200 protein-coding genes, 3 tRNA genes, 4 pseudogenes and 2 riboswitches (2 of these 209 only partly in view) are annotated in these 229400 nt (G+C 71.3%); of the genes and pseudogenes, 129 read left to right on the top strand and 78 right to left on the bottom strand.

Annotated elements, in window-relative coordinates; genetic code table 11:
* The 4 genes from dxs to ACFWM2_RS02430 form a co-directional block, all read left to right on the top strand.
* A protein-coding gene (gene dxs, locus ACFWM2_RS02415; protein ID WP_383272127.1) for a 1-deoxy-D-xylulose-5-phosphate synthase crosses the window boundary here: on the top strand, positions 1 to 1172 show its 3' portion. It extends 724 nt beyond the left edge of the window; 1172 of the gene's 1896 nt are visible here — the last part of the coding sequence; its start codon lies off the left edge, out of view; the stop codon is at positions 1170 to 1172.
* A complete protein-coding gene (locus ACFWM2_RS02420; RefSeq protein ID WP_383272129.1) occupies positions 1169 to 2617 on the top strand; it encodes an aspartate aminotransferase family protein in 1449 nt (482 codons plus the stop codon). The genes dxs and ACFWM2_RS02420 overlap by 4 nt, the downstream gene beginning before the upstream one ends.
* Before the next feature lie 243 nt (positions 2618 to 2860).
* Entirely contained in the window at positions 2861 to 3505 is a 645-nt protein-coding gene (locus tag ACFWM2_RS02425; RefSeq protein ID WP_383272131.1) for a helix-turn-helix domain-containing protein, read from the top strand.
* A 29-nt stretch (positions 3506 to 3534) separates the two neighbouring features.
* Entirely contained in the window at positions 3535 to 3651 is a 117-nt protein-coding gene (locus tag ACFWM2_RS02430; protein WP_383274082.1) for a DUF6126 family protein, read from the top strand.
* A 28-nt stretch (positions 3652 to 3679) separates the two neighbouring features.
* On the opposite strand, the gene ACFWM2_RS02435 is transcribed toward ACFWM2_RS02430, so the two are convergent.
* Positions 3680 to 4477, bottom strand: a complete 798-nt coding sequence (locus tag ACFWM2_RS02435; protein WP_383272133.1) for a tyrosine-protein phosphatase — start codon at positions 4475 to 4477, stop codon at positions 3680 to 3682.
* 592 nt (positions 4478 to 5069) lie between these two features.
* A riboswitch (cyclic di-AMP (ydaO/yuaA leader) is annotated at positions 5070 to 5229 on the top strand.
* A 4-nt stretch (positions 5230 to 5233) separates the two neighbouring features.
* On the opposite strand from ACFWM2_RS02435, the gene ACFWM2_RS02440 reads away from it, so the two are divergent.
* Both ACFWM2_RS02440 and ACFWM2_RS02445 read left to right on the top strand, forming a co-directional pair.
* The gene (locus ACFWM2_RS02440; RefSeq protein ID WP_383272135.1) at positions 5234 to 6085 is read left to right on the top strand and encodes a peptidoglycan DD-metalloendopeptidase family protein; all 852 of its coding nucleotides are present in this window, start codon (positions 5234 to 5236) and stop codon (positions 6083 to 6085) included.
* Positions 6086 to 6348: 263 nt separating this feature from the next.
* On the top strand, positions 6349 to 7134 hold the full coding sequence (locus tag ACFWM2_RS02445) for an SGNH/GDSL hydrolase family protein (RefSeq protein ID WP_383274086.1): 786 nt from the start codon (positions 6349 to 6351) through the stop codon (positions 7132 to 7134).
* 187 nt (positions 7135 to 7321) lie between these two features.
* Here ACFWM2_RS02445 and ACFWM2_RS02450 read toward each other — a convergent pair whose 3' ends face one another.
* Together ACFWM2_RS02450 and ACFWM2_RS02455 are read right to left on the bottom strand one after the other, a co-directional pair.
* The gene (locus tag ACFWM2_RS02450) at positions 7322 to 7942 is read right to left on the bottom strand and encodes a TetR/AcrR family transcriptional regulator (protein ID WP_383272136.1); all 621 of its coding nucleotides are present in this window, start codon (positions 7940 to 7942) and stop codon (positions 7322 to 7324) included.
* A 62-nt stretch (positions 7943 to 8004) separates the two neighbouring features.
* Positions 8005 to 9195 carry a Glu/Leu/Phe/Val dehydrogenase dimerization domain-containing protein gene (locus ACFWM2_RS02455; protein WP_383272138.1) on the bottom strand — a complete coding sequence of 397 codons (1191 nt, stop codon included), beginning with the start codon at positions 9193 to 9195 and terminating at the stop codon, positions 8005 to 8007.
* Positions 9196 to 9473: 278 nt separating this feature from the next.
* On the opposite strand from ACFWM2_RS02455, the gene ACFWM2_RS02460 reads away from it, so the two are divergent.
* The 14 genes from ACFWM2_RS02460 (at position 9474) to ACFWM2_RS02525 (ending at position 22621) form a co-directional block, all read left to right on the top strand.
* Positions 9474 to 10703 carry an MBL fold metallo-hydrolase gene (locus ACFWM2_RS02460; protein WP_383274089.1) on the top strand — a complete coding sequence of 410 codons (1230 nt, stop codon included), beginning with the start codon at positions 9474 to 9476 and terminating at the stop codon, positions 10701 to 10703.
* A gap of 360 nt (positions 10704 to 11063) precedes the next feature.
* A complete protein-coding gene (locus ACFWM2_RS02465; RefSeq protein ID WP_383272140.1) occupies positions 11064 to 13430 on the top strand; it encodes an ATP-binding protein in 2367 nt (788 codons plus the stop codon).
* A gap of 86 nt (positions 13431 to 13516) precedes the next feature.
* Positions 13517 to 13951 carry a roadblock/LC7 domain-containing protein gene (locus tag ACFWM2_RS02470; protein WP_383272142.1) on the top strand — a complete coding sequence of 145 codons (435 nt, stop codon included), beginning with the start codon at positions 13517 to 13519 and terminating at the stop codon, positions 13949 to 13951.
* Positions 13952 to 13953: 2 nt separating this feature from the next.
* The gene (locus ACFWM2_RS02475; protein WP_383274092.1) at positions 13954 to 14325 is read left to right on the top strand and encodes a DUF742 domain-containing protein; all 372 of its coding nucleotides are present in this window, start codon (positions 13954 to 13956) and stop codon (positions 14323 to 14325) included.
* A complete protein-coding gene (locus ACFWM2_RS02480) occupies positions 14303 to 14902 on the top strand; it encodes an ATP/GTP-binding protein (RefSeq protein WP_383272144.1) in 600 nt (199 codons plus the stop codon). The genes ACFWM2_RS02475 and ACFWM2_RS02480 overlap by 23 nt, the downstream gene beginning before the upstream one ends.
* Positions 14903 to 14961: 59 nt before the next feature.
* Positions 14962 to 15552, top strand: a complete 591-nt coding sequence (locus ACFWM2_RS02485; protein ID WP_383272146.1) for a GAF domain-containing protein — start codon at positions 14962 to 14964, stop codon at positions 15550 to 15552.
* A 38-nt stretch (positions 15553 to 15590) separates the two neighbouring features.
* The gene (locus tag ACFWM2_RS02490; RefSeq protein ID WP_383272148.1) at positions 15591 to 16775 is read left to right on the top strand and encodes a Gfo/Idh/MocA family protein; all 1185 of its coding nucleotides are present in this window, start codon (positions 15591 to 15593) and stop codon (positions 16773 to 16775) included.
* Positions 16776 to 17015: 240 nt separating this feature from the next.
* Positions 17016 to 18044 (top strand): L-threonine 3-dehydrogenase, encoded by a 1029-nt coding sequence (gene tdh / locus ACFWM2_RS02495; protein ID WP_383272150.1) that lies wholly within the window; start codon positions 17016 to 17018, stop codon positions 18042 to 18044.
* Between the two features lie 41 nt (positions 18045 to 18085).
* The gene (locus ACFWM2_RS02500; protein ID WP_383272152.1) at positions 18086 to 19279 is read left to right on the top strand and encodes a glycine C-acetyltransferase; all 1194 of its coding nucleotides are present in this window, start codon (positions 18086 to 18088) and stop codon (positions 19277 to 19279) included.
* Positions 19280 to 19388: 109 nt separating this feature from the next.
* The gene (locus tag ACFWM2_RS02505) at positions 19389 to 20288 is read left to right on the top strand and encodes a LysR family transcriptional regulator (protein ID WP_383272154.1); all 900 of its coding nucleotides are present in this window, start codon (positions 19389 to 19391) and stop codon (positions 20286 to 20288) included.
* A 196-nt stretch (positions 20289 to 20484) separates the two neighbouring features.
* Positions 20485 to 20892 carry a nuclear transport factor 2 family protein gene (locus tag ACFWM2_RS02510; RefSeq protein ID WP_383272156.1) on the top strand — a complete coding sequence of 136 codons (408 nt, stop codon included), beginning with the start codon at positions 20485 to 20487 and terminating at the stop codon, positions 20890 to 20892.
* A 72-nt stretch (positions 20893 to 20964) separates the two neighbouring features.
* Complete coding sequence (locus tag ACFWM2_RS02515; protein WP_383272158.1) at positions 20965 to 21537, top strand: helix-turn-helix domain-containing protein; 573 nt, start codon at positions 20965 to 20967, stop codon at positions 21535 to 21537.
* Positions 21534 to 22076, top strand: coding sequence for a GNAT family N-acetyltransferase (locus ACFWM2_RS02520; protein WP_383272160.1), 543 nt, complete (start codon positions 21534 to 21536; stop codon positions 22074 to 22076). The genes ACFWM2_RS02515 and ACFWM2_RS02520 overlap by 4 nt, the downstream gene beginning before the upstream one ends.
* A 188-nt stretch (positions 22077 to 22264) precedes the next feature.
* Positions 22265 to 22621 carry an MmcQ/YjbR family DNA-binding protein gene (locus ACFWM2_RS02525; protein WP_383272162.1) on the top strand — a complete coding sequence of 119 codons (357 nt, stop codon included), beginning with the start codon at positions 22265 to 22267 and terminating at the stop codon, positions 22619 to 22621.
* An 18-nt stretch (positions 22622 to 22639) separates the two neighbouring features.
* On the opposite strand, the gene ACFWM2_RS02530 is transcribed toward ACFWM2_RS02525, so the two are convergent.
* Positions 22640 to 23551, bottom strand: coding sequence for a transketolase family protein (locus ACFWM2_RS02530; protein ID WP_383272164.1), 912 nt, complete (start codon positions 23549 to 23551; stop codon positions 22640 to 22642).
* Between the two features lie 118 nt (positions 23552 to 23669).
* Positions 23670 to 24380: a transketolase gene (locus ACFWM2_RS02535; RefSeq protein WP_383272166.1), complete on the bottom strand. Its 711-nt coding sequence runs from the start codon at positions 24378 to 24380 to the stop codon at positions 23670 to 23672.
* A 165-nt stretch (positions 24381 to 24545) separates the two neighbouring features.
* On the opposite strand from ACFWM2_RS02535, the gene ACFWM2_RS02540 reads away from it, so the two are divergent.
* Positions 24546 to 24619 (top strand) — tRNA-Pro (locus ACFWM2_RS02540).
* Positions 24620 to 24932: 313 nt separating this feature from the next.
* On the opposite strand, the gene ACFWM2_RS02545 is transcribed toward ACFWM2_RS02540, so the two are convergent.
* Together ACFWM2_RS02545 and ACFWM2_RS02550 are read right to left on the bottom strand one after the other, a co-directional pair.
* A complete protein-coding gene (locus ACFWM2_RS02545; protein WP_383272168.1) occupies positions 24933 to 25559 on the bottom strand; it encodes a helix-turn-helix domain-containing protein in 627 nt (208 codons plus the stop codon).
* Complete coding sequence (locus ACFWM2_RS02550) at positions 25556 to 26959, bottom strand: APC family permease (protein WP_383272170.1); 1404 nt, start codon at positions 26957 to 26959, stop codon at positions 25556 to 25558. Before ACFWM2_RS02550 ends, ACFWM2_RS02545 begins: the two co-directional genes overlap by 4 nt.
* Before the next feature lie 237 nt (positions 26960 to 27196).
* Here ACFWM2_RS02550 and ACFWM2_RS02555 point away from each other — a divergent pair, with 237 nt between their 5' ends.
* Both ACFWM2_RS02555 and ACFWM2_RS02560 read left to right on the top strand, forming a co-directional pair.
* Entirely contained in the window at positions 27197 to 28624 is a 1428-nt protein-coding gene (locus tag ACFWM2_RS02555) for an APC family permease (RefSeq protein WP_383272171.1), read from the top strand.
* A gap of 48 nt (positions 28625 to 28672) precedes the next feature.
* Positions 28673 to 30601, top strand: a complete 1929-nt coding sequence (locus tag ACFWM2_RS02560; RefSeq protein WP_383272173.1) for a primary-amine oxidase — start codon at positions 28673 to 28675, stop codon at positions 30599 to 30601.
* A gap of 218 nt (positions 30602 to 30819) precedes the next feature.
* Here the strand turns inward: ACFWM2_RS02560 and ACFWM2_RS02565 are convergent, their stop codons facing one another.
* Genes ACFWM2_RS02565 through ACFWM2_RS02575 form a run of 3 tightly spaced genes read right to left on the bottom strand, consistent with a single transcriptional unit; the run spans position 30820 to position 34845 of the window.
* Positions 30820 to 31455 (bottom strand): GNAT family N-acetyltransferase, encoded by a 636-nt coding sequence (locus ACFWM2_RS02565; RefSeq protein WP_383272175.1) that lies wholly within the window; start codon positions 31453 to 31455, stop codon positions 30820 to 30822.
* Positions 31452 to 33155, bottom strand: coding sequence for a glycoside hydrolase family 9 protein (locus tag ACFWM2_RS02570; protein ID WP_383272178.1), 1704 nt, complete (start codon positions 33153 to 33155; stop codon positions 31452 to 31454). The genes ACFWM2_RS02565 and ACFWM2_RS02570 overlap by 4 nt, the downstream gene beginning before the upstream one ends.
* Before the next feature lie 40 nt (positions 33156 to 33195).
* Positions 33196 to 34845, bottom strand: coding sequence for a beta-N-acetylhexosaminidase (locus tag ACFWM2_RS02575; protein ID WP_383272179.1), 1650 nt, complete (start codon positions 34843 to 34845; stop codon positions 33196 to 33198).
* A 130-nt stretch (positions 34846 to 34975) separates the two neighbouring features.
* Here ACFWM2_RS02575 and ACFWM2_RS02580 point away from each other — a divergent pair, with 130 nt between their 5' ends.
* The 13 genes from ACFWM2_RS02580 (at position 34976) to ACFWM2_RS02640 (ending at position 48453) form a co-directional block, all read left to right on the top strand.
* The gene (locus ACFWM2_RS02580; protein ID WP_383272181.1) at positions 34976 to 36010 is read left to right on the top strand and encodes an ABC transporter permease; all 1035 of its coding nucleotides are present in this window, start codon (positions 34976 to 34978) and stop codon (positions 36008 to 36010) included.
* Positions 36007 to 36903, top strand: coding sequence for a carbohydrate ABC transporter permease (locus tag ACFWM2_RS02585; protein ID WP_383272183.1), 897 nt, complete (start codon positions 36007 to 36009; stop codon positions 36901 to 36903). Before ACFWM2_RS02580 ends, ACFWM2_RS02585 begins: the two co-directional genes overlap by 4 nt.
* A 12-nt stretch (positions 36904 to 36915) precedes the next feature.
* Entirely contained in the window at positions 36916 to 38559 is a 1644-nt protein-coding gene (locus ACFWM2_RS02590) for a hypothetical protein (protein ID WP_383272185.1), read from the top strand.
* A gap of 51 nt (positions 38560 to 38610) precedes the next feature.
* The gene (locus tag ACFWM2_RS02595; RefSeq protein WP_383272187.1) at positions 38611 to 39351 is read left to right on the top strand and encodes a ThuA domain-containing protein; all 741 of its coding nucleotides are present in this window, start codon (positions 38611 to 38613) and stop codon (positions 39349 to 39351) included.
* On the top strand, positions 39348 to 40118 hold the full coding sequence (locus tag ACFWM2_RS02600; protein WP_383272189.1) for a sugar phosphate isomerase/epimerase family protein: 771 nt from the start codon (positions 39348 to 39350) through the stop codon (positions 40116 to 40118). The genes ACFWM2_RS02595 and ACFWM2_RS02600 overlap by 4 nt, the downstream gene beginning before the upstream one ends.
* On the top strand, positions 40115 to 41098 hold the full coding sequence (locus ACFWM2_RS02605) for an NAD-dependent epimerase/dehydratase family protein (protein ID WP_383272191.1): 984 nt from the start codon (positions 40115 to 40117) through the stop codon (positions 41096 to 41098). The genes ACFWM2_RS02600 and ACFWM2_RS02605 overlap by 4 nt, the downstream gene beginning before the upstream one ends.
* Positions 41099 to 41207: 109 nt before the next feature.
* Positions 41208 to 41978: a GntR family transcriptional regulator gene (locus ACFWM2_RS02610; protein ID WP_383272193.1), complete on the top strand. Its 771-nt coding sequence runs from the start codon at positions 41208 to 41210 to the stop codon at positions 41976 to 41978.
* Between the two features lie 260 nt (positions 41979 to 42238).
* Positions 42239 to 43273 carry an SIS domain-containing protein gene (locus ACFWM2_RS02615; protein ID WP_383272195.1) on the top strand — a complete coding sequence of 345 codons (1035 nt, stop codon included), beginning with the start codon at positions 42239 to 42241 and terminating at the stop codon, positions 43271 to 43273.
* 55 nt (positions 43274 to 43328) lie between these two features.
* A complete protein-coding gene (locus tag ACFWM2_RS02620) occupies positions 43329 to 44234 on the top strand; it encodes an N-acetylglucosamine kinase (protein WP_383272197.1) in 906 nt (301 codons plus the stop codon).
* A gap of 1 nt (position 44235) precedes the next feature.
* Positions 44236 to 45150, top strand: coding sequence for an alcohol dehydrogenase catalytic domain-containing protein (locus ACFWM2_RS02625; RefSeq protein WP_383272199.1), 915 nt, complete (start codon positions 44236 to 44238; stop codon positions 45148 to 45150).
* A 201-nt stretch (positions 45151 to 45351) separates the two neighbouring features.
* Positions 45352 to 46818: an FAD-binding protein gene (locus ACFWM2_RS02630; RefSeq protein ID WP_383272201.1), complete on the top strand. Its 1467-nt coding sequence runs from the start codon at positions 45352 to 45354 to the stop codon at positions 46816 to 46818.
* 100 nt (positions 46819 to 46918) lie between these two features.
* Positions 46919 to 47656 (top strand): hypothetical protein, encoded by a 738-nt coding sequence (locus tag ACFWM2_RS02635; RefSeq protein ID WP_383272203.1) that lies wholly within the window; start codon positions 46919 to 46921, stop codon positions 47654 to 47656.
* 182 nt (positions 47657 to 47838) lie between these two features.
* Positions 47839 to 48453 (top strand): sigma-70 family RNA polymerase sigma factor, encoded by a 615-nt coding sequence (locus ACFWM2_RS02640; protein ID WP_383272205.1) that lies wholly within the window; start codon positions 47839 to 47841, stop codon positions 48451 to 48453.
* Between the two features lie 181 nt (positions 48454 to 48634).
* Here ACFWM2_RS02640 and ACFWM2_RS02645 read toward each other — a convergent pair whose 3' ends face one another.
* Positions 48635 to 48826 carry a CsbD family protein gene (locus tag ACFWM2_RS02645; RefSeq protein WP_383272207.1) on the bottom strand — a complete coding sequence of 64 codons (192 nt, stop codon included), beginning with the start codon at positions 48824 to 48826 and terminating at the stop codon, positions 48635 to 48637.
* A gap of 114 nt (positions 48827 to 48940) precedes the next feature.
* Between ACFWM2_RS02645 and ACFWM2_RS02650 the strand changes: the two genes are divergently transcribed.
* Entirely contained in the window at positions 48941 to 49336 is a 396-nt protein-coding gene (locus tag ACFWM2_RS02650) for a VOC family protein (RefSeq protein ID WP_383272209.1), read from the top strand.
* Positions 49337 to 49531: 195 nt separating this feature from the next.
* Here the strand turns inward: ACFWM2_RS02650 and ACFWM2_RS02655 are convergent, their stop codons facing one another.
* The gene (locus ACFWM2_RS02655) at positions 49532 to 50182 is read right to left on the bottom strand and encodes an endonuclease (protein WP_383272211.1); all 651 of its coding nucleotides are present in this window, start codon (positions 50180 to 50182) and stop codon (positions 49532 to 49534) included.
* Between the two features lie 35 nt (positions 50183 to 50217).
* Positions 50218 to 50556, bottom strand: a complete 339-nt coding sequence (locus ACFWM2_RS02660; RefSeq protein ID WP_383272213.1) for a DUF3140 domain-containing protein — start codon at positions 50554 to 50556, stop codon at positions 50218 to 50220.
* Positions 50557 to 50843: 287 nt separating this feature from the next.
* Here ACFWM2_RS02660 and ACFWM2_RS02665 point away from each other — a divergent pair, with 287 nt between their 5' ends.
* From ACFWM2_RS02665 to ACFWM2_RS02680, 4 genes are all read left to right on the top strand, one after another.
* Positions 50844 to 52031 (top strand): thiolase family protein, encoded by a 1188-nt coding sequence (locus ACFWM2_RS02665; RefSeq protein WP_383272215.1) that lies wholly within the window; start codon positions 50844 to 50846, stop codon positions 52029 to 52031.
* Between the two features lie 322 nt (positions 52032 to 52353).
* Complete coding sequence (locus ACFWM2_RS02670; protein ID WP_383272217.1) at positions 52354 to 53862, top strand: long-chain fatty acid--CoA ligase; 1509 nt, start codon at positions 52354 to 52356, stop codon at positions 53860 to 53862.
* Positions 53863 to 53935: 73 nt separating this feature from the next.
* Positions 53936 to 54706: a sulfite exporter TauE/SafE family protein gene (locus tag ACFWM2_RS02675; RefSeq protein WP_383272219.1), complete on the top strand. Its 771-nt coding sequence runs from the start codon at positions 53936 to 53938 to the stop codon at positions 54704 to 54706.
* 249 nt (positions 54707 to 54955) lie between these two features.
* Positions 54956 to 55702 (top strand): cobalt-precorrin-6A reductase, encoded by a 747-nt coding sequence (locus tag ACFWM2_RS02680; protein ID WP_383272221.1) that lies wholly within the window; start codon positions 54956 to 54958, stop codon positions 55700 to 55702.
* Positions 55703 to 56236: 534 nt separating this feature from the next.
* Here ACFWM2_RS02680 and ACFWM2_RS02685 read toward each other — a convergent pair.
* The 3 genes from ACFWM2_RS02685 to ACFWM2_RS02695 form a co-directional block, all read right to left on the bottom strand.
* Positions 56237 to 58321, bottom strand: coding sequence for an MDR family MFS transporter (locus tag ACFWM2_RS02685; RefSeq protein ID WP_383272223.1), 2085 nt, complete (start codon positions 58319 to 58321; stop codon positions 56237 to 56239).
* Between the two features lie 77 nt (positions 58322 to 58398).
* The gene (cobF, locus tag ACFWM2_RS02690) at positions 58399 to 59169 is read right to left on the bottom strand and encodes a precorrin-6A synthase (deacetylating) (protein ID WP_383272225.1); all 771 of its coding nucleotides are present in this window, start codon (positions 59167 to 59169) and stop codon (positions 58399 to 58401) included.
* A gap of 34 nt (positions 59170 to 59203) precedes the next feature.
* A complete protein-coding gene (locus ACFWM2_RS02695) occupies positions 59204 to 59731 on the bottom strand; it encodes a DUF309 domain-containing protein (protein ID WP_383272227.1) in 528 nt (175 codons plus the stop codon).
* Between the two features lie 115 nt (positions 59732 to 59846).
* Between ACFWM2_RS02695 and ACFWM2_RS02700 the strand changes: the two genes are divergently transcribed.
* A tRNA-Pro gene (locus ACFWM2_RS02700) sits at positions 59847 to 59920 on the top strand.
* A 107-nt stretch (positions 59921 to 60027) separates the two neighbouring features.
* Here ACFWM2_RS02700 and lexA read toward each other — a convergent pair.
* Positions 60028 to 60702: a transcriptional repressor LexA gene (lexA, locus tag ACFWM2_RS02705; protein WP_383272229.1), complete on the bottom strand. Its 675-nt coding sequence runs from the start codon at positions 60700 to 60702 to the stop codon at positions 60028 to 60030.
* Between the two features lie 233 nt (positions 60703 to 60935).
* Positions 60936 to 61030: riboswitch (TPP riboswitch) on the top strand.
* On the opposite strand from lexA, the gene ACFWM2_RS02710 reads away from it, so the two are divergent.
* Both ACFWM2_RS02710 and thiD read left to right on the top strand, forming a co-directional pair.
* Positions 61020 to 62441, top strand: coding sequence for a purine-cytosine permease family protein (locus tag ACFWM2_RS02710; protein WP_383272231.1), 1422 nt, complete (start codon positions 61020 to 61022; stop codon positions 62439 to 62441). It overlaps the preceding riboswitch by 11 nt.
* Positions 62438 to 63289, top strand: coding sequence for a bifunctional hydroxymethylpyrimidine kinase/phosphomethylpyrimidine kinase (thiD, locus tag ACFWM2_RS02715; RefSeq protein ID WP_383272233.1), 852 nt, complete (start codon positions 62438 to 62440; stop codon positions 63287 to 63289). Before ACFWM2_RS02710 ends, thiD begins: the two co-directional genes overlap by 4 nt.
* A gap of 168 nt (positions 63290 to 63457) precedes the next feature.
* Here thiD and ACFWM2_RS02720 read toward each other — a convergent pair whose 3' ends face one another.
* Complete coding sequence (locus tag ACFWM2_RS02720; protein WP_383272235.1) at positions 63458 to 64732, bottom strand: ArgE/DapE family deacylase; 1275 nt, start codon at positions 64730 to 64732, stop codon at positions 63458 to 63460.
* A 159-nt stretch (positions 64733 to 64891) separates the two neighbouring features.
* Between ACFWM2_RS02720 and ACFWM2_RS02725 the strand changes: the two genes are divergently transcribed.
* The 4 genes from ACFWM2_RS02725 to ACFWM2_RS02740 all read left to right on the top strand — a co-directional run bounded on the left by ACFWM2_RS02725 (position 64892) and on the right by ACFWM2_RS02740 (position 69618).
* Positions 64892 to 65335 (top strand): Lrp/AsnC family transcriptional regulator, encoded by a 444-nt coding sequence (locus tag ACFWM2_RS02725; RefSeq protein ID WP_383272237.1) that lies wholly within the window; start codon positions 64892 to 64894, stop codon positions 65333 to 65335.
* Positions 65336 to 65390: 55 nt separating this feature from the next.
* Entirely contained in the window at positions 65391 to 66440 is a 1050-nt protein-coding gene (locus ACFWM2_RS02730) for an NAD(P)-dependent oxidoreductase (protein ID WP_383272239.1), read from the top strand.
* 40 nt (positions 66441 to 66480) lie between these two features.
* Positions 66481 to 67158, top strand: a complete 678-nt coding sequence (locus tag ACFWM2_RS02735; protein ID WP_383272241.1) for an HAD-IA family hydrolase — start codon at positions 66481 to 66483, stop codon at positions 67156 to 67158.
* Between the two features lie 513 nt (positions 67159 to 67671).
* On the top strand, positions 67672 to 69618 hold the full coding sequence (locus ACFWM2_RS02740) for a ricin-type beta-trefoil lectin domain protein (RefSeq protein ID WP_383272243.1): 1947 nt from the start codon (positions 67672 to 67674) through the stop codon (positions 69616 to 69618).
* A 23-nt stretch (positions 69619 to 69641) separates the two neighbouring features.
* On the opposite strand, the gene ACFWM2_RS02745 is transcribed toward ACFWM2_RS02740, so the two are convergent.
* The 3 genes from ACFWM2_RS02745 to ACFWM2_RS02755 form a co-directional block, all read right to left on the bottom strand.
* A complete protein-coding gene (locus tag ACFWM2_RS02745) occupies positions 69642 to 70901 on the bottom strand; it encodes a hypothetical protein (RefSeq protein WP_383272245.1) in 1260 nt (419 codons plus the stop codon).
* A 322-nt stretch (positions 70902 to 71223) separates the two neighbouring features.
* The gene (locus tag ACFWM2_RS02750; RefSeq protein WP_383272247.1) at positions 71224 to 71973 is read right to left on the bottom strand and encodes a DUF4232 domain-containing protein; all 750 of its coding nucleotides are present in this window, start codon (positions 71971 to 71973) and stop codon (positions 71224 to 71226) included.
* A 142-nt stretch (positions 71974 to 72115) separates the two neighbouring features.
* On the bottom strand, positions 72116 to 73495 hold the full coding sequence (locus ACFWM2_RS02755) for a serine/threonine-protein kinase (protein ID WP_383272249.1): 1380 nt from the start codon (positions 73493 to 73495) through the stop codon (positions 72116 to 72118).
* 46 nt (positions 73496 to 73541) lie between these two features.
* On the opposite strand from ACFWM2_RS02755, the gene ACFWM2_RS02760 reads away from it, so the two are divergent.
* The 4 genes and pseudogenes from ACFWM2_RS02760 to ACFWM2_RS02775 all read left to right on the top strand — a co-directional run bounded on the left by ACFWM2_RS02760 (position 73542) and on the right by ACFWM2_RS02775 (position 76871).
* Positions 73542 to 74093, top strand: coding sequence for an RNA polymerase sigma factor (locus ACFWM2_RS02760; RefSeq protein ID WP_383272251.1), 552 nt, complete (start codon positions 73542 to 73544; stop codon positions 74091 to 74093).
* Positions 74094 to 74196: 103 nt separating this feature from the next.
* Positions 74197 to 74669, top strand: a pseudogene (locus tag ACFWM2_RS02765) (FAD-binding protein); the annotation flags it as partial.
* A 139-nt stretch (positions 74670 to 74808) separates the two neighbouring features.
* Complete coding sequence (locus tag ACFWM2_RS02770) at positions 74809 to 75798, top strand: dioxygenase (RefSeq protein ID WP_383272253.1); 990 nt, start codon at positions 74809 to 74811, stop codon at positions 75796 to 75798.
* Positions 75795 to 76871: a maleylacetate reductase gene (locus tag ACFWM2_RS02775; RefSeq protein WP_383272255.1), complete on the top strand. Its 1077-nt coding sequence runs from the start codon at positions 75795 to 75797 to the stop codon at positions 76869 to 76871. The genes ACFWM2_RS02770 and ACFWM2_RS02775 overlap by 4 nt, the downstream gene beginning before the upstream one ends.
* Positions 76872 to 76907: 36 nt before the next feature.
* Here the strand turns inward: ACFWM2_RS02775 and ACFWM2_RS02780 are convergent, their stop codons facing one another.
* A complete protein-coding gene (locus tag ACFWM2_RS02780) occupies positions 76908 to 77834 on the bottom strand; it encodes a LysR family transcriptional regulator (RefSeq protein WP_383272257.1) in 927 nt (308 codons plus the stop codon).
* Positions 77835 to 77988: 154 nt separating this feature from the next.
* Between ACFWM2_RS02780 and ACFWM2_RS02785 the strand changes: the two genes are divergently transcribed.
* The 4 genes from ACFWM2_RS02785 (at position 77989) to ACFWM2_RS02800 (ending at position 80834) form a co-directional block, all read left to right on the top strand.
* Positions 77989 to 78816: an SDR family oxidoreductase gene (locus ACFWM2_RS02785; RefSeq protein ID WP_383272259.1), complete on the top strand. Its 828-nt coding sequence runs from the start codon at positions 77989 to 77991 to the stop codon at positions 78814 to 78816.
* A gap of 29 nt (positions 78817 to 78845) precedes the next feature.
* Positions 78846 to 79280, top strand: a complete 435-nt coding sequence (locus tag ACFWM2_RS02790; protein ID WP_383272261.1) for a hypothetical protein — start codon at positions 78846 to 78848, stop codon at positions 79278 to 79280.
* A gap of 343 nt (positions 79281 to 79623) precedes the next feature.
* Positions 79624 to 79839: a hypothetical protein gene (locus ACFWM2_RS02795; RefSeq protein WP_383272263.1), complete on the top strand. Its 216-nt coding sequence runs from the start codon at positions 79624 to 79626 to the stop codon at positions 79837 to 79839.
* 227 nt (positions 79840 to 80066) lie between these two features.
* Complete coding sequence (locus tag ACFWM2_RS02800) at positions 80067 to 80834, top strand: NPP1 family protein (RefSeq protein WP_383272264.1); 768 nt, start codon at positions 80067 to 80069, stop codon at positions 80832 to 80834.
* A 99-nt stretch (positions 80835 to 80933) separates the two neighbouring features.
* Here ACFWM2_RS02800 and ACFWM2_RS02805 read toward each other — a convergent pair whose 3' ends face one another.
* Positions 80934 to 81821 (bottom strand): SDR family NAD(P)-dependent oxidoreductase, encoded by an 888-nt coding sequence (locus ACFWM2_RS02805; RefSeq protein WP_383272266.1) that lies wholly within the window; start codon positions 81819 to 81821, stop codon positions 80934 to 80936.
* A 301-nt stretch (positions 81822 to 82122) separates the two neighbouring features.
* Between ACFWM2_RS02805 and ACFWM2_RS02810 the strand changes: the two genes are divergently transcribed.
* A tRNA-Pro gene (locus tag ACFWM2_RS02810) sits at positions 82123 to 82196 on the top strand.
* A gap of 265 nt (positions 82197 to 82461) precedes the next feature.
* Here ACFWM2_RS02810 and ACFWM2_RS02815 read toward each other — a convergent pair.
* Together ACFWM2_RS02815 and ACFWM2_RS02820 are read right to left on the bottom strand one after the other, a co-directional pair.
* The gene (locus ACFWM2_RS02815; RefSeq protein ID WP_383272268.1) at positions 82462 to 82743 is read right to left on the bottom strand and encodes a hypothetical protein; all 282 of its coding nucleotides are present in this window, start codon (positions 82741 to 82743) and stop codon (positions 82462 to 82464) included.
* 95 nt (positions 82744 to 82838) lie between these two features.
* Positions 82839 to 84590 carry a tetratricopeptide repeat protein gene (locus tag ACFWM2_RS02820; protein ID WP_383272270.1) on the bottom strand — a complete coding sequence of 584 codons (1752 nt, stop codon included), beginning with the start codon at positions 84588 to 84590 and terminating at the stop codon, positions 82839 to 82841.
* Between the two features lie 537 nt (positions 84591 to 85127).
* Here ACFWM2_RS02820 and ACFWM2_RS02825 point away from each other — a divergent pair.
* Both ACFWM2_RS02825 and ACFWM2_RS02830 read left to right on the top strand, forming a co-directional pair.
* Positions 85128 to 86246 carry a GNAT family N-acetyltransferase gene (locus ACFWM2_RS02825; protein WP_383272272.1) on the top strand — a complete coding sequence of 373 codons (1119 nt, stop codon included), beginning with the start codon at positions 85128 to 85130 and terminating at the stop codon, positions 86244 to 86246.
* A 170-nt stretch (positions 86247 to 86416) separates the two neighbouring features.
* Positions 86417 to 87646 (top strand): DegT/DnrJ/EryC1/StrS family aminotransferase, encoded by a 1230-nt coding sequence (locus ACFWM2_RS02830; protein ID WP_383272274.1) that lies wholly within the window; start codon positions 86417 to 86419, stop codon positions 87644 to 87646.
* Between the two features lie 51 nt (positions 87647 to 87697).
* Here the strand turns inward: ACFWM2_RS02830 and ACFWM2_RS02835 are convergent, their stop codons facing one another.
* Positions 87698 to 88786: an FAD-dependent oxidoreductase gene (locus ACFWM2_RS02835; RefSeq protein ID WP_383272276.1), complete on the bottom strand. Its 1089-nt coding sequence runs from the start codon at positions 88784 to 88786 to the stop codon at positions 87698 to 87700.
* A gap of 127 nt (positions 88787 to 88913) precedes the next feature.
* Here ACFWM2_RS02835 and ACFWM2_RS02840 point away from each other — a divergent pair, with 127 nt between their 5' ends.
* Both ACFWM2_RS02840 and ACFWM2_RS02845 read left to right on the top strand, forming a co-directional pair.
* Positions 88914 to 89501, top strand: coding sequence for a TetR/AcrR family transcriptional regulator (locus tag ACFWM2_RS02840; protein WP_383272278.1), 588 nt, complete (start codon positions 88914 to 88916; stop codon positions 89499 to 89501).
* Between the two features lie 266 nt (positions 89502 to 89767).
* Positions 89768 to 90658: an intradiol ring-cleavage dioxygenase gene (locus ACFWM2_RS02845; RefSeq protein WP_383272280.1), complete on the top strand. Its 891-nt coding sequence runs from the start codon at positions 89768 to 89770 to the stop codon at positions 90656 to 90658.
* A gap of 185 nt (positions 90659 to 90843) precedes the next feature.
* Here the strand turns inward: ACFWM2_RS02845 and ACFWM2_RS02850 are convergent, their stop codons facing one another.
* Together ACFWM2_RS02850 and ACFWM2_RS02855 are read right to left on the bottom strand one after the other, a co-directional pair.
* Positions 90844 to 91458, bottom strand: coding sequence for a phosphatase PAP2 family protein (locus ACFWM2_RS02850; RefSeq protein WP_383272282.1), 615 nt, complete (start codon positions 91456 to 91458; stop codon positions 90844 to 90846).
* Positions 91455 to 92117: a DedA family protein gene (locus ACFWM2_RS02855; RefSeq protein WP_383272284.1), complete on the bottom strand. Its 663-nt coding sequence runs from the start codon at positions 92115 to 92117 to the stop codon at positions 91455 to 91457. Before ACFWM2_RS02855 ends, ACFWM2_RS02850 begins: the two co-directional genes overlap by 4 nt.
* A gap of 117 nt (positions 92118 to 92234) precedes the next feature.
* On the opposite strand from ACFWM2_RS02855, the gene ACFWM2_RS02860 reads away from it, so the two are divergent.
* Positions 92235 to 92606 carry a BlaI/MecI/CopY family transcriptional regulator gene (locus ACFWM2_RS02860; RefSeq protein WP_383272286.1) on the top strand — a complete coding sequence of 124 codons (372 nt, stop codon included), beginning with the start codon at positions 92235 to 92237 and terminating at the stop codon, positions 92604 to 92606.
* Positions 92603 to 93538 (top strand): M48 family metalloprotease, encoded by a 936-nt coding sequence (locus ACFWM2_RS02865; protein WP_383272288.1) that lies wholly within the window; start codon positions 92603 to 92605, stop codon positions 93536 to 93538. The genes ACFWM2_RS02860 and ACFWM2_RS02865 overlap by 4 nt, the downstream gene beginning before the upstream one ends.
* 22 nt (positions 93539 to 93560) lie before the next feature.
* Here the strand turns inward: ACFWM2_RS02865 and ACFWM2_RS02870 are convergent, their stop codons facing one another.
* Positions 93561 to 94508, bottom strand: a complete 948-nt coding sequence (locus ACFWM2_RS02870; RefSeq protein WP_383272290.1) for a TauD/TfdA dioxygenase family protein — start codon at positions 94506 to 94508, stop codon at positions 93561 to 93563.
* A 267-nt stretch (positions 94509 to 94775) separates the two neighbouring features.
* Positions 94776 to 96995, bottom strand: a complete 2220-nt coding sequence (locus ACFWM2_RS02875) for an NADP-dependent isocitrate dehydrogenase (RefSeq protein ID WP_383272292.1) — start codon at positions 96993 to 96995, stop codon at positions 94776 to 94778.
* 229 nt (positions 96996 to 97224) lie between these two features.
* Between ACFWM2_RS02875 and ACFWM2_RS02880 the strand changes: the two genes are divergently transcribed.
* Positions 97225 to 98775 (top strand): M1 family metallopeptidase, encoded by a 1551-nt coding sequence (locus ACFWM2_RS02880; RefSeq protein WP_383272294.1) that lies wholly within the window; start codon positions 97225 to 97227, stop codon positions 98773 to 98775.
* 55 nt (positions 98776 to 98830) lie between these two features.
* Here ACFWM2_RS02880 and ACFWM2_RS02885 read toward each other — a convergent pair whose 3' ends face one another.
* The 3 genes from ACFWM2_RS02885 to ACFWM2_RS02895 form a co-directional block, all read right to left on the bottom strand.
* Complete coding sequence (locus ACFWM2_RS02885) at positions 98831 to 99949, bottom strand: mechanosensitive ion channel family protein (RefSeq protein ID WP_383272296.1); 1119 nt, start codon at positions 99947 to 99949, stop codon at positions 98831 to 98833.
* A 241-nt stretch (positions 99950 to 100190) separates the two neighbouring features.
* Complete coding sequence (locus ACFWM2_RS02890) at positions 100191 to 100955, bottom strand: crotonase/enoyl-CoA hydratase family protein (protein WP_383272298.1); 765 nt, start codon at positions 100953 to 100955, stop codon at positions 100191 to 100193.
* Positions 100956 to 101043: 88 nt separating this feature from the next.
* Positions 101044 to 102006: a YbhN family protein gene (locus tag ACFWM2_RS02895; RefSeq protein WP_383272300.1), complete on the bottom strand. Its 963-nt coding sequence runs from the start codon at positions 102004 to 102006 to the stop codon at positions 101044 to 101046.
* Positions 102007 to 102288: 282 nt separating this feature from the next.
* Here ACFWM2_RS02895 and ACFWM2_RS02900 point away from each other — a divergent pair, with 282 nt between their 5' ends.
* Positions 102289 to 104199, top strand: a complete 1911-nt coding sequence (locus tag ACFWM2_RS02900; protein WP_383274095.1) for an ABC transporter ATP-binding protein — start codon at positions 102289 to 102291, stop codon at positions 104197 to 104199.
* A 110-nt stretch (positions 104200 to 104309) separates the two neighbouring features.
* Positions 104310 to 104813, top strand: coding sequence for a VOC family protein (locus ACFWM2_RS02905; protein ID WP_383272302.1), 504 nt, complete (start codon positions 104310 to 104312; stop codon positions 104811 to 104813).
* 154 nt (positions 104814 to 104967) lie between these two features.
* On the opposite strand, the gene ACFWM2_RS02910 is transcribed toward ACFWM2_RS02905, so the two are convergent.
* From ACFWM2_RS02910 to ACFWM2_RS02920, 3 genes and pseudogenes are all read right to left on the bottom strand, one after another.
* Positions 104968 to 106143: a glutathione-independent formaldehyde dehydrogenase gene (locus ACFWM2_RS02910; protein WP_383272304.1), complete on the bottom strand. Its 1176-nt coding sequence runs from the start codon at positions 106141 to 106143 to the stop codon at positions 104968 to 104970.
* A 317-nt stretch (positions 106144 to 106460) separates the two neighbouring features.
* On the bottom strand, positions 106461 to 107579 hold the full coding sequence (locus ACFWM2_RS02915) for a hypothetical protein (protein WP_383272306.1): 1119 nt from the start codon (positions 107577 to 107579) through the stop codon (positions 106461 to 106463).
* Positions 107580 to 107775: 196 nt separating this feature from the next.
* Positions 107776 to 108072, bottom strand: a pseudogene (locus ACFWM2_RS02920) (PucR family transcriptional regulator); the annotation flags it as partial.
* On the opposite strand from ACFWM2_RS02920, the pseudogene ACFWM2_RS02925 reads away from it, so the two are divergent.
* The 6 genes and pseudogenes from ACFWM2_RS02925 to ACFWM2_RS02950 form a co-directional block, all read left to right on the top strand.
* Positions 108066 to 108413 (top strand): annotated as a pseudogene (locus ACFWM2_RS02925) (NAD(P)/FAD-dependent oxidoreductase); the annotation flags it as partial. The pseudogenes ACFWM2_RS02920 and ACFWM2_RS02925 sit on opposite strands and share 7 nt — an antisense overlap.
* 573 nt (positions 108414 to 108986) lie before the next feature.
* A complete protein-coding gene (locus tag ACFWM2_RS02930) occupies positions 108987 to 109886 on the top strand; it encodes an ABC transporter ATP-binding protein (RefSeq protein ID WP_383272308.1) in 900 nt (299 codons plus the stop codon).
* A complete protein-coding gene (locus tag ACFWM2_RS02935) occupies positions 109883 to 110731 on the top strand; it encodes an ABC transporter permease (protein WP_383272310.1) in 849 nt (282 codons plus the stop codon). The genes ACFWM2_RS02930 and ACFWM2_RS02935 overlap by 4 nt, the downstream gene beginning before the upstream one ends.
* 13 nt (positions 110732 to 110744) lie before the next feature.
* Positions 110745 to 111725 (top strand): LLM class flavin-dependent oxidoreductase, encoded by a 981-nt coding sequence (locus tag ACFWM2_RS02940; RefSeq protein WP_383272311.1) that lies wholly within the window; start codon positions 110745 to 110747, stop codon positions 111723 to 111725.
* On the top strand, positions 111718 to 112353 hold the full coding sequence (locus ACFWM2_RS02945; RefSeq protein ID WP_383272313.1) for a flavoprotein: 636 nt from the start codon (positions 111718 to 111720) through the stop codon (positions 112351 to 112353). The genes ACFWM2_RS02940 and ACFWM2_RS02945 overlap by 8 nt, the downstream gene beginning before the upstream one ends.
* Entirely contained in the window at positions 112350 to 113279 is a 930-nt protein-coding gene (locus ACFWM2_RS02950; protein WP_383272315.1) for a hypothetical protein, read from the top strand. Before ACFWM2_RS02945 ends, ACFWM2_RS02950 begins: the two co-directional genes overlap by 4 nt.
* Positions 113280 to 113410: 131 nt before the next feature.
* Here ACFWM2_RS02950 and ACFWM2_RS02955 read toward each other — a convergent pair whose 3' ends face one another.
* The 3 genes from ACFWM2_RS02955 to ACFWM2_RS02965 all read right to left on the bottom strand — a co-directional run bounded on the left by ACFWM2_RS02955 (position 113411) and on the right by ACFWM2_RS02965 (position 117159).
* On the bottom strand, positions 113411 to 113833 hold the full coding sequence (locus ACFWM2_RS02955; RefSeq protein WP_383272317.1) for a transposase: 423 nt from the start codon (positions 113831 to 113833) through the stop codon (positions 113411 to 113413).
* Positions 113834 to 114405: 572 nt separating this feature from the next.
* Complete coding sequence (locus tag ACFWM2_RS02960; RefSeq protein ID WP_383272319.1) at positions 114406 to 115842, bottom strand: M16 family metallopeptidase; 1437 nt, start codon at positions 115840 to 115842, stop codon at positions 114406 to 114408.
* Between the two features lie 3 nt (positions 115843 to 115845).
* Positions 115846 to 117159 carry a M16 family metallopeptidase gene (locus ACFWM2_RS02965; RefSeq protein ID WP_383272321.1) on the bottom strand — a complete coding sequence of 438 codons (1314 nt, stop codon included), beginning with the start codon at positions 117157 to 117159 and terminating at the stop codon, positions 115846 to 115848.
* A 193-nt stretch (positions 117160 to 117352) separates the two neighbouring features.
* Between ACFWM2_RS02965 and lxmK the strand changes: the two genes are divergently transcribed.
* From lxmK to ACFWM2_RS02990, 5 genes are all read left to right on the top strand, one after another.
* Positions 117353 to 118489 (top strand): class V lanthionine synthetase subunit LxmK, encoded by a 1137-nt coding sequence (lxmK, locus tag ACFWM2_RS02970; RefSeq protein WP_383272323.1) that lies wholly within the window; start codon positions 117353 to 117355, stop codon positions 118487 to 118489.
* The gene (locus ACFWM2_RS02975) at positions 118486 to 119466 is read left to right on the top strand and encodes a T3SS effector HopA1 family protein (protein ID WP_383272325.1); all 981 of its coding nucleotides are present in this window, start codon (positions 118486 to 118488) and stop codon (positions 119464 to 119466) included. The genes lxmK and ACFWM2_RS02975 overlap by 4 nt, the downstream gene beginning before the upstream one ends.
* Positions 119467 to 119484: 18 nt before the next feature.
* Complete coding sequence (locus ACFWM2_RS02980) at positions 119485 to 119820, top strand: transposase (protein WP_383272327.1); 336 nt, start codon at positions 119485 to 119487, stop codon at positions 119818 to 119820.
* Between the two features lie 255 nt (positions 119821 to 120075).
* Entirely contained in the window at positions 120076 to 120264 is a 189-nt protein-coding gene (locus ACFWM2_RS02985) for an LxmA leader domain family RiPP (protein ID WP_362023257.1), read from the top strand.
* A 284-nt stretch (positions 120265 to 120548) separates the two neighbouring features.
* The gene (locus ACFWM2_RS02990; protein WP_383272329.1) at positions 120549 to 120749 is read left to right on the top strand and encodes an LxmA leader domain family RiPP; all 201 of its coding nucleotides are present in this window, start codon (positions 120549 to 120551) and stop codon (positions 120747 to 120749) included.
* 74 nt (positions 120750 to 120823) lie between these two features.
* Here ACFWM2_RS02990 and ACFWM2_RS02995 read toward each other — a convergent pair whose 3' ends face one another.
* The 3 genes from ACFWM2_RS02995 to ACFWM2_RS03005 form a co-directional block, all read right to left on the bottom strand.
* Positions 120824 to 121177 (bottom strand): transcriptional regulator, encoded by a 354-nt coding sequence (locus ACFWM2_RS02995; protein WP_383272331.1) that lies wholly within the window; start codon positions 121175 to 121177, stop codon positions 120824 to 120826.
* Positions 121174 to 121644: a hypothetical protein gene (locus ACFWM2_RS03000; protein WP_383272333.1), complete on the bottom strand. Its 471-nt coding sequence runs from the start codon at positions 121642 to 121644 to the stop codon at positions 121174 to 121176. The genes ACFWM2_RS02995 and ACFWM2_RS03000 overlap by 4 nt, the downstream gene beginning before the upstream one ends.
* Positions 121645 to 121846: 202 nt before the next feature.
* The gene (locus ACFWM2_RS03005) at positions 121847 to 122167 is read right to left on the bottom strand and encodes a hypothetical protein (RefSeq protein WP_362023246.1); all 321 of its coding nucleotides are present in this window, start codon (positions 122165 to 122167) and stop codon (positions 121847 to 121849) included.
* 521 nt (positions 122168 to 122688) lie between these two features.
* Here ACFWM2_RS03005 and ACFWM2_RS03010 point away from each other — a divergent pair.
* From ACFWM2_RS03010 to ACFWM2_RS03025, 4 genes are all read left to right on the top strand, one after another.
* On the top strand, positions 122689 to 124461 hold the full coding sequence (locus ACFWM2_RS03010; RefSeq protein ID WP_383272336.1) for an ABC transporter ATP-binding protein: 1773 nt from the start codon (positions 122689 to 122691) through the stop codon (positions 124459 to 124461).
* 1545 nt (positions 124462 to 126006) lie between these two features.
* Positions 126007 to 126429: an aspartate 1-decarboxylase gene (gene panD, locus ACFWM2_RS03015; RefSeq protein WP_383272338.1), complete on the top strand. Its 423-nt coding sequence runs from the start codon at positions 126007 to 126009 to the stop codon at positions 126427 to 126429.
* 46 nt (positions 126430 to 126475) lie between these two features.
* Positions 126476 to 126820 carry a GNAT family N-acetyltransferase gene (locus tag ACFWM2_RS03020; protein ID WP_383272340.1) on the top strand — a complete coding sequence of 115 codons (345 nt, stop codon included), beginning with the start codon at positions 126476 to 126478 and terminating at the stop codon, positions 126818 to 126820.
* 188 nt (positions 126821 to 127008) lie between these two features.
* A complete protein-coding gene (locus ACFWM2_RS03025) occupies positions 127009 to 127689 on the top strand; it encodes an aspartate/glutamate racemase family protein (protein ID WP_383272342.1) in 681 nt (226 codons plus the stop codon).
* Positions 127690 to 128510: 821 nt separating this feature from the next.
* On the opposite strand, the gene gndA is transcribed toward ACFWM2_RS03025, so the two are convergent.
* Entirely contained in the window at positions 128511 to 129950 is a 1440-nt protein-coding gene (gndA, locus tag ACFWM2_RS03030) for an NADP-dependent phosphogluconate dehydrogenase (RefSeq protein WP_383272344.1), read from the bottom strand.
* Positions 129951 to 130272: 322 nt separating this feature from the next.
* Here gndA and ACFWM2_RS03035 point away from each other — a divergent pair, with 322 nt between their 5' ends.
* Positions 130273 to 131442 (top strand): transglycosylase family protein, encoded by a 1170-nt coding sequence (locus ACFWM2_RS03035; protein WP_383272346.1) that lies wholly within the window; start codon positions 130273 to 130275, stop codon positions 131440 to 131442.
* On the opposite strand, the gene ACFWM2_RS03040 is transcribed toward ACFWM2_RS03035, so the two are convergent.
* On the bottom strand, positions 131432 to 132622 hold the full coding sequence (locus ACFWM2_RS03040; RefSeq protein WP_383272348.1) for a DMT family transporter: 1191 nt from the start codon (positions 132620 to 132622) through the stop codon (positions 131432 to 131434). The two genes, ACFWM2_RS03035 and ACFWM2_RS03040, sit on opposite strands and share 11 nt — an antisense overlap.
* Positions 132623 to 132832: 210 nt before the next feature.
* Here ACFWM2_RS03040 and ACFWM2_RS03045 point away from each other — a divergent pair, with 210 nt between their 5' ends.
* The 3 genes from ACFWM2_RS03045 to glgC all read left to right on the top strand — a co-directional run bounded on the left by ACFWM2_RS03045 (position 132833) and on the right by glgC (position 136105).
* Positions 132833 to 133636 (top strand): (2Fe-2S)-binding protein, encoded by an 804-nt coding sequence (locus ACFWM2_RS03045; RefSeq protein WP_383272350.1) that lies wholly within the window; start codon positions 132833 to 132835, stop codon positions 133634 to 133636.
* A 16-nt stretch (positions 133637 to 133652) separates the two neighbouring features.
* Positions 133653 to 134804, top strand: coding sequence for a glycogen synthase (glgA, locus tag ACFWM2_RS03050; RefSeq protein ID WP_383274099.1), 1152 nt, complete (start codon positions 133653 to 133655; stop codon positions 134802 to 134804).
* Positions 134805 to 134884: 80 nt separating this feature from the next.
* Entirely contained in the window at positions 134885 to 136105 is a 1221-nt protein-coding gene (glgC, locus tag ACFWM2_RS03055) for a glucose-1-phosphate adenylyltransferase (protein WP_383272352.1), read from the top strand.
* A 31-nt stretch (positions 136106 to 136136) separates the two neighbouring features.
* On the opposite strand, the gene ACFWM2_RS03060 is transcribed toward glgC, so the two are convergent.
* From ACFWM2_RS03060 to ACFWM2_RS03080, 5 genes are all read right to left on the bottom strand, one after another.
* Positions 136137 to 137126: an ABC transporter permease gene (locus ACFWM2_RS03060; RefSeq protein ID WP_383274102.1), complete on the bottom strand. Its 990-nt coding sequence runs from the start codon at positions 137124 to 137126 to the stop codon at positions 136137 to 136139.
* A gap of 38 nt (positions 137127 to 137164) precedes the next feature.
* The gene (locus ACFWM2_RS03065) at positions 137165 to 138127 is read right to left on the bottom strand and encodes an ABC transporter permease (RefSeq protein WP_383272354.1); all 963 of its coding nucleotides are present in this window, start codon (positions 138125 to 138127) and stop codon (positions 137165 to 137167) included.
* Positions 138120 to 139661 carry a sugar ABC transporter ATP-binding protein gene (locus ACFWM2_RS03070; RefSeq protein ID WP_383272356.1) on the bottom strand — a complete coding sequence of 514 codons (1542 nt, stop codon included), beginning with the start codon at positions 139659 to 139661 and terminating at the stop codon, positions 138120 to 138122. Before ACFWM2_RS03070 ends, ACFWM2_RS03065 begins: the two co-directional genes overlap by 8 nt.
* A gap of 1 nt (position 139662) precedes the next feature.
* On the bottom strand, positions 139663 to 140760 hold the full coding sequence (locus ACFWM2_RS03075; protein WP_383272358.1) for an ABC transporter substrate-binding protein: 1098 nt from the start codon (positions 140758 to 140760) through the stop codon (positions 139663 to 139665).
* A gap of 142 nt (positions 140761 to 140902) precedes the next feature.
* A complete protein-coding gene (locus ACFWM2_RS03080) occupies positions 140903 to 141916 on the bottom strand; it encodes a LacI family DNA-binding transcriptional regulator (protein WP_383272360.1) in 1014 nt (337 codons plus the stop codon).
* 158 nt (positions 141917 to 142074) lie between these two features.
* On the opposite strand from ACFWM2_RS03080, the gene ACFWM2_RS03085 reads away from it, so the two are divergent.
* From ACFWM2_RS03085 to ACFWM2_RS03100, 4 genes are all read left to right on the top strand, one after another.
* Positions 142075 to 144678 (top strand): PA14 domain-containing protein, encoded by a 2604-nt coding sequence (locus ACFWM2_RS03085; RefSeq protein WP_383272362.1) that lies wholly within the window; start codon positions 142075 to 142077, stop codon positions 144676 to 144678.
* Positions 144679 to 145014: 336 nt separating this feature from the next.
* Positions 145015 to 147354, top strand: coding sequence for a GH92 family glycosyl hydrolase (locus ACFWM2_RS03090; protein WP_383272364.1), 2340 nt, complete (start codon positions 145015 to 145017; stop codon positions 147352 to 147354).
* Between the two features lie 145 nt (positions 147355 to 147499).
* Positions 147500 to 148852: a wax ester/triacylglycerol synthase family O-acyltransferase gene (locus ACFWM2_RS03095; RefSeq protein WP_383274105.1), complete on the top strand. Its 1353-nt coding sequence runs from the start codon at positions 147500 to 147502 to the stop codon at positions 148850 to 148852.
* 170 nt (positions 148853 to 149022) lie between these two features.
* Positions 149023 to 150519: an SDR family NAD(P)-dependent oxidoreductase gene (locus tag ACFWM2_RS03100; RefSeq protein WP_383272366.1), complete on the top strand. Its 1497-nt coding sequence runs from the start codon at positions 149023 to 149025 to the stop codon at positions 150517 to 150519.
* A 5-nt stretch (positions 150520 to 150524) separates the two neighbouring features.
* Here ACFWM2_RS03100 and ACFWM2_RS03105 read toward each other — a convergent pair.
* Positions 150525 to 151345 (bottom strand): annotated as a pseudogene (locus ACFWM2_RS03105) (SDR family oxidoreductase).
* A gap of 124 nt (positions 151346 to 151469) precedes the next feature.
* A complete protein-coding gene (locus tag ACFWM2_RS03110) occupies positions 151470 to 152054 on the bottom strand; it encodes a TerD family protein (RefSeq protein ID WP_383272368.1) in 585 nt (194 codons plus the stop codon).
* Between the two features lie 250 nt (positions 152055 to 152304).
* On the opposite strand from ACFWM2_RS03110, the gene ACFWM2_RS03115 reads away from it, so the two are divergent.
* Positions 152305 to 152835 (top strand): rhomboid family intramembrane serine protease, encoded by a 531-nt coding sequence (locus ACFWM2_RS03115; protein ID WP_383274108.1) that lies wholly within the window; start codon positions 152305 to 152307, stop codon positions 152833 to 152835.
* A gap of 98 nt (positions 152836 to 152933) precedes the next feature.
* On the opposite strand, the gene ACFWM2_RS03120 is transcribed toward ACFWM2_RS03115, so the two are convergent.
* Both ACFWM2_RS03120 and ACFWM2_RS03125 read right to left on the bottom strand, forming a co-directional pair.
* Positions 152934 to 153449, bottom strand: coding sequence for a hypothetical protein (locus tag ACFWM2_RS03120; RefSeq protein ID WP_383272370.1), 516 nt, complete (start codon positions 153447 to 153449; stop codon positions 152934 to 152936).
* Between the two features lie 95 nt (positions 153450 to 153544).
* Complete coding sequence (locus tag ACFWM2_RS03125) at positions 153545 to 154732, bottom strand: permease (RefSeq protein WP_383272372.1); 1188 nt, start codon at positions 154730 to 154732, stop codon at positions 153545 to 153547.
* 500 nt (positions 154733 to 155232) lie between these two features.
* Between ACFWM2_RS03125 and ACFWM2_RS03130 the strand changes: the two genes are divergently transcribed.
* Both ACFWM2_RS03130 and ACFWM2_RS03135 read left to right on the top strand, forming a co-directional pair.
* Entirely contained in the window at positions 155233 to 155409 is a 177-nt protein-coding gene (locus tag ACFWM2_RS03130; protein WP_383272374.1) for a hypothetical protein, read from the top strand.
* A gap of 91 nt (positions 155410 to 155500) precedes the next feature.
* A complete protein-coding gene (locus ACFWM2_RS03135; RefSeq protein WP_383272376.1) occupies positions 155501 to 155983 on the top strand; it encodes a GNAT family N-acetyltransferase in 483 nt (160 codons plus the stop codon).
* 38 nt (positions 155984 to 156021) lie between these two features.
* Here ACFWM2_RS03135 and ACFWM2_RS03140 read toward each other — a convergent pair whose 3' ends face one another.
* Entirely contained in the window at positions 156022 to 157527 is a 1506-nt protein-coding gene (locus ACFWM2_RS03140; protein ID WP_383272378.1) for an amidase, read from the bottom strand.
* 482 nt (positions 157528 to 158009) lie between these two features.
* Here ACFWM2_RS03140 and ACFWM2_RS03145 point away from each other — a divergent pair, with 482 nt between their 5' ends.
* Positions 158010 to 160391, top strand: coding sequence for an alpha-L-fucosidase (locus tag ACFWM2_RS03145; protein ID WP_383272380.1), 2382 nt, complete (start codon positions 158010 to 158012; stop codon positions 160389 to 160391).
* A gap of 163 nt (positions 160392 to 160554) precedes the next feature.
* The gene (locus ACFWM2_RS03150; RefSeq protein ID WP_383272382.1) at positions 160555 to 161001 is read left to right on the top strand and encodes an SRPBCC family protein; all 447 of its coding nucleotides are present in this window, start codon (positions 160555 to 160557) and stop codon (positions 160999 to 161001) included.
* 79 nt (positions 161002 to 161080) lie between these two features.
* On the opposite strand, the gene ACFWM2_RS03155 is transcribed toward ACFWM2_RS03150, so the two are convergent.
* Positions 161081 to 162124 (bottom strand): LacI family DNA-binding transcriptional regulator, encoded by a 1044-nt coding sequence (locus ACFWM2_RS03155; RefSeq protein ID WP_383272384.1) that lies wholly within the window; start codon positions 162122 to 162124, stop codon positions 161081 to 161083.
* Positions 162125 to 162364: 240 nt separating this feature from the next.
* Here ACFWM2_RS03155 and ACFWM2_RS03160 point away from each other — a divergent pair, with 240 nt between their 5' ends.
* From ACFWM2_RS03160 to ACFWM2_RS03185, 6 genes are all read left to right on the top strand, one after another.
* Positions 162365 to 163648 (top strand): ABC transporter substrate-binding protein, encoded by a 1284-nt coding sequence (locus ACFWM2_RS03160; protein ID WP_383272386.1) that lies wholly within the window; start codon positions 162365 to 162367, stop codon positions 163646 to 163648.
* A 6-nt stretch (positions 163649 to 163654) separates the two neighbouring features.
* Complete coding sequence (locus ACFWM2_RS03165) at positions 163655 to 164602, top strand: carbohydrate ABC transporter permease (RefSeq protein ID WP_383272388.1); 948 nt, start codon at positions 163655 to 163657, stop codon at positions 164600 to 164602.
* Positions 164599 to 165510, top strand: coding sequence for a carbohydrate ABC transporter permease (locus ACFWM2_RS03170; RefSeq protein ID WP_383272390.1), 912 nt, complete (start codon positions 164599 to 164601; stop codon positions 165508 to 165510). Before ACFWM2_RS03165 ends, ACFWM2_RS03170 begins: the two co-directional genes overlap by 4 nt.
* 64 nt (positions 165511 to 165574) lie before the next feature.
* Complete coding sequence (locus ACFWM2_RS03175; protein ID WP_383272392.1) at positions 165575 to 166807, top strand: glycosyl hydrolase; 1233 nt, start codon at positions 165575 to 165577, stop codon at positions 166805 to 166807.
* A gap of 29 nt (positions 166808 to 166836) precedes the next feature.
* Positions 166837 to 168837, top strand: coding sequence for an endo-beta-N-acetylglucosaminidase (locus ACFWM2_RS03180; protein ID WP_383272394.1), 2001 nt, complete (start codon positions 166837 to 166839; stop codon positions 168835 to 168837).
* A gap of 29 nt (positions 168838 to 168866) precedes the next feature.
* Complete coding sequence (locus tag ACFWM2_RS03185; protein WP_383272396.1) at positions 168867 to 171884, top strand: alpha-mannosidase; 3018 nt, start codon at positions 168867 to 168869, stop codon at positions 171882 to 171884.
* Between the two features lie 77 nt (positions 171885 to 171961).
* Here ACFWM2_RS03185 and ACFWM2_RS03190 read toward each other — a convergent pair whose 3' ends face one another.
* On the bottom strand, positions 171962 to 172684 hold the full coding sequence (locus ACFWM2_RS03190) for a FadR/GntR family transcriptional regulator (RefSeq protein ID WP_383272398.1): 723 nt from the start codon (positions 172682 to 172684) through the stop codon (positions 171962 to 171964).
* 229 nt (positions 172685 to 172913) lie between these two features.
* On the opposite strand from ACFWM2_RS03190, the gene ACFWM2_RS03195 reads away from it, so the two are divergent.
* From ACFWM2_RS03195 to ACFWM2_RS03230, 8 genes are read left to right on the top strand one after another with little or no spacing between them, the layout of a single operon-like run.
* A complete protein-coding gene (locus tag ACFWM2_RS03195) occupies positions 172914 to 173990 on the top strand; it encodes a sugar ABC transporter substrate-binding protein (RefSeq protein ID WP_383272400.1) in 1077 nt (358 codons plus the stop codon).
* A complete protein-coding gene (locus ACFWM2_RS03200; RefSeq protein ID WP_383272402.1) occupies positions 173987 to 175486 on the top strand; it encodes a sugar ABC transporter ATP-binding protein in 1500 nt (499 codons plus the stop codon). Before ACFWM2_RS03195 ends, ACFWM2_RS03200 begins: the two co-directional genes overlap by 4 nt.
* Positions 175479 to 176516 carry an ABC transporter permease gene (locus ACFWM2_RS03205; RefSeq protein WP_383272403.1) on the top strand — a complete coding sequence of 346 codons (1038 nt, stop codon included), beginning with the start codon at positions 175479 to 175481 and terminating at the stop codon, positions 176514 to 176516. Before ACFWM2_RS03200 ends, ACFWM2_RS03205 begins: the two co-directional genes overlap by 8 nt.
* A 51-nt stretch (positions 176517 to 176567) precedes the next feature.
* Entirely contained in the window at positions 176568 to 177923 is a 1356-nt protein-coding gene (locus ACFWM2_RS03210) for an L-fuconate dehydratase (RefSeq protein ID WP_383272405.1), read from the top strand.
* On the top strand, positions 177920 to 178711 hold the full coding sequence (locus tag ACFWM2_RS03215) for an SDR family NAD(P)-dependent oxidoreductase (RefSeq protein ID WP_383272407.1): 792 nt from the start codon (positions 177920 to 177922) through the stop codon (positions 178709 to 178711). The genes ACFWM2_RS03210 and ACFWM2_RS03215 overlap by 4 nt, the downstream gene beginning before the upstream one ends.
* Positions 178711 to 179703 (top strand): aldo/keto reductase, encoded by a 993-nt coding sequence (locus ACFWM2_RS03220; RefSeq protein ID WP_383272409.1) that lies wholly within the window; start codon positions 178711 to 178713, stop codon positions 179701 to 179703. Before ACFWM2_RS03215 ends, ACFWM2_RS03220 begins: the two co-directional genes overlap by 1 nt.
* Positions 179700 to 180050 (top strand): L-rhamnose mutarotase, encoded by a 351-nt coding sequence (locus tag ACFWM2_RS03225; protein WP_383272411.1) that lies wholly within the window; start codon positions 179700 to 179702, stop codon positions 180048 to 180050. The genes ACFWM2_RS03220 and ACFWM2_RS03225 overlap by 4 nt, the downstream gene beginning before the upstream one ends.
* A complete protein-coding gene (locus ACFWM2_RS03230) occupies positions 180047 to 180886 on the top strand; it encodes an amidohydrolase family protein (RefSeq protein WP_383272413.1) in 840 nt (279 codons plus the stop codon). The genes ACFWM2_RS03225 and ACFWM2_RS03230 overlap by 4 nt, the downstream gene beginning before the upstream one ends.
* Here the strand turns inward: ACFWM2_RS03230 and ACFWM2_RS03235 are convergent.
* Positions 180874 to 182295 (bottom strand): lipase maturation factor family protein, encoded by a 1422-nt coding sequence (locus ACFWM2_RS03235; RefSeq protein WP_383272415.1) that lies wholly within the window; start codon positions 182293 to 182295, stop codon positions 180874 to 180876. The genes ACFWM2_RS03230 and ACFWM2_RS03235 overlap by 13 nt on opposite strands.
* A 116-nt stretch (positions 182296 to 182411) precedes the next feature.
* Here ACFWM2_RS03235 and ACFWM2_RS03240 point away from each other — a divergent pair, with 116 nt between their 5' ends.
* The 3 genes from ACFWM2_RS03240 to ACFWM2_RS03250 all read left to right on the top strand — a co-directional run bounded on the left by ACFWM2_RS03240 (position 182412) and on the right by ACFWM2_RS03250 (position 186790).
* A complete protein-coding gene (locus ACFWM2_RS03240; RefSeq protein WP_383272416.1) occupies positions 182412 to 183731 on the top strand; it encodes a DUF6777 domain-containing protein in 1320 nt (439 codons plus the stop codon).
* Positions 183732 to 183809: 78 nt separating this feature from the next.
* Complete coding sequence (locus ACFWM2_RS03245) at positions 183810 to 185882, top strand: SpoIIE family protein phosphatase (protein ID WP_383272420.1); 2073 nt, start codon at positions 183810 to 183812, stop codon at positions 185880 to 185882.
* 47 nt (positions 185883 to 185929) lie between these two features.
* The gene (locus tag ACFWM2_RS03250; protein WP_383272422.1) at positions 185930 to 186790 is read left to right on the top strand and encodes an Fpg/Nei family DNA glycosylase; all 861 of its coding nucleotides are present in this window, start codon (positions 185930 to 185932) and stop codon (positions 186788 to 186790) included.
* Between the two features lie 99 nt (positions 186791 to 186889).
* Here the strand turns inward: ACFWM2_RS03250 and ACFWM2_RS03255 are convergent, their stop codons facing one another.
* The 3 genes from ACFWM2_RS03255 to ACFWM2_RS03265 all read right to left on the bottom strand — a co-directional run bounded on the left by ACFWM2_RS03255 (position 186890) and on the right by ACFWM2_RS03265 (position 189007).
* Complete coding sequence (locus tag ACFWM2_RS03255) at positions 186890 to 187540, bottom strand: anti-sigma factor family protein (RefSeq protein WP_383272424.1); 651 nt, start codon at positions 187538 to 187540, stop codon at positions 186890 to 186892.
* Positions 187541 to 187809: 269 nt separating this feature from the next.
* Positions 187810 to 188325 (bottom strand): hypothetical protein, encoded by a 516-nt coding sequence (locus tag ACFWM2_RS03260; protein ID WP_383272426.1) that lies wholly within the window; start codon positions 188323 to 188325, stop codon positions 187810 to 187812.
* Between the two features lie 136 nt (positions 188326 to 188461).
* Entirely contained in the window at positions 188462 to 189007 is a 546-nt protein-coding gene (locus ACFWM2_RS03265; protein ID WP_383272428.1) for a sigma-70 family RNA polymerase sigma factor, read from the bottom strand.
* 297 nt (positions 189008 to 189304) lie between these two features.
* Between ACFWM2_RS03265 and ACFWM2_RS03270 the strand changes: the two genes are divergently transcribed.
* Positions 189305 to 190456: a CapA family protein gene (locus ACFWM2_RS03270; RefSeq protein WP_383272430.1), complete on the top strand. Its 1152-nt coding sequence runs from the start codon at positions 189305 to 189307 to the stop codon at positions 190454 to 190456.
* Here the strand turns inward: ACFWM2_RS03270 and ACFWM2_RS03275 are convergent.
* On the bottom strand, positions 190443 to 191879 hold the full coding sequence (locus ACFWM2_RS03275; RefSeq protein ID WP_383272432.1) for an amino acid permease: 1437 nt from the start codon (positions 191877 to 191879) through the stop codon (positions 190443 to 190445). The genes ACFWM2_RS03270 and ACFWM2_RS03275 overlap by 14 nt on opposite strands.
* A gap of 112 nt (positions 191880 to 191991) precedes the next feature.
* A complete protein-coding gene (locus ACFWM2_RS03280) occupies positions 191992 to 192456 on the bottom strand; it encodes a universal stress protein (protein WP_383272434.1) in 465 nt (154 codons plus the stop codon).
* A gap of 110 nt (positions 192457 to 192566) precedes the next feature.
* Between ACFWM2_RS03280 and lysX the strand changes: the two genes are divergently transcribed.
* Both lysX and ACFWM2_RS03290 read left to right on the top strand, forming a co-directional pair.
* The gene (gene lysX, locus ACFWM2_RS03285) at positions 192567 to 195851 is read left to right on the top strand and encodes a bifunctional lysylphosphatidylglycerol synthetase/lysine--tRNA ligase LysX (RefSeq protein WP_383272436.1); all 3285 of its coding nucleotides are present in this window, start codon (positions 192567 to 192569) and stop codon (positions 195849 to 195851) included.
* A gap of 81 nt (positions 195852 to 195932) precedes the next feature.
* Positions 195933 to 196778, top strand: coding sequence for a polysaccharide deacetylase family protein (locus ACFWM2_RS03290; protein WP_383272438.1), 846 nt, complete (start codon positions 195933 to 195935; stop codon positions 196776 to 196778).
* 81 nt (positions 196779 to 196859) lie between these two features.
* Here ACFWM2_RS03290 and ACFWM2_RS03295 read toward each other — a convergent pair whose 3' ends face one another.
* The gene (locus ACFWM2_RS03295; protein WP_383272440.1) at positions 196860 to 197525 is read right to left on the bottom strand and encodes a class F sortase; all 666 of its coding nucleotides are present in this window, start codon (positions 197523 to 197525) and stop codon (positions 196860 to 196862) included.
* Between the two features lie 333 nt (positions 197526 to 197858).
* Between ACFWM2_RS03295 and ACFWM2_RS03300 the strand changes: the two genes are divergently transcribed.
* Complete coding sequence (locus tag ACFWM2_RS03300) at positions 197859 to 198350, top strand: hypothetical protein (protein WP_383272442.1); 492 nt, start codon at positions 197859 to 197861, stop codon at positions 198348 to 198350.
* Positions 198351 to 198443: 93 nt separating this feature from the next.
* Here the strand turns inward: ACFWM2_RS03300 and ACFWM2_RS03305 are convergent, their stop codons facing one another.
* From ACFWM2_RS03305 to ACFWM2_RS03315, 3 genes are all read right to left on the bottom strand, one after another.
* Complete coding sequence (locus ACFWM2_RS03305) at positions 198444 to 198977, bottom strand: hypothetical protein (RefSeq protein ID WP_383272444.1); 534 nt, start codon at positions 198975 to 198977, stop codon at positions 198444 to 198446.
* 223 nt (positions 198978 to 199200) lie between these two features.
* The gene (locus ACFWM2_RS03310) at positions 199201 to 199965 is read right to left on the bottom strand and encodes a hypothetical protein (RefSeq protein WP_383272445.1); all 765 of its coding nucleotides are present in this window, start codon (positions 199963 to 199965) and stop codon (positions 199201 to 199203) included.
* 15 nt (positions 199966 to 199980) lie between these two features.
* Positions 199981 to 200127 (bottom strand): hypothetical protein, encoded by a 147-nt coding sequence (locus ACFWM2_RS03315; protein WP_383272447.1) that lies wholly within the window; start codon positions 200125 to 200127, stop codon positions 199981 to 199983.
* A gap of 679 nt (positions 200128 to 200806) precedes the next feature.
* Between ACFWM2_RS03315 and ACFWM2_RS03320 the strand changes: the two genes are divergently transcribed.
* The 3 genes from ACFWM2_RS03320 (at position 200807) to ACFWM2_RS03330 (ending at position 205069) form a co-directional block, all read left to right on the top strand.
* The gene (locus tag ACFWM2_RS03320) at positions 200807 to 201745 is read left to right on the top strand and encodes an SCO0930 family lipoprotein (RefSeq protein ID WP_383272449.1); all 939 of its coding nucleotides are present in this window, start codon (positions 200807 to 200809) and stop codon (positions 201743 to 201745) included.
* 379 nt (positions 201746 to 202124) lie between these two features.
* A complete protein-coding gene (locus ACFWM2_RS03325; RefSeq protein WP_383272451.1) occupies positions 202125 to 202937 on the top strand; it encodes an SAM-dependent methyltransferase in 813 nt (270 codons plus the stop codon).
* Complete coding sequence (locus tag ACFWM2_RS03330) at positions 202934 to 205069, top strand: putative bifunctional diguanylate cyclase/phosphodiesterase (protein ID WP_383272454.1); 2136 nt, start codon at positions 202934 to 202936, stop codon at positions 205067 to 205069. The genes ACFWM2_RS03325 and ACFWM2_RS03330 overlap by 4 nt, the downstream gene beginning before the upstream one ends.
* A gap of 132 nt (positions 205070 to 205201) precedes the next feature.
* On the opposite strand, the gene ACFWM2_RS03335 is transcribed toward ACFWM2_RS03330, so the two are convergent.
* The gene (locus ACFWM2_RS03335; RefSeq protein WP_383272456.1) at positions 205202 to 206086 is read right to left on the bottom strand and encodes a LysR family transcriptional regulator; all 885 of its coding nucleotides are present in this window, start codon (positions 206084 to 206086) and stop codon (positions 205202 to 205204) included.
* A 120-nt stretch (positions 206087 to 206206) separates the two neighbouring features.
* On the opposite strand from ACFWM2_RS03335, the gene ACFWM2_RS03340 reads away from it, so the two are divergent.
* The 5 genes from ACFWM2_RS03340 (at position 206207) to ACFWM2_RS03360 (ending at position 211678) form a co-directional block, all read left to right on the top strand.
* Entirely contained in the window at positions 206207 to 206878 is a 672-nt protein-coding gene (locus tag ACFWM2_RS03340) for a succinate dehydrogenase (protein ID WP_383274111.1), read from the top strand.
* Positions 206878 to 208827 (top strand): fumarate reductase/succinate dehydrogenase flavoprotein subunit, encoded by a 1950-nt coding sequence (locus tag ACFWM2_RS03345; RefSeq protein ID WP_383272459.1) that lies wholly within the window; start codon positions 206878 to 206880, stop codon positions 208825 to 208827. The genes ACFWM2_RS03340 and ACFWM2_RS03345 overlap by 1 nt, the downstream gene beginning before the upstream one ends.
* Positions 208824 to 209573 carry a succinate dehydrogenase/fumarate reductase iron-sulfur subunit gene (locus tag ACFWM2_RS03350; protein WP_383272461.1) on the top strand — a complete coding sequence of 250 codons (750 nt, stop codon included), beginning with the start codon at positions 208824 to 208826 and terminating at the stop codon, positions 209571 to 209573. The genes ACFWM2_RS03345 and ACFWM2_RS03350 overlap by 4 nt, the downstream gene beginning before the upstream one ends.
* A 312-nt stretch (positions 209574 to 209885) precedes the next feature.
* Positions 209886 to 210656: a GNAT family N-acetyltransferase gene (locus ACFWM2_RS03355; RefSeq protein WP_383272463.1), complete on the top strand. Its 771-nt coding sequence runs from the start codon at positions 209886 to 209888 to the stop codon at positions 210654 to 210656.
* Between the two features lie 188 nt (positions 210657 to 210844).
* Positions 210845 to 211678 (top strand): lysophospholipid acyltransferase family protein, encoded by an 834-nt coding sequence (locus ACFWM2_RS03360; protein ID WP_383272465.1) that lies wholly within the window; start codon positions 210845 to 210847, stop codon positions 211676 to 211678.
* On the opposite strand, the gene ACFWM2_RS03365 is transcribed toward ACFWM2_RS03360, so the two are convergent.
* Positions 211624 to 213984 (bottom strand): ATP-binding cassette domain-containing protein, encoded by a 2361-nt coding sequence (locus tag ACFWM2_RS03365; RefSeq protein ID WP_383272468.1) that lies wholly within the window; start codon positions 213982 to 213984, stop codon positions 211624 to 211626. The genes ACFWM2_RS03360 and ACFWM2_RS03365 overlap by 55 nt on opposite strands.
* A 39-nt stretch (positions 213985 to 214023) precedes the next feature.
* Positions 214024 to 215019, bottom strand: a complete 996-nt coding sequence (locus ACFWM2_RS03370; protein ID WP_383272470.1) for an LLM class flavin-dependent oxidoreductase — start codon at positions 215017 to 215019, stop codon at positions 214024 to 214026.
* Between the two features lie 227 nt (positions 215020 to 215246).
* On the opposite strand from ACFWM2_RS03370, the gene ACFWM2_RS03375 reads away from it, so the two are divergent.
* Genes ACFWM2_RS03375 through ACFWM2_RS03385 form a run of 3 tightly spaced genes read left to right on the top strand, consistent with a single transcriptional unit; the run spans position 215247 to position 217684 of the window.
* Entirely contained in the window at positions 215247 to 216257 is a 1011-nt protein-coding gene (locus ACFWM2_RS03375) for a permease (RefSeq protein ID WP_383272472.1), read from the top strand.
* Positions 216254 to 217168 carry a TIGR03943 family putative permease subunit gene (locus ACFWM2_RS03380; RefSeq protein ID WP_383272474.1) on the top strand — a complete coding sequence of 305 codons (915 nt, stop codon included), beginning with the start codon at positions 216254 to 216256 and terminating at the stop codon, positions 217166 to 217168. Before ACFWM2_RS03375 ends, ACFWM2_RS03380 begins: the two co-directional genes overlap by 4 nt.
* Positions 217169 to 217195: 27 nt before the next feature.
* Positions 217196 to 217684, top strand: coding sequence for a hypothetical protein (locus tag ACFWM2_RS03385; RefSeq protein ID WP_383272476.1), 489 nt, complete (start codon positions 217196 to 217198; stop codon positions 217682 to 217684).
* A 44-nt stretch (positions 217685 to 217728) separates the two neighbouring features.
* On the opposite strand, the gene ACFWM2_RS03390 is transcribed toward ACFWM2_RS03385, so the two are convergent.
* Positions 217729 to 217944, bottom strand: a complete 216-nt coding sequence (locus ACFWM2_RS03390) for a dodecin (protein ID WP_383272478.1) — start codon at positions 217942 to 217944, stop codon at positions 217729 to 217731.
* A 207-nt stretch (positions 217945 to 218151) separates the two neighbouring features.
* Between ACFWM2_RS03390 and ACFWM2_RS03395 the strand changes: the two genes are divergently transcribed.
* Positions 218152 to 219426, top strand: coding sequence for an extracellular solute-binding protein (locus ACFWM2_RS03395; RefSeq protein ID WP_383272480.1), 1275 nt, complete (start codon positions 218152 to 218154; stop codon positions 219424 to 219426).
* A gap of 162 nt (positions 219427 to 219588) precedes the next feature.
* On the opposite strand, the gene egtD is transcribed toward ACFWM2_RS03395, so the two are convergent.
* The 4 genes from egtD to egtA are packed head-to-tail and all read right to left on the bottom strand — an operon-like array spanning position 219589 to position 223932.
* Positions 219589 to 220551: an L-histidine N(alpha)-methyltransferase gene (gene egtD / locus ACFWM2_RS03400; protein ID WP_383272482.1), complete on the bottom strand. Its 963-nt coding sequence runs from the start codon at positions 220549 to 220551 to the stop codon at positions 219589 to 219591.
* Positions 220548 to 221339, bottom strand: coding sequence for an ergothioneine biosynthesis protein EgtC (gene egtC / locus ACFWM2_RS03405; protein ID WP_383272484.1), 792 nt, complete (start codon positions 221337 to 221339; stop codon positions 220548 to 220550). Before egtC ends, egtD begins: the two co-directional genes overlap by 4 nt.
* Complete coding sequence (gene egtB, locus ACFWM2_RS03410; RefSeq protein WP_383272486.1) at positions 221339 to 222661, bottom strand: ergothioneine biosynthesis protein EgtB; 1323 nt, start codon at positions 222659 to 222661, stop codon at positions 221339 to 221341. The genes egtC and egtB overlap by 1 nt, the downstream gene beginning before the upstream one ends.
* The gene (gene egtA / locus ACFWM2_RS03415) at positions 222658 to 223932 is read right to left on the bottom strand and encodes an ergothioneine biosynthesis glutamate--cysteine ligase EgtA (protein ID WP_383272489.1); all 1275 of its coding nucleotides are present in this window, start codon (positions 223930 to 223932) and stop codon (positions 222658 to 222660) included. The genes egtB and egtA overlap by 4 nt, the downstream gene beginning before the upstream one ends.
* Before the next feature lie 257 nt (positions 223933 to 224189).
* On the opposite strand from egtA, the gene ACFWM2_RS03420 reads away from it, so the two are divergent.
* Complete coding sequence (locus ACFWM2_RS03420; protein WP_383272490.1) at positions 224190 to 225032, top strand: TIGR02452 family protein; 843 nt, start codon at positions 224190 to 224192, stop codon at positions 225030 to 225032.
* 72 nt (positions 225033 to 225104) lie between these two features.
* Here the strand turns inward: ACFWM2_RS03420 and ACFWM2_RS03425 are convergent, their stop codons facing one another.
* The 4 genes from ACFWM2_RS03425 to ACFWM2_RS03440 form a co-directional block, all read right to left on the bottom strand.
* Positions 225105 to 225569 carry a type II toxin-antitoxin system PemK/MazF family toxin gene (locus ACFWM2_RS03425; RefSeq protein WP_383272492.1) on the bottom strand — a complete coding sequence of 155 codons (465 nt, stop codon included), beginning with the start codon at positions 225567 to 225569 and terminating at the stop codon, positions 225105 to 225107.
* Positions 225570 to 225699: 130 nt separating this feature from the next.
* Entirely contained in the window at positions 225700 to 227187 is a 1488-nt protein-coding gene (locus ACFWM2_RS03430) for an SPFH domain-containing protein (RefSeq protein WP_383272494.1), read from the bottom strand.
* 180 nt (positions 227188 to 227367) lie between these two features.
* On the bottom strand, positions 227368 to 227586 hold the full coding sequence (locus tag ACFWM2_RS03435) for a hypothetical protein (protein ID WP_383272496.1): 219 nt from the start codon (positions 227584 to 227586) through the stop codon (positions 227368 to 227370).
* Positions 227587 to 227639: 53 nt separating this feature from the next.
* Complete coding sequence (locus tag ACFWM2_RS03440) at positions 227640 to 229064, bottom strand: amidase (RefSeq protein WP_383272498.1); 1425 nt, start codon at positions 229062 to 229064, stop codon at positions 227640 to 227642.
* 265 nt (positions 229065 to 229329) lie between these two features.
* Here ACFWM2_RS03440 and ACFWM2_RS03445 point away from each other — a divergent pair, with 265 nt between their 5' ends.
* Positions 229330 to 229400, top strand: partial view of a LacI family DNA-binding transcriptional regulator gene (locus ACFWM2_RS03445; RefSeq protein WP_383272500.1) — the start only. It continues 964 nt past the right edge of the window; only the first 71 of its 1035 coding nucleotides appear in the window; its start codon is at positions 229330 to 229332; the stop codon falls past the right edge of the window.

The following is a 229400-nucleotide window of genomic DNA, read 5'->3' on the forward strand; positions in this document are numbered from 1 at the left end:
ACCTCGGCCTCAAGTACGTCGGGCCGATCGACGGGCACGACATGCGGGCGGTGGAGTCGGCGCTGCGGCGGGCCAAGGGGTTCCACGGGCCGGTCCTGATCCACTGCCTCACCGAGAAGGGTCGTGGCTACGAGCCCGCGCTCGCCCACGACGAGGACCGCTTCCACACGGTCGGCGTGATGGACCCGCTCACCTGCGAGCCCCTCGCGCCCTCCAACGGCCCTTCCTGGACCTCGGTGTTCGGCGACGAGATCGTCCGCATCGGCGAGGAACGCGACGACGTCGTGGCCATCACCGCGGCCATGCTGCACCCGGTCGGCCTCGGCAAGTTCGCCGAGCGGTTCCCCGACCGGGTGTGGGACGTCGGGATCGCCGAGCAGCATGCCGCCGTGTCCGCGGCCGGGCTCGCCACGGGCGGACTGCACCCCGTCGTCGCCGTCTACGCGACCTTCCTCAACCGGGCCTTCGACCAGCTGTTGATGGATGTCGCACTGCACCGCTGCGGCGTGACCTTCGTGCTGGACCGGGCCGGTGTCACCGGCGTGGATGGCGCCTCGCACAACGGCATGTGGGACATGTCGATCCTCCAGGTCGTGCCCGGACTGAGGATCGCCGCGCCGCGCGACGCCGACCAGCTGCGGGCCCAGCTCCGGGAGGCGGTCGCGGTCGACGACGCCCCGACGCTCGTCCGCTTCCCGAAGGAGTCGGTCGGACCGACGATCCCGGCGGTCGACCACGTGGGCGGCATGGACGTGCTGCACCGCGCCGACCGGCCCGAGGTCCTCCTGGTCGCCGTCGGCGTGATGGCACCCGTGTGTCTGCAGGCCGCCGAGCTGCTGGAGGCCCGGGGTATCGGCTGTACGGTCGTGGACCCGCGCTGGGTCAAGCCGGTGGACCCCTCGCTGCCGGGCCTGGCCGCGGAGCACCGGCTCGTCGCCGTGGTCGAGGACAACAGCCGGGCGGCCGGGGTCGGCGGCGCCGTCGCTCTCGCACTCGGGGACGCCGAAGTCGACGTGCCGGTACGGCGGTTCGGCATTCCGGAGCAGTTCCTCGCGCATGCCAAGCGCGGTGAGGTGCTCGCGGACATAGGCCTCACGCCCGTCGAGGTCGCCGGACGGATCAGTGCCGGCCTGGCGGCGAAGGACCAGTTCGCCAAGGAGAAACAGGAATGACCAGTCCTTCAGGGACGGCTCCGTCGGAGGAGCCGCCCGTCACCGGGGAGTCCCCTTCGGGGAAGCCGGCGTTCGACCTCGGCGCGCTGCTGGCCGAACGCGGAGCCGAGCGCTACGAGCTGCACACCCGGTACCTCAATCACCAGCTTCCGCGCATGCTGCACACCATCGGCTTCGACAAGGTCTACGAGCGGGCCGAGGGCGCCCACTTCTGGGACGCGGACGGCAACGACTACCTGGACATGCTCGCCGGGTTCGGGGTGATGGGCCTGGGCCGTCACCACCCCGTCGTCCGGCGGGCGCTGCACGACGTCCTCGACGCCTCCCTCGCCGACCTCACCCGCTTCGACTGCCAGCCCCTGCCCGGGCTGCTCGCCGAGAAGCTGCTCACCCACAGTCCGCACCTGGACCGGGTGTTCTTCGGCAACAGCGGGACGGAGGCCGTCGAGACCGCGCTCAAGTTCGCCCGGTACGCGACCGGGAAAACGCGCGTCCTGTACTGCGCGCACGCCTTCCACGGGCTGACCACCGGGTCGCTGTCCGTCAACGGCGAGGACGGTTTCCGCGAAGGCTTCGCACCGCTGCTGCCCGACACGGCCGTACCGCTCGGTGATCTGGACGCTCTGGAAAGGGAGTTGAAGAAGGGTGACGTCGCCGCCCTGATCGTCGAGCCCATCCAGGGCAAGGGGGTGCACGAGGCCCCGCCCGGATATCTGCGTGCCGCCCAGGAACTGCTGCGGAAGCACAAGGCGCTGCTCATCGCGGACGAGGTGCAGACCGGGCTCGGGCGGACCGGCGACTTCTACGCCTACCAGCACGACGAGGGCGTCGAGCCGGACCTGGTGTGCGTGGCCAAGGCGCTCTCCGGCGGCTATGTCCCGGTCGGTGCGACCCTCGGCAAGGACTGGATCTTCAAGAAGGTCTACTCGTCCATGGACCGCGTCCTCGTCCACTCGGCGAGCTTCGGCTCCAACGCCCAGGCCATGGCGGCCGGCCTCGCCGTGCTCTCCGTGCTGGAGAACGAGCAGATCGTCGCCAACGCCCGCGCCATGGGCGAGCAGCTGACATCGCGGCTCTCCGCGCTCGTCGACAAGTACGAGCTGCTGAGCGACGTCCGCGGCCGGGGCCTGATGATCGGCATCGAGTTCGGGCGGCCGCAGTCGCTGAAGCTGCGCAGCCGCTGGACGATGCTGCAGGCCGCGCGCAAGGGGCTCTTCGCGCAGATGGTGGTCGTACCGCTGCTGCAACGGCACCGCATCCTCACCCAGGTCTCCGGCGACCACCTGGAGGTGATCAAGCTGATTCCGCCGCTGATCATCGGCGAGCGGGACGTGGACCGGTTCATCGAGGCCTTCACCGCGGTGATGGACGACGCGCACAGCGGCGGCGGACTGATGTGGGACTTCGGGAAGACACTGGTGAAGCAGGCGGTCGCGAACCGGTAGGGACGGGAGGCGGGGCGGGCTGACGTGGCCCGCCCCTCTCGCCTGGGGCTGTGCGGTGGGGCCGGCTGGATGGACCGGGGCTGTGCGGGTCGGATCGTCTCGTGCTGTACAGCCGGTCGGATCGCCTTGGCTGTGCGGTGGGCCGGCAGGAGCGCCTGTGGCTGTGGGGCGCGTCCGCAGAGCTTCTTTGCCTCTTAGGCAAAGAATTTGCCCATGAGGCAAGGCTGCGGCTCAATGGAAGACATGAGCCCTGTCGAGGGTACGACCCCTTCCCAGTCGGGGGCTGCCGACGGACTTCCCGTCGTCGCGCCCCAGCTCCGTGCGCTGCGGCGCCGGGCCTCGCTGACCCTGGAGGTGGCGTCCCGCGCCGCCGGACTGTCGCCCGCCCATCTCTCCCGACTGGAGACCGGGCAGCGCCAGCCCTCGCTGCCGATGCTGCTCGCGCTCGCCCGTATCTACGGCACGACGGTGTCGGAGCTGCTGGGCGAGACGGTCGCCGAGCGGGACGCCGTCGTGCGGGCCGCCGACGTGGAACCGAGCGAGGCGGGCGGCTGGACCTACTGGCCGGCCGGCGCTCCCGGACGCGGAATGCAGGCACTGCGCGTGCACGTCCCGTACGGGGCGCAGGGCGACATCGTGCGTGTCCACCCCGGCGAGGAGTGGCTGTACGTCCTCAGGGGGCGGCTGCGGCTGCGGCTCGGGGACACGGCCCACGCCCTCGCGCCGGGCGACAGCGCGCACTTCGACTCGGGCACCCCCCACCGCATCGCGGCCGCCGATCGTGACGGGGCCGAGCTGCTCTTCGTACACACCCTGCTGCAGAGCCCCACCGCCGCGCTGTGCCTCGGCCCGGCGACGGAGCACCACACCCCGGGAGAGACGTCATGACCGAACCCACCGAGCCCGCACGGCGGGTCATGGAGGAGAAGTTCCCGCGCGCGCTGTGGGTGCGGCTCCTCATCTACGTGGCCGTGGGCCACCTCTTCGCGGCCTTCGTCTACCTGCTCTTCACGCTGGGCGCGCAGAACCAGTAGCCGCCGCCGGCCGCCGGTCACCGCGGGGTCAGTCGAGCAGCCGCTCGCGCAGCCGGTCCCGCAGCTCCGGGGTGATCCTCAGCGCCTGCTCCAGATAGACGTCGACTCCGCCCCAGGTCGCCTCGATCGTCTCGAAGGCCGTGTTCAGATACTCGGCGCGGGCGTCGAAGAGGGGGCTGAGCAGCTCCATGACCTCCGGGGAGTACGCGGAGGCGGAGGAGCTGCTGCGATGCACCTTGTAGCGACGGTGTGCCGCGTTCGACTCCAGGTAGTCGGCCAGGATGGCGTCGCGCTCGACGCCGAGGGCGAGGAGCGTCACGGCTATCGACAGGCCCGCGCGGTCCTTGCCCGCCGCGCAGTGCATGAGCGCGGGCACGCTGTCCTCGGCCAGCGCGTGCAGCACCTGGGAGTGCTCGGCCGTGCGCTCCTTGACGATCCTCCGGTACGAGCCGATCATGCGGTTCGCCGCCTTGCCGTCCGAGAGGATCGCGCGCAGCTGGTCGATGTCGCCGTCGCGGACCATCTTCCAGAACTCGGCGCCGTCGGCCGGGTCGGTCAGCGGCAGATTCACGTTCCGGACGCCGGGCAGCTCGACGTCCGGGCCCTCCAGGCGCTGGTCCGCGGCGTTGCGGAAGTCGAAGATCGTGTGCAGCCCGAGGGAGGCGAGGAACGCGGCGTCCTCCTCCGTGGCGTGTGCGAGGTGACCGCTGCGGAACAGCCGCCCGTATCGCACCCGTCGGCCGTCCACGGTGGGCAGGCCGCCCACGTCGCGGAAGTTGCGCACTGCTGCCAGCTCCGGCTCGGTCGACGGGACCTGCTGCGTCACGGGGGCTCCTCCCATTCGTCCGTCGGCGCAGCTCTGCGCGCTCGCCGACGGGGTGCGCTCTCGACGATACGACATGGGTTCCTGGGGCAATGAGTTGTCCACAGGCGTCGCCCACGAGGCGGGGAACCCCCGAGAATGTCGGTGTCTGATCGCACCTGTCCGGATCTGTGGGGGGACTGATGGCAGAGATCGAGGGCGAGGTCCGCCGAGGCGAGGCGCCGCTGTGTCACGGGTTGCGGGCGGAGCGGCCGGCGACCTTGATGCGGTAATTGTTCGCCTTCGTGGCATCTGGCTGTTCTGGGCGGTTTGTCGGCTTCGGTCCAACTGCCCACGGAATAAGGGCATCTGGGTCGCGAGCGCGTGAGCAGCGTCATATTCGTGACAATGCGTCGCGGCGCGGATTTTCCAACCTGCCCGATTTACCTGGGGATTACCTGCCCGACAAGATCACCCATCCACGGACAGTGACCGGTAATTCGGGCATGGATCAAGAAAGCGGTGTGCACAGGAAACCCACAAGCTTGTCGACGCGCTCTCATCTCGCTTACGTTCGCCCTCACTCCGGACGGACGCCCAATCCTGCCGCCGCCCGGAATCCCGCACACCCACCCGTGTACGGCAGGAGCGGGGGACCCACAGGTACCACGCCTGTTCCGGTCTCCGGAACGGCTAGGGGTCAAGCCGCGCGAAGCGCGACCGAGCATCTCCAGCTCGCACCCGACAGCTCACCTCGCAGGCGCCGGAGAGGAAATCCCCATGCCCGCGAAGGGTAAGCACCGCCGTCCGAAGTCCCCGCGCTTCTCCCGCTCGATCGCCATCGCCGGAACCGGTGGCGCCGCGCTCGCGCTGCCGCTGATGGGGGCCACCGGCGCGCACGCCGCCACTCCGGCGTCCGCCGTGTCCTCGGCTCCGCAGAAGGCCGCCGCCGCGGCTCCGGACGCCGCCGAGAAGGCCTCCACGAAGACGTACGCGGTGAAGGCCGGCGACTCCCTCTCGAAGATCGCCGGTGACCAGAACGTCAGCGGCGGCTGGAAGAAGCTGTACGACGACAACCGCACGGTCATCGGCGGCGACCCGGCCCTGATCCACCCGGGTCTGAAGCTCACGCTCGGCGGGAAGGCCGCGTCCCCGGCCGCCAAGTCGTCCGGCACGTCGACCCAGACGACCAAGACCGCGCCCGCCAAGCCCGCGGCCGCCTCCGGCTACACCCTGCCGGTCCAGGGCGCCACCATCGGCACCTCGTACAAGACCGCGGGCAGCATGTGGTCCAGCGGCTACCACACCGGTGTCGACTTCGTCGTCCCGACCGGCACCAGCATCAAGTCCGTCGCCGCGGGCACCGTCGTCTCGGCCGGCTGGGGCGGCGCCTACGGCAACGAGGTCATCGTCCGGCACGCCGACGGCCAGTACTCGCAGTACGGCCACATGTCCCAGCTCTCCGTCTCGACCGGCCAGACGGTGACCGGCGGTCAGCAGCTCGGCCTGTCCGGCGCGACCGGCAACGTCACCGGTCCGCACCTGCACTTCGAGATCCGCACCACGCCGAACTACGGCTCGGACGTGGACCCGGTCGCGTACCTGCGCGCCCACGGCGTCACCGTCGGCTGACGCCCGCACCGCCTCCGAAGGCCGGCCCCCTGATCCCCGGGGCCGGCCTTCGGTGTGCCGGGCGCGGTCTGCCATCCCGGATCGGACTCGGGGCGTTGAGGTTCGTCAACTGTCCCCGAGTGCGCCCTTATTCCGGATTGACCAATACTTGAAGAGTGGCTTTTGTCACCGCGCGTCAACCCTTTAATACGGTCGCGTAGGTCACATCCGAAGGTGAATCATGGGCCGATGTGGCAGACGATTCGAAGAGTGACAACAGATCAGTGATCGGGTCGTACGTGGCGGTGGGGGACAGCTTCACCGAAGGCGTCGGCGATCCCGGTCCGGACGGGGCCTTTGTCGGCTGGGCCGACCGGTTCGCGGTGCTGCTCGCGGACCGGCGACCCGAGGGCGACTTCGGCTACACCAATCTCGCCGTACGCGGCAGACTGCTCGACCAGATCGTCGAGGAGCAGCTCCCGCGCGCCAAGGAGCTCGCGCCCGACCTGGTCTCCTTCTGCGCGGGTGGCAACGACATCATCCGGCCGGGCACCGACCCCGACGAGGTCGCCGAGCGCTTCGAGCGCGCGATCGCCGACCTCACCTCGGCCGTCGGCGCCGTTCTGGTGACGACCGGCTTCGACACCCGTGGCGTGCCCGTGCTGAAGCATCTGCGCGGCAAGATCGCCACCTACAACGGCCATGTGCGGGCCGTCGCCGACCGCTACGGCTGTCCGGTGCTCGACCTGTGGTCGCTCAAGACGGTCCAGGACCGGCGGGCCTGGGACGGCGACCGACTCCATCTCTCGCCCGAGGGCCACACCCGGGTCGCGCTGCGCGCGGGCCAGGTGCTCGGCCTGGAGGTCCCGGCGGATCCGGACCAGGCCTGGCCCCCACTGCCGCCGCGCGGCACGTTGGAGGTCCGCCGGGACGACATCCACTGGGCGCGCGAGTACTTGGTGCCCTGGATCGGGCGCCGGCTGCGCGGTGAGTCCTCCGGCGACCACGTGGCGGCGAAGGGGAGTCTGTCGCCGGACGACATCAAGATGCGGATCGCGTCGGCGGTCTGAGGCGGCCGGCCCACCACGTCGCGGCCCACCACGTCGCGACTCATCACGTCGCGGCCGATCTCGGCGCGGTGGCCCGGGCGCGGTTGCCCGTGCGCATCGGGACCGGTCGCCGTCCCGGAAGGCTCCGAAGCGGGGTGGGTGACCGGGGTGCGCAACATGTGCGCGGAAGCCCGGACTTGTGAACGACTCAGCGTGTCGCCGCGGTCAACGCCTCGCGCTCCAGCCCCAGTTCGCGCGCGAGTGCCTCGTCGACCCACTCCTGTGTTCGCGCCTGCGAGACCGCACCGGGATACGCGGTCATCTGTACGGCGAGCCCGTCCAGCAGGGCCGTGAGGCGCAGGGCGGCGCTCGCGGGGTCGGGGCAGCGGAACTCGCCCGCGGCCACGCCCTCCGCGATCACCTCGGTGATCGCGGCCTTCCACTGCCGGTCGAGATCCTGCGTGACCTCCCGCAGCACCGGCTCGCGCAGTGCCGCTGCCCAGCCCTCGATCCACAGCCGCCAGCCCTTGGCCTGACCGGTCGGCGCGTACCAGCGCACGGCCGCCCGCAGTCGCCGTAGCGCCGACGTGCGACGGCCGAGCAGCTTGCGCAGCCGGGCGAGATCGTCCTCGGCCGCGAACGTGAACGCCTCGGCGACCAGCTTCTCCTTGGTCGAGAAGTGGTAGAGCACCAGTGCGTTGCTCACGCCGAGCGCGGCGGCCACATCGGCGATCCGCACCGCCGCGATGCCCCGCGCCTCGATCTGCTCGATGGCGGCCAGCAGCAGATCCTTGCGCCGCTCGCCCACACTCAACCGCACTCTCGCCACGCGGCAACCCTAATCCGTCGCGGGCCACCCCGGCTGCGCGGGGCCGACTCCCCCGGGGAGGCTCACCGGTACCAGCCGAAACGCTCCGCGATCACCGGCAGCCGGTCGGCGACGATGGCCTGCGCGGCGGCCCGGGGAGTCGTGCCGTCGGCCTCGGCGCGGGCCAGTACGCGGTCGATGAGGGCGCGCATCGAGCGCCGGGTGTAGGCGAACGCCTCGTCCGCGTGCGGGCCGATGTCGCCGAACAGGGTCCACCACCACCAGGCGTTCGTACCGGAGTTCACGACCACGTCCGGCAGCACGGTCACCCCGCGCGCCGCGAGCAGCGCCTCCGCCGCGGGCAGGACGGGCATGTTGGCCGCCTCGACGATCCAACGGGCTTTGATCCACCGCTGGTTGTCGGTGTCGACGGCGTACGAGACGGCCGCCGGGACCAGGACCTCGGCGTCCGTGTACAGCCAGGCGTCACCGGGCTGTTCACGGTCGGCCGGCCGCAGGGCGCCGCGGTCGACCGTCCCGAACGCGTCGCGCGCGGCGAGCAGGGCGTCGATGTCGAGCCCCTCCGAATTGCCGATCGTGCCCTTGATGTCGGCGACGGCCACCACGGTGAGCCCCGCGCGCGTGAGGAACCGCGCCGTCGCCCCGCCCATCGTGCCGAACCCCTGCACGGCCACGCGCGTGCCCGCGTACGGCACGCCCGCCCGGTCCAGGGCCGCGAGCACGGATTCGGCGACACCGCAGCCCCCGACCAGTTCGTCGAGCCCGATGCCGTCCACCTCGACCGCGAAGGCGTCCGCGAGCCGTCGCCGTGCGGTCGCCTCGTCGTCGAGCAGCGGATACACCGCCTGGATGGACGAGACGAGCCCCGCCTCGGTGGCGGCCCGGTCGACCATGTCCTGGCTGAGGCCGAGGTCCTCCCCGGTGGCCCAGCAGCTCTCGATGTACGGGCGCATGGCGCGCAGGTAGCGCACGAGCACGCCGTACGCCTGCGGGCTCTGCGGGTCGCAGTCGATGCCGCCCTTGGCGCCCCCCAGGGGGACGTACTGGCCCTCGGGGTTGTAGTGGAGCGCTTCCTTCATGGTCATCCCGCGCGCGAGTCCGGCGACCTCCTCCAGCGTGCAGCCTTCCCGCATCCGCAGCCCGCCGCTGGAGACGCCCCGTACGAGCCGGTCGACGACGAGATGGCCCTGGCGTCCGGTGACGTGGTCGGTCCAGGTGAGCGTCAGCAGCGGGGCGTCGTCGCGGGCGGTCATGCGGTCTCCTCGTTCGGGCGGTGCCCTGTGGTGTTCCGGTGCGGTGGCCGCGGCCGGCGGCTGACGACGGCAACTGAATCGCGGGTCAGTATCCGGAGTGCGTGACTCCTGTGTCAACGTTGACAGTCGAACGATTGATCGGACCCGGGGGCGGGTGTGGTCCGTGGGGCATCCGCGCCCCGTACCTCGCGGACACCGCGTTGTCACCCGCTGGACCCGGCGCTGTCGGCGGGGCGGACCATAATGGAATGCCAGACCGACTCCACCTGGAGGTAGCCGTGACCGGTTTCCGTTCCCTGAGCTCCGGGCTTCGCTCGTTGCGGCCCGCCGCCTTCGGCGCGGATCCTGCCGGCGAGCGCATGGAGCGCATCCGCAGATCGCCGAATTTCGCGGACGGTGTCTTCCAGAATCCGCAGGGTGCCCGTATCCGCCCCGACGGATCCATGATCGAGCTCGCGAAGGTCTTCTTCCGCAAGGAGGAGCGTGCCCACCGCGCCCCGGCCGGCACGGTGCCCGTGCACCCCACGACCGTCGCCGACCTCGCCAAGCCTCCCGTGAGCGGGCTGCGGATCACCTGGATGGGGCACTCCAGTGTTCTCGCGGAGATCGACGGGCACCGGGTGCTCTTCGATCCGGTCTGGGGCGATCGCTGCTCCCCGTTCGCCTTCGCCGGACCCAAGCGGCTGCACCCCGTTCCCCTGCCGCTGGCCGCCCTCGGCCCGGTCGACGTCGTCGTCATCTCCCACGACCACTACGACCACCTCGACCTGCCCACCATCACAGCGCTTGCCGATACGGACACCGTCTTCGCCGTGCCGCTCGGTGTCGGCGCGCACCTGGAGCGCTGGGGCGTCTCCGCGGACCGCCTGCGCGAGCTGGACTGGAACGAATCGACGAAGATCGGCGGCCTCTCCCTGACCGCCACACCGGCCCGGCACTTCTGCGGGCGGGGCCTGCGCAATCAGCAGCACACGCTCTGGGCCTCCTGGGTGGTCGCGGGTGACGAGCACCGGATCTACCACAGCGGCGACACCGGCTATTTCGAGGGCTTCAAGGAGATCGGCGCCGAGCACGGTCCGTTCGACCTGACGATGATCCAGATCGGTGCCTACAGCGAGTTCTGGCCGGACATCCACATGACGCCCCAGGAGGGCATGCGGGCCCATCTGGATCTCCAGGGCGGCCGGCCCGCCGGTGCGATGCTGCCGATCCACTGGGCCACGTTCAACCTCGCGACCCACCCCTGGGTGGAGCCGGGCGAGGGCACGATCGCCGCGGCCGACGCGGCCGGTGCGCGTATCGCCCTGCCGCACCCCGGGGAGCCCTTCGAACCCACGGGCGAGACCGTCCCGTCCGAGCCCTGGTGGCGCGGTGTCGCGGTCGAACCCAGGGGCGGCTGGGCCACGCTCGCGAAGGCTGTCGTCACGACCACGAGCACCACACCGGGTAACCCTCCGCAGGCGTCGGCCGACGGCAGCGGAGAGCCGGAGACCGTCCCCGCGGGGTGACCGCGGCGGGGAGACGGCTGGACGGCGAGGGCCGGGGAGCACAGTGCTCCTCGGCCCTCGCCGTCTGTTCGTGACCGCTTCTGACCAGCTCTGATCGAGATCGGCGCCCCATCCGAACGGGCGTCCGAGAGGGTATCGGTCTGTCGTGCGACGCCTCATACCAGAGCGGGACCCTCTGTGGGGGACTTTGTCAACCGCCCACCGCACATGATGCGTTGGCGACTACTGTGAGTGGCCGTCGGGCGACGCAGGGCCGATTTCTTCGGCTCTCTCGACCGGCACCGCGATGGCGCATGCCCGAGTCGCGCAGACCCGCGGGAGCCTCCCCCCTGCCCCCGACGCACCAGTACGAGGACGCCGATGTCTCACCTTCACGCACCGGCCGCACGCGCAGACCGCCGTGAGGGCGGGCGGCACGGACGACCCGTCGCCCGTGCCACTCCGCCGCTCCCCGAGACCCATATACGGCCCCAACTGTTGCGCCTGGCCGTCCTGCCACCCGTCGCGGTGGCGCTCAGCGGCTGCGCCGCCGTGCTGTTCACCGTCCGCACCACCGGGGTACGGCCGAGCCCGACCCTGTGGGCGATCCTCACCGGAGCCGTGGGCGTGGCCTGCGCCGGGATCGTGATCGGCGCCTTCGCGGCCGACCGGACCGCCCGGTCCGTGAGCGAACGCATCGGCGCGCTGCGCCGCACCAGCGCCCGTGGCGAGGCCGATCTGCGAGCCCTCGTCGAGGCACTGCGCCGCGGTGAGGCGCCGCCCGCACGCAGACCGCGCAGCGGTCCCGCCGCGGACGCCGACGACTTCGAGCTGCTCGCCGCCGACCTGGCACGCGCCCGCGACGGCGCGATGACCGCGGTGGTCCATGCCGCCCAGCTCTCCAGCCAGGCGGGCAGCGAACAGAAGGTCGAGGTCTTCGTCAATCTGGCCCGTCGGCTCCAGTCCCTCGTGCACCGCGAGATCTCGATCCTCGACGAGCTGGAGAACGAGATCGAGGACCCGGACCTGCTCAAGGGCCTCTTCCACGTCGACCACCTCGCCACGCGCATCCGGCGCCACGCCGAGAACCTCGCCGTCCTCGGCGGTGCCGTCTCGCGCCGGCAGTGGAGCAACCCGGTTTCCATGACCGAGGTGCTGCGGTCCGCGATCGCCGAGGTCGAGCAGTACTCGCGGGTCAAGCTGGTGCCGCCGATCGACGGCACCCTGCGCGGGCACGCGGTCGCCGACGTCATCCACCTGCTGGCCGAACTCGTCGAGAACGCCACGGTCTTCTCGGCCCCGCACACCCAGGTGCTGCTGCGCGCCAATCTCGTCACCTCGGGGCTCGCCGTCGAGGTCGAGGACCGGGGCCTGGGCATGCCCGTCGGTGAACAGAGCAAGATGAACGCGCTGCTCGCCGATCCCGACCAGGTCAATGTCGCCAGCCTGCTGCAGGACGGCCGCATCGGTCTGTTCGTGGTCTCGCAGCTCGCCCGGCGGCACGGCATCCATGTCCGGCTCCAGACCAACATCTACGGCGGAGTCCAGGCCGTACTCGTCGTGCCACAGGCGCTCCTGGGTACGGCACCGGGTGCGCCCGGAGAGCCGCTGCAGGCGCGTCCGCACCCGCAGCCGCAGGAGGCGACCGGGGCCCTGCGGGCACCGGTGAGCCCGCAGTACGCGCCGACCTCGGCGCCCGTCTCCGAACCGGCGCCGGTCCGGCACTCCGCGTCGGCCTCCGTGCCGGGGCAGGCGAGCGGGGGACGGGAGCCGCGATCCGTGCGGGAGCCGCTGGCGCCGCGGCGGGATCCCGCACCGTCCGGAGTGTCCGGTGCGTCCGCCGCCGAGGGGGGCCGTCCGGCTCCGCTGCCCATGCGCGGCGCCCGTCCGGAGCGGCCCACTCCCGCGGAGGCCGTGCCCGGGGTCCGGCCCGAGCACCGGGCGACGGTGGACGGGAACACCTCGCTGCCGCCCACCCCGCGCGGCGGCACGGTACGCGGCACGATGGGCAAGCCGCAGCTGCCCCGGCGGCGCGCGCACGAACACCTCGCGCCCCAGCTTCGCGGGGGTCCCACGCCCCTGCCGCGGCCGGACGCCGATCAGCATGTCGGCCACGATCCGGGGCTGATGGCCGCGTTCCAACGCGGGATCGGGCTCGCGGAGGCGGCCGCGCACCGGGAGACGGACCCGGGGGACACGGGCCCTGCGGGGGCCGGTCCCGGAGAGACGGACCCTGGGGATACCGGCGTACCCGCGCCTTCCGCCGTACCCGCGCCTTCCGCCGTACCCGTGCCTCCCGCCGGACCCCCGCCTCCCGACGTACACACACGTCTCGACGTACCGCCCGCCGGTGTGTCACCCGCCGGTGTGTCACCGACCCGTGTGTCACCCGCCGATGTGGCGCTCACTGATGTGTCGACCGCCGAGGTGGCGGAGCAGGGCATGGCGCACCTGAGGGCGGCAGACCTGGACGGGCGGCCCATGGAGGCCGCCCACATGGACGCGGCCCACATGGACTCGGCCCACATGGACGCCGGCCATATGACTGCGGCGCACAGGGATGCGGCGCACAGGGATGCGGCGCACAGGGATGCGGCGCACTGGGACGGACCGTCCGCGGACGTGCGGCACATAGGCGAAGCGCGTTCCGCGCACGCGTCCGCGCACTACGAGGCGCAGGGGACACGGGACGGCGCGCCGACGCCCGACCGCACGGCCCGGCACGACGGGAGCACACCGGCCGGATGACGAGCCCTCTCCTCACCCCCCACTCCAGCCTCACCCCCACTCACCCCGCTCCCGGGGACCTTCGTATTCCAAGGAGTCGATCCACCATGGCGAGCGATGCGCCGACCGGCCATGTATCCGATCTCGACTGGCTGATGAGCGGCCTCGTGCAGCGCGTACCGCACACGACGAGCGCGGTACTCCTCTCCTGCGACGGCCTGGTGAAGTCCGTCCACGGCCTCGATCCGGACAGCGCCGACCACATGGCCGCGCTGGCCGCCGGCCTCTACTCGCTCGGCCGCAGCGCGGGCGTCCGCTTCGGGGACGGTGGCGACGTACGACAGGTCGTCGTCGAACTCGACTCGACGCTGCTGTTCGTCTCCACGGCGGGCTCCGGTACCTGTCTGGCCGTGCTCGCCGGGCGGGAGGCCGACGCCGCGGTGCTCGGGTACGAGATGGCGATGCTGGTCAAGAGTGTCCGCCCGTATCTGATGACCGCGCCCCGGCAGGCCGCCGTCGAACCCTCGGCGTCGAGGCCTTGAGCGTGACCACGGCCGGTGACGGGCCCTGGCTCGATGATGCGGCCGGACGCCTGGTACGCCCCTACACGGTCAGCAACGGCCGGACCCGGCCGACGACCGCGCTCGATCTGCTGTCGCAGGTGAGGGCCACCGGGGCCACTCCGCTCGGCTACCTCGGCCCGGAGCACTCCCAGGCGCTCGAACTGTGCCGGGGACCCGTCTCGGTCGCGGAGATCGCCGCACACCTCAAGCTGCCCGCCGCGGTCACCAAGGTGCTGCTGTCCGACCTCGTCGACTGCGGGGCACTGACCACGAAGTCTCCCGCCTTCCCCCACAACCCCACTGACCGGTCTCTTCTGGAGGCAGTGCTCGATGGATTACGACGACAGCTCTGACCCCTTCCCCACCGCACTGAAGATCCTGGTGGCGGGCGGGTTCGGGGTCGGCAAGACGACCTTCGTCGGCGCGGTGAGCGAGATCGCGCCGCTGAGTACGGAGGAGCTGCTCACCACGGTCAGCGCCGCGACCGACAATCTCGACGGCGTCGAGAACAAGGTCGAGACGACCGTGGCGATGGATTTCGGACGCATCACCCTCGACCCGGAACACGTGCTCTATCTGTTCGGCACCCCCGGCCAGCAGCGCTTCTGGTTCATGTGGGACGAGCTCTCGGAAGGCGCGCTCGGGGCGGTGATCCTCGCCGACACACGCCGCCTCGAGGACTGCTTCGCCGCCGTCGACTTCTTCGAGCAGCGCGGCCTCGGATTCATCGTCGCGGTCAACGAGTTCGACGGCTCGCACCGCTACGACCCCGAGGAGGTGCGCGCCGCCATAGACCTCGATCCCGAGGTGCCCGTGGTGCGCTGCGACGCCCGGATCTCCAGCTCCGGAGTGCAGACCCTGCTCACACTGGTACGGCACCTCATCGCCCACGCGCCGACGCGCACCCCGAGTCACGGAGCCCACAGGTGAGTTACGACCAGGTCAGGGAGCTCACAGATGAGTGACCCGTCACGTCAGGGAGCCCGCACATGAGTTACGACCCGCCGCGCCCGGCCGGTCGTCTGCTGCTGACCCCGGAGGACAAGGACGCGCCGGCCCGGGTGCGGCGGCTGCGTCGGCTCGGGCTGGGGGAGCGGGCCGAACCGGCCTTCGACGCGTTCGCCCGCCGGCTCGCCGAGGTCACCGCGGCGCCGTACTCCATGGTCAACTTCATTGACGAGAACCGGCAGTTCTTCGCCGGTCTGCACACCCCGGACGGCGCGGGCTCCGGCGCTGTGCTCACCACCGCCGTGGCCGCGGACGGAGGCAAACGCGCGCTGGGCCGCCAACTCTCCCGCGACTACGGCTTCTGCCCCCACGTGGTGGTCCGGCGCAAGGCGTTGGTCCTGGAGGACGTCTGTGACTACCCGCGGTTCGCCGGGAATCCGGTGGTCGACGAGATCGGCATCCGCTCCTACCTGGGCGCGCCGCTCATCGACCGCACCGGCATCGCCCTCGGCACCGTCTGCGTCGTAGATGTCGAGCCGCGCCCCTGGGGCCGGGCGGGCCTGGAGACCATCAAGTCGATGGCGGCGGAACTGGTCGCGGAGCTCGAACGCCGGGAGAACGGCGGCATCTGACCCCGCCCTTCCCTCACCACCGCTCGGATAGGGGCACCATGACCGACCTGCGTCTCGGCGTGCTCGGCTTCGGCCTGCGCGGCTCGCTCGCCCGGATCGCCCACCGCCCCGGCCGGGGCTCCCGCGTGACCGTCGTCGCCGAGCACGACCCCGTGCTGCGGGACCGTGCCGCCGACCGCATCCCCGGCGTCCGTACCGTCGGCGACCACCGCGAGGTCGTCCAGGCCCCGGACGTCGACGCCGTGCTGGTCCTCACCCCGGACCACACCCACGCCGACCTCGCCTGCGCCGCGCTGCGCGCGGGCAAGCCGGTGCTCGTCGAGAAGCCGCTGGACATCACGATCGAGCGCTGCGACCTCATCCTGCGCACCGCTTTCGACACGGGCACCCGGCTCTACGTGGGGCACAACATGCGGCACATGCCGGTGATCCGGCGGATGCGCGACGTCATCGAGCGCGGCGACCTGGGCGTCGTCAAGACCGTGTGGGTGCGCCACTTCGTCGGCTACGGCGGCGACTGGTACTTCAAGGACTGGCACGCCGAACGCCGTTGCACCACCGGCCTGTTGCTGCAGAAGGGCGCTCACGACATCGACGTACTGCACTGGCTGGCAGGCGGGTACACCCGACAGGTGCAGGCGCTGGGCGATCTCATGGTGTACGGCGACCTGCCGCACCGCCGGTCACCGGGGGAGCCGAAGACCGCCGACTGGTACACGGAGGACGGCCACTGGCCCCCGCGCACCCAGCGGGCGCTCAATCCCGTCATCGACGTCGAGGACGTGTCCCTGGTCAACATGCGTCTCGACAACGGCGTGCTGGCCACCTACCAGCAGTGCCACTTCGCGCCCGACTACTGGCGCAACTACACCGTCATCGGCGACGCGGGCCGCCTGGAGAACTTCGGTGACGGGCCCGGGGCAGTGGTGAAGGTCTGGAACACCCGGCGCTCGGGCTACCGGGAGCGGGCCGACGCGGAGTACCCGGTGCCGGACGTCGAGCAGGACGCCGAGCACGGGGGCGCCGACCCGCTGCTGATCGACGAGTTCCTGCGGTTCGTCCGCGAGGGAGGGCGCACCGACACCTCGCCGGTGGCCGCGCGGATGGCGGTGGCCGCCGGGTTCCGGGCCACGCAGTCGCTGCGGGACGGCGGCACCCCGCGCGAGGTACCGGCGCTCGATCCCGAGCTGGTCGCCTACTTCGAGCGCGCGCAGACACGGTAGGCGGTCGGCTCCGCACGGCCCGGGCCGCTGGATCCGTCCGCGTACCCGGCGGTGGCAGGGCCCGGTTTCGGGGAGGCGTGAAGGAAAGCTGGGGCGGCGCTTAAGAAAACCTCGATGGACCGGGGGCACCGCAGTACGGCAGATTCCTACGGGATCGCACCCCGTCTGTTTCACCCCCTCCCCGGTACGGGCTCCTTCGGCATGCCCGGGTCCGGGACCTCACCCACAGGAGCCGTTGCGTTGAAGGCGCTCGTCAAGGAGAAGGCAGAGCCCGGCCTCTGGCTCACGGACGTCCCGGAACCGTCCATCGGCCCCGGTGACGTACTGATCAGGGTCCTCAGGACCGGGATCTGCGGTACGGACCTGCACATCCGCAACTGGGACGGCTGGGCGCAGGCGTCGATCACCACCCCGCTGGTCGTCGGGCACGAGTTCGTCGGCGAGGTCGTCGGGACCGGCCGTGACGTCGCCGACATCAAGGCCGGCGACCGCGTCAGCGGCGAGGGCCACCTGGTCTGCGGCAAGTGCCGCAACTGTCTGGCCGGGCGCCGCCACCTGTGCCGGGCCACGGTCGGCCTCGGGGTCGGCCGCGACGGCGCGTTCGCCGAGTACGTGGCCCTGCCCGCCGCCAACGTGTGGGTGCACCGCGTTCCCGTGGACCTCGATGTCGCCGCGATCTTCGACCCGTTCGGGAACGCCGTGCACACCGCCCTCTCCTTCCCGCTCGTCGGCGAGGACGTCCTGATCACGGGCGCCGGTCCGATCGGCCTGATGGCCGCGGCGGTGGCCCGCCACGCCGGCGCCCGCAACGTCGTCATCACCGACGTCAGCGAGGAGCGGCTGGACCTCGCCCGCAAGATCGGCGTGAGCCTCGCGCTGAACGTCTCGGACGCGACCATCGCCGACGGCCAGCGCACCCTCGGCCTGCGCGAGGGCTTCGACATCGGCCTGGAGATGTCCGGGCGGCCCGAGGCGATGCGCGACATGCTCGCCAACATGACGCACGGCGGCCGGATCGCGATGCTCGGCCTGCCCTCCCAGGAGTTCCCGGTCGACTGGTCCCGGATCGTCACCTCGATGATCACGATCAAGGGGATCTACGGCCGGGAGATGTTCGAGACCTGGTACGCGATGTCGGTCCTGCTCGAAGGCGGCCTCGACCTCGCTCCCGTGATCACCGGCCGGTACGGCTTCCACGACTACGAGGCGGCGTTCGCCGACGCGGCGAGCGGCCGCGGCGGCAAGGTCATCCTCGACTGGACTGCTTGATCTTCCGGCTCGGCCCGTCTCTGCACCTTATGGAGTCCCCCATGTTCAACTCTGTTCGCGACGATCTCCGCGCCACCCTCGACGAGATCCGCGCCGCGGGCCTGCACAAGCCCGAGCGGGTCATCGGCACCCCGCAGTCCGCGACCGTGAGCGTCACCACGGGCGGCCGCCCCGGCGAAGTGCTCAACTTCTGCGCCAACAACTACCTCGGTCTCGCCGACCACCCCGAGGTCGTCGCCGCCGCCCACGCGGCCCTCGACCGCTGGGGCTACGGCATGGCGTCCGTGCGCTTCATCTGCGGTACGCAGGAGGTGCACAAGGAGCTGGAGCAGCGCCTGTCCACGTTCCTGGGCCAGGAGGACACGATCCTCTACTCCTCCTGCTTCGACGCCAACGGAGGCGTCTTCGAGACCCTGCTCGGCGCCGAGGACGCGGTGATCTCCGACGCGCTCAACCACGCCTCGATCATCGACGGAATCCGCCTGTCCAAGGCCCGCCGCTTCCGCTACGCCAACCGCGACATGGCCGACCTGGAGGCGCAGCTCAAGGAGGCGTCTGACGCCCGGCGCCGGCTGATCGTCACCGACGGCGTCTTCTCGATGGACGGCTATGTGGCGCCGCTGCGCGAGATCTGCGACCTCGCCGACCGCTACGACGCCATGGTCATGGTCGACGACTCGCACGCCGTCGGCTTCGTCGGTCCCGGCGGCCGCGGTACCCCCGAACTGCACGGCGTCATGGACCGCGTCGACATCATCACCGGCACCCTCGGCAAGGCGCTCGGCGGCGCGTCCGGCGGTTACGTGGCCGCCCGCGCCGAGATCGTCGCCCTGCTGCGCCAGCGCTCGCGCCCGTACCTCTTCTCGAACACGCTCGCCCCGGTGATCGCGGCGGCCTCGCTGAAGGTGCTCGACCTGCTGGAGTCGGCCGACGACCTGCGGATCCGGCTCGCCGAGAACACCGCGCTGTTCCGCTCCCGGATGACCGCCGAGGGCTTCGACATCCTCCCCGGCGACCACGCGATCGCCCCCGTCATGATCGGCGACGCGTCCGTTGCCGGACGGCTGGCGGAGCTGCTCCTGGAGCGTGGCGTGTACGTGATCGGCTTCTCGTACCCCGTGGTGCCGCAGGGGCAGGCCAGGATCCGGGTGCAGCTGTCCGCCGCGCACTCGACCGAGGACGTGAACCGGGCGGTCGACGCGTTCGTGGCGGCGCGCGCGGAACTCGAAGGCTGACCCGGGCGCCTGTACCTGGCGGTCCGGCCTGGCGCCGGCACGCGCGGTCCGGTACGGGCGCCCGGACGTGAGGGCTCAAAGGCCCGCGTGACCTGAGAGAATCGGTCACATGATCGAGGCGCGGCGGCTCCACATCCTCCGTGCGGTGGCCGACCACCGCACGGTGACGGCGGCTGCCGCCGCGCTCTATCTCACCCCGTCGGCCGTCTCCCAGCAGCTGGCCACGCTGGAGCAGGAGACCGGCCACCGGCTCGTCGAGCGCAGCGCCCGTGGCGTACGGCTGACGCCCGCCGGCGAGATCCTGCTCAGCCATACGAATGTGGTCCTGGCCCAACTGGAGCGTGCCGAGGCGGAGTTGGCCGCGTACAGCTCGGGCGCGGCGGGCACGGTGACCGTCGCATCCTTCGCGACCGGCATCGGTCTGGTGGTCGCTCCCGCGCTGGCCCGCCTCGCCACCACCGCACCCGGTATCCGGGTCCGCGTCCAGGACGCCGAGGGCGACGCCAGTCTGCCGATGGTCCTGGACCGGCTGGTCGACGTCGCCGTCGCCGTCGAGTACCGGGGCGCCCCGGCCGCGGACGACCCGCGTCTCACCCACGTCCCGCTGTACGCCGAGCCGTTCGACGCGGTCGTACCGGTCACGCACCCCCTGGCCGACGCCGGCGAGGTCCCGCTCGCCGGACTGGCCAAGGACCCCTGGATCGGCCCCTACCCCGGCAACCCCTGTCACGACGTGGTCGTCCTGGCCTGCGAGAACGCGGGATTCCAGCCCCGCCTCGAACACTCCTCGGACGACTTCCGGGCCGTCGTCGCCCTCGCCTCGGCCGACGCGGGCGTCGCCCTGGTGCCGCGGTCCGCCCTGCGCGGCATGGATCTCACGGGGGTGGTCGTCCGCCCGGTCGACGGCACCGCCCCCACCCGCCGCGTCTTCGCCGCCGTACGCCGGGGCGCCGAGGACCATCCGCTGATCCGGCCGGTGCTGGAGGCGCTGGCCAAGGCCGCGACCTGAGCCGTCGCGACCCCCGCGACCCCCGCGACCTCCGCGACGACTGCGACCCCCGCGACCCCCGCGACCTCCGCGACGACTGCGACCCCCGCGACGACCGGGCCGGTCTTCGGTCGGCCAGAGCATTTCTGGAAGGCGTGTTCCCGAAGGCGTCACTGTGATGATGTGGTCTTCCGTGCCCGCGTCCAGGGAGGCTGTCGTGTCCAGAACGCCGCAGGAGATCTTCGAGAACTACGTCTACTCCGGTTCCCTGACCCGGAATGCTGATGCCCTGGCCGAGACCTTCACCCCGGACGGCGTCCTCGAGGCACCGCTCCTGCCGGCCGGTGGCGCCTTCCCCAGGCGGCTGGTGGGGCGTGAAGAGATCCGCCGCGCCATGGCGGTGTACTACGAGCAGCTGGCGAAGGACGGCCGCGCGCCGAACCTGGAGAAGACCGGGTACGTGCTGCACACCACCACCGATCCCGACGTGTTCATCGCCGAGATCGACACGGTTTTCGACGGGGACGAAGAGGACGTGACCATCTCCCTCGTGCAGATCTTCCGCATCCGCGACGGGAAGATCGCCCTGCTGCGTGACTACTTCGCGCCGGAGCTGGTGAGTTGAGGACGTCACTGTTCCAGGGCGCGAAGGGGGAGCGACCCGGTTCCGTTTCGGATATGGGATAGCATCCCGGATATGGGAAGCGATGTGGAGGATGCCGTCGACGCGCGGCTCGCCGCCCGGCTGGCCGAGCTGCGGGCCGAACGCGGCTGGTCCCTGGGGGAGTTGGCGGAGCGCAGCGGGGTGAGCCGCTCGACCCTGTCCCGGGCCGAGCGCGCGGAGATCAGTCCCACGGCCTCGCTCCTGAACCGCCTGTGCCATGTCTACGGGCGGACCATGTCGCGTCTGCTCAGCGAGGTCGAGGCGGCACCGGCCCTGACCGTCCGGGCGGCCGACCAGGCGATCTGGGAGGACCGGGCCTCCGGCTTCGTACGGCGATCGGTGTCGCCGCCGCACGCGGGACTGCGCGGCGAACTCGTCGAGGGCCGGCTCACGGCCGGTGCGGACATCGCGTACGACCGCCCGCCCGTGCCCGGTCTCGAACAGCACATCTGGGTTCTGGACGGGACGCTCGTCGTGACGGCCCAGGACGTCGAGCACCGTCTCGCCCCCGGTGACTGCCTGCGGCTGCGGGTGTGGGGGCCGACGCGCTTCCGGTGTCCCGGCCCCGCGGACGTCCGTTACGCGCTGGTGGTGGTCCTGCCGTGACGGCCGTCTCCCGCCTCGACGCGGCACAACTACTCGCCTGCTCCGAGGAGTTGGCAGACCTGCTGTCCGACACCGTGAACGGCGGGGCCTCCATCGGATTCCTCGCCCCGCTCGACCGCGCTGCGGCCGTCGCCTGGTGGGAGGAGCGGGCGGCCGCTGTCGTCGCCGGGCAGCTCGGCGTCTGGGTGGCGCGCTCCGCGGGCCGCGTGCTCGGCACCGTCGGCCTCGCCTTCCCCGACAAGCCCAACAGCCGCCACCGCGCCGAACTCGTGAAGCTGATGGTGCACCGGGACGGCCGCGGGCAAGGTCTCGGCCGTACGCTGCTGGCCACCGCGGAGCAGGCGGCGGCCGCGTCCGGCGTGACCCTCCTCCACCTCGACACCGAGACCGACAGCCCTGCCGAGTCCCTCTACCGGTCGGCCGGCTGGACCCGGGTGGGAGCGATCCCGGACTACGCGGCGACGCCTCGGGGGGCGCTGCATCCCACGACGATCTTCTACAAGCGGACGGGGGCGGAGGCGGGGGCACTCGGCGGCTGACGCCTGACGCCTCCGGGCGCCTGGACGGCTGCCGCGGGCGCCTCGCGACCGGGGCCTCCACCGCACCGGGCCGAGATGCCCTCGCCCGGCGGTCACCGTCCCCGCCTACTCGCCGGACGGCACCCGCGCCCGGGTCTCCCCCTGGCCCCACCAGGTGATTGTCGGTGGCATTGGCTACGGTGCGGGGCATGCCGGATGCCGAAGACGTACGCCGTATCGCTCTCTCCCTGCCGGACACGACGGAGAAGGTCGCCTGGAACATGCCGACCTTCCGGGTCGCGGGCAAGATGTTCGCCACGCTGCCCGAGAACGAGACGTCGATCGCGGTGCGCTGCCCGAAGGAGGAGCGTGACGAACTCGCCCTGGCCGAGCCCGGGAAGTTCTGGATCGCCGACCACGAGGCGGGCTTCGCCTGGGTCCGGGTCCGCCTCGGAGTACTGGAGGACGACGCCGAACTCCACGACATCCTGGCCGACTCCTGGCGCCAGGCGGCCCCGCCCCGACTCCTCGACGCCTACCCGGAGTTGGGGCGCCCGGCCGACTGAGCACCCCGCGTCGAACGGTCAGACGCGCGCCCCCGCCCCGACGAACCCGCCGATCCGCTCCCGCAGCGCCCCGGCGTCGAGCCCGTGGGCGGCCACGTGCTCGTCGATGCCGCCGTACCGGCGCAGTTCGCGGCGCCCGACGCCGAGGCCGAGGACGCGGTGGGGCAGCTCGGCGAGCGCGTCGTTCGCGGCGGCCGTCGACGTACCGGCCAGGTACGGCTCGACCAGGACGACGTCCGCACGTGCCGTCTCGGTGGCCCGCCGCAGCGCCGCCGCGTCGAAGGGGCGGACGGTGCTCGCGTACAGGACCGTCACGTCGAGTCCCTCCGTGGCGTCGAGCACGGCGTCGAGCATCGGGCCCACCGCGACGACCACGCCCGCGCGTCCCTCGCGGACGGTGCGGAACCGCGTCCCGTCGACCGCGAGCCCCCGGGTGTTCGCCTGCACGGACAGCCGCACGTAGACCTTGTCGTCGCCCGCGGCGACCGCGTGCCGCAGCAGCGTCTCCGCCTCGTCGGGGTGCCCGGGGACGTGCACGGTCCAGCCGTCCAGCGTGTCGAGCAGGGCCACGTCTCCGGGTGACATGTGGGTGAAGCCGCCGGCCGGCCAGTCGAAGGACGCGGAGGCGCTCACCAGGACCGCGCCCGCGTTCTGATGGCCGAGGTCGAGCTTGACCTGCTCGAACGGCCGCTCGACCAGAAAACTCGCGAACGTGTGCACCACCGGTCGCAGCCCGGTCAGCGCTAGACCCGAGGCGGCGCTCACGAGGAGCTGTTCGCGAATCCCGACGTTGATCACCCGGTCCGGATGCCGGCGCCGGGCCTCCGTGAAGCCGTCCTTGCCGATCTCGGCGAGGACGACCGCGACCCGCGGATCCTCGTCGAGCAGCCGCGAGACGACGGGGGCGAAACGGTCACGCATGGTGTCCATGGGCTTGGTCCTTCTACGAGATGACTGTGCGGTGGAGAGACGCGGGTGCTACGGGGCAGGGGCCGGGGCGCGGGCGGCAGCCGGTGCGCGGCTGGGACCCACACCCGGGCCCGCGGGCTCACGCGGACTTCGGCTCGACCTGGGCGACCACGGCGTGGGGGCGCCCGGGGTGAGGTGCGGTGAAGGCGTCGTACAAGGCCTGGTGATCACGCCCGTCGACGGTCCGGGTGGACCACCCCGCCGCCTCGAACCGGGCGGCGATGCCGCCGGGCCGGGCATGACTGGCGGAGGAGTTGTCGATCACGACGGTGTGCAGCCGCTCCAGACCGGCGGGCCCGGCGTACGCGATGGCCTCATGGTTGCTGCCCTCGTCCAGCTCGGCGTCCCCGACCAGCACCCACACGCGCGGCTCGCCGCGCCCCTGGGCGCGCAGCCCGAGCGCCATGCCGACGGCGATCGGCAGCCCGTGCCCGAGCGAACCGCTGCCGATTTCGGCGCCCGGTACCAGCACCCGGTCCGGGTGGTGGCCCAGGGGAGAGTCGTACGAGCCGAAGCCGGGCAGCCAGTCGGCGGGCACGAAGCCCTTGGCGGCGAGTACGGCGTAGTACGCCATCGGGCCGTGCCCTTTGGACAGCAGGAACCGGTCCCGTTCCGGGTCCTCGGCCCGGTCGGGTCCGACCCGCAGTACCCGGTCGTACAGCACCCACAGCGCGTCCAGCGTGGACGTCGCTGCGGGCCCGTGCTTCTCGTCGCCGGTCATCAGTCCCATCAGCCGGGGCAGGTCCGCGTACCGGTACCGCGGGTCGTCGCGTTGCGTGGTGGTCGTCATGCCGACGATCGTGCAACCTCGACCAAACTTGAGGTCAAGCGACACTTCTCGTCCCGCCCGCGCGGGGTGCCGGCCCGGAAATAAAGCGGTGCGCGACCACCGGCCCGAGTGCGGTATTGTTTCGGTGCACGTTCAGCCAGGGGAAAGCCCAGGTCAGACGGGCACCGGGACGTGGCGCAGCTTGGTAGCGCACTTGACTGGGGGTCAAGGGGTCGCAGGTTCAAATCCTGTCGTCCCGACTCGTGAGAGTCGCAGGTGAGAGGCAGTATCGGGACATCCCGAGACTGCCTCTCACTCGTTTCCGGGGCCGGTGGGGGACCATGCGGTCAATTCCGCCCGGTCCGGGCTGACGGTCCCCAGCGGCAGAGCGCGCGGCGCCCGGACCGGTGACCGCACCGACCGCTTCGGGACGCGTCGGTGCCCCCTCAGCAGGGAAGCTGCATCTGCGCGGGAGTGACGCACCTCCCTGACAGGGGTTCCCGGGCAGCCGGAGGCCCGGTCGTCCACCCGCAGCGGAGAAAGTTGCCGCCCCGCACCGGGCCTGGGGGAACTTCACACCACGAGGAGCGCCAACTCCTCGGCTGAAAGCTTCAATTGGTGTACGAGCCGGTCGTCGGGCGCTTCGAGGCGGCCGGCCGCCCCGCACACCGCCAGCGCAGCGGCCAGCCGTCCGTTCGCGGCGCTGCGGACCGGCTGAACCAGACATGCATGGTGCGGGCCGAGCGCGAAGCGGCGGACGGCAAGCCCGTCGTCGCGTATGCGCGCCAGCTCCGCCAGCAGGCCGCCGTCGGCCGGCGGATGGTCCGGGTCCGGGTCGGTGAGGTGGACCAGACCTTCGGTGAAACCGGCCAGATGGACGCCGAAGCGCACCTGGTCCCGCAGCCGGGCGACCACGGCATGCGCGGCGGCGGGTACCTCGTGCGCCGGCCGGGGTCCCGCCAGGCTTGAGACCCTGCGGCCCAGCGCGAAACCGCGCAGATCCGGCATCCGCACCAAGTACTCCTCCTCCACCAGCACGTTCAGCAGCCGGTACGTCGTCGCGGGCGCGAGGCGCAGGGCCGCCGAGATCTCCTTGGCGGTGACCCCGGGCCCCGCCCTGGCCACCTGCTGAAGCACCGAGAGCGCGTTGCGTACGGCGCGGGGCTGGCGGCCGCTGAGAGGCAGCGTCTCCCCGCTCACCGGGGCGGCCCGGGGAACACGTCGGTGGCGCTCGTCTCGTCGTACACGCCGATCGCCCCGACACTTCCCGGATCGCGCCGGCGCATCCACAGGAACCGGGCCGTCCCCGCCGCCATCAGCGCCACGAAGACTGACGGGACGAGGGCGCCGCCGGTCGCCGCGTGGGCGAGCAGGACGGCGAGCAGTGACGGCACGCAGAGCACCGCGACGGCCACCGGGCCGCGGGTCAGCTCGCCGATGCGGTGCAGGAAGACGGGGGCGGCCAGGCACACCAGGGCGTACGCGGTGAGGAATCCGTACACGCAGAGGTTCACCAGGCGCGCGAACAGCACCTGCGGTGCCGCGCCCGCCGCGATGAGCGTCAGTGGGACGAGGACGAGGACCGGAAGGACCACGGCGATGGCGATGTGCGGGGTGCGGTGGGTGGGGTGGGTACGGCCCAGGCGGCGCGGCGTCATCCGTTCGCGTCCCATCGAGAACAGCAGCCGCACCAGCGCGGTTCCCGACGCCATGACGCAGGCGAAGAAGGAGAGGGAGACGCCCAGATCGAGCAGGGCGGGCAGCCGGACCGAGGTCTGCCTGGGCGTGGGGAGGACCTGGGCGTAGGCGGCGAGCAGGAACAGTGCGGCGGAGCAGACCACGGTCCACCGCACCGCCCGCCCCACCGTCAGGAAGGGCCGCCGGGTCTCGGCGCCCAGCGCGGCGGCGCTCTCGAAGCCGATGAACGCGGCGAAGGCGGGCAGCGCCCCGGCCACCACGGGACCCGGCGCGGAGACCGGCGGGGTGAGCTGCCGCATATCGGGATGAGCGCCGTGACGCACCAGCAGTACCGCGAAGAACGTCAGCGCCAGGACGATCGACGCCGCCTCCAGGCAGAGCGCCAGCCCGGCCGACAGGCGCACGCCCCGCACGAGGAAACACCCGACGACGATCCCGGCCCCCAACACCACGGCCGCCACCGGGAGTTCGGGTGGTCCGGGCGAGATGTCCAGACGGGCCAGGAACTGCTCTGCGTACAGCCCCGAGCCGATCAGGGCACCCATCGCGAGCACCCCGTACCCGATGAGAAGCGCGCAGCCGCAGCAGAACCCGGCGGCCGGACCCAGCCCCTTGGCGGTGAACGAGTAGAGGGCGCCCGGGGCGGCCATCCGGCGCGAGAAGGTCCGTACGCACGCGGCGACCAGCAGCGCGAGGACCGTCGCCAGCGCCACCGACCACACGGCCGAGACGCCGGTGTCCGCCCTGACCAGACCCGGGGTGGTCGCCATCGCGGCGGTCGGCGCGACGGCGGAGACCGACTGGGCGAGTACCGGCAGCGGGCCGAGCGAGCGCCGGTCGAGGCCGCCGACGGGGGAACGGCCGCGCAGCAGGGGAGAAGCAGCCGTGCCGTGGACGCTCATCAACCGCCCCTTCCGTGCCCTGGTGCCGGTGGTGCCGAGGCGCACGGTAGGACCGCTCTGTTTCGGCCGCATGAGCGGCAGATCGCCGGGGCGTGTTCCGGAACGGGAAAGCGGGCGCGGCGCTCTCCCGTTCGGTGTGCCGGGGGCTTTCACCGACGCGTGACGGCCCGGCAACGCGCGCTGTTGAGACTGCGGCACAAGCCGCTTCCGGCACCCGCGATCGCAGAGGAGCCCGCGATGACCAGTACGGCGAGCCCGCCCACCGCGACCGCACCGCCCGCCCTCCGCGGCTCCCTCGGCACGGCCTCGATCGTGCTGATGGTTCTCGCGGCCGCCGCCCCGCTCTCCGTTGTCGGCGGCAGCGTTCCGCTCGGTATCGCCCTCGGCAATGGCGCCGCTTTCCCCACCGCCTTCGTCGTGTGCTGTGTGGTCCTGCTGCTCTTCGCGGTCGGCTTCTGCGCGATGGCGCGACACGTCAAGGAGGCGGGAGCGTTCTACGCGTACGTCGACCAGGGCCTCGGCAGGCGCGCGGGGCTCGGCTCCGCCTACCTCGCGCTCGTCACCTACACCGCGATCCAGGCGGCGGTGTACGGGTACATCGGGGTGGCGCTCGACAGTCTCGTCCAGTCGTACGGGGGCGCTCATCTGCCCTGGTGGGCCTGGGCCGGGGCGGTCGCCCTGGTGGTCGGTGTGCTCGGCCACCGCCAGGTGGACCTCAGCGGCAAGGTCCTCGGTGTGCTGATGGTCGGCGAGGTCGGCATCGTCCTCGTGCTCAACATGGCGGTGTTGGTGCGCGGCGGCGAACACGGCCTGTCCACCGCGCTGATCAGCCCCGACCGGCTGACCTCGGGAGCGCCGGGACTCGCCGTCACCTTCGCCATCGCCGGATTCCTGGGCTTCGAGGCCACCGCCGTCTTCCGCGGCGAGGCCCGCGACCCCGACCGCACCATCCCGCGCGCCACCTATCTCGCCCTCGCTCTCGTCGGCGTCTTCTACGCGCTTTCCAGCTGGGCGCTGATCTCCGCCTGGGGTGACAAGGGGGCCGTCGCCGAGGCGCGCCGCGATCCGGAGAGCATGCTGATGACGACCGTGCACCGCTATCTGGGCTCGCCCGCCGAGCACCTCGCCCAAGTGCTGTTCGTGACCAGTCTGTTCGCCTGTGTCCTCTCCTTCCACCACGTCATCGCCCGCTATGTGCACTCGCTCGCCGACCGCGGTGCGCTGCCCGCCGGCCTCGGCCGCGCCCATGCCCGCCATCACTCGCCACATGCGGCGTCGCTGGCCCAGTCGGGCAGCGCGGTCGTGCTGATCGCGGTGTTCGCCCTGGCCGGGATGGACCCGATCACCGAGGTCTTCACCTGGATGGGCGGCCTCGCCAGCGCGGGAGTCGACGTGCTGATGCTGCTCACCTGCGTGGCGGTGGTGGTCTACTTCCGCCGCACGCGCAGCGACACCCGCCGCTGGCAGACTCTCTGGGCGCCCGCACTCGGCGGCGCGGGGCTCCTTGTGCTCCTTGTCCTGACGCTGCTCAACTTTCCCCTGCTGATCGGCGGTTCGGCCGCGCTCGCATCCGCGCTGCTCGGCCTGCTCGCTGCCGCCTTCGTCCTCGGCTGGGCCCGCAGGCACCGCGGAACCGTCCCCGCCGAACTGCCTGTCTCCGCGTGACCTGACATTCCCCAGGCCGGCCCCGGTCCCCGTCCCAGGAGGGCACACATGACGACCAGCCACCCCCTCGCGCTGCTCACCGCCGACGAGATACGCACCGCACGCGCTGTACTGGAGGCGGCCGGACACCTCGGTGGCGACATCCGGTTCGTCTTCGTCGGCCCCGAGGAGCCCGCCAAGGCCGAACTGCTCGCCTTCACCCCCGGCGGCCCCGTGGACCGAAGGCTGCGGGTGATGCTGCTCGACCGCGCGAACGGCGACTCGTACGACACGATCGTCTCCGTCACCCGCGGAGCCATCGACAGCTTCGAGAAGATCGACACCTCGATCGCCGGTCAACTGCCCATTCTGGACTCGGAGTTCGAGACCTGTCAGGAGATCCTCGACGTCGACGAGGGCTGGCAGGCGGCACTCGCCAGGCGTGGCCTGACTCCCGGGACCGTACGCGCGTGCCCGCTCTCGGCGGGGCACTACGGATACGAGGGCGAGACGGGCCGGCGGATCGTGCGCAGCTTCGGCTTCCACCAGGACCATGAGCAGGACCACCCGTGGGCCCACCCCGTGGACGGTCTGGTGGCATATGTCGACCTCACCGCACGCACCGTCATGGAGATCATCGACCACGAACTCCTCGCCGTGCCGAAGGAGTCGGGCAACTTCCAGGACCCCGAGTACACCGGGCCGGCCCGCACCACCCTCAAGCCCATCGAGATCACCCAGCCCGAGGGTGTCTCCTTCACCGTCGAGGAGGGGCTGCTGCGCTGGGAGAACTGGTCGCTGCGCATCGGCTTCAACGTCCGCGAGGGGTTGACGCTTCACCAGATCTCCTTCTACGACCGGGAGTTGGGGCGCGACCGATCGGTGGTGCACCGTGCCTCGATCGCCGAGATGGTCGTCCCGTACGCCGACGCCTCTCCCGTACGGTTCTGGCAGAACTACTTCGACCAGGGCGAGTACCTCTTCGGCCGGTACACCAACTCCCTGGAGCTGGGCTGCGACTGCCTGGGCGAGATCCACTACACGGACGTGACCATCGCCGACGAGCTCGGTGAGCCGTCCGTCATCCGCAACGCGATCTGCATGCATGAGGAGGACCACGGGGTGCTGTGGAAGCACAGCGACCTCTTCGCGGGTTCCGACGAGACCCGCCGCCAGCGCCGGATGGTCATCTCCTTCTTCACCACTGTCGGCAACTACGACTACGGCTTCTACTGGTACCTCTACCTGGACGGCACCATCGAGTGCGAGGCCAAGGCGACCGGCGTCGTCTTCACCTCCGGATACTCGGAGGAGGGAAGGGAGTTCGCCACCGAGATCGCCCCGGGCCTCGGTGCCCCCTTCCACCAGCACCTGTTCTCGGCCCGCCTCGACATGGCGGTCGACGGGCAGCGCAACGCGGTCGACGAGGTCGACGCGGTCCGCATCCCCATCAGCGAGAAGAACCCGTACGGCAACGCCTTCGCCCGCCAGGTCACCCGCCTCGGCGCGGAGAGCCGGGCGCAGCGACAGGCGGACGGCAGCAAGGGCCGGGTCTGGCACATCGTCAACCCCGACGTGACCAACCGCCTTGGGCAGCCGGTCGGTTACGCCCTGATGCCCGAGGGCCTGCCCACCCTGCTCGCCGACGACTCGGCGTCGGTCACCGAGCGGGCGGCCTTCGCGACCAAGCACCTCTGGGTCACCCGGCACGCCGACGACGAGCGCTATCCGGCCGGTGACCTGGTCAACCAGCACCCGGGCGGCGCCGGGCTGCCGGCCTGGACGGCCGCCGACCGCAGTGTGGACGGCGAGGACATCGTGCTCTGGCACACCTTCGGGCTCACCCATTTCCCGCGCCCCGAGGACTGGCCTGTCATGCCCGTCGACCACACGGGTTTCACGCTCAGGCCCGTCGGCTTCTTCGACCGCAATCCCACCCTGGACGTGCCGCGCAGCAGCAACGGACGCGGTCACGGCGGCGGGCCCGCGTGCCACTGACGCACGCGCGCGCAATGCAGGCCATGACGGTCCTCGGCGCGGCCCGCGCGTGGCCGCGCCCATGGCGCGACGGGGCCGGCGCGCGGCGGCCCTGTACGCGAGAACGAACCCGCCCCGCGCCCGCACCCGGACGGCGCGGGTGCGCGCCCGGTCATGACTCCGTTGACGGCGGTCACGCTGCTCGCGGGCCAGGCAGGCCCGACGGATCCCGGTGGCTTTCAGTCCAGTGCCATCACCATCTGTGAGCCCCATTCCTGGCGGCTGAGTTCGGTGAAGCCGACCGCCAGGTAGAAGGCGTGGGCCCCCGGGTTGCCGCTGCCCACGCCGAGGTGCAGCCCCGGTACGCCGCTGCCACGCAGGGCTGCGGTCAGCGCGTTCATCAGGCGGCGGCCGAGCCCCCTGCCCTGGCCGCGGGGAAGGATGTCGATGTGCAGGTGCGCGGGGTGGCGGACGTACAGGTCGTGAGGGTGCGGCCGGGTCCGGTGGAGATGGTCCACGCGGCGCCAGTCATGCGTCCTGTCTCCCGGGTCCACGGCGAGCGCGGGAGGGTAGCGGGCGCGCAGACCGGGCCACCAGTGCTCTTCCTGCCACTCCTCGAAGGAGTACGTGTCGGCCGTGGCGACGATGTATCCGAGGAGACCCTGCTCGTCGGTGGCGACAAAGGTGAGGGCGGGGTCGGCGGCCGGATAGGGAGCGGCATAGACGTGGCCGAGCAGATCGGGGTCGCGGTAGAGCGGCGTCGCGTCCCGTCCCGAGTCACCGGTCCTGAGGCACACCCGGTACATGCCGGGCAGGTCGGCCGGATGGAAAGGGCGTACGACGGCTGAACCGAAGGGGTGTGGGACCGCGGTCATCGGGCCGCCGCCGAGGCCAGCAGGAACCAGGCCGAGTGCGGGATCCACTGTTCGGTCCACCGCCAGCTGTTGCCGGTGTCCCGGTGGTGCTCGGGCATGAAGGCGATGTCGTGCTCGTCCTCGGGGCCTGAGGTGATGCCGTTGAGGATGCCGCCGGGGACGTTGGGATAGTCCGGGTGGTAGTCGACGGTGTTGCGTCCGATCCCCTTGATCATGGAGGCGTCGAAGGGGTTGAGGCCGGTCACCCAGTGCAGTTGGTCCTCCGCCAGGCGCAGCAGCCGGGGGCGCAACTCCGGTGGGCAGTCGGGCAGTTCGGCGGCCAGCTGGGCCGCGTAGGCCACCGAGCAGATGTTGGCGTTCTCGCCCTGCCACCAGTACCCGGTCTCGTTGTCGTGCGGGTAGAAGAAGCTGGTGCGCGGCGCGGAGCCGGTCGGCTGCACGTACTGGCGTACACAGCCGAAGGGGTTGGCCACCTCGTCGGCGAGGGTGGCTGCGTCGTGCATCAAGGAGAGTGCGGTCGTGCGAGCGGCCTGGGCGAGGGGGGAGTCCGGGCAGATGTCGGCGAAGCGCAGCAGGGCGACGGCCGGGAGTCCGGATTCGGCGGCGTGGAAGAACGGACGCCCCGTCACATCGCCGACGAGATAGCCGAATCCGTGGCCCGAGTCGGTGTAGCGGTCGGCGAGTGAGGCGGCGCGGCGCTCGGCGGCGTCCAGGAGTGCGGGATCGGGCTCGCCGGTGCCCGCGCGTACGAGCTCCACGGCTGCGAGCAGAGCGCAGTAGTCGTCGATGACGGACTCCTCGCCGTCGTACAGGTACTCCTTGTTGTGCTGTTCCAGATGCTCGAAGCCGCGGCGAGCGGCGGTCAGATACGCGGAGCTGTCGAAGTCACCGTGGTCGTCCAGTGTGGCGGCGCGGGCCAGGGCGGCGATCGCGAGGCCGCCTCCCTGACGGTAGGCCGCCTGCCAGCGCTGGGTGCGCACGCACTCCTGGAGCGGGGCGTTGATGACGCGCTCGTCGAGGTCCTTGGTGAGGGCGTCGAAGATCGCGGTGTAGAAGTAGCCCTCCGGGGACTGGAAGCGGACCAGGAAGTCGGCCCCGAACAGCGCCTCGTCGCGCAGACGGTCGCCGAGTGCCCGGTGCAGGCGCGGCTGTCGGTCCGCGAGGGTGTCCCGCGTCTCCATGAATGCCCAGGCGCACAAGGGAAGTTGCTGCGGGTTCATCATGCGTGTGTAGTTGAGATGGCTGAGGAACTTGCTGAAGTCGCCCGAGGCGTCGAGCCAGCCGCCGCGTGCGTCGACCGTGCGGCCGGAGTCGTCCCCGTAGAAGCGGGCGTGGCGGTCCTTGCGGTCGATGGCGCCGCTCGAGCGAACCGAGCGGAAGTAGTACAGGACGTCCGAGAGCGTGCTCTGCTGGAGGAGGGACGCGTCGACGCGGAAGTCGGCGGAGCGATCGGCGCCGTACTCGATGTGGTACGTGCCCGCGGTGCGCAGTTCGGAGAAGTCGATCCGGCGGAAGGAGCCGACGGACCAGCGGTCGACGCCTTCCACCGGGCCGACCGGCAGCTGCCGCCGGGTGCCCTCGCCGACCAGGGTCGCCGTGGCAGGCAACTCGGCCTCCGTGCCCGGGGTGTTGAGCAGCACGATCGCCTTCTTGGAGGCAGCCGTGTTGTAGCCGACGTGGCTGATCAGGATCTCTGTCACGGGACTCTCTCCGGTCTTGTGGTCATGCGAAGGCCGGCTCTCAGGGCTGGTCGGAGATCGAGTCGAGCCACTTGCGGGTTTCCTCGATCCGGCCGGGTGAGGAGCGTTTCCATACGCCGGTGCCGCCGGTCTGCCACGGGTGGGGACCGGCGAGTGGCCGGTACTCCACGCCCAGCGCGTCGAGCCGCCGCAGCTGGCGTACGAGCCTGGCGTCGAAGTCGGTAGCGTCCGGGATGCCGCCCGACCACAGGACTTCGGCGAGCGCGCAGGCGCGCGGGAAGGCCAGATAGTCCAGGTACCGCTCGTCGGGCACCCACTCGGTCCAGATCTGGAACTGCCCGCCGAGGACGTGGGCCCGCCGCTCCTCGGACCAGGCGGCCGGGGCGGGCGCGAAATGTGCCACGTCGGTCAGGGTGATCGGGCCGCCCTCCGACCGGCGTTCGGCGTCGAGGTCCGACTGGTCGAAGTTGAAGTAGGTCGGGAAGAGCGGGGAGCGCACGACATCGTGGGTGGTCGCGGCCCGCCCCGCGGCCTCGTCGCCCCGCCAGGCCATGACGATCGTGTCGGGAAGTACGCCTCCGGTGACGTATCCCTCGTCCCAGACGATCATCCGTACGCCGAGACCGGCCAGGAACCGGCCGAGCGAACGCAGGAAATGGCCGTGCATCTCGCGCGGTTCGGCGCATCCGGCCGCTGCCATCGCCGCTGCCACCTCGGGGTCCTCGGCCCACCAGTCCATCGCGCACTCGTCCCCGCCGAGATGGACGTACGGCGCGCCGGTCGCCTCGACGATCTCTTCCAGCACGTCGCACAGATAGGTCTCGCTGAGCGCGACCGGGGCGATCGAGGTGCCGCCCGCCCACACCGTGTCGAGCACGGCCTGCGGCTCTCCGGGGCGGCCGAGTTGGGGTGCTGCCGCGCGCAGGGCGGAGGTGTGCCCGGGTACGTCGATCTCCGGGACCAGGGTGATGCCGCGCAGCCGGGCGTAGCCGGCGATCTCCGCGAGGTCGTCGAGGGTGTAGTAGCCGCCGTGCGGGGTTCCGTCGTCGGGGCCGTCGGGGCCGAGCCGGGTGGAGGTGCGCCAGGAACCGGTGGTGTGCAGCTCGGGGTGGCGGCGGCTCTCCACCCGCCAGCCCTGGTCGTCGGACAGGTGCAGGTGCAGGCGGTTGAAGCGGTGGGCGGCCAGCAGGTCGACGTAGCGCAGGATCGTCCGCTTGGGAAAGAAGTGACGGGCGACGTCGAGCATGGCGCCGCGCCAGACGAAGACGGGTTCGTCCTCGACGACCCCGCAGGGCACCCGCCAGCCGTCGGGCGGCGGGGTGGCCGCGCGACGGTGCACCGCGTCGGGCAGCAACTGGCGCAGCGTGGTCAGGGCGTTCGCGACCCCCTCGGTGTCACCCGCCGTGATCTCGACCCGGGCGGGTGAGATACGCAGAGTGTGAGCCCCGGGGCCGTAGCCCTCCGCCCCGTCCGTGAGTAATACCTGTGTGTACTCAGTGGTATTGCTTGGTATGCCCGACATCGGGCCATGGAGCAGTTCGGAGAGAAAGCTCCGCACCATGGCTCCGGCCAGCGGTGAGTGGGCCCCTTCGATGGGCGCGTCAGCTGTCAACGTGCAGTGACCGGCGCTGATTTGGGCTTTCTTGGGGCGGGGCAACAGAGCTCGAAAGGCGTCCAAGACGGGTCCCAACTGTCGCCGGTGAAGGGTGATCGTCGTTCAAGTTCCGCCGCGACGCTACTTGTTGTATTGCTTTGGTTCAAGTGGTACGTTCCCCAAACTCTTCTGGTATCTGCGCAGTTCCCAGTGTCGAGAGGTCCCCATGACCGTCAATGCCGCCGCGCAGTCACGCCCGGCCGAGTCCTTGCAGGACCGGCCGGCTCATTCCCCACCGCACAAGAAGACCGGACCGCACAACAAGGCCGGGAAGACGTCGCGCGCGGCTCGCGCCAAGTCCTTCGTCACGCGCCTGCGCCAGGACTCGCCGTTGCTGGTGATGACGGCCCCCGCCGTCCTGGTCCTGCTGCTGTTCACCTACATACCGTTGCTCGGCAGCGTCGTCGCGTTCATGGACTACGTGCCGTTCCTCGGCTTCACCCAGTCGCAGTGGGTCGGCTGGGACAACTTCACCGCGCTTTTCCAGGACGACCTTTTCTGGGGCGCCCTGCGCAACACCTTCGAGATCACCTTCCTCCAACTGCTGCTGTTCTTCCCCGTGCCGATCCTGATCGCCGTGCTCTTCAACTCGGTGGCGATGCCGGCGGTGAAGAACTTCGTGCAGTCGGTGATCTATCTGCCGCACTTCCTGTCCTGGGTGATCATCGTCGCCCTGTTCCAGCAGATGCTCGGCGGCGGCGGGATCATCAGCCGCATTCTCGTCACCCACGGGATGAGCGGCATCGGCATCATGTCGGACCCGAGCACCTTCCAGCTCCTGCTCACCTCGCAGGCCATCTGGAAGGACGCCGGCTGGGGAACCATTGTCTTCCTCGCCGCGATCGCCGCCATCGACGCGCAGTTGTACGAGTCCGCCGCCATCGACGGCGCCGGCGCGCTGCGCAGGTTCTGGCACGTCACGCTGCCGGGCATGCGCCCCATCATCATCCTGATGCTGATCCTCAGGCTCGGCGACGCCCTCACCGTCGGCTTCGAGCAGATCCTGCTGCAACGCGACGCGGTCGGCCCCGGAGCCGCCGAAGTCATCGACACCTACGTGTACTTCAACGGTGTCCAGGACGGCAACTGGGGCGTGGCCACCGCAGCGGGGCTGCTCAAGGGCGTGGTCAGCCTCGCCCTCGTGCTCGCCGCGAACAAGCTCGCCCACCGCTTCGGCGAGGAAGGGATCTACCGGCGATGAGTTCCTTCGTCCACCGCCCTGTATGGCAGGGCAAGCCCAAGCCGATCGCGCTCGCGCTCAAGGGCCTCGCGCTGTTCCTGATCGCCGCCGTGGTGATCTTCCCGTTCCTCACGGTCGTCTCCACCAGCCTGGCCACCAGACAGCAGATCGACGCCAACGGCGGCTACGTACTGTGGCCCACCAGCGTGTCCTTCGCCGCCTACCGGCAGATCTTCGACGGAACCGGGGTCGCCCGCTCGATCGTGGTGAGTGTCGGCGTCACCGGGGTGGGCACGGCCTTCAGCCTCGTCTGTACCGTCCTCGCCGCGTACGGCCTCAGCCGCCGGGGGGCGATCTTCCAGCGCGGTCTGCTGTCCTTCGTGCTGCTCACGCTGCTGTTCGCGCCCGGCATGATCCCCGTCTATCTGATGGTCAAGCAGCTCGGCATGCTCGACACCTACTGGGCGCTGATCATTCCCGGTGCCGTGAGCGCCTTCAACATCGTGATCGTCCGGGGCTTCATCCAGGCCATCCCGCAGGAACTCTTCGACGCCGCGCGGATGGACGGGGCGGGGGAGTGGCGCATCTTCGCGTCCATCGTGCTGCCGCTGTCCAAGGCGGTGATCGCGGTCGTCGGCCTCTTCATCGCCGTCGGCTACTGGAACAACTACTTCGATCCGCTGCTCTACCTCAATGACTCCAACAAGTGGCCGCTCCAACTGGTCATGCGGAACTTCGTGTTGGCGAGCAGCGTCGCGACGACCTCGCAGAACACCGCGGTCCAGGACCTGCCGCCGGCCCAGTCCATGCAGATGGCGCTGGTCGTCGTCGCCACGCTTCCGATCCTGTGCGCGTATCCCTTCCTCAGCAAGCACATGTCCAAAGGCATGCTCACCGGGGCCATCAAGGGCTAGGAGACAGACAGAATGCCGATCAACCCCCAGCTCAGCCGCCGCACCCTGTTCAAGGGCGCCGCCTTCACCGCGCTGAGCGCCACCTCGCTGTCCGCGCTGACCGCGTGTTCCGACGGCACAGGGGTGAGCGCCGCCCCCGCCGGCAAGGCCGTTCCCATCCCCACCTATGTCGAGCCGGCGAACAAGCCGAAGCCCCTCCTGCCCGGCACCGCGCAAGGCGTCATGGACGTCTACGCCTCCTTCCCGCTGAACGGCGCACGCACGGTGAAGCAGGCGCCCGGCGACGGCAAGGAGTTCGAGTTCCTGGTCATGACCTACGGGCAGCCCGCCCCCTCGCTCGGCGAGAACGTCTACTGGCAGCTGCTGAACAAGGAGCTGGACCTCCAGCTCAAGCCGCTCAGAGTGCCGTACGCCGACTTCGGCACGAAGTTCCCCGCACTCGTCGCCGGCAACGACCTGCCCGAGGTCGTGTCCGTGCCGATGGGCATGAACGTGTCCCGCCTGCCCCAGCTCGCCCAGGCCCAGTTCACCGACCTCAGCGAGTACCTGTCGGGCGACGCGGTGAAGAAGTACCCCAATCTCGCCGGCATCCAGGAGGCGAGCTGGCTCAACGGCTACCTCAACGGCCGTCTCTACGCCGTCCCGAAGTCGGACCCGCCGTTCACCAGCCAGCTCTTCGCCAAGATCGACGTACTGCAGAAGGCCGGGGCCAACCCCGAACCGAAGACGCTCGCCGAGTTCAAGGAGATGGCGAAGGCCGTCACCGACCACAAGGCCGGCGTCTACGCGTTCTGCGGCGTCGTCAACGACATGCAGACCGTCGAGAACATGATGATGATCTTCGGCGTGCCCAACCGGTGGACGCAGAAGGGCGACGGCAGCTTCGTCTCCCACTACGAGCACGAGCAGTTCATACCCGCCGTCGCCGCCGTCGCCGACCTGAAGAAGGCGGGCTACTTCCACCCCGACACCGCGACCATGAGCGAGGTGCAGCGCGGCGCGCTCTTCCGCGCCGGGAAGATCGCCATCATGGTCGACGGCAACCGCTCGGTCGGTATCACCTTCGACGACCACGACGTCAAGTTCAGCATGATCCCCCCGTTCGAGAAGGACGGCGGCAAGGCCACCTACTGGCAGGGGACCGGTGCGTACGCCATCACCATGCTGAAGAAGACCAGCGACAAGAAGCGGATCGACCGCTTCCTGAGGGTCCTGGACTACCTCGCCTCACCCTTCGGCTCGCAGGAGTCCTTCGTCCTCAGCTACGGCGTCAAGGGCAGCGACTACACGGTCAAGGACAAGGCCCCCGTCCTCAGCAAGCAGGGTCAGCGCGAACAGGACCTCGGCTTCGCCTACATCGCGGGCGGACCCCAGGTGCTGTGCGACCCGCAGGGCGCCCCCGGCGTCGACGCCATGTACCACGCGTGGCAGTCCAAGGCCGCTCCGCTGCTGCTGCCCAATCCGGCCGCCCACCTCTACTCCGCGACGTACGACACCAAGGGCGCCTCCCTCGAACAGCAGATGAAGGACGCCATCACCGCGGTCACGCTGGGCCGTTCACCCGCCTCCAGCCTCAAGGACGCCGTGCGCACCTGGAAGCAGAACGGCGGCGACCGGATGGCCAAGGAGTACGCCGAGTCCGCACAGAAGGCGTAACCGCACCGCACGGCCGCGCCCCGCACGCGGCCGTCCCCAGGAAGGACCCGGATGAAACTGCGAGGCTCCGCCTCGGCGCTGGTGGTGGTGGAAGGAACCGACCTCCACCACGACCTCATCGGCGCCGCCCTGGCGCTCCAGGAGATCGTCACCGAAGCCGGACTGTCCACGGCGCGCGCCGTCGGCCTCGACCGCTTCACCGACCCGATGCCCGCCACCGCGGAAGCCGACGTGTACGTCCTGTACCGCTCGTCGACCGTCTTCGAGCCGCGCCAGCAGAAGGCACTGGCCGACCTGGTGGCCGCCGGGAAGGGGCTCGTCGTGCTGCACGCCAGCAACCTCTTCGGCTTCGGCGAGGGCGGCCTCGACGCGGACCGCACGGCGTACGAACTCATCGGGTCCCGGTACCTCTCCCACGGCGACTCCGGCTCCGAAGGCCGCTTCGACGTCCGGATCCGCGCCGACCACCCCGTCACCCGCCACCTGGACGACTTCGCCATCGACGACGAGTACTACGTCCTGGAGTACGCCGACGACGTACAGGTCCTCGCCGACCGTGAACGGCCCGACGGCTACCCCGAACCGCTCGTCTACGTGCGCGAGCACGGCGCGGGCCGGGTCTGCTACAGCGCACTCGGCCACGACCCGCGCGCCTGGGGCAGCCCCGGCTTCCGGCAGCTGGTGCGACAGGCCGCACTCTGGGCCGCCGGGCTCGACGACGTGGACAGCGTGGACAGCTGGTCCACCCGCTGGCCGCTGGGCAACGGGCGCACGATCGGAGACCGCGCATGACCACGTCCCCGCCGCCCGTGATCGCGGCGCAACTGTGGTCGCTGCACAGCGAGGCGGCCCACGACCTGCTGGGCGTCCTGGCCAAGGTCGCGGCACTCGGCTATCCGGCGGTCGAGACGATCAGCCTGTACGGACACCAACCCGCCCGCGTACGCGCCGAGTTGGACGCCCTGGGTCTGGTCCTGTGCAGCGCCCACGCCCCCTTCCCCGTGGGCGAGGACGCCGACGACATCCTCGACACCTACGAGGCGTTGGGCGCCGGCACTCTCGTATGGAGCCTGGAGCCCGAGGAGTTCACGACTCTCGACGCCCTCCATCGCGGCGCCGAGCGCATCAACCGCGCCGCCGCGAACGCCGCCGTACGCGGCATGACCCTCGCCTACCACAACCACTTCGCGGAGTTCCGCAACGTCTTCGACGGCCGCACCGCGTACGACATCCTGCTCGACGCGCTCGACCCCGCAGTGCTCCTCCAGCTCGACACCTACTGGGCCCACACCGGGGGCGTAGATCCGGCCGCACTCGCCGCGTCGCTCGGCGAGCGTCTCCTCTCCGTCCACCTCAAGGACGGGCCGGCGCGCGGCATGGACGACCACATGGTGCCCTTCGGCGAAGGAGTCGTGGATGTGGAGGCCGCCGCCCGCGCCAACCCGGCCGTGCGCTGGAACATCGTGGAAATGGACCGCTCCCACCACGACATGTACGAACTCCTCGGCCGCAGTTACGCACATCTGGTCGGGCGCGGCCTGGCCCGCGGAAAGCGGTGAGTTCCACGATGCGCGTCCTCTTCCTCGGCGGCACCGGCGTCCTCAGCGCCGCCTGCGTGTCCGACCTCGCCGGGCAGGACATCGAGTTGACGATCGTCACGCGGGGCGGTGACACGCGCCGACCCGTCCCGCCTCAGGTCAGGCACCTGCAGGCGGACGTCCACGACGCCGCCGCGATGGACGCCGCGCTCGCCGAGACCGAGCACTTCGACGTCGTCGTCAACTTCATCGGCTACCACCCCGACGACGTCGCCGCCGATGTCGCCCGCTTCACCGGCAGGACAGGGCAGTACGTCTTCATCTCCACCGGCTCGGTCTACGCCCGTCCCGCGCCCCGCCTCCCCGTGGACGAGTCCTCCGCCCGCCGCGCCGCGGACTTCGACTACCCGCGGCTGAAGCTGGAGTGCGAGGACGCCCTCGAACGCGCCTACCACCGGGACGGATTCCCCGCGGTGATCGTCCGGCCCGCGCACGTCTACGACGAGACGGTGGTGCCGCTCCTCGCGGGCTGGACGGCCATCGACCGCTGGCGACGCGGGCTGCCCACCGTCGTGCACGGCGACGGCACCTCGCTGTGGAACCTGATGCACGCCCGCGATTTCGCCCACGCCCTGACCCGGCTGCTCGGCGACGACCGGCTCACCGGCGAATCCCTGCACATCACCTCGGACGAGCTCCTCACCTGGGACGGCATCCACACGGCGCTGGCCCGCGCCGCCGGCGTCGAACCGCTGCTCGTGCACCGCTCCAGCGAGGACATCGGCCGCGAGATCCCCTGGATGGGGACCGTACTCACGGAGGACTTCCGGCATTCCCTCATCTACGACAACAGCAAACTCCACCGGCTGCTCCCGCAGTTCACGCCGGGCACGCCCTTCCGCCGGGGCGCCGTCGGCATCGTCGACTGGTTCGACGGCGATCCCGGGCGCCGGCGTACCGACAAGGAACTCGATGCGGCCTTCGACCGACTGGCCGGATGAAACGGGGCGCCCGAATGGAACAATGGACCGGAACCGAACAACGGACCGGAACCCACGCGAATTCGACACCGCAGGCAAAGCTGCAGGAAAAAGGGAAGGTCAGGACACGGTGAACACGACGCCTGAGGACACCTTGGCGCCCATCGCCGCGGACCATCACGAACCCCTGTGGGTCCAGGCCGTCGCGGCGATCGAGCAGCGGGTCAAGGACGGTTCGCTCCCGGCCGGACGTCGCCTTCCCGCCGAGCGTGAGCTCTGCGGTCAACTGGGCATCAGCCGCGTCACGTTGCGGCGCGCCCTGCGTGAGCTGGTCGAGAAGGGGGTGCTCAGGTCCTCGCACGGACGCGGCTGGTACGTCGCGGAACACGGCGGCACCGACCGGGAATGGCCCAACTTCCTGGAGTCGTTCAGCGAGACCGCGCGCCGCAAGGGCCTGACGCCCTCCTCGCTGGTGCTGAGCGCAGACGTCAGCCCGGCCTCGCTCGACGAGGGCGACGAGTTCGGGGTGGCCGCGGGGACGGAACTCTTCCGGCTGGACCGGGTCCGGATGCTCGACGGGCTGCCCATCGGCGTCGACTCCTCGCGGGTCCCGCTGAACCTGGCCCCCGGCCTGGGGCAGGTCGACTTCGCCCACGCATCCATGCTGGACGAGCTGACCGCGACCGGATCCGAACCCGTCAACGCCGAGTCGATGGTCGAGTCGCGCGGCTGTCCCGCCGACCTCGCTCCGCACCTGGACATGGCTCCCGGTGATCCGGTGCTGGTCATGGAGTCGGCGATGACGGACGCCAAGGGGCGGGTCGTGCTGATCACAACCATCACCTATCGGGGTGACCGGTACCGGCTGCGGACGTCGTTCGCGCGGGGCGGGTCGGCCTGAGGCGACGTCCTCCTACGACGTGCGAACGGGAAAGGCCGGCGCAGCGGGCTGACCACCGTCCCGGCGCCCCGGCGCCAGGTGCCCGTGTGCCGGCTGGGCGGATGTCCGCTTCCGCCCACCTCCATCCCTGCGTACGTCTCATAGCGCGAGCCGCAGGTCTCGTACGCCAAGCAGGCCTTGTGCCGCCCGTCGAGCGCTTGACGCCACCCGCAGTCGCAACCCGGCGCCGACATCGGGGCGCCCCCATGAAAGGAACTCCCGTGCCCGCAGCTCCCGAAGGGACCATTCCGTACTCCCAGGGCCGAGCGGCACAACCCGCCGCCCTGGAACGGATCGTGTCCCGCGTTGCCGCTCAACTCGACGTGACAAGCCGCGTGTTGACGGCTCGGCGTCCCGTCTTCACGGGCATCGGCGCGAGCCATGCCGCGCTCGCGCTGCCCGTACGACTGCTGGAGGAGCACGGTCTGCCCGCCCGCCGCGTACTCGCCGGTGACCTCGTGCCCGAGGCGGTCTTCGCCGACGCGGACCTCGTCATCGGGGTGTCGCAGTCCGGCCGCAGCACCGAGACACTCGACGCGCTCGTCCAGGTCGCACGCGAACACCGCGCCGCCCTGGTCAACGCGGCCTCCTCGCCGCTCGCCGAGAGTGCGGCGCACCGTATCGACCTCGGCAGCGAACCCGACAGCTACGCCTCCACCGTCGGCTACACGGGCACACTCATCGCGCTGACGATGATCGCCCGAGCCCTCACCGGCCGGCAGCCGGCAGAGATCACCGCCGAATGGGCGGGCATCGCAGGGCTGTTGGAGGAACAGGAGCGGGCGATCGCCACCACGGTCGACGAGTTCGCCGTACGAGCCGCCGACACGGTCGCCGCGGACCTGGTCGCCTCCGGGGCCGCACGCAGCGTCACGGAAGCCGGAGCGCTGCTGCTGCGCGAGGTCTGCCGGGTGCCCGCCACCGCCCTGGCCACCCGCAACTACCTGCACGGCGCCATGGAGTCGGCCGGCCGGACCCTGCACGTCACGGTCGGGGACGGCCGCGAACTCGACCTCGCCCGCACGCTGGCCGAGGCGGGCCACCCCACCCTCGCCCTCACCGGCGCACCCCTCACCGGCGCCGGCCTGCTCCACGTCGCCCCGATCCCCGGTCACCTCTCCCCACCGGTCCGCACGGTCCTGCAGACGATCGTCGTGCAGCGCCTCGCGGGCGCGCTGGCCCAGGCACGTGGCGTGGACATCGAGGACTTCGTCTTCCACCACGCCGACACGAAGAGCGAGGAGCCCGTCGGATGACCCCGACCCCGTTCAAGAACCGCACGGGCAACACCGAGACCGAGGAGCGCGGGGCATGACGACCGTCTTCGCAGGCATCGACATCGGCGGCACGAAAACCCACATCCTCCTCGCCGACGCCGTCACTCACACGGTGACCGAGGATGTCACCCTCCCGAGCACCGACTGGCAGACCCGCGACCTCCACCGGGCGGCGGACTGGCTCATCGCCCGGCTGAGCACCATCGCCGACGACGCGGAGTTCGTCCGCGTCGCCGTCGGCGCCCACGGTTGCGAGACCACCGCGCAGTGCGCACTTCTCGCCGGAGCCCTGCGCACCGCGCTGGGCGGCATCCCGGTGACCGTCGTCAACGACGCCGAACTCCTCGTCCCGGCAGCCGGGTTCGAGCACGGCATCGGAGTCGTCGCGGGGACCGGCTCCATCGCTGTCGGGCGGCATCGCGACACCGGCGTCCGGCTGTCCGCGGGAGGCTGGGGGTGGGTCCTGGGTGACGAGGGGTCGGGCTCCGCTCTGGTGCGCGAGGCCGCACGCGCGCTTCTCACCCACGCCGACACCGGCACTGACCTCTCCGCTGACCCTCTGACGAAGGCACTGCTCAGCTCCTACGGCGCGGCGGACCTCCCGGCGCTGGCCGCCGCGATGAGCTGGGACGGCGGCGTGGAGACCTGGGGGCGCCACACCCACGCGGTCTTCAACGCGGCGGACGAAGGCTCGGCCCTGGCTCGCGACGTCATCGCACAGGGCGGCCGCGCTCTGGCCGACCTGGTGATACGCCTGGCCGAGCGCGGTGCCCGCACCGACACGGTCGTCCTCGCCGGCGGCGTCATCACCGGCCGGCCGCGTCTTTGGACCGCTGTCACCGACCGTCTCGCCGACGCGTTGCCGGGGACCGCACCGCATCTGCTCACCGCCCCGCCGGCGCGCGGAGCCCTGACCCTGGCACTGAACGGAGGCCACTGACATGCGCTGGTCCCAAGTGATCTCCGCCCGCACGAGCGAGTCCGTCGAGGCCCCCGACACCCCGCCGCGCCCCGGCGAAGTCGTCGTACGTACGGTACTGAGCGGTCTGTGCACCTCCGAACTGCCCGCCTGGACGGGACACGACGGAGGCACGCCCCTCCGCCTGGGACACGAACTGTCCGGTGAGATCAGCGCGATCGGCCCCGGGGTCCACGGATGGACCGTCGGTGAATACGTCACCGGCTTCGCAACAGGGGCCCTCGCCGAGGCCGTTCACGTCCCGGCCAGGGATTTGGTCCCGCTTCCCCCCAACCTGAGCGCCGACACCGTCCTTGGCGAGCCGGTGGCCTGCGTGGTCGAGGCGCTGTCGAGATGCGGCCTGACTCCGGGGCGGCGGGTCGCTGTCGTCGGGCTGGGCTTCATGGGGCTGATCGCCGTCCAAGTGGCCGCGGCCGCCGCACCGGTTCATCTCGTGGGCGTCGACCGGCGACCCGAGGCCCGTGCCCTCGCCACCGGTCTCGGCGCGCACGCAGGGTGCGCGCCCTCCGATGCCGAACCCGGCTCCTTCGACATAGTCGTCGAGCTCACGGGATCGGCCGGTGGTCTGCAGCGGGCCGGTGAACTCACTGCGGAACACGGCGTGTTGTGCATCGCCGGCTACCACCACCACGGTCCCCGCGCCCTGGACATCGAGCTCTGGTACCGGGGCGTCACCATCGTCAACGGCTTCACCCCGCAGCGCCACCGACAGCTCCAAGCACTGCGTGAGGGACTGCAATTGATGTCCGACCGGCGGCTGACCCTGGAGCCGCTGCTGACCCACGAGGCCCCACTGGACGACCTCGACGCGGGATTCCGCCGACTCGCCAAGAAACCCGCCGGATTCGTGAAGTGTGTCGTACGGCCCGGAACGTGAACCCAGGGCAGACCGGTTCACCCTTGTCGTCGGGCCCGGGCTCCGCGGGGAGCTGCCCGCGATCCCGCCGGCACAGGGCCCGGTCCGGCTGATCGTGCCGGGGCGCGGGCACTATCGTCCGTAGCCGACCTGCTCCGCCGGACAGGCCCTAGTATTGACGGCCGTTGCCCGCTCCATTCGGCCCCGCCCCAGGAGGCGCGCATGCCCCGGACGCCATCGCGACGTACCGCACTGCACGGCCTCGTGGCCACCGGTGCCGCGGTGATCGGGCTGGACCCCTTCACGCGCAGTTGGGCGGTCGGCGCGTCCGACCGCCCGCTGACCGAACTCCCGCCGCTGGACGGGACTGTGCATACGGACGAGGCGTCGCTCAACGCTGCCGCCGACGACTTCGGTCACATCGTCCATCGGCGTCCGGCCGCGGTTCTGCGGCCGGGTTCCGTCAGGGATGTCGTCGCGATGGTCCGCTTCTGCAACGCACACGGGCTGCCGTGCGCCCCACGCGGTCAGGGCCACGCCACCCGTGGCCAGGCACAGGTCGACGGCGGCCTGGTCATCGAGACCACACCGCTCGACGCCATTGGTTCTGTCGGACCCCGGAGTACGACGGTCACCGTCGGGGCGGGTGCCAAGTGGAGCGACGTGGCCAAGGCCACCTCGGCCCGCGGACTCACACCCCCGACCTTCACCGACTACCTCGAACTCTCCGTCGGCGGCACGCTGTCGGTCGGCGGTCTCGGCGGCCAGACCCACCGGCACGGCGCCCAGGTCGACAACGTCACCGAACTCCAAGTCGTCACCGGTGCAGGAGAGTTCGTCACCTGCTCCCCGGTCCGCCACCGTGACCTGTTCCTCGCCGTACTCGCCGGACTCGGCCAGTGCGGCATCATCGTCGGCGCCACCCTGCGTCTGGTCCGCGCCCCCGAGACCGTGCGCCACTACCTGCTGCCGTACGACGACCTGCGGACCTTCCTCGACGACCAGCGACTGCTCGTGCGGGAAGGCCGATTCGCCTATGTCGAGGGCCAGGTCACCGCGGACACCAACGGGGACTTCCGTGGCTACCTCCTGGAAGCCGTCGCCTATGGACCACCCGTCGGTCCCGCCCCTGACGACAGCGCACTGTTGCGGGGGCTGCGGCACACCCCGTCCGGGGTTCAGACGTCGGACCTCGCCTACTACGACTTCCTCGACCGGCTCGCCCCCGGCATCGCCGCGCTGAAGGAGGCGGGACTCTGGTCGCACGCCCACCCCTGGCTCAACCTGTTGCTGCCGGGGCGTTCGGCAGAGGCGCTCGTCACAACCGTGCTGGACGACCTCACCCCGGCCGATCTCGGCTCAGGCGTCGTCCTTGTCTACCCGCTGCTGCGCGAGCGGCTCCACACTCCGCTGCTGCGCACTCCCGACGACCCGGTGCCGTACCTCTTGGCCGTCCTGCGCACCACCCCGCCCGACGACACGGTGACCGTCAACCGTCTCCTTGCCGCCAACCGCACGGCTTACGACACCGTCCACGCGGCCGGGGGCACCCAGTACCCGGTCGGCTCCATCCCCTTCGACCGGGCTGACTGGCGCGAGCATTTCGGCCCCACCTGGCGACGGCTGGCCACTGCGAGAAACACGTACGACCCGCGCGGAGTTCTGGTGCCGGGACAGGGCATCTTCTGACGGTTGTTGCGGATCACGCCTTCCGGATTGAGCGACGCACAGGTCGATTTCCGTACCCGACCATGACGCCCGAGCTCCGGATGCGAGGATGAGGCCCGTCATGACTGCTGGGTGGGGTTCTCGCACGCTTCGGTCCGCGGTGTTCGCGGTCGTCTGTGTGCTGCTCGCCGCCCTCGGGCACGCCATGATGTCCGGCTCCACGGTGCCCTGGTGGGCGATGGCCGGGGGAGCCGTGGTGACTGGTGGCGCCGGCTGGTCGCTGACCGGCAGGGAGCGCGGACCGGCGCTGATCGTCTCCGTGGTGGTCGTCGCCCAAGGGCTGCTCCACACGGCGTTCTCGCTCGCGCAGTCGCTGTCCTCCGGCGGGACTCAGGGCTCGGGCTCGGCCGGCATGGGCTCCATGTCGACGGGCACCATGGGCCATGACAGGGGCGCCGGTCCCCTGGGCGCCATGCACATGAGTTCCGGGCACGCGGAGTCGATGGATGCCATGGATATGGGGCACATGGGCGCAGGCCCCACGACTCATCCGGCACACGACATGGGCGCCCTGTCCGTGTTCGGCCTGTCCTCGGTCGGCATGCTCGCCGCCCACCTGTTGGCCGCGCTGCTGTGCGGCCTCTGGCTCGCGCACGGCGAGCGCGCCGTCTTCCGCATTCTGCGGGCCGTGGCCGGCCGGCTGGTGGCACCCCTGCGACTGCTGCTCGCCCTGCCCACACCGCCGCACCGTCCGCGCATCCGCGTACGCCGTGGTCACGCGAGGCGGGTGCCGCGGCGGCTCCTTCTGGCCCACGCGATCACCTCCCGGGGTCCGCCCGTGGGGACCGCTGTCATCTGAGACAGCCGGTTCCCCGAGGTGCCGCCCCGCGCGCCTCGGGCTTCGGCCGTACCTCTGCGTACGGCCGCACCCCCGCGCCGGACCACCGCGCCCACCGCCCTCCCGCCACGACGCCGACGCGCCACCGCGTCCCGGCGAGGGCTCCGGTCGGTGCGGACCCGGATGACCGAGAAGGACTCCAGGTGATCACTCCTGCCCTGCCCGCCGCGCGCGAGGCCGGCCGGCGAACGGCATCGGTCGACGAGTCGATAACCGCCTGGGCGCTGGCCGCCCGCGGTGGCGACCCGGACGCCGTCGACCGCTTCGTCCGCGCCCTGCACCGTGACGTCGTGCGATACGTCGCCCATCTGTCCGCGGACCCCCAGGCGGCCGACGACCTCGCCCAGGACACGTTCCTGCGCGCGCTCGGCAGCCTGCACCGGTTCGAGGGCCGTTCCTCGGCGCGCGCCTGGCTGTTGTCCATCGCGCGCCGCGCCGTGATCGACAGCCTTCGGTACGCCGCCACCCGGCCGCGGCCCGCCGACCTGCCGGACTGGCGGCCGACCGCCGAGCGCGTGCAGCCGCGTGGCCTGCCCGGCTTCGAGGACGGCATCGCACTCCTCGACCTGCTCGCCGCACTGCCCGACGAACGCCGTGAGGCATTCGTCCTCACCCAGTTGACGGGGCTGCCCTACGCGGAGGCGGCCGAGATCAGCGGCTGCCCCGTCGGAACCGTCCGCTCCCGAGTGGCCCGCGCCCGCGCGACCCTCATCACGCTGCTGGCCGAGGCCGACACGTCCCCGGCGCCGGCCGCCTGACAGAACGGGAGCCGGTGTTCGTCACGAGGACGGAACACCGGCACCTTGGGCTCGCCCAGGCGAGACGACTGCCGGGCCGGCGAAGCGCACTTTCCCACCGGCCCGGTGGGGAAGTCCGCTTCGCCCGCCCGGTGGGGAGGCATTCACCGCGGGCTTCGCGGGAGCCTCCCCACCGGTGGTGTCAGTGGCGGTCGTTCTTCATGGAGCGGCCGGTCTCCTGGGCTCGCTCCTGGACCTTCCCCCGGACCTTCTTGGCCTCGCCGCGCGCCTGGTCGAGCTTGCCCTCGACCTCGCGCTCGTGGTCGCCGGTGGCCTTGCCGGTCATCTCCTTGGCCTTGCCCTTCATCTTGTCCATACCGCCCTTGTCGACCATGACTTCTCCTTGGGTGGGGGGTGCTTGCCCGCCCAACGTAAGTGGGGAGGAGCAGGCCCCGCCCGCTGAAGCGTCACGTTCCGTAGTCGGGGTCCGGGCCGCTAGCGTGACCGGATGGAGACTCCACCGCGTTTCACGCTGTCCGCGTCCGTGCTCGACGCGCCCGACGCCCGTGAGCTGGCGGCGTTCTACCGGGAGCTGCTCGGCTGGCGGGTACGGGCGGACGAGCCCGACTGGGTGATGCTCGCTCCGCCGGAGGGCGGGCCCGGCCTGTCGTTCCAGACGGAGCCGCGGTTCGTCCGGCCGCGCTGGCCCTCCGCCCCCGACGCCCAGCAGATGATGGTCCATCTGGACATCGAGGTCGACGACCTGCCCGCGGCCGTCGCCCGCGCCACGGCGCTGGGGGCGACTGCGGCCGAGTTCCAGCCGCAGGACGACGTACGGGTCCTGCTCGATCCAGCGGGCCACCCGTTCTGTCTCTTCGTGCGGACCACCGACTCCGGTGGCTGAGAGGGGACTTCATGGGCGCGGGCGCTGCGGCGGCGGGGGCGCGTTCAGGGCTTGCGGGCAACTCCGGCGTACAGCGGTACCGGTTCGTCGCCATGCAAGGATTCGTCGGCAGTCGGCAGTCGGCAGTCGGCAGTCGGCCACGCGGCGCTCGTCCGCTCAACTCGTCGTACGCGATCCGCGCGCAGTCTGCCATCGTCACCGCGCGCTGCCGAGGATCTCCTCGGCCACCCGCTTGTCCAGCGCCGCGCGGACCAACGCGGCCGCGAGCACGGCCGGTTCGGTGTCGCCGGAGAGTTCGGCCAGCCGGCCCGGGTCCTCCGGGAGCCTCAGCCGGTGTGCCCCCGACAGGGCCTTGGCGTCGACGTACGGTGCCGCCTCCGGCCAGACGCGCTGGGCCTCGCGCAGGAAGATGTCCGCCCCTGCGGGTCCGATGCCGGGTACCTCCCGCAGCAGGCCGCGCAGCCGGTCGAGGTCACCGCCGGACTCGTCACGCATACGCCGCACATCACCTCCCCAGCGCTCCGTCAGAAGCCGGGCCCCGTCCCCGAGTTGGGTGGCCGTCCGCTCGTCGTAACGCCGGTAGCCGCCGGCGCCCAGCGCGTCGACCCGCTCCTGCCAGGACGCGTCTGCCATGCGGCGGGGGTCGCGCAGCCCCGCGTCGTACAGGGCACGGCTGGTCGCGACGGCCACGGAGGCGCGGATGCGCGCGCTGAGCAGACAGGCCAGTACGAGCGTGCGGTACAGCGGCTGCGGGGTGTTCCGCAGAGTGATACCCGCTTCCTCGGCGTACGTACGGCCGTACGAGCTGACGAGTTCCGTGATCACGCGTCGCTGCCGGTCGCCCATGGTGCACCTCGCCGTCCGTCGCTCGTGGGTACGCCCTACTGAGGCGGTTTGAGCGGGTCGTGGCCCAGCGTCATCAGCCGGTGGCGGCGACGCTCGTCGTCGGCCGCGCGGTCCTGCTCCTCGTCCGGCTGCTCGGTGACGGTGTCCACCACCTCGTACATCACGCTGATGTCGTCCTCGGTCAGGTCGGTACGGCGTTTCTGGAGGATCCCGAGGACGTGCTCTCCGGTGGGTGTGCCCGCGTGCTCGGGCGGGGCCTCGGCGTCCTCGAGGGCGTCCTGGACCCGGAGCCACGCCGCGAGCTCCTGGGACGTCATGTTCACCACGCGGTGGAACTCGTCCCACAGCGCGTCGAGCTCGAGGGCGTCGGTCATCGTGTCTCCTCTTCGGGCGTGCCGGGAGCCACGGGCCGAGCGGGCTCCCCGGTGCGGGCAGGACGGAACGACGGGTCGTCCACCGCCTCCCGCATTCGGTCCATGGGGCGCGGGTGCCCCGGGACGGAAGGGAGGAAACCGGCCGGATCCTCCGGTGGCGGAGTGCGGCGGTCCGGCTGCGGGGAGAGCTTCCCAGGGGGTGGGACGGCGGTCTATAGTCGAAAACTAGCAGTGCTAATTAACGTGGTGGATCGTCCTTTCGTCCGGTGTCCGTCAGGAGTCCTGTCGTGCGTCCCGTCCATTTCGCGGCAGCCCGCCGCACCCCCATCGGCAAACTGCGCGGAGCCCTGTCCTCCGTACGGCCCGACGATCTCGCCGCGGCCGTGCTCCGCGGGGTTCTCGCGGATGCGCCCGCCCTCGACCCGGCCCGGATCGACGACGTCTACTGGGGCGCCGCCAACCAGGCCGGCGAGGACAACCGCAATGTCGCGCGCATGGCCGCCCTGCTCGCCGGGCTGCCGGAGACCGTGCCCGGCGCCACCGTCAACCGGCTGTGCGCCTCCGGTCTCGAGGCCGTGACCACGGCGGCCCGCACCATCGCCGCCGGCGAGGCCGACATCGTGCTCGCGGGCGGTTCCGAGTCCATGAGCCGCGCTCCCTTCGTACTGCCCCGTCCCGACGAGGCCCTGCCGCACCGCATCGAGACCGTCGACACGCGTCTCGGCTGGCGCCTGGTCAACCCGGCGATGAAGGAGCTGCACGGGCTGCTCTCCATGGGGGAGACCGCCGAGGAGGTCGCCGCACGGTACGGCGTCCCGCGCGAACGGCAGGACGAGTTCGCGCTGCGCAGCCACCAACGCGCCGCGGACGCCCGCAAGAACGGGTACTTCGACGCCGAGATCCTGCCCGTGACCCGCCCCGACGGGGTCGTCGTCGACACCGACGAGTGCGTCCGCGAGGACACCTCGTACGAGAAGCTGTCCCGTCTCAAGCCGGTGTTCCGCCCGGACGGCACGGTCACGGCGGGCAACGCCTCGCCGATGAACGACGGCGCCGCCGGGCTCCTGCTCGTCAGCGAAGAGGCGCTCGCCGAGTTCGGCCTGGAGTCCCTCGGGCGGTACACCGCCGGTGCCTCCGCGGGCGTCCACCCGGACGTCATGGGCATCGGGCCCGTGCCCGCCACCCAGAAGGTGCTCGGCCGCGTCGGCTGGACGATCGACGCCGTCGAGGAGGCCGAGTTCAACGAGGCCTTCGCCGCCCAGGCGCTGGCCTGCGTGGACCGTCTGGGCATCGACCCGGACCTGGTCAACCCGACCGGCGGTGCCATCGCGCTCGGCCACCCGCTGGGGTGTTCCGGAGCCCGCATCCTCACCACACTGCTGCACCGGATGCGCCGCACGGGCGCCGCCCGGGGCCTCGCCACGATGTGCGTCGGCGTGGGGCAGGGAAGCGCGGTGCTCGTCGAACGACCCTGACGGAGGCGAGGCGAGCCGAGCCGAATGACCTCGCCCGGGCCGGTGACCTTGACCGTGTCGGGCCGGGCCGTGTCGGGCCAACGACCCTGACCCGGCCGAGCCGAGACGTACGACCCTGACCGGTCGAGGGCCCGCCGGACGCCGGGCCGCGCCCGTCCGCGCGGCACCGGGTCACCGAGTCGCCGGGTCACCGGCCCGCACACCGCTGGCCTCCCTCGCCGAACGCCCGAGCCCCGTGGCGTACGACACCGGGCCGCCGAATCCGTACCCCGCCAGATCCCTGGTCCAGAGCCGCACCAGCAAGGAAACGGAGCACTCCTCCATGGCAACCCTGTCCCTCGCCGCGATCCTCGCCGAGAACGCCCGGCGCCGCCCGGACAAGACGGCGCTGGTCGAGGGCGACCTGCGCCTGACCTTCGCCGAGGTGTGGCAGCGCGCCCGCGCCCAGGCCGGTGCCCTCGTCGGGCTGGGAGTCCGGCCGGGGGACCGGGTCGCGCTGATGGCGCCCAACACCGCAGAGTTCCCGGCCGCCTACTACGCGATCGCGGCGGCCGGCGGTGTCGTGGTCCCCGTCCACCTGCTGCTGTCCGCCGCCGAGGTCGAGCACGTGCTGAAGGACAGCGGGGCGACCCTGCTGCTCTGCCATCCGGCGCAGGCGAAGACGGGGACGGAGGCCGCGCGGGCGACGGGCGTGCGGGTCGTCACGCTGGGCCCCGAGTTCGAGGCCCTCGCCGCGGACGCCGAACCGCTGCCGTCGTACGTCACCCGCCAGGCCGACGACCCCGCGGTCGTCTTCTACACCAGCGGCACGACGGGCATCCCCAAGGGTGCCGTGCTCAGCCACTTCAACCTGGTGATGAACGCGACCGTCAACGCCTTCGACGCCAACGAGATCCGCCCCGACGACATCGCCCTCGGCGCGCTCCCGCTCTTCCACGCCTTCGGGCAGACCGTCTCCATGAACTCCGTCTGGCGGGCGGGCGCGACCCTCGTGCTGCTGCCCCGCTTCGACGCGGCCCGCGCGATCGAGCTGATGGTGAAGGAGGACGTCAACACCTTCCACGGCGTGCCGACGATGTTCGTCGCCCTGGCGGCGGCCGCGGCCGCCGCGGACACGCTCCCCGCGCTGCGCGTGTGCAATTCCGGCGGCGCCTCGCTACCCGTCGCCGTCCTGGAGCGCTTCGAGGCCGCCTTCGGCACGAAGATCTACGAGGGGTACGGGCTGTCGGAGACCTCACCGACCGCGACCGTCAACCAGCCGCTGTTCGGGACACGGGCGGGCACCATCGGCCACCCGCTGTGGGGCGTGGACGTCGAGATCGCCAGGGCGGAGACGGAGGAGCGCATCGAGCTGCTGCCGCCCGGCGAACTCGGCGAGGTCGTCGTCCGCGGGCACAACGTGTTCTCCGGCTATCTGGGCCGGCCCGAGGCGACCGCCGAGGCCATGGTCGACGGCTGGTTCCGCACCGGCGACCTGGGCACCAAGGACGAGGACGGCTTCCTGCGGATCGTCGACCGCAAGAAGGACATCATCATCCGCGGCGGCTACAACGTGTATCCGCGGGAGGTCGAGGAGGTCCTGATGCGCCACCCCGGGGTGGCGCAGGTCGCCGTCATCGGCCTGCCGGACGAGCTGCACGGCGAAGAGGTGTGCGCCGTCGTCGTCCGCGCCCCCGGAGCCACGGTGGACGGCCGGGAGATCACCGAGTGGTCCAAGGAGCACCTGGGCCGTCACAAGTACCCGCGTCGCGTGGAGTTCGCAGACGAGATGCCGCTCGGTCCGAGCATGAAGGTCCTCAAGAGGGAACTGCGGACGCGGTACGGCGGCTGACCACGGCGGAAGGGGCCACCTGGCGAGACGGTCCTTACGCGGCGAGATACGTGGGCATAGCATCGGTTCCCGCATGAACACGATGACGCTCTGGCACATATCCCTCTGGGAGTTCGCCGCGCTGGCCGCGGCGGCTCTGCTCGTCGGCTTCTCGAAGACCGCGGTGAGCGGGGCCAACACGGTCAGCCTCGCGATCTTCGCCGCCGTCCTGCCGGCCCGCGCCTCGACCGGCGCCCTGCTGCCCATCCTGATCGTCGGCGACGTCCTCGCCGTCCTGACCTACCGGCGGCACGCCCACTGGCCCACCCTGTGGCGGCTGTTCCCGGCGGTCGCCGCGGGTGTCGTCCTCGGCACGCTGTTCCTCGTGTGGGCCGACGACGGAGTCGTCCGCACCTCCATCGGCGCGATCCTGCTGCTCATGGCGGCTGTCACCCTGTGGCGCCGAAGGGCGGCCAGGGACGACGAACCCGACTCGGTGGCGACACGGACGGGCCGGGTCAAGGCGCGTTCGTACGGCGTCCTCGGCGGTTTCACCACGATGGTCGCCAACGCCGGCGGTCCGGTCATGTCGATGTATCTGCTCTCCGCGGGCTTCCGGAAGCTCGGTTTCCTGGGCACCTCGGCCTTCTTCTTCCTCATCGTCAACGTCTCCAAGGTGCCCTTCAGCGTGGGGCTCGGCCTGATCGACGGGAAGTCCCTGCTGCTCGACGCGGCGCTGGCGGTGTTCGTGCTGCCGGGTGCGCTCCTCGGCAGGTGGGCGGTGAACCGGATCAACCAACGGCTGTTCGAGCGGCTGGTGATCGCGGCGACGGTGGTGGGCGGGGTCCAGCTGCTGCTGCGCTGATCGCCGTTGCCGGCACCCGACGATCCGTCTGGCGCGCGGCGATCCGTCTGGCGCCCGAAGTGCCGTCTGGCGCTCGGAGAACCGGCGGTCCGGCCCCTGGCGGTCCGGCCCCTGGCGGTCCGGTCCCCGGAGTGGTCGGGCACCCCCGGCGGTCCGGTACCCGGCGGTCCGGACCCCGGAGTGGTCGGGCACCCCGGCGGCCCGGTACCCGGCGGTCCGGCGTCCTCCGGTCCCCGTACGCTCGACGCCATGTCCCCGCACATCCTCCTCCTCGGCGGTACCACCGAGGCCCGCGAGCTCGCCGCCCGGCTGGCGGCACGCACCGGAGTGCGCGTCACCACCTCTCTCGCGGGACGGGTGGCACGGCCTGGAGCGCTCGAAGGGGACGTCCGTATCGGGGGGTTCGGTGGCGCGGAGGGGCTGGCGGCCTGGCTGCGCGAGCACCAGGTGGACGCCGTCGTCGACGCCACCCACCCCTTCGCCGAAGGCATCACGGCGAACGCGGCGCGGGCCGCGGCGGCGACCGGCGTCCCGGCCGTGGTCCTGCGCCGCCCGGGGTGGCAGCCCCAGGCCGACGACCGCTGGCACCCGGTCGCGTCCCTCACCGCCGCGGCCGAACTGCTGCCGGGCCTGGGACGCCGGGTGTTCCTCACCACCGGCCGCCTGGGCCTCGCGGCCTTCGCCGACCTGGCCGGACTCCGGTTCCTCGTACGGTCGGTGGAGGCGCCGGAGCCGCCCATGCCGCCGCACACCCGGGTGCTGTTGGCGCGCGGCCCGTTCACCGTGCCCGACGAGACGGCCCTGCTGCGCGAGCACCGCATCGACGTCCTGGTCACGAAGGACAGCGGGGGAGAGGCGACCTCGGCGAAGCTGACGGCCGCGCGCGCACTGGGCCTCCCGGTCGTCGTCGTACGCCGGCCGCCCCTCCCGGAGGGCGTGCTCGCGGTGCCCGACGTGGCGGGGGCGCTGGACCGGCTGCGCCTCGTCGCACCGTGACTGCCGGCCCAGGCGCGGGTCCTCGGCCCGAAGCGGCAGGGGCCAGGGCCCGGACCTGGGGAGTGAGGCCGAAGCGGCAGGGGCCAGGGCCCGGGCCTGGGGAGTGAGGCCGAAGCGGCAGGGTCCAAGGCCTCGACCCGGCCGGCCAGGCCGATTCTGCGGGGGCCAGGGCGTAACCCAAGGTGCGCCGGGAAGTCTGGTCGGCATGTGCTCCGCCCTGCCTACCGACCGGAGGTCCATCCCGTGGCCGCGCCGGGTCGGGGCGCAGGCGCGGGTCCTCGGCCCGAAGCGGCAGGGGCCAGGGCCCGGACCTGGGGAGTCAGGCCGAAGCGGCAGGGGCCAATGCCTCGACCCGGCCGGCCAGGCCGATTCTGCGGGGGCCAGGGCGTAACCCAAGGTGCGCCGGGAAGTCTGGTCGGCATGTGCTCCGCCCTGCCTACCGACCGGAGGTCCATCCCGTGGCCGCGCCGGGTCGGGGCGCAGGCGCGGGTCCTCGGTCCGATGCGGCAGGGGCCAAGGCCCCGGCCTGGGGAGTCAGGCCGACGAGGCAGGGGCCAAGGCCCGGACGCGGGTGGTGAGGCCGTTGGCCAGGTCTTCGGCGAGGAGGCGCTTGGCGATGCTGTCGACCGCGGCCCGGAGGTCCGCGCCGGACGGGCGGCCGATGTCCTGCTCCACACGCTGGGCGAGCCACGTGCCCCAGGCCTTGCCGATCACGTCCGCCTCGCGCCGGCCCGCCTCGGTGTGGGAGAAGAGCGAGCCGTCACGGGTGAGGTAGCCCTCGTCGACCATGCGGTCGAAGACCGGCACCAGGACCTCGGGCGGCAGGTGGCGGCGGCTGGCGATCAGCCCGAGGTTGGCGTGGCCGACCATCCGGGTGAACAGTTCGACCTGCATCACGGCCCAGGCGCCCGCGACATCGAGCCGGGTGTCGGAATCCAGGACGATCCGCCGGGCGGTGTCCAGCTCCGTACCGCCGATGATCTTTCCGACGGCGGCCTCCAGCAGCCGCTGCGAATCCGCGGTGGACGGGGACGCGAAACCCTCGCCCATGTCCGTCGACCCCATCCGCGCGCTGTCCCGCAGCTGCACCTGCTTGAGGAACAGGGCCACGACGAACCCCAGCAGCGCGACCGGCACCGCCCAGAGGAAGACGGTGTGGATCGTGTCGGCGTACGCCTGGATGATCGGCCGGGCCGCGGTCGACGGAAGCCTGTGCAGACCCTGCGGGCTCTGCGAGGCCTGGGCGATCGCGGCCGGATCGGCGGCCCCGGTCCCCGTCGCGGTCCGCACCCCGTCCGCGAGGTTCGGCTTGAGCGCGTTGGTGTACACCGTGCCGAACACCGCCGTGCCGAACGAACTGCCCAGCGTCCGGAAGAAGGTGACGCCCGACGTCGCCGTACCGAGATCGGTGTACTCGACGGTGTTCTGCACCGCGATGGTCAGCACCTGCATGCACAGCCCGATCCCGGTGCCGAGCACGAACATGTACACGGACGACAGCCAGGTGCTGGTCCCCGGGCCCATCAGGGAGAGGAGATAGAGCCCGAGCGCCATCACCAGCGCGCCGATGATCGGGAAGAACCGGTACTGCCCGGTCTTGCTGACCACGTTGCCGCTGAAGACGGACGCGATGAGCAGGCCGATGACCATGGGCAGGGTGCGGACGCCGGAGATCGTCGCCGAATCACCGTCCACGTACTGGAGATAGCTCGGCAGATACGTCATCGCGCCGAGCATCGCGAAGCCCACGATGAAGCTGAGGATCGAGCAGACGGAGAAGACGGGATTCGTGAACAGCCGCATCGGCAGCATCGGTTGGGCGGCGCGCGTCTCGACCCAGCAGAAGAGGCCGAGGGCGATCACGCCGCCCACGAACAGGGCGATGATGACACCCGAGCCCCACGCGTACTCGTTGCCGCCCCAACTCGTCGCCAGGATCAGCGCGCTCGCGCCGACCGCGACGAGGGCGATGCCCAGATAGTCGATCACCGGCCGGCTGGCCGACTTCACGACGGGAATCGTGCGGGCCGCGGCGATCACCACGACGATCGCGATGGGCACGTTGACGTAGAAGGCCCACCGCCAGGTCAGATGGTCGGTGAACACCCCGCCCAGCAGCGGTCCGATGACGGTGGCGACACCGAAGACGGCGCCGATCGCGCCCTGGTACTTGCCGCGCTCGCGCAGCGGGATCACGTCGGCGATCAGGGCCATGGCCGTGACCATGAGGCCGCCGGCGCCGATGCCCTGCATCGCCCGCCAGGCGATCAGCAGCGACATGTTCGTGGCGAGACCGCACAGGAACGAGCCGGTGATGAAGATGATCGCCGACGCCTGGAAGACCAGCTTGCGGCCGAAGAGGTCACCGAACTTGCCGACCAGCACCGTCGCCACGGTCTCCGCGAGGAGATAGGCGGTGACCACCCAGGACATGTGCGCGGCGCCGCCGAGATCCGACACGATCGTCGGCAGGGCCGTGCCGACGATCGTCTGGTCGAGGGCCGCGAGCAGCATGCCCAGCATGATCGTCACGAAGACGACGTTGCGGCGCCGTGAGTCCAGCACCGGGGGCGCGGGCGCCGGAGCTGCGGGCGGCGCGGATTCCTCTGTGGTCGTCACAGGGTCACCCTCACACCGGGGCAGGGCGTGTGCATGCCGGGAGATCCGCCCGGCGTACGTGATCGACCGGAAAGGCCCTAACCCCGCGGATGCCTGCGCAGCAGGTAGGTGTCCATGATCCAGCCCTTGCGCTCCCGGGCCTCCGCGCGCAGACGCTCGATGCGGGGGGCCGCCTCGGCTATCGGCCCCGAGGCGAGGATCTCGTCCGGGGTGCCGATGTAGGCGCCCCAGTAGATGTCGATGTCCTGGTCGGCATACGCCCGGAAGGCCTGGTGGGCGTCGAGCATCACCACCACGTCGTCCACCCCCTCGGGAAAGCCCTCCGCCAGGCGGCGCCCGGTGGTGATCTGGATGGGCCGCGCGACCCGGTTGAGCCCCGTGCGGTGCCTGGCGACGAGCGCCGAGACACTGCTGATCCCGGGAACGACCTCGTACGTGAACGCCACCGCGCCCCGGTCGAGGATCTCCTCCAGGATGCCGAGCGTGCTGTCGTACAGCGCGGGGTCCCCCCACACCAGGAACGCGCCGCTGCCGTCCTCGCTCAACTCCTCGACGATCAGCCGCTCGTAGAGGGCGGCGCGGGCGCTGCGCCAGTCACCGACCGCGGGTGAGTAGGCCGCGCCCCCGGCGGCCCGGTCGCGATCCGGGTCGCGCGCTTCGACCAGCCGGTACGTCCCCTCCGGCAGATGTGCGTCGAGGATGTCACGGCGCAGCTGAACGAGGTCGGACTTCACCTCGCCCTTGTCCAGGATGAAGAACACGTCCGTGCTCTTCAGCGCCTTGACCGCCTGCAGGGTCAGCTGGTCGGGATCGCCCGCCCCGATTCCGATGACATGAATCTTTCGCACGACCCGAGTCTGCCCCACGCCACTGACAGCCGGTCTATCCGGGTTCACTCCCGCGCAGTCGCGGCGCCCACGCCACCGCGTCGACCGCCGTACCGTCCCGCTCCACGACCCCCGCCAACCTCCGCGCCCAGGCCGCCAGTTCCGCCAGATCCATCCCGTACGGCCGGTTCTGTCCGGATTCGGCGGCCCACTGTTCGGCGGCGCCCGCCCCGCGTCGCAGCAGCCGGGCGCCGCCCGTCGTGTTGCCCCGGGCCGCATGGGTCAGCCCCACCGCGAGCTGGGCCAGCCCGCGCCACAGCGCGCGCTCGTCCGCGGGACCCGACTTCCAGGCGTCCTCGAAGACCTCGTGCGCGTGGAACGGCTTGCCCGCGGCCAGCAGCGCCTGCGCCTCGACGACCGTCTCGGCGGGGCTGCGTACGACCCCTTCGGGTTGCCGCTCCACCCCGTCCGCGCCGTACGGCAGGGGCCGGCCGAGCCCGTCCCGGGGACGGGCGTTGCGGGCCCGTCCCTCCGTGTCCCGGTCGCGTCGGTCGTCAGCCCCGGCCCTGGAAATCCTGCTCATGCTCCGATTGTCCCGCGCCGGCCCCGGTGCCGCCCCCGCGCCCCCGGCGGACCGGCCTGTGGCGTGCGGTAAAGTGCTGTTCGCGCGATCACGCGGTTCACCGCGGCGAGCGCACCGGGACGTGGCGCAGCTTGGTAGCGCACTTGACTGGGGGTCAAGGGGTCGCAGGTTCAAATCCTGTCGTCCCGACGGTGCGAAGGGTCTTCGCGGGCGAAAGCCCGCGGGGGCCCTTTCTGTTCGCACCGGTCCCGCGGGGGCCGGACCGCACCCGGAGCGGGGCGGCACCCTCGCCACCGCTACAACTGGCGCATCAGGCCCACCACTCGGCCCAGGATGACCGCGTCCTCGCCGGGAATCGGCGCGTAGGCGGAGTTGCGCGGCATGAGCCACACCTGACCGTCCTGCCGGCGCAGCTGCTTGACCGTGGCCTCGTCCTCCAGGAGCGCGACGACGATGTCGCCGTGATCGGCGCTGTCCTGGCGGCGGACGGCCACCACGTCGCCGTCGCAGATGGCCGCCTCGATCATGCTGTCGCCGCTCACGGTCAGTGCGAAGAAATCGCCGTCGCCGACCATCTGGCGCGGCAGCAGGTAGATGTCCTCGATCGCCTCTTCGGCGAGGACGGGCGTGCCCGCGGAGATGCGGCCCACCAGCGGTACTGCGGCCGGCTCCGGCCCGCGGTCGGCGTCCAGACTCGGCGCCCAGGTGGGCCGTACCTGATACGCGCGGGGCCGGTGCGGATCGCGGTACAGGACGCCCTTTCGCTCCAGTACCGACAGCTGGTGGGAGACCGAGGAGGTGCTCGCCAGCTCGACGGCCTCGCCGATCTCACGCATGGACGGCGGATAGCCCTGCCGCGCCACCTCGGTCCTGATGAACTCGATGATGGCCTGCTGGCGGCCGGTCAGCTCGCCCTGCACCGACCCGGTCCCGGGCGGCCGGCCGCGGCGTGCCCTCGCGAGGTTCTCCACCTGCGCCCCCTCCGTTCAAGATCCCGTCAGTGCGTCACCATAGCCCGCCCTCCCGGACAAAGGGAACGTCGTCCGCGTATCACGGTATTCACTCCCAGGCGTCCCTCCCCGGGCACACCGTGCGGCGCGGGCGTGACCCGCCGCACCGGCCCGGTCACCGTCCGCCGACCGCGCACGGCTGCCGTCCGCCCCACCACCTGGACGTACGCGCGGGCCGGGCTATCCTGGCCGGCGTACCGGACACGGGGTGCCCCGCACGAGGGCTGAGATCACACCCGTCGAACCTGAACCAGTTAGGACTGGCGGAGGGATGTCTCATGTCATTGCCGCATGCCCGCGGTGAGGTGGCCGTCGGGTCCCCGCAGCGCGTCTTCGACGGGCGGATGCCCGCCGCTCCCGGTGATCTGCGGGTCGAGGCCCGTGGCATCGCACCCGTCCCCGAGGACGCGCGGTACGGCAGCCCGGCCCGGCTGTTCACCGTGTGGTTCGCCCCCAACCTGACCATGACGGGCGTGTTCACCGGCACCGCCGGCGTCGCGCTCGGCCTCGACTTCGCCACCGCCCTCACCGCCGTCGTCCTCGGCACCCTCCTGGGCGCGGTGCCGACCGCCTACCTGGGCACCTGGGGCAGCCAGACCGGTGCGGGGCAACTCCCGCTCGCCCGGCTGGCGTTCGGGCGGGCCGTTGCGGTGCCGGGCGCCCTGCAGTGGCTCTCCTCGATCGCCTGGGACGCGCTGATCGGCCTGTTCGGCGGGGACGCGCTGGCCCAGCTGTGCGGCTGGCCGTTCTGGCTGGGCGTCCTGGTCATGATGACCGCCCAAGGGGCTCTCGGTGTCCTCGGGTACGAGGCGATCCACCGGCTCCAGACCGTGATGACGTTCGCGCTCGCCGCCGCCTTCGCCGCGCTGACCGCCAAGCTGCTCGGCGGCAGCCACCCCGCCGCCGTCGCCACGGTCCATGGCGCCGACCGGGCCGGCGCGTTCGTCCTGACCTGCACCATCGCACTGAGCCTCGCGTTGTCCTGGGCCCCCTACGCCAGCGATTTCAGCCGGTATCTCCCGCGCACCGCGTCCCGGCCGCGGATGTTCTGGTGCACGCTGCTCGGCGTCAGCGTGTCCTTCGTGGCCGTCCAGGCACTGGGCCTGTGGGGCGCGTCCGTCTTCACCGACCAGACCGCCCGAGGCGTCGACACCCTGCTCGGCGGCGGCGTCCTCGGTGCGTTCGGCCTGCTCGCCGTCGCGCTCGCGGCCCTGTCCAGCAACGCCATGAACGACTACAGCGGCTCGCTGGCCCTGCAGACCATGGGGGTACGCCTGCCGCGTCCGGTCGCCGCCGCGCTGGCCGCCGCCCTCGGCTTCCCGCTCGTCCTGTGGATGCACGCGGCCGACACCACCACCCGCTTCCAGAACGTGCTGCTGCTCGTCGGCTACTGGATCCCCGGATTCGTCGCGATCGTGGCCGTCGACTGGCTCGTCCGGGCCAGGGCCCGCGCCGGCGCCCCGGTCGACCTGGCCGCCGAGAACGCCCGCCCGCAGCAGTGGTGGCCCGCGCTCACGGCGTTCGTCGTCGCCTTCGCCGCCGCCGTCCCGTTCATGAGCACCAGCCTGTACGTGGGTCCGGTGGCCGACGCCCTGCACGGCGCCGATCTCGCCTACGGGGTGGCCTTCGTCGTGGCGCTCGCCGTGTACGCCCCGCTGCGCCTGGGTCTCGGCGCTACCTCGAAGGAGACCCGGTCATGACACAGCCGGCCACATCACCCGGTGCCGCGACCGCACCGGTTCCGGCAGCCGCCGTCGCGCCGCCGCGCGTCCTGACCGTCGCCGGGTCGGACTCCGGGGGCGGCGCCGGTATCCAGGCCGACCTGAAGACGATGCTCGCGCTGGGCGCGCACGGCATGAGCGTGCTGACCGCGGTCACCGCGCAGAACTCCCTCGGGGTCCAGGGGGCGTGGGAGCTGCCGGCCGAGGCGGTGCGGGCGCAGTACCGCAGCGTCGTGGACGACATCGGCGTACAGGCGCTGAAGACCGGCATGCTGGCCTCGCCCCTGCTCGTCGAGACCGTCGCCGAGCTGCTCGCGGACACCGCCGCACCCGTGGTCGTGGACCCGGTGAGCGTCTCCAAGCACGGCGACCGGCTGCTCGCCGACGACGCGCTGGACGCCGTACGGACCGTACTGCTGCGGGTCGCGACGGTGGCGACCCCGAATCTCGACGAGACGGCGCAGCTCACCGGGGTCTCGGTGACGAGTGAAGGGGACATGCGCCGGGCGGCGGAACGGCTCCTGGAGTACGGGCCGCGGTGGGTCCTCGTGAAGGGCGGTCATCTGCCGGGCGAGGCCGTGGACCTGCTGACCGACGGCCGCGAGGAGCACTGGCTGCGGGCCCCGCGCCACGACAACCGCCATACGCACGGCACGGGTTGCACCCTGGCCTCCGCGATCGCGGTCGGCCTGGCGCAGGGGCATCCGGTACCGGAGGCGGTGCGCCGGGCGAAGGAGTACGTCACGGGTGCGATCGCCGCGGGCTTCGCCCTGGGCGCGGGCCTGGGCCCGGTCGACCACGGCTGGCGGACCCGCCCGCGCCGGTGACGCGCTGCGCCCGCACTTGGTTGTCGAGGTGAGCCGGGCGCGTCTCGCCGAGCGGGTTCCTGCGGTTCGGGTGGGCACCGGGCTCCCGCGGTTCGGGTCGGCCGGGGTCGCCTTCCGCTACCGGGTCCCGGCGGGGGTCGTCGTTCGGGTCGGCCGGGACGCCTCCCGTTACCGGGTCCCCGCGGTCCTGAGTGCCGTGAGGACCAGCGTGCGGGCGACGGCGACGGTTTCGGTGAGCGATACGCGTTCGTCGGGGCCGTGGGCGAGGCGCACGTCGCCGGGTCCGTACTGCAGCGTCGGTATGCCCGCCGCCGCGTAGAGGCGCAGATCGCTGCCGTACGGCGCGCCGCGCTCCCGGGGTCCCGGTGAGCCGGTGGCGTCCGCGTGTGCGGTGCCGACCACCTCGCGCAGGGGATGCCCGGGGGCGAGCCTGCCACTGGCGAACCGGCCGCCGGGCCAGGAGACGACGGCCGGGTGGTCGCGCAGCCATGGATCGTCCGCGCACGCCTGGGCAACGCACAGTTCGAACTCGGCGCGTGCCGCGGCGGGTTCCTCGCCGAGCCGCAGTCCCAGCCTCCCGTCGGCGACGAGAAGGCCCGGCACGCTGCTGGCCCAGTCCCCGGCCCGGACCATGCCGACGGACAGGCAGTAGGGGATGGGGTATTCGGCCATCAAGGGATCCGGCACCTTGTTGCGTACGACCTCCAGCCGGGCGAGTGCCGCGCCGATCGGCGTGTAGGCGTCGATGGCGCTGACGCCGGCGTCCCGGGTGCTCGCGTGCGCGGACCGGCCGGGCACGGTGATACGGAAGGTCAGGGCGCCCGCGTTGGCGGTGATCAGGGTGCCGCCGGTCGGCTCGCTGATGACACAGGCATCACCGCGGTGTCCCCGGCGCAGGGTCCCGAAGGCGCCGAGCCCGCCGTCCTCCTCGCCGACGACGAAGTGGCCGGCCACGCTGCCGCCCGGCCGTACGCCACTGGCGCGGATCGCCGCCAGCGCGGCGATGTTGGCGACGACGCCGGCCTTCATGTCACAAGCGCCACGGGCGTGTACGACATCCCCGTGCACCCTCGGCACGAACGGGTCGCCGGCCCACTGGGCGAGGTCGCCGGGCGGCACCACGTCGACATGACCCTGGAGGATTACGGTCGGGCCGCCCGCCGCACCCGGCAGCGACGCCACCAGACCCCACGCCTCCTCACGCGGCACCTCCGCGCCCGGGAAGTCCGGGTCGGAGCGCAGGGCGGCCAGGTCCATCGGCCACAGGTCGACGTCCAGGCCGAGCCGGTCGAGATGCCGGGCCAGGTGGTGCTGGAGTTCGGACTCCGCCGCGCTGCCCGTCACGCTGGGCACGGCCAGCACGTCGAGCAGCAGTGCGGCGACGGCCGCCTCGTCGACCGCTTCCAGGGCGGCGGACTCCTCCGCACTGAGCTTCGCGCGCAAACCGCACACTCCTGTCGCCTGTCGTGCGTCGATGGGGTGTGTGGATGCTATGAGCGGGCGGAGCGTGCAATCAATCGCCGTTTGTTCTCCGTTGAGATTGCTTTCTTGCGAAAAGGCGCTCCGTGTGGCGGAATCTTGCGTGCGAGGAAGGTGGATCACATGGGCATGGACGCCATCGACGAGAGCATCGTGCGGTGCGTGCTGCGCAACGCGCGCAGCACCTACGCCGAGATCGGGGAGGCCGCCGGGCTCTCCGCGCCGGCGGCGAAGCGCCGGCTGGACCGGCTCGTCGCCGACGGCACCGTGCGCGGCTTCACCGCACTCGTCGACACCCAGGCGCTCGGCTGGCGGACCGAGGCGTTCGTCGAGGTGTACTGCAAGGGCAATCCGACACCCGGTGAGCTGCAACGGGACCTGGAGACCGTGCCGGAGGTGGTGGAGGCCTACACGGTCTCCGGCGCCGCGGACGCGATGGTCCACATGATGGCGCTCGACATCCCGCACCTGGAGCGCGCCGTCCAACGGGTCAGGGAAGCACGGGTCATCGAGCGGACCGAGAGTGTCATCGTGCTCTCCCGGCTGATCAACCGGCCGCGCGTCTGACCTCGCCGGTGCGAGCCGGCGGAACAGGACAGAATGGACAGGACAGAGGAGTCATGTGAGCAGCCCACCCCCGCCTCCCGGCGCCGTGACCGGAAAGCCGGTCGTCGTCCTGCGCCCCGCCCCGCAGCGCACCGACCGCATCTTCACGCCCGGTGCCCTGGACCTCCTCCGTGACCGCTTCACCCTGGTGGACCTGGAGGACGACCCCTCCGAGAAGGCCCTCGACGAAGTCCTGCCCGAGGCTTTCGCGATCGTCGGCCAGCCGGATCTGCCCGCCGAACGGCTGGCCCGCGCGCCCGGGTTGCGCGCCCTGCTGAATGTCGAGGGCAACTTCTTCCCGAACGTCGACTACGAGACCTGCTTCGCGCGCGGAGTCCACGTCCTCGGCTGCGGGCCCGCCTACGCACAGGCCGTCGCCGAATACGCCCTCGCCCTCGCGCTCGATCTGGCCCGAGGCATCAGCCGGGAGGACCGCGCCTTCCGCGCCGGCAGGGAGCGGTACGTCGCCGACGGCAACGCCGACGCCGTACTCCTGAACGGCTCGGACATCGGCCTGATCGGCTTCGGCAATCTCGGCCGCAGTCTGCACCGGCTGCTCGTCCCGTTCCGGCCGACCCTCCGCGTCCACGACCCCTGGCTGCCGGCGGGCGCCCTGCGGGAGTTCGGTGTGCTGCCGGCCGGCCTGGACGAGACGCTCTCCCGCAGTCGCTTCGTGTTCGTCCTGGCCACCGTCACGGACGAGAGCCGTCAACTGATCGGGGAGCGGGAGCTGGGACTGCTCCCGGACGGCGCCCGGCTGATTCTGGTGAGCCGTGCTCCGGTCGTCGACTATCCGGCGCTGCTCTCGCATGTGGCGCGCGGCCGTCTGCTGGCGGGCATCGACGTGTGGCCGGACGAGCCGGTGGCCGCCGACGACCCGGTGCGCGGGCTGGAGGGGCTGGTCCTGTCCGCCCATCGAGCGGGCGGCATCCCGGAAGCCTTCCTGAGCATCGGCGACATGGTTCTCGACGATCTGACGCTCCTCGCCCGGGGTCTGCCGCCCGCCCGGATGCAGCCCGCCGCGCGCGAACTCGTCGGCCGTTACCGCAACCGCCCGGTCGCCTGAGACCACCCGCACCGCACCGACACGACTCCCGAGAGCGCTGATGACCGTCCCGTCCCGTCCCGGCCCCGCCCTGGACATCCCCTGCGAGGGTCTGCTCTTCGACAACGACGGTGTCCTCGTGGACTCCGACCACGGCGTCGGCCTGGCCTGGGGGCAGTGGGCCCGAGCCCGCGGGCTGTCCCCGCGGGACGTCACCGCGATGGTGCACGGCCGCCGTTCGGCCGACACCGTCGCGCTGTTGGTGACCGACCCCCATGAGCGCGCGGCCGCGCTCGCCGAGATCGACCGGCTGGAGGTCGAGGCCGCGGCGACCACCACCGCGCTCCCGGGAGCCCTCACCCTTCTGGAGAGCCTGCCGCAGGAGCGGTGGGCGGTCGTGACCTCCGGAGTCACCGCCCTGGCCCGGGCCCGGCTCGCGTCGGCCGGACTGCCCGCCCCGCCCGTGCTCGTCACGGCGGACGACGTCCGGCACGGAAAGCCGGCCCCCGACGGCTACCGCGCGGCGGCGAGGCAACTGGGCCTGGACCCGGCCCGGACCGTCGTCTTCGAGGACAGCACCGCCGGCGTCCGGGCGGGGACGGCGGCGGGCGCGACGGTCGTCGGCGTCGGGCCGCGCGCCCTGGACACGGACGCCTTTGTCGTCGTACGGGATCTGCGTGGTCTGGTGTGGCGCGACGGCGTACTTGGTCTCGCCGGGGCGCAGTTGCTGCGCCGCTGATGGTCCCGGCGCCGCGAGCCGGCTGGATTCCGCGGCGGCAGGCCGCCGTTCTGCCCGAATCCGGTGCCCGCCGGTTTCTCCGGCGCCGGGGACTCGCGTTACTCGACGGTAAGAACGCCCTCTCTTTCGAGTTCAAGTGTTGCCCGACCGATATAGACCGGACGGTGAGTTCGGTGGGCTTGGATCCGGTTTGCGTCGGGCTCGAATTGCTTTCGCGGAGCCGGTTCTGACGCTTCGTCAATCAATGTGATCTTGATGGAATGTTCGAATCGGCGAGATCTCTTGTTCCGGCTCGGTGCCCTGTGCAAAGGTGTGCCCCTGTCAGTGTGCAGACAATTGGATTCTGTTGCACGCCGGCCGCGCATCTGCTCGCCCCTCGCTTCAAAAGAGCCAGCCGAGGGGGGTGCTCATGGTGCGTACCCCCCACATGGGTAGTCCCTCCGCTTCGTCGGGTGGGCTACATACCCATTGGTATGGACTAATTCCTGCGTTACCTTTGGGAGGAAAGCGGACGTGAATGATGGAGCTCAGTCGAATTCCCTCGGTCCCGCTCGTCTGTTCGAAGTCACGGATGCTCAGCTCGCGGCGGACCTGAAGAAGACCGCGGGGAAGGGGCCGGCGAACTATCCCGCCGGAGAACTCCTGGACCGGCACTGGGAAGCGGCCTTTACTTTCTCACGGCTGTGCACGAACGGCGTTCGGCCCGCCGGAATGCTCACCACCGCCGCATTTACCCGACTGTTCGGTGAGTCCCTGCGGGCGACGGGTCCGACGGCGGCCTGGCGGCCGCTGCTGCTGGTCACCGTCCGCCGTATGGCCGCCGAATGGGACAGGGACCAACGCCGGGAGATGCTCAGTCCCGAACTGCTGGCGGGCTCGGCCGCCGGCGAGCGGACCGCGCGATTCCTTCCGCCGGTGAACCGGCGTCTGCTGTCCCGGGCGTTCCAACGGCTCTCGGAGCCCGCCCGCTGTCTGCTGTGGCACACGACGGTCGAGGCCGAGGAACTGCCGGTGCCGGCCGGGCTGGTGGGCCTCAGCACGGAGGACGCCTCCGACGAACTACGGCGCGCGGTGGAGCGGCTGCGGGAAAGCTGCCTGGAGATCCACCGCGAACTGGCCCCCGCCGAGGAGTGCCGCCGCTACAACCGGCTGCTGGACGTCTCCTGCCGTCGCGGCGGCCTGAATCTCGACCGGGATCTCCGGCGTCATCTGGCCGGCTGCGCACACTGCCGCCATGCCGCCGACCAGTTGAACCAGTTCCACGGCCCGCTCGCCCTCCCGCTGGCCGAGGCCGTGATCGGCTGGGGCGCCGAGGCCTACGTCGACACCAGGCCGGGGGGTGCCATCGCGATCGTCGAGGTGCCGCGCATACCGGCCGACGCGATGGACGCGGAAGGCGACGCCCGCCTCCCGGGCCGTCCCCCACAGCCGAAGAGCCGCTCCTCCCGCGCCCCGGCGCGTCCGGAGGGCCGCCGTGCCGGGCCCGCGCAGCGACGTGCCACGAACGCCGACTCCGCGCCGCCGTCGCGCAGGGCTCGCCGTGCCCCGCGGCGCCGGAACATCGCCCTGGCCGTGCTGACCCTGAGCGGCCTGATCGTGGTCCCGCTGGTCCTGTGGGCCGGCGGTGGGTCCAACGACATGGCCGACGACGGCTCTTCGGGCACGCCTGGCACCGGCAAGGACGCGCCCGGCGGGAGCAAGTCCTGGATCGGGACCGGCGATGCCGCGGACGGTGCCGTGCGGGGCCGGCTGCGCAACGAGGAGACCGGGGAGTGCATCGGTCTCGCCGGTAAGCAGGCGGTCAGGGGAGCGGAGGCCGAACTCGCCCCGTGCTCCTCGACCGCGAGCCGCGAGTGGTCGTACGGGACGGACGGACTGCTGCGCGACCTGGCCGCTCCCGACCTCTGCCTCGACTCCCATCTCGGCTTCGAGCTCCGGCTGGCAGCCTGCGAGGGCAAGTCGCAGCCGAGCATCAACAACGTGCGCTACGACTTCACCGTCCAGGGCACGCTGGTGCCGCGCTGGAACCAGGACCTGGCACTGGCACCCGGCTCCGACAAGAGCAAGGCCCCCCTGGTCCTCAAGCTCCGCAAGGACGGGCCGGCCCAGCACTGGACCTTCGACACGTCCTCCCCCTCGCTCCAGATGGAGGCCGTCAACTGGGCGGCCGGCGACGGCCCGCAGCCGCCCGCCCTCAAGCCGGCCCCGCAGTCCGCGAAGACGCCGACGCCCCTTCCCGACCCCACGGGCAAGTCCTCGGCGCCGGCCGCCACCCCGAAGCCGGCGCCGACGGTCACGGTTCCCGCGTGGGGTGTCTGCTCCACGTACTACTACTGCTCGGGCACCGGTCAGTACGACTGGTCGGGCGCCGGCTCCGGCTACTACGGAGGCTCCGGCTACTACGGAGGCTCCGGTCGCGACGGCGGCTCCGGCTGGGACGGGGGCGGCGGAAGGCGCTGACGTCCCGCGCGGGAACGTACAGATCAGGACCCGGCCGTGCGCGCATTCGCGGTGCCCAGGAACTCCGCCCAGCCGCCGAGCGGCGACTGACCGGGGGAGAGGGTACGCAGCTTGCGCAGCACCGCCGGGTCCTGTGCTTCCAGCCATTCCACCAACTGCCGGAAGGACACCATGCGTACGTCGTCGTACGCGGCGATGTGCTCGACGACCTCCTCCACGGCGTCCATGTAGATACCGCCGTTCCACCGTTCGAAGTGGTTGCCGACGAAGAACGGGGCGCGGTTGCTGTCGTGGGCCCGGCGGAAGCCGGCCAGGTAGGTGTCGCGGGCCTGGGCATGCCAGGTGGCGAACCGGGCGCTGTCGCCGAGGGGGTTCGCGCCGGACTGGTTGGCCATCAGGTTGTAGTCCATCGACAGCACCTGGAAGGAGTGGCCGGAGAAGGGGATGGACTGGAGGGGGAAGTCCCAGATCCGGTCGCCCTGGACCTTTCCGGGCCAGATCTGCAGGCCGCCGGGGGAGCTTGCGTCGTACTTCCAGCCGAGTTCGGCGGCGGTGGGCAGCAGGTTGGCCTGGCCTTCGAGACACGGTGTGCGGCCGCCGATCAGCTCCTTGCGGTAGTCGAAGGGCAGCGGTTCGAGGTCGGTGAAGCCGGTGTTGGTCTTCCACTCGGTGACGAACCGCGTCGCCTGGTCGATCTCGCTGCGCCACTCGGCGGGCGACCAGCGGCGGACCCCGTCGCTGCCGCAGAAGTGGCCGTTGAAGTGGGTGCCTATCTCGTGCCCCTCCAGCCAGGCCGCGCGCACCTGCTCCAGGGTGGCGTGGATGTGCCGGTCGGCGAGATACCCGATCGCGGACGCCCCGACGGGGTGCTGCGGCGGTCGGTAGAGGTGCTTCTTCGACTCGGGCAGCGTGTAGATGCCGCTGAGGAAGAAGGTCATCGAGGCGCCGTGATCGGCGGCGACCCGGCGGAACCGGGAGAACAGCTGGTTGCTGAGTTCGCCCGCGCCGTCCCAGGAGAAGACCACGAACTGCGGCGGGCGTTCGCCGGGCTTCAGCCGCTGCGCCTTCGGCTGCCCCGGCTGGGCCCCGGTGTCGGCGGTGGACCCGTCGCCGATGAGCGTCACCGGCCGGGCCTGCGCGGTGCCCTTACGGTCGGCGGGCGCGCTGTCCGCACCGGAGCTGCCGCCGACCGTCCAGCCGTCGGCGGAACAGGCGGAGAGCGCGCCCAGGGCGCCGGCCGATGCCGCCGCGGTCAGCAGGTCCCTGCGTGATATGCCGCTCATGATCGTCCTCAGTTCCTCGCCACGGCTCCCGCTGTTCGGCGGGAGCCTCCGTTCCTGCGACGCGTCGCCGTGCGGGGCGCGTCGAGGAGTTGGATGTGCGGGGGCCGGGAAAAAGATCGCGGGAATCGGGACGCTTTGCCGTTCCTTGACGGATGCCGTCGGTCCGCGGGGCAGACGGCTGGGCGGGGAGCCCCGGCCAGGTGGCCGCCTGCGGGGCGTCGCCCACGTACACGCCGAACCCGCCGGGTCGCCTCCGGAGCGCACGTCGAACCCCGCCGGTCTGCAGGGCGCACCGGCGGGGTGGACGGGTGGGGAGCCCCGGTCAGGCGTTGGTGCCGGGGCGGACGACCGTCAGGGAGACCGACGAGGCGTTGCCGGACACGGGCACGTCGCCCTGCGTCCACTTCACCTTGAGCGAGGCCTTCTCGTCGGGCGGGGTGATGAGGAGCGAGGCCGGGGTGGCCGACTTCGCCCCGCTCACCTCGGGGTTGCTGAACGTCATACCGGCCGACGCGCTCCGCCCGGGAGCCAGCGTGACGGTCGTCGGCGTCTGCGAGGAGCGCTTCGGGTCGGGGCCCAGCTGCTTGCCCGACGCGTCGAGGAAGGCCGCTCCCGGGAAGCCGCGCAGCGTGCAGGTGCGCTGGGAGGTGTTGGTGAGGACGAGGGGGAAGTTCTCCTGCCCGGCGCCCGGGTCGTTCCTGCCGACCGAGGCGCGCAGCTCGGAGGTGTGGCAGCGGGTGCCGGTGGCACCGCTCCCGGTCGACGCCGTGGCCGAGCCGGACTTCGAGGCCTTGCCGGCTCGGGTCGGGGCCGTGCTGTCGGCCGGGTCGGCGGTGGGGCTCGAAGTCGTCCCCGTCGTCCCCGTCGTACGGTCGCCGGAGGCCGGCTCGGCCGTGCCGGGGAGTTTCTGCGGAGCGCCGCTCGTGCCGTTGTCGGTGCCGCAGGCGGTCAGCACGCCGAGCAGCGCGATGCCCGCCAGCAGTGCCGCCCGGCGAGCGTAGGGGGATGGGCGACGTGCGGGAACCGCGCCGGAGGGGTCCCTGTCCGCGTCACCGTGCCGGTAGGTCGCCATGCCACAACTCCTTGATCATCGCTGCCCGCGCCTCGGCGCGTGCACACGGCGCGTTGTGCCCCGTCACCAGTGTCCGATGCACTGAAGTACGGAAAAGTTCGCGGAATCGCTAGGCGAGTTCCGCTGGGGTTGCGGAGTGCCGTCAGGTTCCGACCCGAACGGAGTCCAGTACGCGGTCGGTGGCCGCGCTGCCTCCGTCAACCTGGCGGATCTGCACGTACACCTGCGGCTGCGGATCGCCGTCCGCGGCCGTGAGCCCCGCCTCCGTGACGGAGCCGCTGCCCGGGCAGTCGCTCCAGGTCCGGGTCAGCCCGTGCCAGCGTGCGCCGGTGTAGGGGCGGCTGCCGTCGTAGTGACAGCCGTTGTGGGCGATCGTACGGACCTCGGCGGTGACGTCCCCGTGTTCGCTCAGTCCGACGAAGGCCCCGCTGACCCGCGTGGTCAGGTCCTGCCACGCCGTCAGGTCGTCCGCGACGGCGAGTCCGGGCTCGTTCTCGTCCCGCAGCCCCAGTGCCCGCGGATTCCAGCCGGAGTCGCGCAACTGGCGGCTCCAGTCGTCCGGCACCTCCACCGAGACCCGCCCGGAGGCGTCCGCGACGCGCGCGGTCCCGGGCGAGGAATGCCGGGTCACCAGCGCGACGGTCACCCCGGCGGCACCGACCACGACCGCCGCGGCCAGCGCCGTGATCACGGTGCGGCGCCGGCGCCGCGGCCGGCGGGCGCCCCCGCGCGCCACCTGCTCCGCCAGCCGGTCCAGCTCGTCGGCGAAACCCGGCGCGGTGGGCCAGCGCCGCTCCCGGTCGGGCTCCAGGGCACGCATCAGGGCCCGGGTGACCTCCGGGTCCAGGTCCGTACGGAGCCGGTCCGGGCGGACGACCTTCCCGGGCGGCCCGGGGACCGTGCCGGTGAGGAGGTGGTAGCCGAGGGCGCCCAGGCTGTAGATGTCGGCCCGCGCGTCGATCCCGTACCCCGGCTCGGCCTGCTCCGGCGGGGTGTACCCGGCCGAACCCGCCGCCATGGTCAGCCCGGACGCCTGGGCCAGGCTCTTGGCCAGCCCGAGGTCCGCGAGCAGGACCCGGTCGCCGCCCGCCGAGGTGCGCAGCAGTACGTTCGACGGCTTGATGTCCCGGTGGACGATCCCTGCTTCGTGCAGCGCGGCGGCTCCCCGGGCGGCGAGGGCGGTCGTGCGCAACGCCTCGGCGGGGGGCAACGGTCCGGCCGCGACCCGGTCGGCGAGGGTGCCGCCGTCGGCGTACTCCATGACGAAGTAGGGCCTGCCGTCAGGCAGTTCACCGATGTCGTAGACCTGGACGACCCGGTTCGTGTCCGCGCGGCGCAGCAGACGCGCCTCGGAGAGGAACCGCTCCCGGACGTCCAGATGGTCGACCCAGTTCTCGGAGAGCACCTTCACGGCGACGGTGGCCTCCAGCTCGTCGTCATGGGCGAGCCAGACGACGCCGAAGCCGCCGGCGCCGAGGCGCCGGTCGAGACGGTAGCGGCCGATCCGCTCCAGGGAGTGCATGCGACTATCATGCCTGGCCTCTGAGTGACACCGAGGGGAGCATCCAGTGCAGGACGCGGCGGGGACCGAGGAGCTCGCGCTGCGTGCGGCCGGGGGTGACCCGACCGCGCTGGACGAGCTGCTCCAGCGCGTCCGGCCCGAGGTCGTCCGGCGCTGCGGGCGCTTCCTGCCCTGCCGCGAGGACGCCGAGGAGGCCGCTCAGGACGTCCTCCTCCAGGTGGCCCGGAAGATCACCACCTTCGAGGGCCGCAGCCGCTTCAGCACCTGGCTGTACACGGTGGTCGCCAACTGCGCGCGCCAGAAGTACCGCGAACTGAAGCGGCGGGCCGTCGAGCAGCCGGTGCCCGTCGACGCGGCGCAGCAGGTCGATCCGCGTACCACGAGCGTGATCGCCGGCTCCCGGGTCGACCTGCTGGAGGCGCTGGAGCGGCTGGAGCGGGAGCACCCCCATCTGGTGGCGCCGCTGGTCTACCGGGACATCTGCCAACTGGAGTACGTCGAGGTCGCCGAGCGGATCGGCATCCCGCTGGGGACGCTCAAGTCCCGTCTGCACGAGGCGCGCAGACAGGTCAGGCCCTGGCTCGCCGACGCCTCCTGAGGCCACGGCGAGCGGCCGGTCCGCACGCCCCTGGACGTCACAAGACCCTCGCGCGACATTCCTGACGCTGTATCAGGCATCGCCCCGGCCCTTGCGTTCCAACGACGCCTGGTACGCGTCAGGTGCCGCCCACAAGACCTGGACCCTCGACGCGCCGGCCGGGCGGATCGGGGTGCCCGGAGCCGCCCTCCGTGCCACCGTCAACCGCTTCAACAGCCTTGCCCTGGGCGGCAGGGACACCGACTTCCACCGCGGCGACAGCGTCTAAGACCACTACTGCACCGACCCCGCGGTCCTCCCCGACTCCTGCCTTGCGTCGCTGTGGCCGTCTCCTTCTACGCCCTCCGGATCGTCCCGGGCGACCTCGGCACCAAGGGCGGCCTGCGCACGGACGCCCGGGCACGGGTGCTGCGGCCCGACGGCTCGGTGATTCCCGGCCTGTACGCCGCCGGGAACGCCGGCGCCGCTGTCATGGGGCACAGTCACGCGGGCGCGGACGCGGGCTCGACGATCGGTCCCGCGATGACCTTCGGACACGTCGCGGCGCTGGACATCGCGGCGGGGGCCGGCGCCTGATCGGGGCCGGTGTCCGGTTCGGTGGGTTCGACGGTGCCCGCGCGGGAGCCCCGCGAGCACGCGCGGTTGCCGACACCCGTGCGACGGCGGATCCTCGGACCGTGCCTGAGGCGATCACCCGCGGGAGCAGGGGAGCGGAATGACGACCGAATCCACCGACACCACCGGCTCAACCCCATCCGTACGCCCGGCGGGATCCGTCGGCTCCGCCAAGGACGTCGGCTCCGCCAAGGACGTCGGCTCCGCCAAGGACATCGGCTCCACCAAGGACGTCGGCTTCACCCAGGGCGTCACCGAGGCAGTCGTCGGCAGCCTCCGGGACACTGCCGATCCGCGGCTGCGCGAGCTGCTCACCGTGCTCACCCGCCACCTCCACGACTTCGTGCGCGAGACGGAGCCGACGACGGCGGAGTGGGAACAGGCCATCGGCTTCCTGACCGCGACCGGACAGACGTGCACCGACACCCGGCAGGAGTTCATCCTCCTGTCCGACGTGCTGGGCGTCTCCATGCTGGTGGAGTCGGTCAACGGCCACCGCGGCCCGGCCGCCACCGAGTCCACCGTCCTGGGCCCCTTCCACCTGACCGAGTCACCGGTCCGCGCGCTCGGCGCGGACATCGACCTGGTGGGCGGCGGGGAGCCGTGCGTGGTCAGCGGCCGGGTGCTGTCCGCGGACGGCACCCCGCTGCCCGGCGCGGTCCTCGACGTCTGGCAGGCCGACACCGAGGGCTACTACGACGTACAGCGGCCGGACGTCCAGCCGCCCGGGAACGGACGGGGGCTCTTCACGGCGGACGGCGACGGCCGGTTCCGGTTCCGTACCTGCGTCCCGAGCCCGTACCCGATCCCCACCGACGGCCCGGTCGGCGCCCTCCTCCGCGCCACGGGCCGCCACCCCTTCCGCCCCGCCCACATCCACTTCATCGCCTCGGCCGCGGGGCACATCCCGGTCACCACGCACATCTTCGTGGCGGGCAGCGACTACCTCGACTCCGACGCCGTGTTCGCCGTCAAGGAGAGTCTGGTCCAGGACTTCACCGAGACCGACGATCCTTCCCTGGCGCGGGAGTTCGGCGTCGCGAACCCGTTCCGGCACGCCCGCTTCGACCTCGTACTGGAGCCCGTGTGAGCACCCCTGACGCGCCGCTCGACTTCGCTTACGAGTCCAGGCCGGCCCGGGTGGTCTTCCGGCCCGGCGCCGCGGTGTCCGCGACTCCGGACGCGGTCGCCCGGCTCGGGCTGCGCCGGCTGCTGGTGGTGTGCGGCAGCCGGGGCGAGGCCACCGCGAGGGCGGTCGCGGACGCCCTCGGCGACAGCTGCGCGGGGTTGCACGCCGGCGCCAGGATGCACGTGCCCGTGGAGGTCGCGGACCGGGCCGTCGAGGTGGTCCGGGCGGCGGGCGCCGACGGGTGCGTCGCGGTCGGCGGCGGCTCCGCGATCGGCCTCGGCAAGGCGATCGCGCTGCGCACCGGCCTGCCGCTCATCGCCGTGCCCTCGACGTACTCCGGCTCGGAGATGACTCCCGTCTGGGGCCTGACCGAAGACGGCGCCAAGCGCACCGGCCGCGACCCCGTCGTCCAGCCCCGCAGCGTCGTCTACGACCCGGAGCTCACCCTCTCCCTCCCGGTGCCCCTCTCCGTGACCAGTGGCGTCAACGCCCTCGCGCACGCCGCCGAAGCGCTGTACGCGCCCGACGTCTCGCCCCTGGTCTCCCTCATGGCCGAGGAGGGCGTACGGGCCATGGCCGGCGCCCTTCCCGCAGTGGCCGCCGCTCCCGACGACCTCGGCGCGCGCGGCCGTGCCCTGTACGGAGCCTGGCTGTGCGGGTCCTGCCTCGGTGCCACGACCATGGGGCTGCACCACAAGCTCTGCCATGTGCTCGGCGGTACCTTCGGGCTGCCGCACGCGCAGACGCACACGGTCGTCCTGCCGTACGCCCTCGCCTACAACGCGCCCGCCGCGCCCCGGGCGATCGCCGCTCTGGAACGGGCCCTGGGGACCGACGACGTCCCGCGCTTCCTCCGCGACCTGGCCGGCCGGCTCGGCGCGCCCCGCTCGCTGGCCGAACTCGGGCTCACCGAAGCCGACTTGGCGGTCGCCGCCGTACAGGTCGCCGGCCAGCCCCCGCCGAATCCGCGCGAGGTCACGGAGGACGGCGTATTCGGCCTGCTGAAAGCGGCGCTCCAGGGCGCGACCCCCTGACCGGGGCCCCGGACAAGGCCGCCTCCCGGACAGGCGTCAGTCCGTGCCCAGGTCGGGGCCGAGGTGCTCCTCCACATGTGCGGGCAGCACACGTGCATGTGCGGCGAGCATGTCGAGGAAGGCGGTCGTCAACGGGTCCGGATGAGGGCGGGTGTAGGCGGTCAGGGCACGGCGCACGGGCGGGTCGGGACGCAGCAGCCGGCCGGTGAAGTGCGGCGGGATGACATTGGCGGGGACCAGCGCGGGGCCCAGGCCCGCCGCGGCGAGCAGCGGCGCGGCGGCGGTCTGCTCGGTGCGGACCGCCGTCAGGGGGCGGAACCCGGCGGCGGCGCAGGTACGGTCGAGGATCTCGGCGAGGCCGTTGCCCGTCGCGTAGTGCACCCAGCTGCGCTCGGACAGGTCGGCGAGCCGTACGCGGGTGGCGCCCTGCCGGGCGGCCGGATCGTCGGCCGTGACGACCACGACGAACTCCTCGGTGCCCAGCTCGCGCAGCAGACCGTCCCAGTGCGGCGGCCGGGGTCCGACGGCGAGGTCGGCGCGCCCGACGGTCATCGTGTCGTGCAGTTCCGCCGAGTGCCGGTGGTCCAGCAGCCGTACCTGGATCTGCGGGTGCGTCTGTCGCCACAGGTGCAGCACCGGCGGGAGGACGCCGAGGACGACCGAGTAGACGGCGGCGAGCTGGAGCTCGCCCGTTTCCAGACCGGCCGCACGACGGGCTGCGGAGCGCGCCCGGCCGGCGTCGGCGAGGGCGGCACGGGCGTGGGGCAGCATCGCCCGGCCCATCGGGGTGAGCCGGACCGAGCGCGGCAGACGCTCCAGCAGCGGGCCCCCGCTGTCCCGCTCCAGGGCGCGGACCTGGTGGGAGAGCGCAGGTTGGGAGACGTGCAGCAGCTCGGCGGCGCGGGTGAAGGACCCGGAGTCGACGACCGTCACCAGGTATTCCAGCTGCCTCAGCGTTGCCATAGACCCAGGTTATGGCAGACGTAGAAAGCATGTCTTGGACATATCGTCGGCTGCGGCGCAGAGTCGGAGCAGAGCCGTTTCAGCCAGCCGTACGCCGTATGTCCTGTGCTCCGTGTCCCAGGGACGGGGTGCGGCACGAGTGATGAGGTGCGCCATGCCCGCTTCCCCCACCGCCCCCGCGTCCCCCACGAGCGGTTCGCCGAGCTCGGCGTCCGCAGCTCCACCGGCCTCGGCCGCCGCTTCGCCGTCCGCGGCGACCGCCGGTCCTTCGGGTCTCGAAGGGCGACGGATCGTCGTGATCGGGGCGGGGTCCCGCATGGGCCGGGCCCTGGCCGTGCGGGCGTCGTCGGCGGGCGCCGAGCTGATCCTCGCGGGCCCGGACCTCGGCAAGCTGAAGCTGACGGCCGACGAGCTGCCCGGAGCGGTCAGGATCCTGGCCCTTGACCTCATGGACGAGGACTCGATCGTCGGGTTCGCCGCCGAGGCGGGGGAGTTCGACCACCTGGTGTCGACCGCGGCGATGCCCGCCAACGGGCCGGTCGCCGAACTCGAACTCGCCGCGGTGCAGCGGGCGTTCACCGCCAAGGTGACCGGTCCGCTGATGCTCGCCAAGCACCTGGCCGGTCAGGTGCGCGAGGGCGGCTCGTTCACCTTCTTCTCCGGTGTGGCGGCATGGCGTCCCGCGCCCGGCCGGGTCGTGATGGCCACCACGAACGGCGCACTGGCATTCCTGGTGGAGGCGCTCGCGGTGGAACTCGCTCCGCTGCGGGTGAACGCCGTCTCGCCCGGCATCGTCGACTCCGGGGCCTGGGACGGCATGGGGGACGGCAAGGAGCCGTTCCTGCGCCAGGTCGCCGAGCAGAACCCCGCCCGCCGCGTCGGCACCCCCGACGACATCGTCCAGGCGGTGCTGTTCACGCTCACCAACCCGTACGTCACCGGCACCGTGGTGCACGTGGACGGCGGCGGACGGCTCGCCTGACCGGCGCGGGTCACCCGGGACACGGACGCATGAGCACGCACGAGGTGGACGAGTTGCCACTCGCCGGCGAACCGGTCGCCGACGGCTTCCACGGCTGGTCGCCCCAGCTGCGCGAGGAATTCCGGCACAACGCCTTCAACGGCCAGGTCGGCCGGACACTCCTCAGCGAGACCGAACGGGTGCGGGTGTGGGAGATCCGCCTCGCCCCCGGCGAGCGGGTGCCGGCGCACCGGCATGTCCTCGACTACTTCTGGACGGCGGTGACCGGCGGCCGCAGCCGCCAGCACACCGGCGACGGCACCACCCGGGAGGTGGAGTACGGTCCCGGCGAGACCCGGCACTTCTCGTTCCGCCCCGGCCAGTACCTGCTCCACGACCTGGAGAACGTGGGTCCCACGACCTTGATCTTCACCACCGTCGAGTTCAAGGACAGCGACAACGCGCCTCTGTCTCTGGGGAGTTGAGGAGGGCCCTCATCCTCTCCGGGACGCGCCCTCCGCCCCCGGGCGAGCCCCTTCACCCGGCCCACGTGCGAGTGGCCGACGTCTGCCGCGCACGGGGAGCGCGCCCCGGACGCGACGGCGCTCATCGGTGGCCGGGAGAACGGGGCGGACGGACGGGCGGTCCCGCTGGGATCCGTGGAGGACGCGGAACCCAGGAGGATCGACGTATGAGCCTGCCGACCCTCCAGGAACCCGGCGCTCGCACCGCCAATTGGCCCGCACCGACAGGCCAACGGGGGATCTTGTTCACCCGGACAGCCGGGACAAAGGGGGCATTCACCCCCGACGTGTTGAAGATATGCACATGACCTACATGAAGCGCACCACCACGGTGCTCACCGGCCTCCTGCTGAGCGTCGCCGTCCTCGGTGGCACGACGGCGACCGCCCACGCCGCAGAGAGCGTGAACCCCCGCGACAGCTCCCACTACGGCGACTACAAGGAATGCGCCAACAACGACTTCGGCGTGACCCTCCTCGGGATTCCTCTCCTGGGGCTGCTGATCCCGGACAAGTGCTGACCTGTTCCACCCGGGACGCGCGGAGCTCTTCGGCTCCGCGCGTCCCTCTTTTGCGTGGGTCTTTCGCGTGCTCCGCCCCCAACTGGCCCGTTCCTCGCGTTGGTTGATCCGTCATCACTCTGACACCCCCTGATGCTTGTGCTGTCGACCGCTGCCCGAAAAGCTGATCTGGGCATGCCAATACGACCGCCTGCCCCCACCCCGCGGTCGACCAGGAGGACGCAGTAGTGAAGACAAGCTCGCGTATCGGCAAGGTCTCGTTCATCCTCGGCAGCGCGGTCGCGCTCGTCGTCGCCCTCCCGGGCAGCGCGCTCGCCGACCCGCCCAAGGCCCTGCCCGCCAACGCGGACGGGCTGGAGCAGACCTTCCAGCCGGCCTACGACTACGACACGGACGGCTGTTACCCCACCCCGGCCATCGGCCCCGACGGGACGATCAACCCGGGCCTCAACCCGAGCGGTGCGCTGAACGGCCAGTGCCGTGACTCCTGGGACCTCGACAACACCAACGGGTACTCCCGCGAGAAGTGCAACAACGGCTGGTGCGCGATCATGTACGGCCTGTACTTCGAGAAGGACCAGGCCGTGGTCGGCAGCAGTCTCGGCGGCCACCGCAACGACTGGGAACACGTCGTGGTGTGGGTGCAGAACAACCAGGCCCAGTACGTCTCGACCTCGGCCCACGGCAACTTCAACGTCTACTCGCGTGACCAGATGCGGTGGGACGGCACGCACCCCAAGGTCGTCTACCACAAGGACGGCGTGGGCACGCACTGCTTCCGCCCGGCGAACTCCAACGACGAGCCGCCGGAGAACCACTACCACTCCTGGCAGTTCCCGAGGCTGGTCGGCTGGAACGGCTATCCCGCGGGCCTCCGCGACAAGCTGAGCCAGGCCAACTTCGGCAGCGCGGTCTTCGGCCTCAAGGACGGCAACTTCAACTACCACCTGGAGAAGGCCAAGCCGGCCGGCATCGCCTTCGACCCGAACGCCTGACGAACCCGGGGCGGTGGTGGCCGCACCGCGTCCACCACCGCCGACGGTTGCTAGGGCGTGTCAGGCGTCGCAGGGCAGACGGGACTTTGCGGACCCGCCCTAGCGGGTGAGCAGCTCATCCTGCCGGCGGGGCGGGGTGCCGTCGTGCCACGGGAGCACCGCACCGAAGCGCACGAGTTCGCCGTACGTCGCCGGGTCCACCTCCGCGGACAGCAGCAGGTCGAGCACCGCGACCGCGGCCTGCGCCGGGGTCTGGGCCTGGCTGAAGTCCGCGAACCACGGCCGGGACAGGGCGGTGTCCACGAGTCCGGGGCAGACCGCCGCGACGAGGATGTTCCGCCGCAGGTCGGCAGTGCGCCGCTGCGCCGCCACCGCCCGTACGGCGGCGACCTGGGCCACCTTGGACGGCACGTTGATCCAGCGCGGCCAGCCCAGTTCCTCCGCCGTGCCGTCGTGAAGGGCGGACCGCCAGGACTCGACGGCCTTCTCGACGTCGTCCAGTGAGGCGCCGTCGAACAGCTGGTGAAGCGGTGGTTCCAGATGGCCGAGCGTGCCCAGGGAGCTGGCCACCACGATCAGGCGGCCGCCCGGGCGCAGCACCGGCCCGAACGAGCGCAGTACGGCGTGCGCGCCCCTGTTGGCGACATCGATGAACGCGTCGGCCTGTTCGGACTGCGGGCGGTCGGGGGTGAGTGGGGCGCAGGCGTTGGACACCACGAGGTCCACCCCGCCGTACCGGTCGCCGAGTTCGGCGGCCAGCCGGGCCACCGCGTCGGCGTCCGTGACGTCCAGCACCCGTCCTTCCACCCGGCTCCTGGTGGCCGGGTCCTCGCGGACCGGATCGGCGGCGTCCGAGACCCGCTGTGCGTTGCGTCCGGTGAGCAGGACCAGGTCGTCGGGGCCCAGCCGGGCGGCCAGTCCCTCGACGAGCGCCCTGCCGAGTCCCTGGTTGGCACCGGTGACGAGAGCGAATCGTGCAGCTGTCATGCCACCAGGCTAGGAAGTCCGCGCCCATGCGGCCAACGAAACTTCGGCACGCCGGGTATGCGCAAAAGTCATGGATGAAAGTCATGGATGGCCGACGTCGCCCACGCAGACCGAGACGCCCCGTCCCGGCACCGAGGCCGATCCGCCCGGACCACGCACCGCCGACATCGGCGGCAGTCCTCGTCCCCCTGGCCGGAACCTCGCCTCCGCCGTCGAGCCGGCCGCCGGCCCGGCAAGGCCTTCGTCCGGCGTGCGGTAGGGTTTACCTGCGCGATCACGTGGGTCACCACGGGCAGCGCACCGGGACGTGGCGCAGCTTGGTAGCGCACTTGACTGGGGGTCAAGGGGTCGCAGGTTCAAATCCTGTCGTCCCGACTCGAAAGAGTCGGAGGTCAGAGGCCGTATCGGAGGGTTCCGGTACGGCCTTTTGATCGTTTTCGGGGCCAGTTGGGGAACAAACCCCTCGGCGGAACCTGCGGCCCACCCTGACCGGTCGAGCCGCAGTCGGCAGAGGCGCAGATCAGATGTCCGGCCCGATGCACGTCGTCACTCGACGGGGCGACTCAGGTCGAACTGGCGCGGCGGTCGGGGCGAGGCCGTCACGGGGTGCGGGGGTTTCCGCCCGGAGGCGGCGTCGGTGCTACGCCACCACGTATCCCTCGGTCCACTCGTCCTCGTCGAGGACGGACTCCTGGATGTAGAAGCAGTCGGGTTCGTCCGCGAATCCGGGGAGCCGCCGGGCCCTCTCGATGCGTTCGCGCGCGGCCTCGCGGCTCGAATACGTGCCGAGGTGTTTGACGTCGTCACCGGCCCCCTCGTCGGACCAGAAGTCGTCGGGTTTGGTGAAGTGGCGGACCTCGCCGTCCTCTTCGGCGAGATGATGCACATGCCACAGCAGGTAGACCGCGGTGGTTCCAGCCATCGTTGGCATGCCTTTCGTTCTGTCGTCTCGTAGCCGGTTTCGCCGTTCTGCCGGTTCCCGTCGTCGGCGTCACGGTCTCAGGCCCGGTCCCCACGTCACCGAGCCGCCCCCGTGCTGCTGCGGGGTGTGCGGCGCGGGGGGAGCAGTGGGCGGACGGTGGGGGGAATGTCGATGTTCATGAACTGGGCCCAGTCGCGGCCGGAGCCGGTGGCCCATAAGGGGTCCAGGTCGGGATCGTGGGCGATCCAGTCACCGGTGAGCGTGCTGTCGGCCGCGCGCCAGCTGTGGTCGAGTTGGTGGAGGGCCGACCGGGTGCAGTCCTCCTGCCAGTCGCACCGGGCGTAACCCGTCGGCAGGCTCTCGTCGGGGAGGGTCGCGGCGAGGGCGAGGAAGCACGCCGCGTTGTAGTGGGTCATCCAGCCCGCGGATCCCTTGCGTTCCGGGCCCCAGTGGCGGGCGGTGGCCCGGGGGTTGGTCCGGATGCCGTGGGTGGTGGCGTCGTGAGCGGAACGTGCCGTGCTGTGGTCCGCGTGCAGCAGCCTGCGCATCCCCGTGCCGCGCGCCGGGAACCACGTCCGCACCAGGATCTCCCGGGCCACGATGTCGAATGCGGTGCTCACGTCACGCTGCCGTCGCCCGGTGGCGCCGGCGGAGGTGTCGGCGCGAGCGCGGTGATGGCTCTGCGGCAGGTTGTGCGCGGCGAGCGCGATGCGGATGGCTCCCAGGAACGTACGGCGCTGCGAGCGCCTCGCCGGCAGGGGGAGGGGCATCAGCCAGGCGCCCCAGTAGCGGCGTTCTCCGCTGTTGGACCAGCCCCCGGGGATGCTGCTGCGCAGCCAGTTGCGTAACAGCGGGCGCAGCCGCAACCGCAGGCAGATGTCCGCGAGATGAGCCCTCGCCAGAACGGCCGGTTCCTCGAGTCGGGCCATGTCCTCGGGCCGCAGGTTCCGGTCGCGCAGCAGCGGCCGGGCGGCACGCGAGTAGGCGATCGCCATCCGGTACGCGGTCTCGATGTGTTCCGGCCACAGCTCCGTGCAGCGCTGGTAGATGGCGATCGCGCGCTGGTAGTCGTCCGGGTGATGGGCGTGCATCAGCTCGATGAGCGCCGCCTCACCGTGCCGTATGAGCAGATTGCCCGGTGCGAACTTGACGGCCCGGGTGAACGCGAGCAGCGCCTCGGTGTAGTCCGCGCCGGGGCTCTGCTCGCCGGCCCGGGACTGTGCGTCGCGGCGCTGTTCGTCCACGCCCCTGCGGTAGTGGGTCAGGGCGTGCCCCTCCGCGTCCCACCGCTCCCAGCGCGGAATGCGGCGCAGCATCTGCGGCTGGTTGCGCACCTGCACGATGCAGTAGACGGCGATCTTCTCCACCAGTGTCTCCGGGTCCGCCTCGGTGATGACGGCGGCGGCGATGATGCGGTTCTTCGGGACCCGCAGGATGTGCACCGCCACCCTGCGGAGATCGCCGGCGCGCTCCAGCTCGCGGAGCTGGACGGCGTATCCGGACGGGCTCGCGAGGGCGATCCTGAGCAGGGAGTCGACCCAGCCCTGCGCCGGCGCCGAGGTCTGCGGCCCGCTGTCGGCCGTGGCGGCGGACGGACTGCCGGGGGCCAGGATGCTCTCCCCGCCGTGCTCGGCGAGGTGGGCCGCAAGTCGTGCCGTGAGATGGGCCGTCGGCGTGGCCGCGCCGTTCTCGTCGGTGGCGTGCGCGGGCAGCAGGACCAGGGGCAGGATCCGCCCCCGGGCACGCATCCGGTGGACGAGCGCCGACGCGCCGTGCACCAGCCCGAGCGCCACCAGCGCGGCGAGCGCCAGAAAGAACCAGTGCGCCGCTGTATTCAGTGCGCGCACCACGGCATCATCGGCCCCCATGTCGGCCCCCCGTCGCGGTCTTTCCAGCCGTTTCCGTGACTATGGCATGTCCATATACAGGCGGAATATGCCGTTCACCGCTTACGGAACAAATGTGCGACCTGGGAAGCGGGCCGGACGGCGGGCCCGTCAGTCGTATCGGTGGGTGCCGCGGGACCACCAGCGGCCGGTGCGCCGGGGGCCGGGGAAGCCGGTGCGCCGGGAGCCGGGGAAGCCGGTGCATCCGATCCGCACGCATCCGTTACGACAGACACCCTTGACAGTGTGCGTACTGTTTCGCGACGTTTGAGCCTCGCCGCACCGTGCGGGTCCCGGTCGTCGACCGGGAGCGAGCGCGTACACGGCGTGGATCAGGGGATAGCCATGGAAGTGGCGGGACGCGGACACCGCGTCATGGGGGGAAATGGGGGAGCGGTCGCCCATGCGATCCACGAGCAGGGGTCCAGACGCCCTACGAGGTATGCGCGGCGACCGGTACGTCCCTCGCGAAGCCTGCGGAAGGGCGGTTGAACGGAAGTGGACATCACGATCCACAGACCCCAGGAGCTGAGTACGGCACTCCGCGGGGCCTGGCATCGGGCGATGGACGAGTCGCCCGAATACGCCAACCCCTTCCTGGCACCGGAGTTCGCGGCCGGGGTCGGCACGTACCGCGGCGGGGCGTACGTGGCCGTCCTGCGCGAGGACGACGAGCCCGTGGGCTTCTTCCCGTACGAGCGCAACTCCTTCGGCGTCGGCCGGGCCATCGGTCTCGGCCTCTCCGACTGCCAGGCCCTCGTGCACCGACCCGGAGTCACCTGGGACCCCCAGGAACTGCTGCGGGCCTGTGGGCTGTCCGTCTTCGAGTTCGACCACCTCGTCGAGGAGCAGAAGCCTTTCGGCGGCTTCGTCACGGGAACCTTCGCCTCGCCCGTGGTCGACCTGAAGGACGGCGACACGGGCAGCTACGCCGAGTGGCTGCGCGCCGCGTACCCGGGGCTGGCCAAGACGACGCTGAAGAAGGAGCGCCGCCTGGGGCGCAACATCGGCGAGATGCGGTTCGTCTTCGACGAGCGCGACCCGCGGGTGCTGCACACGCTGATGCGCTGGAAGTCCGCGCAGTACCGCAGGACGGGACGGATGGACCGGTTCGCGCGGCCGTGGATCGTGGACCTGGTGGACCACCTGTTCCAGGTCCGCGACGAGTACTTCACCGGTGTGCTGTCCGTGGTCTACGCCGGGGACCGGCCGGTCGCCGCCCACTTCGGTCCGCGATCGCGCACGGTCTTCGCGGCCTGGTTCACCGCGTACGACCCCGAGTTCCGCTACTACTCACCCGGGCTGATCATGCACCTCCGGATGGCCGAGGCCGCGGGCCGGCAGGGCGTGCGGCTCATGGACATGGGACGCGGCGACAAGGAGTACAAGGACTGGCTCAAGACCCGCGAGCTGCGCGTGGGCGAAGGCTTCGCCACCCGGCCCCACCCGGTGGCCACCGCGCACCGGCTGTGGCGCAGACCGGTGCGCGGCCTGCGGAACACGGTGCTGGCCCATCCCGCCCTGCGGGAGCCGGCCGACCGGCTGCTGAAGACGGTCGGCACGCTGCGTACCTCGAACCGGTCCGGCTCCGGCAGGGCGGGGCCCGACGCACGGTGACCGGCCGGCCCCAATTCGACGGGCGCCCAGGGCAGTTGGTGCCCCGCCCGCCAGGGCCTGCGTCGCCGGCAGCCGGGCCGGTCCGACGCCGCGGGCCGGACCATGCCTTCGGGCGACCCCGAGAGAACTCGGCGACAGCCCTTCGACTCCCTTCGACGAAAGAGGTGACGATGCCGTACGGATCACGGCTCGCCGAGGTGATGACACGGCGACTCGGCCGCGAGTGCGTCTACACGCCCTCGGCGCGGCTGGCTCTGTACCTGGCGCTGCGGCACTGGTGCCGCCCGGGCGCCCGCGTGCTGATGTCACCGGTCACCGACGACGTGATCCTCTTCGTGGTCCTCGCGGCCGGGCTGCGCCCCGTTCAGGCCCCGGTCTCCCTGTGGGATGGCAACATCGACCCGGCCGCCGTGCCGGAGTCGACCTGGCGGAACGTGGACGCCGTGCTGACCTCGAACCTGTACGGAATGCCGGACCGGGTGGTGCAACTGCGGCGCCGCTGCGAGGAGTTGGGGATCCCCCTCTTCGAGGACGCGGCCCATGCGATCGGCACGCGGGTGGACGGGCAGCCGGTCGGGACGTTCGGGAAGGCGGCGGCCTTCAGCCTCTCCAAGCACGTGGCTGGGATGGCCGGGGGCTTTCTCGCCGTCGAGGACGCCCGCACCCGACGGGAGCTGGAGGCGCTGCGTGACGATGTCCTGCTGCCGGGCCGCCTCGGCCGTGAACTGACCACGACGCTGCGGCCGTTGGCACGGTCGGCCGTCCGCGGCCTCAACCTGGTGCGCCCCGTGTGGCGGACGATGCAGCGTCTCGGAATGCTGGAGCGCGACGCGTTCCGCATGGCCCTGCACCCGTCACGGCTCGCCGAGAGCGGGCGCGGGACGCCGAGCCTCGACGCGTACGAGCCCTGGGTGCGCATCGACCTGCACGGCTACCGGACCCGTCACGGGGCCCTGATGCGCGGCCAGTTGGCCCTGCGCATGGCCCGGCTCGACGACGACCTCACCCGCCGCAGGGTCGGCGTGTCGCTGCTGTCGGGCACCACCTGGGCCTCCCCGGCACTCCACGACCGGACGATCCGCGACAGTCCGCTGCCGCTCTTCCGGGTTCCGCTCCTCGTCCACGACCGCGACGCCCTCCTGGACCGTCTGGTGGGGCACGGCGTGGTCTGCGGGTACGTCTACGACCCCCCGCTCGACGACTACGCGGGCGCGGAGTTCGTCGAACCGTCCACCGACCCGACGGCCGCCCGCTGGTTCGCCTCGCATGTGCTGCCGGCCGATCCGTTGCTGGCGCGCAGGATCACCAACGCCCTGACCAGGGAACGGACCACGACCGCACGCCCCTCGCTCCCCGCCCCCGACCCGGCGACCGCGCCGCCGAAGCCCCTGGACCAGTGAACGGGTCCGCGGGGATAGGCGGCGCGGTCGCGCCTGGGGGCGCGATCGTGGTCAGACGGCGGCGGGCTGGTCGGTGCGGCTGACCGCGCCCGGGTCGGTGGTGAAGATCTTGCGCGGGGACGTGTTGACGCTCATGGCTTTGCTGATGTCGTGGCTGTAGCGCTGGAGGAACTGGGCCTCGGGCTTGCGCAGTGCTTCGAAGCTCGCCAGGGCGAGCGGGACGGACAGGTGGGGTGTGGTGAGCAGGTCGGCGAGGAGCGCGGCGTCCTCGAACCCGGCGCCGGCACCCTGGCCGACCACGGTGGTCATGGCGTGCGCGGCGTCTCCGGCGACGGCGACGCGGTTGCGTGTCCAGGTGTCCACCACGGCTTGTCTGACGTTGGTGTAGAAGCTCTGCGGGTTGGTCCGCATGATCTCCATCAGGGGGATCAGCGGGCCGGCGACGGCGGGGAAGCGGTCGGCGAGCTGAGCAAGGGTCAGCTCGCGCCGGTTGTCCTCGGGGCCGTGGAGGAACATGATGCCCTGGAGCTTCCGGCCCTCGTCCATGAGGAAGTAGGCGAGCGTCGCGTCTCCGCCGGTGGCCACGGCCGTCACCGTCAGGCTCTGATCGGGGTTGGGGGCCTGGAACCGCAGCTCGGCGGTGCCGGTGTAGGTGGCCTCGGGGCCGCCGAGGGCGTGAAGCCGTGTCCAGGAGTTGATGCCGTCGCAGCCGATCACCGCGTCGAAGCTCTCGCGTCGGCCGTCGTCGAACTCGACCTCGACGCTGTCGCCGTGGTCGGTCAGTGCGCTGGGCCGGACGCCGGTGCGCACCAGGCCGGCGACTCCTTCGAGCAGGGACAACTGCAGGTCGGACCTGTTGAACATGATCGGGCTGTCCTCGAGGACATGGTCGACGACCCCCGTGAGGCCGTCGAAGAGGAGGGTCCGGTCGGACTTGTAGCCGCCCCAGCGCTCCCGCTCGGTGATGCCGAGGCGGTCCAGCGCGACGAGGTGACGCTTGCTCAGTCCGATGGCCCAGCCGGCCTCGGTGATGATCGGTGCTTGTTCGACGACCAGTGGGTCGAGGCCGCGGCGGTGCAGTCCGGACGCCAGCGCCAGGCCGGTGAGACCGGCGCCGACGATGAGAATGCGATGACTCATGGGTCCCCAGTTTTCTCGTGGTCCATCCCCGCCGGGGCGCCTCGCCCGGCGGAAAAGAGAAAGCTTATTCTCTTAAGCTAGGGGGACTGCTTCGGACCGTCAACAGCGACCTGGCTTACCCTCAGCTATGCCTAAGGTCAGCCCCGAGTACCGCGAGAGCCGTCGGCGTCAGATCCTTGACGCCGCGACAATCTGCTTTGCCCGCAACGGCTTTCACGCCACGTCGATGCCCGACATCTTCGCCGAGTCGGGTCTCTCGTCGGGGGCTGTGTATCGGTACTTCCCCGGCAAGCAGGCCATCATCGAGGCGCTGATGGACTCGACCATGCAGCCGGTGCTGCGCGCTCTGCGTGACGCCGAGCGGGCCGAGCCGCCCCTGAAGGTGCCCGAGATCATCGACCTGATCCACCGCGAGATGATCACGGTGCTCAACGTCGAGGACGCCACCTCGCTGATCGTCCAGGTCTGGGCCGAGACGATGCGCATGCCGCAGATGCGTGAGACGCAGCAGCGCGACCTGACGGCGCTGCACGACGCGCTGTCTCCGCTGCTCGCGCGTCTGCGCCCCGAGGGTCAGGCCGGCTCCGACAGCACATGGGCCCTGCTCGCGCTGAGCCTGGGCACCTTCATCTCCCAGCTGGTGCTCAAGACCAACACCCTGCCCACGGCCACGCTGGTCGACGAACTCCGCCTGCTGCTCTCCGAGTCCGCCTGAGTCTCCGGGAACCGCTGCCGCCGTCCCGTTGTCGCGTGAGTGCGCGCCAACGGGGCGGCGCGCCGAGGCGTGCCCTCGAATGGCCGAGCAGCGGCCCCGTGTGTGCCGTGTGGGTCAACTCCCTTCTTGACGGCCGTTGGAGGCGGGGTTAGCTTAAAGAGAATAATCTTTCTCTTTAGCTTCGACCCCGCGTCCGGCGCCCGCATGACGGCCGCCGGGCGCGGTAGTCATCGGCGAACAGGCCCTTGTGGCCAAGGAGTTGAGTCATGACCGAGACCCCCCACGCCAAACGGATCCAGCCGCAGAGCCGGCGGTCCCTGCTCGCCACGCTCGGCAGTGCGGGGCTGGGCGTCGCCACGGCCGGCGCGGTCGCGGTGGGCGGCGACACCCCGGCCGCCGCCGCGGCGCCCAAGAACGGCGCCCCTGCCGCCGCGGCCCCCAAGAGCGGCACCACACGGCCGAACTGCATCCTGTCCCCGGAGGAGATGACGGGGCCGTACTACCTCGACATCGACAAGCTCCGGCAGTCGATCGCCGAGGACCGGGTCGGCATTCCGCTGGAGCTGAGCTTCCTGATCGTCGACAGCGTCAGCTGCCGTCCCCTGCGCGGCGCGGCGGTCGACATCTGGCACTGCGACGCGGCCGGCCTGTACTCCGGATACACGGGTTACTCCGGCCCCGGTCTGCCGCCGATGGACGAGAACGGCCATGCCACCCCGACCGACGACACGACGTTCCTGCGCGGTGTCCAGGTCACCAACGGGCTGGGCGCCGTGCGCTTCCGGACCGTCTACCCCGGCTGGTACTGGGGGCGCGGGCTGCATCTGCACGTCAAGACGATCGTCGACGCCTCCGTACGGCCGGATGACATCACCGGTGGACATGTCGCGCACACCGGGCAGCTGTACTTCCCGCAGGCGGTGAACGACCAGGTTGCGGAGGAAGCCCCCTACGCGTCCAACACCACCCCGCGCCTGTCCAACGAAGAGGACTTCTTCTACACCCTGGACAACAAGGGCGAGGAGACGACCATGACCGTCACCCCGCTCAAGGGCAACGGCTCGATCAGGCACGGACTGCGGGCATCGATCGTGCTCGGTATCGACCCCGCCGCGACTCCGCCGCCCTCGAACCCGACGCCCACGGCGGCACCCTGAGCAACCACTCCGGGTCGGTGAGGCCGGCCAGGGGAGTGTGATGTCCGTGCCGGCTCCCCGACCTGAAGGGGTGCCGGCACGGCAATGTCCGGCGGACACCGGCTCTGCGGCTGACCTGGTCGGCGTCGACCTCGCTCACGGCCTCGCCTGGAAGGCGTCCGCTGGGCATTTGCCGGGCATTCGCCTCAGGAGCGGTACGCCGCCGTAAGCAGGGGGCGCAGTGGGGTCGCCGTCAGGCGCCGGGTCAGGGCTCCCGGCCGGCGGCGCAGTGCCAGACCGAGGAGCAGGGCGACCGCGGCGCCGACCGCGGTCCCGGCCAGCACGTCGTGCGGATAGTGGGCCCCGACCCAGACGCGGGAGACCGCCATCGCGCAGGCCGCGACCACCGCGACGGCGCCGAGGCGACGGGAGACGAGGAGCAGCGCCACGGCGGCCGCGGCGGCGAGAGCCGCGTGGTTGCTGGGGAAGGACCAGTCGCCCGGCGCGGGACACGCCTCCAGCGTCGACACCCGCAGGCTCTGGCAGGGCCGGTCCTCGCGCACCACCAGCTTCAGTGCGTCGTCCACGGCGAACGCCACCAGGACGATCACCGGCGCGGCGAGCGCGATCACCGCCGCCTCGGCGCTCACGCGCCGCGCCCGCCACCAGCCGAAGGCCATGAGCACGGCGAACACCGCCAGGCCGTACGTCGACCAGGTGCTGACGAGGTCGTCGAACCACCCGGGGGAGCGGTGCGCGAGGCCGACCACCTCGGTGTAGAGGGAGCCGTCGATCGAGGAGCCGTTGAAAGCCTCGGTCATCCGCGCGCTCCGTTCGCACCCTTGCGGGAGCGGTACACCTCGGCCGCGAGCGGAGTCAGGGAGATCGCGACGATCAGGGCGACGAGGGGGAGCAGATAGCGGTCGACGTTCGGGACGGAGGAGCCGAGCGCGTAGCCGCCGAGGATCAGGCCGACGCACCAGACGAGCCCGCCGGCCACCTGCCAGACGGTGAACGTCCGCACGGGGACCCGAAGGGCGCCCGCCACGGGGTTCAGCACCGTACGCACCACGGGAATGAAGCGGGCCAGCACGATCGCCTTGGCATATCCGTACCGCTCCAGGAGCTGCTCCGCTCGCTCCGCGCCCTCGTGCAGACGGGCCGAGCCGCTGCGGGCGAGCAGCGCGCCGCCCGCCTTGCGTCCGAGCAGATAGCCGAACTGCGCGCCGGCCAGCGCACCCACCGCGGCGGCGATCAGGAGCGGCCCGAGGGACAGCTTCAGACCGCGGTCGGCCGAGCCGGTGCACAGCAGTCCCGCCGTGAACAGCAGGGAGTCGCCCGGCAGGAAGAAGCCGATCAGGAGCCCGGTCTCGGCGAAGAGCACCACGCCCACGCCCAGCACGCCGAAGGCGGACAATAGAGACTGGGCGTCGAGCACGTTCACGGCCAGGGGGGTCGCTGTGAACAAGGCTGCGGTCATCGGCACCGGTCCTTTCATACTGGATGGGCGGGAGCACGCGGACACGGCACCCGAGTGACTACAATCCTGTAGACGGTCCACTGAACTGTAGACGATGATGGGGTGAGGATCGTTCCCATGACCGACGCGAAGGACGAACGCCGACCGGCGGGGGAGCTCGAGGCGACCGTCATGGCCGCGCTGTGGGCAGCCGGCATACCCCTCACGCCGAGCCGGATGCAGCTGGAGCTGGGCTCCGGCCTGGCACGTACGACGGTCACGACGATCCTGTCCCGGCTGCACGAGAAGGGAGTCGTCGGCCGCGAGCGACAGGGCCGCGGCTACGCGTACTTCCCCGTCCAGGACCCGCAGGGGCTCACCGCCCTGCGCATGCACACCGAGCTCGACCGGGACAGTGACCGGGAGACCGTGCTCGCCCGCTTCGTCGCCCAGCTCAGCCCCGACGACGAGCGGCTCCTGCGCGATCTGCTGGAATCGGGTGAGCAATGACCGCGCTGCTGCTGCTCGTTCCGCTGCTCGTGCCCTTCGCGGTGCCGCAGCAGGCCCGCCGCTGTCTGCACCGTCTCCCTCCCACCGCCGCCCTGTGGGCCCTCACGCTCACCGCGCTCGTGCTGGCCGGCGCCTCGGTGGCCGCTCTCGGCGCGCTGGTCCTGACCGGCCTGCTCAAGCTGCCCTTCTTCGCCGGCCTCGGTGAACTGATCCACCCGCTGGACACCCCGTCGGACCTCGTCGTCCTGCCCGCCGCGGCGGCCGCCACCGGCGCGCTCACGCTCGGCGCCCTGACCCTGGTCCGCTCGGCGCTGCGTCAGTTCCGCGCGTTCCGCACCGCCCGTATGCAGGCCGACCGTCGTCCCGCCGCGGGCGACCTGTGCGTCATCGACTCGCCGCACCCGGACGCGTACGCCCTGCCGGGCCGTCCCCACCGCATCGTCGTCACCACCGCGATGCTGCGCAGCCTCGCCCCGGAGGAGCGCGAAGCGCTGTTCGCCCACGAGCGCGCCCACAACGCGGGCGGCCACCACCGCTTCCTCGTCGTCGCCGACCTCGCGGCGCACTGCCATCCCGGGCTGCGTCCGGTTCGCGCGGCCATCGGGCTCGCGGTCGAGCGCGCCGCCGACGAGGCGGCGGCCGTGGCGGTCGGGGACCGGCGGCTGACCGCGCGTGCCATCGCCCGCGCCGCCCTGGCCACCCGGGCGGCCCGCTCCGAGCGGCCGGACTTCGCCCCGGCGGCCACCACAGGCCCGGTGCCGCAACGCGTCGCGGCGCTGCTCGCGCCGCCGGTCCGGGGACGGCCCCGAGCCGCCTCCTGGATCGCCGTGCCCCTCGCTCTCTGCGCGGTCCTCTCGGCCGGCGCGTCGACGACCGGTGTCGTCACGATCCATCACCAGGTGGAGGTCGCCCAGGGGGAAGCGGCGCGCTGACCCCGGCGAGAGACCTGAGGGCCTACCGGTCCGAGTGCAGCGGGGAGCCGGTGATCGCCTCCGAGGGCCGGCCGTCCACCCCGACCGGGATGTCGCCCGCGAGCATCACGCGGTGCATGACGCGCGGGAAGTCGAGATGACCCGTGTCGCCGGGCGCGAGGTGGACGGTGGCCCGGTTGTCCCAGAAGGCCACGCTGCCGGGCTCCCACCGGAAGCGCACGGTGTACTCGGGCCGGGTGGCCTGCTCGACGAACATCTCCAGCAGCCGGCTGTTCTCCGCGCGTGACACGTCCAGGATCTGTTCGACGTAGTACCCGTTGACGAACAGCAGGCGTTCGCCGGTCTCCGGATGCACCCGCACCAGCGGGTGGACCGAGGCCACCTGATGGTCCTGAAGATGCCGGATGTACGAGTCCGGGCCGGGCCGGGTCTGATAGCCGACGCCGAGGCGGTGTTCCGCGCGCAGGCCGTCGGCGAAGCGCTTCACCGGTTCGGAGAGGCCCGCGTAGGCGGCCGCCAGATTCGACCAGGTGGTGTCGCCGCCGTACGGCGGGACGGTCTCCGCGCGCAGGATGGTGGCCGCCGGCGGGTCCACCCGCGCGCCGTGGTCGCAGTGCCAGCCCCTCAGCAGGGTGTGCCGGCGTCGCTCCAGCCACTCGTCGCGGTTCATGCCGTAGCGTCCTGCCAGCTCCAGCCGGTCCGCCGTCGTCTCCACCTGCGGGAAGCCCTCGGGTGACGCCTTGCCGCGGGAGCGCAGCGTGATCGGCTTCCCGAAGCGGCGGGCCAGCGCGACATGGGCCGCGTGGTCGAGCCGCTGCTCCCGGAAGAACACCACCTTCCAGCGCAGGACCGCCGCCCGGATCGCCGCGACGACCGCGTCGTCCAGCGGGCCGGCCAGATCGACCCCGGTGATCTCGGCGCCGGTATGGCCCGAGGCCGGCCGCACATCGATACCGGCGTCCGTCGTCACGCCACACTCCGCTCCGTCGAGGTCCGGTGCTGTGGGGCCACATCCCGGTCGCCGGGTCGGCACCCGGTAGATCGTTACCCGTCCCCGGTCGTTCGAACCCGTACGACGCCGGTGGTGCCCCCGGCCTCAAGGACCGTGGGCGAAGAACCGCCGCGCGGCACGCCGAGAAGAACGAACCGCCCCGGCCGGAAAGAATCCGGCCGGGGCGGCTGCGGCAGGGGGCACATCCGTGGCGGGTGTCCGCGCCGGCGTGCTCGCTCCCGTGCGTCAGGCGAGCGTTGCGATCGCCTCGTTGAAGGTGGCCGACGGGCGCATGACCGCCGAGGCCTTGGCGACGTCGGGCTGGTAGTAGCCGCCGATGTCGACCGGCTTGCCCTGGACGGCGATGAGCTCGTCGACGATCGTCTGCTCCTGCGCGGTCAGCGTCTCGGCCAGCGGGCCGAACGCCTTGGCGAGGTCGGCGTCCTCGGTCTGCCGGGCCAGCTCCTGCGCCCAGTACAGGGCCAGGTAGAAGTGACTGCCGCGGTTGTCGATGCCACCGACGCGACGGCTCGGCGACTTGTCGTTCTCCAGGAACGACGCGGTCGCGCGGTCCAGGGTGTCGGCGAGCACCTGGGCGCGCGCGTTGCCCGTGGTGGTCGCGAGGTGCTCGAAGCTGACGGCCAGCGCGAGGAACTCACCCAGGCTGTCCCAGCGCAGGTAGTTCTCCTTGACCAGCTGCTGCACGTGCTTCGGGGCGGAGCCGCCGGCGCCCGTCTCGAAGAGGCCGCCGCCGTTCATCAGCGGCACCACCGAGAGCATCTTGGCGCTGGTGCCCAGCTCCAGGATCGGGAACAGGTCGGTCAGGTAGTCACGCAGGACGTTGCCGGTGACCGAGATGGTGTCCTCGCCGCGGCGGATGCGCTCCAGGGAGAACGCGGTCGCCTCGACCGGGGACAGGATCTTGATCTCCAGGCCCTCGGTGTCGTGCTCCGTCAGGTACTGCTTGACCTTCCCGATCAGCTGAGCGTCGTGCGCGCGGGTCTCGTCGAGCCAGAACACCGCCGGGACGCCGGTCGCGCGGGCGCGGGTGACCGCGAGCTTGACCCAGTCCTTGATCGGCGCGTCCTTGGTCTGGCAGGCGCGGAAGATGTCGCCGGCCGAGACGGTCTGCTCCAGGACGACGTTGCCGGCCTGGTCGACCAGGCGGACCGTGCCGGTGGTGGGGATCTCGAACGTCTTGTCGTGGCTGCCGTACTCCTCGGCCTTCTGCGCCATCAGACCGACGTTCGGCACGGAGCCCATCGTCGACGGGTCGAAGGCGCCGTTGGCGCGGCAGTCGTCGATGACGACCTGGTAGACGCCGGAGTAGCTGCTGTCCGGGAGGACCGCGAGGGTGTCGGCCTCCTGGCCGTCCGGGCCCCACATGTGGCCGGAGGTGCGGATCATGGCCGGCATCGAGGCGTCGACGATGACGTCGGACGGCACGTGCAGGTTGGTGATGCCCTTGTCGGAATCGACCATCGCCAGCTCCGGGCCCTCGGCCAGCTCGGCGTCGAAGGAGGCCTTGATGTCGGCGCCCTCGGGCAGCGACTCCAGGCCCTTGTAGATGCCGCCGAGACCGTCGTTCGGGGTCAGGCCGGCCGTGGCGAGGGTCTCGCCGTACTTCGCGAACGTCTTCGGGAAGAAGGCGCGTACCACGTGACCGAAGATGATCGGGTCGGAGACCTTCATCATCGTGGCCTTCAGGTGCACGGAGAACAGCACGCCCTCGGCCTTGGCGCGGGCGATCTGCGCCGTGAGGAACTCGCGCAGCGGAGCGACGTGCAGGACGGACGCGTCCACGACCTCGCCCGCGAGGACGGGTACGGACTCACGCAGCACGGTCGTGGAGCCGTCGTCACCCGTCAGCTCGATGCGCAGCGCGCCCGGCTCGGAGATCACCGCGGACTTCTCGGTCGAGCGGAAGTCGTCGACACCCATGGTCGCGACGTTCGTCTTCGACTCGGAGGTCCAGGCGCCCATGCGGTGCGGGTGGTTCCTGGCGTAGTTCTTCACCGAGGCGGGGGCGCGGCGGTCGGAGTTGCCCTCACGCAGCACCGGGTTCACGGCGGAGCCCTTGACCTTGTCGTAACGGGTGCGGATCTCCCGCTCCTCGTCGGTCTTCGGGTCGTCCGGGTAGGCCGGCAGCGCGTAACCCTGCGCCTGCAGCTCGGCGACCGCGGCCTTCAGCTGCGGGATCGAGGCCGAGACGTTCGGCAGCTTGATGATGTTGGCCTCGGGCGTCTTGGCCAGCTCACCGAGCTCCGCGAGGGCGTCGGGGACGCGCTGACCCTCCTCCAGGTACTCGGGGAAGAGGGCGATGATGCGCCCCGCCAGCGAGATGTCACGGGTTTCCACAGTGACACCGGCCTGCGACGCGTACGCCTGGACCACCGGCAAGAACGAATGAGTCGCCAGGGCCGGGGCCTCGTCAGTGTGCGTGTAGATGATGGTCGAGTCAGTCACCGGGTGCTCCGCTCCACGTCTGCAACATTGCTCGACATCAAGATATCTCCTGAGCGACCCCCGCTCGACAGGGCCCTGCTGGCATCCACGCTTCGAACTGGTTCGAATTTTTCGCGCAAGACAGAACCATGACGCGCGATCTTCAGTCCTGTCAGGTGATCGCACATGGTTTCGACGGCCCGAAGCCCGCTCCCGAGGCGGGATCGGGCCGCCTCAGCGAAAGAGACCCATGAGATATCGCACCAGAGTCACGGCCCCCGCGGCCGCCCTGCTCGGCACCGCGGCGGCGCTGACGGCAGGCCCGTCGGCGTTCGCACAGGCCCCGGCGGTGGGACGCGCGGGCACCCCGGGCGGCGAGAGCGCCGGCGACTCCGTCTTCCCCGAGCTCGGCAATGCCGGCTACCAGGTGACCAGGTACCACCTGGACTTCTCCTACGACGCCGCCACCCGGCTCGTCGACGCCACCGCCGCCCTCTCGCTGCGCATCACCCAGGACCTGAGCCGCTTCTCGCTCGACGCGCTCGGCCTGGACGTCCGCTCGGTGAAGGTCGGCGGCCGTACGGCGGTCTTCGAGCAGGTCGGCGAGAAGCTGCGCGTCACGCCCGCCGCACCGCTGCCGGAGAAGGCCCAGGTCAGCGTCTGCGTCGAGTACTCCGCCGACCCGCGCAGGTCGCTCCCGCACACCGCTTGGGTCGCCACCGTCGACGGGTTCGCGGTGGCCGGCCAGCCGAACTCCTCGCACACCGTGTTCCCGTGCAACGACCACCCCACCGACAAGGCGGACTTCACCTTCCGCATCACCGTCCCGAACGGTCTGCGCGGTGTCGCGAACGGCACCCTGGTCCGTACCGAGAACCTCGACGGCGACCGGACCGCGTACACGTACTTCTCCCGCTTCCCGATGGCCACCGAACTCGTGCAGATCTCGGTCGGCGACTACACGGTGAAGGAGCGGCAGGGACCGAACGGGCTGCCGCTGCGTGATGTGGTCCCGACCGCGCGGGCCGCCGCCCTCGAACCCGCGCTCGCCCTCACCCCCGGTCAGCTCCAGTGGCTGGAGCAGCGGCTCGGCGCGTTCCCCTTCGAGACGTACGGGCTGCTGCCGTGCAACTCGGACGACCCGAACGCCTTCGACTTCACCGGTCTCGAGACCCAGACGCTCACGCTCTACAAGCCGAACTTCCTGCTCCAGGAGGAGAAGAAGATCGGCTCGCACATGATGCACGAGCTGGTGCACTCCTGGTTCGGCAACAGTGTCAGCCCCGCCAACTGGGCCGACCTGTGGCTGAACGAGGGCCACGCCGACTTCTACGGGCTCCTGTACCGCTACGAGCGCGGCTGGACCGACTCGCTCGGCCTGACCACCATGGAAGCCCGGATGAAGGACACCTACGCGCGCGGTGACCAGTGGCGGCACGACTCGGGACCCGTCGCCGCGCCGAACGCCGTGAACCTCTTCGACAGCCAGCGGTATCTGGGCGGCGTCCTCGTCCTGTACGCGCTGCGCGAGGCCCTCGGCGAGGACGTCTTCCAGCGGATCGAGCGCACCTTCCTGGAGCGCCACCGCAACTCCGCCGCGACCACCGACGACTACATCGCGGTCGCGACCGAGGTGTCCGGGCAGGACCAGTCCGGCTTCCTCAGGGACTGGCTGTACGGCACCAAGACGCCCCGGATGCCGGGGCACCCCGACTGGGCGGTCACCCCGGTGAACACCGCGTTCGCCGCCCCGCACAGCCGCACGCGAGGCCACTACCACGACGCGTCCGCCACACTCTGACGCCCGCGCCCGGTGGATCGGTGCAGGGCGGCCCTGAACTCCGCCCTGCACTCACCTACGACCGCTTCGCCGGGCCCACCCGCTGGTGCGGAATACCGGCCTCGGGGACCACGGTGTCCAGGACGACGGCGTCGGGAAGGGCCGAGCCGCCCTGCTGCAACGCGACCGTCCGGGTGGGCGCCGGAATGCGGATGCCCTCCTCCCGGTAGCGCTTGTGCAGCCGCTTGATGAACTCGTGCTTGATCCGGTACTGGTCGCTGAACTCGCCCACGCCGAGGATGACGGTGAAGCTGATGCGCGAGTCGCCGAAGGTGTGGAAGCGGACCGCTGGTTCGTGCTCGGGGACCGCGCCGGTGATCTCGGTCATCACCTCGGCGACGATCTCCGTGGTCACCCGCTCGACGTGCTCCAGGTCGCTGTCGTAGCCGACGCCGACCTGCACCAGGAGCGTCATCTCCTGCTCGGGGCGGGTGAAGTTGGTCATGTTGGTGCCCGCGAGCTGGGCGTTGGGGATGATGACCAGGTTGTTGGAGAGCTGCCGGACCGTGGTGTTGCGCCAGTTGATGTCGACGACGTAACCCTCCTCCCCGCTGCTGAGACGGATGTAGTCGCCGGGCTGGATCGTCTTCGAGGCGAGGATGTGCACGCCCGCGAAGAGGTTGGCGAGCGTGTCCTGGAGGGCCAGCGCCACCGCGAGACCACCCACGCCCAAGGCCGTCAGCAGCGGGGCTATCGAGATGCCCAGCGTCTGCAGCACGACCAGGAAACCCATCGCCAGCACCACGACCCGGGTGATGTTGACGAAGATCGTGGCCGAGCCGGCGACGCCCGACCGGGACTGGGCCAGCGCCCGGACCAGACCGGTGATGAGCCGGGCCGCGGTGAGGGTCACGGCCAGGATGAGAAGCACGGTCAGGACCCGGTTGACGTTCCGTCCGACCGAGGCGGTCAGCGGCAGCGCGGTGGCGGCCGCCGCGGCGCCCCCGGCCATCGCCGCCCAGGGCACCAGGGTCCGCAGCGCGTCGACGAGGACGTCGTCGCCGCTCCAGCGGGTGCGCAGCGCGTGCTTGCCCAGCCAGCGCAGCAGCATGCGCAGCAGGATCCCGGCCGCGAGGCCCGCGGCCAGGGCGATTCCGGCGACGATCAGGTCGTGCGCGGTGAGGGGGCGGGTCACCGGACACCTCCCGTGCGACCGTGGGGAAGGCCCGCGGGCCGTATGTGCTGTGTCGTCACTTGCCACCTGCTCGAATCCGGGGAACACACGATCATGCTCGGACGGGTGTTCGCCGTCCGGAGCGACCGCTCATCCTGCCGCATTCCGGCGACCGTCCGTCACCAGGCCGGTGCGGACCGGCCATTGACGCTCGGGTGCCGTTTCCGGTGCCGATGCCCGGCCACCCGGGGCGCCGTTCGCCTCAGAGCTCGGAGAACGACCCGTGCCGGCCCGCCCCGGCCGTGAAGCGGGCGGCGCCCTCCAGTCCCTCGGCCAACACGCCCATTCCGTACCGGAGTTCAACGCGCATGGCCGCAGACTCCACCAGACCGTCCTGGTCGAGGACCGAGGCCCGGTCGCCCCGCAGACAGGACTGCGGGAAGCCGGCGATGGCGGCGGCGAGCTCCTCGGCCTCCGCGCGGGCGCGTCCGGTCGGCACGATCCGGTTGGCGAGACCCATCTCGTACGCCTCGGGCGCTGCCACGGCCCGACCCGTGAGGATCATGTCCAGCGCCCGGCTCGTGCCGATCAGCCGGGGGAGGCGCACGGTGCCGCCGTCGATCAGCGGAACGCCCCAGCGGCGGCAGAACACCCCGAAGACCGCGTCCTGTTCGGCCACCCGCAGGTCGCACCAGAGGGCCAGTTCCAGTCCGCCGGCCACCGCGTGGCCCGCGACCGCCGCGATGACCGGCTTCGACAGCCGCAGGCGGGTGGGGCCCATCGGCCCGTCGCCGTCCTCCGCCACCCGGTTGCCGCGCTCGGTCCCGACCGCCTTGAGGTCGGCGCCCGCACAGAAGGTGCCGCCCTCGCCCCACAGCACCGCGACCCGGGCCGACTCGTCCGCCTCGAACTCCCGGAACGCGTCGGCGAGTTCCACGGCGGTGGGGCCGTCCACCGCGTTGCGGGCCTCGGGGCGGGAGAGGACGACCGTGGTGACGTACCCCTGGCGTTCGATCCGTACCGGCATGCGCTGACCCTCTCTCCGCGGCGAGGCCAGCAGGTTACTCCCGGGTCACCCCGAGGTCGTGCCGCCCGGACAGGCCCTGGGGTGCGCCTCAGATGACCTTCAGTCTCAGCAGGGCGCCGAGGGTCAACGCTCCGGGGAGCAGTGGCAGCCAGACGGTGATGATCCGGTACCCGAGGACCACCGCTGTCGCCGGCGCGACCGGAGCGCCCGCCGCCACGAGCGTGACGATCAGCGCGGCCTCGACCGAACCGATGCCGCCCGGGACCGGGACGAGCGCGACGGCCACCGTCGCCGCGAGATACGCGACCACGATGTGCGCGGGCGGCACCGGCAGGCCCAACGCCCGCCCCACCGCGGCCAGTCCGGCTGCCTGGAGCGCCGGGAACGCGAGTGAACCGCCCCACAGCGCCAACGCGCGGGCCGGGCGGGTGTGGACGGAGCGGGCCTCGCCGAGCGCGGTCCGCAGGAAGGACCACACCGCGGTGCGCAGCCGCCGTACGAGCAGGAGGGCCGCGACGGCGGCGCAGAGCCCGGCGCCTGCGGCCAGCGCGAGCGGGCCGGCCGCCCCCGATGGCACCAGGGGTCCGACGTGCAGCGCGCCCGGGAAAGTGATCAGCAGGGCGAGCAGCAGGCCCACGCGCGTGATCGACTCGGCGAGCAGATAGAGCGCCAGCGCGGCCGACGAACGGGCCAGCGGGACGCCGCACACCGTCATGAAACGGAGATTGACCGCTCCGGCCCCGAGGCCCGAGGGCAGCAGGTGGTTGGCAGCGCCGGCCGCGAACTGGGTGGCGAGCAGCCGGCGTGCGGGCAGCCGCTCGACGACCGCGCCCTGCCGGGTGAAGGCCGCCGCGACCCACGTGAGACACGTCGCCGCGGCCGCCGCCACGAGCCATGGCCACTCGGCGCCCCGCAGCTGCCCGAAGCCCTCTTCGAGCACGGACCGGTGGCGCACCGCGACCAGTAGCACAAGGACAAGCGGAAGCAGGCACAGCACCTGCCGGACCGGAACGCGTCGGGGGAGCCCCTGGGGGAGTTGAACCGCAGTCACATCGGGAGAGGTTTTCCACACCGCACCAACGTGGGGTTGCGGGGGCGAGGACGGCGTCTGACACGCCGGGCAAGGCGTGGTGGGAAGCGATGCGAGGGCGCCGGAGGGCGACACCGGGCCGGTGCGCGGCGGGCGGTGGGGTGTCCTGGGAGAGGGAATCGCCGCCCGGAGAGGTGTCCCGGGGGAGGGAATCGCCGCCCGGAGAGGTGTCCCGGGGGAGGGAAGTGCCGGCCCTTTCTTGACCTCAAGGTTGCTTGAGGTCATAACGTCTCTCCCATGAGCATGGAGACCACAGCCTGGACCCAGTTGCACAGCGTCATGAACGCTCAACAGGAGCGTCGCCCCTTCGCCCGCGCGACCTTGCGCCGTATCGCCACCTTCGCCCGCCCGCACCGCCGCCGGATCAGTCAATTCGTGCTCCTCAGTGTGGGGACGGCGCTGCTCGCCGTGGCCACGCCGGTGCTGGCGGGGCGCGTGGTGGACGCCATCGTGTCCGGCGGCGACGAGAGCACGGTCGTACGCCTTGCCGTGCTCATCGCGGTCATCGCACTGGCCGAGGCGGCGCTGGGCATCCTCGGCCGCTGGCTGTCCTCGACCCTCGGTGAGGGGCTCATCCTCGATCTGCGGACGGCTGTCTTCGATCATGTGCAGCGCATGCCGGTCGCGTTCTTCACACGTACTCGTACGGGCGCGCTGGTCAGTCGTCTCAACAACGACGTGATCGGTGCGCAGCGTGCCTTCAGCAACACGCTGTCCGGAGTCGTCAGCAATGTGGTGACGCTGGTGCTCACCCTCGCCGTGATGCTCACGCTGTCCTGGCAGATCACCCTGCTCGCCCTGGTGTTGCTCCCGGTGTTCGTGATCCCCGCGCGCCGGACGGGCAGCCGGATGGCCAAGCTCCAGCGCGAGGCCGCGGACCTCAACGCGTCCATGGGCACCCGGATGACCGAGCGCTTTTCGGCGCCCGGCGCCACGCTCATCAAACTCTTCGGACGACCCGGTGACGAGTCCGCCGAGTTCGCGGCACGTGCACAGCGCGTGCGGGACATCGGGGTGCGTACGGCGATGGCGCAGTCCGCGTTCATCACCGCGCTGACGCTGGTGTCGGCCCTGGCCCTCGCCCTCGTGTACGGCCTCGGCGGCTGGTTCGCGCTGCGCGGCAGTCTGGAGCCGGGTGCCGTCGTCTCGCTGGCGCTGCTCCTGACCCGCCTCTACGCGCCGCTCACCTCACTCGCCGGAGCGCGCGTGGAGGTCATGAGCGCCCTCGTCAGCTTCGAGCGCGTCTTCGAGGTGCTCGACCTGAAGCCGCTCATCGAGGAGAAGCCGGACGCCCGTGAGGTTCCCGCGGGCCCCGCGTCCGTCGAGTTCGACGGGGTCCGGTTCGCCTACCCCTCCGCCGACAAGGTCTCCCTGGCGTCCCTCGAAGAGGTCGCCGCCCTCGACACCCGCGGCGGCGCCGAGGTCCTGCACGGTGTCTCCTTCCGCGCCGAGGCCGGCCAGACCGTCGCACTCGTCGGCTCCTCCGGCGCCGGCAAGTCGACCATCGCGCAACTGCTGCCGCGGCTGTACGACACCGACGAGGGCGTCATCCGCATCGGCGGCGTCGACGTCCGCGACCTGAGCGCGGAGTCGATGCGCGAGACGCTCGGGATGGTCACCCAGGACGGTCACCTCTTCCACGACTCGGTACGCGCCAACCTGCTGCTCGCCCGTCCGGCCGCGACCGAGGACGAGCTGTGGGACGTACTGCGCCGCGCCCGTCTGGAGGACCTCGTACGGTCCCTGCCCGACGGCCTCGACACGGTGGTCGGTGAGCGCGGCTACCGGCTCTCCGGCGGTGAGCGCCAGCGCATGACCATCGCCCGGCTGCTGCTCGCCCGCCAGCGCGTCGTCATCCTCGACGAGGCGACGGCGCACCTGGACAACACCTCGGAGGCGGCCGTCCAGGACGCGCTCACCGAGGCGCTCGCGGGGCGCACGGCCGTGGTCATCGCCCACCGGCTGTCGACCGTGCGCGCCGCCGACGTGATCCTCGTCGTCGAGGCCGGGCGGATCGTGGAGCGGGGCACGCACGAGGAACTGCTCGCGGCGGACGGGCGGTACGCGGAGCTGTACCGGACGCAGTTCGCGAAGGCGGGCACGAGCCGGGAGGACCTGACGGAGGTCGCGGAGGCCGAAGAGGCGGTGGCGTAGGCGGCTGCCGGGTGCCGTCCCGGGCAGCCCTCATGAGGACAGCATCCGGCCTATTGCCGCCCTACGGTGAGCAGCGTCCGCGCACACGACATGCAGGGAGGAACATCACCGTGACCGTCAAGGCGATCCCCGAGGGCTACTCCACCGTCACTCCCTGGATCATCTCGACCGACGCCGCACGGCTCATCGACTTCCTCAAGGAGGCGTTCGACGCTGAGGAGTTGGGGCGCCTGGAGGGAGTGGGCGGACGCATCGACCACGCCGAGGTGCGCATCGGGGACGCGGTGGTGATGATGTTCGACCGGCACTCGCCCGACTGGCCGGAGACCCCCGCGTTCCTGCGCCTCTTCGTCGAGGACGCCGACGCCGTGCACCGGCAGGCGGTCGCGGCGGGCGCCACGTCGGTGACCGAGGTGACCGAGCTGTTCTTCGGGGACCGCGTCGGACGGGTGCGTGACCCGCTGGGCAACCTGTGGTGGATCCAGACGCACGTCGAGGACGTCAGCCCCGAGGAGCAGCAACAGCGGTTCACCAAGCCGGAGTTCGCCGAGGCGATGGAGTACGTCCAGAACGCCGAGTTCTTTCCGGGGACGGGCCGCGGCACCGGAAGCTGACGCGGCGGCCCGGCGCGCCCGCGTCTCCCGGTTCCGGTCTTGCCGGGGCCTCACGCGTGGGGGCCCGGAGCGCCGGCCATCGCCGACGGGCAGATCGCCGCCTGTTCCCCCGGACCGGTCCGGGGGAACAGGCGGGACGGTGGCCCCGAGTCGGTTACCGCTTGTGGCCGTTCCCGTGTCCGTCGGGATGCAGGACCACCTTGGTCCAGCCCTCGTCACGGGCGTCGAAGTGCTCGTACGCCGCGGGGGCCTCGTCCAGGCTGAGTTCGTGGGAGACGACGAAGCTCGGCTTCGCCTTCCCGCCGGCGATCAGATCCCGCAGCGCCCGGTTGTACCTCTTCACCGGCGCCTGCCCGGTGCCCATGCGCTGGCCCTTGAACCACATCATGCCGAAGTCGATCGGGACCTTGCCCTGCGCCTCCAGCTCGCCCTGGGCCTCCGCGCCGCCGGGGTCCTGGGGCAGGAACACGCCCACCACGCCGATGTCGCCCGTGAACCTGACCGAGTCGATCAGGCCGTTGAGCGTGAGGCTGGCGTCCTCGTGTCCCTCGGGGTCGTGCGCCTGGTAGCCGACGCACTCACAGCCGTTGTCGGCGCCCAGACCGAGGGTGGCCTCCTTGAGGACCTCCGCCGGGTTCTCCTCGGCGATGTTGATCGGGATGGCCCCGATCTCCTCCGCCTTGCGCAGCCGGTCGGGCTGGTGGTCGGCCACCCAGACGCGCCCGGCGCCCTTGAGGAGGGCGGAGTAGGCCGCCATCAGCCCGACGGGGCCGGCCCCGAAGACGATCGTCTGGTCGCCCGGTTTGACGTGGGCCATCTCGGTGGCGTGATAGCCGGTGGGAAAGATGTCGGCGAGCATCACATAGTCGGTCTGCCGCTCGGCGGCGTCCTCACCCAGACGCAGCGCGTTGAAGTCGCCGTAGGGCACGCGCAGCAGTTCCGCCTGGCCGCCCTGGTAGGGGCCCATGTCGGCGAATCCGTAGGCGGCTCCGGCAAGGGCCGGTTCCGGCTGCATGGTCAGGCAGTAGTTGGTCAGACCCCGCTCGCACTGCTTGCAGAAGCCGCAGGCGATGTTGAAGGGCAGGACCACATACTCGCCGACCTGGACCTTGCGGACGGCCGAGCCGACCTCCACGACCTGGCCCATGTTCTCGTGTCCCAGAGTGCGGCCGGACTCGAACGAGGTGCGGCCCTCGTACATGTGCAGGTCCGAACCGCAGATGTTGGTAGTGGTGATCTTGACGATGATGTCGCAGGGGTGTTCGATCTTCGCGTCCGGCACGTCCTTCAGCGTGACCGTCCGCGGGCCTTCATATACCGCTGCTTTCATGATCGCTTCCTTCGGTGCCGCGGCATGGCCGCAGCACGGGAGCGATGGAGACGGCGTACGGAGCCTGACTCCCGGGAGTTGGTGCGACGGGGTCCATGGCTCCGGCATGCCTCTGTGGGCTGTTCACCCGGTTCAGGTGGAACGGTGATGCCGCCGTGAGTGTGCCCGGCGGGGCTTCCGCGCTCCGGCGGCGTGCCGTCCGAGTCCCCGTCGGCCCCCGTCGCGAAACAGCCACGCACCGATCGATCAGCGGAATCCTCGTACGCGGACGACCACCAACCACCAATCACCAACGCATCCCCGGCTCAGGTCGCCGGCTAGTCGCCGGCGTCGTCCTGGAGCATGTGACGGCGTTCCTGTTCGCGCTTGGAGTAGGCGGCTGCCCGGATCGCCTCATCGCTCTCCAGGCCTGAGCCCAGCGCGCCACCCACCGTGGCGACCGAAGCGACGAACCAGGACAACGTCCAGTATTCCGAGGCGTGAAGCGGGCTTCCTGTCGTGGAGGCGAACACGTGGCCGTTGAGGATGAACAGGGCCCACACCAAATTGATGACGATCAGACTCACGTAGCAGACGAGCACCCCGATACCCACGGTCATGACCGTCGAGGCGTTGTAGAGCCTCGCCCTCTGGCTCGCCTCCCGCGTGACCTCCACTGACCGATGCCACAGCTGTGCGTCCACGATCAGCCAGCCGATCATGAGCGCGACGGACCCGAACGTGGCGATCACGAGGCGTGGCGTGCTGAGGGACTCGGCCAGGTTCCAGACGGTGGAGTTCACCGTGGCGACCGCTCCCGTGGCGAGTGCGGCCGCCAGGGCTTTCGACAAGCCCGGCACCAAACGCCACGGCCGGTTGGCGCGGACCATACCGACGAGCACCCTCAGGTAACCGCGCGGTCCGCTGACGACGTACCGAAGATCAACGGTTTCCTCCTCACCGACCTGACCCGGGTGAACAGGCGTGAGGCGACCGACGAAGGGCCCCAACAGCGGCTTATTCTGCGGAGATCCCTCGGCCTCGGTGACCTGGCCCGCCAAGCTGAGCACGGCCTCTTCCACGGCCCGCCGGGCTCTCCTCTGCAGACGCCAGCCCCCCAGCGGAGGAAGGGACAGCAGGGCCAAGCCGTGTTCGTGACTCAGGTCCACCACGAGCTTGCGCCCGTGCGAGTGCAGCGGAAGGTCGGTGAGAGCCACGACGATGTCCCAGTTCTCCGCTCTTCCGCGCTCCATGATCCGGCGCATCAAGGTGGGCGGGTCCTCGGTCCCTGCGGTGAAGGGCTCACTGACCACCTTGACGTCGAACCGTCGTCCCTGGCCCGACTTGTCGGCGAGCCGAGCGGGAAGGATCCGGGCCATGCGCTGCGCGATCTCCGTGGGCGCGTCGGGATCCGCCAGGAGAGCCACGACCGTAACGCCCTGAGACGACACCCGCATGGCTCCTTCTCGTCGGCTGCCCCCGCGATCGCCCGTGCCCACAGGATGCCCCCGACGTATCGCCGACGCCGGGTGACACGCTGCCCCCTGCCGGCAGGCGCAGGCGATGCGGTCGGATCTCCTCGTCCTCCCCGTACAGGGCTGCTCGGCGGCGGGAACGCCTCGTCGAGGGCGTCGAGAGATCCCGCTCGAGGCATCAGCCGGGTCCGCCCAGCACGATCTTCCACACTCGGGTCGCCACCTGGAGGTTCAGCCGGTCCTCGACGTTCGCGAGGTCGTTGCCGCTGATGTGGCGGATGCGCTGGAGCCGGTAGCGCAGAGTGCTGCGGTGGATCGCGAGGGATTCCGCGGTCTCGTCGTAGTTGCCGCCGCAGCCGAAGTAACGGGACAGGGTCTCCACCATGGCCGTGTGATGCCGGGAGTCGTAGTCGATGAGCTGCCCGAGCCACTCCTGGACGAACGTCTCCAGTTCCCGGTAATCGTTGGCACCGCCGGCTCGCGGTACGGGGCCTGTTCGTCTTCATCGGCGCCGACCCCCACACCGAGTGGCTCGCGGGCATCATCGCCCTCGACTCCCGCGGCTTCGTCCTCACCGGCCCGGAGGCCCAGGAAGCCTGCGCCCACCCAGAGGTGTGGCACGGCCGCGGGCGCTCGTGCATGACCCTGGAGACCAGCCTGCCCGGGGTCTTCGCGGTAGGGGACGTCCGTAGCGGCTCGGTGAAGCGGGTGGCCTCGGCGGCCGGTGAGGGCGCGATGGCCATCCACTTCGTGCACCGTCACCTGGGCCACTCGGCCGCACCCGACACCACGGGCACGGCCGCTGCCGCGATCTAGAGATCGAACTCCCCGGCCCGAAGAGCAAGAACACCGACGTCGAGGCCAACGGTCCCGAACTCGTGGTCACCGGAGACATCGAGGAGCGGGAGCGCAAGGGCGTCCTGCGCCGCAGCAGCTGCAGCGTCGGAGCCCTTCGGGTACCACCCACAAGATCAAGGCCGTCATGCAGGACGGAGTGCTCAGCATTACCGTCCCCAAGGCCAAGCTGCCAGGCGTCGCCGGGTCCAGATCAGTGAGTCCGGCAGGGCGCACGCGAAGACGCGGCCCAGAGCGGCGGGCGGCGGGACCACCGCCGCCTGAGACCCCACCGAGCCGGCGCGGTCAGCTGCGCTGGGAGACGTTCGCTGCCAGCGGGCGGCCACACCCGGTGGGTTGGCTGCGTGAGGTGGGCGTCTTCGATTTGGCTGCCAAGAAACTGCGCGGGTGCATTACTTGGGAAACCGGCGGCCCGAAGCCGCGTTGTAGCTGTTCAGGGCCTATGTGCGGCGGCCGGAGGAGGACACCTCGGGGCTGGGCCAACTCGCCCCGGGAGTGCCGGCGAAGATCATTCCGTCGTTAGGGTCCAGCGATATGGCCCTTCCCTCAGCAGCGTCGCCGGTGACGGCAACGGCTTCCGAACCCGTCCCTCCCGCGATCCTCATCCGGGACCTGCGGATGCGCTACGGCGCGCGCGATGTGCTCCACGGAGTGAATCTGGAGGTGCGGCGGGGGGAGGTACTGGCGCTGCTGGGGCCCAACGGGGCCGGTAAGAGCACCACCATCGAGATCCTGGAGGGTTTCCGGCGGCGCTCCGGTGGAGACGTCAGCGTGCTGGGCACCGATCCCGAGCACGCCGACGCAGCCTGGCGGGCACGGCTGGGGATCGTCATGCAGTCCTGGCGCGACCACGCCCGGTGGCGGGTCGGGGAGTTGGTCGAGCACTTCGCGCGGTACTACCCCGACCCGCGCGACGCGGGCGAGCTGCTGGAGACCGTCGGGCTGTCGGAGCAGGCCGGCCAGGAGTGCCAGAAGCTCTCCGGAGGCCAGCGGCGGCGTCTGGATGTCGCTCTGGGCATCATCGGCCGGCCCGAGCTGCTCTTCCTCGACGAACCGACCACCGGGTTCGACCCGGAGGCGCGGCGCGACTTCCACACACTGGTGGAGCGGCTGAGCGCGGTCGAAGGCATGACGGTCCTGCTCACCACCCACGACCTCGCCGAGGCCGAGCGGCTGGCCGACCGCATCGCGGTGCTCGTCGCCGGTCGGCTCGTCGCCGCGGGGTCCATCGACGAACTGGCCGCGCAGATCCAGGCCGACGCCGACGTGCGCTGGTCCGAGGACGGCCGGCGGTGCCGGCAGCACACCAAGGACCCCTCCGCTCTGGTGTGGGACCTCCACACCCGGCTCGGCGGCCCCATCCCTGACCTGGAGGTGCGCCGGCCCACGCTGGAGGACACCTATCTGGGCATGCTCCACCAGGAGGAAGCGTGATCAGCCGACAGTCCCTTGCCGTTGGGCTGCACCGGGGGAGGACAGAACTGCGGCAGACGGCGCGCACCCCGCGCGAGTACCTGGGCCATCTGACCAATCCGGCGATGTTCCTGCTCACCGCGTCGTTCCAGACCGGCACCATCCCCGGCAGCCCGGTACCTTCCTCGCGCATGGTGATCGCCGGAAGCGTCGCCGCGCTCCTCGCCATGATCGCGATGGTGTGGCTGCCGCAGCAACTGGCCACCGAGCGCGAGGACGGCACGCTGCTGCGCCTGCGCGGCACGCCCGGCGGCATGACCGCCTACCTCGTGGGCAAGACGGTGATGGTCCTCGCGATCGCCGGCCTGAGCACCGCGCTGCTGCTGGCCGGAGGCGCGCTCACCACCGACTCCGGTTTCCCCCGGAGCGCGGACCAGTGGGGCACCCTGCTGTGGGTGACCACGCTGGGTCTGGTCGCGCTCTCCCTGCTCGGCGCCGCGGTCGGCGCGATGCTGCCCAACCCACGCCAGGCCCTGGCCTGGGTGATGATCCCCATGCTCGGACTCCTCTTCATCTCGGGGATCTTCTTCCCGGTCACGAGCATGCCGCGATGGCTGCGGATCACCGGCGAGGTCTTCCCCCTGAAGTGGATCGCCCAGGGCATCCGTTCCGCCCTCCTGCCCGACAGCGCGCTGGTGGCAGAGACCGGCCAGAGCTGGCAGCACTGGCAGACCTTCGGCGTGCTCGGAGCGTGGACCCTGCTGGGGCTGCTGCTCGCTCCGCGGCTCCTCCTGAAGTCCTCACGCCGGGAGTCCGGCAGCCGCCTGGCGGCGCGCCGTGAACTTGTCGGCCAACGTTCCTACTGAGAGGGGAGACCCCGTGACCTCCACGCACAACACCAGCATCATGTACCCGATCCAGCCCTCCAGCACCGGGCAGATCCTGCCCTTCGCCCGGCTGTTGCAGCGCCGCGGCGCGGGCCGGCTGTGGCTGGGCCAGTCCCTGCGGCTTGACACCCACCAGCTCTTCGCGGCCCTGGCCGGCATGGGGTACCGCATCCCGATGGGCAGCGGGGTGACCCTCGCGCCGCTGCGCCACCCGTACGACGCCGCCGTGCAGGCGCGGTCGGTGGCCGCGCTCAGCGACGCCCCCTACGTGGCCGGCATCGGCCCGGCCGCACCGGAGTTCCAGGACTCCCTGCTTCCCGAGCGCTACGCCAAGCCGCTCACCGCGATGCGGGAGTACATGACGTCCATGCGCGAGCTGCTGGACGGCGGACTCGCGCGCCGCGACGGCGCGTACCACTCCATCGACGCCCAGCTCATCGCCCTGGACGCCCCGCCGGTCGAACTCGGCCTGGGCGTGCTGCGCCCGCGGATGGCCACGACGGCCGGGGCGGTCGCCGACGTCGCCGTCACCTGGATGACCCCGGCGCACTACATCGCTGACACTCTCGTGCCAGCCCTGGCCAAGGGCGCCGCGGCGGCGGACCGTGCCGCGCCGCGGGTGGCGACCGTGATCCACGTCGCCGTCGCCCGCCCCGGCCGCGACATCCGCCTGGCGGCCCGCCGCGGCGCCGGCGCCCACCTCAGCGCCGCCCACTACACCGACATGCTGCGCCGCGCCGGCGTCCCCGCCTACGCGCACGACCCGGACGCCGGCGCGGACGCCCTGGTCGACGCAGGGGTGTTCGTCGCCGGAACGCCCGACGAGATCGCCGCCGAACTCCACCGCTACCGGGAGAGCGGCGTCGACGAGGTGGTACTCAACCCGGCAGGCGTCATGCACATCGAGGGTCTGGGCGCCGTCATGACCGACCTCCAGGACATCCTCGCCGCCCTGGACCGCCTCCATGGCTGAGAACGCGCCCCCGCCCGAAGGACCGGCACCGGACTTCGGCGCCCGCAGGGTGCTCTTCGCGGGCACCGGCTCCCTCGGGGTGATGTTCATGCCGATGTGGCTCAACTGGCTGCGGACCGCGTACCCGGACATCGAAGTACGCACCATGCTCACCCGGTCCGCACAACGGTTCGTCACGCGTGACGCACTGACCGCGTTCGCGAGCGGAACGGTCCTGCAGGACGTCTGGCCGGACGAGCCGGACGAAGGCGCCACCCACGTCGAGCTCGCGCAGTGGCCTGACGCGATAGTCGTCCATCCGGCGACCTACAACTTCGTCAGTCGGCTGGCCCTGGGCGCCGCCGACACCCCCCTGCTGCTGGCCCTGCAGTGCACCCGGGCCCCCATCGCCATCGCTCCCGCGCTGCCTCCGGGCGGTGCGGAGTCGTACGGCTACCGCCGGCACGTCGCGGCACTGTCGGAGCGCCCCAACGTGACCGTGGTGCCCCCGCAGCCGGGCTACAGCGTGACGACCGGCCGCCCGGGCGCCACCGTGGCCACGCCGCTGCCCGCTGTCATCCCCGCCCTGGAGCAACTCAGGGCCCGTCTGGCGGCCGCCCCTTCACTTGGAGAGGAGGAGGGACGATGACCCAGCCGACCGCGTCCGCCGTGCAGGAGTTCGCCACCGGTTTCCTGCGCACCGCCATCCACCCCCACGGCCCGGGATACGTGTGGATCCGCCGCCCGGGCGACGACCGCCCCGTCCCGCTGAGCGCGCCCAGCGCGCCGGTGCGCGCCGCGCTCACCGCGCTGCGCCCGGCCGGTCTGCGGCTCGCGCTCCCGGAGGCGGTCGGCGACGCCCTGCACTACCAGGTGCCAGGCCCGGTCCCGGTGGCGAAACTCTGCGTGGGCCGCGACCTGGGTCTTCCTCCCGGGCTGGTGGCCGGAGCCGTGTCCGGGACGGGCGCGGCGCTGCGCCTGCTGCACACCACGGTTCCGGCGTCCCTGGCCGTCTCCGGGCCGCCGGGCCCTGCCCGGCTGGCGTCCTGGATGCACGAGGGCAACGGGCCGCGAGCCGCGTCGGCCTTCCACACCATCGTCCGCCGCCAACTCGGCACCGCCCGGTGGAACCTGGTGCGGGAGTGGTGCCACGCCCTGGCCACCGACCTGAGCGGCGGGGTCTTCCTGCACGGTGCGCCCAGCCTGGGCTCGGTCGTCGTGGGGGGCGCGCCGGATGGCGGTTGCCTGCTGTCCGGTGAGGATGTGGCCCGCGGTCCCGCCGACTTCGATTTCGGCTGGCTGCTGGGGGAGTTCGTCGAATGGCGGATGACGCTGCAGCGCCGGACGCCGGGTCTGGACCTGGACCCGGACGACTTCCACACCGCTCTGGACGCCCTGGCCCGCGGCTATGGTGCGCCGGCCGATCCGGTGGTGGCCGGGCGGGTCGCGGTGCTGCGGGTGTTCACCCATGCCCATGACTTCGCCGCGTACATGGGGTGGCATCCCGAACTGCTCGAATACACCGTGAAGATCGCCGAGCTGATCGACGACGAGGGCGCCCAGGCCCTGCTCTGACCGCGGCGCGGCCCGGCGTCCGTACGACGATTGTGCCCCCCGGTGGCGACCGCCACCGGGGGGCACAGGTCATCCGCGGGCCGGACCGGCCTCACCCGTGTCGGGGCGGGCCGGCCGGGCGGGGATGTGGTTCATCTTCCAGCGCGTGTAGGTGCGCCGAGGGATTCCCAGGATCTGGCAGTACCTCGAGACGTTGATCCTGGCGTCCTCCCTGATGGCCTCGAGGTCTGAAAAGGGACCGTGCGGTACTCACCCGATTTACGCCGTACGCGCAGCTGGACGTAGGCTTCCCCGAGTGCGGTCTTCAGTTCCGTGATCTCGGAAAGGAGTTCGCGTTCCCGCTGGGCATTGCGGGACATTCCTCCTTCGAGGCCGGTGCGTCCGCCGTCGAGAAACTGTCGTTTCCAGTTCCCGATCGACTGCTCAGAGACGCTTGCGCGGCGGGCGGCCTCGGCGATCGTCCGGGATCCGGACAACACCTCGAGGACGATCTTCAGTTTTTCCGCAGCTGGCATTACCGGAGGGCGTGACATCGCCTCTCGTCTCCAATTCATAACGCGCGGGGCGCTGTTGAGTGCGCGTCCCGCGGTAGATCTGGCGGGGTGTCAGGCGGAGCGGCGGTCATTCCGTTCCGTCGGTCTGTCCCCGCGTGAGCTGCAGCGCCTGTGCGTCAAGGTCCAGGCCGACGGCCTGAAGACCCGACTCAAACAGGGCTGTGGCAGTTCACGAAGATGTGTGGGAATCCGAATACCTGCGACGGACGGTGTCCGTGCGGGCGCATGCCGATCCGACTTCTTGTGGCTTCATTTTTCCCCCTAGGAAAGACGGGTCAGGTCTTTCTTGTGAACTCGCATCTGTTCTGCCGGTTTGCGGCAGTGGTGAGGCGTCGCGACCGGGCTGTGAAAGATTGTCCGCAGCCCGGTGAATGCCTTGCGATATGAAGATCATATCCCTGGCTCATTGCGCAGGGCAACAAACTTGGGCCGTATTTGAGGTTGCGCAATGCGGACATATTGGACCGTTGTGCATGTGATGTCCCGTCCCCGTTTCCGTCGTGGACCGGTGGCTGGAAACGGCCGGCCACCGGAGCCGGGCGTTCACCGGCAAGCCGCCCGGCCGCAACCGGTCACGCCTTTGCCGCACCGTCCGCGACCTCGGCGTCCGCGATCTCGACCCCGCCGATCGCGCGCAGCCCGGAAGCCAGACGGTCCGCGTTCCCGACGATGACGCCGCTGAACGCGTCGGGATCGAAGAACTCCCGGGCCACCTGGGCGACCTGGTCGCGGGTGACGCCCCGCAGCAGGTCGGGGAAGGCCGTCACCCGCTCCGGCTCGTGCCCCAGGCACACCGCGGTGGCCACACTGCCGGCGAAACCGGCCTGGGACGCCAGGGTGAGCATCGTCATACCGACGGTGTACTCGCGCGCCGCGTCCACCTCCGCCGCCGACGGCGCCACGGTCGCCAGGCGCCCCAGCTCGGCCCGGATCTCCTGGTAGGCCGTCACCGTCGCCTGCGTGGCGGTGTCGGCGTCGGCCGTGAGCATGAGGCGGTCCAAGTGGTCCTCGAACCCCGCCTCCGCACGGTAGGCCAGTCCCTTGTCCTCCCGGATGTTGGTCACCAGCCGGGAGGAGAAATACCCCCCGAACACCAACGTGGCCAGACTCAAGGCCGGAAAGCGGTCATCGGTGCGTGCCACCGCCGGTCGCACGAGCTTGATCTGCGACTGCACCGCGTCGGCCCGTGGCACCAAGGCGACGCGCCCGGCGCGCAGCGGTGGCAGCGGCAAGGGCGCCGGCGACGGCCCGCCCGCGCTCCAGGAGCTGGTGGCCGAGGCCACCGACTCCACCGCCCCCTCCGGATCGAGATCCCCCACCAGCACCAGCACCGTGCCCCGCGGGCGCAGCCGCTCGTGGTGCAGGGCCCGCACCGCCGCGCCGGTGACCGCGGCGACCGGTGCGGGAAAGGGCACTTCCTGCAGCGCGGCCAGTTCGCCGTAGCAGTGCGCCACCAGGGCCTCCTGCGCGACCACCTGCGGCTGCGCGCGGATCAACGCGATCTGCCGCACCATCCGCTCGCGGACCGGCCCGATCTCCGCCTCGTCCGCGCTCCCCTCGGTGACCGCGTCGGCCAGCGCGCCCAGCAGGGTGTCGAGCGCGTGGCCGGGAGCGGACCCCGACACCTGCAGCCACTGCGAGGAGCGATGGGCGGCCAGCGTGACGCCGTGCCGGGCCATTTCGGCGTCCCGGCCCGCCACCTTGCCGCGCCCGCGCCGGAACAGGACGGTGGCCAGGACTTCGGCTGTGGCCGCGTGCGCGAAGGTGGCGCCGGCGAAGGGCACCGACATCCGCAGTTCGACCATCGGGGTGGAGGGCTGCCGGGCCGCGATCACCCGCAGGCCACCTGGCAGCACGGTGTCGGCCATCGCTGGCAGGCGGTGGCCGCGTCGGGCCTCCAGCGGCGGCAGCGCGCGCGCTCCGGCCGCGGTGCGGCCGATCTCCTCGGCGCTGCGATGGGCACGGGCGGGCTCCCCGGCGGGGGAGGGGACCAACGAGGTGACGGTCACGAGTCAGCTTCCTGACGGGATCGGGTGGAGGGACGGTGACGCGGCGGGGTGCAGGCTCAGCACGGCGCGCGCGTCCGGCCGCAGGGAGGCGGCGGCCTGCGCCAGGTCCCGCGCGCTCACGCGGGCGAGCCGGCCGGGCAGTTCACCGACGAGCTCGGCCTTGCCGAAGAGCACCTCCTGCGCCCCCAGGGCGCGGGTACGAGCCAGCAGCATGTCGTACTTGCGGTGCATTCCGACGCTGCTGAGGGCCGTGGCCCGCGCCAGCTCCTCCTCGGTGGGGCCCTGCGTCGCCAGCGCCGCGAGCTCCTGGTCCAGCACCTCCAGCAAGTGGTCCGTCGCGGTCTCCCGCGGATGCGTCGCCACGCACAGGAACGTCTCGGGATCCCGGGCCTCCAGCGCGCCGAACAGCCCGCAGCCGGTGCTCACATCGGTCACCAGGGGCGAGGGGCCGTGGATCATCCGCCGCCGGAGCCTTGACGACTCGCCCGCACCGGTGAGCACCACGCACAGCACCATGTGCGCCAGATAGGCGTCCAGGTCGCTGTTCGGATCCGGCATGCGGTAGCCGACGGCGGTGGCCGGCATCGGCGCGTGCGGGTCGGCGTGGTCGCCCCGCAGTTCGCGCTCGGGTGCCCGCTCGCTCAGGCCGACCGGAACCGGCGGGCGCCGTACCGGGACGTCGTGGAAGTGCCGGTGGACCAGCTCGGCTGCCCGGCCCGGGTCGATGTCGCCCGCGACGGTCAGCACCGCGTTGCCCGGCGCGTAGTAGCGGTCGAAGAACGCGGCGCATTCCTCGACCGTCGCCTGTTCCAGGTCGGTGAAATCGCCGTAGCCGTTGTGTGCGTTGGGATAGGTCCTGAAGAGCAGTCCGGGCAGCACGGTCCAGGGAAAGCCGCCGTAGGGTTTGTTCATGACGTTGAGGCGGATCTCCTCCTTGACCACGTTCACCTGGGTCCGCAGATCGTCCTCCGTCAGTTTCGGGGCACGCATCCGGTCGGCTTCCAGGAAGAGAACGCGCTCCAGTGCGGCGGACGGAACCACCTGGTAGAAATCCGTGTAGTCCTGGTGCGTCGATCCATTGGCGGTACCACCGGCCGCCTGTACATGACCGAAGTGCTCGGTCCTGGCCACGCTCTCGCTGCCCTGAAACATCAGATGCTCGAAGAGATGGGCGAATCCGGAACGGCCCCGGGGCTCGGACCGGAAACCGACGTCGTAATGCACGCTGACGCCCACCGCCGGAACGCCGGATATCGAGTAGAGAACGACCCGCAGGCCGTTGGGCAGCGTGAAACGGTGCAGGTTCTCAGGGGGCATGCCCGGTACCTTAGGGGACCGCGGCGATGCCAAGAAGGCCGCAGATAACCGGTTACTTTGGTCCGGAAAGCCGTGCCCGCACCGTTGCTGACGGCGCGTCTCCCCGGCGCCCCGGTCCGCCCCCACCCAAGGATGACGCGATAGTGAGCCATCTGTTGTCGGCGCCCGCGGACGCTTCCTACGCTCCGTGATCGTGATTACAGATCAAGAATCGAAGTCCCTCCCGACCCGCGTCCGCTTCGATCCGGTCCACCTGGACAAGGCTCCCGAAGTGGATGCGTTTCTCGGCCGGCTCGGACTGGGTTTCTTCGACGCGGACACCGTCGTCGCCCACATCGGCCGCAACGACAACTGGGCCGGCACCACCACCACCGGCGCCAAGGTCTTCGTCAAGCGAGTCGGCGGCGGCGACCCGGCGGACGTCCTGCGGCGCTACCACCGCATCCTGGCCTTCGAAACGATCGCGTCACGCCTGAGCGGCAGCGAACTGCGGGGTCCTGAACTCCTCGGCTCCGACGAGGAACACCGTCTGGTGGCCTTCACACGCCTGGAGGACGCCCAGTCGGGTTTCGAGCTCTCGACCGACGATGCCTTCGACGACGCCCTGTGCCGCCGGGCCGGCCGCATCCTCGGCATCCTGCACACGCTGCCGCTCGAACCCGGCACCTTGGACGACGACCCCCACCCGTCCCCGTCGATGGACCACTTCGACGCTCTGTCGCTGCCCGTCTTCATCCACTCGGCCTTCGCCGAGATCGAATCGTGGTCCCTGCTCCAGGCGGACGCCGAGCTGGCCGCCGCCCTGCACGAGCTGCGCCGCCGCGAAACCGCCGCGCCCCAGGTGCCCACGCACGGCGACATCCGCCTCGACCAGTACCTCCTGGCCGCCGAAGACCTCTACCTGAGCGACTGGGAGGAACTGCGCTCCGGCGACGCCGCCCGCGACATCGGTGGATTCGCCGGCGAGTGGCTCTACCGGGTGATCCAGGGCATCCCGAAGTCCATCAGCGAGGACCCCGGCCAGACCTTCGGCCGCGAAGCGACGCACGAGGACATCCTCGCCCACGGCGCGCGCGAGATCGACCGCCTGCGCCCCCGCATCGAAGCCTTCTGGGCCGGGTACCGCGAGACGCGCCCCACCCTGGACGACGGCTTCACCACACGTGTCGCCGCCTTCACGGGCTGGCACATGATCGACCGCATGCTGGCCGGCGCCAAGTTCGGCACCCGGCTGTCGGCCGGCGACCGCGCGGCCGCCGGCATCGGACGGACCGTCCTGCTGGCCCCGCAGAACTTCACCTCCGTACTCGGTCTGGAAGGCACCTCATGATGACCGCCCTGGGCCTCATCGCCCCTGAGATCTCGACAGCACTGGCCAGGACCGAGGTCGCCGCAGGCGGCCTGACCGCCGCCGTCGGCGAGAAGGAACTGGACGCCAAGACCCCCGGCGCTCTCGCCAAGCAGCTCGGTGACCTCTTCTACCAGGACCTGCACGCCGGGATGGAGGATCAGGACGACACCGCCCGGCAGCGCAGCCTGCGCGACGACGCGTTCGACCAGCAGCTCTTCGCCGCGATGCCGCACCGCACGAGCCTCGTCCCGGCCACCGTGGTCGGCGACGGCTCCCGGCCGGACACCGTGATCGTCCAACTCGACGGCCTGCGCGTCCAGGTCGCGCGCGACAGCATCACCGACCACCGGCCGGACGCCGCTTCCGCGCAGGTCACCCTGCGCATCCCCGCACAACGCCCCTCCCTGTCGACCGGCTTCTTCCTGACCGACGGCTCCCGCGGACGCGTCGGTGGCTCCCCGATGCTGCGCCTGTACTTCCACCTGACCCATGCCGAGGCGGCACCCAAGGCCTGGGGCACGGTGCTGTCTCAACTGGAGGCGCTGGGGCTGCGTTACCGGGCCAAGGTCACCTCGTCGCTGAAGCACTTCCCGCGCCGTGACGCGCTGGTGGTGTACCTCGGCTCTGACGCCTGGCACGCGGCCGCCGACATCGCCGCGTCCATCCGGGGCCTGCCTGGACTCGGCGACGCCACCTCGCCGTTCGTCCGCCGGATCGCCGACGGAGTGGGCGCAGCCTGGGAGCCGGACGACCCGCGTTCGGGCAAGGGCAGACTCAGCTTCGGGGAACATCGCTGCCAGGTACTGGCCGAGGCACTGGTGAGACATGCCGTGCGAGCCGACGGCGGTTCCCGTGAGGCCCTCATCGCCGAGGCGTACCTCAACGCCGGCGTGGACCCGCTCATGCCCGCCCGTAATCTGGACTCTCCCGTACTGCCGGGAATCGGCCTGGCATGACCACGGGTCGGTGAGCCGATGAACCACACCCCGCACCCTGTCCCGCCGGCACTGACGGCCGAGGACAAGGCCGGCATCGTCCTGAGCGTGCTGTCCGGCCGCGAGACCGTCGCGGAAGCCGCCGGGCGGCACGCCCACCTCTCCGAACGGTCCCTGCTGGACTGGCGTGAGGCGTTCATCGAAGGCGGGCTGCGCGAACTCCAGGGGAGCGCGGCCCACCGGCCGCCTCCGCGCGAAAGGCTGCTCGAGGCCGAGGCGGCCGAGCTGAAGAGCGCACTGGGCGAGGTCTGCCTCGAACTGAACGTATGGCAGGCCCTCAGGGCCTACCCGCGGTGCCATCCGGAGCCCGGATGACCGCCGTCCGCAAACCCCCCACTCCGCGGTGAGGGGTTTTCGCGGTCCCGGGGTGGTTTCCCGGATCGGCCGTTCCCAATTTTGAAAGGGTGGAAGTGTGAGCCAATTCCTGTGGATCGGGCGATAATTTCGCAGGTCGCGTGGGTCCTGGCAAAGTCTCCAATAATTTTCTCGTAGCGCGGACGACGGAATGTGCGGTCGAATGGGTTCAGAGCGGGAAAGCCCCCGCTCCACACCTCACATCGAAGGAACGTCATGAACACCGCAGACCAGCTCCTGACCGGCTATACCGCCTACACCAACGCCCAGGAATTCGGCGCCAGCGCGGAGGCCCAGGCCCCGGCGACAACGCCCACCGTCACCGTTTCCTCCCCCGAGTGCGTCTACTTCTCCCTCGGCGCGTCCGCCGGTAGCATCGCCAGCACCAAGGCATGGGGCTGCTGACCCAGCAACACTGATTGACCAAGTGGGTGTCCGCCATAACAGGCGGACACCCACTTCTGCGTTATGCGGAACCGGGCGATTTCTGCCAGGGAGGCGCGGCCCCAACTTTCCAGCCGCGATATGTGGGCAACGAAGTTGGGTTCCGTCGCGGAAAGCGCAGGTCACGGAGCCGTCATTGCCAAATATGCATAAGATTTCCGTGGTTGCGCCACCGGGAATGTGGTCGAATGGATCTCGGGCAGGAAAGATCCGGCCCATCTCGTTGGATTCAGTGAAGGAATCTCATGAACACCGCAGACCAGCTCCTCGCCGGCTACACCGCCTACACCAACGCCGAGGAGTTCGGCGCCAGCGCCTCGGCCGACGCCCCCGCCACCACCCCGAGCGTCCTCAGCTTCATCGGTGGCTCCAGCGGCGGCTGCGGCGCGGCTGTCAGCGCCATCTCCGGTGCCGGCGTCTCCGCCACGGCGCACTGGGGCTGCTGAACCCCCACCTGCCTGCTCGCAGGCAGTGCTCCACCGCTGGGCGCCTGTGCCCCTTCAGGCGCCCAGCGGCACTTCTATGTCCGCTCCCCGTCGCCGGCACCGGCGCCCGGTTCCTCCGCTCCGGCACGGCGGGCGGCTCCGGCCAGCGCCTCCAGGGCGGCCAGGTGCGCGGCGAGCGCCTTGCGGCCGGTCAGGGTAAGAGCGACCCAGGTGCGGGGCCGCTTGCCGAAGTAGCCCTTGCGGACGCTCACGTAGCCGGCCTTCTCCAGCGCGGCGACCGTCTTGCTCAGTACGGAATCGGTGACCCCGCAGTAGTCCCGCACCGTGCTGAACTCGGCCTCAGCGCAACTGGAGAGGAACGCGGCCACTGTCAGTCGGGTGGGGTGGTGGATCTCCTTGTCCAGGCCGGGCGGGCCCGCGTCGGTCACGACGCCTCCCGGGCACCGGCGCGCCCGCGGCCGGCCTGCAGACAGGACACCGCGCCGGCCACCACGCCGAATCCGGCGAACGCTCCGGCCGTACCGAAGAGGAGGGCCCCCACCAGGCCCGCGGCGAAGGGGATCAAGGGCAGGACCCACGCGTGCCACGCGGTCCCGCGGTTGCGCCGGGCGAACCACGGTGCGACTCCGGAGGCGTGCTGCACCCTCCAGGTCACCACGAGGAAGGTGCCCGCGCAGAGCAGTGCGGCCGCGAGGATCCAGCCCTCCCACCGGGGCCATACCCGCGCCAGGCCGAAGCCGCTCATGGCCGCGGCGAGCAGCAGGCCGTGGGCGGCGGGATACCAGGCCGGTACCGACCGCGCCGACTGCCGTGCCGCGTTCTCGGCGGCCCGCGCGGCGCGCAGCGCCGCGGCGGCGGACTCGGCGCTGGGCCGCATCGCTCCTGAGGTGTTCATGGGTTCTCCGGCTTCCGTACGACGGGGTGCGCTTACTCATGCCAGACTGGCATCTACTTTCCAATCTGGCAAGTAATTTCCGTCTCGGCGTGTCCGGGCTGACGAGAGCCCCGCCGGGAACGGATCCCGGCGGGGCTCTCGTCAGCGCAAGTGCGCAGGTGAACGCCGACCCTGAGCACGATTCACCTACGACAGGCGGACGTCACGCCTGCTGGGCGAGCTTCGCCTCCCGCGCCAGCTCGGTGGCGGCCACCAGGCTCAGCCCCGGCAGTTCCTGGCGCAGGGCCCGTATCGCCGCCACTTCGTGGGCTACGGGGTCCACGCCGTCGCGCTCCAGGATCGCCCGGGCCCACCGCACCCGCGGCTCCCCGCCCCGCTCGGCCAGCTCGTCCAGGATCCGCGCGGCCCGCCGCAGCCCGGGAGCCTCGTCGGCGGGAGCGTCCGACAGGGCCTGGCGCATCGCGTCCCGCGCGTCACCGAGATCGCTGAGCGCAATCAGGTGCACTTCCTTCTTGTTGAACATTCCCGTTCCTTCTCTCTCGCCGGCCGTCCGCGATCGCCGCCCGGAGAAATGCCGGACGGATGAACTCCCGGCCACGCTACAGGCTGCCCCCCGGGGCCCCCTCCGCCGCGCAGAAGAATCCCTTTTTCGGCACCAACTTTGCGGCGCCGCCACCTGAGCCAAAGTATTGGAGGGCCAACGCTGCACGGCAGTTGGCCCCGGCGGGCTAAGGATAGGAGTTACTTTGCCGCGCAAGCGTGTGGTGGACTGACTCAGGCTCGAGCGCGGACGGTGGAAACGGGTCCTCGTCATGACACCGCAGAGGAATTCGTGCATCACGAGAACGGCCTCCGGTTGCATACAGCGCCGTCCTGGGAGGACGGTGCCCTACTTGCGGTCGCCGCCATTGCCGGTATCTCGGCCATGGCAGTGAAAGCGCGCCTCCCGCTGACTCTGGTTCTCCGTCATATGTCCGGGACGGCGAACTCCAGGACACCGCACCGCTGAACACGATCCCTTTTCACACGAGGTGGAACAAGCGCATGTCAGTCGCCCGCGACAAAACCGCCCCCGGCCTGAGACTGGGTGCCGACCTCATCAGCGGCGCCTGCCTCCCATTGGCCGTCGCAGCACTGCTGGCGCTGATATCCGCTGCCGCGACACTGGTCGTGCCTCTGATGGTCAGAGACCTCGTCGGAGCCCTTTCCGGCACCGGCGGGCTCGTCCGGCCGGTCACGTTGATGACCGCCGTCGCTCTCGCCGGCGCCCTCGCCGCCACCGTCTCGGGCTACCTGCTCGCCCGGGTCGGCGAGAAGATGATCCTCCGCCTGCGCTCCCGCGTCATGGAGCACACCATGCGCCTTCCGCTGCGCGAGGTGCGTACGCAGGGCCCCGGCAACCTCGTTGCACGCGTCACCTCCGACGCCATGATGCTCCGCTCCGTCATCGACGTCGGGGCGATCCAACTGCCGCTGTCCGTCATCACCGTGGTCGCCACCCTGATCGTCATGAGCATCCTGGACTGGGTCCTCGTGCTGATCACCGTGGGGTCCTTCGCGCTGGCGGGCGCCGTCATCGGCCTGGTCATCGTCCGGGTGCGCCGCAGCATCAACGCTCAGCAGACCGCGCTCGGCGAACTCGCCCAGCGTTTCACCGCCACGCTCGCGTCCCTGCCCACGATCAAGGCTTACCGCGCGGAGGCCCGCACCACCCAGGGCCTGGCCCAGGACGCCTCCGACCTGACCGACTCCACGCTCCACAGTGCCCGCCTGCAGTCCCTCATCGGCCCGGTGATGGGCCTGGGGCAGCAGATCGCCCTGGTCAGCATCATCCTCGGCGGCGGTGCCCGCATGGCCTCCGGCGACCTGACCATGCCGGACTTCATCGCCTTCCTCCTCTTCCTGCTCCAACTCGTCGCCCCGGTCGCCGTCGTCGCCTCCAGCATCAGCCAACTCCAGGCCGGCCTCGCCGCACGCTCACGCTTCGACGACCTGCTCTCCCTGCCGCAGGAGGCCGCCGGCACGGCCACCACCAGCCCGGTCCCCGTTCAGGGCGCCCCCGGCGTCGAGTTCGCCGACGTGGCCTTCGCCTACGACGGCGAACCCATCCTGGAAGACCTGACCTTCTCCGCCCCCCGACGCGGTCTCACCGCCCTCGTCGGGCACTCCGGCGCCGGCAAGTCCACCGTCCTGACCCTGGTCGAGCGCTTCATGCACCCCGACCAGGGCGTGATCCGCGTCCTGGGTCAGGACGTTGACGACTGGCCTCTGAACGACCTGCGACGCCGGGTGGCCTACGTCGACCAGACCTTCACCCTGCTCGAAGGCACCGTCCGCGACAACCTGCTGCTCGGCAGCGATACCCTCCTCGGCGACGACGCCCTGCTGAACGCCCTCGATGCGGTGGCCCTGCGCGACGAGGTCCTGCGGCTCCCGAACGGCCTCGACACCGTCCTCGGACGCGCCGCCGACCTCTCAGGCGGCCAGCGCCAGCGCCTCGCCCTGGCCCGCGTCCTCCTCACAGACGCCGACGTGGTCCTGCTGGACGAACCGACGTCGCAACTGGACAGCATCAACGAGCAGCGCCTGCGCGATCTGGTCACCCGACTCGCCCAGGACCGAGCCGTGTTGGTCGTCGCCCACCGGCTCTCTACCGTCCAGCACGCCGACCACGTACTCGTCATGGAGTCCGGCCGCGCTCTGGACGCCGGAACGCACCCGGAATTGCTCGCACGCTGCCCGCAGTACCAGGACCTGGTCCGCAACCAGCAGTGGTCGGCGGAAGCACACACCGTCCCGCAGGGCGTCCCCGCCTAGTACCCCAACAGCCCTCTGATGCCAGGAGCCGTCGAACTTCGGCCACGGTGAGGGGCGCAAGGCGGGAACCGTTTCTGCTGCACCTTTTGCCGTGGCGTCGGGGGCGGCAGACGCTTTTGCCGATCAAGATCTGGCTTCTTCGCCCGATGGCTGACGACCATTGTGCGTCTCCGCGCCGCAGGCGAACCGCCGGGATCTATGGAGTGATGTGCCCTGGCCGCCGCAGGGCCAGACTGAGGGCGTCGGTGCCCAGACGCCACTTGTTGTCGGCGACGACGGCCATGGTTGCGCCGCTACCAGTGTTCGCTCGCCTTTAGGTGCCCCGGGAAGTGACTCGCCCTATGCTCCTCAGGTTTCTGATGCATCGTCAGGTAATTCGGATTTGTTCAGCATCAGGCCTCGCCTCTTCCGGGACGGATGTCCGATCAGGTACTCGGTCGGCAATGTCACAACAGCCCGCTTCGCACGGAGGCCTAGGCAGGGCGCCTGCTCGTCGGGGTGGGGCGATGTAGCTGACAACGTCGACTCCGAGGCGTGCCAACGTAGGGTGAAGGCCCCCTTGACCTGCAAAAAGCTGGCAGGAAGCCGTCTTCTTGGGGTCCAAAGTGCTGCGTGGAGCGCAGAGCCTCCCCGGCTCAAACCACAGCTGTATACCGCCCGGGCCCGAGCGGCACAAGGCCGTTACCGCACGCTGGACCTCGGCCGCCCGGGGATCGTGCTCGTCCACCGGGCGAGTGCCAAAGGGCTGGGCTTCGACACCGTCGTCATCCCCGACACGCATACAGACGCGGCGGTCGATCCCACGTCGGCCGCCCTGCGCATGACGTATTACGTTCTGGCAACCCGAGCACGACGTGAACTCCATCTGGCATACGAGGGTGAAACGGAGCCACCTCTGTGCGCGCAGGTGGGGCCCGGTGCCCTGCTGCGCGGATGACGAAGGCTTCGGAGAGGTCGCGTCGGTTCCGCAACAGCCGAGCTGCCGCCCGTGTAAACGTCCCGGCCGGGGCGACGTTTCACCCGCTTTTCGGTTCCTGCCGTGGCGAAGCCGCTGAAGTGGAGCTTCTCTCGAGAGTTGCCGGTACGGGCCGACACGTCGGAGCTGGTGCTTCCGCCTCGCCGTCCGAAGCGGGGCGAACTGCGGGCTACGGCCCGTTGAGTTTGAGTAGAGGGGACATCCACCTTGCTGGCCACGGGCGCTGGCTACTCGCGTTGGATCATGGTCCGGATGCTGTCGTTGCGATCGGCAGCGGACCTGACCGCCGGACACTGTCGCATGCAGGCTGGGCCCAGTGCCGTTTCGCCGAATGGCCCCGATGCAAGAGTCTCTGACACATACAGAACAGCAGCCCGGAAGCCGGCGGGAAACGGGCGCTTGGACTGAGGGAACGCCTGGTCTGCTAGGTCATCGGGAAAGTCAGCCACGGGGCAGCGTGACTCATCGAAGACTGGGAGGCTGACCGAACATGCGAAACGAGGTAATCTCCGAAGACCGCCCTTGACCTGCAATAGCAGGCAGGGAGCAGACGAATCAGGAGTTTCTTCGTGCTTCGTACCATGTTCAAGTCCAAGATCCACCGTGCCCGCGTCACCCAGGCCGATCTGCACTACGTCGGGTCCGTCACCATCGACGCGGATCTGCTGGACGCCGCCGATCTGCTGCCCGGCGAGCTCGTCCACATCGTTGACGTCACCAACGGCGCCCGCCTGGAGACGTACGTCATCGAGGGCGAGCGCGGCTCGGGAGTCATCGGCATCAACGGCGCCGCGGCCCACCTCGTGCACCCCGGGGACCTGGTGATCATCATCAGTTACGCTCAGGTCTCCGACGCCGAGGCGCGGGCGCTGCGGCCGAGGGTCGTGCACGTGGACCGCGACAACCGGATCGTGGCCCTGGGCGCCGATCCGTCCGAGCCGGTGCCCGGCTCGGACCAGGAGCGCAGCCCGCAGGCCGTCCCGGGCGCCTGAGCCGCACTCCGCCGTCCCGGCCCGAACCTCACCCCGAGGAGTGCCCATGAGTGACATCGAGATCCGCGACGACCGGGCGGGCGGGCGCCTGGAGGCACTCGCCGGCGACGAAGTGGTCGGTCACATCGAGTACTTCGTCCTCGACGCCCCCGAGCGCGCCCTCGTCCCCGTCCACACCCTGGTGGAACCGGAGCACGAGGGCCAGGGCATCGCGGGCGCCCTCGCCCGTGAGCTGTACGCCATCGCAGCACGCGGGGGAGTCAAGGTCGCGCCGCTCTGCCCGTACGTCGTCAGGTGGGCGGCGCGCCACCCCGAGGAGGCCCCGGAAGCCGGCCCCGAGCTGCTTCAGGCAGCGAAGGACTGGCTGACGGCGCACCCGGACCGTTTCTGATGTCTGCGCCGAGCGGGCCCGGGGAGCCGATGTCCGTGCCGACCGGGCCCGGAGAGCCGATGTGTGGGCCGGCCAAGCCCGGTGTGAGGAGCGCGGTGTCGGCCGAGCCCGGTGTGCGGACCGCCGTGGCCATCGGGTCCGGGGGGCCGACGACGCCTGCGCCGACACGGCCCGAGCCGCGGAGGGGCATGCCGACCGAATCCGGGGTGGGTACGGCCGTGCCGATCAAGCCCGGCGCGCTCGCGCTGCTGCACACCTCGCCCGCCCACATCCCCGTCTTCGACGCGCTGCGCGACGAGGCCCACCAGGGCCTGGGGCTGCGGCACTTCGTGGCCGAGGAGCTCCTCGCCCGTGCTCGTGACGAGGGCCCGGAGGCGGTGGCCGGCGCGGTGCGGGAGGCCCTGGACCTGGCGGTCGCGGAGGGTGCGCGTGCCGTGCTCTGCACCTGCTCGACCATCGGCGAGGTCGCCGAGCGGGCCGATGCCGGGGTGCCGGTGCTGCGCGTGGACCGTCCGATGGCCGCCGCCGCGGTGGCCGCGGGTCCGCGCGTCGTCGTCATCGCCACGGTGGAGAGCACGCTGGCGCCGACCGTCGCCCTCGTCGAGGAGGAGGCCCGGCGGGCCGGGCGCCCGGTCGATGTCCGCACCCTCCTGGTCGAGGACGCCTGGGCCCGTTTCGAGGCCGGTGACCCGGACGGGTACGCCCGCGCCGTCGCCGAGGCGGCCGACACGGTCACCGACGCCGACGCGATCGTCCTCGCCCAGGCCTCCATGGCCCCGGCCGAGCACCTGACGACAACCTCGATCCCGGTCCTGTCGAGCCCCCGGCCGGGCCTGGCGGCGGGCGCGAAGGCGGTACGCGAGCGGTAGGCGGGCGGTAGGCGACCCAGCGCGGCAGCGGGGCCTCGCAGCGGTCGCACGTCCCGTTCCCGTGAGCCGCAGGTCGGGCCTGCACGGCGCCCGCGGACGCCGAGCCGGGACGGTAGACGCGCCGAGGCACGCCCGCCAGGCCTCGCAGTGGTCACCGGTCCCGGTCCCGGTCCTGTCCAGGCCCTGCTGGGTCTCGCGGTGCCCGCGCACGTCGTACACGAACGCCAGGCGCCGAGGCGCACCCGCCAGGCCTCGCAGCGGTCGCCGCTCCTGGGTCCTGTCGAGCCCCCGCCCGGGTCTCGCGGTGGGCGCGGAAGCAGGGCGCGGGCGGGTGTCGGCGGGCCACGCTGGGGGCCTCGCCGAAGTCACCAACGTCCCCTTGGGCCCACCTGGGCCCCTTCCGTGGCGCGACGGGGTGACTGAGGGCGCTCGGGCCGGGTAGGCGGGGGACAAGTCCAGGGCCGATGAACCGACTGGCTGGAGGACAGCATGACCGACCCGTTCCCCGACCCCGTACCGCCGGCCCCCACGCCCGGCCCGTATCCCGACCCGGTCCCGCCGAACCCGACCCCGACTCCGGGCCCGGGCCCCGGGCCGGCGCCCACTCCGCAGCCGCCCACGCCGTCGCCGGTCCCGAAGCCGCCGGGACCCGACCCCGTGCCGGAACCGCAGCCGCAGCCGGGGCCGCTCACGTAGCGGACGGCCAGGAGGGACCCGATCAGCGCGGTGGCCCGGTGCCGAACATTCCGCACCGGCCCGATCAGCACGGTGGCCCGGTGCGGAGAATTCCGCACCGGGCCACCGTCATGCCGGACCCCTCGCTACGCCTCGACCTCCGAGCGGTCCCCGCCCCACAGCGTGTGGAACGAGCCCTCCCGGTCCGTGCGGCGGTAGGTGTGCGCGCCGAAGAAGTCCCGCTGGCCCTGGGTGAGGGCGGCCGGCAGGCGCTCGGCGCGCAGGGCGTCGTAGTAGGCGAGGGCGGCGGCGAACCCGGGCGTGGGCACGCCCTGGAGGGTCGCCGCGACGAGGACCTCGCGCCAGTTGTCCTGCGCTGCCGCGATCTCCTGCGCGAACGTCTCGTCGGACAGCAGGCTCGGCAGGTCGGGGCGGGCGTCGTAGGCCGCGCGGATGCGGTCCAGGAACGCGGCCCGGATGATGCAGCCGCCACGCCAGATGGCGGACACAGCGCCCAGGTCGATGTCCCAGCCGTACTCCTCGCTGCCCGCGCTGACCTCGTGGAAGCCCTGCGTGTAGGACACGATCTTCGACGCGTACAGCGCCTGCTCGACGCGGTCCGCGAAGGCGGCCGCCTCGCCCTCGCCGAGCTTCGCGGCCTTCGGTCCCGCGAGCCCCCGCGAGGCGGCCCGCAGGTCGGCGTGGCCGGACAGGGAGCGGGCGAAGACCGCCTCCGCGATGCCGGACACCGGGACGCCGAGGTCCAGCGCGATCTGCACGGTCCAGCGGCCGGTGCCCTTCTGCTCGGCCTGGTCCTGGACGATGTCGACGAAGGGCTTACCGGTCGCCTCGTCCACGTGCGACAGGACCTCGGCGGTGATCTCGATCAGATACGAGTCGAGGCGGCCGGTGTTCCAGGTGCGGAAGATGTCCGCGATCTGGGCGGGGGAGTAGCCGGCCACGTCGCGCAGCAGCTGGTAGGCCTCACCGATCAGCTGCATGTCCGCGTACTCGATGCCGTTGTGCACCATCTTCACGAAGTGCCCGGCACCGTCGGGACCGACGTGCGTCACGCACGGTGCCCCGTCCTCCGCCTTCGCGGAGATCTTCTCCAGCATCGGGCCGAGCGAGTCGTACGACTCCTTCGAGCCGCCGGGCATGATGCTCGGCCCGTGCAGCGCGCCCTCCTCGCCGCCGGAGATGCCCGTGCCGACGAAGTGGATGCCCTGCTCGCGGAGTTCGCGCTCCCGGCGCCGGGTGTCCGCGAAGTGCGCGTTGCCACCGTCGATGATCATGTCGCCGGGCTCCAGGAGCGGCGCGAACTCCCGGATCACCGCGTCGGTCGGGTCGCCGGCCTTCACCATGATCACCAGGCGCCGCGGCCGCTCCAGCGCCGCCACGAACTCCTTCGCGGTCTCGGCCGCCACGAAGTCGCCCTCGTGCCCGAACTCCTTCACCAGGGCGTGCGTCTTTGCGGCGGTCCGGTTGTGCAGGGCGACCGCATAGCCATTGCGCGCGAAGTTGCGGGCGAGGTTGCGGCCCATGACCGCGAGACCCGTGACGCCGATCTGCGCTGAAGTGCTCATAGGTTGGCTCCCAAGAGATCCTGTAATCGGTAATGCCGGTCGTGCTCGCCAGTATCGCCCTCGGCCATCCTGACTCACCGACGATGGGTACGCAGAAGAACCGCGGGTGCCTCATCGGCCGACACCACCAGGCAGAAGCCAGTCTCGGCCATGTCGGGGGGCACCGCCCGGAGAGGCCCACTTTCCGCGCGGACGAGACATGGCAACAGGGGGCAATCCGACCGCCGGGAGCGGCACAGCACGGCTGATTGCTGTCTTGTCATGGCCTGTTCGGCGCGCATACTTTTGCCGCTCCTGACGCGTGTCGATGGGGGGCTTCTTCATGGCCGCAAGCGGCCGGCACCGCCGGTATCAGCCGAGCAGGATCAACCGCGCCTCACTCACCGTCACGGCAGGCGGCGCCGGTATGGCGATCCCCCTCGTCGGGGCGGGCGTGGCCGACGCGGCCGACGTGGACACCTGGAACAAGGTGGCGGCCTGCGAGTCCACCGACAACTGGAGCATCAACACCGGCAACGGCTACTACGGCGGCCTGCAGTTCAGCCAGTCCACCTGGGAGGCGTACGGCGGCGGGCGCTACGCCCAGCGCGCGGATCTGGCCACCAAGGACCAGCAGATCGCCATCGCCGAGAAGGTGCTCAAGGGCCAGGGGCCCGGCGCCTGGCCGGAGTGCTCCGTGCGGGCGGGTCTCACCCGGGGCGGTGACACCCCGGACCTGCACACCTCGGGCAGTTCGACGCCGGCGAAGAAGCGCACCGTGCGAGACGTACAGCCGCAGACCACGCCCCAGTCGCAGGCCGGCACCGCGGAGATGTACACCGTCCTGCACGGCGACACCCTCTCCGGCATCGCCGACTCCCGGCATGTCCGGGGCGGTTGGCAGGAGCTGTACGCCGCGAACCGCACCACCGTGGGCTCCGATCCGGACCTGATCATCCCCGGCCAGCGGCTGAACCTGCGCGCCAAGGCGCCCGCACGGGCCGACGACGCGGCCACCCCGACCCGGAAGCCCGCGGCGAAGAAGAGCCCGGCCCAGAAGACCGCCCCGAAGAAGTCCTCCTCGGACACCGTCAAGACGAAAACGACCCACACCCTCGTCGCCCCCGTGAACGCGTCGACCGGAACGCCCTACCGTGCCGCCGGTTCGTCCTGGTCGAAGGGCTACCACACCGGGGTCGACTTCCCCGTGCCCACCGGCACGTCCGTGAAGACGGTCGGGGCCGGCCATGTCGTCAGCGCGGGCTGGGGCGGTTCGTTCGGATACGAGGTGGTGATCCGCCACTCCGACGGCCGCTACACGCAGTACGCCCATCTCTCGGCGATCTCCGTGAAGGCGGGTCAGAACGTGGTGGGCGGGCAGCGCATAGGGCGCTCCGGGTCCACGGGCAACAGCACGGGCCCGCATCTGCACTTCGAGGTGCGGACGGGGCCCGGCTTCGGGAGCGATGTCGACCCGGTCGCCTATCTGCGCACGGGCGGCGTCAGGATTTGACGCGGGTACGCCGGTGGTTCCGGCGTGGCAGCGGCACGTACGGTCCGCCGTAGAAGGGGCGGTAGTGACCCGTCAGTTCGACGGACTCCTCCTGGGCCCCCGGCGAGTTCTCCGGGGTGGTCAGGCCGGCCGGGGCGGGGATCACGACGGTCTCGTGGACGGCGTCGACGGGCTGCTCGGGAAGCCGCGCGAGCAGTTCCTTGAGCACGCTCGCCTCCAGTCCGTCCACCGGTGTCCGGCCCGACGGCCGGAGCACGTCCAGGTCGACCGCGGTGCCCAGGGCCGGAGTCCCGGTCACCGGGTGGGCGACAGGGGCCGGCGCCGGCTCCGGCAGCCGCTCCGGACGGCGGGCGCCGCCCAGCCGCTCGGTGGTGAGCAGGATCAGACCGCCCGCGGCGACGACCCCGCAGCCCAGGGCTAGGAGCGTGCCCGTGGTGCCGTAGCGGAAGGTTTCGCCGAACATCGTGATGCCGACGGCCGCCGCGACCACGGGGTTCACGACTGTCAGCGTGGCGAGCGGCGCCGCGAGTCCGCCGCCGCGGTAGGCGGCCTGCGACAGCAGCATGCCGGCCGCCGCCAGGACCGCGATCACGGCCAGCGACGGGAGGTCGGCCCACGAGACACCGCCGGTCCAGTCCACCGCCACCGTCTTCGTGAACACCGACGCCATGCCGAAGGCCAGACCGGCCGCGACCGCGAGCAGCACGCTGCGCACCGCCGGGTGCCGGTGTGCCGCGCGGGCGGCCACCATGAGCGTCACCACGGCGCCGCCGGTCACCAGGGCCACGAAGACCCGCTGGGCGTTGCTCAGGGACTGCGATTCGGACGTGCCGACCACGGACAGCAGGCCCGCCAGACCGACCGTCGCCATGATCGCGCCGCGCCAGGCGGTCGCGCCGGCCCTGCGGCCCACGAACAGGGCCGCCATCGGCAGCGCGAACACGATGGTCAGCGCACCCAGCGGCTGCACCAGGCTCAGCGGGCCGTAGGCGAGCGCCACCACGTGCAGCAGGGCACCGAGGCCGTTCAGCGCCACGGCGGCCCACCAGCCCAGCCGGTGCAGCGGGGCGTACGTCTGGTCGGGAGAAGTCACGGCGACCCGCTCCTGCACGATCGCCCCGCCCGCGTAGGCCACGGCGGAAACGAGCGAGAGCAGCACGGACAGGGTGAGGGCGTTCATGAGTCCCTCCTCTGCGTGCGGCGGGGGCGCTGTGCCCGGCGCGCGGAACGGTCGGCTTCCATGGTTACTACGATGCCTCGCGAAACGGCTTACGTCGTCGTCCCTGAGCAGGCATTGAGTCCTACTGCCGATGGAGTAGTACGCGGCCTCTGTCCTACCCAAGGTGGGTGACACAGGGGGGATCCCCCCTGGTGCCGACCCCTAGGGGCCTTGGTACTACTGCTCTTCGTGGACCTCGACCCCGAACTGGCAGCGCTGACCCCGCTCGGCGGCTTCTTCGTACTACGCACCGGAGTACCGCCGCGCGGGCCGCTGCCGACCCTCGCACGGGCGTACGCGCGAGCACCGGTCACCTCACACCACGATGTTTACGGAGATCCGTTAACTTTCCGTGTCCGAAAAGTTGCGAAAAACCTCCGGGTGTCCGAGACCCGTGTCGCGGCGTCGGTGGCGCACCAGGCGCTCGCGGCCCGCTTGTGGTCGGTCACGCTCGGCGCCGCCGTGCTGTACGGGCGCGTGCCCGACCTCGACCCGCGGTCACTGCACTGGGATCCGGACGGCGGCGCACCGGACGAACTCTGGCTCGCCGAGGTGCGCGCGCTGCCTGTCACGGCGATCGACGAGGTCGTACGGGAAGGGCACCTGGTGCCGCTGGCTGCCGCTCTGCGCGCCCGGTACGCGGTCTCGCCGCGCCTGCTCCGGGGCAACGCCGGATCCGCGCTCGCCGCCACCGTCCGCCAGCTCGGCCGCTGGGCCCACGCGAACGACCGGCCGGAGGCGGCGGACCGCGCCCGCGCCCTCGGCGCCGGGCTGTTCGCGCATCCCGACCTGTCCGGCACCCTGGACGCCGCCACGCTCCGCCGCCGCAGCTGCTGTCTCTACTACCGCGTGCCGGGCGGAGGACTGTGCGGTGACTGCTGCTTCGACCGCCCGCCGGGCCGCCGGACCGATCCGGAACCCCGCGCCCTTCCCCAGGAGCCGCATCTGGGTGACCATGAGGGACACCAGCCGTAACGACGGGGAGTTCTGTGTGCGAGTGGGACTGCTGACGCGGGAGTATCCGCCTGATGTGTACGGCGGTGCGGGGGTCCATGTCGAGTTCCTCGCCCGCGAGTTGAGGCCTCTCGTCGACCTGGACGTGCACTGCTGGGGCGAGGGCGGCGCGGGCGGCGTCGTACGCCACCGCCCCTGGCCCACGCTCGACGGTGCCAACGACGCCCTGCGCACCTTCTCCGTGGACCTCTCCATCGCCGCCGCCCTCGAAGGCCGCGAACTCGTCCACTCGCACACCTGGTACGCCAACCTCGCCGGCCACTTCGGCAAGCTCCTGTACGGCATCCCGCACGTGATGACCGCACACTCCCTGGAGCCGCTGCGCCCCTGGAAGGCCGAGCAACTCGGCGGCGGATACGCCCTGTCGAGCTGGGCGGAGCGCACCGCGGTGGAGGCCGCGGACGCCGTGATCGCCGTGTCCGGCGCGATGCGCGAGGACATCCTCACCTGCTATCCGGCCCTGGACCCGGCCAAGGTGCGCGTCGTGCACAACGGCATCGACACCTCCCTCTACCAGCCGGACCACGGCACGGACGTCCTCACCCGCATCGGCATCGATCCCGACCGCCCGTACATCCTGTTCGTCGGCCGCATCACCCGCCAGAAGGGCGTGCCCCACCTGCTGCGCGCGGTGCGGGACATCGACCCGGCCGCCCAGGTCGTGCTGTGTGCCGGCGCCCCCGACACCCCGGAGATCGACCGGGAGTTCCGCGATCTCTTCCAGGAGCTGAGCGCCGTACGCGCGGGAGTGCACTGGATCCCGCAGATGCTGCCCCGCCCCGACGTGATCCAACTCCTCACGCACGCGACGGTGTTCGTCTGCCCTTCCGTGTACGAGCCCCTCGGCATCGTCAATCTGGAGGCGATGGCGTGCGGTACGGCCGTGGTCGCCTCCCGGGTCGGCGGCATCCCCGAGGTCGTCGACGACGGTCGTACGGGCCTGCTCGTGGCGGTCGACGGCGACTTCGAGGCGCGGCTCGCGCGGGCCCTGGACTCGGTGCTCGCCGACCCGGAGGGCGCCCGGCGGATGGGCGAGGCCGGACGGGAGCGCGCGGTGCGGGAGTTCGGCTGGGACGCGGTGGCCAGACGGACCGTCCAGCTGTACGAGGAAGTCCGCAAACCGGGGTAGTCATTCGGACAGGTGAAGTTCGGAACCAGGGGCCGGCCCGCTGCGGGGCGCGGCCCGACCGGGTGTAGAGGGGCGGCGGCATGCGGCGCGGTGGACCTTCGGTGCTGGGAATCGTACTGGCGGGTGGAGAGGGCAAACGTCTGATGCCCCTCACCGCGGACCGCGCGAAACCCGCGGTCACCTTCGGCGGGACCTACCGTCTCGTGGACTTCGTCCTCTCCAACCTCGTCAACGCCGACGTCCTGCGCATCTGCGTCCTGACGCAGTACAAGTCGCACTCCCTGGACCGGCATGTGACGACGACCTGGCGGATGTCGAGCCTCCTCGGCAACTACGTCACGCCGGTGCCGGCGCAGCAGCGGCTCGGCCCGCGCTGGTACCTGGGCAGTGCCGACGCGATCCTGCAGTCCCTCAACCTCGTGCACGACGAACAGCCGGACTACATCGCCGTGTTCGGTGCCGACCACGTCTACCGCATGGACCCGCGGCAGATGCTGAGCCGGCACATCGAGGGCGGAGCCGGCGTGACCGTCGCGGGCATACGGGTGCCCCGCGAGGAGTCCTCCTCGTTCGGCGTGATCAGCCCGGGCTCCGACGGGCAGACCGTGCAGGGCTTCCTGGAGAAGCCCGCCGATCCGCCGGGCCTCCCGGACGACCCGGAGTGCGTCTTCGCCTCGATGGGCAACTACATCTTCACCACCAAGGCCCTGATAGAGGCCCTCCAGCGGGACGCCGAGGACGAGCACTCGGTGCACGACATGGGCGGTTCGATCCTGCCCATGCTCACCGACCGCGGCGAGGCGCAGCTGTACGACTTCAGCGACAACCACGTGCCCGGCGAGACCACCCGGGACCAGGGCTACTGGCGTGACGTCGGGACCCTGGACGCGTACTACGACGCCCACATGGACCTGATCGCGGAGCGTCCCGCCTTCAACCTCTACAACCGCAGCTGGCCCGTCTACACCCACTCCGGGCAGCTGTCGCCGGCGCGCTTCAACGCCGGTGGCATCGCCAGCGAGTCGATCATCAGCGCGGGCTGCCTCATCCGGGGACAGGTCACAAGATCCGTCCTGTCACCGGGCGTTGTCGTCGACCCGGGCGCCGTCGTCCAGGGTTCGGTCCTGCACGACAACGTCCACATCGGCCGCGGTGCGGTGGTGCGCGGCGCGGTCCTCGACAAGAACGTCCAGGTACCGCCGGGCGCGACGATCGGCGTCAACCCGGAGCGGGACACCGAGCTCTACACGGTCTCCAAGGGCGGAGTGATTGCCCTGGGGAAGGGGCAGCGGGTGCCCTAGGGCGCCGACGGCGAGCGGGGCGGCGGGCGCGTCACAGCACCCGCCGCCTGCGCCCCAGCCAGGTCTGCGCGACGACCACGACGGCCAGGAAGGCGCCGCTGACGACCTGTTGGTACGCCGAGTCCAGCGAGCCGATCTGGTTGATGACGTTCTGGATGACCTTCAGGAGCAGGACACCGGCCAACGAGCCGCTGAGGAAGCCGAATCCGCCGGTGAGCAGCGTGCCCCCGATCACCACCGCGGAGATCGCCTCCAGTTCCATGCCGGAGCCGAGGATCGTCACGCCCGACACGAGCCAGGCCGCGTTGAGCGCGCCGGCGAGCCCCGCGCACAGGCCGGAGAGTGTGTAGACGGCGATCTTCGTACGGGCCACCGGGGCGCCCATGAGCGCCGCCGCGTCCTCGTTGCCGCCGACCGCGTACACGTACTGCCCGAACCGGGTGCGCCGCAGGACGACGGCGCCCAGCACGAACAGGGCGACGGTGATCCAGACGGGCACGCCGATGCCGAGCCAGGTGCCCTGACCGAGCGTGGCGAAGAACGACTCCTTGTCGACGAGATAGGTGGTCGACCCCTCGTCGGTGACCGAGAGCAGGATGCCCCGGGCGCCCAGCATCGCGGCGAGCGTGACGATGAAGGGTGCCAGCCGCGCGCGGGCGATCAGCAGGCCGTTGACCAGACCGATCAGTCCGCACACGGCGAGCGGGAGCAGCAGCGCGACCAGCGTTCCGTACCGCGAGCCCCAGGCGGCCAGCACCCCGCCGAGCGCGAACAGGGAGCCCACCGAAAGATCGATGCCGCCCGTGACGATCACGAAGGTCATCCCGAGCGCGACCACGGCGAGGAACGCGGAGGACAGCGCCATGTTCTCCAGGTTGTCGCCGGTCAGGAACGTGTCGAAGCTCAGCGACGCAGCGACCATGGCGACGGCCAGCGTGACCAGCGCGCCGTGCTGCTGCGCGAGGGCGCTCAGACGCTCGGAGCGGCTCGCACCCAGGGGTTCCTCGTCGGGTGTGCTCATCGGGCGTACCGGCTTCTCCGCGTCCGTGAGATCGGTCGTCATCGCTTCCCCCGTTCCCGTGCCGCGTAGACGGCCAGGACGATCACCACGGCCTGGGCGATCTGGGTCCACGACGGCGGCAGATCGTGCTTGATGAGGGTGGTGGTGAGCAGCTGGATCAGGACCGCGCCGGCGACCGTGCCGCCGATGCGGATCCGCCCGCCGCTCAGCGGAGTGCCGCCGACCACGACCGCGGTGATCGCGGACAGTTCCATCAGATTGCCGAGCGAGGTCGGATCGCTCGCGGTGAGACGCGCCGTGGCCAGCACGCCGGCGATCGCGGCGAGGACGCCGGAGCAGACGTACACCAGGATCAGCACCCGGCGCACCGGCAGCCCGGCGAGCCGGGCCGCGGGACGGCTGTCGCCGATGGCCAGCAGCTGCCGGCCGAACGTCGTGCGGCGGACGACGAAGGCGACGACCAGCGCGAGCGCCGCCGCGATCAGCACCAGATAGGGGACGCCGAGCACATCGCCCGAGCCGAGGGCCGCCATGCCGGGGTCGCGGACGTCCTTGAGCTGGGGGAGCAGCACCAGGGCGAGGCCGCGTCCGGCGACCATGAGCGCGAGGGTCGCGACGATGGGCTGGACCCCCACGAAGGCGACCAGGGCACCGTTCGCGACGCCGACCAGGACACCCCCGAGCAGCGCGACCAGCGCGGCGAACCAGGGGCCGTATCCGAGATAGAGGGACAGGACCGAGGTGGACAGGGCCATCACCGCCCCCACGGACAGGTCGACGCCCTCGCTGCCGATCGCCAGCGCCATGCCCAGCGCGACGATCAGGACCGGGGCGACCTGGACGGCCTGGGTGCGGAAGTTCTCGGCGGACAGGAAGTGCGGGGTGAAGGCGAGGTTCGCGAGGAGCAGGACCGCGACGCCCGCGTAGACGCCGTACTCCTGGAGGAGGCGCAGCAGCCGGTCGCGGTCCCCGGCCACCCGCCCGAGCGACAGCTCACTCATCGGGGCCTCCCGTGGCCGTGGCGCTTCCCGGCCCGGCGGGCGCCGTCGCGATGGCGCGCATCAGCCGGTCCTCGGTGACGGCGTCGCCGGTCAGTTCCTCGACGACGGCGCCGTCCTTGAGGACGACCACCCGGTCGCTCCCTTCGATCAGCTCCTCGGTGTCGGAGGAGATCAGCAGCACGGCGAGCCCGTCGTCGGCGAGCTCGTCGATGAGTTTCTGCACCTCCGCCTTGGCTCCGACGTCGATGCCACGGGTCGGCTCGTCCAGGAGCAGGACCTTGGGGTGCATGGCCAGCCAGCGCGCCAGCAGGACCTTCTGCTGGTTGCCGCCGGACAGTTCGCCGACCTTCTGGCCGGGGCCCGCCGCCTTGATGCGCAGCCGCTTCATGAAGGTGTCGACAATCCGGTCGACGCGCGCCTCGTCGACCAGACCGAAGCGGGACAGGCCCGGCAGCGCGGCGAGCGCGATGTTCTCGCGGACGGACAGCCCCGGCACGATCCCCTCGGCCTTGCGGTCCTCGGGCAGCAGGCTGATGCCCGCGCGGATCGCGGCGGGCGTCGAACCGCCGCGCACCCGGACGCCGGCCACCGTGACCCGGCCGGAGTCCGTGGGCAACGCCCCCGCGATGGCCTTCGCCGTCTCACTGCGGCCCGATCCGAGCAGTCCGCCCAGGCCCACGACCTCACCGGGACGGACGGACAGGGAAACGCCGTGCAGCTGGTGACGGACCGTCAGCTCGCTTGCCACCAGGACCGGGTCGGCCTCGGCCTGATGGCTCCCCGTGAACTTGGTGAGCCCCTCGCTCCGTACCTCGCCGATCTCCCGTCCCAGCATCAGCGACACGAGCCGCAGCCGGTCGAGGTCGGCGATCCGTCCCGTGTGGACGACCTTGCCGTCGCGCAGCACCGTGACCATGTCGCAGATCTCGTAGAGCTCGTCGAGACGGTGGCTGACGTAGAGCACCGCGATACCGCGCTCGCGCAGCGTCCGGATCACCTCGAACAGGGTGCGCACCTCGCGCGGTTCCAGCGAGGACGTCGGCTCGTCCATGACGACCACCCGGGCGTCGACCGACACGGCGCGGGCGAGGGCGACCATCTGCTGGGCGCCGACGCCCAGTTCACGCAGCGGCCTGCGCACGTCGACGCGCAGACCCAGGCCGCGCAGCGCCTCGTCCGCCGCGCGGTGCATCCGCCGGAAGTCGATGAGGCCGAGGCGCCCGCGCGGCTCCCGTCCGAGGAAGAGGTTGCGGGCCACGCTCATCAACGGGACGAGGTTGACCTCCTGGTAGATGGCGGAGATGCCCGCGTGCTGTGCCTCCAGAGGCGTGGCGAAGCGCACCCGGGAGCCGTCGTACGTCACCTCGCCCTCGTCCGGCCGGTAGACGCCGGTGAGGACCTTGATGAGGGTCGACTTGCCCGCGCCGTTCTCGCCGATGAGCGCGTGCACCTCCCCGGCGCGGGCCGTGAAGTCCACGGACGACAGGGCCTTCACGCCGGGGAAGGTCTTGGACAGGCCGGTCACCGACAGCACGTCAGTAGGCCTTGCCGAGGTCCGACTTGGCGTTGGCCGTCGTGTAGGCGCTGTCCTCGATGACGATGTCCTGGGCGACCTTGCCGCCCTGGGTGAAGGTGTCGAGGGTCTGGAAGGCGAGCGGTCCGAAGCGCGGATTGGACTCGATGACCCCGTCGATCCAGCCGTCGACGATGCCCTGTACGGCGTTGCGCGTGCCGTCGATCGTCACGATCTTCACGGCGCCGGCCTTCTTGCCCGCCCCCTTCAGAGCGTTGACGGCGCCGAGGCCCATCTCGTCGTTCTCGGCGTAGATCCCCTTGATGCCCGGCTTGGACTGGATGAGGTTCTCGGTGACCGACTGGCCCTTCTCCCGGGCGAATTCGCCGGTCTGCTTGAAGACGACCTCGAGGCCCGGCGCCTTCTCCTTGAGGCGGTCCTCGAAGCCCTGGGTGCGCTCGGTCGTCACGTTGTTGCCCGCGGCGCCGAGCAGGATGGCGATCTCGCCCTTGCCGCCGGTCGCCTCGATCATCCGGTCCGCGGCGCGCTTGCCCTGCTCCACGAAGTCGGAGCCGATGAAGCTCACATAGTCCTTGCAGGCGGTGGCGTTGATCTTGCGGTCGACGGTGACGATCGGGATGTGCTTGGCGGACGCGGTGCGCAGCACCGGCTCCCACCCGTCCGAGTTGAGCGGCGCGATCACCAGCAGGTCGGCGCCCTTGGCGATGAGGTCCTGGACATCGCTGATCTGCTTGGAGAACTGCGACTGCGCGTTGGCCGTCAGCAGCTTCACGCCCCGCCTTTTGGCCTCGGCCTTGAGGGACGCGGTCTCCGCGATCCGGAAGGGGTTGGCCTCCTTCTCGGACTGCGAGAAGCCGACGGTGGCGGTCTTGAGGTCCAGCTTCTTGCCGCCGTAGGCGTCGACCGTGCAGGTCGGTCCGGAACCCGAGTCCGGCGAGGCGACGACCTGCCCCGACCCGCCCTGGCCGGCGGAACTGCTGTTCTTGTCCGCCGAGTCCTCGGACTTGGCGCATCCGGAGACAAGCGCGAGGCTCGTGACGAGGCCGGTGGCGAGGAGGGTCCTGACAGAGGTACGGCGGAGAGGTGCGATCGGCTTCATGGAGTCCCCAAACGGCGCGGCCCCGGCGCTGGGAGCGCTCCCGGGGATGATCGGCTCTTGCGGTCAGCTCGGTGTGCACGGCGTTCAGGGGAGGTTTTTACATCGTTGGAAGGGTGCTGTAAACCCTTCCGTCCGAATCCCGTCAGCGTCGGCCCAGAGTGCTCTCCCGCTCGATCAGCCGGAATTCCGCGGTGAGTTCACGTCCGCCGGGCTCCGCACGGCCCGAGAGGGTGCGCAGCAGCGAGGCCACCGCCATCCGCGCGATGGCCTGCTTGTCCGGCGAGACCGTGGTCAGCGTGACCGCCCCGAAACGCCCCTCCTCGATGTCGTCGAACCCGGCCACCGCCACGTCCCACGGCACCCGCAGCCCCCGCTCGTGCAGTACGCGCATCGCACCGATCGCGACCAGGTCGTTGTACGCGAAGACCGCGTCCGGGCGTACCCCGGAGTCCAGCAGCCGGGCCATCGCCCGTGCGCCCTCCGCACGGTCCCAGCCGCCGACCGGCACCACCAGGCTGTCGGGCGCGGGCACCCCCGCCGCCGTCAACTCCTCCCGCCAGCCTGCGAGTCGCAGATGCGCGGGCCGGTTGGCCGAGTCGGTGCGGGCCCCCAGATAGGCGATCCTGGTACGGCCGCGGCTCAGCAGATGGCGCACCGCGGTCCGTGCCGCCGCCACGTTGTCGATCGCGATGTGGTCGTAGGGCAGGTCGTACTCGCGCTCGCCGAGCAGCACCAGAGGCACGTCGTCCGTGCGGCCGCGCAGGTCCTCGGACTCCAGCTCCAGCGGACTGAGGATCAGCCCGTCGATCACATTGGCCCGGAAACCCTGGCTGACCAGCACCTCCTGCTCACGGTCGCCACGCGTGTGGTCGAGCAGCACGGTGAACTCGTGCTCCGCGGCCGCGTCGACGACGGCCCCGGCCAGCTCCGCGAAGTACGGGTTGCCCAGCTCCGGCACGGCGAGGGCGATGATGCCCGTACGTCCCTTGCGCAGGTGACGGGCCGTCATGTTCGGTCGGTAGCCCAGCTCGTCGATGGCTTCCTGGACTCTGGCCCGCATGCCCGGGGTGACGTGCGGATAGTTGTTCACGACGTTCGAGACGGTCTTGATCGAGACGCCGGCATGCTCGGCGACGTCCTTCAGGCTGACCCGCAAGGGATCTCCCTTTCATCGATGTGCGCCTCTTCCACGAGGGCGTTTGTCATGACCCTGGACAGCGGCCGGGAGCCGTGCTCTCATGCCAACTGCCGTTCCTTCCAACGTTGTACAGACTGAAGCAACGAGCCGCCACCCTTCCTCAGCCAAGGAGGATCGTGAGCATCAGACGACTCAGAACCCGCATGGCGCTCCTGCTCGCAGCGGTGCTCGGCATGGCGGGACTCGCCGCCGTACCCACCGCGACCGCGGCCGACGACCCTGTCGAGGTCCACGGCCTGAAGGGCGAGTACTACACCCAGTCCGCACCCGGAGCCTTCGACTTCCACGAGCTCAAGGCCACCGGATTCGACCCCCGCCTCGACTTCGACAATCTGGAGCCGCGACTGGACTTCGCCACCGGACGGTCGGACGACGTCAGCGTCCGCTGGACCGGCAGGATCGTGCCGGAGAAGACCGGCCTCCACACCTTCTCGATCACCGGCGACAACGGCTTCCGGCTGTGGGTCGACGGCAAGCCGGCCATCGACCACTGGGTCGACGACTGGGACCGGGAGCAGACCTCGCAGCCGGTCGAGCTGACCGCCGGGCACGCCTACGACCTCAAGGTCGAGTACTTCGAGCACTTCGGCGGCTCCAACCTCCATCTGCGCTGGACCCCGCCCGGCGGCAGCAAGGCGGCCGTCCCGCAGTCCGCGTTCCGGCTGCCCGACGGATACGTCTACGACGGTGCCGTCGCGACCACCGTCACCGCGGACGGCCGTACGCTCCGTCTCGACTTCGCGCAGGACCTGACCGCACCCCCGGCCGGGTTCACTGACCACGCCGATACCGTGATCGGCGGCGCCAAGTGGCCTTTGGAATCCGCCAAGTTGGACCCGGCCGACCCGAAGTCCCTGCTCATCGGCCTCAAGGAACCGGTCGTCGGCAACAGGACCGGCACCGCCCGGGGCACCGCCGACCTGCGCTACGACGGCAAGGGCGGGCTCTCCGGCTCGAACGGCAACGTTGTCAGCGCGTTCTGGAGCAGCGGCCCGAACCACTCCACGTACGAACTGCGCACCCAGTGGGCGGACGACGTCGGACCGGGCAATGCCCACCCCGAGTACCCGCGGCCCCAGCTGACCCGCGACTCCTGGCAGAACCTCAACGGATCCTGGCAGTTCGCCGCGGCCGCGGCCGGCGAGCGGCCCCCGGTCGGCAGGAACCTCGCGGAGAAGATCCTCGTTCCGTACCCCGTGGAGTCCCAGCTCTCCGGCATCGAGCGGCACGAGGACCGCATGTGGTACCGCCGCACCTTCACCGTCCCCCGCGACTGGAAGGTCGGTTCCGGCAAACGGCTCCAGCTCAACTTCGGCGCCGTCGACTGGCAGTCCGAGGTGTACGTCAACGGCACCAGGGTCGCCGAACACAAGGGCGGCTACGACAAGTTCAGCGCCGACATCACCGATGCGCTGAAGCCGGGCCGCACCCAGGAACTGATCGTGGGGGTGTACGACCCGACCGACGCGCAGGGCGGCGAGAACCCGCCGGTCGGCAAGCAGCGCCTGGACCCCAGCGGCATCTGGTACACGCCGTCGTCCGGTATCTGGCAGACGGTCTGGATGGAGCCGGTGGCGGCCGACCACGTCGACTCGCTCAAGCTCACGCCCCACGTCGAGCACGGTCAACTGGCCATTGAAACCAAGGGTGTTCGCGCCGGAGTGACCGTCAAGGCAACGGCGTACCAGGGGAAGCGCAAGGTCGGCACGGTGACCGGACGGACCGGCACCCCGCTGACCCTCAAGGTCCCCGACGCCCGCCTGTGGTCGCCCGACGACCCGTTCCTCTACGACCTCGACGTGAGCGTGGGGCGCGACCGCGTCAAGAGCTACTTCGGGATGCGGTCCATCGCCGTCGAGAAGGTGAACGGCACTCCGCGCACCGTCCTCAACGGGAAGCCCGTCTTCATGATGGCCACGCTCGACCAGGGCTTCTGGCCGGACGGACTGCACACCGCGCCGACCGACCAGGCCCTCGCGTACGACCTGAAGATGCACAAGCAGATGGGCTTCAACGCCGTCCGCAAGCACATCAAGGTCGAACCCGACCGCTGGTTCTACTGGGCGGACAAACTGGGTCTGATGGTCTGGCAGGACATGCCCGCGATGACCGCCGGGGTGAACCCGGACGCCGCGTCCCGCGCCGAGTACGAGCGCGAGATGAAGCAGATGATCGACGAGCACATCAGCAGCCCGTCGATCGTGATGTGGGTGACCTTCAACGAGGGCTGGGGCCAGTACGACGAGGCCCGCATCGCCGACCAGGCCAAGTCCTGGGATCCCACGCGGCTGGTCAACAGCATGTCGGGCCTCAACCTGGGAGCCGACGGCGGCACCGGCGACATCATGGACGAGCACGGCTATCCGAGCCCGGCGCTGCCACCCCACCCCGACGGGAAACGGGCCCTGGTCAGCGGCGAGTACGGCGGCCTCGGCCTCGCGGTGCCGGGCCATGCCTGGTCGGTGCAGCAGTCGTACGTGGACGTCGACCCGTCGGCATACACGGACGACTACCTGGCCCGTCTCGCCGAGGTGCACCAGCTCGCCTGCAAGGGCGGCAACGGCGCCGTCTACACCCAGATCTCGGATGTGGAGGGCGAGCTGAACGGGCTGCTGACCTATGACCGGAAGGTGGTCAAGCCCGACGTGGGGCGGCTGAAGGCGGCCCACGACGCGCTGATCCAGGACGCTTCGCAGCCGACGCCGGCGGGTTGTCCCTGACGGCGGGGCGCGCCCGGTGAGAGCCTCCCCGCTGCTCCGCGTGCGCCTCGCCCCGGCCCGCTGACGGTTCGCAGGTTCGGTCCGCCCGCCGCCTCGGCGGAGGGCGGACCGAACCGCGGCGCTCCGTCGAGGCGGCGCGCGGGCGGACCCGGGGCAGGGGATCCAGGACCCCGGAGCCGTCGGGCGCGGCGTCGCGTCGGGGGAGGGCCGCGGTTCGCCTGAATGCCGAATTCCCCGTCCGGCCGCGACCCTTGACGAGTACATCCGCACGACGAAGAATGAGCGCGCTGTGCGCTTTGACAACGTTGTCCAAGCCTTGAGGAGGCGGTCCCGCCCATGAGATGGACCCAACGGCTACGCGGTGCGGGGACGGTGGTCGCGGCGGCCGCGCTCCTCGGGGGCGCTCTCGCGGCTCCGGCGGCTCAGGCGGCCGCCCCGCGCGCCGGTCAACTCGCCGATCTGGTCAACCCGTTCATCGGGACGGAGAACGAGGGCAACACCTATCCCGGCGCCGCCGTGCCCTTCGGCATGGTGCAGTTCTCGCCGGATACCGGCCACAACACCGGCTACGACTACTCCCAGAACCACATCCGCGGCTTCTCCCTCGTCCATCTGTCGGGCGTGGGCTGCGGTCTGGGCGGTGATCTGCCGGTGCTGCCCACGACCGGGGACGTCAGCCAGACGGACTACGCGAAATACCAGGCCGAGTTCAGCCACGACGACGAGAGCGCGAGCCCCGGCTCCTACCAGGTCGGCCTGAAGACCGGCATCGAGGCCGAGCTGACCGCCTCGGAGCGCACCGGCGTGCAGCGCTACACCTTCCCGGCCACGGACAGGGCCAACGTCCTGCTCAACGCGGGCCAGTCGCTGCACAGGACGGTCTCCACCAAGGTGGAGATCCTCGACAGCCGCACGGTGCGCACCGCCATCACCGGCAGCGGCTTCTGCCAGGCCACGAAGCCGTACACCGTGTACACGATCACCCGGTTCGACCGGCCGTTCACCACCTCCGGCACCTGGAGCGGCGACACCGTCACCCCGGGCTCCAAGGAATCGGCGGGCACCGGTCGCAACGGCGCCTTCGTCCGCTTCGACACGAGGAAGGACCGGACGGTCGAGGCGACCACCGCCCTGTCGTACGTCGACGCCGGCGGCGCCGCGGCCAACCTCCGCTCCGAGGGCGGACGTTCCTTCGACACCGTCCGCCGTGCGGCGCAGCGTTCCTGGGAGGACCGCCTCGGCGACGTACGCGCCCGGGGCGGCAGCGACACCCTCCGCCGCACCTTCTACTCGTCCCTGTACCGATCCTTCCTGGCGCCCAACATCGGCAGTGACGCCGACGGCCGCTACACCGGCTGGGACCAGAGGATCCACCGCGCCGAGGGCTTCACGTACTACCAGAACTGGTCGCTGTGGGACACCTACCGCACCCAGTCCCAGCTCCTCTCCCTCCTCGCGCCGCACGAGGCGCGGGACATGGCGATCTCCGTCGTGAAAATCGACGAGGAGAGCGGCTGGCTGCCCAAATGGGGCTACGGCACGGCCGAGACGAACATCATGACCGGCGATCCGGTCACCCCCTTCCTCACCAACGCCTACCAGCAGGGCCTGCTGAAGGGCTATGAGGAGCGGGCCTACCGCGCACTGAAGAAGAACGCCGACGGGATGCCGCCGGCGGACTCGCCCGCAGTGGGCCGCGAGGCCAACCGGGAGTACATCGCGAACGGCTTCGCGCCCTACATCAAGGGCCGTCCGCACACGAAGCCCGGTGACTCCGACTACGACCACGGCCCCTCCGCGACCCTGGAGTACGCCCTGTCGGACGCGATGCTCGCCGAGATGGCGCGGGACCTGGGTCACGAGGCGGACGCCGCGCGCTATGCCGACCGGGCGCAGAACTACCGCGAGATCTTCGACCCCTCGACCGGCTTCTTCCGGGCCCGGGACGCGTCCGGCGCCTTCGCCGGCCCCGAGGACCCGGCCAAGAGCGAGGGCTTCCACGAGGGCACGTCCTGGCAGTACCAGTGGCTGGTGCCGCAGGACCTGCCGGGCATGGTCGACCTGATCGGCGGCAAGCAGGCGGCCAACGACCGGCTCGACTCGTTCTTCGCGTACGAGCAGCTGCTGAAGGACCCGGCGAAGACGGCCCGCGACGTGTGGGTCAACGGTCCGTACGACTACTACAACGCGGACAAGTACAACCCGCAGAACGAGCCCGACCTGATCGCCCCGTACACCTACCTCTCGACCGGACAGCCCTGGAAGACGACCGACGTGGTGCACGCCGCGCTGACCCTCTTCACGGACGCCCCGACCGGCATGACCGGCAACGACGACCTGGGCACCATGTCGGCCTGGAACGTCCTGTCGTCGATCGGGATCTTCCCGGTGCAGCCCGGCTATGACACCTGGGGCCTGTCCACGCCCGTCTTCGACCGGGTCGATCTCACCCTCGACCGCCGCTACTACCCGCGCGGCGGGCTGACCATCACGGCACCGGGCACCTCGGACACCGCCCGGTACATCCAGTCGGCCCGCACGGACGGTGCCGCGTACGACCGGACGTATCTGACGACCGAGTCGCTGCGGGGGCTGCGCTCGCTCGCCTTCACGGTCGGCGGCGAGCCGTCCGGGTGGGGTACGGCGGCCGACGCGGCGCCCCCCGCGTTGAACTGACCTCAGGCGGCTCTTGAGTTCCGCCCCTCCCCGAGGTGCGGGACTTAATCTGCTGTTAACTGAGCGTAGCTTGATCGTACTTGACCGTAATCGCCTCTCAGGGATTGACTGCTTGTTCACCCGTCGTCGACGCGAGAGCAAGCCTTTGACCTCCGACCTGCTCGCACCACTCGACCTGGCGTTCTGGAACATCGAGTCCGCCCAGCACCCCATGCACCTCGGCGCCCTCGGGGTCTTCACGGCTCATTCGCCCACCGCGGGTGCCCACGCGGCCGACCTGCTCGCCGCTCGCGCCGCCGCGGTGCCGGGGCTTCGCATGCGGATCCGCGACGTGTGGCAGCCGCCGAGGCTCCCGCTCACCTCGCCCGCCTTCCCCCTCTCCTTCGGCGGCGCGGCCCGCGAGCCCGCCCCCGACTTCGACCCGCTCGACCACGTACGGCTGCATGCCCCGGCCACGGACTTCCACACGGACGCGGGGCGCCTCATGGAGCGCCCGCTGGAGCGCGACAAGCCCCCGTGGGAGGCCCATGTGCTGCCGGGCGAGGACGGCGTCTCCTTCGCCATCCTCTTCAAGTTCCACCACGCCCTGGCCGACGGGCTGCGGGCCCTGATGCTCGCCGCGGAGCTCATGGACCCGATGGACATGCCGGCGCCCCGGCCGCGCCCGGCGGAGCCCCCGCGGGGCCTCTTCCCGGACGTTCGCAAGCTGCCGGGCCTGGTCCGCGGCACCCTCTCCGACCTGGGCCGGGCCCTCGACATCGGCGCCTCCGTCGCCCGCGCCACCTGGGGCGTACGGTCCTCGGCCGCGCTCACCTCCGAGGCCACCGGCACCCGCCGCACCGCCGGCGTCGCCATCGAACTCGACGAGGTGCACCGCATCCGCAAGTCCGTGGGCGGCACCGTCAACGACGTCCTGATCGCCGTCGTCGCGGGCGCCCTGCGCCGCTGGCTCGACGAGCGCGGCGACGGCAGCGAAGGAGTCGCGCCCCGCGCCCTGATCCCGGTCTCCAGGCGCCGTCCGCGCACCGCGCATCCGCAGGGCAACCGGCTCTCCGGCTATCTCATACGGCTCCCGGTCGACGACCCCGACCCGCTCGCCCGGCTGCGTACCGTGCGGACGGCCATGGACCGCAACAAGGACGCGGGGCCGAACCGCGGAGCGGGCGCCGTCGCCCTGCTCGCCGACCATGTGCCGGCCCTCGGGCACCGGCTCGGCGGACCCGTCGTCGGACAGGCGGCCCGGCTCCTCTACGACATCCTCGTCACCAGCGTGCCGCTGCCCAGCCTCGGGCTGAAGCTCGGCGGCTGCCCGCTCACCGAGGTCTATCCGTTCGCCCCGCTGGCCCACGGGCAGTCCCTCGCCGTCGCCGTCTCCACGTTCCGCGGCCGTGTCCACTACGGGCTCGTCGCCGACGCGGAGGCCGTGCCGGACCTGGACGTACTGGCGCGTGCGCTGTCCGAGGAGGTCGAGACGCTGCTCGCCGCCTGCACGGTCTGACCGACGGGATCCGGGCCGCCGGGCGGCATGCGCCGGGGGCCCGGGACCGGCCGTCCACCGCTCCATGATCATCGCCGGTTTGGTGCCTTTGCCCTGCGCTCCGTAAAATTCCGCCTTCGAGAGCGAGCGCGGTTCGAGCGCGGCGCTGAACCCGAGGAACGGCAACGGCCATGACGGTGACAGACGACAGCCAGGCGACCTCCGCCGTGGACCCGGCAGGGGTGGCGGACGCCGCGTACGGCCCCGGCATCGACCCGGAGCGGATGGCCGTCTGCCTGAGCGTGCTCGACGAGCTCGACAAGCTGGACGTCGACCACCCGGACGCCGTCGCCGTGCGCCGCGCCACCGCGGGCGTCTACCGCACGGTCAAGCAGCGCCGCCGCCAGGATCGCCGGGCCGCCAAGACCGCCCACGACAAGGCGGTCACCGAGTCCACGGCCACCGGCTCCGCCCAGCGCATCGACGACGAGACGGAGGGCATCCTGCCCTCGTCGGTGACGGAACAGGGCGAGATCGCGGGGATACTCCAGCGCCCGCGCTCCTGCTACATCTGCAAGGCGCGGTACGTCGAGGTCGACTACTTCTACCACCAGCTCTGCCAGAACTGCGCCGCCGAGAACCGCTCCCGCCGCGACGCCCGCGCCGACCTCACCGGCAAGCGTGCGCTGCTCACCGGCGGCCGCGCCAAGATCGGCATGTACATCGCGCTCAGGCTGCTCCGCGACGGCGCGCACACCACCATCACCACACGCTTCCCGAACGACGCCATCCGCCGCTTCAAGGCCATGCCCGACAGCGACGAGTGGATCGGCCGGCTGAAGATCGTCGGCATCGACCTGCGCGACCCCGCCCAGGTCGTCGCCCTCGCCGAATCCGTGGCCGCCGAGGGCCCGCTCGACATCCTGATCAACAACGCGGCCCAGACCGTACGCCGCTCCCCGGGCGCCTACAGCGAGCTGCTCGCCGCCGAGTCCGGCCCCCTGCCCACCGGTGAGCTGCCGCCCGCCGAGGTGATCGGCACCTTCGGTTCGGGCGCCGTGGCCGCGCTCCCGGTCGCCGGGGGCGGTGCACTGACCGCGAAGGAGGTCACCGACCTCGCGCTGGTGTCCGGCTCGGCGTCCCTGGAGCGGATCGCGGCCGGCACGGCCATCGACGCGGGCGGGCTCGTGCCCGACCTGCACGACACCAACAGCTGGATCCAGTCGGTCGAGGAGGTCACGCCGGTCGAGCTCCTGGAGGTCCAGCTCTGCAACTCCACCGCGCCGTTCATCCTCATCAGCCGGCTGCGGGCGGCGATGGCGGCCGCGCAGGCCAAGCGCACGTACATCGTGAACGTCTCCGCGATGGAGGGTGTCTTCAACCGCGGCTACAAGGGCGCGGGCCACCCGCACACCAACATGGCCAAGGCGGCCCTGAACATGCTCACGCGCACCAGCGCCCAGGAGATGTTCGAGAAGGACGGCATCCTGATGACGGCCGTCGACACCGGCTGGATCACCGACGAGCGCCCGCACCCCGACAAGATGCGCCTCGCCGACGCGGGCTTCCACGCCCCGCTCGACCTCGTCGACGGCGCGGCCCGCGTGTACGACCCGATCGTCCGCGGCGAGCAGGGCGAGGAACTGTTCGGCGTCTTCATGAAGGACTACGCGCCCGGCAAGTGGTGACGCCGTCAGCGGGGGCCCGGTGCGCGGTTCCGCAGCCGGTCATGGACGGCGTACGCCGCTGAGGGGCTCGCCCCCGCGGTGTGCGCCGCCCGTACGCGCGTACCGCCGTCCACCAGCAGATCGGCGCCGGTGACCCACTCCGCCGCGTCCGAGGCCAGCCACACCACGGCCCGGGCGATGTCCGCCGGCTCGCCGATGCGCCCGAGCGGCAGTCCGGCGGCGACCTCGTCCTCGCCGTCCTCCCAGACGAAGCGGGCCATCTCCGTGCGCACGAGCCCGGGGGAGACGGAGTTGACCCGCACCTTGGGGGCCAGCTCTCCGGCGAGCTGTTGGGTCAGGTGCAGCAGCGCCGCCTTGCTCGTGCCGTACGCCCCCACCCGGGGGCCGACATGCCCGGCCCCTCCGTGCAGACGTTGACGACCGCGCCGCCGTGCTCGCCCATCCACGCCCGCCAGGCGTACTGCACCAGACGCAGCGGCGCCTCGACGTTCACCGCGAACGCCTCGCGCCAGCGCTCCGGGTCGGCGTCCATGAGCGGCCCGTACGGCTGGTTGGTCGCCGCGTTGTTCACCACCACGTCGATGCGCCCGAACTCGCGCATCGCCAGCTCGGTCAACTCCCGCAGATGGGCGGGGTCGGCGACCGTGCCCGGCAGACCCACAGCGCCGATTTCCTCGACCGTGCGCCGCAGCCCGTCCGGGTCCCGTGCCGTGACGCAGACCCGGGCCCCAGCCCGCACCAGCTGCTCGGCCACCGCCCGCCCGATCCCGCGCGAGCCCCCGGTGACCAGGGCGGTCCTGTCCTCAAGGCCGTACGGCGACGTCATCCGCGTACGGTCTCATGACGGACCGTCAGTCACCAGGGGCGGCTCGGGGCCGGTTCCCGGAGGCGGAGCCGGCGGGCCGACGCCGAGGGGTGCGCCGCGGCGGGACGTCAGCCCGGGGCACTTCCTACTTGCTCACCGCGAAGCGCATCAGGGCCTGCTCGTCCCCCTGCTTGATCTTCCCCGTCGTGTTGATCACCTCGAGCTTCCAGCTCGACCCGGCCCGGATCGCCTTGGCCACCGCGCATCCGTTGTCGCTGCTGAGCAGGCTGGGCCAGATGTCGGCGACCTGCTGGGTGGTGCCGCCGGTGGCGTCGTACACCTTGAAGCTGATGTTCCGCGCCTTCTGGAAGGAGCTGCCCTTCTTGTACGCGGACGCGACGAAGACGATCGCCGTGATGTTCGGCGGGACCCGGCTGAACTCGACGGTCACCGTCTCGTCGTCACCGTCCCCGCGTCCGGTCTGGTTGTCGCCGCTGTGCACCAACGCGCCGTTGCCCAGCGGGTCCAGGGAATCGAGGCCGGCGAGCCGCACGGGGTCCGCGCCCTGCATCGCGATGGCGATCAGGTCAAGATCGGTGCCGGACTTCCGGCGGATCTTCCCGATCACTCCGCCACTGCTGCCGGCGGTCGGGTCCCAGGACACCCCGATGGACAGGTGGGTCACCCCGTCCAGATCCGCCGGGCCGTCTTCCTTCTTGAGCGTGATCATGCGTGATCCTCATGGTGGTGGGACTACAACGCATGAAGTCTGCCTGGAGACGTCTTGTCCTGACACACCAGGTCCAGGAATAGGCGTCTGCCGACCGATTCGGACGACCGACGGGAACCGGGCCGCGCCCTCACGGCGTTGAACACCACACGAGGGCACACAGGGGGGTCCCATGGCGTACGAGCCCTACAGCACGACTCTTCCCGCGGCGGCGTCACGCCGTGAGCGGGTCAAGGGCGCGGCTGTTCTGATGGCGGGCTGGGTCGCCCTGCTCTGGGTGCTGGAGGCCGTCGACGCGGCGAGCGGTCATGCGCTGGACACCTTCGGAATCACCCCGCGTGAGGCGGGCGAGCTGCGCGACATCGTGCCGGCCGCCTTCGTGCACTTCGGCTTCGCCCATCTCGCGGCGAACAGCGTGCCGCTGCTGGTCCTCGGCTTCCTCGCCGCCCTGTCGGGCGCACGCCGCTTCCTCGCCGTCGTCACCGTGATCGTCCTCACCAGCGGCCTCGGCGTGTGGTTCACCGCTCCCGCCCACTCCACGACGGCGGGCGCGTCCGGCGTCGTCTTCGGTCTCTTCGGCTATCTGCTGATCCGCGGATTCGTGGACCGCCGCGTCGGTGACGTGCTCGTCGGTCTCCTCGTCGGCGCGGTCTACGGCTCGATCCTGTGGGGAGTGCTGCCGACGGCCGAAGGGGTCAGCTGGCAGGGGCATCTCTTCGGACTGATCGGCGGGGTGGCCGCGGCCTTCGTGTTCCGACGGCCCCGCGTTGCGGGGAGATAGCCGGCTCGCCGTGGGAGCGGCGGACCACCCCGCCACCGCGTGCACGCAGAGCGGTCCCGCGCTCCCTCATCAGCTGGATGCCGTCCAGTGGCGGAGCGTCAATCGGCCGCCCGCATGCGTGAGTTCTGCGCCGCCACCAGCTCCAGGACCGTGCGCCAGTCCTCCAGGACGCCGGCGTCCAGCCCGGCGACCCGGCTCGCGTCGTCCGCCTGGCGCAGGCTGAGGACGTCGTCGGGGCAGGAGTCGTCCGCGAATGGATCCTCCGGGCACGCACCCGCGTGCGCAGGCACGAGGCGGACGAGCCGGGCGACGCGTTCGCCGAGCAGTGGCCGCACGGCGTCCGCGGCCAGGTCCGCGTGGCCCGCGCGGTCGCCGGGCCGCAGCAGCTGCCCAAGGGGGTGCACCAGCCCTGCCACCTGGAGTTCCTTGTCACTGGGATGACTTCGGCGCAGCAGCGCGGCCGTCTGCAGCGCGTGCTGGTGCAGATCGACCGGCGCGCCGACGTGGGTCCCCTCGCCGGGGCGGATCCGGGAGCGGGGGCGAGCGGGGGTGGCCCCGGCACCCCGGCAGGCGTGCAGCAGATCCATCAGCTCCTCGACGCTGCGCAGCTCCATGCGTCGGTCCTCCCGCGAGAAAAGCCGTTGCCGGCCGTCAGCAGAACATGACCGGCTTGCGAATCGGCCAACGCGACCTGAACTGCGGTTCCTGGTCAGTGCCGCCCGTGCCCGTGCCCGTCGTGTCCGTGCTCATCGTGATCGTCCGTCGCCTCCGGGGAGCCGCCCATCATCCGCAGCATGGCCGGGCCGCCCGTGCGCAGGAACCGCACGACCAGAGCCGCCGCGAGCAGCAGGAACACGATGTTGAGCCAGGTCGTGTAGTTCCAGGTGACGCCCTGCGTGGGGATCTTCGCGTCGCCCTGGTCGGGGATGAGGCCGAGTCCACCGAAGAGGAACTCCACGACGTACCCCGCGAGCACCATGGCCGCGTAGAACGTCACCAGCAGGAAGCCGGTCATCGGCAGTCCGTAGTACTTCCGGTAGATGTTCAGGATGGGCAGGATCAGCAGATCGGCGAAGACGAACGCGACCGCGCCGCCGAAGCTGATGCCGCCCTTCCAGAGCACGACGGCCAGCGGCACGTTCCCGATGGAGCACACGAACGAGGCGATCGCCACCAGCGGCCCGACGAGCGGGCCGATCACCTTCGCGGCGAGCGGATGCCCGTCCAGGAAGAACGAACGCCAGAACGCGTCGGGCACCCAGGCCGCGATGGCCCCGGCGATCAGCAGGCCGATCACGAGATCGCGCAGGATGGCCGCCCACTCCATCACGAAGACGTGGGCCACCGAGGTGAAGCCGTCACGTGAGAACAGCCGCCGTGCGAACGACCCTTCTCCCTGGATCGACATGTCCATCGCGGCATGCCCCTCCATCGACCCGGCGATCCCGCGCTCCGCCCGCTCCCGGGCGGCACGCAGCAGGCCCTCCCGCAGGAAGATCCGGAAGAGCACCGCCAGGACCACGATCATGACCGGGCCGCCGACGAACTCGGCCACGGTGAACTGCCAGCCCATCAACAGGGTCAGAATCACGCCGAGTTCGACCACCAGATTGGTCGAGGCGATCTCGAAGGCCATCGCCGCCGTGAAGTTCGCGCCCTTGCGGAACAGCGAGCGCGCGAGGGCCACGGCAGCGTACGAACAGGACGAGGAGGCCGCGCCGAGGCCGGCGGCGACCGCGAGTGTCCGGGGCCGGTCGTCGCCCAGCAGCCGTACGACCGTCGACCTGCGCACCACCGCCTGCACGATCGCGGACAGCCCGAACCCGAGGATCAGTGCCCAGGTGATCTCCCAGGTCATCGACCCGGTGATGGACAGAGCGTGCAGGATGGCGTGCATCGGCTGAGTCTCTCCCGCCAGGTCCATCGGCCGGCTGGAACCGCCGGTTCGTCGTGGTGGTGCGGGCCGCCCCGGCCGGCGGCCGGAGTGCGGTGCGCCCCGCGGTCTTCATCTCTTCCGCGTTTTCCGGGTGTCCCGCACTCTCTTCCAGCCATTGAGCCGAATGGGTGGCGATGAAGTAGGGCACAGTCCCTCAAATTGCGTTATACCGGGGCCGGATGGACGCTGAATGACTCGAGACAGTTACCTCGAGTTTTCAGCCCCATCGAGCGGACGTCCGCTCATTTGGTTACTCTGTATCGGACGGACAGCCAGACTGGGTTCCACCCACACCCACGGTCCGTCCCGGGACTTGCCGATCACCACGGCCTGCTCTCATACGAGTTACCGGCGCCACCGCGTCCGAACTGCTTCGACTCAGACCCGAGCGGGCGTCAGGCGCACAGCAGCAGACTGGGCCAGTACGTCCCGAGGGTGACCCGACACATAAGGAGTGCGCGGTGACACCGGAGAAGACGAGTAGCGATCAACGCTCCAAGGAACGCATGGAGCGCGCAGGCCGGGGGCCCGACAAGAAGCTCGGCAGCCTGGACGTGTGGTCCAGGTCCGCCCCGATCCGGCTGGCGGGTTACGAGGACGACCTCGCCGAGCCGCACATCCTGCCCAGCGTGGACTGACCTTCGGGTCTCCGGAACTCCGGGCCTCCGGATCTCTGGAAACGGAACCCATCGCGACAGCTGACGGCATGGGCGTGCCAGACTCGCGCCCATGCTGATCAGAGAAGCCGCGGCCGAGGACTGGCCGCGGATCTGGCCTTTCTGGCACCGCATCGTCGCTGCCGCCGAGACCTACGCCTGGGACCCCGGCACCGCCGAGGAGACCGCCCGCGCCCTGTGGATGGGCCCGGGCAAGAGGGTGTACGTCGCCGAGGACGACACCGGAGCCGTCGTCGGCTCGGCCTACGTCACCCCCAACTACGGTGGTCCCGCCGCCCGGATCGCCAACGCCGGCTTCATGGTCGATCCCGACCGTTCCGGACACGGCATCGGCCGCGCGCTCGCCGAACACCTCCTCGCCACCGCGAAAGCCGACGGCTACCGCGGCATGGTGTTCAACGCCGTCGTGGAGACCAACCCCGCGGTCGGGCTGTGGACTTCGCTCGGCTTCACGATCCTCGGCACGGTGCCGGACGCGTACGAACACCCGCGGCACGGGCGCGTGGGCCTGCACATCATGTACAAGGCGCTGTAGCCGCGAGGGCGCGCTGATCCCTCCGGTCGGGACGGGCCCTAGTCCAGCGGTGCCGTGCGCCGCCAGGGGCGCAGCTTCTCCAACTGCTCCGCCACTTCGAGGAGAACCAGCTCCGAACCCGGCCGCCCCACGAGTTGTACGGCGCAGGGGGCACCCGACGGCAGCGTGCCGAACGGGACGGACAGGGCGGGCCAGCCGGTGAGATTCCAGGTCGGCGTCAGCGGCGAACAGGCGGTGTTGACCAGCAGGTTGCGCAGCCAGCCCCGCTCGTGCCACGGCGCCGCGGCCGGCCCCCGCCGGGCGAGCGCCGGAGTGAGCAGCACGTCGTGCTCCGCGAAGAACGGTTCCATCCTGCGGCGCAGCTGCTCACGGCGACCGCCGCCGCGTACACCGCGCAGGAAGCGGCGCCCCACGGCCGCGTGGACGCGGGTGCGCCGGGTGAGCAGTCCCCGGTCGAGCTCCTCGGCGTCCACGGCCGTGCCAGCCGTCCAGTGGGCGAGTGACGTCGTGCTGAGCCACCACGGGTACGGGGGCTCGGCCGAGCTGATCCGGTGCCCCGCCTCCGCCAGCAGCTCGGCGGCCTCGCGGGCCGCGGTCGTATACGGACGGGTGACGCGCACACCGAGGAGGGGGCTGCGCAGGGAGAGCGCGATGGAGTGGGTGACGGGTCCGTATGCCGGTACGGCGCCGGCATCTGCGGCGCTTACCGCGACGTGCTCGGCGTCGGCATCCGCGGTGCTCACCTCGGCGTCGGCGTCGGCCGTGTGCTCGGCGTCGGCGTCGACATCCGCGGCGCCTACTGCGGCGTGCTCGGTGTCGGCCTTGGCCGTGTGCTCCCCGGCGGCCTCGGCGCCGGTGGCGGAGAGGACCGCGAACATCAGGCGGGCGTCCTCGACGGTGGTCGCGAGCGGTCCGTTCTCCGACATGCCGAACCAGTCGCCGTGGCCGATTCCGGCCGGGACCGTGCCGTGGCCCGGCTTCAGCCCGACCAGACCGCAGTGGGCGGCCGGGATGCGCAGTGAGCCCATGCCGTCGTTGCCGAGGGCGATCGGCACCATCCCGGCCGCGACCGCGGCGGCGCTGCCGCCCGACGAACCGCCGGCCGTGCGCGAGGTGTCCCACGGGTTGCGGGCGATGCCGTGCACCCCGTCCGTGGTCCCGAAGACGCAGAGTTCGGGCACGTTCGTCAGGCCCACCACCACGGCGCCCGCCGCGCGCAGCCGGGCCACGGTGACGTGGTCGTGCTCGGCCGGTGTCCCGGAAGTCGCCGCCGAGCCGTTGCGGGTGGACTCGCCGCGGACGGCCAGGTTGTCCTTGACGGCCACGGGCACGCCGGCCAGGGGGAGTCCGGAGAGATCCCTGGTGGCCAGCTCGTCGGCCTCCGCGAGGGCCGCCTCGGTGCGCAGCGTGCGGAACGCGCCGACCTGGGCGTCGAGGCGCTCGATGCGGGCGAGGTGCTCCGCCACCACCTCGCGGGGCGTGGCCCGCTTCTCGCGTACGGCGGCGGCTATCTCGACGGCGGTCCGGCCGACCCAGCTGGTCACGGGCGCTCCCTGTCGTGTGGTGATGCGTGGACGTGCTCGCAGTGCTCGTACTACTCGTGAGTAGTACGAGGAGCACTGTGCCCGGGAACGGGGGCCGCGTCGAGAGCTGCCGGGCTCGGACCTTGCGGTCCGTCCCGACCGACCTCCCTTCGGCGTCCCGACCCGTCGTCTCTCCGGTCTCCCTGCGGACGGACGAACCCGTCGTCTCTCCGGCCTCCCCTTCGGCGTCCGAACCTGTCGCCTCGGCCGGCCTCCGCTCCGGCGTCAGAAACCGTCACCGGCCCGCCGCCTCGCCCGCCGCCCCGGGCCCGTCCCCTTGGACATCCGGGACCCTCCCGTCGGACTTTCCCGCGGGCGCGGAAGGGTCTCGGCGCAGGACCGGGGGTCATCCGACCACTCGCTCAACTTCCTTCTCTGCGCGCCCCATTGACAGGATTTCAAGGCGGCTCGATCATCAAACATCCGATGAATTGGAGCCGCTCATGAGTACGTATCCAAGACGTCAGGTCCTGGGGGCTGCCGCGGGAGCCGCTGTCGCCGCGACTGTTCCCCCGGCCGCCTCCGCATCCGCCGCGACAGCCGACCCGGCGTCGGCCGAGAGCCTGCCCGTGACCCCGGCCGACGCCCGGATCAAGGGCCAGTGGGTCCCCGTGCCCGACCCGATACCCGTGCCCCTGGACGCCCACCTCGACAACGACGGCATCGACACCGCGGCAGCGCACGGCGGGAGCTTCGACGGCTCGGGCTACACGTTCCCGGGCGAGGAACTCCCCGCCGGCCGTATGGAGGTCAACGGAATCCCGTTCCTCTTCCCGTCGTCGGCCGCGGGCGCGAAGAACAACGTGGTCGCCCTCGGTCAGCGCATCGATCTCCCCAAGGGCCGGTATCTGTCGGCCCTGTTCCTCACCGCCGGCAGTTATGGCGACGCCTCCGGCAAGGCCACCGTGCACTACGCGGACGGTTCGGCCACCACGGCCGGGCTCGGCGGTTCCGACTGGTACGCGACGGGCGGCACGCTGTCCGCCCCCTACCGCTACCGTCCGGACGGCAGCAAGGACGAACACGCCGTCGGCATCGGGACGGCGGAGATCTGGATCGACCCGCAGCGCGAGGCGGTCGCCCTGACCCTGCCGGTCACCAACCCCGCCGAGGAGAACCGGACCGCCCTGCACGTCTTCGCGCTCTCGCTCCAACCGGCAGCCCAGGGAAGGGCGTTGGCCCTGCGGGACGCGCACTCCACCTTCTCGCTGCTGGAGTCGAGCGGGGCCCAGAGCGTGGAGGCCACCGTCATCAACGCGGGCACGGTCGCGGTCCTCGCCGGTGACCATGTGTCGGTCGGGGTCGAGGTGCCCGGCGCGCGAACCGTCGAGGCAGCCCGGGTGACCCGCCTCGACCCCGGCGAGCAGGCCCGCGTCCGCATCGGCATCCGCAACCGGGCCGGTACGGCACCCGGCACCGCGCAGAACGGCAAGGTGGTCGTCAGCGGCCGCGGGCAGCAAGTCGCGTCGAGCAGCCGCAAGTTGACCCTCGGCACCGCCGACTACCACCCCACCGACGAGTCGCTCGCGGGCCACCAGGCGCCGTACTGGTTCCATCGCGCGAAGTTCGGCATCTTCATCCACTGGGGCCTCTACTCGGTGCCGGCCTGGTCCCCGGTCGGCAAGCAGTACGCCGAGTGGTACTGGAACCACATGCAGAGCCCGGACAACGCGGTGTACGCGTACCACCGGGAGAAGTACGGCGAGGACTTCGCGTACGACGACTTCATCCCGATGTTCACGGCGAAGCGGTTCGACCCGCGGTCGTGGGTGGAGCTCTTCCGGGACGCCGGTGCCCAGTACCACGTGCTGACCTCGAAACACCACGAGGGCTTCGCGCTGTGGGACACCAAGGTCGCCGACCGGAACTCGGTGAAGATGGGCCCGAAGCGGGACCTGATCCGCGAACTCTTCGACGCCTCCAAGCGGTTCACCCCGGAGCTGCACCGCGGCCTGTACTTCTCCATGCCCGAGTGGTTCAACCCCGACAACCCCTGGATGGGCCACGCCCCGCGCAATCCGTACACCCTGGATCCGGTCCCGTACACCGGATACACCGCGGGCAAGGACTATGTGAAGGACTATCAGGCCCAGCAGATGCTGGAGCTGATCCACGGCTACGACCCCTCCGTGCTGTGGTGCGACATCGGCGGGGCCAACGACAGCCGCACCGTCCTGGCCGAGTACTTCAACCACGGCAAGAACCGGCCGAAGCCGTACGAGGTGGCCGTCAACAACCGTGCCGGCATCGACTTCCACGACTTCACGACGCCCGAGTACACGACGTACGACAACACGGTCGTGGCGAAGTGGGAGGCCAGCCGCGGGCTCGACCCGTTCAGCTACGGATACAACCAGGCGACGCCCGACGCCGCGTACATGACGACGGAGGAGGTCGTGCACAGCCTGGTCGACATCGTCTCCAAGAACGGCAACTTCCTGCTCGACATCGGACCGCGGGCCGACGGCACCATCCCGGAGATCATGCAGACCCGGCTGCGGGAGACGGGCCGCTGGCTCAAGGTCAACGGCGAGGCGATCTACGACACCACGTACTGGTCGCGGATGGCGCAGCTCGGCGAGGACCTGCGGTTCACGGTCAGGCAGGACAAGGCCTTCTACGTCCATTCGCTGACCGCGCCGGGCGCCAAGCTGACCGTCGAGGCGCCGGTGCCGATCCGTGGCGGCGACGAGGTCACGATGCTCGGCCACGGGCGTCCGCTGACCTGGAGGATCAGCAACGGTTCCCTGGTGATCGACGTACCGGAGGCGGCCCGCAGGGCCGGCAAGCATGTCTGGGTGTTCAAGGTGGAGTGGCATGGCTGACCCCGCGTCTCCCTGACGCGGGCGGCCCGGCCCCGTCAGCGCCCGGCCCCGGATCGGGGCACCCCGTGCGACCTGCACGGGCGGGGCCGGGCCCGTAGGCTGGGAGCGCTGGGCGGACTCGGGCGCTCAGCCGGAGCTCCAGCGACGCAGCACAGGAGGAACCGTGGCCGGTCAGTTCGAGGCGAGGACCGAGATCAACCGCCCTGTCGAGGAGGTCTTCGCCTACCTCGCGGCGGGCACGAACGACCCCGAGTTCAGCCCCAGGGTCCAGAAGATCACCAAGACGCCGGAAGGCCCGACGGCCGTCGGCACGGTGTTCACGAGCACGGTCAAGGACGCCGGTATGAAGACCGGCCGGACCTTCCGGATCACCGAGTTCGAGCCTCCCCACCTGATCCGCTGGACCGAGGTCTCGAAGAACCTCGTGACGGCGGACCAGGGCGGCTACGACCTCGAAGCGACCGGTCCGGGCACGACCCGGGTCAGGATCTTCAACGTCCTCGAAGGCCATGGCGTCGGCAAGCTCCTGGTCGGCCTCGCCCTGGGCGCGGCACGCAAGGACGCCGACGGGTTCGGGCAGCGGATCAAGGCGGCGGTCGAGGCGTCCTGAGGGCCGGACCGCCGCGTGGCGGTGACGCGGGGCGCGGTCAGAGCGGTGGGCGCCGGTTACGCCGTCCACCGCCCCCGCGTCACGTCCCCCGGGGCCCCGTGCTGTCCCGCTCGATCAGCCGCGGCACCGGGACCTGCACCGTGCGCGCCGGACCGCCGTCGAGCAGCGCGGTCAACTCCCGCGCGGCCGTCCGGCCGAACTCCACGGTGTCGCGGGAGAGCGCGGACAGCCACGGCTTCACCATCCGGCACAGGGCGGAGTCCTCCCAGGCCACCACCGACACATCGCCCGGCACGGAGAAGCCCAGCTCCGTCGCGGCGGCGACCCCGGCGACGGCCATCACGTCGTTGTCGTAGACCAGCGCGGTCGGCGGTGCGGCGCTCTCCAGGACGCGTCGTGTGACGGCCGCGCCCTCGGCGTCCGAGTAGTCCGTGGTCACCGAGCGCACCTCGGCCAGGCCGCGCCGCTCGGCCTCGGCGCGCAGGGTGCGGATGCGGCGCTCGGTGTGGGCGAGCCCCGGCAGGCCCGCGATGTGCACGATCCGGCGGTGGCCGAGCGCGTGGAGTCCGCCCACGACGGAGGCCATCGCGCCGGCGTCGTCCGCCCAGACGATGGACAGCCCGGGATGGCCGGCGTCCGGCACACCCCCGATGACGACGGCGGGCAGCCCCAGTTCGTCGAGGAGGTCCGGCCGGGGATCGTCGGTCCGCGGATCGACGACCAGCACCCCGTCCACGCGGTGCTCGGCCCACCACCGCCGGTAGACCGCGCACTCGGCGTCCACGTCCTCGACCACCTGGAAGAGCAGGCCGAGATGACGCTCCGCCAGCACCTCCTGGATGCCCGAGATCAGCTGGAGGAAGAACGAGTCCACACCCAGTGTGTCGGCGGGGCGCGCCACCACCAGACCGACCGTGGCCGCCCCTTCGCCGGACAGCTGGCGAGCCGCGGCGCTGGGCCGCCAGCCGAGCTGCTCGGCGACCCGGCGGACCCGGTCGCGGGTGACCTCGGAGACCCCCGGCCGGTCGTTGAGCGCGAAGGAGACCGCGCTCTCGGAGACCCCGGCGCGCTGCGCGATGTCCTTCATCGTCGGCCGGCGGGCGGGCGACCGCTTGGCTGGCAACCTGGCTCCAAGTTCTGCTGGGACGGCGAACTAATGCGCTTGAGCTGAGGCAATCTAAAGCGCATTAGTCACTGATTGCAAGAGGTCCGGCAGACTCCACTGACCTGCGCTGTTATGAGGGCTGAGGGCAGCTAATGAATTTAGCTGCCCCAAATCCATTGACTTCCCCCGCGAGTTGGATGCAAGGTCTGCCCCGGCACCAATCGCCAACCCGTGCAAAGGAGCCCGGTCACCGTGCGCATGCCTCGCAGAGCACTCGCCGCCGCCGCCGTCGCTGTCGTCCTGCCGCTGAGCGCCTGCGGCTCCGGCGACGACAGCAGCGGTTCGACGGACGCCTCCGGCAAGATCGAAGGCAACATCACGTTCCAGACCTGGAACCTGAGGGCCAACTTCAAGTCGTACTTCGAGGGCGTGATCGCCGACTTCGAGAAGAAGTACCCCGACACGAAGGTGAAGTGGGTCGACCAGCCCGCCGAGGGCTACGCCGACAAGATCAGTGCGGACGCGGCCGGCGGGACCCTGCCCGACGTCGTGAACGTCTCGCCCGACCTGGTCGCCCCGCTGGCCAAGGCGGGCCTCGCGCTCGACCTCGACAAGTCTGCCGCGAAGTACAAGAAGGAGTACCTGGACGGCGCCTGGGCCAGCCACCGGATACCGGGCATGACCGGGACGTACGCCTTCCCCTGGTACCTCAACACGGGCCCGCTGTTCTACAACAAGAGCCTGTTCAAGGACGCCGGGCTCGACCCGGAGAAGCCCCCGACGACGTACGACGAACTCTTCGCCGACGCCCTGGAGCTGGCGAAGAAGAGCGACGGCAAGGTCGCCACCCTCGCCAACGTGCCCACGGTCGAGGACTTCGGCCGCTACGGCGTCCAGCTGATGAACAAGGAAGGCACCGCCTTCGCGTTCAACGACGCCAAGGGCATCGAACTCCTCACCAAGTACAAGGAGTTGTACGACGCGAAGGCGCTCGACTCGCAGGCGCTGACCGCGACCCCGGAGTCCGCCGGCAAGAAGTTCCTCACCGGAGCCGTCGCCATGAACCCCGGCAGTGCCCTGGACCTCGGCAACTTCAAGAAGCAGGCGCCGAACCTGTACAAGAACATCGGCATCACGGACCAGATCACCAGCACCGGCAAGGTCAACATGTACGTCATGGGCGTGATGGTGAACTCGCGCACCAAGCACACGCCGGCCGCGGCCGCCTTCGCCCACTACGTCACCGACGCCCAGAACCAGATGTCCTTCGCCAAGAAGGTCGCGATCTTCCCGAGCACCGCCAACTCACTGGACGACCCGTACTTCACCAAGGAGGACGGGACCGACGAGACGCGCGTGCGCATCGCCGCCGCCAAGTCCCTCAAGAACGCGGTGAATTACACGCCGGTCCTCTTCAGCGAGCAGATGAAGACCGCGCTGCGCAACGAGGTGGCCAAGGCGCTCCAGGGCAAGGAAAGCCCCAAGGCGGCACTCGACAAAGCTGTCGAGGCGTGCAACACGCTGCTCAAGCAGCAGGGCTGAACCGACATGGCGAGTTCCACCGTCGCTCGGGTGCGGCGTCCGGGGCGGCAGCAGGACCCGCGGCCGGCGGGGAGCCCGGGGCGGGTCCGGCGCCATCTGCCCAGCAGTCCCTGGCTGTTCGCCGCACCCGGTCTGCTGATCGTGGGGGCCTTCATCCTCTACCCGTTCGTCTCCACGCTGGTCAACGCCTTCACCGACCGCCGGACGCTGATCCCCGGCCGGTTCGTGGGCCTGGACAACTTCCGTGAGCTGCTGCACGACGAGATGTTCTGGACCGGGCTGCGCAACAGTGCGCTGTACGTCGTCGGGGTCGTCCCCGCGCTGGTGCTGCTGCCGCTGCTGCTCGCCCTGCTGGTCCAGAAGAACATCCCCGGCATCACCTTCTTCCGGTCGGCGTTCTACACCCCCGTGGTCGCCTCGATCGTCGTGGTCGGTCTGATCTGGGTGTGGCTCCTGGACGAACGCGGCCTGGTGAACTCGCTGCTGGAGGCGATCGGCGTCGGCAAGGTCGGCTTCCTCAGCGACCAGTGGCTGCTCCTGCTGAGCGCCATGGCCGTCACGGTCTGGAAGGGCCTCGGCTACTACATGATCATTTATCTGGCGGCACTCGCCAATGTGCCCCGCGAACTGCACGAGGCCGCGTCGGTCGACGGCGCGGGCGCGATCCGCCGGTTCTTCACCGTCACCGTGCCCGCCGTCCGCTCCACCATGGTGCTGGTCGGCGCGCTCTCCTCGGTCGCCGCCTTCAAGGTGTTCTCCGAGGTGTATCTGATGGCGGGCCCGGACGGCGGTCCCGCGGGCGAGGACACCACGCTCGTCATGCTCGTCCAGCGCACCGGCACCGGACTGACCGGCCGCGTCGGCTACGCCTCCGCCATCTCGGTCGTCGTCTTCGTCGTCACCGTCGCGCTCATGCTGCTCGTGCTGCGCGCCGACCGGAAGGAGGACGCGTGAGCACCGTCGAGAAGGCACCTCCCGGCGAACTGCCGACGGACCCGGCCAAGCCCCGCCGCCGCGTCACCGACGAGCACGGCCGCCGTATCCGCGTCTGGGAACTCGCCCTGCGCTACCTGCTGTTGCTCGGCGTCCTCGCGCTGACCGTCGGCCCCTTCGTGTGGCAGCTGTCGACCTCGCTCAAGGGCCCGACCGAGGACATCTTCAGCTCACCGCCGAAGTTCCTGCCGAGCGACCCCACGATGCACAACTACCGGCGGGTCGCCGACACCATCCCCGTCTGGGACTACGCGCTCAACTCGCTGAAGGTCGCGGGCGCCAACGTCGTCACCAACTGCGTGGGCTCCGCGCTCGCGGGCTACGCCCTGGCCCGGCTGCGCTACCGCGGACGCAAGGTGGCCACGCTGGTCTTCATCCTGGCGATGCTCGTGCCGGTGGAGGGCATCATCATCGCCCAGTTCACGACGATGCGTGAACTGGGTCTGAACAACACGCTCATCGGAGTCGTCCTGCCCGGCTCCATCGGCGCGATGAACGTCCTGCTGATGCGCAACGCCTTCCTCAACCTCCCCTACGAGATCGAGGAGGCGGCCTACGTCGACGGGGCGAACGCCTGGCAGCGGTTCCTGCGGATCGCGCTGCCGTCGGTGAAGGGCACGCTCGCCGTGGTCGCGATCTTCGCGTTCATGGGGGCCTGGGACGACTTCCTGTGGCCGCTCATCGTGCTCAGCGACCCGTCGAAGTTCACCCTGACCATCGGACTCAACTATCTGCACGGCACCTTCGCCAACGACGAACGGCTCGTCGCCGCGGGCACGATCATCGCCGTGGCACCGCTGATCGCCCTCTTCGCCTGTCTCCAGCGGTACTTCTTCCGCGGCGTCGGCGAAGGCGCGGTGAAGGGCTGAACCCCGCGTCCGCGGCCGAGCGCCGAACACCCCCCACTCTCTTTCTGATTCGCAAGGATCCTGCATGCCTTCTGCCGTGCGCTTCGGCGTCAACTACACCCCGAGCCAAGGGTGGTTCCACCACTGGCTCGACTTCGACCTCGACGCCGTACGCGCCGATCTCGACTCGATCGCCGCACTCGGCCTGGACCACATCCGGGTCTTCCCGCTGTGGCCCTACTTCCAGCCCAACCGCACACTGATCCGGCCGCGTGCCGTAGAGCAGCTCGTCGCGCTGGCCGACGCCGCCGCCGAGCGCGGACTGGACGTCAACGTGGACGGTCTGCAGGGCCACCTGTCGAGCTTCGACTTCCTGCCCTCCTGGACCCAGACCTGGCACCGGCGGAACATCTTCACCGACCCGCAGGTGGTCGAGGGGGAGGCGGAGTACCTGCGCACCCTCGCCGCCGCGCTCGCCGACCGCCCCAACTTCATCGGCATGACGATCGGCAACGAGGTCAACCAGTTCGCGGCGGGCCCGCACCCCGACCCGGACCCCATCACCCCGGAGCAGGCCGAGAGCTGGCTGACCCGGCTGCTCGCCGCCTGCGAGGAGGGCGCCCCCGGCAAGCTGCATCTGCATGCCTCGTACGACGCCGCCTGGTACCAGGAGGACCAGCCCTTCACGCCCGAACACTCCGCCCGGCTCGGCGGCGTCACCGCCGTGCACTCCTGGGTGTTCAACGGCACCGCCCAGCGCCACGGCCGTACCGGCACCGCCACCGAGCACCACGCCGCCTACCTGGTGGAGCTGTCGAAGGCCTGGGCGGACGACCCCCGCCGGCCGGTCTGGCTCCAGGAGGTCGGCGCGCCCGCTCCGCTGATCCCCGCCGAGCACGCGGCCGCCTTCACCGAGGCCACCGTCGTGAACGCCCTCGACTGCCCCGACCTGTGGGGCATCACCTGGTGGTGCTCGCACGACGTCAGCCGCGCCCTCGCCGACTTCCCCGAACTCGAGTACGGTCTCGGCCTGTTGACCAACGACCGACGCCCCAAGCCGGCCGCTGAGGCACTCGCCGGGATCGTCAAGGAACAGCGACCGCACGCCCCGGCCCCGCGCACCACGGCGCTGGTCGTCGACACCACCCCCGGCCGCTCGGTGTGCGCACCCGGCGGCCCCGTCTTCGACGCCTTCGCCCGGCTGACCGCCGACGGCGCCCGTCCCACCACCGTTCTCGCGAGCCGCGCCGACGACAAGGAACACCTCGCGGCCCGTGGCATCTCCGAAGTCGTCACCCCGGATCAGGTCACCGAGTAGCCCGTCCCCACGATCACGCGGAGCACACAGTGAACCTCAGCAGACGTACCGTCCTGTTCGCCGGCGCCTCGGCCGCCGCCGGACTCCTGCCCGGCCTCACCGGCACCGCGGCAGCGGCCGCCCGCAACCTCCAGCCGTACGCCTCCTACTGGTACCCCGACTCCCTGCCTTCGGGCACCCCGGGTGCCGGCATCACCTGGCGCAGCCTGAAGACCTGGAGTGCCGCCACCGACGCGGACCTGGCCTTCAACACCGCGTCCGTGCCGCTCGCCGCGCGCTTCACGCCGACCCCCGCGAACACCACGGCCCGCACCGGCCAGGCCCGCATCCAGTCCCTCGTCTCCTTCGGGCCCACCGCGGGCAATCCCTCGCAGGGCTCGACGACCGCCGACTACTACGCCCTCACCCACTGGGCGTACATCGACGAGCTGGTCTTCTGGGGCGGCTCGTCGGGCGAGGGACTGATCCTCGCGCCGAACGCGCCGATCGTGGACGCGGCCCACCGGCACGGTGTGCGGGTCCTCGGCAACATCTTCCTGCCGCCCGCCGCCTACGGCGGTCAGCTCCAGTGGACCCGCGACCTCGTGCAGAAGGACTCCTCCGGGCACTACCCGCTCGCCGCCCAACTGGTGGCGGTCGCGGCCGCGTACGGCTTCGACGGCTGGTTCGTCAACGCCGAGACGAGTGGCGGGAACGCGGCGCTGGCCACCGACATGCTCGGCTTCCTGAAGGAGCTCAAGGCACTCGCCGCGGCGAAGGGGCAGCGCGTCACCTGGTACGACTCGATGACCGTGAACGGCTCGGTGAGCTGGCAGGGCGCCCTGAACAGCCAGAACCAGTCGTTCTTCCAGGCCGCCGACTCGATGTTCATCGACTTCCGCTGGTCCCAGAGCAGCCTGGCCTCGTCGGGAACCAACGCCCAGAACCTCGGGCGCAGCCGCTACGAGTTGTGGGCGGGCGTCGATGTGGAGGCCACCGGCACGAGCAAGTCGGTCAACTGGAACGCCATCGTGCCGACCACCGGGTCCCACGTGACCTCCATCGGTTTCTACCGGCCCGAGTGGACCCGCAACCACCTGCCCGCGAGCCGTACCCCCGGCGATTTCCACGCCTCCGACGACCTGTTCTGGACCGGCGCCACCCTCGATCCCGCCAAGCCCGACACGACGGCTGCGTGGCGCGCCCCGGCCGTCTCCGTCGCCGACCGTTCGACCGTCGCCTCCCTCCCCTTCGCCTCCGTCTTCAACACCGGGCACGGCCTGAAGTGGTACGAGGGCGGCAGGGCCACCTCGGACACCGCGTGGAACCACCTCGGCCTCCAGGACCGGCTGCCGTCCCGCCGCTGGGTGGTCCGGACGACCGGCCGACGCCCGTCCGTCACCTTCGACTTCGCGGACGCCTGGCGCGGCGGCAGCAGTGTCCTCGTGGCCGGTGCCCTCGACGCGCCGGCGACACTGGACCTCTACGCGACCCGGCTGCCGGTCGGTGCGGACACGGTGGTCGAGCTGACCCACCGCGCCGACTCCGGCACGGTGAAGGTCGAGCTGGCCGTGGCCACCGCCGAGCCGAGCTCGGCGGGCGGGGCGCCGCCGTACACCCACTTCCCGGTGACCGCGTCCAGCGGCTGGACCACCTCGACCGTGCGGCTGACCGGACTGTCGGGGACCGTACGCGCCCTGGGCGTGCGGCTGACCGGGTCCGGTGGGGCAGTACGGTGGCGGTTGGGCGGGATCGCGGTCCGGAACGCGGTGGTGACCCCGGCCGCGCCCACCGAACTGCGGATCGCCGACGCCGACGGGGGCAGCCTGCGCTTCGCCTGGCGGGCCGCCCCCGGTGCCGTACGCCACTACGAGCTGTACCGGACGCTTGCCGACGGCACGCGCCGCTTCCTGGGCGGCACCTGCCAGACGGCGTTCCACGTCGGCGGACTCGCCGCCGAACAGGGCGAGGCCGCGGCACGGTTCGAAGTGCGTGCGGTGGGGGAGCTGTTCAGCGTCTCGACCGCCACCACGACCACCCACACCTGGTAGCCCGCACCCTTCACCCCACGGAGCACTCCATGCATGACGACCGCACCCTGGTCGAAGCCCGCCTCAAGCGCGTTCTCGACGAGCGCATCCGCCCGGCCGTGTATCCCGAGTCCGTGCCGCTGGAAGTCGCGGTGTGGAACGCGCCGGGCGAGCCCGTGCCGGTCGCCGAGGGGCTCGCGGCCGCTCCGGAGCCGATCGAGGTGGGCGCGCGCTGGGGTGCTCCGTGGGGCACCAGCTGGTTCCGCGTCACCGGAACCGTCCCCGAGGCCTGGGCCGGGAAGACCGTCGAGGCCGTACTCGACCTCGGCTTCGACGAGAACATGCCCGGATTCCAGTGCGAGGGCCTGGTCTACCGGCCCGACGGCACGCCGGTGAAGGGTCTCAACCCGCGCAACCAGTGGATACGGATCGGTGCTCCGGCCGAAGGCGGCGAGGAGGTCCGGCTGCACATCGAGGCCGCCTCCAACCCGGTCATCCTCGACTACCACCCCTTCCTGCCCACGCAGCTGGGCGACAAGGAGACGGCGGGCAGCGAACCGCAGTACACCCTCGCGCGGATGGACCTCGCCGTCTTCGACGAGACGGTGTGGCAGCTCGTGATCGACCTGGAGGTGCTCGGCGAGCTGATGGCCGAGCTGCCCCTGGACTCCGCGCGCCGCTGGGACATCCTGCGCGCGCTGGAGCGGGCCCTGGACGCGGTGGACCTCCAGGACGTGAACGGCACTGCGGCCGCCGCCCGGGCGCGGCTGGAAGGAGTGCTGGCCGAGCCCGCCGTGCCCTCAGCGCACCGCATCAGCGCCGTCGGGCACGCGCACATCGACTCGGCGTGGCTGTGGCCGCTGCGCGAGACGGTCCGCAAGGTGGCGCGGACCACCTCCAACATGACCGCGCTCATCGAGGACGAGCCGGACTTCGTCTTCGCCATGTCCCAGGCCCAGCAGTGGGCCTGGGTGAAGGAGCACCGGCCCGAGGTGTGGGCGAAGGTGAAGAAGGCCGTCGCCGACGGACGGTTCGTGCCGGCCGGCGGCATGTGGGTCGAGTCGGACACGAACATGCCGGGCTCGGAGGCGATGGCCCGTCAGTTCGTGCACGGCAAGCGGTTCTTCCTGGACGAGTTCGGCATCGAGAACGACGAGGCGTGGCTGCCCGACACCTTCGGCTTCGCCGCCGGACTGCCACAGATCATCAAGGCGGCCGGCTCCAAGTGGCTGCTCACCCAGAAGATCTCGTGGTCGCAGACCAACAAGTTCCCGCACCACACCTTCCAGTGGGAGGGCATCGACGGCACGCGGATCTTCACCCACTTCCCGCCCGTCGACACCTACAACTGCTCCATGAAGGGCAGTGAGATCGCCCACGCGGCAACCAACTTCAAGGACAAGGGTGTTGCCCGGCACTCGCTCGCGCCCACCGGCTGGGGCGACGGAGGCGGCGGCACGACGCGCGAGATGATCGCCAAGGCGGCCCGCCTGCGCGACCTCGAAGGCTCCGCGACCGTGGTGTGGGAAACCCCCGAGGCGTTCTTCGAGAAGGCCGAGGCGGAGTACCCCAACGCCCCCGTCTGGGTGGGCGAGTTGTACCTCGAACTGCACCGCGCCACGCTGACCAGCCAGGCCAGGACCAAGCAGGGCAACCGCCGCAGCGAGCACCTGCTGCGCGAGGCCGAGCTGTGGGCGGCGACCGCGGCCGTACGGACCGGGTTCCCCTATCCGTACGAGGAGCTGGACCGCATCTGGAAGACGGTCCTGCTCCACCAGTTCCACGACATCCTGCCCGGATCGTCCATCGCGTGGGTGCACCGCGAGGCCCGCAAGACGTACGAGCGGGTCGCCGAGGAGCTGACCGGCATCATCGACGGGGCCCAGCGCGCGCTGGCGGGCGACGGCTCCACGGCGCTGGTGTTCAACGCCGCGCCGCACACCCGTGACGGCGTTCCGGCGGGCGGAGCCCGGACCGCGGCCGTCCAGGGGGAGACGGCGCTCGCCCCGCGCGTCGCCGGCGGCTTCGTCCTCGACAACGGGCTGCTGCGGGTGGAGATCGACGCGCAGGGGCTGGTCGTCTCCGCGTACGACCTGGCCGCGGACCGCGAGACGGTCGCGCCGGGCAAGGCCGCGAACCTGCTGCAGATCCACCCCGACTTCCCGAACATGTGGGACGCCTGGGACGTCGACGAGTTCTACCGCAACACCGTGACCGACCTGGTCGACGCCGAGGAGGTGACGCCCGGCGCGGACGGCGTGTCCGTGCGCGTCGTACGCCGCTTCGGCGCGTCGCGTGTCACCCAGGTGCTGTCGCTCGCCCCGGGGGAGTGGCGGCTCGACATCGACACCGAGGTCGACTGGCACGAGACCGAGAAGTTCCTCAAGCTCGCCTTCCCGCTCGACGTGCACGCCGAACGGTACGCGTCCGAGACTCAGTTCGGGCATTTCTTCCGGCCGACGCACACCAACACCAGCTGGGAGGCGGCCAAGTTCGAGGCCTGCAACCACCGGTTCGTCCACCTGGAGGAGCCCGGCTGGGGCGTCGCCGTCGTCAACGACTCGACGTACGGCCACGACGTCACGCGGACGGTGCGCGACAGCGACTCCGGTACGACCACCACTGTGCGGGTCTCCCTGCTGCGCGCCCCGCGCTTCCCCGACCCCGAGACCGACCAGGGCGTCCACCGCTTCCGGCACGCGCTCGTCCCGGGCGCGGCGATCGGCGACGCGGTCCGTGAGGGCTGGCGGATCAACCAGCCGGAGCGCCGGGTCACCGGTGACCAGGAGGTCGCGCCACTGGTGGCCGTCACCCAGGACGCGGTGGTTGTCACGGCGCTGAAGCTCGCCGACGACGGCAGCGGTGACGTGATCGTCCGCTTCCACGAGTCCCGCGGCGGCCGCACCCGGGCCACCCTCACGGCGGGCTTCGAGGTCGCGGCCGTCACGGTGACGGACCTGCTGGAACGGTCACGGGCCGACGCCCCGCAGCCGCGCCACGAGGGCGAGCGGATCACCCTGCCCCTGCGCCCCTTCGAGCTGGTGACGCTGCGGCTGACGCGGGCCTGAGACGCGGTGGGCGGCATGCCCGCCGCGGCTGACGCGGGTCCACGTGGCCCGACGTCTTCCGGACCCAGCTCAAGCCGCTACGGCTTGAGCTGGGTCCGCAGCCATTCCTCCACCTCGCCCACGTGCGCGGCCGCGGCCGCCCGTGCCGCCTCCGGATCGCGGGCGACGAGCGCACGGTGGATCGCCGCGTGCTCGCGGCGCGTGCGCTCGAAGGCGTCCGCCTCCTGGTAGCCGCGCCAGACCCGGGCACGGAAGGTGCGCGAGGAGAGCCCCTCCAGGATCGCCGCCATCGTGTCGTTGCCGGCGGCCGCCCCGATCGCGCGGTGGAAGGCCAGATCGTGGGCGAGGATCTCCTCCGGGTCGTCCGTCGCGTTCATCGCGGTCAGATGCTCCTCGACCTCGGCCAGCTGCGCGGCCGTGATCCGGGCGGCGGCCAGCGCGGTCGCCGTCGATTCCAGGATCCGGCGCACTTCGAGCAGCTCGACCAGGCGCGGGCCCCGGGACAGATCGGCCACGACGCCGAAGGTCTCCAGGAGATCGCCCGCCTCCAGCTGGGTCACGTACGTGCCCGAGCCGTGCCGCGCCTCCAGGACACCCAGGACGGTGAGCGCCCGGATCGCCTCCCGCATGGAGCTGCGGGACATGCCCAGCTGAGCGGCGAGATCGCGCTCGGTCGGCAGCCGCTGGCCCGGCTCGAGACGGCCCTCGCCGATCATCGCCTTGATCCGCTCGATGGCGCGCTGCGTCACGGTGCCCTTCTGCGGGGCCGTCTCCGCCTCCTTGGCCAGGGTCTCGTCCACGCCGTTTCCTCCTGCTGTTGCCGGGTGCGCCGCAGTCTAACCAGCGATGTGGTCCGACCACTACGGCTGAAAACAAGGAAAATATGGCTCCCAAGGGTGTTGTGACCCCCAAGTGGTCTGATAAATATTCGTCCCGACCGGAAAAGGGACCTCCGGCCGGGCCCCTCGGGCCCTGCGTCAGACCAGCACCCCGATCACTGCTCGATCACGCTCGATGAGGAGCCGTCAGATGGCCGGCAGAACTGTGCGGAACATGCGAACCCCGTCGCGGGCGGTACGTGCGGCGGCCGTGGCCGCCTGCGCCACCCTCGCGCTCGCGGCATGCGGCAGCACCAAGGACGACGTCGCCTCGGGCGGCGGCGGAGGCGACGGCACGGGCAAGGTCGGCGTCATCCTGCCCCTGCTGACCTCGCCGTTCTGGCAGTCGTACAACGACTACGTGCCGAAGATGGCGAAGTCGGAGGGCGTGGACGCGCTCAAGACCGTCAACTCCAACAGTGATCCGTCGCAGCAGATCACCGACATCAACAACCAGCTCAACCAGGGCGTGAAGGGCCTGGTCGTGGCCCCGCTCGACAGCGCCGCGATCGCCGCCGGCCTCGACCAGGCCGAACGCAAGGGCGTCCCCGTGGTCGCCGTGGACGTCGCCCCCGAGAAGGGCAAGGTCGCCATGGTCGTCCGCGCCAACAACGTGGCGTACGGCGAGAAGGCCTGCGAGTACCTCGGCAAGCAGATCACGTCCGGCAAGGTCGTGCAGATCATGGGCGACCTGGCCTCCGTCAACGGCCGGGATCGCTCCGAGGCCTTCCGCACCTGCGTCAAGAAGAAGTACCCGAAGCTCAAGGTGCTGGAGATCCCGGCCAAGTGGGAGTCCGACACCGCGGCCTCCAAGCTGGACACCCTGCTGAACGCCAACCCCGACATCAAGGGCATCTACATGCAGGCCGGCGGCGTCTACCTGGCGCCCACGCTGCAGACGCTCAAGTCCAAGGGGATGCTGAAGACGGCGGGCCAGAAGGGCCACATCACGATCGTCTCGAACGACGGCATCCCGCAGGAGTTCGACGCCATCCGCAAGGGCCAGATCGACGCCACCGTCTCGCAGCCTGCCGACGCGTACGCCAAGTACGGCATGTACTACATCAAGGCGGCGATGCAGGGGAAGACGTTCAAGCCGGGTCCGACCGACCACGACTCGGAGATCGTCAAGCTCCCCAGCGGCATTCTTGAGGACCAGCTGCCCGCCCCGCTGGTGACCAAGGACAACGTGGACGACTCCAAGCTCTGGGGCAACACGGTCAAATGAGCACACCACTTGTGGAGGCGCGGGGGATAGCCAAGCGGTACGGCCCCACCGTCGCGCTCCAAGACGGTCAACTCACCGTGCTGCCGGGCGAGTCGCACGCCCTCGTCGGCCGCAACGGCGCGGGCAAGTCCACCCTCGTCACCATCCTCACCGGCCTCCAGGCGCCGGACGAGGGCGCGGTCCGCTTCGACGGCGAGCCGGCGCCAGCGCTCGCCGACCGTGACGCCTGGCGGCGCAAGGTGGCCTGCGTCTACCAGAAGCCCACCGTGGTCCCGGACCTGACGGTCGCCGAGAACCTCTTCATCAACCGGCAGCCCCTGGGCCGCGGTGGCTTCATCAGCTGGCGCAGGCTGAAGTCCGAGGCGGCTCAGGTCCTGGAGACCTGGGACGTGCGCGTCGACCCGGAGGCGCGGACCGCCGACCTCAAGGTCGAGGACCGCCAAATGGTCGAGATCGCACGGGCGTTGAGCTTCGGCGCGCGGTTCATCGTCCTCGACGAGCCGACGGCGCAGCTCGACAACCGTGAGATCGAGCGCCTCTTCACCAGGATGCGCGCGCTCCAGGAGTCCGGTGTCACCTTCCTGTTCATCTCGCACCACCTCCAGGAGGTGTACGAGGTGTGCCAGACGGTCACCGTGCTGCGCGACGCGCGCTGGATCACCACCGCTCCGGTCGCCGATCTGCCGCGCGCGGCTCTGATCGAGGCCATGGCGGGGGAGTCCATCGCCGTCGTCGAGCAGAAGGCCGCGCACGCGTCGGTGCAGGACGACGCGCCGGTCGTCCTGGAAGTCAAGGGGCTCACGTCGGAGTCGTTCGAGAAGGTGGACCTCACCGTCCGCCGCGGCGAGGTCGTCGGCCTCGCCGGATCCAGCGGCAGCGGCAAGATCCACCTCGCCGAGTCGCTCGCCGGACTGCACCAGCCGACCGGCGGAAGCGCACAACTCGACGGCCAGCGGCTTCCGTTCGGTGACGTACAGGCAGCGCTGAAGGCCGGCGTGGGCTGCGTGCCCCGCGACCGGCACGACCAGGGCCTCGTCTCCGGGATGACCATCGGCGACAACGCCACGATGACCGTCCTGAACCGGCTGGGCCGCTACGGGTTCATCGGCACCGACCGCAAGCGCGGCTTCGCCACCGAACTGATCGAACGTCTCGACATCCACACCGAGGGCCCGGAGCAGCCGGTCTCCGACCTCTCCGGCGGCAACGCGCAGAAGGTCGTCATGGCCCGCGCCCTCGCCTCCGACCCGCGGCTTCTCGTCCTCATCAACCCCACCGCGGGCGTCGACGTGAAGTCCAAGGAGTCCCTGCTGTCCCGCATGGACAGCGCCCGCGAGGACGGCACCGCCGTGCTGGTCGTCTCCGACGAACTCGACGACCTGCGCCGCTGCGACCGCGTTCTCGTTCTCTTCCACGGCCGCGTCGTCGCCGAACACCCGGCGGGCTGGCGCGACCACGAGCTGATCGCCTCCATCGAAGGAGTGGACCATGGCTGACACGAAGGCCCCGTCGGCCTCGACCCCCACCCCGGTACGGGCCTGGAAGGGGCCCCGCCCCACCAAGTCCGTACTGCTGCGCCGCGCCCGCGAACTCGCCCTCGTCCCTGCGCTGTTGCTGCTGCTCGTCCTCGGTGCGATCGTCAACGACTCGTTCCTCACCGAGCGCAACCTGATCTCCATCCTGGGCGCGTCCGCCGCGCTCGCGATGGTGGTGCTCGCCGAGTCGCTCGTCCTGATCACCGGCAAGTTCGACCTGTCGCTGGAGTCGGTCGTCGGCATCGCGCCCGCCGTGGGCGCGCTGCTGGTACTGCCCGCGGCCCAGTCCGGCTGGGGCACCGAGTTCCCGGCCGCGCTCGCGCTGGTCGCGATCCTCGTCGTGGGCGCGGTCATCGGCGCCTTCAACGGCATCCTCGTGGTGAAGCTCAAGCTCAACGCGTTCATCGTCACCCTCGCGATGCTGATCATCCTGCGCGGGCTGCTGGTGGGCTCCACCAAGGGCAAGACGCTCTTCGGTATGCCCGACGCGTTCTTCTCGCTGGCCACCACCACCTTCCTGCGCATCCCCCTGTCGGTGTGGCTGGCCGCCGTCGCCTTCGGCGTCGCGGGCCTGATCCTCAAGTACCACCGCATCGGACGCGCCCTGTACGCGATCGGCGGCAACGCCGAGGCGGCCCGCGCGGCCGGCATCCGGGTCGAACGCGTGATGCTCGGCGTGTTCATCGTGGCGGGTGTCCTCGCCTCGGTCGGCGGCATCATGCAGACCGGATACGTCGGCGCGATCAGCGCCAACCAGGGCAACAACATGATCTTCACCGTGTTCGCCGCCGCGGTCATCGGCGGAATCAGCCTCGACGGCGGCAAGGGCACCATGTTCGGCGCCCTCACCGGCGTCCTGCTGCTCGGCGTCGTGCAGAACCTGCTCACGCTCGCCCAGGTCCCGTCGTTCTGGATCCAGGCCATCTACGGCGGCATCATCCTGGTCGCCCTGATGATCGCCCGCGTGACGACAGGCCGAGCCCAGGACTGACCTCGACCGATGAACTCCTGCGACTCAGAGCCCCGGACCGAAAGGCCTCCCGTGTCCCCAACTGCCGCCCGTATCAGCGCGGTCGACACCTACGACATCCGCTTCCCCACCTCGCGCGAGCTGGACGGCTCCGACGCGATGAACCCGGACCCCGACTACTCGGCGGCGTACGTCGTGCTGCGCACCGACGCGGCCGACTGCCCCGAGGGGCACGGCTTCACCTTCACCATCGGGCGGGGCAACGATGTCCAGGTCGCCGCGATCGAGGCGTTGCGGGCACATGTGGTCGGACGCTCGGTCGACGAGCTGTGCGCGGACCCCGGCTCGCTCGGGCGGGACCTGATCGGGGACAGCCAGCTGCGCTGGCTCGGACCCGAGAAGGGCGTGATGCACATGGCGATCGGCGCCGTGGTCAACGCCGTGTGGGACCTGGCGGCCAAGCGGGCGGAGAAGCCGCTGTGGCAGCTGCTCGCCGACGCCGAACCGGAGTGGCTGGTCCGGCAGGTCGACTTCCGCTACATCACGGACGCGCTCACCCCCGAGGAGGCGCTGGAGCTGCTGCGCCGCGGCAGGGAAGGCGCCGGCGACCGCGCGGCCCGGCTCCTGGAGCGCGGCTTCCCCGCCTACACCACCTCGCCCGGCTGGCTCGGCTACAGCGACGAGAAGCTCACCCGGCTCGCCGCCGAGGCCGTCGCCGACGGCTTCACCCAGATCAAGCTGAAGGTCGGCGCCGACCTCGCGGACGACGTACGCCGCTGCCGGGTGGCCCGTTCCGTGGTCGGGCCCGGTATCCGGATCGCGATCGACGCGAACCAGCGCTGGAACGTCGACGAGGCGATCACCTGGACCAAGGCCCTCGCCGAGTTCGAGCCGTACTGGATCGAGGAGCCGACCAGCCCCGACGACGTCCTCGGACACGCCGCCATCCGCAAGGCGGTCGCGCCCGTGAAGGTCGCCACCGGCGAGCACGTCCAGAACCGGATCATCTTCAAGCAGCTGCTCCAGGCCGGCGCCATCGACGTCCTGCAGATCGACGCGGCCCGCGTCGGCGGCGTCAACGAGAACCTCGCCATCCTGCTGCTCGCGGCCAAGTACAACGTGCCCGTCTGCCCGCACGCCGGCGGCGTCGGCCTGTGCGAACTCGTCCAGCACCTCTCGATGTTCGACTTCGTGGCCCTCTCCGGCACCACCGAGGACCGCGTCATCGAGTACGTCGACCATCTGCACGACCACTTCCTCGACCCGGTGGTGATCCGCGAGGGCCACTACGCGGCACCGACCGCGCCGGGCTTCTCGGCCACCATGCGGCCCGAGTCGATCGAGCGGTTCACGTTCCCGGGCGGTACCTTCTGGGCTGCCGACCTCGCACAGCAGGCACTCACCGACTCGAAGGGGGCAGCGGCATGACGGGCTCTCAGGATCTTCGGGACCCACAGGGCCCCCAGGACTTCGCGGGACTCAGGGCACTGGTGACGGGCGGCGCCTCCGGCATCGGCCGGGCCACCGCGGAGCTGCTCGCGGCCCGCGGCGCCCAGGTCGCCGTCCTCGACCTCGATCCGTCGTCCGTCGAGAAGCCGCTGCTGGGCTACCGCGCCGATGTCAGTGACGACGCGTCCGTACGCTCGGCGGTGGCCGCGGCGGTCGCCGACCTCGGCGGCCTCGACGTGCTGGTCAACAACGCGGGCATCGGCGCGCAGGGCACCGTCGAGGACAACGACGACGAGCAGTGGCACCGGGTGCTGGACGTCAACGTCCTCGGCATGGTGCGGGCGACCCGCGCCGCGCTGCCCGGGCTGCGCGAGTCCGCGCACGCGGCGATCGTGAACACCTGCTCCATCGCCGCCACCGCGGGACTTCCGCAGCGTGCCCTCTACTCCGCCTCGAAGGGCGCCGTCCTCTCCCTCACCCTCGCCATGGCCGCCGACCACGTCCGTGAGGGCATCCGCGTCAACTGCGTCAACCCCGGCACCGTCGACACCCCCTGGGTCGGTCGCCTCCTCGACGCGGCGCCCGACCCGGCCGCGGAACGCGCCGCGCTGGCGGCCCGCCAGCCCACCGGCCGTCTCGTCTCGGCGGCGGAAGTCGCGGGCGCCATCGCCTACTTGGCGAGCCCGCTGTCCGGGGCGACCACCGGCACCGCCCTCGCCGTGGACGGCGGCATGCAGGGGCTGCGCCTGCGCCCGGTGAGCCAGTAGTGAGCCGGCTCGGGAACAGCGGCGTCGAGGTCAGCGAGCTGGCCTTCGGCGCCGCGGGCATCGGCAACCTGTTCACCGCGGTCGAGGACGAGCAGGCATACGCGTCCGTGGACGCGGCCTGGTCCGTCGGAATCCGCTACTTCGACACCGCGCCCCACTACGGCATCGGGCTCTCCGAACGCCGCCTCGGCGCGGCCCTTCGGGACCGCCCCCGCGCCGACTTCACCCTCTCCACCAAAGTGGGCCGCCGGCTGGAACCCACCGGCGCGGGCGGCGACGACCTCGCCAACGGCTTCGCCGTGCCCGCCACCCACCACCGCGTCTGGGACTTCAGCGCGGACGGCGTACGACGCAGCCTGGACGCCAGTCTGGAACGCCTCGGCGTCGACCGCGTGGACGTCGTCTACCTCCACGACCCGGACGACCACGCCGAGCAGGCCTTTCGCGAGGCCTACCCGGCGCTGGAGCAACTGCGCTCGGAAGGCGTGGTGGGCGCGATCGGCGCCGGGATGAACCAGACCGAGCTGCTCACCCGCTTCGTCCGCGAGACGGACGTCGACGTGGTGCTGTGCGCCGGGCGTTACACCCTCCTCGACCACGAGGCACTGACCGACCTGCTGCCCGCCGCCCAGGAGCGCGGCACGTCGGTCGTCATCGGCGGGGCCTTCAACTCCGGTCTGCTGGCCGACCCGCGGCCGGACGCCACCTACAACTACGCCGCCGCACCGGCCGAGTTGCTGGAGCGTGCCCTGCGGCTCAAGGCCGTCGCCGAGCGCCACGGCACCACCCTGCGCGCCGCCGCCCTGGCCTTCCCCGCGGCGCACCCCGCCGTCGCGAGCATCCTCGTCGGCCCCCGCTCGTCCCACGAAGTGCGCGACTGCGCCGAACAGTTCGCCGCACCGGTGCCCGCCGGATTCTGGCAGGAGCTGCGCGACGCGAAGCTGCTGCCGGAGGACGCGCCCGTACCCGTACCGGGAGAGGACCCGTCGTGAGAGTCGCCCTGCACACCGAGGTCCGCGCGGACCGCATCGCCGAGTACGAGGCCGCGCACCGCGAGGTCCCGGAGGAGCTGACCGGCGCGATCCGCGGCGCCGGCGCCACCTCCTGGACGATCTGGCGGTGGGGGTCCCCCCGTGCGAGCGGAGCCGAGCGTGGGGGAGGGGCCGACCTCTTCCACGTCCTGGACTGCGAGGACTACGGCCGCCTCCTCGCCGAGCTGGAGAAGCTGCCGGTCAACGTCGCCTGGCAGGCGCGGATGGCCGAGCTGCCCGACGTCGTCCACGACTGCTCCGGCGAGGGCGCGGACGCCGGCCTGCCCGTCGTGTGGGAGCTGCCGTGACCGTCGACGCGCACCACCACGTGTGGGACCTCTCCGTCCGCGACCAGGACTGGATCACCGGCCCCGAACTCCAGCCCCTGCGCAGGAACTTCACCGTTGCCGACCTGGAGCCGGAGGCTCGCGCCGCCGGCGTCGACCGCACGGTCCTGGTGCAGACGATCACCGTCGCCGAGGAGACCCCGGAGTTCCTGGCGCTCGCGCAGGAGAGCCCCCTCGTCGGGGGCGTGGTCGGCTGGACGGACCTCACCCGCCCGGACGTCGCCGACGAGCTGGCGAGGCTGGGAGAACTCCCCGGCGGTGCCTACCTGCGCGGCATCCGTCACCAGGTCCAGGGTGAGCCGGACCCGGCCTGGCTGCTGCGCCCCGAGGTCACGCGCGGGCTCGCGGCCGTGGCGGCGGCCGGGCTCGCGTACGACCTGCTGGTGCTGCCGCAGCAGCTCCCCGCCTGCGCCGAGATCGCCGCGGCGTTGCCCGAACTCACCCTTGTCCTGGACCACTTGGGCAAGCCGCCCATCGCCTCCGGTGAGCTCGAACCCTGGGCCGGCGGGGTCCGCGCCCTGGCCGCGCTGCCCAACACCGTCTGCAAACTCTCCGGGATGGTCACCGAGGCGGACCTCGCGAAGTGGACGGCCGACGATCTGCGGCCGTACGCCGACACGGTGCTCGACGCCTTCGGTCCCGGCCGCCTGATGTTCGGCTCGGACTGGCCGGTGTGCACACTGGCGGCCACCTACGGGCAGGTCCGTGACCTCGCGGACGCGTTGACGGACGGCCTGAGCGACCACGAGCGGGCCGAGGTACTCGAAGACACCGCGACCCGGGTCTACCGCCTCTGAGTCGCCGAATTCAGCCGCGTCGGCGGCAGGTACTCCCGCACGTACGTCCGTTCCCAGCACGCGCCCGTCTCCCGCAGCTCGCGCCACGTCGTGTAGCGGTAGCGGAAGAGGCGGGCGCGGACGAAGCGGGGCGGCGCGTCCGGCGGGAACGGACAGCCGCGCAGCAGCCGTAGCGTGTCCCGGTCGTTCTCCAGCAGCCGCTCCACCAGCCCGCCGAACCACGGCGCGGCGTACGCGGGGGAGAGCGCCGCGAACCACATCATCCAGTCGAGCCGCAGATGGTACGGCGCGAACTGGCGCGGCCAGTGGCGGGGGTCGCCCGGCTTGCCCTTGAACGCGTACTCCCGCCAGTCCGAGTCCTCGCGCGGCGCGTCGTCGGCGGTGCCCTCGACCACCACCTCGTACCGCGTCCGGCTGACGCTGCCGAACGCGCCGTAGGTGTTGACCAGATGGAGCGGGTCGAAGGAGCGGTTCATGATCTGGCGCCGGGAGACCAGATTGCGCGCGGGGCGGTAGCTGAGGGCCACCAGGACCGCGGCCACTGCCAGGACGACGGTCACGTACCAGAGCGGCGCCCCGGCCGTGTCCGGCGGCGTGGTGGGCAGCTGCACGGCGGACAGGGCCAGCACGATCGTGATCCAGTTCAGCCAGGAGAAGTTGCCCGACAGGACCAGCCACAGCTGGGTGAGGATCATCAGCGACGCGGCGGCCGTGGCAATCGGCTGCGGGGTGAACAGCAGCACGGGCACGACGAGTTGGGTGACGTGGTTGGCGGCCACCTCCGCCCGGTGGAACGGCTTGGGGAGATGGTGGAAGAACCAGCTCAGCGGGCCCGGCATCGGCTGGGTCTCGTGGTGGTAGTCCAGGCACGTCAGCTTCCGCCAGCAGGCGTCCCCGCGCAGCTTGATCAGCCCGGCGCCGAACTCGACCCGGAACAGCACCCAGCGCAGCAGGAAGAGGACGACGACCGGCGGGGCCACCTCGTCGTTGCCGAGGAAGGCGGCGAGGAAGCCCACCTCGAGGAGCAGGGACTCCCAGCCGAACCCGTACCAGGTCTGGCCGACGTTGACGATCGAGAGATACAGCGCCCACGGGACGAGCCACAGCAGCACGGCGCCCCACAGGGGAAGCTGTGAGTCGAGGCCCGCCAGCAGCGCCACCGACACGGCGCAGCCCGTCCAGGACCAGACGGCGAAGAAGCGGTCGGAGTAGTGGAGTTGGAACACGCTCGGCGCCCGGCGGAACGGCACCCGCTCGACGTAGCGGGGCACCGGCAGCATTCCGCGCTCCCCGATCAGCGCCCGGAACTGGAGAGCCGCGGTGAGGAACGCGACGAGGTAGACGCCGGCCAGAGCCCGTTGGAAGACCAGCCGGCTCAGCCAGTAGCCGGGCCCGGTGAACCACTCCACGGCGGCCTCCTCTCTCCCTGCCAGTGTGACGTTGTGTGACCGGCTCCGCTTGCGTAAGCCATCCGGGCGACGCAGACAATGGTGGACGAACTGCCCGGGACGGACGGGAGAACGTGGTGCGCATACCCACCAGAACCCTCGTCACGGCCTGCGCGCTCTCGGCGGCGCTCCTCGTCGCCGGGTGCGGCGGCGCCGGTGACCAGGACGAGGCGGCCGCCGGTTCCGGCGGAGAGGTCTTCCTCCAGCCGGCCGCGGCGCAGGGCCCCGACCCCTTCACCGGCTCCTCGGCCGGGTCGACCGCGAGCCCGCCTCCCGTCACCCGAACGCCGCAACCGGCTCCTTCCGGCAGCGACCCGTCCACCGGCACCCGCTCCCTGTCGGGTGGCACCCCGGGGCTCTACGGCGGCACCGAGTCCGTCGGCAGCTGCGACGTCGAGAAGCAGCTCGGCTTCCTCACGGCGGACCGGGTCAAGGCGCGCGCGTTCGCCGAGGCCTCCGGCATCTCCCAGGCGTCCGTCCCCGGTTATCTGCGCGGCATGACCTCGGTCGTGCTGCGGGCCGACACCAGGGTCACCAACCACGGCTTCCGCGACGGACGGGCGACCGGCTACCAGTCGGTGCTCCAGGCGGGCACGGCCGTCCTCGTCGACAACCGGGGCGTGCCGCGGGTGCGCTGCGCCTGCGGCAATCCCCTGACCGCGCCGGGCGCGGTCAGGGGGACCTCCGGCGACCACGGACGCCCGTGGCCCGGTTACCGGTCAGCCCAGGTGATCGTGGTGACCCCCGCGCCCCGAGTGATCACCAACATCACGATCGTCAACATCGTCGGCAACACCTGGATCGAGCGCAGGATCGGCGACGACGGCCACCACGACCACGTAGTCCCGCCGCCCGACGGCCACACGCGGCCGCCGCGACCGGACGAGTCCCCGTCCGGCAGGTCCCCGCACGAGAAGAGCCCCTCGCCCGAGGAGTCCGCGTCCGACTGCGTGACACCGACCGCGACGGTGACGGTCACGCCGGGCGCGACGGACGGCACGACGACGCCGCCCGGTGACCCCGCGAGCCCGGACGAGCGCACCTCGTCCCCCGAGGAGAGCGCCTCGGCCGAGAGTGCCTCGCGGGGCAGCCCGCCGGCGAAGCCCTCGGACTGCCCGACGGCCACGGTCACGGCCCCGCCGACCGCATCGACGGGACCTGCCACGCCGTCGTCCCCGTCGGACCGCAGTGCGGCCCCGGACACGACCGTGCCCGGGACCGACGAACCGAGCGACGCGCCCACCGCCACGGAGTCCGCGGCCCCGGCGGACTCGTCGGGCGAGGAGACCGGCCCCGACACCGCCCCGGAGCGGCGGGACGGCGGTGGCCGGATCCCCGACCACGCGGCGACCGCGGACAGCATCTTCGGCAACCCGACCGACGTCTTCGACAGCTGAGCACCCGCCCTCCTGGGGAGCCCGTCACCGAGCTCCCCAGAAGTCGAAGAATCGCGCGAATGCTGGCAAGGTGGCCCCATGGTTGATCGGGGAGCGAGCGCCCTGTCACTCCTGGACGACTGGCCCGCCCACCCGGATCCGATCCTGGCGCTCAACCGTATGGGCAGCTTCGACTGGGACCTGGACACCGCCCTGATGCACATGGACGCCCAGGGCCTGGCGGTGTTCGACATGCGCCCGGAGGAATACGACGGTCACCCCGAGACCCTCGGCGTGCGGGTGCCGCCGGTCGAGGCCTACGGACTGGACGCCCTGGTGTCCCAGGCCCTCAAGGACGGCAGCAGGAACTACGGCGCGTACTTCCGCATCCGCTGCCGCGACGGCTCGCTGCGCTGGACGCACACCCAGGGCTACATCCACCGCGACGAGACCGGCCGCCCGCGCCGCATCGTCGGCATCGTCCGCGACGCCACCCAGGAGCTGAGCGAGAGCGCGGCGCGCCGTGAACAGGCCGCCGAGGACGAAGCCAGGCGCCAGCAGACGAGCGTCGTGCAGATCACCACGGCGGCCCTGGCGCACGCCCGCACGGTGCAGGACGTCATCGACGTCCTCAAGGACTCCCGCGGCCTCACCCACCTGGGGGCGAAGAGCTTGGTCATGGGCCTGGTGGAGGCGGGCCGCATCCGGCTGGTCGCCGAAGGGCCCGCGGGCAGCTTCGTGCCCGGCACCCTGGTAACCCGCATCGACGAGCCGTACCCGATGGGCGAGGTCGTGCGCACGCTCGCCCCGCGCTTCATCGAGTCGCCGGAGGAGTTCGCCGAGTCGTATCCGGTGCTGTGGCCGCACATCACCGGCCTGAACATCACCTCGGCCGCCTATCTGCCGCTCATCGCCCAGGCCCGCCCGATCGGCGCGATGGGCCTGCTCTACAACGACCGGCACGGCTTCACCCCCGAGGAGCGCAACGTCCTCGTCGCGCTCGGCAGCAGCATCGCGCAGAGCCTGCAACGGGCCATGTTCTACGAACAGGAGAAGGACCTCGCCCAGGGCCTCCAGCAGGCCATGCTGCCGCGGTCCATCCCCAGCGTCCCCGGCGCCGACATCGCCGTCCGCTACCGTTCCGCGTCCCTGGGCCGGGACATCGGCGGTGACTGGTACGACCTGATCCCGCTGCCCGGCGGCCGCGTGGGCGCGGTCATCGGCGACGTCCAGGGCCACGACACGCACGCCGCCGCCGTCATGGGCCAGCTGCGCATCGTGCTCCGTGCCTACGCGGCGGAGGGGCACACCCCCGCCACCGTGATGGCGCGCGCCTCGGTCTTTCTGCACGAGCTCGACACCGAGCGCTTCGCGACCTGCCTCTACGCGGAGGCCGACCTGTCCACCGGCGTGGTGCAGCTGGTGCGGGCCGGTCACATCGACCCCCTCGTACGGCACACCGACGGCACCTGCCGGCGCCTCGACGTCGAGGGAGGTCTGCCGCTCGGCCTCTCCGCCGAGTTCGGGCGCCTCGAATACCCGGTCAACACCATGGAACTCGATCCCGGCCAGACCCTGCTGCTGTGTACCGACGGCCTCGTGGAACAGCCCGGCATCGACCTCGACGACGGCATGCGCACCCTCGTCGAGCTGGTCTGCTCGGGCCCCGACGACGTACGCGACCTCGCCGACCGCCTCATCGACGTGGCCGAGGAACGCGGCGGCGACGACGACGTGGCCCTGCTGCTGTTGCGCCGCCAGGGCCCCACCCAGCAGTCCGGCGGACGGCTCCAGCAGCATGTCGCCCCCGGCGATCCGGAGGCGCTCACCGGGGCCCGTCACATGATCCGCGCCGCGGTCCGGGCCTGGGGCGCCAGTGACAGCGCCGACGAGATCGAACTGGTCGCCGACGAGCTGATCACCAACGCCCTGATGCACACCGAGGGCGCGGCGGTCGTCACCCTGCGCGTCCTGACCGGCCCCGACCGCAGACTCCGCGTGGAGGTCGAGGACTCCTCCAGCGCCCTGCCGCGCCGCCGCGAGGCCGGTGAGTCCGGTGTCTCGGGCCGCGGGCTCCTGCTGGTGGACCGCCTGGCCGACGTCTGGGGCGTGGAGGCGCGCGGTGGCGGCAAATGCGTGTGGTGCGAGTTCGTGGTGCCGGTACGGGACTGACCCGCGGTTCCTCTGGCGCTGTCGGTACCGGGTGGCACCCTTGACGTATGCCGGAACTGCCCGAGGTCGAAGCGCTCAAGGACTTTCTGACCGACCATCTCGTCGGCCGCGAGGTCGTGCGCGTGCTGCCTGTCGCGATCAGCGTCCTGAAGACGTACGACCCGCCGCTCAGCGCCTTCGAGGGCCGCGAGGTGACCGCCGTGCACCGGCACGGCAAGTTCCTGGAGCTGGAGGCGGACGGTCTGCACTTCGTCACGCACCTGGCCCGCGCGGGCTGGCTGCACTGGAAGGACCGGCTGCCCGACGGCCCGCCCCGCCCCGGCAAGGGGCCCCTCGCGATGCGGGTCGCGCTGGAGACCGGCGAGGGCTTCGACCTCACGGAGGCCGGCACCCAGAAGCGGCTCGCCGTGTACGTGGTGCGGGACCCGGCCGAGATCCCGGGCGTCGCCCGCCTGGGCCCCGACCCGCTCGCCGACGACTTCGACGAGGCACGGTTCGCCGCGCTCCTCGAGGGCGAGCGGCGTCAGCTCAAGGGCGCGCTGCGCGACCAGAGCCTGATCGCGGGCGTGGGCAACGCGTACAGCGACGAGATCCTGCACGCCGCCAAGATGTCCCCCTTCAAGCTGGCCTCCGCCCTGACGCCCGAAGAGACCCGACGGCTGTACGCGGCGCTGCGCGCCACGCTCACCGAGGCCGTCGAGCGCTCCCGAGGGGTGGCCGCCGGGCGGCTGAAGGCCGAGAAGAAGAGCGGTCTGCGGGTGCACGGCCGCGCCGGTGAGCTGTGCCCGGTGTGCGGCGACACCATCCGCGAGGTCTCCTTCAGCGATTCCTCGCTGCAGTACTGCCCGACCTGCCAGACCGGCGGCAAGCCGCTCGCGGACCGCAGGATGTCACGACTGCTCAAGTGACAGCCCGGCCCGGGCGGTCGGGGGGTGCGCCCGCGCCGACCAACGGCCAGAGCGGTCGGCGTGACCGGTAGGCCGGGGAACCCGGGGACCGGCCGTCGGTCAAGGGGCCTTGAGGGTCACCAGGTGCTTGCCCTCGGCCGTGCGCACCTCGTACTCGCTGATCTGGTCGGGCTGCAGCGCGGCGCCGCCCTGCACGCTGGTGGGTGCGCTGTCGTGCGAGGGCACCATCCAGCTCGTCACCGTCTGCTCGGAGCCGTCCTTGCCGATCGCGACGAGCTGGCAGGCGCGCGGTCCCCCCGCGTCCTTGACCTCCACGTCGATCTGGCTGCCCCAGACCCGGTCCTCGGCGGTGACCTGCGCCCACACTCCGGTCTCCTGGTCGGTCGCCGCGAGCTGGGTGGACGGACTGCTGTGCGCCGTCACGATCGCGATCGCGGGCCCGCCCACGGCGAAGACCACGGAGGCGGCCACCGCGTACAGCCAGCGCCTGCGGCCCGACTTGTGCCGGTTGGCCACCTCCCCGAGCAGCCGGTCGAGGAGCCGGGGCCCCGGAGCGGCGAAGGGATGCACGGAGCGCGGGGTGGCCTGCCGGTACAGCATCAACTGCCGTGCCGAGGGGCGGAATTCACTCACTTTGGCAGTACAGCTCGGACACCCCATGAGGTGGTCCTCGAAGCGGAAGGCATCCGCTTCGTCCAGGACGCCGAGCGTGTAGGCGCCGACGTCGCGATGGCGTTCCAGGGACCTCATACCAAATCCTCGTGCCGGTGGTGTGGTGGGGGTGGTGTTGCTGTTGCCCACCGGTACGGACCAGACGGCCGAATCATTCAAGACCCGGACGGAATGAGGACGAGATATTCGGAGCGGGACGGCCCGCGGATTGGTCGGACTTCGAAAACTTCCCGGGCGCCGGGGCCTTGGCCGTCGAGGGCGTCGAGTCCCAGGCCGGCGCTGTACCGGCCCTCGGTGCCTGTCGCAGTCCCTGCCGCTGTTCCTGCTGCTCTCCCTGTCGCTCTCCCTCAGAAGAGGTGGATCGCCAAGTGCCCCAGCGGGAGCCCCAGCCGCCAGGCCGGCGTCCACACCTTCGGCCCGTCGTCCTCGCCGGGAATCGAGCCGCCGCCCGGCACCGCGTCCAGGTCGGGGGCGAGCAACTCGGTCTCCTCCAGCCAGCGCCAGGCCGCGGCCGCCAGCTCCAAGTCCGGCGCGGGACCGCCCGATGCGACCGCCTCCGCCGCCAGACCCGCCATCCGCTCGCGCACCCAGCCCTGCCACGGCTGGTCGTACGCCGTCAGCGACAGCCAGGTCTCCAGCTGCGAGACGACCCGGATGCCGGAGAGCTCGCCACCGGTGTCGGAGAGGAAGATGGTCAGCGCCAGGGCGTCCCGCCCGGCGCGGAACTCGAAGGACGTCGGCGGCATCAGGTCGCCGGTCCTCAGCAGTTCGTCGGCGATGTACTCGGCGTACAACCACGCCATGGGAACGGCGAGTTCCCCGCCTCCAGGGCCTCCCGTGCTCTCTTGACCTCTGTGCAGCATCCCTTCCCGCCTTCCTCCGGTGCGTGCGCGTCGCCCGACCCCGGGCCCTCAGTCCGGAACACGGATGAGGACAGCTGATGGCCCAACCATGGTCCTCAGCAAGGCGCTTTACGGAGGTTTGACTCAGCCTTCCGTTTCACCGCAGGTCGGCGGCGTATCCGGGAAGCACCCGGCGCAGGGCGCGCAGCGCGTAGTACGCGCGGGACTTCACGGTACCGGGCGGAATGCCGAGCGCCTCGGCAGCCTCCGCCACACTCGCCCCCCGGAAATACACCTGCACCAGGACTTCACGGTGCTCCGGAGTGAGAGTCTTCACAGCCTCCCGTACATCGAGCGTCGCCGCCGACCGTTCGGCGTGATCCGCGCACACCCGTGCGCTCTCCAGAACCTCGTCCCCGACTTCGGCGGGCCGGGCCTGCCGGGCCCGCCGGGCGTCGATCGCGAGCCGCCGGCCCACGGTGAGCAGCCAGGGGCGCACGGAGGTGAAGTCGTCCGCGCGGAGCGCCTCCGGGTGCTGCCAGGCGCGTACCAACGTCTCCTGCAGCAGGTCCTCGGCGCGCTGCCGGTCGCCGTCGGAGAGCCGCAGCAGCAGCGCGAACAGCGGTCGGCCGTGCTCGCGCTGCAGCGTGGCCAGCTCGTGTTCGGCGGTCGTCCCGCGTGTGATGGTGGTTCCGGCCGTCATGGCCTGTATGTCAGCGCGCGCCGCGCCGCGCGCACAGGCCATGGACCGGGTTGTGCGGCGGACGGTCGAAGCCGTCGGTGAACGGTGCGACGAACGGTCCGCCGGGTGCGGAGGCCCGGCCTCCTGCCGGGGGGACGCTTCCCCGGGTCTCCGTTCGCCCCAACGGGCCCTTCTGTCGGCCCCGGACGGGTCGACGCCGTCGTGGCGCCTTGACACCCGAGTGCGAGGCCTGTGGATTCGTATTAATTAATACGAAAATAGGACCACTGGGACTACTAGGCCACAACGGGGCTCGCCATGACCACGCGCAGGCAATCCACCACGTCGGCCCTCGTGGCCGTGCTCGTCACGGCCCTGGCGGGCTGTCAGGTCCAGGAGCCGCCGGCGCGGGCCGGGCGGCCGGCGGCTCCCTCCGAGACCCGCCGTTTCACACTCGTCGCCTCCGGTGACGTCCTGCCGCACACCTCGATCATCGAGCAGGCCCGCACGGACGCGGGCGGCGACGGATACGACTTCGGGCCGATGCTCGCGGGGGTGAAACCCGTGGTCTCCGGCGCCGACCTGGCGATCTGTCACATGGAGACGGTGTACGGCGCCGACGGGGACTACACCGGCTATCCCGCCTTCAAGTCCCCGCCGCAGGTGGCCAAGTCGCTCGCCGGCACCGGCTACGACGGCTGCTCCACCGCCTCGAACCACACCCTGGACGACGGCGCCGCCGGCATCCGGCGCACCCTGGACGCGCTCGACCGGGCCGGTGTGCGGCACGCCGGGTCGGCCAGGACCTCGCAGGAGGCGGGCAGTCCGACCGTCCTGCGGGCGGGCGGCGCCAGGGTCGCCCACCTCGCCTACACGTACGACACGAACGGCTATCCGCTCCCGGAGGGGCAGCCGTGGGCCGTCAACCTGATCGACCCGGACCGGATCGTCGCGGACGCGCGGGCCGCCCGGACGGCGGGCGCCGACGTGGTCGTCGTATCGCTGCACTGGGGCACCGAATGGCAGGACGAGCCGGATGAGCAGCAGCTGCGGCTGGGCAAGGAGCTCACCGCCTCCCGTACCGGCGGGCGGCCCGACATCGACCTGATCCTCGGGACGCACGCCCACATCCCGCAGGCCTACGAGAAGGTCAACGGCACCTGGGTCGTCTACGGCATGGGAGATCAGATCGCCGGCGAGATGTTCAACTACGAAGGCGTCCGGGACCGGCGCGGCAACCAGAGCAGCATCGGGCGGTTCACCTTCGCCCCGCCCGCGCGGCGCGGCGGCCGCTGGGAGGTGACGAAGGCCGAGTTCGTCCCGCAGTGGTTCGACGTGGGAGCCGGCCGCGTCGTCGGCCTCACCGATGCGCCCGCGCGGGACGTCGACGCCGTTGCCGTGCGCGACCGGATCCGTGGCGTCGTCCTGAGCCGGGGCGCGGCCCAGGACGGTCTAGTCATGGGGAAGTAGGCGGCGGCGTACTGGTCTTCGCCAGCTCGGAGCGCTTGTACGAGTAGCCGAAGTAGATGACGCAGCCGACCACGAACCACACCGCGAAGCGCACCCAGGTCTGCCACTGGAGGAAGGTGATCAGCCAGATGGAGAAGACCACCCCCAGGGCGGGCACCACCGGCATCCAGGGCGTACGGAAGGTGCGCGGCAGGTCGGGCTGCCGGTAGCGCAGCACGATCACCGCGACGCACACCACGACGAACGCCAGCAGGATCCCGATGTTGGTGAGTTCCGCCGCCTCGCCGATGGGCAGGAAGCCGGCGATGGCGGCCGACGCGAACCCGATGATCCACGTCACCCGGGTCGGCACATGGCGGGTCGGATGGGTCTTCGCGAACCACTTCGGGAGCAGCCCGTCCCGGCTCATCGAGAACCAGACACGGGTGACGCCCAGCATGAAGGTGAACATCACGGTGAGGATGCCGATGATCGCGCCGACCGCGATCACGTCCGCGAGACCGCTCAGGCCCACCGACTTGAAGGCCGTCGAGAAGCCGCTCTCCTGGTCGATGTCCTTGTAGTTCTGCATGCCGGTCAGGACCAGGCACGCGGCCACGTACAGGACCATCGAGATGCCGAGGGAGTACAGGATCGCCTTCGGCATGTGGCGCTGTGCGTCCTTGGACTCCTCGGCCGCCGTCGACATGGCGTCGTAGCCGAAGACCGCGAAGAAGACGGTCGCCGCTCCCGTGAACGCCCCGCCGACCCCGTACGGGAAGAAGGGGTTGTAGTTGCCGGTGTCGATGTGGAAGACGCCGACACCGATGACCAGCAAGACGACGAGCACCTTCAGGACGACCACGACCGTCTCGAAGCGGGCCGCGTTCTTGATGCCGAGGGTCAGGAGGTAGGCGATCAGCAGGCACAGCACGGCCGCGAACAGATCGACCCGGTGACCGTCGCCGGTGCCGGGCGCACCCAGCATCCAGTTCGGCAGATCGGCGCCCATCTCCCCGATCAGGAAGCTGAAGTACCCGGAGATTCCGATGGCGACCACCGCCACGATCGCCGTGTACTCCAGCAGCAGGTCCCAGCCGATGAACCAGCCGGCGAACTCGCCGAGCACCGCGTAGCCGTACGTGTAGGCGGAGCCCGCCTTCGGGATGAGGCCGGCGAACTCCGCGTACGACAGGGCCGCCGCCGCGCTCGCGAGGCCCGCGACGAGGAACGAGACGAGGACCGCGGGACCGGCCGTGCCGTTCGCGACCGTACCCGCGAGGGTGAAGATGCCCGCGCCGATGATGCCGCCGACGCCGATCGCGGTCAGCTGCCACAGTCCGAGCGACCGGTCGAGTGTCGTGCCCTCGCCCGTCTCCGACTCTTCGATGTGCTCGATGGGTTTGCGGCGGAGAATGCCCTCGCCCATTCGGAGTCCGGCCATGAGCCTCACCTCTTCGCAGACGGCAATCGGCTGACGGCGGATCATGATGGCGCAGGGGCGGCGGTGACGGAAGACGCCACGCATGCCCGCCGTGCGGGCGGCGTCGTGACCGTTACGGCACGACCGTCACCGGCCAGCGTCCCGCCTTCACCAGCCGGATGGCCACGGACCCGACGATCCGGTGGCCCGCCTGCTCGGACGCCCCGACCACCACGGCGTCCGCCTTGAGTTCGTCCGCCACCGTCACCAGGCCGTTGTAGGGGTCGCCACGGAAGGTGTGGAACTCCCAGCGGACATCGAATATGCCCTTCACCCGTTCGGCGGAATCCCGGATCTGTGCGACGAGGTCCTCGGCGATCTCGTCGGTCGTCTCGGCGACCGGCACGCCGAGCGCCGCTCCCGCGGCCATCACCGGCTGGACGTACACGACGGCGAGCAGGGCCCGCTGCCGTCGGGCCAGGCCACCGGCATACGACGCCGCGCGAAGCGAGGAGTCGGAGCCGTCCACGCCGACGAGGATGACCTTGGGACCGTCCGTGCCCCGCTCGAACCGATGCGAGTGCTGGTGTTCCGTCACGGCTGCGAGGTTATCGGAACCCCCAGGTCCGGGAGCCACGCGGGCAGCAACGAGTGGCCGCGCGGCCGCTCGACGGGCGGCGCGGGCCAGGTCTTCCTACAGTCGAAGGCATGAGTGCCACCGTGGAGGCCGCGCCGAAGGACGCCACGGGACCGATACCCCCGTCCCGAAGCGGCTTCCTCAGCAAGGTGCCCGAAGGCTTCGCGGTCTTCTTCGGCGCGCTCGCGCTGCTCTGCGCCCTGCTGGCCTTCATCGCCCCCCTGCGCCGGCTGCTCGGCCCCGTGGTGCGCTTTCTCGACCTGCTGATCGTCCCGGTGAGCGCCAACCTCGCCTACGCCGTCTTCCTCTTCCTGCTCGCCGCCGCGACCGCCGCCCGCAAGAAGGCCGCCTGGTGGCTGGTCGTGGTCTATCTCGGGCTCCTGGTCCTCGACGACAGCGCCGGCGTCGCGCTGGGCCTGTACGCGGAGTCGGTCCCGTCCCTCGTCATGTGCGGGCTCGCGCTGGTGCTGCTCATCGTGGCCCGCAAGGAGTTCTACGCGGCCCACCGGCGCGGCGCCGCGTGGCGGGCCCTGGCCGTCCTGTTCGCCGGGCTCGCTGTGGCGATCCTGGCCGGCTGGGGCCTGGTCGAGCTGTTCCCCGGCACACTGCCGCGCGGCCAACGGCTGCTGTGGGCCGCCAACCGGGTCTGCGGCGGGCTGGTCTCCGGGCGCTCCTTCGACGGACGCCCGCCGCGCGCCCTGTACTTCGTGCTCGGCCTGTTCGGCGCCCTCGCCCTGCTGAACTCCGCCGCCACGCTCTTCCGTTCCCAGCGCCTCGAAGCGGCCCTGCACGGCGACGAGGAGGCCCGTATCCGCGCCCTCCTGCAGGCCTACGGCGCCGACGACTCGCTCGGCTACTTCGCGACCCGCCGCGACAAGGCCGTCGTCTTCTCGCCCAGCGGCAAGGCCGCCGTCACCTACCGCGTCGAAGCCGGTGTCTGTCTCGCCAGCGGCGATCCCGTCGGCGACCGCGAGGCCTGGCCGCACGCCATCGGCGCATGGCTCGACGTGGCCCGCCGCTACGCCTGGGCGCCCGCCGCCATGGGCGCGTCGGAGGAGGGCGCCAAGGCGTTCGCCCGCGCCGGCCTCGGCGCCCTCCAGCTCGGCGACGAGGCGATCCTGCACATCGGTGACTTCGACCTCGCCGGCCGTGACATGCGGGTCGCCCGACAGGCCGTCAACCGCGTGCGACGCACGGGCGCCACCTGCCGCGTACGCCGTCACGCCACCCTTACCGAACCGGAGATGGAGGAGATCGTCGACAGGGCCGACGCCTGGCGGGACACCGAGACCGAACGCGGTTTCTCGATGGCCCTCGACCGGCTCGGCGACCCCGCGGACGGCGACTGCCTCCTCGTCGAGGCGCTGGGCCCGGACGGCAAGCTGCTCGCCCTGCTCTCCTTCGTGCCCTGGGGCCGCGACGGCGTCTCCCTCGACCTGATGCGCCGTGACCGCAGCGCCCCGAACGGCGTCATGGAGTTCATGGTCGCGGAACTGTGCGCGGTCGCCGGAAAGGCCGGCGTGCGCCGCATTTCCCTCAACTTCGCGGTGTTCCGTTCGGTCTTCGAGGAGGGCGCCCGGATCGGCGCAGGACCGGTGCTCAGACTCTGGCGCCGGCTGCTGCTGTTCTTCTCCAAGTGGTGGCAGCTGGAGGCCCTCTACCGCTCCAACGCCAAGTACCACCCCGAGTGGTACCCCCGCTTCATCTGTTACGGCGAGACCGGCGCCCTCGCCCGGATCGGCCTGGCGTCCGGCATCGCCGAGGGCTTCGTCTCCGTGCCCTCGCTGCGCAAGCTCTGGGGCAAGGGGCACGCGAAGAGCGGACCGAAGCCCGCGTCCACCGAAGGGCTGCCCTCGCTGTCGGCCCTCGGCCTCGACGGAGGGGACGAGGCCGGGGCCGACGATCCGGCCGCGGGGCTGCCCGAGCAGGTCCGCATCCGGCACCGCAAGCTCGACCGGCTGCGCGCCGACGGCACCGACCCCTACCCGGTGGTCATCCCGCCGCGCACCCACACCGCAACCGAGGCCCGTGCCGAACCGGCGGGCGTGCCCGTGACCGTCGCCGGCCGCGTCATCCTCGTCCGCGACTTCGGCGGGATCGTCTTCACGGTGCTGCGCGACTGGTCCGGCGACCTCCAGCTCGCCCTCACCCGCGAGCGGTCCGGGCCCGCGCTCGACCGCTTCACCGCCGACATCGACATCGGCGACCACATCACCGCCACCGGCGAGACCGGTACCAGCGACCAGGGCGAGCCGACCGTCTTCGTCACGTCCTGGCAGCTCACCGGCAAGTGCCTGCGCCCGCTGCCCGACAAGTGGCGGGGCCTGGCCGACCCGGAGGCGAAGGTGCGCCGCCGCTATCTCGACCTGGTGTCCAGCCCCGACGCGCGCGAGGTCGTACGCGCCCGCTCCACCGCCGTACAGGCGCTGCGCCAGGGCCTGCTCGACCGCGGCTATCTGGAGGTCGAGACCCCGATGCTCCAGCAGATCCACGGCGGCGCCAACGCCCGGCCCTTCACCACCCACATCAACGCCTACGACCTGGACCTCTATCTGCGCATCGCCCCCGAGCTCTATCTGAAGCGGCTGTGCGTCGGCGGCCTGGAGAAGGTCTTCGAGATGGGCCGCACCTTCCGCAACGAGGGCGTCTCCTACAAGCACAACCCCGAGTTCACGATGCTGGAGGCCTACCAGGCCTTCGCCGACTACGACGTGATGCTCGACCTCACCCGCGAGCTGATCCAGGGCGCGGCGACCGCCGCCTTCGGCACTCCCGTCGCCCGCAAGGACGGCACCGAGTACGACATCTCCGGGCCCTGGCCGGTCAAGACCCTGTACGGCGCCGTCTCCGAGGCCCTGGGGGAGGAGGTCGACGCCGGCACCCCGCTCGCGACCCTGCACCGCCTCTGCGACCGTGCCGGCGTCCCGTACACGGCGGACGACGCGCGCGGTGACGTCGTCCTGGAGATGTACGAACGGCTGGTCGAGGAACGCACCCAGCTGCCCACCTTCTACAAGGACTTCCCGACCGACGTCTCCCCGCTCACCCGTCAGCACCGCACCGACCCACGGCTCGCCGAACGCTGGGACCTCGTCGCCTTCGGCACCGAACTCGGCACCGCCTACTCCGAGTTGACCGACCCCGTGGAGCAGCGCCGACGGCTCACCGCGCAGTCCCTGCTCGCCGCCGGGGGAGACCCCGAGGCGATGGAGCTCGACGAGGACTTCCTCGACGCCCTGGAGTACGCGATGCCGCCCACCGGAGGACTGGGCATCGGCGTGGACAGGCTGGTCATGTTCCTCACCGGACGGACCATTCGTGAGACGCTGCCCTTCCCGCTGGTGCGCCGCCGCTGAGCTGGTCCAGGTGGGTGCTTTCGTGGGCCCGTACCGGTGTTGCTGAGCCGCCCCGCCGGTCAAATGGGCGACTGATGAGTCATGAAAAAGGATCAGCTGCTCACGCGGCGCCGGGCGCTGCTCGCCGGCGCCGCCGTGCTGGGTGCGGCCGGGGCGGCGGGCACGGCCCGCCTGCTCACCGCCGACCCGGCCGCGCCCCCGGTGCGGCAAACCGCCCCGGTCCCGGGTCCTCAGGCGCGCCGCGCGCTGAAGCCCTCCGCTTACCGCCTCCAGCCCATCGCCGGGTACGGTGCGCCGCACCACACGCCCGCGAAGACCGTCGTCCGGCACGAGCCGTTCCTGCGCATGGCCGGGCGCGGCCGCAGCATGGTGCTGACCTTCGACGACGGACCCGACCCGCGGTACACCCCCGACATCCTGCGCACCCTGCGGGAACACGACGTCCGGGCGATGTTCTTCGTGTGCGGGGAGATGGCCGTCGACAACAAGGACCTGCTGCGCGAGATGGCCGACGACGGACACATCGTGGGCAACCACACCTGGAGCCACCCGCTGCTGACCCAGCTCTCCCGCTCCAGGATCCGCTCCGAGATGGAGCGCACCTGCGAGGTCATCGACGAGGCCTACGGCGAGCCGCCCGTCTGGTTCCGCGCCCCCTACGGCGCCTGGAACCGGGCGGCCTTCCAGCTCGGCTCGGAGATGGGCATGGAACCCCTGGCGTGGACGGTCGACACGCTCGACTGGACGACCCCGGGGACCGGCACCATCGTCGACCGCGTCGAGCGCGGCGCCGCACCCGGTGTCGTGGTGCTCTCGCACGACGCGGGCGGCGACCGCTCGCAGAGCGTACGGGCACTGCGCGACTATCTTCCGGAGCTGCTGGATTCCGGCTATCACATCACCGTGCCCCGGCGGCAATTCACCTAGAAACCGGGGGACGTGTGCGGTGCCCGGGCGGTCCTTCGGCCCGGGCACACGGACCGGCCCGCCCGCCCGTTCGGAGTGCGTTCAGCGCACCTCGAGCAGGCGGGCGAACACGACGACGTTTCCGTCGTAGCCGTGCTGCTTCGAGAAACCGCCCCCGCAGGTGATGACCCGCAATTCCGGGGTTCCCTTGTTTCCGTAGACTCGATCACCGGGGAAGTTGGACTTCGCGAAGACCTCGATTCCGTAGATCTCGAATACGGCGGTCTTCCCGTCCTTGCGCTGGACCTCGACCCGGTTTCCCTTCTTCAGTGCACCGAGCCCGTAGAAGACGGCAGGGCCGAGTCTGTTGTCCACATGGCCGACGACCACGGCCGTGCCCTTTTCGCCGGGCGAGACGGCACCGGTGTACCAGCCCGCGAGATTCGGATCGTCGGGCGGCGGCGCGTCGACCCAGCCGTCCGCGTCCAGGCCGACGGGCATGGCGGGGGCGTCGACCTGGATGGCGGGGATCCTGACCCGGTCGACCACGGAGTACGGCAGCGGCTGCGGCGCCTTCTTGGCGAAGGTGCCGGTCCGGGCGTGGGTGTCCGCGGCGGCCGCGGACGCCGGCTGGGGCGGCCCGACATCGAACTCCCCCGAACCATTCCGAATGAGGGCGAGGCCGGTCAGCAGAACAAGCGCTATCACGCCCCACGGCGCGCGCTTCTTCTGCTGCTCCTCCTCTTCGGCAAGCTCGGACGCGTACATTCGCAATCCCCTCTCGACGCGGCCGTCGCCGCGTCCGTCGCGCATATGAGAACGCTAAGCGCACCCTGCCGGGCAGGCGACGGGGGAAGGTGCGAACGGGTGGTGGTGAGTATCCGTCATGCGCCATCCGAGTTGCCGGGGGCAGGAAATTTCTGACGGTCCGTGACCTGCGGCAATATCCCATTGCATGGAATTCTCCCGGCGTGTCTTCTCACCAGGACGGACCATTCCCGAAATGCGGCTCTGTGCAGGGCATCTGAGGGTCAGTCTGGGAGGCGCTTTCTCGCCGATCGACCGGGGACGGTTCCCGGGGCGTCTTCCGCGGAGGATCACATGCGTACAACTCGTGCCCTGGCGGTTACTGCCGTCGCGGCCGCGGTCGTGGGGCTCGCAGCCCCCGCGGCCTCGGCGTGGGACAGTCCGAGCAACATCGTCGCCATGCCCAGCGTCATCGCGCGGGGCGGCCAACTCACCGTCACGGTGGACGGCTCTTCCTGCCACATGTCCGGCAGCACCATCTCCTCGCCGGTCTTCCCGACCGTGCCGCTGCGCCACGTGAGCGGCAACACCGCCAGCGCCACGGTCACCATCGACCGCAACGCGCGACCGGGTTCGTACGACATCACGGCACACTGCGGCGAGCGCCGGAGCCTGACCCGGCCCGCCGCCTTCACCGTCATCGGCGGTGTCCGCGGTGGTCTCGGTGGCAGCACCTCCAGCGGTGCGACGCCCACCGACATGGCGATCGGCGGCGGCCTCGTGGCCGCGGCCGCCGTCGGGGGCGGGGTGTTCTGGATGCGCCGCAGGTCCGAGAAGAGGGTCTGACGCGCCGCCCCCTCGGAGCACGCACGTGACAGGCCTTGGCCCCGGAACCTCCTGAGAGGTTCCGGGGCCAAGGGCTGGGGTGCGGCTGTGCCGTCAGGAGTCGCCCGGGGCGCTCCTGCGGCGAGACATGTACCAGGCCGCGCCGACGGACCCCGCGATGAGTGCGGTACCGAGGCCGATCTCCTGGAGATCGAAGCCGGCGACGCTGCCGCCGACACCCGCGCGCACGCCGCGCTGCACGGGCGCCGGTTCATGCGTCGGATTGCTCGTGCGCCCGGTGGCGATGCTGATGTCCGTGTGACCGCTCGCGCCGTCACAGGTGAACGTCACCTGGTAGACGGCACCCGGTTTGGCGTCCCAGTCGACCGTGGCCGTGGCCTGGGACTGCCCCTTCGGGATGGTGACGGTGTCGAAGACCCCCGAGGTGACCGTGGCATGGCCCCGGCAGCCCCCGTCCCGTCTCAGCACCAGCGAGACCTGACCGCCCGCGGCGATGGTCGAGGGCTGAACGCTGAAGCCGAACGGGGTGATGTTGTTGTTCGTGTCGCCGGCGACGGCGGCGGGTGCGGTGAAGGTCAGGGCGGTCACGCCCAGCAGTGCGGCCGAAGCGACGCGTATCGCGTGCATGGTGAGCCTCCGGGTCCCCGAGGAGCCTGCTGCGGACCTTTTCCGCTTGCGTCAGAAATGCACCTCGATGTCTGAAACGCTAGGAAGGTGTGGGCGCGGGCGCGATCGCAGTCGCGCGAATGGGGCAAGCGTGTGGGCCGCACAGGGGACCCCGTACGTGCAGCCGGGGGACGGACGCGGCGTGGCGTCCGTCCCCCGGCGGGAGCGTCCTGCTGAGGGCCCGTCAACCCCGGGCGTGCGGGAACAGTGCGAGGAAGGGCTCCGCGGAGGCGGCGATCCCCCTGCTGTAGGGCGCGTCGAAGTCCCAGATCAGGAAGAGCAGGAAGGCGATCAGGGCGGAGAAGAGACCGGCGAGGAGCAGCTCGCGCGGGGTGCGTCTGATCTGCAGCGCGAAGATCATGCCGACGGTGACCACGGCTCCGGTGATCAGCCCGAACCAGACCACGCCGGGCATGGTCGCCCCCGTCGCCCCGGCGCGTGCGCTCCTGGCGTCGTCCGCGGCGGTGACCTGGTCGACGAGCGGCTGGTACGCCTGCGCCTCGAAGTCCGTCCTGGGCTGGTAGTCGGTGACGTCCTGACGGATCCGGGCGAACAGCTCGGCGCCGCGCGGCGTGACCTCCCCCTTGTCCGCCATGGTCTTCCACTCGGTGGTCACGACATGACCGACATAGGTGTTGACATCGTCCCGAATGCCGTCACGGACGTCGGGCGGGTACACCCGGACCCGCTCCGAGATCTCGTGCAGCGCCTGGGCCTCCGCCTGCACATGGTCCTGGGCGACACCGCGCGCCTCCCAGACGCCGGCGATGGCAAGGCCCAGGACGATGGCGTACACCACGCCGATCATCATCGTCATGTACTCGATCACGTCCGGTGTCTCGGACGGATCCTCGTCCTCACGGGCCGTGCGATGTCGTACGAGGGTCACGGCGAGGACGACGATGCACGCGGCCGCCATCGCGAGGGTGAGAACAAGCCAATCCGACAAGGGTGTCTCCTGGGGTCAGCGCGGACGCAGTGCAGCGACGGCGAGCACCGCGGGCGCGGTGATGAGCAGGGTGAGCGAGACCAGCGGCGGCCCGCCGCGGGGCTGGTGCTTGCGCGGCGAGGGGTGGTACGCCGGATAACTCACCGGGGACGGCGACACCATGGGGTGCGGGCTCGGCCTGGGCTTGCGGGTCGGTGTGGGGACGGGAGCCGGCCGCGGTGGCGGCGGCGCCGGTGCCACGAGGCTGGGCCGGGGTTTCGGGGAGTGCGGCGGGGGTGGCGGCTTCGGTCGGTGGGGTGGTGGGGGTTTCGGAGGTGGCGGGGGCGTCGGCTCGGGTGTCGGTGTCGGCGTGGGACTCGGGCAGGGCGGCGGAGACGGGGGCGGGCTGCACCAGCCCGCCCCGGCGACCGCCACCGCGTCCACCTCGCCGTCCGGGCCGACCGAGGCGTACGCGCACGAGTCGGCGACCGCATCGCCGGCCGGCGCGCCACCGAGGATCCAGGCCAGCGTGAGCAGCGCCAACACCCTTACGGCGAGGGCGGTTCGGGTCCTTTTGGGTTGATGCACGACGGAGATCATGGGCCCCGGCCACCGCTGTGCACGCAGGAGCTTTAACGAAGTGACCCGAAGGGGGGACACGGTCCGCCGGATGGTTTGACGACGGGTGCGCCGGACGGCCCAGGATGCGCACATCTGCGCTATTGGCGACGGGTGGGGCACAGGGTTCGGAAAGAAATGTGAGAGCCGGTTGAACACATCGGCAGCCCCCGCCCGTACCTAGGGCCATGAGCGGCGCACATAGGACGCTGCAACACCCAAGCGATATATAGCGGGAGTTGACATGAAGACCTCCTGGCGGAGCGCCTCACTCGTAGCGGCAGCTGCGGCCGTGCTGGCGCTCACGACGGCGTGCGGTCAGGAACAGGGCACCCAGTCGACGGGGAGCCAGAACGTCGGTGCCGCCCCGGCGGCCGGCTACGGGTCCAGCTCCAGCGACGGCTACGGAGCCGATTCCAAGGACGAGCAGGGTTCCGCGGCCAAGGCGGAAACCGCGGGTCAGCTGACCGTTTCCGAGAACGCCAAGGTCGGCAAGGTCGTCACCGACAGCGCCGGCCTCACGCTGTACCGCTTCGACAAGGACACTGCGGAGCCGCCCAAGTCGAGCTGTGACGGGGACTGTGCCGCGACCTGGCCGCCCGTTCCGGCCGACGGCGCCACCGCCGCCACCGGTGTGGACAAGGCACTGCTGGGCGAGGTCACCCGCACGGACGGGACCAAGCAGCTGACGATCGCCGGCTGGCCCATGTACCGGTACGCGAAGGACACCAAGGCCGGGGACACCAACGGCCAGGGTGTGGGCGGCACTTGGTACGCGTCGGCGCCCGACGGCAAGAAGGCGTCGGCCGTCGACCTGCCGGGTCTGTCCGTCCGCAACGACCCGAAGCTCGGCGAGGTCGTCGTCGACAAGAACGGCATGACGGTCTACCGCTTCCTGAAGGACCAGGCCTGGCCCGTCCCGAAGTCGGCCTGCGCCGGTGCCTGCCTGGAGAAGTGGCCCGCCGTCGCCCCGGTCAAGGCGAACGACACCAAGGGTGTCGAGAAGAAGGGCCTCATGGGCTTCACCCGCCCGGACGGCGTCAAGCAGATGACCGTCGACTGCTGGCCCGCCTACACGTTCTCCGGTGACAAGTCTCCCGGGGACACCAACGGTCAGGGCGTCGGCGGTACGTGGTACGCCATGGCCCCCGACGGAAAGCCGGTCGGCGCGCCGAAGAAGTAGAGATCACCTCCCCAGGGTTGATCGCCTCGCACATGAAGCAACGGAACGCGGAAGGGAGTGGACGAAGAAGCAGAGTGCCGGACGAACGGATCAGCGCGCGCGACCCAGGTCCGCCCCCTCCGCACCGCACGGAGGGGGCGGGCCCTTCGGCATGTGGTGCTTCGGGTCGTTTGCGCACGGACACATCGCGTTGTCGGCGCGGGACATAGTCGGGCGGGACCGGCGGCGGGTTCTTAAGGTGTCAATTCGGCACGTGCCGGAGGCAGTGACCGGGAACGGATGGTCAATTTCCGTTTTGGCTCGCTCCTTTGGCGGGCGATCAGTAGCCTCAGCTCGAACACCGGATCGCCTAAGCCGTCGCCTACGCCTGGAGAGATTGATGGAGCGTCCCGCCTGGGCTCCCCGGAGCATCGACATCACGGTGCCGAGTGTGTCCCGCATCTACGACTACTACCTGGGCGGTTCGCACAACTTCGAGGTCGACCGGGACGCGGCCCGCAGGGCGATGGAGTTCGTGCCGGGGCTCCCGAAAATCATGCAGGCGAACCGCGCGTTCATGCGCCGCGCCGTGCGCCACGCCGTCGGCGAGGGCGTCACCCAGTTCCTCGACATTGGCTCCGGCATCCCGACGTTCGGCAACGTCCACGAGGTGGCCCAGGCGGCCAGCCCCGATGCCCGTGTGGTGTACGTCGACCACGACCCGGTCGCCGTCGCGCACAGCCAGGCCGTGCTGCAGGGCAACGAGAACGCGGACGTCGTGGCCGCCGATCTGCGCAAGCCCCGGGAGATCCTGGCGAGCCCTCAGGTGCAGCGCCTGATCGACCTGAACCGTCCGGTCGCCCTGCTCCTCGTTGCCATACTTCACTTCGTGGAGGACGCGGACGACCCGTACAGTGCGGTGGCCGAGCTGCGCGACGCCCTCGCGCCGGGCAGCCTGCTCGTCCTCACGCACGCGTCGTACGAGGGGATTCCGCTCCCGCCGGAGCAGGCCGAGGGCACGGTCGACGTGTACAAGAGCATTCGCAGCCCGCTGATCATGCGCTCGCGTGAGGACATCGCGCGGTTCTTCGAGGGGTACGACATGGTGGAACCCGGACTGGTGCCGATGCCCGACTGGCGGCCCGACACGGCATCCGAGGAAGAGGATCCGTATTCCTATTCCGGGTTCGCCGGCGTGGGGCGCACGGCGTGACCGCGGAGCCGGACGGGCCGGAGGACAGACTCAGCAGGTTCGCGACGATCTGGAGCCGGGCGGTCTTTCCGGTCACCTCCACGTCGCTGACCCGGCCGGAGTTCGAGACACAACTGTTGCCGCTCGCCCGCCGGTTGAGCGAGGCGTTGCGGGCCAGGTCGTACGACGCGGCCGAGGGCAAGGCGATCGGCGGGGCGCTGGTCACGGCCCACTGCACGGACCCCGAGGCGCTCAGCCGCACACTCGACTGCGTGGACGCCTATCTGGTCCTGTACTGCGGTGAGGGCGGGCCCCAGGAGGCGCTGCGGACCCGTTCCGCACGTCTGCAGCACGCGATGGCCGCCGGTTTCGCACAGGCGCTGCGCGAGCGGACGCTGGCCGAGCAGGAGGCCATCTCGCACGCCGCCCTGAACGCGCGCAGCGTGGTCGCCGAGGCCCTGCACGCGAGCGAGGCCCGCTTCCGCGCCGTGTTCGAGGGCGCGGCCATAGGGATCGGCATCGCCGACCTCGAAGGCAACATCCTCCAGGTCAACGGCGCGCTGCTGCGGATGTTCGGCGGCACCGAGCAGTCGGTGCGCGGCCGCCGGGTCAGTGACTGGACGCACCCCGACGACGCACCCCAAGTCTGGCGTCTCTACGACGAGTTGGTGCGCGGCGAGCGCGAGCACTACCACGTCGAAAAAGCTTTCTACCGGCCCGACGGCACCGCCCTGTGGACCAATCTGACGGTGTCGCTGCTACGGGACGCCGACGGCCAGCCCCAGTACCAGCTCGCGCTCATGGAGGACACCACCGAGCGCCGGCTGCTCAATCTGCGGCTGCGGTACGAGGCCACGCACGACGCACTCACCGGCCTGCCCAACCGCACCCTGTTCTTCGAGCGCCTGGAGAAGGCGCTGTCCGCGGGCGAGGGCCAGCGCTTCGGCCTCTGCTACCTGGACCTCGACGGCTTCAAGACCATCAACGACAGCCTCGGGCACGCGGCCGGCGACCGGCTGCTCGTCGAGGTCGCCGACCGGCTGCAGTCCTGCGCGACCGCGCCGGGCGAGATGGTCGCCCGACTCGGCGGCGACGAGTTCGTGGCGCTGACCACCGGACCCGACACCGAGCGCGAGGTCGACGAACTCGTCGGGCGCATCATGAACGCGCTCGTCACGCCGATCAGCGTCGACGGCCGCGAGCTGACCGTGCGCGGCAGCATCGGCGTCGTCGAGGGGCCGGCCGGCGAGCGGGGCCCCGCGGAGGTGCTGCGCAGCGCCGACATCACGATGTACCGGGCCAAGTCCGCGGGCGGCAACCGCTTCGAGCTCGCCGACCCGGAGGCCGACGCCCGCGCCATCACCCGGCACGGACTGACCACGGCCCTGCCGACGGCGCTGGACCGGGGCGAGTTCTTCATCGAGTACCAGCCGCTGGTGCACCTCGGCGACGGCAGCGTCCGCGGCGCCGAGGCCCTGGTGCGCTGGCTGCACCCGCAGCACGGCGTCCTCGGCCCCGACCGTTTCATCCCGCTCGCCGAGCACACCGGACTGATCGTTCCGCTCGGCCGCTGGGTCCTGGAACAGTCGGTCAGACAGGCTCGCGAGTGGCAGGAACGGCACACCGACGCCGGCTCGCTGCGGATCAACGTCAACCTCTCGCCGTGCCAGCTCACCCATCCCGGGCTCGTCTCCGACACGGTCGACATCCTGGAACGCGCGGGCCTCGACCCGGACGCGCTGTGCCTGGAGGTCACCGAGTCCGCGCTGATCGGCGCCGACGACGACCTGCTCAAGCCGCTTCGCCGGCTGGCCGAGATGGGCGTCGACATCGCGCTCGACGACTTCGGCACGGGCTACTCCAACCTCGCCAACCTGCGCCGTCTGCCGGTGAGCATCCTCAAGCTGGACCGCTCCTTCACCCAGGGCATGCAGCAGTTCCCGGCCGACCCCGTCGACCTCAAGATCGTCGAAGGGATCGTTTCTCTCGCCCACAGCCTCGACCTGGCGGTCACCGTCGAGGGCGTCGAAACGGGCGCCCAGGCCGAGCAGTTGCGGATCCTGGGCTGCGACACGGCCCAGGGCTGGTACTACGCCCGCCCCGGTCCGCCGGACCGTCTGCACGAGCTGGCGCTGGTGGACGCCACGGGCTGAGGGCACTCGGGCGTGCATCTCTGACAGGCGTGCTCTGCTGAACGCCGGGGTGCGGTGTGCCTTCCGGGGCGCCGCACCCCCGCGTTCGAGGCTCGCGTTCGAGTCGGCGTTCAAGGTCCGGGACGCCGGGCCTCAGCGCTCCAGCAGCATCCGCTGCAGTTCCCGGGCCGCCCGCGGCGGAGCCACATCGCTGCGATGGGCCAGGGCGATGGTGCGGTGCAGTCCCGGCCGGGCCAGCGGGGTCACCCGCAGCCCGCGGCCGGACCGCGTGGCGACCATGCGGGGGACCACGGCGACGCCGAGACCCGCGCGCACGAAGCCCAGGACGGCATCCATCTCGCCGCCCTCGACGGCGAAGTCCGGTTCGAAGCCCTCCGCGCGGCAGGCGGCCACGGTCAGTTCCCGCAGGTCGTAGCCGTGCCGGAACATCACAAGGCGTTCGCCCTCCAGATCCGGGACGCGTACGGTGCGCCGGCCCCGCCCGGGCGCGGGGGCGTCCGGGGACGAGACCACCACGAGGTCCTCGCGCAGCAGCTCCACCGTGGTGAGCGCCGGGGACGGCGTGGGCAGCGGGAGCACGACCAGGGCGAGGTCGAGGGCGCCGCGCGCCAGGTCGCGTACGAGATCGTGCGAGCCGCTCTCCTCGATCAGCAGCTGGATGCCCGGATAGCGGTCGTGGAAGGCCCGCAGCACGTCCGGGACCAGGCCCGTGCACAGGCTCGGGGTCGCGCCGAGCCGGACCCGGCCACTGCGGAGCTGGGCCAGTTCCTGTACCTCGCGCCGGGCGGTGTCCGCGTCGGCCAGGATGCGCCGGGCCAGTGGGAGCAGCGCCTCTCCGGCGTCCGTGATCGTGATGTTCCCCCGGGCCCGCAGGAACAGATCCGCCCCCAACTCCCGTTCCAGCGCCTTGATCTGCTGGGAGAGGGACGGCTGCGCGACATGGACCAGCTCGGCGGCCCGGGTGAAATGCCGGGTCTCGGCGACCGCCACGAAGTACTGAAGCTGTTGGAACTGCACCCGGCCACGATAGCCCATGCCTATGGATTCGAGCCGGACCATGTCTTGGACCGATCGGTCCCTTCGGCCCTAGCGTGCTGTTCCATGGCTCTGGCAACGCGGACGGACCGACGGCCGTCCTTGACGCGCACCGTGTGGGACAGCTCCGTCGGCAAGAAGACCGTGATGGCGGTGAGCGGGCTGATCATGCTGCTCTACCTCGTCGTCCACATGCTCGGCAACCTGAAGATCTTCTTCGGCTCCGGCGAGTTCAACCACTACGCCCACTGGCTGCGCACCCTCGGCGAGCCCTTCCTGCACTACGAGTGGGCGCTGTGGATCATCCGCGTGGTCCTCGTGGCCGCGGTCGTCGCGCACGCCACCGCCGCCTACCAGCTGAGCCGGCGCGACATCAGGGCGCGCCCCAGCAAGTACGTCCACAAGAAGGCGCGGGCCAGTTACGCGACACGCACCATGCGCTGGGGCGGGATCATCCTCGGCCTGTTCATCGTCTGGCACATCCTCGACCTGACGACCGGCACCGTGCACCCCGACGGCTTCGAGGCCGGACACCCGTATCAGAACGTCGTCGACACCTTCTCGACCTGGTACGGCGACACGATCTACATCGTCGCGATGCTCGCCCTCGGCCTGCACATCAGGCACGGCTTCTGGAGCGCCGCGCAGACCCTGGGCGCCGGCAGCCGCACCCGGGACCGGGCCCTCAGGACCGTGGCCGACGTCCTCGCGGCGGTGCTGACGGCGGGCTTCATCGCCGTACCCGTCGCCGTCATGACCGGAGTGGTGAGCTGATGACTGCGTACGCCGAGTACACGACCGGTGAGCCGGTCGCCGACACCAAGGCTCCGACGGGTCCCGTGCACGAGCGCTGGGACACCCGCCGCTTCGAGGCCAAGCTCGTCAACCCCGCCAACCGCCGCAAGCACACCGTGATCGTCGTCGGCACCGGCCTCGCGGGCGGTTCCGCCGGCGCCACACTCGCCGAACAGGGCTACCACGTCGTCCAGTTCTGCTACCAGGACTCGCCTCGTCGCGCCCACTCCATCGCCGCCCAGGGCGGCATCAACGCGGCGAAGAACTACCGCAACGACGGCGACTCCGTCCACCGGCTCTTCTACGACACCGTCAAGGGCGGTGACTTCAGGGCCCGGGAGTCGAACGTCCACCGGCTCGCGCAGATCTCCGTCGAGATCATCGACCAGTGCGTCGCGCAGGGCGTGCCCTTCGCGCGGGAGTACGGCGGTCTCCTCGACACCCGCTCCTTCGGCGGCGTCCAGGTCTCCCGTACCTTCTACGCCCGCGGCCAGACGGGCCAGCAGCTCCTGCTCGGCGCGTACCAGGCGCTGTCCCGGCAGATCGCCGCGGGCAGCATCGAGATGCATCCGCGCACCGAGATGCTCGACCTCGTCGTGGTCGACGGGCGGGCGCGCGGAATCGTGGCACGTGACCTGGTCACCGGTCGCATCGACACGTACTTCGCGGACGCCGTGGTCCTCGCGAGCGGCGGCTACGGCAACGTCTTCTACCTCTCCACCAACGCCATGAACTCCAACGCCACCGCGATCTGGCGGGCCCACCGGCGCGGCGCCCACTTCGCCAATCCCTGCTTCACCCAGATCCACCCGACCTGCATCCCGCGCACCGGCGACCACCAGTCGAAGCTGACGCTGATGAGCGAGTCGCTGCGCAACGACGGACGTATCTGGGTCCCGAAGGCCAAGGGCGACACCCGCCCGCCGAACGAGATCCCCGAGGACGAGCGCGACTACTACCTGGAGCGCATCTACCCCGCCTTCGGCAACCTCGTGCCCCGCGACATCGCCTCCCGCGCCGCCAAGAACGTCTGCGACGAGGGCAGGGGAGTGGGCCCCGGCGGCCAGGGCGTCCACCTCGACTTCGCGGACGCCATCGGGCGCATGGGCAGGGCGAAGGTCGAGGAGAAGTACGGCAACCTCTTCGACATGTACGCCCGGATCACCGCCGAGGACCCGTACACCGTGCCGATGCGGATCTACCCCGCCGTGCACTACACGATGGGCGGACTGTGGGTCGACTACGACCTCCAGACCACGATCCCCGGCCTGTTCGCGATCGGGGAGGCCAACTTCTCGGACCACGGCGCGAACCGGCTCGGCGCCTCGGCCCTGATGCAGGGCCTCGCCGACGGCTACTTCGTACTGCCGTCCACCATCAACGACTATCTCGCACGCCATCCCCACCACGACGAGGTGACCGACGAACACCCCGTCGTCCAGGAGCTGGTGGCCGAGACCGAGGACCGGCTGCGGCTGCTCCTGGCCGTCGACGGCGACCGCACCCCCGACTCCTTCCACCGGGAACTCGGCGAACTCATGTGGGAGTTCTGCGGCATGGCCCGCACCGAGACCGGGCTGCGCAAGGCGCTGGAACGCATCCCGCAGATCCGGGAGGAGTTCTGGCGGCGCATCAAGGTGCCGGGCACCGGCGAGGAGTTCAACCAGTCCCTGGAGAAGGCCAACCGCATCATCGACTACCTGGAGCTCGCCGAGCTGATGTGCCTCGACGCGCTGCACCGCTCCGAGTCCTGCGGCGGCCACTTTCGCGAGGAGTCCCAGACCCCGGACGGCGAAGCGGCCCGCAGGGACGAGGAGTTCTCGTACGCCGCCGCCTGGGAGTTCACGGCCACCGGCGACGCGCCCGTCCTGCACAAGGAAGACCTGGTCTTCGAGTACGTCCACCCCACTCAGCGGAGCTACGCATGAAGCTCACCCTGCGCGTCTGGCGGCAGCGGAACGCCGACGCCGACGGAGCGATGTCCACGTACGAGGTGGACGACATCTCGGCCGACATGTCCTTCCTGGAGATGCTGGACACCCTCAACGAGGAGCTCATCCTCCGGGGCGAGGACCCCGTCGCCTTCGACCACGACTGCCGTGAGGGCATCTGCGGCGCCTGCTCGCTCGTCATCAACGGCGACGCCCACGGTCCGGAGCGCACGACCTCCTGCCAGCTGCACATGCGGTCCTTCCAGGACGGCGACACGATCGACGTCGAGCCGTGGCGTGCCTCGGCCTTCCCGGTCGTGAAGGACCTCGTGGTGGACCGGTCGGCCTTCGACCGGATCATTCAGGCCGGTGGCTACATCACCGCCCCGACCGGCGCCGCCCCCGAGGCGCACGCGACACCCGTGCCCAAGCCGGACGCCGACTTCGCGTTCGAGCACGCCGAGTGCATCGGCTGCGGGGCGTGCGTGGCGGCCTGTCCGAACGGAGCCGCGATGCTCTTCACCTCGGCGAAGATCAACCACCTCAACGTGCTGCCGCAGGGCGGGCCCGAGCGCGAGACCCGGGTGCTCGACATGGTGGCGCAGATGGACGAGGAGGGGTTCGGCGGGTGCACGCTCACCGGGGAGTGCGCGACCGCCTGCCCGAAGGGCATTCCGCTGTTCTCCATCACCGGCATGAACAAGGAGTGGCGGCGGGCTGCCCGTAAGGCGGCCAAGCGGTAGCCCTCGCGTCGGGCCGGACACCGACGGCGGGCGGCTGCGCCCGGACCGTGCGACAGCTCCGCGCTCCGCCGGGGTCACTTGTTCAGAGAACGTTCGCCGAAAAGGGTGCGGACGGGCGGGACCGGGAGTGGTGCTCATCCCCGGTCCCGTCTCGCTTCGCCGGGCACCCCCTGGCATTCAGCATCCCCACATCCCGGCTCCTGGCACAGGTCATGCGTACGCCGCTCGGCAGCGGAAGAACAGGAGCGCGCGGACCGAATCGATCCGGTCCGCGCCCGCTCCGCCGAAACGGCCCGTGACCAGGAGAGTGCCATGACCGGCGTTTCCACCCTCGACAGCCCCCCGCTGTCGACCGCTCCCACCCGCTACACCGTCACCCTCGCCCGCGACGAGGCCGACGTGCGGGCCGCGCAGCGGCTGCGGCACGACGTCTTCGCGGGGGAGATGGGCGCCCTGCTGACCACCCCGGAGCCCGGCCTCGACATCGACGCCTTCGACGCGTACTGCGACCACCTGCTGGTCCGCGACACGGCGAGCGGCCAGGTCGTCGGCACCTACCGGCTGCTGCCGCCCGAACGGGCCGCGATCGCCGGACGGCTGTACTCGGAGAGCGAGTTCGACCTCCGACCGCTGGCCGGGATCCGCTCCGGGCTGGTCGAGGTCGGCCGCTCCTGTGTGCACCCCGACCACCGCGACGGCGCCGTCATCGGCCTCATCTGGGCCGGGTTGGCCCGCTACATGACCGACGCCGGCCACGAGTGGCTCGCGGGCTGCTGCTCCCTCCCGCTCGCCGACGGCGGCACGCTCGCCGCCGGGACCTGGGACCGGGTCCGGTCCCAGCACCTGGCACCCGAGGAGTACCGGGTACGGCCGCTGCTGCCCTGGAGCGCGGACGGGGTCGCCCGGCCCGCGCGCACCGAACTGCCCGCGCTGCTGCGCGGGTATCTGCGCCTCGGCGCCTGGGTCTGCGCGGAGCCCGCCCACGACCCGGACTTCGGTGTCGCCGACCTGTACGTGCTGCTGTCGATGCGCCGGGTCGACCCGCGCTATCTGCGGCACTTCCTCTCCCTCGTACCGGCGTGATGCGGCTCCCGTCGGCGGGCGCGGTGCGGCTTCCGCGCGCGAGTGCTCTGCGGTGGCCGCGTGGGGCCGCGCCGGGCCCTGCGCGGGTGGCTGCGCCGCGCTTCCCGCGTCGCGCCGGAGCGGCCGTGCCCGCGGGCGCCGTCCACAGCGCCTGGCTGCCCAGTGCTCCCTGTTCTCCACACGCCTGTGTGGAGGTTGAGCGGTCCGGGGCGCCGATCGCCCGAGCGGGCCTGCGGCTGGTCGGGGTGCTGGGGCTGCTCGGCGTGGGGATCGCGCTGATTCCGGCCGTCGCGCGGCTCCCCGCGGTGCCGCGGGAGCGGCTCATCCGGCGCTGGTGCCGGGCGATCGTACGGGCCGCGGGTGTCCGCGTGCGGATCACCGGCGCGGCCGCCCCCACCGGTGGACTCCTGCTCGTCGCCAACCACATCTCCTGGCTCGACATCCCGCTGCTCGCCGCGGTCCGCCCCGGCCGCATGCTGGCCAAGGCGGAGGTCCGGGAATGGCCCGTGGCCGGGGCGCTCGCGGTGCGTGGCGGCTCGCTGTTCATCGAACGCGACCGGCTGCGGGCGCTGCCGGAGACCGTCGCGCGCATCGCGGACGCGCTGCGCGCGGGCGCGGCGGTCGTGGCCTTCCCCGAGGGCAGCACCTGGTGCGGCCGGGCGCAGGGCCGTTTCCGGCGGGCCGTCTTCCAGGCGGCGCTCGACGCGGGCGTCCCGGTGCAACCGGTGCACCTGCGCTACCGGTTCACCGGAGGAGCGGCCAGTACGGCGCCGGCCTTCGTCGGCGACGACCCGTTGCTCGCGTCGGTGTGGCGGGTGGTCTCCGCACGCGGCCTCGTGGCGGAGGCGGAGGTGCGGCCCGCCCTGGCACCGGGACGTCACGCCGATCGACGCGGCCTCGCCCTCGCGGCCCGGTCTGCGGTGACCGGAGCGCCGGATCGTCGCGCTCGGCTTCGGCCGCACCGCGGTTACGCGGAAGTGCCGTCAGCGGAACGGTCGTTGGCCAGGAACGCGGCGAGATAGCCGGCCGTACGGCTCTCGGTCGTCCGGGCCACCTCCGCCGGGGTCCCCGCCGCGACGATCCGTCCGCCCGCGTCGCCACCGCCCGGCCCGAGGTCGATCACCCAGTCGGCGTCCGCGACCACCGCCATGTCGTGCTCGACGACCACGACGGTATGGCCCGCGTCCACCAGGCCGTGCAGCCGGCTCATCAGGACCTCGACGTCGGCCGGGTTCAGCCCGGTCGTCGGCTCGTCGAGGAGGTAGAGGGTGTGGCCGCGCCGGATCCGCTGCAACTCGCCGGCCAGCTTGATGCGTTGGGCCTCACCGCCGGACAGCTCCGTCGCGGGCTGGCCGAGCCGCAGATAGCCGAGACCCATGTCTAGCAGGGTGGACAGACTCCGGGCGGCAGCGGGAGTGTCGGCGAAGAACCCGGCGGCGGCCTCCACGGTCAGATCCAGCACCTGCGCGATGTTCCGCCCCCGGTACGTCACTTCGAGGGTCTCTGGGTTGTAGCGGGCCCCGCCGCAGTCCGGGCACGGAGCGTACGTACTCGGCAGAAAGAGCAGCTCGACGCTGACGAACCCCTCGCCCTGGCAGGTCTCGCACCGCCCGCCCGCCACATTGAAGGAGAACCGCCCGACGCCGTACCCGCGCCGCTTCGCCTCGCCGGTCGCGGCGAACACCTTGCGGACGACGTCGAACAGACCGGTGTACGTCGCGAGGTTCGAGCGCGGGGTGCGCCCGATGGGCCTCTGGTCGACGGAGACGAGCCTGCCGACGCCCGCGAGATCCTCCGTGATCTCGCCGATGAGCGTGGACTTGCCGGAGCCGGAGACCCCGGTGACCGCCGTGAACACCCCGAGCGGGAACTCGGCCGTCACCCCGCGCAGGTTGTGACGGTGCAGCGGGCCGACCTTCAACTGGCCGCGCCGCATGCGCAGTTCACGTACGGCCATGGCTGAGCCGCCGAAGAGGAAGCGGGCCGTCGCCGACTCCGTGACAGCGGCGAGTTCCGCCACCGGGCCGCTGTGCAGCACCCGGCCGCCGTGTTCGCCGGCGTGCGGTCCCACGTCGACGACCCAGTCGGCACCCCGTACCACTTCGAGGTGGTGTTCCACCACGAACACCGAGTTGCCCGCCGCTTTCAGCCGCGCCAGCACGGTCAGCAGGGCCTCCGTGTCCGCCGGGTGCAGCCCGGCGGACGGCTCGTCCAGGACGTAGACGACCCCGAAGAGTCCGGAGCGCAACTGCGTCGCGAGGCGCAGGCGTTGGAGCTCGCCCGCGGAGAGGGTGGGGGTCGCGCGGTCCAGACTCAGATAGCCGAGGCCCAGTTCGAGGACGGGGGCGATCCGGGACCTCAGGTCATCGGTGAGGACACGGGCTGTCTCCCCGTCTCCTGCAAGGGACTTGGCGAGCACGGCCAGCGGCAGGGCGGCCAGTTCGGCGATCGTGCGGCCCGCGAACGTCACCGCGAGCGCCTCCGGCCGCAGCCGCCTGCCACCGCAGACCGGACACGGCGCGCTCTCCAGGAACCGCTCGGCCCTCGCCCGCAGAGTCGTGCTCTTGGAGTCCGCGAACGTCTTGAGGACATAGCGCCGGGCGCTCATGTACGTCCCCTGGTACGGGCGTTGGATCCGGTCGGCGTCCCGTACCGGGTGCACCGTGACGACCGGCTGCTCGTCCGTGAACAGGATCCACTCCCGCTCCGCGGCGGGCAGTTCGCGCCACGGCCGGTCCACGTCGTACCCCAGCGCGTCGAGGACGTCGCGCAGGTTCTTGCCCTGCCAGGCCCCCGGCCACGCGGCGATCGCGCCCTCCCGGATCGACAGCGCCGGATCCGGGACCAGCAACTCCTGCGTCGTACGGTGGACTTGGCCCAGACCGTGGCACGCCGGGCAGGCCCCCGCCGCCGTGTTCGGCGAGAAGGCGTCCGAGTCCAGCCGCTCGGCGCCCGGCGGATGGTCGCCGGCCCGGGAGAAGAGCATCCGCAGCGAGTTGGAGAGGTTGGTCACCGTACCGACGGACGAGCGGGAGGTGGGTGTCGAGCGCCGCTGCTGCAGGGACACCGCGGGCGGCAGCCCGGTGATCTCCCCGACCTTGGGCGCCCCGACCTGATGGATCAGCCGTCGGGCGTAGGGCGCGACCGACTCGAAGTAGCGCCGCTGGGCCTCCGCGTAGATCGTCCCGAAGGCGAGCGACGACTTCCCGGAGCCGGACACGCCGGTGAAGACCACCAGCTCGTCCCGCGGGATGTCGACGTCGACGCCCTGCAGGTTGTGCTCACGGGCGCCGCGCACCCGGACGTACGGGTCGTGGGGGCTGTGCATCGGACGGACTCCCGGGTGGCAGGGACAAACCCCACGATTCTAGGCCCTGGTCAGCCCGGCGACCGCGGCCAGCCTCCGGTAGGAGTCCAGCAGCGGCCCGCGCTCGTACGTGCTGGTGGTGACCAGCACTTCCTGCGCACCCGTCTCCTTGATCACCGTCTCCAGCTCGTGGGCGACCTGTTCCTCGGTGCCCGCGATGTGGCCGGCCAGCCCCGACTCGTAGAAGCCCCGCTCCTTGGCCGTCATCGTCAGCGCCTCGACGCGCTCGGCGGGCGGCAGGGGCGGGAAGGTGCCGTGGGTGCGGGAGTACGCCATCGACCAGGCCTCGGGGACGAGGAGGCGGCGGGCGTTCTCCGGGGTGTCGGCGACCGCGACCGTGCCGGAGATGACGACGTACGGCTCCCGCGCCCAGGGGGACGGGCGGAACGTCTCCCGATAGTGATCGATGCCGCGCCGCATCTTGTCGCGGTTCCTGAGATCGCCGATGACCATCGGGAGCCCGGCCCGGGCCGCGACCGTGGCACCCTCGCCCATGGCCAGGACGAAGGGCGGCACGGTCAGGCCCTCCGCGGGGCGCGCGTGCACGCCGGTGCGGGACGTGCCCCGGAACCAGCCCAGGAGTTCGTCGAGTTGCGCCGCGAAGTCCTCGGCATCGTCCTTGTCCCGGCCCAGCGCCCGGCGTACGCCGTCCGTGAAGCCGACGGAACGCCCGAGCCCCATGTCGACACGGCCGGGGAAGAGCGACTCCAGGACACCGAACTGCTCGGCCACGACCAGTGGTTGGTGATTCGGCAGCATGACCCCGCCGGTGCCCACCCGGATGGCGCTCGTGGCCGCCGCCACGGCGGCGGCCAGCACCGTCGGCGCCGAACCGGCGACTCCGGGGACCCCGTGGTGCTCCGAGACCCAGATCCGGTGGTACCCGAGCGCTTCCAGCTCCCTCGCCAGCCGGACGGTGTCCCGCAGCGCCTCGGCCGCATCGTGCCCCTCCCGGGTGCGGGAACGGTCGAGCACGGAGAAACGGGTGGCTTCCACGCGGGGTCCCTTCTCCTGATCCGTGGCGTGGCCGCGGCGGCCGCGACTGTCACCGTCTTTGTCATGGCCGCCGCTGTCACGCGGCCGGTCTCCTGCTACAACACTCCTGATCCCTCCTGGCTTCCACGATCGCCCGAACTCGCGATGAGCAACCGCGCCCGCTCGGGCGTACTGAAGGCGGAGGGGAATCAGCCCGGAAAGCCCCTCGTGCCGGAGGTATCTCGCCCGTGACGACCACCAAGGAACCGCCGACGCGGGTGGAACCCCGCGCGGTGGACCAGCCGCAGGGGTGGCAGTTCAGCTCGCCCCTCGTGCTGACCATGCTGCTGCTCCTGGTCATCGTGGCCCAGGGGCCGGTCCGCCGTGCGCTCGGGGCACCGGTGATGCAGAGCTGGATGACGGTGTTCGTGGCGGTCGTCGTCCAGGCGCTGCCCTTCCTCGTCCTCGGCGTGCTGCTGTCCGCGGTCATCGCGGTGTTCGTCCCGCCGTCGTTCTTCGCCCGCGCGCTGCCGCGACGCCCCGCGCTGGCGGTGCCGGTGGCCGGGATGGCGGGCGCGATCCTGCCCGGGTGCGAGTGCGCGTCCGTACCGGTGGCCGGGGCCCTGGTGCGCCGGGGCGTCACCCCCGCGGCTGCGCTCGCGTTCCTGCTGTCCGCTCCGGCGATCAACCCGATCGTGCTGACCGCCACCGCCGTCGCCTTCCCCCGCGAACCGCGGATGGTCCTCGCCCGCTTCGTGGCGAGTCTGCTCGTGGCGTGCGTGATGGGCTGGCTGTGGCAGCGGCTTGGGCGCACGGACTGGATGCGCTCCCCGGCCCGGCCTTCGTACGAGGGCCTCGGCAGGGGAGCCGCGTTCTGGGGGTCCGTACGGCACGACGTGATGCACGCCGGCGGCTTCCTCGTCGTCGGTGCGATGGCCGCGGCGACCCTCAAGGCCGTGGTGCCGGCCGGCTGGCTGAGCGCCGCGGCCGGCAACCCCGTGGTGTCGGTGCTGGCCCTGGCGGTCCTCGCGGTGCTGTTGTCGATCTGTTCGGAGGCAGACGCGTTCGTCGTCGCGTCCCTGTCCCAGTTCTCGCTCACGGCCCGGCTGGCGTTCCTCGTCGTCGGACCGATGATCGACCTGAAGCTGTTCGCCATGCAGGTCGGCACGTTCGGGCGCGGGTTCGCGCTGCGGTTCGCCCCTGCCACCTTCGCGCTGGCCGTCCTGATGTCGGTCCTGGTCGGGGCGGTGCTGCTGTGAACCGGCAGGCACAGGCGGCCGTGCTGTTCCTCCTCGGCGCCGCCGTGCTGCACGCCGCGTTCACCGACCTCTATCTGCGGTACGTGAAGGCGGGGCTGCGGCCGCTGCTCATCCTGGCCGGCATCGCCCTCATCGGGGCCGCCGTCGCCACCGTCTGGTACGAGGTGCGCCGGCCTTCCTCCCGCCCCGAGCAGCCCGGGGAGCGGGAAGAGCCCGGGGGACAGGGGCACTCCGGCGAGCGGCAGGGTTCAGGCGGGTACGGGCTTTCCGGCGGGCAGGACGGAGAATCCGACGGGCAGGGAGACTCCGGCGGGCACTCCGCAGGGCAGTCCGCCGGGCACTCCGGCGGGCACGACGAACACCCCGGCGGGCATGGGGACTCGGGCGAGCACGGGCACTCCCACCGTGAGCCGCGTATCGCCTGGCTGCTCGTGCTGCCCCTGTTCGCGCTCATCCTGGTCGCCCCGCCCGCGCTGGGCTCGTACAGCGCCGTGCGCACCGGTACGGCCCTGCAGGCGCCCTTCGGCTATCCGCCGCTCCCCGCCGGCGATCCCCTCCGGCTCGGCCTCGTCGACTACGCCGGCCGCGCGGCCTACGACCACGGACGCTCCCTCCGGGGCAGGCACGTCGAGATCACCGGGTTCATCGCCCTCGGCGCCGACGGCTCGCCCTATCTGGTGCGCATGGCCCTCAACTGCTGTGCGGCGGACGCCCAGCCCGTCAAGATCGGCCTGTCCGGGCACGTCCCGCCCGTCCTGCAGCCCGACGCCTGGCTGTCCGTCACCGGCACCTACACCGCCCGCCGCACCAAGGACCCGGTCAACGGAGGGGTGATCCCGTACCTCGAGGTCGGCGAGGCCCGGCCGGTGCCGGTTCCCCGCGATCCGTACGACGAGAGCTGGAACAACTGAGCGCAGCGGTGCTTCTAAGGTGGTCGGGTGACGAAGGACAGCAGGCCACTGGCCGTATTCGATCTGGACGGCACGCTCGCCGACACCGCGCACCGGCAGCGGTTCCTGGAGCGCACACCGCGGGACTGGGACGCGTTCTTCGCGGCCGCCCCGGACGATCCGCCGCTGGCCGAGGGCGTGGCGCTGGCGCTGAAGAGCGCCGAGGAGTACGAGGTCGTCTATCTCACCGGCCGTCCCGAGCGCTGCCGGCGGGACACCGTCGACTGGCTCGCCGCCCAGGGACTGCCCGAGGGAACGATCTGGATGCGGCGGAACGACGACCGCAGGCCCGCCCGCCGCACCAAACTGGACATCCTCCGCCGGCTGGCCCGTGACCGTGCGATCCATGTCCTCGTGGATGATGACGAGCTCGTCTGCGAGGACGCCGAGCGGGCCGGATTCACCGTGGTACGGGCCCGCTGGGCGGCGACGTCGGCCGCGCTGAAGGAGGCCCAGGAGGGGGAGGGACGGACCTGACAGGCGGACCGGAAGGCGGACCCGACAGGCCGCGCCGGGTCTCGTCAGTCGCCGTCCTCCAGCCGGAAGCCGACCTTGAGGCCGACCTGGTAGTGCTCGACCTGGCCGTTCTCGATCTGCCCCCTGACCTGGGTGACCTCGAACCAGTCCAGGTTGCGCAGGGTCTGCGAGGCCCGGGCGATCCCGTTGCGGATCGCCTGGTCCACGCTGTCGGGCGACGTGCCGACGATCTCGGTGACCCGGTACGTGTGGTTGGACATGCGGGTGCTCCTCTCCGCCGTGGCGCCTGTGCCACGCGTCACTCCACGGTGCCCCACGGGGCGGCCGTTCGCGAGACGTCGGAGGCCGTCCGCCCTTGACGGGTCCGATTGGTCCATACCAAAATCCAGAACACCCGTACGAGCTGAACGCTCGTCCCCCCACGTCGGGCTCCGCTCCCTTGTCCGCAAGGCAGAAAAGGACCCCTCGTGAAACGTCGTCGTCCCGTCGTCCCGCTGCTCGCTCTCACCCTGGTCTCCGCGGCACTGCTCACCGCGTGCGGAGCGCTGCCGGACGGGGGCGCCGAGCGGCGGACCGTCACCGTCTGGCTGATGAAGGACAGTGCGTCCCGGGAGTTCCTGTCGCGGTTCACCGACGAGTTCGAGCGGACGCACGGGGACCTCAAGCTCGACATCCGCATCCAGGAGTGGACCGGAATCGGCGACAAGGTGCAGACCGCGCTGAAGCGGGGCACGGACGGGACGCCCGACGTCATCGAGGTCGGCAACACGCAGGTTCCCCAGTACGTCGCCGGCGGCGGGCTGCTCGACCTCACCCTGGAGTCGATGCGCGACTGGGGCATGGACGACTGGCTGCCGGGCCTGGCCGAGCCGGGGCAGTACCTCTCCCACCAGTACGGCATCCCGTGGTACGCGGCCAACCGCGTCGTCATCTACCGCAAGGACCTGTTCGCACAGGCCGGCATCAAGAAGCCCCCGAAGACGCGCGACCAGTGGCTCGCCGACTCGCGCAAGCTCAACTCCGCCGGTACCCAGGGCATTTACCTGGCCGGACAGGACTGGTACACCCTGTCCGGGTTCATCTGGGACGAGGGCGGCGAGCTGGCGGACGAGTCCGAGGGGAACTGGGAGGGCGCTCTGCAGACGCCCGCCGCCCTGCGCGGTATGGACTTCTACCGGCGGCTGCAGGCCCTCGGCGAGGGGCCCGCGGACGCCGACGAGGAACACCCGCCGCAGGCAGGGGTGTTCGCCAAGGGGAGCGTGGCGCAGATCGTGGCGGTACCGGGGCTCGCCCAGGCCGTCGTGCAGGCGAACCCCGATCTCAAGGACAAGCTCGGCTTCTTCCCGGTGCCGGGCAGGACGGCCGCCGAACCGGGTGCCGTCTTCACCGGCGGCTCCGACCTCGTGGTGCCCAAGAACACCGACGACCGGCACGGCGCCACCGCCGTCATCGCCGCGCTCGCCGGCGCCAAGTGGCAGAAGGAGCTGGCCCGGACGATGAACTACGTGCCGAACAAGACCACGCTCGCCGGCGCCGTCGCGGGCGAGGAGGGGGTCGCGGCCATGGCGGCAGGCGCCGCACAGGGCCGGGCGACCCCGTCCTCGCCCGAATGGGCGGCTGTCGAGGCGGACAACCCGATCAAGGACTACATGACGAAGGTCCTCACCGGCTCCGACCCGGCGACCGAAGCGGGCCGCGCCTCACGCCGGATCACGAAGGCGCTGGCGGCGGGCGGCGAGTGAACCCCGCCGATCGGCGCCGCGCGCTCGAGCCGCGCTCGGCCGCGGGCCGCACTCGGCCGGTCGGCCGTGCTCGGCAGGCGTCGCTCGCCCGGCGCCGCACCCACCCGGCGTCATGCTCGCCCGGCGTCGAACTCGCCGAGCCGCGCGCCGCCGGCCCCCCGCTCAGCGTGCCACGCTCAGCGACAGGGCGAACCGTCCCGCCTCGTCCGTCCACCAATGCGTCAATTCCAGCCCGGCGGCGGCCAGTTCGCTGCGTACACCCTCCTTGCGGAACTTCGCGGACACCTCGGTGCGCATGTCCTCACCGTCCGCGAAGTCGACCGCGAGATCGAGGGCCGGAATCTTCACCGTCTGCTCCCTGCGTGAGCGCAGCCGCATCTCGATCCACTCGTTCTCGGCGTCCCACAGGGCGACATGGCCGAAGGCGTCGAGGTCGAAGTCCGCGCCGAGCTCACGACTGACCACGCTCAGCACGTTCTTGTTGAACGCGGCGGTCACCCCGGCCGCGTCGTCGTAGGCGTCCACCAGGACCGACGGGTCCTTCACCAGGTCCGTGCCGAGCAGCAGGGCGTCGCCGGGCGCCAGCAGGGAGCGTACGGACGACAGGAACGCTGCTCGCTCGGCGGGCAGCAGATTGCCGATCGTGCCGCCGAGGAAGGCGACGAGGCGCGGCCCGGGTGTGTCCGGCAGGGTGAGACCGCCGGTGAAGTCGGCGATCAGCGCGTGCACGTCGAGATCGGGGCGCTCGGCGACCAGCGCCTGCCCGGCCAGGGTGAGGGCGCTCTCGCTGACGTCGACGGGTACGTACGTGTGCAACTCCCGCAGCGCGTCGAGCAGATGCCGGGTCTTCTCCGACGAGCCGGACCCCAGCTCGACGAGGGTACGGGCGCCGGTGGCCTCGGCGATCTCGTCGGCCCGGGCGATCAGGATCTCCCGCTCGGCACGTGTGGGGTAGTACTCGGGCAGTTCGGTGATCTGCTCGAACAGCTCGCTCCCACGCGCGTCGTAGAACCACTTCGGGGGCAGCGTCTTGGGCGTGCGGGTGAGGCCGTGCGACACGTCGGCACGCAGAGCGGCGTCCGTGGTGTCCTCGGGGAGGGTGCGGGTGAGAAGGAACGGGCTCACGTAGTCGGCTCCTTGGGTGGGACGGATGCCATGTGTTCGTGCGGGTCTTTCAGCGGGGTCAGCAGGACGTCCGTGCGGCTCGCCGCGAGCAGCGTGCGGTCCGGCACCTCCTGCCAGTGCGGGTCGTCGTCGTAGGGCTCGGAGGCCACGACGGTGCGCCGGCCGGGCTCGGCGAGATACCAGAGCGTGTCGCCCCAGGCGGTCGCGGTGATCGTCTCGCCGTTGGTGAGCAGCAGGTTGAGCCGTGAGCCGGGCGCCGCCTCGGCGACCTCGACGACCGTGTCGGCCAGCGCCTGGCTCTCGTCGTCGCCGCCCCGCAGCCGGTTGAGGACCAGCGCCCACACGAGCGCCGAGTCGCAGCGCGCCTCCAGCGACAGCAGGTCGGCCGCCGGCAGCGTCGCGGCGAGCGGGGCGAGGGACCGGGGCCACTTGGCGACGGCCCCGTTGTGGCTGAACAGCCAGCGGCCCGCGGCGAACGGTGCGGCCGCCGCCTCCCCGTCCGCACCGCCCACGGTCGCGTCCCGGACCGCCGCGAGCAGGGCGCCGGAGCGCACCACCCGCGCCAGATCCGCGAAGGACTGGTCTCCCCAGATGGGCCCGGCGCGCCGGTAGCGGCCGGGAACGGCGTCCCCTTCGGCATACCAGCCCACACCGAAACCGTCGGCGTTGACCGTCCCGTACCGCTGTCTGCGAGGCGCCCACGACTGGCGGTACAGACTGTGCGCAGGGGCCACGAGCAGCGTGCCGAGCGACTCCTGAGGCCCCAGATACGCCAAATGACGGCACATCAGGCGGCCCCGTCACGGGCGGTGCGGAACCCGGAGAAGATCTGCCGCCGGATCGGATAGTCCCAGTTGCGGAACGTGCCGCGGCAGGCCACCGGGTCCACGGCGAACGAACCGCCGCGCAGCACCTTGTGCTCCGGCCCGAAGAACACCTCCGAGTACTCCTTGTACGGGAACGGCGCGAAGCCCGGGTACGGCAGGAAGTCGCTCGACGTCCACTCCCACACGTCACCGATCAACTGGCGTACACCGAGCGGCGATTCACCCGCCGGATAGCTGCCGGCCGGCGCCGGGCGCAGATGGCGCTGGCCCAGATTGGCGTGCTCGGGGGTCGGATCGGCGTCTCCCCACGGGTACCGCGTGGAGCGGCCCGAGGCCGGGTCGTGCCGGGCCGCCTTCTCCCACTCGGCCTCGGTGGGCAGTCGCCGGCCCGCCCAGCGCGCGTAGGCGTCGGCCTCGTACCAGCACACGTGCAGCACCGGCTCGTCAGGCGGGACGAGTTCGGTGACGCCGAAGCGCCGCCGCAGCCACTGTCCGCCCTCGCGGCGCCAGTACAGCGGCGCCGTGATCGCGTGGCCGCGGATGTGATCCCAGCCCGCCGGGGTCCACCAGCGCTCGTCGTCGTAGCCGCCGTCCTCGATGAAAGCCTGGTACGCAGCGTTCGTCACCGGGGTGGTGTCGATGTGGAAGGGCGGGATCAGGCGCTGGTGCGCGGGCCGTTCGTTGTCCAGCGACCAGGGTTCGGCCGAGGTGCCCATCGTGAACGGGCCGCCCGGCACGAGGACTTCGGCGGGCCCGCTGAACGGCGGGGCGGCCACCGGGTCCGGCGCGGTCAGGGCGGCGGGCCCCTTGCGCAGCTGATGGGTGATCAGCATCGTTTCGTCGTGCTGCTGTTCGTGCTGGGCGATCATGCCGAAGGCGAAGCCCGCCTCGGTCAGCCGGGAACCCCGGAACGCGGTGCTCTCCAGGACGTCCAGCGCCCGCCCGCGCACGTCGGCGGCGTAACGGCGGGCCTCGTCGGGCGGCAGCAGCGGCAGCGAGGGCCGCTCGGCGCGCGGGTGCTCGAACGCGTCGTACAGCCCGTCGATCTCGGGCCGTATCGCCTCCCGGCCCGCGACCGCGCGCAGCAGCCACAGCTCCTCCTGGTTGCCGATATGGGCGAGGTCCCACACCAGCGGGGACATCAACGGCGAGTGCTGCGCGGTCAGTTCGGGCTCGTCCACACAGGAGGTGAGCAGCGCGGTTCGGTCACGGGCCCTGGTCAGCGCGGCCAGGGCGCGCTCCCGGAGCGCCTCCGGGTCCGTGAGCGATGCGGGGGCGGTCATGTGCGGATGTCCTTCCCGTGGAACTGGCTGAGCAGATCGTCGGCGGGGCAGCGGCCCCGGGCCACATAGCGGTCGATGAACTCCGCCACGGCGTCCTGCACCTCGCGGGTGGCACCGATGCGCGGCAGGGCGTCGGCCGCCGCCGCGAAACAGATGACCGCCGCCTCGTGCAGCTCGGGATCGGTGAGACCGCCGCGCGCGGCCTCGGTCCACAGCGGATTGCAGGGAGCCGGCTGCGACCCCGCGCGCTCCGCCAGCGGCTTGACGGTCCGGTACGCGGTCTCGGCGGCCTCCGCGTCGTCGAACAGCGCGGTGGTCACGGCGAGCGGCACGATCCACCCGTCGTCGCCGGGCTGGGCGTCGATCATCCGGAATTCCAGATGCCCGCGCGGGCGCACGGGCGGGAACAGGGTGGTCAGGTGGTAGTCGAGGTCCGCGCGGTCCGGCGGTGTGCCGGACCGGGTCCACTCCCGGAAGGTCAGGCCCTCGGGCACGTCCCAGGCGCCCTTCGGGGCGCGCACGCACATCACCGGCGCGTCCAGGACGTGCCGGGCCCAGGCGACGCGCGGGTCGCCGCCCAGGGCGGGCGCGCTGGACCGCCCGGGGTCCATCGCCGCCCACAGCGACTGGCGTGTGGAGCGCCAGCCCGTGTGCCGTCCCGCGGCCATGGGGGAGTGCGCGAACGCCGCCACCAGGACCGCGCCCAGCTGGTGCGCCAGCCACCAGCGCCGCCCGTGGCCGAGCGGGCCGGGCTCCTCGTGCCCGGCGTCCAGACACACCTGGACGGAAGCGGAGGAGCACATCATGGCGCGGCCCTCGGGACCCGTGCGGTCGAGGTAGCGCTCCATGGCGTCGTAGCGCGGCTCATGGAGGAAGCGGCTCGGGGGGTTCCAGGGGTCCTGGCCGTATCCGCTGAGGCCGAGATCCGCCTCGCGCAGTACCGCGCGGACGGCGGCGAGGTCCTCGGACACGGACCCGATGCACTCCATCAGGGAGGCGGCGGGAAGGGAGCTGAGCTCCAGCTGGCCGCCCGGTTCGACGGTCAGCGCCGAACGCAGGGGCAGGGTCCGCAGAGTGGCGTAAGCCTCTTCGAGCCTTGCGGGTGTTACTGGGAGCTGCGGCAGCCGCAGCTCGTGGACGAGCCATTCCACTTCGACACCGAGGGTACGGGGCGGTCCGGTCTTGAAGCAGATGCCACGGACCAGTGCTTCCACCTCGGCCTCGGTGACCACGGAGCGGTTCTCCGTACAGTCACTCACCGAATCGGACATGTCGGGATCCTCCTGAGATTCCATCATGCCGCCGACCCGGCTTCGGTGGGCCGGACCGGCATCGCTCGTCCCACCCAAGACCACCCACGCCGGTTCGCACAAGAGTGCAATTCGACGCTTCTGGGGACCGGAGGTCGGTGTTCGCGAGCCCGGGAAACTCTGTTGCGCCGCATGACCAGCATCGCTCACGATGCGTTCATGGGCACGACGGGGGAGATCGCGCAGGGCACGTTCGCGGGGCGTACGGGGGTCGCACAGTGAGCGCGCGCCTGCGCGGTGTCGCGCACCAGACGGAGGAGATCGTCGCGGCCGGTGGGTACCGCGCGTCCGACGGACGCCCGGTGTCGATCGCCGCGGCGGTCGAGGCCGCCCGGGAGGCCACGAGGATGTACGGCCCGGAGCCGGTGGAGATCCCGGCGGCCGACCCTGTGGACACGTTCTTCGAGGTCACGGGCGAGAGCAGCCTGGAGGCCGCCCGCCGCCTCGCGGGCCCGGTGGCCGTGCTGAACTTCGCCTCGGCGCGCAATCCCGGCGGCGGCTATCTGAACGGCGCGCAGGCCCAGGAAGAGGCGCTGTGCCGGGCCTCCGCGCTCTACACCTGTGTGCTGCGGGCCAGGGAGTTCTACGACCACCACCGGGCCCACCGCGACCCGTTCTACACCGACCGTGTCATCCACTCACCCGGGGTACCCGTCTTCCGTGACGACCGGGGACGCCTCCTCGACGAGCCGTACAGCGCCGGATTCCTCACCGCCGCGGCGCCCAACGCCGGAGTCGTCCGGCGTACGGCACCGGAGCGCGCGGCCGAGCTGCCGCACGCCCTCGCCGTACGGGCCGAGCGCGTGCTGGAGACGGCCGCGGCCCACGGGTACCGGCGGCTGGTCCTCGGCGCGTGGGGCTGCGGAGTGTTCCAGAACGATCCGGCGCAGGTCGCCGGTGCCTTTCACGCCCTGCTGGCCGACGGCCGTTTCGCGGGGTCCTTCGAGCACGTGGTCTTCGGGATCCTGGACCGTACGGCGGGATCGGCGACGCGGGCCGCATTCGAGCGTACGTTCGCACCCGAACTCCGTCCCGAACCCGCCTTGCCGTCCCGTCCGTGAGGCGGTCAGCGTCGGCCTACCGCCCGTTCGCGAGGCGGCCAGGGCCGGCCGTACCGCCCGTTCGTGAGGCGGTCAGCGCCAGCCGTACCGCTCCCGCAGCCGGTGGACGACGAGGTTGAACCGCATCCGGTCCAGTGCGCACGCCTCCCGGCGCATCCCGTCCTCGTGGAGGCGCAGGACGCGGTCCACGTCCACCCATGAGTCGCGTCCCGAGCGGTCCCACGGCCCGTTGCCGATCGGCACCCACTCCCGGTCGCCGTTGTGCCGCTTGCTCGACAACTGCACGGCGAGCAGCGTGCCGGCGGCCTCGCGGGCGACGACGAGCACCGGGCGGTCCTTGCCGCGGCCGTCGTTCTCCTCGAAGGGCACCCACGTCCAGACGATCTCGCCCGGGTCGGGGTCGCCGTCGTGCGCGGGTGCGTACTCCGTCCGCACCCGGCCGACCTCGCGAGCCTCGGCCTCGGTGGTCGCCGACGGGCCGTAGCGGCCGGGGACGGGTGCGTCGGTCTCATCGGTCTCATTGGTAAAGGCACTCACGCGAGTCACCGTAGAGCCTGCGGGCCCCCGTCCGCCCGCCGGGTCCGCACGAGCGCGGCTCCGGGTGTACGGAGGTCAACTCCCGTACACCCGAAGCCGCGGTGTCTCAGCGCGTCACCGCATCAGTGGGTCAGCCCTCGTCCTTCTCCACCGGCACCTTCTCGGTGCGCGGCGGCACGAAGCCGTTGAGTCCGGCGGTCCCCTGGGCCGCCGGCCCGTTCTGGTTCATCGAGGCGAGCAACTGGCGGGCGAGGCCGAGGCCCGTGCCGCCCATGGTGAGCGCCTTGGCGAACATGTCGGACATACCTTCGGCGCCGTTGAGGAGCACCATGTGCTCGACGTTGTTGAACGCACTCGCACCCGCCTGGACGATCTCCGGCCAGTTCTCGGCGAGTTGCTGTGCGACCACGGCCTCCTGGTTCTCGGCGAGGGCGGCGGCCCGCGCCTTGATGGCCTCGGCCTCCGCGAGCCCCTTCGCCCGGGTCGACTCGGCGATCGCGAGCCCCTTGGCCTGCTGGCTCGCCGCTTCGGCCTCACCCGTGGCCCGGGTCGCCATCGCGGCGGCCGCACCCCGGGCCTTCGTCGCCTCGGCGTCGGCGAGCGCGGCCGTCTTGACCCGGTTCGCCTCGGCCGCGGCGGCGAGTTCGGTCTCCTTCGCCTTCGCCTGCGCCGCGGAGATCCGCGCGTCGCGGTCCGCCTCGGCCCGCGCCCGTGTCTCGTACGCACTCGCGTCCGCCGGCTTGCGGACGTCCGCCTGGAGCTGCTGTTCACGCCGCTGGGCCTCGAGTTCGGCGACGCGTGTCTCCTGGATGACGACGTCCTGACGGGCGGCGGCATCGGCGAGCGGGCCGGCCTGCAGGGCCTTGGCACCCGCCTTGTCGCGCTCGGCCTGGTAGCCGGCCTGGAGGATCTCGCTGTCCCGGGTCGCCTCGGACATCCGTGCCGCGGCCTGCTGTTCGGCCTCGGTGGCGAGACGATTCGCCTCCGCCTGTGCGATCCGCGCGTCCCGCTGGACGGCGGCGGCGTGCGGCATGGCCAGATTCTTGATGTACCCCGTTGGATCCTCGATCTCGTGGATCTGCAGCGAGTCGACGATCAGTCCCAGCTTCTCCATCTCCGTGCCGCACGCCGCCCGGGTCTGCCCGGTCAGTTTCTCGCGGTCGCGGATCATGTCCTCGACGGTCAACCCGCCGACGATCGACCGCAGATGACCTGCGAACACGTTGTGCACCCGCTCCGCCATCAGCTTCTGCTGATCGAGGAAGCGGCGGCCCGCGTTGGCGATCGACACGAAGTCGTCGCCGACCTTGAAGATGACCACGCCCCGCACCTTGAGCGGAATGCCCTGGTGGGTCACGCAGTCCACGGACAGCTCGGTCTCGTTCAGGTCGAGCGAGAGCTTGCGCACCGCCTGCACACCCGGCAGCACCAGGGTGCCGCGCCCCGTCACGATGCGGAATTCCATGCCTTCTTCAAGGCCTTCGGTCCGATGCTTCGAACCGGAGATGATCAGTGCTTCGTTGGGCTCCGCCACTCGCCACATGAGCTTGAAGACCACAACGATGAAGATCAGTGCGAGGACAATCGTCCCCGCCACGACGCCGACAACCATCGGCATACGCCCCCTTTGCATGGTGCCCTATCGGCACCGAACGAACGGGAGTGTGCTCCTGCGCAGGGCCGGGGTACAGACGCTGACGAATCCTTGTTGCAATCTTGACGCTTACGGTTCTCACCTGGGCCGTCAGGGGCTCAACTGTCGTATGGGCGGGGGGCGGTCACCATCCCGCGACGACCGTCAGCTGTCGTACGCGGCCGACACGTACACCGTGCGGGGCGGCAGGTACTCCACCACCATCACCACCGTGCCCGGCTCGATGCGCTCCTTCGCGGCGGCGGGATACGCGAGGAAGTGCTCGGCGCCGCCCCGGACACGGACGATCACCTCGCCGACGAGCCCGGGCCCGATCGTGCCGGTGACCCGCCCCATCAACCCGATCATCGACGCATCGCCCATGGCCCCAGCGTACGGCCGGAAGACGCTGGTCACCGCGTGTGCGGCGAACTCCGTTACGCCGCTGGGGAATCCGCCACGGCAGCGGGCGGCGGCCACTGCTCGTGCCAGCGCTGGTCCGCCTCCAACTGGGCCGCCAGGGAGACCAGCAGTGCCTCGCTGTGCGCCGGTCCGAGGAGCTGGGCGCCCACCGGGAGGCCGTCGCCGACGAACCCCGCGGGGACGTTGACGCCCGGCCAGCCCAGCACGTTCCACGGCCAGGCGTAGGGACAGGCGGCGACCATGGCGCGGTCGGTGCCGAACCCGTTCAGGTTCACCATGGCGCCGATCCGCGGCGGGGGAGCGGCGGTCGTCGGCGCGAGGAGGACGTCGTACGACGTGAACAGTGCGCCGATGCGCCGGTGCAGGGTGGCCTCCGCCCGGCGGGCGACCCGCAGCGGGGCCCCGCCGAGCAGCCGGCCCAGCCGGGCGGTGTCCCGGGTGCGCCGGTCGAGGAGCTCGGGGAAGGGCACGTTGCGTACGCGCTCGGCGATACCGGCGGTCGCGCGGGGGAGGAACGTGAGCCCGATCTGCCCGTAACGCGGCTCCGCCTCCTCGACGACGTGCCCGAGAGCGGCGAGCCGTTCCGCGAGGGCGACGACCCGGGCCCGTATCCGCGGGTCGAGCCGCGCGGGCAGCGCCGTGAACGGCGGCTTCAGCGAGAGCGCGATCCGCAGCCGGCCGGGATCGCGGCCCACCGCGTCGGAGACGCGCAGCGCCGGCGGGTGGTGCAGATCGCCGGCGTGCTGACCGCTCGCCGCGTCGAGGAGCAGGGCGGCGTCGGCGACCGTGCGGGCGAGCGTCCCGTTGACGGTGATGCCCTGGAACGACTCTGGGCGCGGCCAGGTCGATATCCTGCCGCGCTGCGGCTTGATGCCGACCAGGTGGGTCCAGGCGGCCGGGATCCGGACCGAGCCCGCGCCGTCCGAACCCAGCGCGGCGGGCACCAGGCCCGCCGCCACGGCGGCCGCCGAACCACCCGAGGAACCGCCGGGGGTGTGGTCGCCGTGCCAGGGGTTGCGGGTGGCGCCGAAGGCGGGGCCCTCGGTGAAGGGCCACTGGCCCAGCTCGCAGGTGTTGGTCTTGCCGACGATCACGGCGCCGGCCGCACGCAGCCTGCGCACCGCCTCGCCGTCCTCGGCCTGCACCGGGTACTCACCGCGGCAGCCGAAGGCGGTCGGCTCGCCGGCCACGTCCGTGTCGTCCTTCACGGCCACCGGCACTCCGAGCAGCGGCCGGTGCCCGCCCGCGGCCAGCTCCTTGTCGGCCGCCTCCGCCTCGGCGAGAGCCGCCTCGGCCCGCACCCGGCGGAAGGCGTTCAGGGAGGGCTGGCTCGCCTCGATCCGGGCCAGCGCCCGCTCGACGGCCGCGCGTGAGGTCACCTCCCCGGCGGCGAGGGCCCGAGCGCACTCGGCCAGGCCAGGGGCACGGTCGTCAGCCATCGGGCACCTCCGGTCGCACGGTGTCTACCGCACGGTAACGTCCGGGGGTCCGATGCGATAGCGATGGCGAACTTCCTTTACGGAGGGGCGAGTTCCGTCGCGGAGACCGACCTCCGTCCACTCCGTGGGCCGACCCACGCCGTGCCGCGGGCCGCTCCTCACCCGCGCCGGCAGCACCTTCCGGAGCACCGGTGATCCGCGCCGTGGCACCGGAACTTCCCCCGCACAAAGCGGCGCGCCGGGCTTCTGCAAGGATGCGGTCGTCATGGTGCAGATACCGAAGGACCCCGCCCCGCCGTCGCCCGCACCACGCCCCGTGCCGACGAGTGCCGATGT

It is taken from the genome of Streptomyces sp. NPDC058371 (assembly GCF_042723265.1).
Lineage (GTDB): Bacteria > Actinomycetota > Actinomycetes > Streptomycetales > Streptomycetaceae > Streptomyces.

Excerpts from the sequence above, each read along its gene's own strand:
- ACFWM2_RS02420 (WP_383272129.1), top strand. The coding sequence starts at position 1,169 with ATGACCAGTCCTTCAGGGACGGCTCCGTCGGAGGAGCCGCCCGTCACC.
- ACFWM2_RS02425 (WP_383272131.1), top strand. The coding sequence starts at position 2,861 with ATGAGCCCTGTCGAGGGTACGACCCCTTCCCAGTCGGGGGCTGCCGAC.
- ACFWM2_RS02430 (WP_383274082.1), top strand. The coding sequence starts at position 3,535 with ATGGAGGAGAAGTTCCCGCGCGCGCTGTGGGTGCGGCTCCTCATCTAC.
- ACFWM2_RS02440 (WP_383272135.1), top strand. The coding sequence starts at position 5,234 with ATGCCCGCGAAGGGTAAGCACCGCCGTCCGAAGTCCCCGCGCTTCTCC.
- ACFWM2_RS02455 (WP_383272138.1), bottom strand. The coding sequence starts at position 9,195 with ATGACCGCCCGCGACGACGCCCCGCTGCTGACGCTCACCTGGACCGAC.
- ACFWM2_RS02465 (WP_383272140.1), top strand. The coding sequence starts at position 11,064 with ATGTCTCACCTTCACGCACCGGCCGCACGCGCAGACCGCCGTGAGGGC.
- ACFWM2_RS02470 (WP_383272142.1), top strand. The coding sequence starts at position 13,517 with ATGGCGAGCGATGCGCCGACCGGCCATGTATCCGATCTCGACTGGCTG.
- ACFWM2_RS02480 (WP_383272144.1), top strand. The coding sequence starts at position 14,303 with ATGGATTACGACGACAGCTCTGACCCCTTCCCCACCGCACTGAAGATC.
- ACFWM2_RS02485 (WP_383272146.1), top strand. The coding sequence starts at position 14,962 with ATGAGTTACGACCCGCCGCGCCCGGCCGGTCGTCTGCTGCTGACCCCG.
- ACFWM2_RS02490 (WP_383272148.1), top strand. The coding sequence starts at position 15,591 with ATGACCGACCTGCGTCTCGGCGTGCTCGGCTTCGGCCTGCGCGGCTCG.
- ACFWM2_RS02500 (WP_383272152.1), top strand. The coding sequence starts at position 18,086 with ATGTTCAACTCTGTTCGCGACGATCTCCGCGCCACCCTCGACGAGATC.
- ACFWM2_RS02505 (WP_383272154.1), top strand. The coding sequence starts at position 19,389 with ATGATCGAGGCGCGGCGGCTCCACATCCTCCGTGCGGTGGCCGACCAC.
- ACFWM2_RS02515 (WP_383272158.1), top strand. The coding sequence starts at position 20,965 with ATGGGAAGCGATGTGGAGGATGCCGTCGACGCGCGGCTCGCCGCCCGG.
- ACFWM2_RS02525 (WP_383272162.1), top strand. The coding sequence starts at position 22,265 with ATGCCGGATGCCGAAGACGTACGCCGTATCGCTCTCTCCCTGCCGGAC.
- ACFWM2_RS02530 (WP_383272164.1), bottom strand. The coding sequence starts at position 23,551 with ATGGACACCATGCGTGACCGTTTCGCCCCCGTCGTCTCGCGGCTGCTC.
- ACFWM2_RS02535 (WP_383272166.1), bottom strand. The coding sequence starts at position 24,380 with ATGACGACCACCACGCAACGCGACGACCCGCGGTACCGGTACGCGGAC.
- ACFWM2_RS02550 (WP_383272170.1), bottom strand. The coding sequence starts at position 26,959 with ATGAGCGTCCACGGCACGGCTGCTTCTCCCCTGCTGCGCGGCCGTTCC.
- ACFWM2_RS02555 (WP_383272171.1), top strand. The coding sequence starts at position 27,197 with ATGACCAGTACGGCGAGCCCGCCCACCGCGACCGCACCGCCCGCCCTC.
- ACFWM2_RS02560 (WP_383272173.1), top strand. The coding sequence starts at position 28,673 with ATGACGACCAGCCACCCCCTCGCGCTGCTCACCGCCGACGAGATACGC.
- ACFWM2_RS02565 (WP_383272175.1), bottom strand. The coding sequence starts at position 31,455 with ATGACCGCGGTCCCACACCCCTTCGGTTCAGCCGTCGTACGCCCTTTC.
- ACFWM2_RS02580 (WP_383272181.1), top strand. The coding sequence starts at position 34,976 with ATGACCGTCAATGCCGCCGCGCAGTCACGCCCGGCCGAGTCCTTGCAG.
- ACFWM2_RS02585 (WP_383272183.1), top strand. The coding sequence starts at position 36,007 with ATGAGTTCCTTCGTCCACCGCCCTGTATGGCAGGGCAAGCCCAAGCCG.
- ACFWM2_RS02590 (WP_383272185.1), top strand. The coding sequence starts at position 36,916 with ATGCCGATCAACCCCCAGCTCAGCCGCCGCACCCTGTTCAAGGGCGCC.
- ACFWM2_RS02595 (WP_383272187.1), top strand. The coding sequence starts at position 38,611 with ATGAAACTGCGAGGCTCCGCCTCGGCGCTGGTGGTGGTGGAAGGAACC.
- ACFWM2_RS02600 (WP_383272189.1), top strand. The coding sequence starts at position 39,348 with ATGACCACGTCCCCGCCGCCCGTGATCGCGGCGCAACTGTGGTCGCTG.
- ACFWM2_RS02620 (WP_383272197.1), top strand. The coding sequence starts at position 43,329 with ATGACGACCGTCTTCGCAGGCATCGACATCGGCGGCACGAAAACCCAC.
- ACFWM2_RS02625 (WP_383272199.1), top strand. The coding sequence starts at position 44,236 with ATGCGCTGGTCCCAAGTGATCTCCGCCCGCACGAGCGAGTCCGTCGAG.
- ACFWM2_RS02630 (WP_383272201.1), top strand. The coding sequence starts at position 45,352 with ATGCCCCGGACGCCATCGCGACGTACCGCACTGCACGGCCTCGTGGCC.
- ACFWM2_RS02635 (WP_383272203.1), top strand. The coding sequence starts at position 46,919 with ATGACTGCTGGGTGGGGTTCTCGCACGCTTCGGTCCGCGGTGTTCGCG.
- ACFWM2_RS02645 (WP_383272207.1), bottom strand. The coding sequence starts at position 48,826 with ATGGTCGACAAGGGCGGTATGGACAAGATGAAGGGCAAGGCCAAGGAG.
- ACFWM2_RS02650 (WP_383272209.1), top strand. The coding sequence starts at position 48,941 with ATGGAGACTCCACCGCGTTTCACGCTGTCCGCGTCCGTGCTCGACGCG.
- ACFWM2_RS02655 (WP_383272211.1), bottom strand. The coding sequence starts at position 50,182 with ATGGGCGACCGGCAGCGACGCGTGATCACGGAACTCGTCAGCTCGTAC.
- ACFWM2_RS02660 (WP_383272213.1), bottom strand. The coding sequence starts at position 50,556 with ATGACCGACGCCCTCGAGCTCGACGCGCTGTGGGACGAGTTCCACCGC.
- ACFWM2_RS02670 (WP_383272217.1), top strand. The coding sequence starts at position 52,354 with ATGGCAACCCTGTCCCTCGCCGCGATCCTCGCCGAGAACGCCCGGCGC.
- ACFWM2_RS02675 (WP_383272219.1), top strand. The coding sequence starts at position 53,936 with ATGAACACGATGACGCTCTGGCACATATCCCTCTGGGAGTTCGCCGCG.
- ACFWM2_RS02680 (WP_383272221.1), top strand. The coding sequence starts at position 54,956 with ATGTCCCCGCACATCCTCCTCCTCGGCGGTACCACCGAGGCCCGCGAG.
- ACFWM2_RS02695 (WP_383272227.1), bottom strand. The coding sequence starts at position 59,731 with ATGAGCAGGATTTCCAGGGCCGGGGCTGACGACCGACGCGACCGGGAC.
- ACFWM2_RS02710 (WP_383272231.1), top strand. The coding sequence starts at position 61,020 with ATGTCATTGCCGCATGCCCGCGGTGAGGTGGCCGTCGGGTCCCCGCAG.
- thiD (WP_383272233.1), top strand. The coding sequence starts at position 62,438 with ATGACACAGCCGGCCACATCACCCGGTGCCGCGACCGCACCGGTTCCG.
- ACFWM2_RS02725 (WP_383272237.1), top strand. The coding sequence starts at position 64,892 with ATGGGCATGGACGCCATCGACGAGAGCATCGTGCGGTGCGTGCTGCGC.
- ACFWM2_RS02735 (WP_383272241.1), top strand. The coding sequence starts at position 66,481 with ATGACCGTCCCGTCCCGTCCCGGCCCCGCCCTGGACATCCCCTGCGAG.
- ACFWM2_RS02745 (WP_383272245.1), bottom strand. The coding sequence starts at position 70,901 with ATGAGCGGCATATCACGCAGGGACCTGCTGACCGCGGCGGCATCGGCC.
- ACFWM2_RS02750 (WP_383272247.1), bottom strand. The coding sequence starts at position 71,973 with ATGGCGACCTACCGGCACGGTGACGCGGACAGGGACCCCTCCGGCGCG.
- ACFWM2_RS02755 (WP_383272249.1), bottom strand. The coding sequence starts at position 73,495 with ATGCACTCCCTGGAGCGGATCGGCCGCTACCGTCTCGACCGGCGCCTC.
- ACFWM2_RS02770 (WP_383272253.1), top strand. The coding sequence starts at position 74,809 with ATGACGACCGAATCCACCGACACCACCGGCTCAACCCCATCCGTACGC.
- ACFWM2_RS02780 (WP_383272257.1), bottom strand. The coding sequence starts at position 77,834 with ATGGCAACGCTGAGGCAGCTGGAATACCTGGTGACGGTCGTCGACTCC.
- ACFWM2_RS02785 (WP_383272259.1), top strand. The coding sequence starts at position 77,989 with ATGCCCGCTTCCCCCACCGCCCCCGCGTCCCCCACGAGCGGTTCGCCG.
- ACFWM2_RS02790 (WP_383272261.1), top strand. The coding sequence starts at position 78,846 with ATGAGCACGCACGAGGTGGACGAGTTGCCACTCGCCGGCGAACCGGTC.
- ACFWM2_RS02795 (WP_383272263.1), top strand. The coding sequence starts at position 79,624 with ATGACCTACATGAAGCGCACCACCACGGTGCTCACCGGCCTCCTGCTG.
- ACFWM2_RS02805 (WP_383272266.1), bottom strand. The coding sequence starts at position 81,821 with ATGACAGCTGCACGATTCGCTCTCGTCACCGGTGCCAACCAGGGACTC.
- ACFWM2_RS02815 (WP_383272268.1), bottom strand. The coding sequence starts at position 82,743 with ATGGCTGGAACCACCGCGGTCTACCTGCTGTGGCATGTGCATCATCTC.
- ACFWM2_RS02830 (WP_383272274.1), top strand. The coding sequence starts at position 86,417 with ATGCCGTACGGATCACGGCTCGCCGAGGTGATGACACGGCGACTCGGC.
- ACFWM2_RS02835 (WP_383272276.1), bottom strand. The coding sequence starts at position 88,786 with ATGAGTCATCGCATTCTCATCGTCGGCGCCGGTCTCACCGGCCTGGCG.
- ACFWM2_RS02840 (WP_383272278.1), top strand. The coding sequence starts at position 88,914 with ATGCCTAAGGTCAGCCCCGAGTACCGCGAGAGCCGTCGGCGTCAGATC.
- ACFWM2_RS02845 (WP_383272280.1), top strand. The coding sequence starts at position 89,768 with ATGACCGAGACCCCCCACGCCAAACGGATCCAGCCGCAGAGCCGGCGG.
- ACFWM2_RS02850 (WP_383272282.1), bottom strand. The coding sequence starts at position 91,458 with ATGACCGAGGCTTTCAACGGCTCCTCGATCGACGGCTCCCTCTACACC.
- ACFWM2_RS02855 (WP_383272284.1), bottom strand. The coding sequence starts at position 92,117 with ATGACCGCAGCCTTGTTCACAGCGACCCCCCTGGCCGTGAACGTGCTC.
- ACFWM2_RS02860 (WP_383272286.1), top strand. The coding sequence starts at position 92,235 with ATGACCGACGCGAAGGACGAACGCCGACCGGCGGGGGAGCTCGAGGCG.
- ACFWM2_RS02865 (WP_383272288.1), top strand. The coding sequence starts at position 92,603 with ATGACCGCGCTGCTGCTGCTCGTTCCGCTGCTCGTGCCCTTCGCGGTG.
- ACFWM2_RS02880 (WP_383272294.1), top strand. The coding sequence starts at position 97,225 with ATGAGATATCGCACCAGAGTCACGGCCCCCGCGGCCGCCCTGCTCGGC.
- ACFWM2_RS02890 (WP_383272298.1), bottom strand. The coding sequence starts at position 100,955 with ATGCCGGTACGGATCGAACGCCAGGGGTACGTCACCACGGTCGTCCTC.
- ACFWM2_RS02900 (WP_383274095.1), top strand. The coding sequence starts at position 102,289 with ATGGAGACCACAGCCTGGACCCAGTTGCACAGCGTCATGAACGCTCAA.
- ACFWM2_RS02910 (WP_383272304.1), bottom strand. The coding sequence starts at position 106,143 with ATGAAAGCAGCGGTATATGAAGGCCCGCGGACGGTCACGCTGAAGGAC.
- ACFWM2_RS02915 (WP_383272306.1), bottom strand. The coding sequence starts at position 107,579 with ATGCGGGTGTCGTCTCAGGGCGTTACGGTCGTGGCTCTCCTGGCGGAT.
- ACFWM2_RS02930 (WP_383272308.1), top strand. The coding sequence starts at position 108,987 with ATGGCCCTTCCCTCAGCAGCGTCGCCGGTGACGGCAACGGCTTCCGAA.
- ACFWM2_RS02945 (WP_383272313.1), top strand. The coding sequence starts at position 111,718 with ATGGCTGAGAACGCGCCCCCGCCCGAAGGACCGGCACCGGACTTCGGC.
- ACFWM2_RS02950 (WP_383272315.1), top strand. The coding sequence starts at position 112,350 with ATGACCCAGCCGACCGCGTCCGCCGTGCAGGAGTTCGCCACCGGTTTC.
- ACFWM2_RS02955 (WP_383272317.1), bottom strand. The coding sequence starts at position 113,833 with ATGAATTGGAGACGAGAGGCGATGTCACGCCCTCCGGTAATGCCAGCT.
- ACFWM2_RS02965 (WP_383272321.1), bottom strand. The coding sequence starts at position 117,159 with ATGCCCCCTGAGAACCTGCACCGTTTCACGCTGCCCAACGGCCTGCGG.
- ACFWM2_RS02975 (WP_383272325.1), top strand. The coding sequence starts at position 118,486 with ATGATGACCGCCCTGGGCCTCATCGCCCCTGAGATCTCGACAGCACTG.
- ACFWM2_RS02980 (WP_383272327.1), top strand. The coding sequence starts at position 119,485 with ATGAACCACACCCCGCACCCTGTCCCGCCGGCACTGACGGCCGAGGAC.
- ACFWM2_RS02985 (WP_362023257.1), top strand. The coding sequence starts at position 120,076 with ATGAACACCGCAGACCAGCTCCTGACCGGCTATACCGCCTACACCAAC.
- ACFWM2_RS02990 (WP_383272329.1), top strand. The coding sequence starts at position 120,549 with ATGAACACCGCAGACCAGCTCCTCGCCGGCTACACCGCCTACACCAAC.
- ACFWM2_RS03000 (WP_383272333.1), bottom strand. The coding sequence starts at position 121,644 with ATGAACACCTCAGGAGCGATGCGGCCCAGCGCCGAGTCCGCCGCCGCG.
- ACFWM2_RS03005 (WP_362023246.1), bottom strand. The coding sequence starts at position 122,167 with ATGTTCAACAAGAAGGAAGTGCACCTGATTGCGCTCAGCGATCTCGGT.
- ACFWM2_RS03010 (WP_383272336.1), top strand. The coding sequence starts at position 122,689 with ATGTCAGTCGCCCGCGACAAAACCGCCCCCGGCCTGAGACTGGGTGCC.
- ACFWM2_RS03020 (WP_383272340.1), top strand. The coding sequence starts at position 126,476 with ATGAGTGACATCGAGATCCGCGACGACCGGGCGGGCGGGCGCCTGGAG.
- ACFWM2_RS03025 (WP_383272342.1), top strand. The coding sequence starts at position 127,009 with ATGCCGACCGAATCCGGGGTGGGTACGGCCGTGCCGATCAAGCCCGGC.
- gndA (WP_383272344.1), bottom strand. The coding sequence starts at position 129,950 with ATGAGCACTTCAGCGCAGATCGGCGTCACGGGTCTCGCGGTCATGGGC.
- ACFWM2_RS03035 (WP_383272346.1), top strand. The coding sequence starts at position 130,273 with ATGGCCGCAAGCGGCCGGCACCGCCGGTATCAGCCGAGCAGGATCAAC.
- ACFWM2_RS03040 (WP_383272348.1), bottom strand. The coding sequence starts at position 132,622 with ATGAACGCCCTCACCCTGTCCGTGCTGCTCTCGCTCGTTTCCGCCGTG.
- glgC (WP_383272352.1), top strand. The coding sequence starts at position 134,885 with ATGCGGCGCGGTGGACCTTCGGTGCTGGGAATCGTACTGGCGGGTGGA.
- ACFWM2_RS03060 (WP_383274102.1), bottom strand. The coding sequence starts at position 137,126 with ATGAGCACACCCGACGAGGAACCCCTGGGTGCGAGCCGCTCCGAGCGT.
- ACFWM2_RS03065 (WP_383272354.1), bottom strand. The coding sequence starts at position 138,127 with ATGAGTGAGCTGTCGCTCGGGCGGGTGGCCGGGGACCGCGACCGGCTG.
- ACFWM2_RS03075 (WP_383272358.1), bottom strand. The coding sequence starts at position 140,760 with ATGAAGCCGATCGCACCTCTCCGCCGTACCTCTGTCAGGACCCTCCTC.
- ACFWM2_RS03090 (WP_383272364.1), top strand. The coding sequence starts at position 145,015 with ATGAGATGGACCCAACGGCTACGCGGTGCGGGGACGGTGGTCGCGGCG.
- ACFWM2_RS03100 (WP_383272366.1), top strand. The coding sequence starts at position 149,023 with ATGACGGTGACAGACGACAGCCAGGCGACCTCCGCCGTGGACCCGGCA.
- ACFWM2_RS03110 (WP_383272368.1), bottom strand. The coding sequence starts at position 152,054 with ATGATCACGCTCAAGAAGGAAGACGGCCCGGCGGATCTGGACGGGGTG.
- ACFWM2_RS03115 (WP_383274108.1), top strand. The coding sequence starts at position 152,305 with ATGGCGGGCTGGGTCGCCCTGCTCTGGGTGCTGGAGGCCGTCGACGCG.
- ACFWM2_RS03120 (WP_383272370.1), bottom strand. The coding sequence starts at position 153,449 with ATGGAGCTGCGCAGCGTCGAGGAGCTGATGGATCTGCTGCACGCCTGC.
- ACFWM2_RS03125 (WP_383272372.1), bottom strand. The coding sequence starts at position 154,732 with ATGCACGCCATCCTGCACGCTCTGTCCATCACCGGGTCGATGACCTGG.
- ACFWM2_RS03135 (WP_383272376.1), top strand. The coding sequence starts at position 155,501 with ATGCTGATCAGAGAAGCCGCGGCCGAGGACTGGCCGCGGATCTGGCCT.
- ACFWM2_RS03145 (WP_383272380.1), top strand. The coding sequence starts at position 158,010 with ATGAGTACGTATCCAAGACGTCAGGTCCTGGGGGCTGCCGCGGGAGCC.
- ACFWM2_RS03160 (WP_383272386.1), top strand. The coding sequence starts at position 162,365 with ATGCCTCGCAGAGCACTCGCCGCCGCCGCCGTCGCTGTCGTCCTGCCG.
- ACFWM2_RS03165 (WP_383272388.1), top strand. The coding sequence starts at position 163,655 with ATGGCGAGTTCCACCGTCGCTCGGGTGCGGCGTCCGGGGCGGCAGCAG.
- ACFWM2_RS03175 (WP_383272392.1), top strand. The coding sequence starts at position 165,575 with ATGCCTTCTGCCGTGCGCTTCGGCGTCAACTACACCCCGAGCCAAGGG.
- ACFWM2_RS03185 (WP_383272396.1), top strand. The coding sequence starts at position 168,867 with ATGCATGACGACCGCACCCTGGTCGAAGCCCGCCTCAAGCGCGTTCTC.
- ACFWM2_RS03195 (WP_383272400.1), top strand. The coding sequence starts at position 172,914 with ATGGCCGGCAGAACTGTGCGGAACATGCGAACCCCGTCGCGGGCGGTA.
- ACFWM2_RS03200 (WP_383272402.1), top strand. The coding sequence starts at position 173,987 with ATGAGCACACCACTTGTGGAGGCGCGGGGGATAGCCAAGCGGTACGGC.
- ACFWM2_RS03205 (WP_383272403.1), top strand. The coding sequence starts at position 175,479 with ATGGCTGACACGAAGGCCCCGTCGGCCTCGACCCCCACCCCGGTACGG.
- ACFWM2_RS03215 (WP_383272407.1), top strand. The coding sequence starts at position 177,920 with ATGACGGGCTCTCAGGATCTTCGGGACCCACAGGGCCCCCAGGACTTC.
- ACFWM2_RS03245 (WP_383272420.1), top strand. The coding sequence starts at position 183,810 with ATGGTTGATCGGGGAGCGAGCGCCCTGTCACTCCTGGACGACTGGCCC.
- ACFWM2_RS03250 (WP_383272422.1), top strand. The coding sequence starts at position 185,930 with ATGCCGGAACTGCCCGAGGTCGAAGCGCTCAAGGACTTTCTGACCGAC.
- ACFWM2_RS03255 (WP_383272424.1), bottom strand. The coding sequence starts at position 187,540 with ATGAGGTCCCTGGAACGCCATCGCGACGTCGGCGCCTACACGCTCGGC.
- ACFWM2_RS03260 (WP_383272426.1), bottom strand. The coding sequence starts at position 188,325 with ATGCTGCACAGAGGTCAAGAGAGCACGGGAGGCCCTGGAGGCGGGGAA.
- ACFWM2_RS03265 (WP_383272428.1), bottom strand. The coding sequence starts at position 189,007 with ATGACGGCCGGAACCACCATCACACGCGGGACGACCGCCGAACACGAG.
- ACFWM2_RS03270 (WP_383272430.1), top strand. The coding sequence starts at position 189,305 with ATGACCACGCGCAGGCAATCCACCACGTCGGCCCTCGTGGCCGTGCTC.
- ACFWM2_RS03275 (WP_383272432.1), bottom strand. The coding sequence starts at position 191,879 with ATGGCCGGACTCCGAATGGGCGAGGGCATTCTCCGCCGCAAACCCATC.
- lysX (WP_383272436.1), top strand. The coding sequence starts at position 192,567 with ATGAGTGCCACCGTGGAGGCCGCGCCGAAGGACGCCACGGGACCGATA.
- ACFWM2_RS03290 (WP_383272438.1), top strand. The coding sequence starts at position 195,933 with ATGAAAAAGGATCAGCTGCTCACGCGGCGCCGGGCGCTGCTCGCCGGC.
- ACFWM2_RS03295 (WP_383272440.1), bottom strand. The coding sequence starts at position 197,525 with ATGTACGCGTCCGAGCTTGCCGAAGAGGAGGAGCAGCAGAAGAAGCGC.
- ACFWM2_RS03300 (WP_383272442.1), top strand. The coding sequence starts at position 197,859 with ATGCGTACAACTCGTGCCCTGGCGGTTACTGCCGTCGCGGCCGCGGTC.
- ACFWM2_RS03305 (WP_383272444.1), bottom strand. The coding sequence starts at position 198,977 with ATGCACGCGATACGCGTCGCTTCGGCCGCACTGCTGGGCGTGACCGCC.
- ACFWM2_RS03315 (WP_383272447.1), bottom strand. The coding sequence starts at position 200,127 with ATGGTGTCGCCGTCCCCGGTGAGTTATCCGGCGTACCACCCCTCGCCG.
- ACFWM2_RS03320 (WP_383272449.1), top strand. The coding sequence starts at position 200,807 with ATGAAGACCTCCTGGCGGAGCGCCTCACTCGTAGCGGCAGCTGCGGCC.
- ACFWM2_RS03325 (WP_383272451.1), top strand. The coding sequence starts at position 202,125 with ATGGAGCGTCCCGCCTGGGCTCCCCGGAGCATCGACATCACGGTGCCG.
- ACFWM2_RS03345 (WP_383272459.1), top strand. The coding sequence starts at position 206,878 with ATGACTGCGTACGCCGAGTACACGACCGGTGAGCCGGTCGCCGACACC.
- ACFWM2_RS03350 (WP_383272461.1), top strand. The coding sequence starts at position 208,824 with ATGAAGCTCACCCTGCGCGTCTGGCGGCAGCGGAACGCCGACGCCGAC.
- ACFWM2_RS03355 (WP_383272463.1), top strand. The coding sequence starts at position 209,886 with ATGACCGGCGTTTCCACCCTCGACAGCCCCCCGCTGTCGACCGCTCCC.
- ACFWM2_RS03365 (WP_383272468.1), bottom strand. The coding sequence starts at position 213,984 with ATGCACAGCCCCCACGACCCGTACGTCCGGGTGCGCGGCGCCCGTGAG.
- ACFWM2_RS03390 (WP_383272478.1), bottom strand. The coding sequence starts at position 217,944 with ATGTCCAACCACACGTACCGGGTCACCGAGATCGTCGGCACGTCGCCC.
- egtC (WP_383272484.1), bottom strand. The coding sequence starts at position 221,339 with ATGTGCCGTCATTTGGCGTATCTGGGGCCTCAGGAGTCGCTCGGCACG.
- egtB (WP_383272486.1), bottom strand. The coding sequence starts at position 222,661 with ATGACCGCCCCCGCATCGCTCACGGACCCGGAGGCGCTCCGGGAGCGC.
- egtA (WP_383272489.1), bottom strand. The coding sequence starts at position 223,932 with ATGTCCGATTCGGTGAGTGACTGTACGGAGAACCGCTCCGTGGTCACC.
- ACFWM2_RS03430 (WP_383272494.1), bottom strand. The coding sequence starts at position 227,187 with ATGCCGATGGTTGTCGGCGTCGTGGCGGGGACGATTGTCCTCGCACTG.
- ACFWM2_RS03435 (WP_383272496.1), bottom strand. The coding sequence starts at position 227,586 with ATGGGCGATGCGTCGATGATCGGGTTGATGGGGCGGGTCACCGGCACG.
- ACFWM2_RS03440 (WP_383272498.1), bottom strand. The coding sequence starts at position 229,064 with ATGGCTGACGACCGTGCCCCTGGCCTGGCCGAGTGCGCTCGGGCCCTC.